Below are 218,862 nucleotides of genomic sequence, written 5' to 3' on the forward strand. Positions count from 1 at the left end.
GCTTCTAACAGAATTTGAGGATTGAGGCGCAAGCCTCTGAAGGATTGGAAAAATGGCAGAACGCGAACAACGTGGTGGACGCGATCAACGCGGCGGCGGCGGACGTGAACGCCGGGAGGAGCGCGACAGCGAGTTCGTCGACAAGCTCGTCCACATCAATCGCGTGGCAAAGGTCGTCAAGGGCGGCAAGCGCTTCGGTTTCGCAGCGCTGGTCGTGATCGGCGACCAGAAGGGCCGCGCCGGCTTCGGTCACGGCAAGGCGCGCGAAGTGCCTGAGGCGATCCGCAAGGCGACTGAATCCGCCAAGCGCAACCTGACCCGCGTGTCGCTGCGCGAGGGCCGTACGCTGCATCACGACATTGCCGGCCGTCATGGCGCGGGCCGTGTCTACCTGCGTGCTGCTCCGGCCGGTACCGGCATCATCGCCGGCGGCCCGATGCGCGCCGTGTTCGAGACGCTCGGCGTCCAGGACGTGGTCGCGAAGTCGATCGGCTCGTCGAACCCCTACAACATGGTTCGCGCAACCTTCGACGCGCTGAAGCATCAGGATTCGCCGCGTTCGGTCGCAGCCCGCCGCAATATCAAGGTGTCCACCCTCCAGTCCCGCCGTATCGGTGGTGACGCCGAGGCGGCTGCCGACTAACGGAAGCTTTTCGGAGTAGACTCCCATGGCCAAGGCAGCAAAGACGATCAAGCTCGAGCAGACCGGCAGCGCGATCCGCCGCCATCACTCGCAGCGTTCGACGCTGATCGGACTCAAGCTCAACAAGATCGGCCGCACCAGCGAACTGCCGGACACCCCGGCGGTTCGTGGCATGATCGAGAAGGTTCACCATCTCGTTCGCATCGTCGACGAGAAGTAAGCAAAGGCGCAGGATCCCGAAAAGCGGGCACCCGTTTTCGGTGAAGATCATGCGCAAGAAACAAGGAGCAGGGCGATGAAGCTCAGCGATATCGCCGACAACGCCGGCTCGCGCAAGAAGCGTATGCGCGTCGGCCGTGGCATTGGTTCGGGCAAAGGCAAGCAGTCCGGCCGCGGTGGCAAGGGCCAGACCGCGCGTTCGGGCGTGCGCATCAAGGGTTTCGAAGGCGGCCAGATGCCGATGCATCGCCGTCTGCCGAAGCGCGGCTTCAACAACATCTTCCGCGTCGAGTTCGCCGAGATCAATCTCGACCGGCTCCAGGAAGCGGTCGATGCCAAGAAGATCGACGCCGGCAGCGTCGTGAACGTCGAGGCCCTGGTGAAGGGCGGCGTGCTGCGCCGCGCCAAGGCCGGCGTGCGGCTGCTCGGCCGCGGCGAGCTCAAGTCCAAGCTCAACATCGAAGTGCACGGCGCCACGAAGACCGCGATCGCCGCGGTCGAGAAGGCCGGCGGTTCGGTGAAGATCCTCGCCCCTGCCAAGGAAGAAGGCGAGGCGGCGTAACAACTGCGTCATTGGCCCGCGGCTCGCGGGCCTTTACGCGTGTGGGACGTGGACTTATCGAAGCCGAGCCCCAGATAATGTCCGGCGTCCGCTAGAGTAGCCCGGCCGCGGGCATGACGGCGCAATAGGCGGCGGGAGAAAGTCCAAGATGGCCTCTGCAGCGGAACAACTGGCAGCCAATCTCAATTTCGGTGCGTTTGCCAAGGCTGACGAACTGAAGAAGCGCATCTGGTTCACCCTGGGTGCGCTGCTCGTTTATCGGCTCGGGACCTACATCCCGCTTCCCGGCATCGATCCCAACATCTGGGAACAGGTGTTCCGCTCCCAGGCGGGCGGCATCCTCGGCATGTTCAACATGTTCGCCGGCGGCGGTATCCACCGCATGGCGATCTTCGCGCTGAACATCATGCCGTATATCTCGGCCTCGATCATCATCCAGCTCCTCACCACCGTCTCGCCGCAGCTCGAGGCGCTGAAGAAGGAAGGTGAGTCCGGCCGCAAGCTGCTGAATCAGTACACCCGGTATCTCACGGTGATCCTGGCCGCGTTCCAGTCCTATGGCATCGCGGTGGGCCTCGAAGGCGCCGGCAACGTCGTCAGCGATCCCGGCATGTTCTTCCGCCTGTCCACGGCGATCACGCTGACCGGTGGCACCATGTTCCTGATGTGGCTGGGTGAGCAGATCACCTCGCGCGGCATCGGCAACGGCATCTCGCTGATCATTCTCGCCGGCATCGTCGCCGAGCTGCCCGCGGCGCTCGCCAACATGCTCGAGCTCGGCCGTCAGGGCGCGATGTCGACCGGCCTCATCCTGGTCGTCATCATCATGGCGGTCGCCGTGATCGCCTTCATTGTGTTCATGGAGCGCGCCCAGCGCCGGCTGCTGATCCAGTATCCGAAGCGCCAGGTCGGCAACAAGATGTTCGAGGGCCAGTCCTCGCATCTGCCGCTCAAGCTCAACACCTCGGGCGTGATCCCGCCGATCTTCGCGTCCTCGCTGCTGCTGCTGCCGACCACGGTTGCCAACTTCAACGCCGGCAGCGGGCCGGAATGGTTCCAGTGGATCACGACCCAGCTCGGCCACGGCCGTCCGCTGTTCCTGATCATGTATCTCGCGCTGATCGTGTTCTTCGCGTTCTTCTACACCGCGATCGTGTTCAACCCGACCGAGACCGCGGACAATCTGAAGAAGCATGGCGGCTTCATTCCGGGCATCCGTCCGGGCGAGCGCACCGCGGAATATATCGACTACGTGCTGTCGCGCATCACCGTGCTCGGCGCGATTTATCTGGCGATCGTCTGCTTGATCCCGGAAATCCTGATCTCCTACGCCTCGGTGCCGTTCTACTTCGGCGGCACTTCGCTGCTGATCGTCGTCAGCGTCACCATGGACACGGTGGCGCAGGTGCAGGGCTATCTGCTGGCGCATCAGTATGAGGGCCTGATCCGGAAGTCGAAGCTGCGCGGCCGCCGCCGCTAAGCGCGGGGTTCTCCGAAGGCGGCGCGACAGCGCCGCCGATTCGCCGCGCGAGCAACGCGCGGCGCCCGCCGAGGCGACCAGTCAGCCATTCCAAGACATCGGCAGAGCTGCTCTCCCTGCGACGCAATCACTGATTTCAAAGGCCTTCTTGGCGTCCTGGCATTTGCTCCCCTATGATATGGGTAGCGGTGCGACGCCGATTATGATTTGCACTGTCATTGGACTTCAAACACAGGTGCGCGACGTATCGCTCACCAATCCGGGGGGCGTACGCCGATGAGAATTATACTTCTGGGACCGCCGGGGTCGGGCAAGGGGACCCAGGCGCAACTGCTGGTGCAGCGCTATGGCATCGTCCAGCTCTCGACCGGAGAGATGCTGCGCGCGGCCGTTGCGGCGGGAACGCCGGTCGGGCTGAAGGCCAAGGAGATCATGGCCAGCGGCGGCCTCGTGCCCGACGAGATCGTGGTGGGAATCATCTCCGACCGCATCGACCAGCCGGACGCCAAGAACGGTTTCATCCTCGACGGCTTCCCGCGCACCGTGCCGCAGGCCGAGGCGCTGGATGAGCTGCTCAAGCACAAGCATCTCAAGCTCGACGCCGTGGTCGAGCTCCGCGTCAACGAGAGCGCACTCCTGAGCCGCGTCGAGACCCGCGTCGCCCAGATGCGAGAGCGTGGGGAGGAGGTTCGGGTCGACGACACCCCGGAGGTCCTGACCAAGCGGCTCGCCAGCTACCGCAGCCAGACGGAACCCCTGATTCACTACTATTCCGAGCGGCGGAAGCTCTCGACGATCGACGGCATGATGGCCATCGACGAGGTCACCCGCGCCATTCATCGCCAGCTTCTGGCGTTGGGGGCGGTCGAACCCAAGTCACATGGCAAGGCCCAAGCGCGCAGCGCGGCCAAGTCGACGGCCGCCAAGAAAGGTGCCAAGAAGGCCAAGGTAGCCAAAAAGCCGGCGAAAACGGCCAAAAAGGCTGCCAAATCCGCTAAAAAGGCCGCCAAGAAGGCGGCCGAGAAAACGGCCAAGAAAACGGTCAAAAAGGCAGCCAAAACGACCGCCAAGAAGGCTGTCAAAAAAGGTGCCAAAAAGGCCGCAAAAAAGGTCACGAAAAAGCGAGCTAAGCGCTAGCAGCGGTTGACGAAAGCCCCCTGAATCCCCTAATAAGCCCCGCATCCAAGTCGGATAGTTTCAAACGATGCCGGGCCCCAGGAAGACCAGGGGTGGGCGTCGTGTTCGCGTTTGTGAACACCTGCCCGAGAAACCAAGCACTTAAAGCCTGATTCCTGACGAGGGATCGGCAACAGGAGAGAAGGCCGTGGCCCGTATTGCCGGCGTGAACATTCCGACCAACAAGCGCGTGCTGATCGCGCTCCAGTACATCCATGGCATCGGCCAGAAGATCGCTGGTGAGATCCTGGAGAAGGTGAAGATCCCCGAGGATCGTCGCGTCAACCAGCTCAGCGATGCCGAAGTGCTCCAGATCCGCGAAGTGATCGACCGCGACTATCTCGTCGAGGGCGACCTGCGTCGTGAGGTCGGCATCAACATCAAGCGTCTGATGGACCTCGGCTGCTATCGCGGCCTGCGTCATCGTCGTGGCCTGCCGGTGCGCGGTCAGCGTACCCACACCAATGCGCGTACGCGCAAGGGTCCGGCCAAGGCCATCGCCGGCAAGAAGAAGTAAGTTTTCGAATCCAATCGCGGCGTGTGGCGAACAGGGGACATCCCGTTCGCCACGCGCCTTTCGTTCCACAGGTGTAGCCGCTGGCATTACGGCGGCGTTTGAGATCTTCAGGAAAGGTACTCTATGGGCAAGGAAGCCACCCGCGTTCGTCGTCGTGAGCGCAAGAACATCGCCTCCGGCGTCGCGCACGTGAACTCGTCGTTCAACAACACGACCATCACCATCACCGACGCGCAGGGCAACACGATTGCCTGGTCCTCCGCCGGCACGATGGGCTTCAAGGGTTCGCGCAAGTCGACGCCGTACGCCGCGCAGGTTGCCGCAGAGGACGTGTCGAAGAAGGCGCAAGAGCACGGCATGCGCACGCTCGAAGTCGAAGTCGCTGGTCCCGGTTCGGGCCGCGAGTCGGCGCTCCGTGCGCTCCAGGCCGCGGGCTTCACCGTCACCTCGATCCGCGACGTGACCACGATCCCGCACAACGGTTGCCGTCCCCGCAAGCGTCGGCGCGTTTGATACCAAGTTGCGGGCGCATTGGTCGCCCGCAATGACTTTTTGCAAAGCCGCGCGAATGATCCGCGGCCTTTCTCCAACGCCAGTGTCTGCACTAGCAGTTTGACTGGCCTGTATGGGTGAAACAGTGACGATCCAGAAAAATTGGCAAGAACTGATTCGGCCGAACAAGCTCCAGATCCAGCCCGGCAGCGATTCGACGCGTTTCGCGACCATCGTCGCCGAACCGCTCGAGCGCGGCTTCGGTCAGACGCTCGGCAACGCGCTGCGCCGTATCCTGCTCTCCTCGCTCCAGGGCGCGGCGGTGCAGTCGGTGCACATCGACGGCGTGCTGCACGAGTTCTCCTCGATCGCGGGCGTCCGTGAAGACGTCACCGACATCGTGCTCAACATCAAGGACATCTCGATCAAGATGCAGGGCGAGGGCCCCAAGCGCATGGTCGTGAAGAAGCAGGGCCCGGGCGTCGTCACCGCCGGCGACATCCAGACCGTGGGCGACGTGGTCGTGCTCAACCCGGACCTCCAGATCTGCACGCTCGACGAGGGCGCCGAGATCCGCATGGAGTTCACGGTCGCCACCGGCAAGGGCTACGTGCCCGCCGAGCGCAACCGTCCCGAGGACGCGCCGATCGGACTGATCCCGGTCGACAGCCTGTACTCGCCGGTCCGCAAGGTCTCCTACAAGGTCGAGAACACCCGTGAGGGCCAGATCCTCGACTACGACAAGCTGACCATGACGATCGAGACCAACGGCGCGCTGACGCCGGATGACTCGGTGGCTTATGCCGCCCGCATCCTGCAGGATCAGCTCAACGTGTTCGTCAACTTCGAAGAGCCGCGCAAGGAAGTCGCCCAGGAGATCATCCCGGACCTCGCCTTCAACCCGGCCTTCCTCAAGAAGGTGGACGAGCTCGAGCTGTCGGTGCGTTCGGCCAACTGCTTGAAGAACGACAACATCGTCTACATCGGCGACCTCGTGCAGAAGAGCGAAGCGGAAATGCTCCGCACCCCGAACTTCGGCCGCAAGTCGCTGAACGAGATCAAGGAAGTGCTGGCCCAGATGGGTCTGCATCTCGGCATGGAAGTGCCGGGCTGGCCGCCGGAGAACATCGACGAGCTCGCCAAGCGCTTCGAGGATCACTACTGAGCGCAGCATGATCCCGGAAAAGCGCGAAGCGGTTTTCCGATAAGGATCATGCTCAAACAAGAAAGCGAAAGCGCAATGCGCTTTCGCGGGCGAACGCAGGCAGCCCACCTGAGCAACATGTCCGACGAACCGTCGCGGCAGTTTCAAACTAAGGAATAGTTACATGCGTCACGGCAAGGTTCATCGGAAGCTCAACCGCACTGCCGAGCATCGCCGCGCGATGTTCGCCAATATGTGCGCCGCGCTGATCAAGCACGAGCAGATCGTCACCACGCTGCCCAAGGCCAAGGAGCTCCGTCCGATCGTCGAGAAGCTCGTCACGCTCGGCAAGAAGGGCGGCCTGTCCATGCGTCGCCAGGCCATCTCCGAGATGCGCGATAAGGATCAGGTCAAGAAGCTGTTCGACGTGCTGGCGCCCCGCTACAAGGACCGTCAGGGCGGCTACACCCGCATCATCAAGGCCGGCTTCCGCTACGGCGACAACGCCGCGATGGCCGTGATCGAGTTCGTCGACCGCGACGTCGATGCCAAGGGCCAGGACTCCGGTCCGGTGCAGGAGAAGGAAGCCGAGGCGGCGTAAGCCGGCCGGTACCTCAGTTTTCAGAAAGCGGCGCCCCTGGGCGCCGCTTTTTTGTATGGCGCGGCGATATCTCATGCCGCGCATCGTCTGGTGAACGCGATTCCGGCCGGGGGGCTGTCGATGAGGATTGTGCTTGGGATCGCGCTGGCGCTGTTGATGTCGCCGGCCTCCGGCGAGCCGCTGGTCGAACGCGGTGCCTATCTCGTCAACAGCGTGATGGTCTGCCACAACTGCCACACGCCGCGCGGGCCGCAGGGCCTCGATCTCTCGCGCGCGCTCGCGGGCAGCAGCCAGGTCTTCGATGAGCCTGCCTTCAAGGTCACCGGCTCCAACATCACGCCGGACAAGGACACCGGCATCGGCAACTGGAGCGATGCCGAGCTGAAGCGGTTTCTGGTCAGCGGTCACAGGCCGAACGGGACCAAGGTCGCGCCGATCATGCCGACCGCGTTCTACACGGTGCTTACGCCCCGGGATCTCGATGCGCTCGCCGCTTACCTGCGCTCAGTACCCGCAGTGCGCCACGAAACGCCGGCGCCGGAATACAGGATCGCGCTCAAGCCGGAAACGCCGACCTATGCCGGCAAGCAAGCGACCGAGGCCGATCTCTCCGACAAGCTCGCGCGCGGCCGCTATCTCCTGACGATCGCCCATTGCCTGGAGTGCCACACGCCGGAGGGCCCGTCCGCCGTGCATGACTTCGCGGGTGCGAGCGGCAAGGGTGGCCGGACGTTCAAGGGGCCGTGGGGCGAATCCATCTCCCCGAATATCACCGCGGATCCCGCGGCCGGCCTGGGCGGCTGGAGCGACGACGAAATCAAACGTGCGATTACGCAAGGCATCGCGCGCGACGGCCACAAGCTCAAGCCGCCGATGGCCTATGCTGCCTATGCCAGCATGACGGCCCAGGATCTCGATGCCATCGTCGCGTTTCTCAGGACGCTACCGCCGCGGCAATAGTGCCGCAGGGTGGGCAAAGGTGCGCTCTCAGCGCGCCGTGTCCACCATTTCGCTTTCAACTCGTGTCGAAAAGGTGGGCACGGTTCCGCCTTCGATCTTCGAGCTGCAGCGGAAAAGTCGCTTTGTGCCACCCTACGATTTCGCAGTTGTGGCGATTGAAGCGGCGTGCGCTGGACACGATATCCGCTTCAGCAACAATGGAGACGATTCATGAAGATCGACCTTTCCGGAAAGACCGCCCTCGTGACCGGCTCCACCGCCGGCATCGGCCACGCCATCGCAAAAGGTCTCGCTGCGTCCGGCGCGAGCGTGGTCATCAACGGTCGCGGCCAGGACAAGGTCGATGCCGCCGTGCGCAAGCTGGAAGGGGCGGGCCTTAAGGTCCGCGGCATCGCCGCCGACGTCTCGACCGCTTCGGGCTGCAAGGCGCTCGTCTCGGCGCTGCCGGAGGTCGACATCCTCATCAACAATGCCGGCATCTTCGAGCCGAAAGACTTCTTCGAGATCCCTGACGAGGACTGGAGCCGCTTCTTCGAGGTCAACGTGATGAGCGGCGTGCGGCTGTCGCGCGCCTACATGAAGGGCATGCTCACGCGCAACTGGGGCCGCATCGTCTTCATCTCATCGGAGTCCGGGCTCAACATTCCCGTCGAGATGATCCATTACGGCATGAGCAAGACGGCCCAGCTCTCGGTCGCCCGCGGCCTCGCGCAGCTCACCCGCGGCACCGGCGTCACCGTCAATTCCGTGCTGCCGGGTCCGACCATGTCGGAGGGCGTCGAGACCTTCGTGAAGGATCTCGCCAAGCAGAATGGCCAGTCGGTGGATGAGGCCGCGGCCAATTTCGTCAAGCAGCACCGCCCGAGCTCGCTGATCCAGCGCTTCGCCAGCGTCGACGAAATCGCCAACATGGTGGTCTATGTCGCGTCGAAGGAAGCGTCCGCGACCAACGGTGCGGCGCTGCGCGCGGAAGGTGGTATCGTTAACACGATCGCCTGAGACTGCGCGAAGGCGTGGCACCGCAAGCGTGGCACCGTAGGGTGGGCAAAGCGACTTGTCCGCCATAGCTCGAAGAGCGAAGGCGGAAGCGTGCCCACCACTTTTGTCACACCCGTTGCGAGATGGTGGGCACGGCGCGAGCGCGCCTTTGCCCACCCTACGCAGCTACGCCCCAACGTTGTGACTGCTACCACCCCTCGAGCACGATCTTGCCGCGCGACTTGCCGCTTTCGAGCAGCGCATGCGCGCGCTTGAGGTTGGCTGCGTTGATCGTGCCAAAGGTCTGGTCGAGCGTGGTGCGCAGCACGCCCTTGTCGATGAGGTCGGAGACGTCGTTGAGCAGATGATGCTGCGCGATCATGTCGGGCGTCTGGAAAGAGGAGCGCGTGAACATCGATTCCCAGTGTACCGAGATCGCCTTGCCCTTGAAGGTGCTCACGGTGAACTCCGGGGGATCGTCGATCAGGCCGAACCGACCCTGCGGCGCCATGAACTCGGCGATCGCCTTGTAGTGCTGGTCGGTGAAGGTAAGGCTCGCTACCAGCGCGACCGGCGGCAGCCTCAAGCTCTCGATCTGCTCCTTCATCGGCTTGCCGTGGTCGATCACCGCATGCGCGCCGAGATCGAGGCACCATTTTTGCGATTCCGGCCGCGTCGCCGTGGCGAGCACCGTGAGGCCCGTGAGGCGGCGCGCAAGCTGGATCAGGATCGAGCCGACGCCGCCGGCGCCGCCCGTGATCAGCAGCGTGCGCGGATCGACGCTCTTGCCCGGCACCGCGCCGAGCCGGTCGAACAGCAGTTCCCAGGCGGTGATGGAGGTGAGGGGAAGGGCTGCTCCTTGCGCGAACGACAGGCTCTTCGGCTTGTTGCCGACGATGCGCTCGTCGACCAGGTGGAATTCGGAATTGGTGCCCTGGCGCAGGATCGAGCCGGCGTAAAACACCTCGTCGCCCGGCTTGAACAGCGTGACGTCCGGACCCACGGCATCGACGATTCCGGCCGCGTCATAGCCAAGAATCTTCGTCTCGCCCTCGGGCGGGGCGGCACGCTTGCGTACCTTGTAATCGACCGGGTTCGCCGAGATGGCCTTCACGGCGACGCGGATATCGCGCCCCTTGGGCTCGGGCTTTGCGGTCTCGAAATCGATCAGCGCGTCCTGATCCTCGATCGGAAGCGATTTTTTGTAGCCGACGGCCTTCATGGCTTGTCTCCATCAAATGGCGCGTAGCTTGTGATCTGCGCCTGGCCCGCTAACTGTCCCGCTAGCCCCGATTTGGCAAGTACTGTAAATTCGGGGATATAGTCCCTGTTTGGATACTATTGGGAAAACACGCATGAAGCGGCGAGATTTTACCCGGCGTCCCGGCTGCTCGGTCGAGGCGACGCTGGACCTGATCGACGGCAAGTGGAAGGGCGTGATCCTCTACCACCTCCAGGACGACACCCAGCGCTTCGGCGAACTGCGCCGCCGGATGCCCGGCATCACCCAGCGCATGCTGACAAAGCAGCTTCGCGCGCTGGAGGAGGACAAGCTCGTCATCCGCAAGGTCTACGCCGAGGTGCCGCCGCGCGTGGAGTATTGCCTCTCCGAGCTTGGCGAGAGCCTGCGGCCGGTGATCGACATCCTGAAGGCCTGGGGCGAAAGCCATCAGCAACGGCTGTCATGCGCGCCGCCGCCCGAAGCGGAGCCGGTCAAGAAGCCGAAGCGCGCAGCGTAACTCTCCGGGAGCGGACCGTGCCGCTCCCGGAAGAGATTGCATCAGAACGCAAACTGCGTGCGCAACGCGACCGCATCGAACTTCGAGCCAGTGTCCGCCGCCGACACCGCCGAGGCCTGCTTCGACACCGTGCCATGCAGATAGTCGAGCATGAAGCGCACATTGCCGTTGACGTACCAGTTGAGCGCCAGCGTGTAGACGGTTTGCCGCCCGCCGGCGATGCCGGCGGCGGTCGCCAACTGATCGTTCAGATCCACGGTCGAGTAGCGACCGGCGATCTCCCAGGCACCCCAGCCGCCGCCGTTGATCGAGAACGGATTGTTCGGCTTGACGCCGCCATAGGCCGCGTTGCTCGGATTGTACTTGCGCGATTCACCGGTCAGGACATAGGCCGCCTGTGCGTAGCCCCCCTGGAATTTCAGGCTCGACGTACCGATGGGCGCCACCGCGGTGTTCGCACCGCGATCGATGTTGAACCAGTAGTATTCGCCTTGGACCCAGAGCGGTCCATAGGTGGCCGCGGCTTCCACGCCATAGACCTGCGCGCCCGACACATTTGCAATCGCTCCGGTCGAGATCAGCGTCGTGGGATCGATGCGCAGCTCGGGACGATCGCTGAGCGTGAGCGTTTGCGTGTTCGCGAGCAGATTGCGCGGCGGCTGGATCAGCCATTCCGCGTCGGCGCCGAGATGCACCGAGTAGTCGTTGCCGCTCACGACCTGACCCGCAACGCGGGCGGTCGCGCCGTATTGCTCGCTGGTCCCGGGAGGTGACACGCTCGAGGCCGAGTGAATGGCACCCGAGGTCGGGCCGGTCACGTAAGCGCCGGCCCAGAACACGTCATTGTACCAGCGGGCACCGGCGGCGGAACGGAAGTCGCCGGCGGCGATATTTTGCGCGATGATGCCGACCGAGGCGCGTTCCATGAACGCAATGTCGTTGGAACTCGTGGATTCATCCAGGGTCCAGGCAAGGTCCATGATGCCGGCTTCGATTGCCATCTTGCCGCCGAACGGCTTCAGCCCCGTGTAGCTCACCCAAGCATTCTCGATGCCGGAGGTGCCTCCGCCCGGCAGGAAGCCGACAGGGGTCGCGCCGGCGGCGCCCGTGCCGCCAAATCCGTCGGACGAGCCCCCGAAATCGTAGATCAGCGCGAAATTCCAGTCTTCGAGGAATTTCCCGACGACACCGATGCGCGCGCGACGCACGTTTTCGCCGCTGTCCAGTTTTTGCGGCACAGTTGCCGCCGTGTTGGGACGATAGTCATAGCCGCCCATATCGTAGTGCACGCGACCGGTGATCGCGACGCAGTTCGCCCCGTCGGCGGTGCAGATGGTCGGCCGGTTGTTCGGCATCGTCACGACGGCGCCGGACGCGGGCGCCGGTCCCTTGAGCGGGATCGCCGCGCTGGCATTGGCCACGACCGCCTTCGCCTCCGAGCGCGCTTCGGCCTTGGCCTCCGCCTTTGCTTCGGCTTTGGCCTTCGCCGTGGCCGCCGTGTTGGCGGCGGTCTGGCTCTGGAGCTTGTCGAGCTTCTGCTCCAGCATCTTCAATTGCTGCTTCAGCAGAGCGATCTCCTGATCGCTGCTGCTTGCCGTTTGGGCCTGGGCCTGCGAGGCCGCCAGCGCACCGGCGAGACCAATCGCGGTGGCTGCAAGTCTTGTCCTGCTCACATCATGACTCCATCATTTGACGAACTTCCCCAAGTCGCAACGGGAGAGCCTAGGTATGATCGATGACTGCCCCGCGACGCTGCGCCCGGTTGCGCGGTTCCCACTGATGCCAATTCGCCGCAACCGAATCCGCTCGACACCACAATGGTGGATGACGCGCATCATGCCAATCCACCGCCCAGGTAAATTGTCATTTCGCATGCGGGACTTGCAAGGCGGACACACCGGAAAGGCGGCTGAATAATGCCCCCTGGCGCCCTTCTATTGGCGGGCGAACGCGCCTATATTCCGGCGTCTTTTCCGAGAGGTAGGAATGTTTCGATCGACCCGGACCGCCGTCATCACGGCATTGTGCATAGCGTTTTCAGCCCACCTCAATCCGGCCGCCGCGCAGGACCGTCGTACACCGTCCTCGCCCGCCGAGCTGCGGCTGTCCTATGCGCCGATCGTGCAGCGGGTGCAGCCAGCTGTCGTCAACGTCTACGCCGCCAAGGTGGTGCAGAACCGCAATCCGCTGCTGGACGACCCGATCTTCCGCCGCTTCTTCGGCGTGCCGGGCCAGCAGCCCGAGCAGATGCAGCGCTCGCTCGGCTCCGGTGTCATCGTCGATGCCTCCGGCCTCGTCGTCACCAACGTCCACGTCATCGAGGGCGCGGACCAGGTGAAAGTATCGCTGTCGGACAAGCGGGAATTCGAGGCCGAGATCCTGCTGAAGGATCCGCGCACCGATCTCGCCGTGCTGCGCCTGAAGGACACCAAGGAAAAGTTTCCGACCCTCGACTTCACCAATTCCGACGAACTGCTGGTTGGCGACGTCGTGCTCGCGATCGGCAATCCCTTCGGCGTCGGCCAGACCGTGACCCACGGCATCATCTCGGCGCTCGCGCGCACCCAGGTCGGCATCACCGACTACCAGTTCTTCATCCAGACCGATGCGGCCATCAATCCCGGCAATTCCGGCGGCGCGCTGGTCGACATGAGCGGAAAGCTCGCCGGCATCAATACCGCGATCTATTCGCGCTCCGGCGGCTCGCAAGGCATCGGCTTTGCGATTCCCGCCAACATGGTGCGCGTCGTCGTCGCCTCCGCCAAGAGCGGCGGCAAGGCGGTGAAGCGGCCGTGGCTAGGGGCAAAATTGCAGGCGGTGACGCCCGAGATCGCCGAGAGCCTCGGCCTGCGTTCGCCGACCGGCGCGCTGGTCGCAAGCGTGGTCTCGAGCGGCCCCGCGGCCAAGGCCGGCCTGAAATCCTCCGATCTCATCACCGGGATCGACGGCCAGACGGTGGATGATCCCAACGCGTTCGACTACCGCTTCGCCACGCGTCCGCTCGGCGGCACGGCGCAGATCGACGTGCAGCGCGGCGGCAAGCCGCTCAAGGTCACGATCGCGCTCGAGACCGCACCGGACTCCGGCCGCAACGAACTCGTCGTCACCGCGCGCTCGCCGTTCCAGGGCGCGAAGGTCTCGTCCATCACGCCGGCGGTTGCCGACGAGCTGCATCTGGACGCCGACACCGAAGGCGTCGTGATCACCGATCTCGGCGGCGACAGCGCGGCTGCGAGTGTCGGCTTCCAGAAGGGCGACATCATCCTCGCCGTCAACAACCAGAAGATCGGCAGGACCGCCGACCTCGAAAAGGCGGCGGGCGAACGGCCGCGGATCTGGCGCATCACGCTGGTGCGTGGCGGCCAGCAGATCAACGTCACGCTGGGCGGATGAGCCCGAAGCGACCACAGGAGACGCCAACTCTCTTCGCCGCGGCGGGGCTCGACCACGAGGCTCCGCATCCGCTGCCGGACCGGCTGCGCCCGCGCGCGCTGTCGGAGGTCGTTGGCCAGGACCATATCCTCGGTCCCGACGGTGCGCTGACGCGCATGCTGGAGACGCGCACGCTCGGCTCGCTGGTGTTCTGGGGCCCGCCCGGCACCGGCAAGACCACGGTGGCGCGGCTGCTGGCGGATGCGACCGATCTGCATTTCGAGCAGATCTCCGCCGTGTTCTCCGGCGTTGCCGATCTGAAGAGGGCGTTCGATGCCGCGCGCGCCCGCCGCGAGATGGGCAAGGGCACGCTGCTGTTCGTCGACGAGGTGCATCGCTTCAATCGCGCCCAGCAGGATTCGTTTCTGCCCGTTATGGAAGACGGCACCGTCGTGATGGTCGGCGCGACCACCGAAAACCCGTCCTTCGAGCTCAACGCGGCGTTGCTCTCGCGCGCGCGCGTGCTGGTGTTTCGCTCGCTCGATGCCGCCGCGATCGAAAAACTGTTCGCGCATGCCGAGGAGGTCGAGGGCCGCAAGCTGCCGCTCGATGACGAGGCGCGCGCCGTGCTGGTGCGCATGGCCGACGGCGACGGCCGGGCATCGCTGACGCTTGTCGAGGAAGTCTGGCGCTCGGCGCGGGCGGACGAGATTTTCAACGCGGCGCAGTTGCAGGAGATCCTGCAGCGCCGCGCGCCGATCTACGACAAGTCAGCCGACGGTCACTACAACCTGATCTCGGCGCTGCATAAGTCGGTGCGGGGCTCCGATCCCGACGCCGCGCTGTATTACCTCGCGCGCATGCTCGATGCCGGCGAGGACCCGCTGTTCCTGGCCCGCCGCGTCGTGCGCATGGCGGTCGAGGACATCGGCCTTGCCGATCCGCAGGCGCTCGTCATTGCCAACGCGGCCAAGGACGCCTTCGACTTCCTCGGCCATCCCGAGGGCGAGCTCGCGATCGCGCAAGCCGTCGTCTATCTCGCCACCGCGCCGAAATCGAATGCCGTCTACACGGCTTTCAAGGCCGCGATGCAGGTCGCAAAACAGGCCGGCTCGCTGCTACCGCCAAAGCACATCCTCAATTCCCCGACCAAGCTGATGAAGTCCGAAGGCTACGGCGCGGCCTACGAATACGACCACGACGCCCCCGACGCCTTCTCCGGCCAGGACTACTTTCCGGAAGCCCTGGGCCGCCAGACCTTCTACGACCCGCCCGAGCGCGGTTTTGAGCGCGAGATCCGCAAGCGGCTGGATTACTGGGCCAAGCTGCGGAAGGAGCGGGGTGGCTCGCGCTAGAAACGGCCATTTTGCCGTGACGGGAGCCGGCTTTTAGGGTACGCAGGCAACCATGAGCCGCCGCATCAAGAGAATGAACCCAAAGCCCCGCTCGCGTGACGAGCGCGACGATTCGCGTCCATTCAAGGCGCGCACTGCGAAGAAGGCGGGACCACGGCTGGGTGGCAAGCCGGGTGCGAAGCCGCCGCGCTTTGCGGCGGAGCGTGCCGAGCGGCGGCCGCCCAAGGCTGCGCCCGAAGCGTCGGCGCCGGCAAAGCCCGTCGAGGCGCTGCTGCCGACGAAGGTGCAGACCGTCAAGGTGACGGCTGATGAAAACAACATGCGCGTCGATCGTTTCCTGGAAGCGCGCTTTCCCGGCCTGTCGTTCTCCCACATCCAGCGCGTCGTCCGCAAAGGCGAGCTGCGCGTCGACGGCAAGCGTGTCGACAGCAAGGATCGGCTGGAGGAGGGCCAGAGCGTCCGTATCCCGCCGCTGAAGCTCGACACGCCGAAGGCTGTCGGCGAGCTGTCGGAAGGTGCCCAAAAGACGCTTCAGGCGCTCAAAGAGATGACGATCTACGAGGACGACGACGTCCTCGTCCTGAACAAGCCTCTCGGCCTCGCCGTGCAGGGTGGCTCGGGCATGACGCGGCACATCGACCAGATGCTGGAGGTGATGCGCGATTCCAAGGGCCAGAAGCCGCGCCTCGTGCACCGCATCGACCGGGAGACCTCGGGCTGCCTGTTGATCGCCAAGACGCGATTTGCCGCCTCGCATCTGACCGGCGCCTTCCGCTCGCGGTCCGCGCGAAAAACCTATTGGGCGCTGGTGCCGGGTCTGCCGAAGCCGAAGCAGGGCCGCATCTCGACCTTCCTCGCGAAGGAAGAGAGCGAGGACGACACCATCATGCGCATCGCCCAGCATGGCGACGAAGGTGCCAGCCACGCGGTGACGTACTATGCGGTGGTCGAGACCGCAGGCAACAAGCTGACCTGGGTGTCGCTCAAGCCCGTGACGGGCCGCACCCACCAGCTGCGCGCCCACATGGAGCATATCGGCCACCCCATCGTCGGCGATCCCAAATATTTCAACATCGAGAATTGGCAGCTGCCGGGCGGACTGCAAAACCGGCTGCATCTGCTCGCGCGCCGCATCGTCATTCCGCATCCGCGCGGCGGCGTGATCGACGCCACCGCGCCATTGCCGCCGCACATGCAGCAGTCGTGGAATCTGCTCGGGCTCGATGCGAGCCGGTTTGATCCGATCGAGAACGCGCCGGAAGAGTAGGGATTGGACGTGCCGGCTGCGGCAGTTGCGCGACCGAGTAAGCCACATTCTCCGGTGTCATCGCCCGCCTTGTGCGCAATTGCGCACTGGGGCGGGCGATCCAGTACTCCGAGACGGTTGCGGTTGAATCGATAGGCCGCGGCGTACTGGATGCCCCGCCTTCGCGGGGCATGACAGCTGTGAGTCGAACAACCCCCTCACTTCCGAAACTGCTCCAGAAACATCCGCAAACTGTCATGCGGGCTCTCGACATCCGTGATCAGCCAGCCTTCGGGTCCGTTGACCAGGACGAAGTTCAGCGTGACCTTTCGCCCGCGATTGTCGAAATTCGCCGCGACATAGGTCTTGTCGTATTGCCTGCGAACGACCGCGATCGCGACCGGGCCGAGCTTCCAGCTCGGGCTCTGCACCAGGAAGTCGTAGGGCTCGACCCTCGGCGCGCTCCAGGCCTTGCGCAGGCTGGGGTCGAAGAATTGCCGGGCGGAGGCGGCATCACGCGGCAGGCCTTTTGACAGTTCCGGCGCGCCATCGCCGTAATGCGCGTAGACATTGCGGACCAGCGATTCCGGGGTGCGGAAACCGGCGTCCGCCGCGGCCAGCCAGAGTCCGGCGAGAAGGGTCACAATGCCCGCAAGTTCCCTCATGCCTTGCCGCTCGCTTTATCAGCCGCCGGTCTTGGCTTACAAGCCTAGCATCCAGAGACCGGGGCCGAAACGAGATGCGCGAATTGTTCGATGAGGTTGCGGGGCGGTCCCCGCTCGATCCGCAGGAGGCGGTGCGCCAGGCCGCGCGTACGCCGCGGCGCAAGCGCTTCTACAAGGAGGCGGGCCTGGCCGAGGCCGAGGGCGGTTTCGCCATCACGCTGGACGGCAGGCCGATCCGGACGCCATCGGCCCGCCAGGTGGTGATCCCGTCGCGCGCGCTGGCCGATGCCGTGGCCGCGGAATGGGCGGCCCAGGGCGAGACGATTAATCCAGTGACCATGCCGCTGACGCGGATCGCCAACAGCGTCGTCGAGGGTGTCATCGATCACGTCGAGCTCGTCAGCGACGACCTTGCAAAATACTTCGAGACCGACCTGCTGTTCTATCGCGCCGGCCACCCCGAAGGGCTGGTCGCCCGCGAGGCCACGCATTGGGATCCCGTGCTGTTCTGGGCCGCGGAGACGCTGGGCGCGCATTTCATCCTGTCCGAAGGCATCATGCATGTGAGGCAGCCGGACGAGGCCGTTCAGGCCGCCCGCGCCGCGCTGCCCGGTGATCCCTGGTCTATCGCGGCGCTCCACGTGGTGACGACCCTGACCGGTTCTGCGCTGCTGGCGCTGGCGCTCGCCCATGGCGTGCGCGATGCCGGCCAGGTCTGGGCCGCCGCCCATGTCGACGAGGACTGGAACGCCGAGAAATGGGGCGTGGACGAGGAGGCGGGTGCCCGCCGCGCCGCCCGCCTGAAGGATTTTGAGGCCGCCGTCGCAGTGCTGGCGGCCGTGAAGCCGCAAGTGGACAAAGGTCCTTAACGAGAGGGAAAGGACCAATCGAGCAAGATCAAGCGTTTCCCACGCACGGTTTCCCACTTCCTCTGACTGGCCGCGCACAGCGGCGCACGCCGCCCGGCCGATTTCCGGGCGAAGCTTAAAGCCGCAGCGCCGCGTTTCCGCCCTCCCGCCCATCGCTGCGGCCCGGTCGGGTGCCGCGCTCCCGGTGCGCTGTACGGCCTTCTAATGGCCGATAACGCCTGCGGCTTGCCGTCGTTGTCTGAGGTTGAACCGGCGACTATCGCTTCCGTCTGGGCGAGCACTGCCGCTCCCGTCCATTGGAAAGCGAACTGAAAATGAATTTCGAAAGCAGCACCGATGTCGTCTCCATCACCAGCGATGACGGCGACGCCCTGGTCCCCGGCACGCAAGCCCGTGCGGTGGCAGAGCAGGAAGCCAACGTGACCGGCAAGCCTGTCACGATCCGCAACCCCGTCACCGACAAGGTGCTGGCGACCATCAGACCAGCGTCCGTCGAGAAGGCCGCAAAGGGTTTCGAGAACGCTGGCGCTCGACGTGGTGATGGCGCGATGACGTGATGCCGTCCTAATCTGATGGCAAAATCCCGTTTCGTTTTAATTTTCATGAATGAGCAATTTTGACCATTAGCTCGCGTTGTTTTGCGGAACAGTATCTCCATCACCGCTCTATTCTCGGCATCCATCGGTGACGGAGACCCGCCCGATTTTGGGAGGTTTATGGGAGGTGCCCACGCCGGTTTTCCCCAACCTCCCGAGGAGTGATCGCAATGACACCAGATGAACCAACGGTAGAGGAAGTTGTGAAGGCACCAGAGGCAGCTCCGGCTGTGGAGACAGCTCCTACGGAGGCTCCGGCTGTGGAGGCTCCGGCGGATGCACCGGCTGCGGTTGAAGCACCGAAGGCAGAGTAGTGATGGTTACGGCCCCCGGCGAAGGGGGTCCTTTGCCGGGGTGGTAGTTAGAAGTCCACAAATGAGCACCACACCTCGTTTGCCGGGTCGCGCGATCTTGTCGCCATCGGCATCGCCGCCCTCAAAGGCAATTGTTTCAGCAGCAAGGCAATATCGGCATCCGAAATCGTTAAGCGAGCCGGATCGATCGCGACCAGCGCCCCGTCACCGACGAGGTGCTGGCGATCATCAGACCAGCGTCGGTCGAGAGGACCGCAAAGGGTTTCGAGAACGCTGGCGCTCGACGTGCTGATGGCGCGATGCCGTGATGCCGCGCCTGTCATTGCCCTGCTCGCCGACAGCGTCCTTAGCATCGCAAATCGCTTCCGGGACCTCATGCCTTTCAGGCGAGATCAGAAGTTGTTTCCGCATTTCGACGAGGCGGGCACGGCAGTATTCGCGGTAGAGGAAGTCGAATATGGCGGACATGATCCAACCCTCGTTGTTCGAGTTGATCTGCACCATTAATTTCAAGGTATCATTTATCTTTGGGTCCAGGATGTGAACTAGATCACAACTCTTCCCTCTTAAGTTTGCCTGCGGCTTCTAGCCGCCATTGGCCTCGTCCCTGTCCGGCTCGGCGGCAGCTTCGCTGCCCGGTGCATTGCGCGCCGTCCTCAGAAGGTGGGCAATATCGGCATCCGAAATCGTGAAGCGGGCCAGATCGATCGGAGGGGAGAGCGGCGAGGTCCTGACCCGTCGCAGGAGCCAAGCTCGAAACTCCAGCCTGTCGAGCCGCAGCGCCGCCTTCAGGCCCGCTTGGAAAAACCGCTCGCGCTGCGCCGGATTGAGCCTCGACCAGCCCTGCATTGTGGCCTCAAACAGATCAATGCGCCGCATCTGGCGTGCCTTTTGAAAAGCAGATGCGGCAAACAAACATCGAAAAACGAAAAACGCAAATATGCAGGGTTTGTGCGGTCGCGCGGTCCCCGCACAAATTCATGCCCTCCAAAGGACCCTGCCGACCATCTTGCAGAGACTGCCCTCGCGGGCGCCAGCGCTCGCGCAATGTTCACTTTTGCACGTTCATACGGAACCATGCGGCCTGCTTTGCGTTTGCGCATGGAACTAAATGGTCGGGTGGATCGTGGCGGAGTTGCCAGTCGTACTTGTCGTCGAAGATGACGACCTCATTCAGCAGATGATCGAAGATGCGCTAGCTGAAGGCGGCTTTGAGCCTGCCATCGCGGCCTCGGGTGACGAGGCGGTGACGTTGCTCAACGGCGGCGTTGTCATCAAGAACAGCGAGGTGCGGTATCGGGGCGCTTGTCACTGACATCAATCTGAAGGGCAAATTGGATGGATGGCGCGTTGCAAAGAAGGCTCGCGAAATTGATCCTGCGTTCCCTATAGTCTACGTGACGGGGGCTGCCGCCGACGATTGGGCGTCGAAAGGCGTGCCTAACAGCATTCTGCTGAACAAGCCGTTTGCTGCAGCCCAATTAGTTACGGCGGTATCCCAGCTACTTAACACAGGCTCGCCGATCTAACGATCAAAAGACAGGCGACCGATTGCGGAGGGTCGCCATCGTCAGGCAGACCGCTTGTTTTGCGGGTCCACGGCGACGGACAGGTGGCAGGCGGCGCTCACCGGAAGCGGACATCACGGATCACCACGACGGCCCGGTCGTCGAATACGGTTGCCTTCTCACCGTTGGTATGTAGAACGACTTTCGGGTGTTCGCTGCATGCAGCAGTGACAGGTCAAGCGATGGTCGGGCCGCCACGCGGAAAGCGTGCGCCCAATGGATCATCGACTGTCACCCAAAGACCTGCCACGAGCCAAATTCTTTGCGGTGGCCACCCTAGCTGTCCTGTTCGAAAATCCGGCCTCGGCAACATCCGCGAATGGCGTGTACTCGGCACAGCCCCTCTACCTCTTCGGCGTCCCGGTTGATTTCATTCTGTTCGGCCTGACGTTGTTGGGCGTAGCCGTGTTCCACCACAAGACGCTTCAAGTGGCGTTGGCCGGGCTTGTGGCCGTTACACTTTACAAGCTCCTGTTTACTGGCTTCCGACAGGGGGAGGGCTTAACCGGCCTGATGTTCCAGCTTCACCACGAATGGGTGACCCTCGCTAACCTGTTTTTGCTGCTGATCGGTTTCGCCATTCTGTCGCGTCATTTCGAGAAGAGCCGAATTCCCGACGCGATGCCAGCATTCCTGTCAAATGGTTGGAGTGGCGGCTTGGCTCTGCTTGCTATTGTATTTGTGTCGTCGAGCTTCCTCGACAATATTGCCGCCGCCCTGATCGGCGGCACAATGGCACGCCACGTTTTCAAGGGCAAAGTACATATCGGTTACCTTGCCGCAATCGTTGCAGCCGCTAACGCTGGCGGCTCAGGCAGCGTCGTTGGTGATACCACCACCACCATGATGTGGATCGACGGCATCAGCCCGCTGCGTGTCGTCGAGGCTTATGTTGCAGCCGTCGCGGGCTTCCTGATCTACGGGATACCCGCGGCGCTCGTACAGCACCGCCATTCCCCAATCAAAAAGGATGCGCAGCGTGGCCTGCATATCGAATGGACTTATGTGGGAATTGTCGCTGCAATCCTGATCATCGCTATTGTGGCTAACGTCATCGCCAACTTGAAATTTCCGACGGTGCTCGATGCCGTCCCCGTGATTGGACTTGCATTGTGGATCGTTATCCTCGCGACCGCGCCGCTGCGTCAGCCCGATTGGGCGATCATGCCGGAAACCTTAAAGGGGACGGTCTTCCTTCTGGCCCTTGTCACCAATGCGTCCTTTATGCCGGTCGAAGAATTGCCGGTGGCCTCGTGGCAAACCGCGCTGGGTCTCGGCTTCCTGTCCTCGGTGTTCGACAACATTCCGCTGACAGCGCTTGCGCTCAAGCAGGGCGGTTACGACTGGGGCTTCCTTGCATATTCCGTGGGGTTCGGCGGTTCGATGATTTGGTTCGGCTCGTCTGCGGGCGTCGCAATCTCGAACATGTATCCGGAAGCCAAGTCTGTCGGGCTGTGGTTGCGACACGGCTGGTTTGTCGCGGTGTCGTATATCGTTGGCTTTATCGTGATGCTCGCCATTGTTGGGTGGACTGCCGACGCTCCACACAAGAAGCGTGTTGAGTTGGACATGAATTACAAACTGGCTAGCGTCGAGCGTTCCACCACCACGCCAGAGACAGGCGTCACGGACGAGGCCGCAGGAAGGCCGCACAGCGCGCCGGGAGCGCGGACTACAGGACACGGGCGGGCCGCGCCAGCGCATCCAATCGCAGGGTTTCTGGCCTTGCTGGAAGCTTGGGCGTGACGGGTGGCGCGTCGCCTCCGTTGTGCCCGGCACGCCATCCACCGCAATCTGTAGCGGCTTGCCTGTTCCACGCGGCCCGGCGATCCTACGGGTATGGGTACGAAGTCACGCGAGAGCATTTACGGCGCGTCGGTTCGAGCGGCGGCAGAGCAGGCAGCGGAGGCTCGCAAGGCAGCCGACCGGCTTGCCTGTCAGGCGTGGAACGCGCGCATGCTCGGCTTCAAGGGACCAGCCCAGCCGTCGCCCACGCTAGGTGACGCGCTGAACGCGGGGTACCGCTACCTCGTCGAGGTGCGCTGCCTTGGCTGCGAGACCAATGAAACCGTCGCCCTCGACATTGTGCGGCGACCGAAGGCGACGCCGGTCCATGAACTGGAGCGCTACATGCGCTGCAAGGACTGCTCGGAGGTCCGAGGCTATCCTTACAAGCGCAGCCATCTGGTAGCGCTGCGGCCAAACAAGATTTCAGCTAGCGATCCGCCCGCGATATGGTGGCCGGGCGAATGATGAACCAGCCCTTCCGATTTACACTACCACTGGCCCTCATAGCAGCCGTGCTTTCTGGTTGCTATTCAGATCAAACGCAAGCTCTCGCTACGTGCAGGAACAACGCGGAGAGCCGTGTGGACCAGTCTACTGGCGATGTGGCACAGATGGAAATCTCGGACGCGATCACGCTTTGTATGGAAGCGTCAGGGTATGAGCGGATTGAGGAGGAATGCCCAAAGTCTTTTCGAACTGCCAGTGTTGTTCGAGGCAAGACGTACGAAGAAACCAGTCGAAAAATCAAGCTGCTTGAAATTATGCAGAAGAACGAACCCTCCTGCTACTCACCAATCAAGTGGTATGGAAAGGCAATGCGCAGGCTGGAAAAAACATTATCGCTAGCTCCATCCTACAAGTAGCCTGCATGTGCAACCTCTACAGCATCACCACGAACCAAGCGGCGATCATCGCGCTGTTTCGCGTCGTCAACCTCTATGTCGGCAACCTCGCGCCGATGCCCGGCGTCTTTCCGGACTTTCCTGCCCCCCGCCATCCGCACCGGGAGAGCGGCACCGAGCTTGCGATGATGCGCTGGGGCATGCCGCCACCACCGCGCACAGGCGGGCCACCGGTCACCAACATCCGCAACACGTCGTCACCGCACTGGCGCGGCTGGCTAAAGCCGGAGAACCGGTGCCTGGTGCCGTTCAACAGCTTCGCCGAGTACGCGCCCGAGCCGAACCCGGAGACCAAGAAAAAGGACGTGGTCTGGTTCGCACTCAATGACGACAGGCCGCTCACGGCGTTCGCGGGCATCTGGACGACGTTCAAGGGTGAACGCGGCACGAAGTCCAAGCCGGTGCCGGGGCCACATCAGGTGTACGGCTTCCTCACGACATCGCCGAACGCCGTGGTCGAGCCGATCCATCCGAAGGCCATGCCGGTCATCCTGACGACCGACGAAGAGCGTGACGTTTGGATGCGCGCACCGTGGGATGAAGCCAAGATAATGCAGCGGCCACTGCGGGACGATGCGCTCAGGATCGTCATGCGCGGGGCCGACAAAGAGGATCGCGCGGCGCGAGCGCAACTCAACAACCCTTTCCTTGACGGCCTCGAATGAATGAACAATTTTGATGGTCATTCAGCGGCGTCCCTCCGGCTTCATCGAACCGTGTCTACCGTCGAAGGTGGCCGAGCCGCCGTCCGGCCCGGACTGGGTCCACGAAATCAAGCACGAGGGCTACCGGCTGATGGTGCGCCGGGATGCTCATCGGGTTTTTACCGCCGCGCAGAACTGTTCCGTGACCGCCGTCGTTTCCTCGGTGACGTTCCAGCCGTTCGTCTCGGCGTTTTTCTTGGCCAACTTTTGCTCGTTCTGAAGCATCTGTTTGATTTGCGCGTACGGCTTCCAGTCGGCCTTGGATAGCTTGACAGGGGGTGCACCGCAGACGTTGTGGGCAATCGCTTTCTGTACACTTGTGCTAACGTCGCTCATGAGGTCCTCGACGACGGCAGTGAAGCGCGCCTTGGCGTATTGGCTGTTGGCTGCAATAAAGTCCTTGCAGAAGGTGACCCGTTGACCTCCATCGCGGGCCTTGATGTAGGCCGTCTGCGCTTCGTAATGGAGGCGGTAGGCCAGTTTGTCGGCGTTCGGGTCGGATTTCACCGCTTCGAGCATGGCGCGGTGGTCACTCGAGGTGGCCTCACTGATCCTGATGTCACATACTTTGGCGAGGGAGAAGACCGGAGCGTAGGCCCGCACCTCGGCTTCCAGGGCATCGTTGGCGCGCGCAACTGGTGCGTACAGGCTGGCGGCGATTGCGAAAGCAGCGAGACAGCGTTTCATTGATGCCATGCTCCAGATCACCAAACCGTAAGCGGCGGCCGCGGCGCACCTCGGTCTTCATAGTTCTGACCAAATGGCGAACCCCACGTACGCGAGTACCGCCATGCTGAGAACGATGACCGCAATCGCGGTAAGTTCGATGGTGAAAAGTCGTCTTGATGCCATGCACCACTTTTTGCGGCAGTCGAGCGGCGGCGTTGATCTTGATCAAGCCCGCCTTCTCGGTCGCTGGAGCGGTTCCCAGGGTGCTGGAGCGGGAACTTGTGGATGCGCGCACCGTGGGATGAAGCCCAGGGCGTTGGACTACGGTCGTGTCTGTGATGCCGTCCACAGCGTGCGCAGATGCTGCAGCACAAGTTCAATGTTTCCGATGAACTTAACCATGATCGGTACCAATCGCGGTGCGTGCTGACGGATGTGGCTCACCTGCGTCGGGCCGAAATCGTGCGACAGGCGATTGCGGATCGTGATCGCGCTCGACGGCAGCGGGAGGCGCGATTGATGCTCGAACAGGGCATCGAGTTCGGCTTCCGAAATCGTGAGCTTCATCTTGCGTGCGGATGATTTGGTTTCCGGCAATCTGACACCCATGCGTTGATGGAATGCACCGGGCGCTGGTTGGTTAAGATCGATGCCGACAATGGCTTTCGCCAGTTTCTCGGCCCCGAAATAGTAGACAACAAATTGCGCATGAGAATTGGCTGGAAGCGCCGTCACATCGAACTTGGCAAGAGCCAACGGGATATCCTCCAACCTTCGATAGTAGGACCCTTTCAATTCCGGGTCCGGCCTGAACGACCGATCAAGCGCCATCGGGAAACTCCATGTTGAAAAGCCCAGTTGTAAATGCAGCGGATGGCTACTGGCTGATGGTGCACCGGGATGGCGCGCGGGTCCGCTGTTTCACCCGCAACGGTCATGACTGGACGGATCGCTTCTCACGATGGAGCGAGTAACGGAGCAGTTCCGTTCACGTAGATGAACGTGTGGTTTGATCCAGGTCAAGAGCGCGCAGCCCCCGCGCGCGAGCTTCGGATAGACCGCGGTTCGGCGCGATGCGCAAGTGTCCCGCGGCTTCCTCTCCAGAAGAAGGAGTACGCCTAATGTTGCGTCGAATTCTCATCGCTTCGGCAGCTGCGGCCATGCTGCTAGTCACCTTCACTCCCGACGACGCCGATGCTCGCGGTCGCGGGGGTGGCGCCTATCGGGGCGGTGGAGGCTACCGCGGCGGCGCTGTAGCAGTTCGAGGAGCTCGGGGCGGCGCCGTCGCGGTGCGCGGCGGGCGGTACGGCTATCGTGGGGGTGCCTATCGCGGCTACGGCTATCGCGGGTATGGTGTCGGTGCGGCGGCGGTCGGGGCCGCTGCGGTCGGAGCCGCGGCGGCTGGGGCCTACCGCGGCAACTGCTACGACGCCTACGGCAACTACATTTGCGGCGGGTACCGTCCGTACTGAGCGGCGCGTCGCGGTTGGTCTATGGTGCTCGAAGCCGATGAAGAGCAGAAGCGAACCATTCATAATCGGATGGGGCGGCACACCTTGCCAGCGAGGTGCGCCGCCCTGACACGTCGGCACGGGTTGAGGTGACGAGGATGCCCGTGTCGACGCAGTTCGTGTTAGAGGGTGGCGCGGGAGATGGTCGCCCAGTCCCGCGTCCGTGCGATGCCGGGTGTAAGCTTTGGCAGGGAGCCGCCCAGGCTCACACAATGCGTGTTCATCGCCGCACATCCCATGCATGCATCGGCGACGATCTGGGCGACCCGTTGGTGCGCGGAACCGTGACCAACTGGCATCCCAAGATCGCCAGCGGATTGCAGTCGGGCCGATGCTCCACTGGCAGCCGCTCGTCCATCGCACGCCAGACCAGCGCAGTTTCGGCGCGCTCGATAGCAAGCAAATCGCCCCGCGCCTCGGCTTCGGCCTTCTGGCGTGCTTCGTGCGACAGCGCAGCCTTGTCATCGGCTTCCGTGCTGATCTCGCGATCAAGCGCGGCAATCAGCGCATCCCGATGCAGCCACGCGACCAGCGCGAGCGCGTCGGCTGTTTCGGTGAAGGCCAGTGAACGACGCTCTGCGTGAACCTCCGATGTGAGGCTCTGCGTCTGGAAATCCACCGGCCCATCAAGCTCGACCAACCGGCTGACCGATGGCGTTCCACGCTGCGCCAATGCCTCGATCTGTTCGCGCATGCGCTGCTTGCAGAAGGCGCTCGGGTAAGGCGCGGACGCGATCCGATGCAGGTCGGCGCGCAACTCGCGAACGCGCCGGCGCAAGCTTTCGATGCCCGACAAAACGTCCTCGCCCTTGTTCAGCTTCGGCGGCTCGGTCTCAACCTCTTCGAGCGTGGTGCCGTGCGGCTTGCCATCGCGAAGCCAACTCTCGACCGCAGCCTTCGCTTGTGATGCTGTTTGCCATGCCGCCGTCCGCACCTCCCGCAATTCTGTCAGTCGCTTCAAATCGGCAGTCATCTTTTCGAGATACTTGATTGCGGATTTGACGCGTGGGTCATCCGGCTTAAGGTTGAAGCCAAAATCCTGCGGGTGATCGGTCAGCCGCTTCAATTCATTCGCGGCTTCGATCTTCGTCATGCTCGCTTCACGAACAGTCTCGAACTCTGGAATGAGCCGATGCGCATCGGCGGCACGCTGGCGCAGCAGCCGCAGCCGTTCGGCAGCAACGGGCGGCAGCCACTCGATCACGTCGAGTTGCGACGGGAGGTACACCCCAGCAGAAAACGGTTGCGGGTTTGCGGGTCCGGGTTCGAAGCTCATGTGTCGCCTCCATGATGATGATCGGAGACACGGTGGCGCAGGCCGTTGGCAAAAAATACCGGGGTCGGCTCGATGGCGGGATCAAGTTGCTTTGGCGTGTCGAGCCGCTTCAGCCCCGCTCTCGCTCGCTCGCCCGCAACACCTCGCGGACCAGCCTCTCGCCCGGCAGACGATCCCTGGCCTTCAGGATCATCCAGAAAAATTCCCTGATGGTGTTTCGATGTCGAAGGGGACAAAGCGCCTCATCGCAATCGCGATCACGTTGCCAAGCGGTCACTCGATACAGACTGAGCTTGGCGACCAGCAACTCCGCCGCTGCGTTGTCGCTCAGCCGAGCGCAATACTTGTCCGCAGCCGCGATCAAATATCGGTCGCGCTCATCTCGCGAAAGCATTTCGGCGGGCGTCGGATGCCCGCGACCGACCGGAAACGCCCCCGCAAATGTTGATGGTCGAACCGGTTTCATCGTCGCTCGCCATCATAGCTGAGAACATGCGCCACAAACTCAGCCCGCTCCTCTGGCGTTGCCGCCGCCCACGCCCTCTTGAGTGACGTGAGCGCACGCGACCACTTCAGCCGAGGTCGCCCGCCGTGCGAGCGGCCAATTTCTACCATCTGCGTGACCGTTGGTGGATTGTCGCTTTCGATCAGCCGTTCAAATTCCTCCGCTGGAATGTGGGCAACCTGCTGCGCGCGCCAAAGCACGGCGCGCGAGATACCGAATTGCTTTGCGATCTGCCTAATTGATGGTGGCTCAGTGCTGGGCCGCTTCATGTTCGCGCCTCCATCGGCGCGAACCGACCGCCCGGCACCGCCGCCTGCAACGCTGTCGTGGCAGCACGTTCCAACGCCGCAAGCGGAAGGTCGGCGCACTCAATGCAGATCCCGCACACGGATGCTGCTGGCGGCTTCGGCACCGCTGGCACGCTCAACAACAACCAGCCGACGCGCTGCCGCTCCCATATCAGACCCGAACACACGATGCAGGACCGCATCCGGCGCGGCAGAGCATCCAGCCAAGAGCGGGCGGCGTTCTTTAGGATCGGCACGTCGAGCGGCTGATCGACATCAACCAAATAGGTCAGCAGCGCGCCGGATGTTTCCCGGCGGTAGCGGGCCAGCTCCGATCTGCGAGCGTGACGGTTCACGGCGATGCCCTCCAGGCGATAGGCGATCTGTTTCATCCAGTTGTTCTCAAATCAAAGCTCGCCAGCCTATCGGGCGGCAGCGTTGCGATTTGCGCCCGCTGTTCAGCGAACCGTTCACGCGCGTCCGCATCGGGATGGGTCTGAATGTGATGATCGAGGCATTCGACAATCAGTGCGACAGTCATGGTGATGTCGATCTTTCGCGGCGGAATGACGCCAAGATAGACGTACCATTGCGTAAGCGCAGTTTGCGTCAGGCACGCGGGATCGACCAGCGGCGCACCGCCATCCCGCAAAAAATCCCGGTACTTCACCAGCCGCTTTTGAGGCTCCAGCCGCACCGTCAAACGGGCATTGCCGCCGAAAATCAGATCGCCATCCTTCCTGTTGAGATCACCGACCTCCATCCTGTGCATGTGCGCCACATCGGCGGCTGTCATGACGTTCGACTGCTGCCGCGTCAGCCAAACCACCGGCAGACCGCCCGACATGAAATCGTCGTCGTTCGGCTTCAGTCCCTCCGCCGCAATCCGGAGAACGGTGCCGGGATGGGTGAAATGGTACAGGTTCATGTTCGCGCTCCTCTCGCTGTTGTCATTGCCTGCTGATCCCGCGCGCCTGACTATCGAGGGTCGGTGGTTCTGAACACCTCCTCCCCTAGGGAGGAGGAGGTGTGTTCAGACCTCCCTCCGAACACCCTTTTGAACAGTTCTGAACAGGCGGTCTGAACATGTTCAGAGGCATTAGCATCTCGATTTGATGGAGTTTTCTCATTGCACCGCCTCCCGTGTTCAGATGTGTTCAGGGTCTGAACATCGGGTGTTCAGATTGGGGGTGTTCTGAAGAAGGGTGTTCAGAGCCTTTTCCCCCTTCTTGGTGAGGTCGATACGGCCCGGCTCCCCAGTGACCAGCTTGTCCTTTTCCAGCTCCTTGAAGGCTCGTTTGACCGCGACGTGATGCGGCTTGCCGTCGCGCAGCTTCCAGCCAAGGTGCCGCGCCAGATCAATCTGTGACGCCTTCCGGTTGGCCGCGTCGCGCAGCGCGACCAGGAGTTCGTCCTGACGGCTCCGCGCCGCTTGGACAATGTCGGCGTGGCCCCGTTCGCTCAGCGGCGATGCTACGACGGTCGGGATCAGCCGCCCTTTGCTGTCCTTCAACTGCTCGTGGGTGACGGTGCGCGTCGTGAAGTGCATCGGCGCGAAGTCAGGCCCTCGGTACTTGCCCTGCCAATGCAGCTCGACCACGCCTGACGCGGTGCGGGCTGCCGTCAAATTGCCGTCCACCTCGTTGAGGAAGGCACCGCCACCGCGCGGGATAAGGTTTTCGTCGCTGGCGTTCTTGACAGGATGGCAGGCTACGATGACGCACGGCTCGCCGAGCATCGTGGTGAGCGGACGCAAGGTGCGCCTCGCATAGTCACCGAACTGCGTGTTGGAGTTTTCATCGTCGCCCTCGAAGTACGCGGCGGCGGTGTCCACGATGATCAGGTTGACGGGGCCGATCTGCTTGATCTCGGTCCGGATACGGTCCTGCATCTCCGAAATCTTGAACACGCCGGGGATGAAGTGAACGTCGAGGGTCTCCAGATCGAAGCCCATCTGCTGCGCTAAGGCGATCCAGCGCATCCGCACGTCGTCGGCGTTCTCGCCAGCGAGGTACACCACGCGGCCCTTCTCAACGTCGCGGTCAACGATCTTTTTGCCCTCCGCAACGTGCGCAGCGATCAACAACAGGATCGCGGTCTTGCGTGCTCCGGTTTTGCCGGTGATGCTGTAGAGAAAGCGCCGCTGCAACAGACCGAAGATGACGTAGTCGGGCGGCACGAAGCCCTGGACAAATCCCGCACTCGACAAGATCAGCCGCCGGTCGCTCCAGCTTGCGGGCCTCGACGGCGCGGCGCGCACCTCATTGCTGCGTACTTGCTCGCGCAGAATATCATTGGCGTCGCGCGGCTTCATGTGAACGCTCCCGCTGACGGCAGAACCTCGGCGAAGATGCCGTGAGCTGTGAGCCGTCCGGCAGACGACCTGAAGGTTCATGTTGCCGCTCGGCCGACGCCATCTGTAATTTCGTCAAATGGGAGCTTGACAGCGTTTACCTCCATTTGCAATGGTTACCGATGGGTACTCGTCATGGCGACACTTAGTCAGTTGGTGGCAGGCATAGCCGCTGTGGAAGGGATCGATGCGGAGCGCGTCGGCGCTATCGCACGAGCTATTCGTGAACACGGCCTCATCAGGACTTCAGGGCGAGGAACCTCGGCCGCGCAAATGTCGGCACCAGACGCGGCGAACTTGTTGATCGCCGCTAACATGGCCGATACGGCGCGCACCGCGCCTGCCGCTGTTACACAATACCGAGCGCTTAGAGCGAAGCGAAATAAGCAAACGAGCGAGTTCGGCAGCGAACTCGAGGAGATGATTTCAGCGGCCAAGCAGGACTGCTTGGCCGACTATATTACGAAGATGGTCGGACTTCTGGGCACACGCGGCCACGTTCTCGGTAGAAAGCGTTTCCTCAACGAGACGTACGGGATCTCGATTGAATTCGAGAAGCCTATTCCTAGCGTGATTGTCGGAATTTCGGTTTTGAACTTCATCCACTCGGACGCCATCTCGTTCGGTGAACATCCGGGGCAGTCATCCGCCGAGGCGCGTGGTGATCGCAGGGAAAGAACAAGGATCACCCAGCGAACAATTCAAGCTGTCGCCAATGTTCTTCGCATGTAGGAGTGAGGCATGAAGGTGCAGGATAACGATTGCATCGCTGACGACTTGCTCGAAGGGGCAGAAGAAATCGCACGCTTTATATTTGGCTCCCCGAGCAAACGACGGCGCGTCTACCATCTTGCTGCACATTCAGGCATGCCGCTATTTCGGCTGGGTGAAGTTATCTGTGGCCGCCGGAGTACGTTGCTCGCCTGGATAGCCGAACAAGAGAAGGCGACGCGACCGAGGAGTTCGCGATGACCGCAGCGAAGCAAGCCGAACGCGCGATGGCTGCCGCTGCCGCTGAGGGGCCGGGAAACGGCCCACCAGGGCGGCCCCAGAGGCGGGGGCGGGGTGATTTGCCCAGCGAGGGCGCGGCCCAGGCGGGGGCCTGAGGTCGCCGGGTCCAAGGGACTGAAATGGTTGCGGTTTTTCGAGTTTTTTAAGCGTCGTCCTGGGCGGGGTTCCCGCGTAAATTGGGGGTGCGTTCGTGGGCAGGAAATTGGCGGATGGTCTGTCATACCCACCGCGCGCCATGCGGGCCGAACAGGCTGCGGCCTATCTGTCGATTTCGACCCGGTTTTTCTATGAACTGGTCGATGCCGAGAAGATGCCGCCGCCAGTGAAGCTGGGAACGGCTTCACTCTGGGATCGTCGTGAACTGGATGCTGCCTTCGACAATTTGAAGGACGAGCCGGGGAGCGAGAGTTCTTTGCTGCGACGCCTGCGCGAACTGGAGCAAGCACATGTTGCAAAGGGTCGAAGTCCAAAGGACTGACTATCTCTACCGAAAGGTCGCCAAGGGGCGGCCTTATTTGTATTTCCGTTTCCCGAAGGAGTTTGGTGTCAAGCTGGTCTCGCTGCCGGTCGATGAAGCCAGCAAGGCGTTTCAGCACCAGTACGACCTCTGCCGCGCCAAGCTGCGCAAGTTGGAAGCCGACCGGGACAAGGTGAAGCCCGCGCCGCGCGTGAAGCTCGCCCGTTCGCTGCCCGGCACCATCGGCAAGGCGATTGAGACCTATCGCGTGTCGGACAGCTTCACGGGGCTCAAGCCGGGCACGCAGACGATCTACATCGGGCGGCTGGACAAGCTGAAAGCGCAATTCGGCAATGAGCCGCTGCGGGAGGTGAACCGCGATGCCGCCGAGCGGATGGCCAGCGAGATGGACTACCTTGCGCGTCTCGACCGGGTTAAGGCGAAGTACGGCAGTGAGATTGACGGCGACGCCGCCCAGCGGCTCATGGACAAGGCGAGCCCGCAGATGTGGGACCTGTACATCACGCTGCTCTCCAACATCTGGAAGGCGGCGCGCGCGGCCGACCCGGACAACGTGATCTTCGGTATCCGCAAGCTGCCTAGCCCCACCTTGGAGATTGATCAGAAGCACAAGGACACTCACTGCCAGCCGCACCTGCGCTGGCCCGACGATCTGATCGAGCGCTTTGACGAGACGGCCCCCGATTACCTCGTGCTGGCCCGGATGGTGCTGCACTTCACCAGCCAGCGCGGCGGCGACGCCGTGCGGATGAAGTGGGAGCATTACGACGGCAAGGGCGTCAAGGTGTGGCCGGAAAAGACCACCAGGAAGGGCATGGTGCTGGAGCCCGCCTACCACCTGCTACCGGACGTGCTGATCGAGGCGCTCGACAAGGCGAAGGAGGAGACCGCCACGTCGGACTACATCCTCGTCAGCTCCGAGGGTCGGAAGTGGGCGACCCGGCGGTCGATGAGCCAAGCGATCAAGGCGCATCTGGTCATGATTGGGGCCCGCATGCCGAAGCAGAAGAAGGGCTATACCGCCCATGGCCTGCGCCACACCGGGGCCTCTGAGGTCGCCGCGCTTCCGGGCGCTAACTCCAAGGGCGTGCAGACCATCACCGGCCACAAGTCCCTACGCCAGCCGGAACGCTACATGGAGCAAGCCGACAAGGCCCGGATCAATGAGGCGATGGTCGAGGCGTGGAACGCCGACATCGCGCGCCGTCAGGCCGAGCGTGCTGCTCGCCGCAAGGCCGCCATCAAGCTGGTGAAGCGCTGAGAACAGACCAAAAACAGGCCGAGAACGACCCCGTAGGAAACCGCCCCCAAGAAGTGGGAAACCCAGTGGGAAATCATTCAATACATTCGATTAGTCCTTTACGAGAGGTTTACGAGGGCGGCCTTAGGGTGGGGCCAGCGTTCCACGGGCCCCTGAAATGCCGACGCCGATAAGCTCGATCGTTCCCGTCAGTGCCGCCAGCCCCGTGGCTGATGCGGCAACGCCCGATCTTGTGCTCCAGGCCGGCAGCGTCGTGGACGCAAGGGTCGTCAGCGTGATGGCCGACAATCTGGTGCGGATCGCGATCGCCAATCTGTCGATGGATGTGATGTCCGAGGTGTCGCTGACACCGGGGCAAAATCTCCAGCTCGCAGTGTCGCAGAACGGCGGCACCATCAGGCTCGCCATCATGAACGGGGCAGGCGAGGCGACGGCGGACCAGATCACGCTGACGCCGCGGGCGGCTTCGCTCGTGGACAGCCCGTCGCTCGCGCCATCTGCGACCACCGCGCGCAACACGCTGACGCCATCGGAGCAGGTCGCCGTCACCGTGGCTTCGGCCGAGGCGGTCACAAAACAGGGCAGCCAGGCGCCGTTGTTCGCCAATCTCGCCTCCGTCGTCACCGGCAGCGATCTGCCGGCGGGACTAAAGCAGGCGGTGCTGGACGTGTTGGCGCAGCAGACGCCGCTCAACACTGGGCTCGATGGCGGCGATATCGAATCCGCCTTCCAGAAGTCCGGCCTGTTTCTCGAGGCCTCGCTCGCCGCAGGTGCGACGCCGTCCTCCGGCACGATGCCGGACCTGAAGGCCGCGCTGCTGGTGCTGCGCCAGACATTGGCCACGCTCGAGACCGCCACTCCACAGGCGCAAGGCGCCGCGCTTCCGGCCAGCGCTACGGCGGGGACATCGCAGGTCGCCGCCGTGCCGGGTCAGGCTGCATCGCCGTCAACCGAGCCCGATATGGCCCAACAGCCGCAGATGCCGCGCGGCGCCAATCTGGCGGCCGCTGTGCTCGCCGACATCGCCGGCGGCGCTCCGCAGGCCGCGATGCCGCGAACCATGTCCGCCGGCCTTGCCGCGGCCCTCCTTCAAGAGGTCACGCAAAACCTGCCGCGCCTGATCGGCAACGTGCCGGGCTCGAACAAGGCCGTGCCCGACGGCCATCTCTTCGAGGCCGCGGCGCGCGCGACACCGCCGCCGTTCCGCGGCGCGCTGCCGGCGCCGCAGGCGATCGCATCGCCATCGCTCGCGCCGGATACGCCGCTCTCCGCAACGGTGCACCGCCTGCTCGACGACACCGATGCCGCGATCGCGCGGCAGACCTTGTTGCAAGTCGCTTCGCTGCCCGATCGCACCGATGCCTCCGGCCATCGCATCGACCCGGCCGTGCCGCAATGGAATTTCGAGATTCCCTTTGCGACCCCGCAAGGCACCGCGATGGCGCAGTTCGAGATCTCGCGCGATGGCGGCAACGAATCCGCCGATCCTGCCAAGCGCGCCTGGCGCGCGCGCTTCACGCTCAATGTCGAGCCGGCCGGCCCCGTGCATGCGCTGATCACGCTCAACGGCGACAAGACTTTTGTGCGGATGTGGGCGGAGCGGCCCGCGACCGCGCAGCAGCTCCGCGCCGGCATCGGCGAGCTCAACCAGGCCCTGACGCGCGCCGAGCTCAAGCCCGGCGACATCCTGGTCCGCGACGGTGCGCCACCGCAGCCGGCGCCGGCCCGCGCCGGCCACTTCCTGGATCGCGCCACATGAGCGATCCATCCAAGCTCGCAATTGCGCTGCACTACGAGAAGGGCAGCAACGCGCCCGTCGTCGTCGCCAAGGGCAAGGGCACGATCGGCGAAAAGATCGTCAAGATCGCCAAGGCCAACGACATCCCGATCGAGGAGAACGAGATCTTGGCCGGCGCGCTGTCCAAGGTCGAGCTTGGCGAGGAGATCCCGCCCGACCTCTACAAGGCCGTCGCCGAAGTGCTGGTATTCGTGCTGCGGCTGTCGGGCCGGGGGCGATAGAGCATGATCCGGAAAAGTGTGCAGCGGTTTTCCGACAAGATCATGCTCAACAAATAACCTGTCATCGTTTCACCACGATAGCAGCTGCATGGTCGCGGCCATCTTCATTGCCCAACGGATACCGCTCTTGCTGACCCGCCGCTCCACGCTTGGCCTTCTCGCCGCAGCTGCCACCGTGCCGTCACGTGCGTTCGCGCATGTCGCGCCGCCGCGCAACGAGATCCGCGACAGCCTCGCAAAGCGCTTCACCGATCTCGGCACGGCGGGCACCTTCGTCGGCTACAAGGTCGAGGACTATCTGATCGTCGCCAGCGACAAGGAACGTTCCGGCGAAGCGAAGCTGCCGGCCTCGACCTTCAAGATTCCGAACTCGCTGATTGCGCTCGAGACCGGCGTCGTCACCGATCCCGACAAGGACGTGTTCCCCTGGGACGGCGTGAAGCGGCCGATCGAGGCCTGGAACAAGGACCACACGATGCGCAGCGCTATCGCGGTCAGCGCCGTGCCGGTCTATCAGGAGATCGCGCGCCGGATCGGGCAAGAGCGGATGCAAAAGTATGTCGACATGTTCGACTACGGCAATCGCGATATCGGCGGCGGCATCGACCAGTTCTGGCTCACCGGCAATTTGCGCATTGACCCGGTCGAGCAGATCGATTTCGTCGACCGGCTGCGCCGCCGCGCGCTGCCGATCAGCAAGCGCAGCCAGGATCTCGTCGCTGACATCCTGCCGGTGATCAAGGTCGGCGACAGCGTCATCCGCGCCAAATCCGGCTTGCTCGGCGCCGAGCGCGGCGAGCCGTCGCTCGGCTGGATGGTCGGCTGGGCCGAGAAGGGCGAGGCGCACACCGTGTTCGCGCTCAACATGGATTGCAAGGAGCCGCGTCTCGTCGGCGAGCGCATGCCACTGACGCAAGCCTGCCTTGCCGAGATCGGCGCGATCTAGCTGGCGCGTACGAACCTGCTAGCATCCTTCCGACCAAACAAAAGAAAAGGTCGGGAGGATAATATGAATTCAACGCCACTCTGGCTGTCGTCGCTCACGTTGGCCGCCGCCGGCGGCTGGCTCGCAGCCACGATGTTTGCCGCACCCGCCACCAGCAAGGAGCCGCGCTTTCCGCAGCTCACCATGGACCAGCTCGACGCCAAGCAGAAGCCGCTCGGCGAGCAGATCGTGAAGGTGTCGAGCGTCGGCATCGGCGGGCCCTACAATCCGATGATCCGCAGCCCGGTGCTCGGCCAGCGACTGTTCGACCTGTTCTACTATCTGCGCTGGGAAACCTCGGTCCCGACCAAGCTGAATGAGTTCGCGATCCTGATCATCGGGCGGCAGTGGCGCTCGCAGGTGGAATGGTTCGCGCACGCGCCGCTGGCAGCCAAGGCGGGCCTGTCGCCTGATATCATCGCGGAGCTGAAGGCCAACAAGCGGCCGTCGAAAATGGCCGAGGACGAGGCCGTGGTCTACGACTTCGTCACCGAGATCACCACGACCAAGAAGGTTTCCGACGAGACCTACGCGCGGGCGAAGAAGGTATTCAACGATCAGCAGATCGTCGATCTCACCGCGGTCGCCGGCAATTACGTGATGGTCGCGATGCTGCTGACGATGGCCGAAGAGACGGTGCCGCCGGACAAGCAGGAGCCGTTCAAGCCGGGCGAGCCGTAGGAGTTGCCGCCATCCTTCGAGACGCCCGCTGCGCGGGCTCCTCAGGATGAGGACCTGTTTTGTTGTGGGGTGTGAGAAGACGCGGCAAGATGCCAGACCCTCATGGTGAGGAGCCCGCGAAAGCGGGCGTCTCGAACCATGAAGGCCAAGATGCTTCTCACCCCAGCTTGAACAGCGCCTGCAAGAATTCCTCTACCGCCTTGCGCGACTCCGCGGCCGTCGTGGGATTGCCGCCGACATGCGGGTTGAGCTCGACGCATGCATCCTTGTAGGTGAAGGGCGCGTTGGTATCGCCGTTCATCAGCACGCCGCCGTCGCCTTCCTTGATATGGCAGTTGCGCACGGTCTGCGCGTTGGCCGACACCGCAATGGTGCTGACGCCGAGCAGGCCGCTGTCGAAGCCGTGCGCACTGTCGGAGTATTCGGTCAGCACCACATCACGCCCGGCCGTCTTGAGCCGTCCGACGAACGCCTTGCAGCTCGTCACGGGATTATAGTCGTCGGGCGTGCCGTGGAAGATCCGGATCGGGCGCGCGGCGACCTCGGCGTCGCCAACGTAGGTCGTCGAGCAATCCGGATAGAACGGGATGTAGGCGGCGAACTGGACGCCGGACTTGTTCCAGAGCTTGTTGAAGCGTTCGAGGCTCGCATAGAGCGTCGCCTGTCCGCCGCGCGAGAAGCCCATCAGCACGATGCGGTCAGGATCGACGCGGGGATGCTTCGCAAGAATCTCCAGTGAGCGGTAGATGTCGACGATCAGGTTGAGCCGGCCGAGCAGAGCCTGGTTCGGCCCCACCACCGTCAGCCCGCGGCCGGTAAAACCGTCGATCACGAAGGTCGAGATGCCCATGGCGTTGAATGCGTGCACCCAGGCCTCGGTGGTGGCGCCGACGCCGCTCGAGCCATGCATCAGCACCACGACGGGAAGTTTGCCGGTGCCCTGGGCGACGCGGAATTCGCCCGCGACCGTCACCGGCTTGCCGGCCACCGCATCGCCGCTGAGGAATTGCTGGTCGGAGAGGGTGAGCGAGGGGATCGGATAGATCTCGGCGCGGGTGGCGACTTCCTTCGGCAGGGATTGCGCGTTGGCGCCAATGCCGGCGAGCAGTGTTGAAATGCAGAGCGCCATAGCGACGCGGAATGCGGTCGGCATCGTGATCATCCCCCTATGATTTTCATGGAGTAGAACAACGGACCTGCGCACTGTCAATTTGATGCGCGACGACCTCAGGCCTTATCCGCCTTCTTCGCCATCAGCGCCTGGTCGATCGCAAAGCCGCCGATCTCGCTCATCGCTTCCGAGATCACGTCGCCCTTGCGGGCAAAGCCGGCGGAGAGGACATCGAACTGCATCCGTGCCAGACGCAGCACCTCGAGCGGCACGGAGACCACGGTCTCGTTGAAACTGTCGACGGAGGCGCGCAAGCCGTCGAGCTCGGTGGTGAGCTTGCCGATATGGCTTTCCGCATCCTGCATCAGGCCGAGCAGCTTGCCGCGCTCGGCGTCGAACGCCGCGCGCTCGGCCGCCGCGGCCGCGGTTACCTCGGCGAGCTGGGTCCCCAGCGTCGCGATCTGGCTGACCATGGCTTCGGAGGCGAGCGCGGTCGCCTCGCGCAGGTCTACAAGGCGCTTGTTCTCTTCCTGTTGCTCGTGAAACAGCCGTTCGGCCGACATCGCCCGTTGCTTGAGTGATTCGATCAGCGCGGCCGCGCGCAGCAGCATCTCGCCGTTGCGCCCCGACACCATGCTGGCCATCCGCCGCAGGAAGTCGGTGGTTTCGGACGATGAGTTCGGCGGCAGAGGGACGACCGTGGCGGACATGAGGGATGCTTGCAGCCAGACGTGGTGACCGCCGCCGTACCGACTGGGCTCACGCAACATTCGGCGCCTGATCGTGAAGGGAGCAAGCCTGAATCGGCCGGCCCGGTCAACCGGTGGGGGCCGACAAAACGACGGCAATCCCCTCAGGCGTCTTTCTGGCGGCCGATCCGCCCGAGATGGGTGAAGCCGAACCCGGCCGAATATTTCAGGCCGTAGCCGAGCGCCCGGTCGATGCCGATATGGGCGAGCCAGATCATGGCGATGGACAGCGTGAGCGGCGAGGCGAAGCCGAAGCCCAGCGTCAGCAGCGCCACCGGCGCCATGTAGCTGTGGGCGGCATTGTAGACCAGCGCCCCGAATCTGGCGTCGGCGAGGTAGGCCAGGAAGCTCAGATCGGGGACGAAGAAGAGCAGGGCGAACACCAGCCACGAGCCGCCCCAGGAGGCGTAGAGCATCACCATGCCCGTGAACAGGGTCAGGCCTTCCAGCCGCAGTAGGATCTTGACGCCGCCGGTCGCCGCGCCCGTCTCGGCCGTTACCTCATCCATTGTCGTCTCCCAGGCAAAACTCTGTAATTCCTTGCGCTTTCCCGCTGCGGCAAGGCAGCCCTGCGACACCGAAAGCGGCTTCCCGGCCCGCAAAATGCCGTGTTAGAACCCCCGGCAATCGCATTTAGGCTAAGAACTGGCGGGAGCAAATGAAGAATATCCTGGACGCCCTTGAAGATCGTCGCGCCGGCGCAAAGCTCGGCGGCGGGGAGAAGCGCATCGAAGCGCAGCACGCCCGCGGCAAGCTGACCGCGCGCGAGCGCATCGAGCTCCTGCTCGACAAGGGATCGTTCGAGGAGTTCGACATGTTCGTCGAGCACCGCTCCACCGAGTTCGGCATGGAGAAGAACAAGATCCCCGGCGACGGCGTCGTCACCGGCTGGGGCACCGTCAACGGCCGCAAGACGTTTGTGTTCGCCAAGGATTTTACGGTGTTCGGCGGCTCGCTGTCGGAGACCCACGCGCTGAAGATCACCAAATTGCAGGACATGGCGATGAAGGCGCGGGCGCCCATCATCGGCCTCTATGACGCGGGCGGCGCCCGCATCCAGGAGGGCGTCGCGGCGCTCGCCGGCTATTCCTATGTGTTCCGCCGCAACGTGCTCGCCTCGGGCGTGATCCCGCAGATCTCCGTCATCATGGGCCCCTGCGCCGGCGGCGACGTCTATTCGCCTGCGATGACCGACTTCATCTTCATGGTGAAGAACACCAGCTATATGTTCGTCACCGGCCCCGACGTGGTGAAGACCGTCACCAACGAGGTCGTCACGGCGGAAGAGCTCGGCGGCGCCTCGGTGCACGCCACGCGCTCCTCGATCGCGGACGGCGCCTTCGAGAACGACGTCGAGACGCTCTTGCAGATGCGGCGCCTGATCGACTTCCTGCCGTCCAACAACACCGATGGCGTGCCGGAATGGCCGAGCTTTGACGACATCGGCCGGGTCGACATGTCCTTGGACACGCTGATCCCCGACAATCCGAACAAGCCCTACGACATGAAGGAGTTGATCCTGAAGGTCGTGGACGAGGGCGATTTCTTCGAGATCGCGGATGCCTTCGCCAAGAACATCGTCACGGGCTTTGGCCGCATTGCGGGCCGCACCGTCGGCTTCGTCGCCAACCAGCCGATGGTGCTGGCCGGCGTGCTCGACTCCGACGCTTCGCGCAAGGCCGCGCGCTTCGTCCGTTTCTGCGACGCCTTCAACATCCCGATCGTGACCTTCGTCGACGTGCCGGGCTTCTTGCCCGGCACCGCGCAGGAATATGGCGGCCTGATCAAGCACGGCGCAAAACTGCTGTTCGCCTATTCGCAGTGCACCGTGCCGCTGGTCACCATCATCACCCGCAAGGCCTATGGCGGCGCCTTCGACGTCATGGCCTCCAAGGAAATCGGCGCCGACATGAACTACGCCTGGCCGACCGCCCAGATCGCGGTGATGGGCGCCAAGGGCGCGGTCGAGATCATCTTCCGCTCAGACATCGGCGACCCCGACAAGATCGCCGCGCGCACCAAGGAATACGAAGACCGCTTCCTGTCGCCGTTCATCGCAGCCGAGCGCGGCTACATCGACGACGTCATCATGCCCCACTCGACCCGCAAGCGGATCGCAAGGGCGCTGGCAATGCTGAAGGACAAGAAGGTGGAAACGCCGGCGAAGAAGCACGACAATTTGCCGTTGTGACGACAAGTAGCCCGGATGGAGCGTAGCGAAATCCGGGTTTTTAACCCAAGTGCCGCATGTCGCTGATGACCGAAGACGATCCGACCGACGAGATTTCAGACATTGAGGCGCGGATCGAGCGGCTGGCCGAGATCGCCGAGCGATGCCGGAAGTACATTCTGGCATCCAAAATCGCGATTGGCGGCGGCGGCGCGCTGTTGTTGATCACGATCCTTGGGTTGTTCGGGACAGGTCTGACCGCGGCGCTCGGATCGATCGCCTTGGTGCTAGGCGGGATCGTGTCGCTCGGTTCGAACATCAGCACGTTGCAGCAAACCGAGAGCGCCATCGGTGCTGCGGAGGCGCTTCGCGCGCAACTGATCGGCAGGATCGACCTTCGCGTGGTCGAGGACACGCCGCTGAAATTGGTGTGAGGCGAAATTCGTACGGTGGGTTAGCCCCGTGACTGCGCGAAGCGCAGTTCGCGCGGCGTAACCCACCATCTTTGTTGAGACATGCGTTGGCGGATTACGCTTGCGCTATTCCGCCCTGCGTTTGGCATCCGCCGCAGCGAAATGCGTCATCTGATCGGCGTGGGCTTTTGCGAACGCCGGACGGCCCGTGGCGCGCGCGACGTAGTCGCGGCAGGCAGGACTGTCCGCCAGGCCGTCGAACTTGTCGACGACGCGCAGCACGTCCGACATCAGGATGTCGGCGACGGAGAAAGACCCCGCCAGCCATTCGCGCACCGCAAGCACCGTCTCCATGTGCTTGAGCCGGAGTTTTAGGAAGTCGTCGACGAACTTCACGGCGGGTGAGCCATCGTCACTGCCGGTGAACTTGAACATCGTCCAGGGCAGGGCCGGCATCTCCACCGAATTGAGCGCCGCGAACACCCATTCGACCGTGTCGCTGCGACCGCGCGGATCGGTGGGCATCAGCCTGGCGCTGAGTTCTCCCAGATGCAGCAGGATCGCGCCGCTCTCGAAGATCGAGAGGTCGCCGTCGGTCAGCCACGGCACCTGGCCGAAGGGCTGGTGCGCGAAATGCGCGGCGTCCCGCGGGCCGAACGGCACGCTCGCGACGTGGTAGGGCAAGGCGGCTTCTTCGAGCGCCCAGCGTACGCGAAGGTCGCGCACGAAACCGCGCGGCATCTCGGGAACCCAGTCGAAGGTGGTGAGGGTGAGGTTGGCCATGCGGTGTCTCCGTGCTGTCTGGGCATAGGACGGCTGAAGGGCGAGCGTTCCGACAGGCGGGGACGTTTTTTCTCTGCAGGCAGCGACCGTAGGGTGGGCAAAGGCGCGCTTGCGCCGTGCCCACCATCTTTTGGCCGACGATAGAAGTGGTGGGCACGCTCCGCTTTGCCCACCCTACGGGGCCACTGGGCTTCTCTCACTGCCCAAGCTTCGCCAGCTTGCCTTGCTTCGCGGCGTCGACCGCACGCTCTGCATCTTCCGGCAGCAGGGTCCGCTCCGCGACCTGCCTTGCCGCCTCGCGCCGCACCGCCGCCACATACGCCCCGTCATCCGCATATCGCTCCGCAATCGACAGCCGGGGATCATGCACTTCCTTCCGCGCGGCCTCGGTCGGTGCGAACGGCACCACCGCGCCTTGCAGCGGATAGAGCGCCGTCGGGCCAAATCCTTGAGCGCGCGGATTCCATGCGGTGTAGGTCGCGCGTGGCACCGCGAGCGCAAGCTGGCGGATGCCTGCGATGGCCATGCCGTCATTGTCCGCCTTCGGCACGAACACGGGATAGCGGCCGATCTCCTTGGGCGGCAGCACGCTCTGGTCGGAGAAGGCGGCCAGCGTGTGGATGCCGGCATAGGGCAGGCCGGGGATATCCATCGGCACCGCGCCTTGCGCCGCGACCAGCGTGCCGTGGGCGCGCATGGGGACGCGGCTTGCTGGCGGCTTTGTTCCGTCGCTGATCCAGGCGTTGAGGTCGGTGAGCAGCGCGCGCATAGGCATGCCCGCATGCATCGGGTTTTGCGGCAGCGACATCGCAGGCAAACCCTTCTTCATCACGTCGGCGGCTTCGGCAAAATGCGGCGTGCCTGAGATCATGTAGGCGCGGACGTTGTCGGGGAGGTCGAGGTGGTTGCCGGCGAGGTCGGTGACGAGCAGCGATGCGTGCGAGGCCCACCATTCGTGCTCGCTGTCGGTCTGCATCACCTTCGGGCATGTCGCCGAGAGCGCGCAGCGGCGAAGCAGGCCGTCGGTCTTGCCGGAATAGGGATCGCTCAGGCTCGCATAGGTGAAGGGGAAGAGATCAGCCTGCCACGCCGGATCCTGCGGATGGCGCGGGTTGCGGCCGGGCTGGCCGAAGCGGACGTTGGTCGCCATGCGCCGCGTGCCCGCGACATGCGGCATCAATCCGTCGAACACGGTGCGCCCCTGGAGATCCTCGTTGAAGCCGAGATAGAGGAAGTCGCGCAGGAAGCGGCCGGATTGCGACACGCCGAAGCCGATGGCGCGGGTGACCGAGGGATGCAGGCCGTTCAGCAGCGGGTTCGCCTGGGTCTCGTCGTGGCGGAGAAAGCTGACGACGTCGCGCACGGCTGCATAGCCCATGCCGAGCGGCACAGGATCGCGCGCGGTGTAGGTGATCTCGTAGAGCGCGCCGGCATCAAAACCGTCGGGCCGGGTGATCTCCACCGTCACGGGATCGACGAGCTTTGCGAGGAGGCCGGAAGGCGCCTGCCGCGGATCGGCCCAGGCGGCCCGCACGGAGACCTTGAGGTCGGCGGCATCGGTCGCCGGCCAGGTCAGCGTCGCACGCGCGGGATTGGTCGTGTTGTCGAAGACCACCTCTTCGCGCGCGGGCCCGGTGACGGTCTTCAGCACCGGTGCCGTCATCGCCATCTGGCCGGGCTTGGAGGGGATGTCGCCCTGCCAGCCGACCCAGACCATCGTAAAACCCTGGCGGTGCAGGAAGCCGATGCCGGCATCCTCGGCCTTGTCGGCATTGTTGGCGCCGGGCTGGGCGGAATCGTCGAACAATTGCGGCGCCAGCTTGCGGCCGCGATTGGGCACCTCGAGCAGCAGCGTGCCGTTGCCGTGAGTGGGATCGGTGGGCCGCAGGATCACGACGTCGGCGGTGGCTGCCACCTTGCCGTCGGAGCTACGCGGCGCGAGCGCGAGGTCGGTGATGACGGCGTTGCGATCGTCGGACGGGTTGAGCGCGAAGGTCGCACGCGCGGTGATGCGCTCATAGGTGCCGACATCGCCAAAGCTGCGCCCTGCAAAGGCGGGCTCGCGCGCGAGGATGTCGAAGCGGACGATTTCGGCGAGCGAGGCCGTGGGCCACAGGCAGGTGATTGCAACGAGGCCCGTGATGATCCTGCGCATGGCCGTTCCTTCCCTTATCGGCGCGATCCGAATGTTCCGTCGCGCGGGCTTTTTGTTGCCGCCACTATAACCGTCTATGCTGCGGCCAAACAACAGGAGGAAACACATGCCCGCTGCCTACTTCGTCGTTCGCGCCACCGTCACCGACGCCAGCAAGCGCGCCGCCTTCGACACATGGTACGAGACCGAACATGTGCCGGACGCGGTGAAGGCGTTCGGCGTAGCTAAGGCTTGGCGGTTCTGGAGCCTGGACGATCCCTCGCTGCATCAGGCCATGTATCAATTCGATGACGAGACCAAGCTGGCTGCGATGCTGAAGGGCGATGCGTTGAAGCAGCTCGTCGCCGATTTCAACCGCGACTGGCCCGACTTGAAGCGCACGCGCGAGACGCTGGTGCTGGCGCAGGAGTTTGCGAAGCAGGACGCTGGAGCGTAGCTCGCGCCGAGTCCCGTAGCTCGCTTGTCCCTGACACCCATGTCATGAATCTGAAGATGCGATTCAGCTTTCGTTCATGTCGTGACCGCGACACTCCCTCTGCATCACTTGCTCGATAGCCTAGAGGACATGTCATGGAGCGTCGGAACTTTTTGAAACTTGCATTCGGCGTCGCGGCTGGAGCCGCGACGTTGACCGCGAGCGCACAAGCTGCGCCGTTGGCGCCGCAGCCGCTCGGCGATCCCGCGCGCGCGCCGCAAGGCAATCCCGACGCTCGTCCCGCCGTCACCACCAGTGAGGAGACCGCGCAGCTCGAGCCCGAGCAGGTGCATTGGCATGGTCACCACCGCCATTGGGGCTGGCGCCGCCGCCACTGGGGTTGGCATCGCCGGCGCTGGCACCGCCATCACTGGTAAGCTCGGCACAAGCCAGGCCTTGAACGGGGATCGCGATTGCGGTCCCCGTTTTGATTTGGAGCCGGCGGATGCGACGCCAGGCGTTCAAAACGAAAATGGCCGCGCAGGCTTTCGCCGCGCGGCCACTTCGTAACGCGAAAAGACGAGATCAGATCGGGCGGCAGCGGCCACCCCACCAACGGAAGCCGTACGGGCAGACGCGGGCGCGGGGCACGACGACGACCGGCGGGGCAACCACCACCGGGCCGGGCCGCACAACGACCGCACCGCGCATCGGGCGGCAGCCGCCATAGGCGCCGCGGTACCAGCCGGGGCCGCAGCCGCCGGCGGCGCTGGCCGCTTCGCTGAAACCGACGACCGCGCTGGCGAGCATGACGGCGGCAAACAGGTATTTCATGAGATCTTCCTCTTGTCCTTGGGCAGGTTTTTGGAGCGCTTGCGGCGCACAATGAATCAAAAGACACGATTCGACACGTTAAATTTGGGGACGTGCCGACACGTCGCGATCCAAACCTGCCAATCATGACCTGAATGCGGCATGAACATTCTCCGCATACGGCTTCTGGCGACAGCAATTGCGCTGGAGCGCCGTCCCGATGGAATCGGAACGGGGCTCCAGGTTCTTAATGCTGATGCGTTTTCTTGACGCGAACCGCTATCCACTTCGCTCGAAAGCGCTCTAGCGGCCGAGAAAGCCCAGCACCAATTCCTTGTACTTCTCCGGCGCCTCCAGGAAGACGAGGTGGCCAGTGTCCGGGATCACCTCGGCCCGTGCGTTCGGCATCTTGGCCGCAAGCGCTTTCGCGAGCTCGGCGTTCTGGCCCATTTTCGCGCGCAATGCCTCCGGCGCGTTCGGTCGGCCCGGCGCGTTGTGATCGTCGGCGCCCATGATGAACAGCGTCGGCTCGGTGATCAACGCGACCTCGTGCGCAACCGGCTCGCGATAGATCATCTGGCCGGAGCTGACGTAGGCGCGCAGCCAGCGCGGATAGTCCGGGCTGCCCTTGATGTTGTAGCGGGCGTCGACGAACGGCGTGATCGCGTCGGGCGGCAGCTTGATCGCGTAATTGGTCTGGAGCTGCTTGCGGTAGCCGTCGGGTGTGAGCTTGTCCTCGCTCTCGATGATCTTCTCGGTCGGCGTTGGCGGCACATAGAGACGGTAGTCTTCCAGCCCGATCGGTGCGGTCAGCACGAGATGGGCGACGCGGTCCGGATAGGCGCGGGCGATGCGCACGCCCAGCATGCCGCCGAGCGAATGCGCGACGACCTCGGCTTTGTCGATCTCTAAGTGATCGAGCAGCGCAATGGTGTTGCGCGCCAGCGTGTCGAAGTGCAATTCGCCGGTCGGCTTCGAAGATTTGCCGAAGCCGATCTGGTCCGGCACCACGACGCGGAAGCCTGCCTCGCTCAGCATCTTGATGACGGGCGCCCAGTAGCTCGACGGAAAATTGCGCCCGTGCAGCAGCACGACGGTGCGGCCGTTCGGCCGCTCGGGCGCAACGTCCATATAGGCCATGCTGAGCTGCTCGCCGTCATTGATGACAGGCAGCAGATGCACGGGATACGGATAGGCAAAGCCTTCGAGCGCGATGCCGTAGGGCTCGCGCGGGGTAGTGTCGGCGGCGTGGGCGGACGTGAACGGGGAAGCGAGGAGGGCTGCGGCAAGCGCGGCCGGGAGGATGCGGTTCATGAAGATCTCGTAATTGGAGCCGTCATTCCGGGGCGCGTCGAAGACGCGAACCCGGAATCTGGAAGTTCCAGGTTCGATGCTTTGCATCGCCCTGGAACGACACTGCGCTTAAAGCGATGGATGGCCCGGTCAAGCCCGGCCATGACGGAAGCCGTGGTTCACACGCAAACGTGCGATCTCACGCACCTGGCGTGATCAATCCTTCCCGGTCCCGAACAGCGTCGCAAACTGCTTCTCGCCGGTGCGGGTGAAGTTCACCACGCGGCTGCCGGGCGTGGCGTCGCGCGCGGCCCATTTCAGCTCGGCGAACCGCTGCATCATGGCGGCGCCCAGCGTGCCGGCGAGATGATGGCGCCGCTCGCTCCAGTCCAGGCAGGCCTTGCACACCGGACGGCGCGGATGGGTGAGCATGTCGGGCGAGATCTGCAAATGCTTTGCGAGAAAGCGCTCGCCCTCGGCCGTCAGCTCGATGTCCTGCTTCTTCTGCCTGACCAGGTTTCGCGTGCGTAGACTGTCGAGCATCTGCACGCCGAGATCGCCGGCGAGGTGGTCGTAGCAGATCCGCGCGCGCCGCAGCGCCGGATCCTTCGGCCCTGTGCGCACGCGCATGTGGCCGGTCCGCGCGGCAAGGCCCGCAAGGCCTTCGAGCACGCCGGCGACGTCGTCGTCGGTGAGGCGGTAGTAGCGGTGGCGGCCCTGCTTCTCCGGCTCGATCAGCCCGCCAGCCTCGAGCTTGGCCAGATGCGAGCTTGCGGTCTGCGGCGTGATGCCGGCCTCCTGCGCGAGCTCGCTCGCCGTCAGCGCGCGGCCGTTCATCAGCGCGGTGAGCATGTTGGCGCGGGCGGGGTCGCCGACCAGCGAGGCAATCATGGCGATGTCAGGACCTGATTTCATGCTTCGATGGTAGCCGAAGCATTGCGGTGGAGCAAGGACGTAGTCTGTTTCTGCGAACACGTCATTGCGAGCGAAGCGAAGCAATCCAGTTGCTTCAGCGGCGACGGCATTGCTCGCGCTTGTCGCAATGAAAAATCAGGGAGCCCACCATGTCCGTCACCGTCTTCATCCGCTACCAGCTCGATCCCTTCAAACGCGCGCAGTTCGAGGAATATTCGAAGCGCTGGCTCACCATCATCCCGAAATGCGGCGGCGACCTGATCGGCTATTTCATGCCGCATGAGGGCACCAACAACATCGCGTTTGCGCTGATCACCTTCGAGAGTCTGGCCGCCTATGAGGCCTATCGCGCCCGGCTGCGGCAGGACGCAGACGGCATGACCAATTTCCATTTCGCCGAGGAGAACAAATTCATCCTCGCGGAAGAGCGCACCTTCCTGCGCAAGGTGGTATTGTAGGCCGCCAACGCAAAGGAGACGCCCATGATTGCCGTGATTTTCGAAGTCTGGCCCAAGCCGGAACATCGCCAGGACTACTTCGACCTCGCGGCCGACCTGAAGCCGATCCTGCAAACCATCGATGGCTTCATCTCGGTCGAGCGCTTTGAAAGCCTGACCGAGAAGGGCAAGATCCTGTCGGTGTCGTTCTGGCGCGACGAGGCAGCAGTCCAGGCCTGGCGCAACACGATGGAACACCGGCGCACGCAGGCGAAGGGCAGGGCGAAGATCTTTGCCGATTATCACCTGCGCATCGCCAGCGTCATCCGCGACTACGGCATGAATGATCGCGAGCAGGCGCCGAAGGACAGCCGCGCCGTGCACGACGCGCACTAGCTTTTGCGGGCGCGCACTGGCGCTGCCCAGTGCGCGCGCTTATGTCTGCGCGGCCAACAAGGGAGAGAAACATGCATGTGACAACCGCTGACAAGCGCGCGACGTTCAAGACGATGCACGAGAGCGGCTGCTTCATCCTGCCCAATCCGGTCGACGTCGGCAGCGCCAAGGCGTTGCAGCATCTCGGGTTCAAGGCACTGGCCTCATCGAGCGCGGGCTTTGCCTGGACCATCGGCAAGGCCGACAACCACGTCACGGTCGACGATGTCTGTCAGCATCTGGCATCATTGTGCTCGGCCGTCGACATCCCCGTGAATGCGGATTTCGAGGGCGGCTTCGCCGTCGAGCCGGACAAGGTCGCGGACAATGTCGAGCGCGGTGTACGCACCGGCGTCGCCGGCCTCTCGATCGAGGATTCCACCGGCGACAAAGACAAGCCGCTCTACGAGCGCGCGCTGGCGGTCGAGCGCATCAAGGCGTCGCGCAAGGCGATCGGCGACAGCGGCACGCTGCTGGTCGGCCGCTGCGAGGCGTATCTGTGGGGCGTGACCGACCTCAAGCTGGTCATCGACCGGCTCACGGCCTATGCGGACGCAGGCGCCGATTGCCTCTACGCGCCGGGGCTGAAGACGCGCGAGGACATCGCCGCCGTGGTGAAGGCTGTCGCCCCAAAGCCGTTCAACCTGCTGATCGGCGCGTCCGGGCTGTCCTTGCAGGAGGCCGCCGACCTCGGCGTGCGCCGCATCAGCGTCGGCGGCTCGCTCGCCCGCGCTGCCTGGGGCGGCTTCATGCGCGCCGCGAAGGAGATGGCGGAGAAGGGGACCTTTACCGAGCTCGGCACCGGCTATTCCGGCGGCGACCTCAACAAGATGTTCAGCTAAACGAAAAGCGGCGGGATGTGAGGTCCCGCCGCTCTCTCATCCTCTCGGTGTCATGCCCCGCGCAAGCGGGGCATCCAGTACGCCGCGGCCTCTCGATTCAATCTCCGCCGCTGGTGGAATACTGGGTCGCCCGGTCAAGCCGGGCGACGACAGCTGTTGTCGTTACTTCGCGCCCTCGGACGGGGCGGCCGGATCAGGCGCCGCCGGCTTGCTCGGGGCAGCACCCGTGGTCACGCCGGGTGCGGTGTTGTTGCGCGGCGTCACGTCACGCATGCCGGGAGGCGCGGCCGGATTCGCAGGCGGAGCCTGCTGGGCGGTCTGCGTCGCCGGCGTGTTGCTGGCCTGGTTGCCGGTGCTCGTGTTGTTCAGTCCGTAGAAAACGGCACCCAGTACCAAGGCGATCGCCACTGCGAACAAGGCTACCTTGCCGCTGGAGGCGGGGCCTTCGCCAAGCTCGGGATCGACCTGAAGCTCGGCATCCCGTCGCGCCGCACGGACATACTCATCATCGGCGAGATTCGGGCGATACGGATCGTTGGGAAAACGGTCGTCAGCCATCGATTTTGTCTCCTCGATTATTGCGGCTGGACAACCCCTAGATGCGAGATTCTGTTCCGCCCTCCTTAGTGCTTTCGTCGCATGTTGCCCTTGCGCGAGGAATCGGGAACCTGTTCATTTTGGAACCGTCGCGTGGGTTCCATCGATGGGGAAGGGAACAAGGCGATGTGGAGCGTGCCGCCGAGCGATAGCGTGCTGCATCTGTTGTCGCTGGTCGCGGTCGCAGCGCAAGGCATGACCGCCGCGCTCGCGGCCGGCCGCCGCAGCATGGACTGGCTCGGCGTCTGCTTCCTCGGCTGTATCACCGCGCTCGGCGGCGGCACCTTGCGCGATCTCTTCCTCGGGCACTATCCGCTGGCCTGGGTCGCTCATCCCATCTACCTCGCTCTGGCCGGCGGCGCTGCCTTCCTCACCATCCTGATCGCGCGGCTCGTGCACCGGCTGAAGGTGGCCTTCATCGTGCTCGATGCCATCGGCCTCGTCGTCTTCACCATGGCCGGCTGCGACATCGCCTGGCAGACGAATGCCACGCTGCCGATCGTCATCGTCTCCGGCATGGTGACCGGCTGCGCGGGCGGGGTGCTGCGCGACGTGCTCTGCAACGACGTGCCGCTGCTGTTCCGCTCCGAGCTCTATGCGACCGTTTCGGTGGCGACCGGCCTGTTCTACGCCACCGCCTTCGGCCTCAATCTCAACGCCGAGCTCTGGACCATTTTGACGTTTGTCCTCGGCATCAGCTTCCGCCTGCTCGCGGTGCGCTACAAATGGGAGATGCCGAAATTCGTGTTCACGGAAGGTGAGGAGCGGTAGGGCTTACTTCGCCTTTCGTAGAGTTTGAGCGCTATCGCATCCACGGCGTCATGGCCGGGCCTGTCCCGGCCATCCACGACCTTTGCCACGGCACGAAAGAACGTGGATGCCCGGGACAGGCCCGGGCATGACGACCTCTGGTGAATACTGAGGAGCGTGAACTACTGCTCCTTCCGCGCCTTCGCCACCTGCGCCGTGGTCACCAGCGGCGCGGCGTTGCCCCAGGAATTGCGGATGTAGTTCGTCACTGCGGCGATCTCTTCGTCGGACAATTGCTTGGCATAGCCCGGCATCTCGCCGCTGTTGGGCGCGCGTGGCGTCGTCACGGTGTGGGCGCCGTCGAGGATGATGCGCAAGCTGGAGGACGGATTGACCGATTGCAGAAGCGCGTTGCCGGGCAGCGGCGGATAGATGCGCGGCGCGCCGGAGCCGTCGGCTTCATGGCAGGCGATGCAGAGTTTTGCGTAGACGGCCTGGCCGGCCTTCATCTCGGCCTCGTCGGGCGGCGTCACGATCGTCTCGCGCCGTGACGGCGGCAGACTCTTCAGATATTCCGCGATGGCGCGCACATCGGCATCGCTCATCTTCGAGGTCGAGCCGACGACCACCTCGGCCATCAGCCCGCCGGCATGGCTTTTGACGTTTCGCCCGCTTTGCAGATATTCCGTGATGTCCTCGACGCTCCACGACTTCAGCCCGGTGCGTGCGGCGCCATCGAGCCTTGGTGCGTACCAGCCGCCGACCTCGTTGCCCGACAGCGCCTGCGCAGTTTTGTCCGCGCCGAAATAGTTCTTCGGCGTGTGGCAGGCGCCGCAATGGCCGAGCCCGGTGACGAGATAGCCGCCCCTGTTCCACGCCGCGCTCTGGCTCTGGTCCGGCTCGAACAGGCCGGGCTTGAAATACATGGCGTTCCAGACCCGCATCAGGCCGCGATAACCGAACGGCCAGCGCAGCTCTGGCGGCTTGTTGCGGCTCGCCACGGGCGCCAGCGTTCCGAGATAGGCCCGGATCGCCAACGTGTCGTCCTTCGTCACCTTCGTGAAATAGGGATAGGGGAAGGCCGGGTAATAGTTCGAGCCGTCGGGCGCGATGCCGGTGCGCACCGCGCGGGTGAAATCGGCGTCGGTCCAGGCGCCGATCCCGGTGTCACGATCCGGCGTCAGGTTCGGCGCGTAGATCGCGCCGAAGGGGGTATCGATGCGCTTTCCGCCCGCGAATGGCTTTGCCGGATCGGTGGTGTGGCAGCCCGCGCAGTCGCCGGCCTCGACCAGCGCCTTGCCATAGGCGATCAGCTCCGGCGATGGCTCGGCGGCGCGGGCCGCGCTCGCAACTGCACTGCACAATGCGACAACAGCCAGAATCATTCGCATCGAAAGCTTCCCCTGCGACCAATCGCCCGGATAGGAGCCTCACGTCGTTTCGCGTCGGTGGGGGTATGGTGACACAAATTGAAAATGCTTGATGCCTTTGCAGCCACGAAATTGCGATTATTACCCGGCGCTTCCTTTGGTCCAGATTTGTGATGCGGAGCGTTAAATATCCGACATAGAGTGGCGGAGTTGGTCGGCGCGCCCTAGCTAAAAACAACGGGCAGGCAACGGCTTAAGTGGCCAAACGCTCAAAAGGCCGGAAGAGGACAAGAATGGGTATCAACCAGGGTCCGATCAGTCTCGACCAGAAATACACCCAGGAAACCGGACACGTCTTCACCACGGGCATCCAGGCCCTGGTCCGGTTGCCGATGGCCCAGATCCGGCGCGACCGCGCCAACGGCCTCAACACCGCGGGCTTCATCTCCGGCTACCGCGGCTCGCCGCTCGGCGGCTACGACCAGCAGCTCTTTGCGGCGCGAAAACATCTCGAGCAGTACAACATCAAGTTCCAGCCCGGCGTGAACGAGGATCTGGCGGCGACCGCGGTGTGGGGCTCGCAGCAGCTCAACCTCTCGCCCGGCGCCAAATATGATGGCGTCGTCGGCATCTGGTACGGCAAGGGCCCCGGCGTCGATCGCTGCGGCGACGTGTTCCGCCACGGCAATGCCGCCGGCTCGGCCAAGAACGGCGGCGTGCTGTGTCTGGCCGGCGACGACCACGGTGCAAAATCCTCCACTGTTCCGCATCAGTCCGACCACGCATTCATGTCGGCGCTGATGCCGTATCTTTATCCGTCCAGCATCCACGAGATGATCGAGATGGGCCTGCTCGGCATCGCGATGTCGCGCTATTCGGGCTGTTGGGTCGGCATGAAGGTGATCACGGAGACGGTGGAGACCACCGCCGAGATCGACCTCACCGACGAGATGAAGCCGTTCATCATCCCGCCCGATTTCGAGCTGCCGCCCGGTGGCCTCAATCTGCGCTGGCCCGACGACCGCTTCGAGCAGGACCGCCGCCTCCAGGACTACAAGGGCTTTGCCGCGATCGCCTTTGCGCGCGCCAACAAGGTCAACCGCGTCACCATGGATTCACCGAACGCCCGTTTCGGCATCATGGCGTCGGGCAAGAGCTACGAGGACGTCCGCCAGGCGTTGCGCGAGCTCGGGATCACCGAGGAGGTCGCCGCCAAGATCGGGCTTCGCCTCTACAAGATCGGCATGCCCTGGCCGCTGGAGCCGGAAGGCGTACGCCAGTTCGCGGTCGGCCTCGAAGAGATCTTCATCATCGAGGAGCGGCGCGAAATCGTCGAGAACCAGGTCAAGCAGGAGCTGTTCAACTGGCGCGACGACGTCCGTCCGCGCATCGTCGGCAAGATGGACGAGCACGACAAGCGCTTCCTGACCTTCGCCGCCGAGCTCAGCGTCGCCTCGCTTGCGACCTCGCTCACCGAGCGGCTTCTCCGCCTCAATCTCAACCCCGAGATCGCGGAGATGCTCCGCGCCAAGGCCGACTGGTTCAACGGCCGCCAGGCCACGCAAATGCAGGCGACGGCGCCTGTCTCTCGCGTACCGTATTTCTGCTCCGGCTGTCCCCACAACACGTCCACCAAGGTCCCCGAAGGCAGCCGCGCGCTCGCCGGCATCGGCTGCCACTTCATGGCGCTGTGGATGGATCGCTCGACCGAGACGTTCACTCATATGGGCGGCGAGGGCGTGCCGTGGGTCGGCATCGCGCCCTTCACCAACGAGAACCACATCTTCGCCAATCTCGGCGACGGCACCTACTTCCACTCCGGCCTTCTCGCCATCCGGCAGGCGGTCGCCTCCAAGACCAACATCACCTACAAGATCCTCTACAACGATGCCGTCGCGATGACGGGTGGCCAGCGCCATGACGGCGATCTCTCGCCGCAGCAGATCACGTTCCAGCTCCACGCCGAAGGCATCCGCGAGATCTACCTGGTCTCGGAGGCGCCCGACACCTATCCTTCCGACACCATCGCGCCCGGCGTGAAGCTGTATCACCGCGACGAACTCGACAACGTCATGAAGATGTGCCGCGAGTACAAGGGCACCTCGGCGATCGTCTTCGTGCAGACTTGCGCGGCCGAAAAGCGGCGCCGCCGCAAGCGCGGCCTGATGGAGGATCCGGCGCGCCGCGTCATGATCAACCCGGCGGTCTGCGAAGGCTGCGGCGACTGCTCGGTGCAGTCGAACTGCATCTCGGTCGAGCCCTTGGAGACCGAGTTCGGCCGCAAGCGCGCCATCAACCAGTCATCCTGCAACAAGGACTATTCCTGCGTGAAGGGCTTCTGCCCGTCCTTCGTCACCGTCGACGGCGGCAAGCCGCGCCATCGTGCGCCGGCCGATCTCGGTGACATCGGCGAGCTGCCGGAGCCCGCGTCTCGGCCGACGGTGGACAAGCCCTATAACATCGCCGTCGGCGGTGTCGGCGGCACCGGTGTCCTCACGATCGGTGCGCTGCTCGGCATGGCCGCTCATATCGAGGGAAAGGCCTCGATGATCCTCGACATGTCGGGCCTGGCGCAGAAGGGCGGGGCGGTGCTCAGCCACGTCCGCCTGTCCGATCATCCGGCCGAGGTGACCTGCTCGCGCATCGTCACTGGTACGGCAGATCTCGTGCTCGCCGCCGACGAGGTGGTCGCAGTCGCCAAGGACACGATCTCGCTCTGCGACACCAGCCGGACCCGCGGCATCATCAACAGCCACGTCATTCCGACCGCCGACTTCGTCCTCAACCGCGATTTCAACTTCCAGACCCGCAAGCTAAATGGGCTGCTGGAAACGGCGCTGCACAAGGACTCGGTGTTCTTCGACTTCACCAAGCCGGCCGAGCAGCTGCTTGGCGACAGCATCGCCACCAACATGATGATGATGGGATATGCCTATCAGAAAGGCCTGTTCCCGCTGTCGGCAGAATCGATCGAGCAGGCGATCGAGGTCAACGGCGTCGCGATCAAGATGAACAAGGAGGCCTTCCGCCTCGGCCGCCTCGCGGTCGCCGATCCCCAGCGCCTCGCCGACATGCTGAAGGGGACGGACGAGGTGGTTGCGCCGAAGACGCTGGATGCAATGACGCTGGATGAGGTCGTCGCGCATCGCGCCAAGCACCTGACCGCCTATCAGAGCGGCCGCCTCGCAAAACGCTACCGCAAGCTGGTCGATCAGGTTCGCGATGCCGCCAAGCAGGGCGGTTATGACGATGCGCTGCCGCGCGCGGTCGCGGTGAACTACGCCAAGCTGCTGGCCTACAAGGACGAATACGAAGTTGCGCGCCTCTACACCGACGGTGCTTTCGAGCAGCAGCTCCGCGACCAGTTCGAGGGCGACTTCAAGTTCAACTTCAATCTGGCCCCGCCGATCCTCAGCCGCGGCGTCGACGCGCTGGGTCGCCCGAAGAAGCGCGCCTTCGGCCCGTGGATGCTGAAGGCATTCAGGGTGCTCGCGAAATTCAAGTTCCTGCGCGGTACGCCGCTCGACATCTTCGGCCACAGCGCCGACCGCAAGCTCGAACGCGATTTGATCGTGGGCTACGAGAAGGACGTCGCCACCGTGCTCGGCCTGTTGTCGCCGCTCACGGTCGACACGGCGGTGGAATTGCTCTCGCTGCCCGACCGCATCCGCGGCTACGGCCCGGTCAAAGAGAAGGCCGTCGCGGACGCGAAAGCCCGCTACGCCCAGCTCGCGGCCGACCTCGCGAGCCCGCCGCCCGCGCCGCGGCAGATCGCAGCGGAGTAGGGCGGTCTCGACGCGAACGCAATGCGTAGGGTGGGTCAGCCCTGCAGATGCGCGAAGCGCATCTGCTCGGCGTAACCCACCACTTCTCCGTCCACGTGGAAAGCAAAGAGGTGGGTTACGCCTTCGGCTAACCCACCCTACGATTTCCTCTTTGAAATCAACCAGCGTCCTACTGTGTATGGGGTTGTTTTCGTAAAAAAAGAAAATCCCTTGCGCCGTCGGGCAAAACACCTTTAGGATTTTGGTCGTCGCGTTCGTCATTGCGAGCGCAGCGAAGCAATCCAGAAGTGCATCCGCGGAAAGACTCCTGGATTGCTTCGCTGCGCTCGCAATTCCGACTTGGAGGCAGACGAGGTTAGCCCCCACTTGCGCCAACCCGCTGCCCTCTCGCCCGACGGAATATTTCCGCGCTTGCCAAGCTGGCCCCCGCGGTTCAGAAAAACGGAGCAAGAAGAAACGCGAGCGCGGAGACCTGACGTTTTGACCATCAAGGGCAAGGCCTATATTGCCGGGATCTACGAACACCCGACCCGGCATGCGCCGGACAAATCCACCGCCCAGCTCCATGCCGAGGTCGCCAAGGGCGCGATCGAGGATGCCGGGCTCTCCAAGGACGATGTCGACGGCTATTTCTGCGCCGGCGATGCACCCGGCGGGGCCTGGCCGATGGTCGATTATCTCGGCCTGAACACCAAAAAACTCCGCCACGTCGATTCCACCGAGACCGGCGGCTGTTCCTACATCATCCATCTCGGCCATGCCGCTGAAGCCATCGCGGCCGGCAAGTGCTCGATCGCGCTGATCACGCTCGCGGGCAAACCGCGCACTGGGGTGATGCCGCCGCGCGCAGCCGGCGCGGAAGCCGATTTCGAGTCCGCTTACGGTGCGACCACGCACAATGCCTATGGCATGTGTGCCATGCGCCACATGCACGACTATGGCACCACCAGTGAGCAGCTCGCCTGGATCAAGGTCGCGGCCTCGCATCACGCGCAATGCAATCCGCATGCGATGCTCAAGGATGTCGTCACCGTCGAGGACGTGCTGAACTCGCCGATGATCTCCGATCCGCTGCACCGCATGGATTGCTGCGTCGTCTCCGACGGCGGTGGCGCGCTGATTGTCACGACGCCCGAGATCGCCAAGAGCCTGAAGAAGCCGTTGGTCAAGCTGATCGGCCACGGCGAGGCGATGAAGGGCCCGCGCGGCGGCAAGGATCTCGATCTCACTTACTCCGCCGGCATCTGGTCCGGCCCGCGCGCGTTCGAGGAAGCCGGCATCACGCCGAAGGACATCAAATACGCCTCGATCTACGACAGCTTCACCATCACGGTGCTGATGCAGCTCGAGGATCTCGGCTTCTGCAAGAAGGGCGAGGGCGGCAAGTTCGTCGCCGACGGCAATCTGATCTCGGGCGTCGGCAAGCTGCCGTTCAACACCGACGGCGGCGGCCTCTGCAGCAACCATCCCGTCAATCGCGGCGGCATGACCAAGATCATCGAGGCCGTCAGGCAGTTGCGCGGCGAGGCGCATCCGAAGGTGCAGGTCAAGAATTGCGATCTCGCCATCGCCCACGGCACCGGCGGCCTTCTGGGCGTTCGCCACGCCGCTTCGACGGCCATTCTGGAGCGCGTGTGATGAGCGAAGCGAAAAAGTATCCGGCACCGGTCACGAACCCCGAGACCGCGGCGTTCTGGGACGCGGCCAAGCAGGGCAAGTTCATGATCAAGCGCTGCACCGCGTGCGGCGAAGCGCATTACTTTCCGCGCTCGATTTGCCCGTTCTGCTATTCGGACAAGACGGTGTGGGAGGAGAGTTCGGGTGAGGCCACGATCTACACCTGGAGCCTGATGCGCAAATCGCCGACCGGCCCCTATGCCATCGCCTATGTCACGCTGAAGGAAGGGCCGTCGCTTCAGACCAACATCGTCGACTGCGATCTCGAGAAGCTCAAGATCGGCCAAAAGGTGAAGGTGGTGTTCAAGCCGACCGATGGCGCACCATTGCCGTTCTTCACGCCGGCGTAATTTCTTCCTTCCCCCCTTGTGGGGGAAGGTGGCATAGGCCGCCTGCGGCGGCCGTCCTTAAGAGACGCCGAAGCGAAGCTTCGGCTACGGCGCCGGATGAGGGGTATCGCTCCGCAGAGAAAATTTTCCGTGCGGAGGCAACCCCTCACCCCGGTGAGTTTGTTGCGAGCACCTCGTGGCCCTCTCCCACAAGGGGAGAGGGCACATTAACGAGCGCCGCTGCTCGCGGAGAGACCGGGAGGAAACCAGAAAAATGTCCGCCAGATACGAAGAACTCAAAGGCCTCAAAAATCTCGGCCAGAAATACGCCTATGGCGATCGCGAAGTCATGCTCTACGCCTACGGGATCGGCCTCGGCGCCGATCCGATGGACGAGAAGGAGCTCGCCTTCGTCAATGAGGGCACGCTGACGCCGCGGCCGCTCAAGGTGGTGCCGACGTTTGCGTCCGTCGCGGCGTGGGGCTCTGGGCCGGGCGAAATGAATCTCAACCGTGTCATGGTGGTCGATGGCGAGCGCGACATCACCTTCCACCAGCCGCTGCCGGTCGCCGCGAACATCACCGCCGATTCCTCCGTGGTCGAGGTCTACGACAAGGGCAAGGACAAGGGCGTCGTCATCAGCCACCAGACCGTGCTCAAGAACGAGAAGGGCGAGAAGCTTGCTACTCTCGTTGCCTCGCGCTTCGCCCGTGGCGACGGCGGCTTTGGCGGGCCGAACCTGACCCAGCCCGATCCGCACAAGATACCCACGCGGAGCCCCGACAGGACCATCGACATCGTCACGCGCCCCGACCAGGCGCTGGTCTATCGCCTCTGCGGCGACCGCAACCCGCTGCACAGCGATCCCGAGTTCGCCAAGAAGGCCGGCTTCCCGCGCCCGATCCTGCACGGCATGTGCACCTACGGCATCACCTGCCGCGGCGTACTGCAGACTTATGCCGAGTACGACGCGTCGGCCTTCCGTCAGCACGTCGCGCGGTTCTCCTCGCCGGTTTATCCCGGCGAGACCGTGACCATGGACCTCTGGAAGGACGGCGACGTGATCTCGTTCGAGGCCAAGGTGAAGTCGCGCGGCGTCACGGTGATCAAGAACGGCAAGACGGTGCTGGGTTAGGTGGGTCTCGTGCCCCGGACGCAGCGCTCCTTAGCGGTGCGCTGCAGAGCCGGGGCCCAGAGAATGTCGAACGAAGAATGGGTCCCGGACGCGACGCAGCGTTTCACGCTGCATCGCGTCCGGGACACGAAAAACAAAAACAGGGAGAGGCCACCATGGGACTACTCGACGGCAAGGTTGCGCTGATCACCGGCGCGGGCGGGGGGCTTGGTGAGGCCTACGCAAAACTGTTCGCGCGGGAAGGGGCCTCGGTCGTCGTCAACGATCTCGGCGGGCCCCGTGACGGCTCCGGCGCCGACAAGTCGATGGCGCAGCTCGTGGCGGACGCGATCAAGGCCGAGGGCGGCAAGGCGGTCGCCAACGGCGCCGACATCTCCACCATGGAGGGCGGCCAGTCGGTCTTCGACGACGCCATCAAGCATTTCGGCCGCGCCGATATCCTCGTCAACAATGCCGGCATTTTGCGCGACCAGACCTTTTCCAAGGCGTCCGAGTCCGACTGGGACAAGGTGATCAAGGTGCACCTGAAAGGCACCTTTTGTTGCACCATGCCGGTGTTTCGCTGGATGCGGGAAAACGGCGGCGGCGTCATCGTCAACACCTCCTCGACCTCGGGCCTGATCGGTAATTTCGGCCAGACCAATTACGGCGCGGCCAAGGGCGGCATCTGGGGCCTGTCCAACGTGCTGGCGATCGAGGGCCGGAAGTACAACATCCGGATCTGGACACTGGCCCCGGGCGCGCTGACCCGCATGACCGCAGACCTGCCCCGCTATAAGGAGAACCCCGGCGCGGCGCTGGGGCCGGACGGCATCGCGCCGGCCGTGCTATACATGGTCAGCGACTTGTCGGGCGACCAGACCGGCAAGGTGCTGGGCGTGTCCGGGCCCCGCGGCGTGCGCGAAATGCGGATGATGGAAATGGACGGCTGGAAACCGCCGCACTCGGGCTGGAAGGCCCAGGATATCGCCGATCACGCCAAGGAGATCTTCTTCTCCGAGGAGCAGATCAAGATGGGGGCGCGACGGTTTTAGCCAAAACTGTCATTCCGGGACGCGACGACGTCGCGATCCCGGAAAGACGATAGCCGATAGGATTGAGAGACCCAATGAAACTGACCGCCGACGCCAAGGGCACCTTCGCAATCGCGCCGACACCGTTCCACGATGACGGCCGGATCGACGAGCGCTCGATCGACCGCCTGACCGATTTCTACGAGGAGGTCGGCTGCGACGGCGTCACGGTGCTGGGCATCCTCGGCGAGGCGCCGAAGCTCGATGCCGCGGAGGCCGAGCAGGTGGCGGTGCGCTTCGTCAAGCGCGCCAAGAAGATGCAGGTGATCGTCGGCGTCTCCGCGCCGGGCTTTGCCACCATGCGCTCGCTGGCGAAGGCCTCGATGGATGCCGGCGCGGCCGGCGTGATGATCGCGCCGCCGCCGTCGCTCCGTACCGACGACCAGATCGTCGGCTACTATAAGCAGGCGGCCGAGGCGATCGGGCCCGATGTGCCCTGGGTGCTGCAGGATTATCCGCTGACGCTCTCGGTGATCTTCACCCCTGCGGTGATCCGCAAGATCGTCACCGACAATCCGAATTGCGTGATGCTCAAGCACGAGGACTGGCCGGGTTTGGAAAAGATCTCGACGCTGCGCAGCTTCCAGAAGGACGGCTCGCTCCGTCCGCTCTCGATCCTCTGCGGCAATGGCGGACTCTTTTTGGACTTCGAGATGGAGCGCGGCGCCGACGGCGCCATGACCGGCTACGCTTTCCCGGAGCTCCTGATCGACGTCGTGCGCCTCTCGAAGGAGGGCAAGCGTGACGCTGCGCATGATCTGTTCGACGCGCATCTGCCGCTGATCCGCTACGAGCAGCAGCCAGGCGCAGGTCTGGCGGTGCGCAAGCACGTGCTGCAGAAGCGCGGCATCATCGCTTCCAGCGCCCAGCGCAAGCCGGGCGCGACCATCACGCCGGCGGCGAAGGCGGAGGTCGATTACCTCCTGTCGCGCGTCGCCCGCGTCGACAAGCGCGCCAATCTTGGCCCGCAATCCAGCGCCGCAGGTTAGTTGAATGCCCGAGACATCAGCATCACGCCCGGCTTCGACCATCCTTCTGCTCCGTGACGGCGCAAAGGAAATCGAAGTCTTCATGATGGTCCGCCATCATCAGATCGAGTTCAACTCGGGCGCGCTGGTGTTTCCCGGCGGCAGCGTCGATGCCGGCGACAACGAGATCGTCGCCCGTGCCGACCTCTATTCGGGCGGCGAGGGCCTGAGTGAATCGGATCGCGGTTTTCGGATCGCCGCGATCCGCGAGACCTTTGAGGAGAGTGGCATCCTGCTGGCGCGGGCGAACGGCTCGGGCACACCGATCGATGCCAAGCGCGCCGGCGAGATCGCCGACAAGCATCGCGTCGCCCTCAACGAACACAAGATCAGCTTCCTGAGCATCTTGGCCGACAACGGCCTCCAACTCGCGCTCGACACGCTGGTGCCCTACGCGCACTGGATCACGCCGGAGGGCATGCCGAAGCGGTTCGACACCTGGTTCTTCCTCGCGGCCGCACCGCCCGATCAGCTCGGCGCCCATGACGGCCGGGAGTCCACCGACTCGATCTGGGTGTCGCCGCGCGAGGCGGTGGAGGGCGGCGAGAGCGGCCGCTTCAAGCTGCCGTTCCCGACCACGCGCAACCTGATCCGGCTCGCCAAGCAGGGTAGCGTGGGCGCCGCGCTGGAGCATGCCCGCGGCATGTCGGTCGTCACGGTGATGCCGGTCATGACCAAGACCGAAGGCGGCCGCCAGCTCCGTATTCCCCGCGAGGCCGGCTATGACGGCGAGGTGTTCGAGGTCGGAGTGGTCGGCTAGGATACTTCGATACCAAACGAAGTATTGGCGGCCACGGACGCGCTAGGTTCTGTCCATCGCGAATGGACGGGACGTGCAAAATGGATCAGGGACGGGACCCCAACATCGCCTTCGAGCTGGCGCTGCTGGTCGCGCTCGCAACGCTCTGGGGCGGCTCCTACACCTTCATCAAGCTCGGCGTCGCCACCATTCCGCCGATCACGCTGATCGCGGCGCGCACCACGGTCGCCGGTCTGCTGCTGCTCGTCGTCATGTGGGCACGCGGCATCAGGATGCCCATGGATGCCGCGACCTGGCAACGCTTCGCGTTCCAGGCCGTGCTCAACAGCGTCATCCCCTGGACGCTGATCGCCTGGGGCGAGCGCCATGTCGACGCGTCGCTCGCGACCATCCTCAACTCGGCCGGACCGATCTTCACCTTCCTGCTCACGGCCGTCGTCACGCGCCACGAGGTGACGACGCCGCGGAAACTGTTCGGCGTGGTCGCCGGCATGGCGGGCATCCTGCTGATCGTCGGCGTCGACGCTTTCCACGACGTCGGCAGTGGCCTCGTCCCGGAGGCCGCCATCGTCGCCGCCACCATCTGCTACGCCTGCGCCGCGATCTTCGGCCGCAGCTTTAAAGGTCTCGATCCGATGGCACCGGCCGCGGGCTCCCTGCTGGCGGGTGCGGCGGCGCTGATCCCGGCCTCGCTGATCGTCGAACAGCCCTGGACGCTGTCGCCCTCGCTGAGTTCCGTGCTGGCGCTGCTCGCGCTGGCGACCTTCTCGACTGCGGCGGCGTTCGCGATCTACTTCCGCCTGATCCAGACGCTGGGCTCGGTCGGCACCACCGCGCAGGCCTATCTGCGCGTGCCCATCGGGGTCGCCATCAGCGTCGCCTTCCTCGGCGAAACCCTGAGCCGGACCGCCTGGATCGGGCTTGCCTGCGTCGTCCTCGGCGTCGCCGCCATGACGATTCCGGCCCGGCGGCCGGTCAGCGTCAAAACGTCATAATCAGGTGGGGAGAAGGGCGGCGGGCTCGCGATATTAAGGATATTCAACGGCTAGAGGCATGTTCCCCCGGGGCCGCAAACCATCGTATATTGGGCCTCCAATAGCCCGGTCCTCAAAAGCCCCAATGTCCGCCGAATTGACGCCGACCCCTGAGAAAAAGCGAACATTCTCGCTCTCCATCGGCCAGCTCACCTTCGGCAGCTTCCTCCTGGTGCTGGCCGTGATCATCGTCACCTCGACCGCGAGCGTGATCGCGATCCGGCACATCGATACGACCTTCGCTGAGTTGCAGCGGCTCCAGAGCGTCGGCGACCTCGCCGAGGACATCGACCGCCGCATGAACGAGCTGCGGCTCGCCGCGCGCGATTTCGTCACCGATCCCGGCGCCGGCACCCAGTTCAAGCAGGTCGGCGAGGCGGCCTCGACGCTGAACGACATCCTGAGGAAGACCCGCATCGAGCTCGCGCCCGAGCAGCAGGACATGATCGACGGGGTCACGGAGCGCCTTGCGACCTATCGCAATGGCCTCGAGCGGATCTCGACCCTGATCGACCGCCGCGCCCAGCTGCTCGCCGGGCTGCCGCCGCTGCGCGACCGGTTCGACGTGGCCGTCGGAGCCGCGGCGGACCGCGAGCTCGCCTCCCGCCTGTCGGAATCGCAGAGCCGGATCGCACTCGGGCTGCTCGCGCGCAACCCGTCCGCCGCCGAGCAGGCCGCACAGGGGATGCGGGCGATGGACATCGCGGACGCCAGGCTGAAGACGGCCGTGAACGACTATGCCGAGGCCATCATCGCGGTGGCGGTCCGGGAGCGGCAGATCGCCGATATCGACCGCGAGGTGCTGGGCACCGAGGGCCGCCTGATCGGCCGCGTCACGGAACTGCTGCGCGAGGTCAGCGCCAGGCGCGGCCACGTGCTGTCGCGCGATTTCGCGCGTACGCTGACGGAGGCGCGGTGGCAGAGCATCGTGTTCGGCACCATCGGCGTCTTGATCGGCATTCTCGCGGCCGGCTTCGTGGTGCGGCGGACCGTCCGGCCGCTTGCGAAGATCGCGAGATCCATCCGCGCGCTCGCAGCGGGCGAGAAGGACACCTCGATCCCGTCGGCCGACCTCGATAACGAGATCGGCGACATCGCGCGCGCGGCCGAAGTGTTCCGCCGCGCGCTGGAGGAGGCCGACACGGCGCGCGAGGCGGCGGTGCGGGCGCTCACCGAGCAGCGCCTCGCCGAAGAAAGCTACCGCAAACTGTTCGAGGGCTCGGTCGACGGCATCTATGTCACGACGCCGGCCGGCGATCTGCTCAACGCCAATCCGGCGCTGGCGCGGATGATGGGCTATGACAGCCCGCAGCAGCTCATCGACAGCATCAACGACATCGCCCACACCATCTACGTCCACCCCGAGGCGCGCGCCGAATACCAGCGGCTGATGGCGCGCGACGGCATCGTGCGCGAGTTCGAGTACCAGGTACGCCAGCGCAGCGGCAACATCCTGTGGCTTTCCGACAGCGCCACGGGCGTGCGGGACGAGGCGGGCAACATCGTCCGCTACGAGGGCACGCTGCGCGACATCACCGACCAGAAGCGGGCGGAAGACGCGATCGCCGAAGGACGGCGCCTGCTCCAGCAGGTCATCGACACCGTGCCCGCGGTCATCAACGTCAAGGACCGCGAGCTGCGCTACGTGCTGATGAACCGCTACATGGCCGGCATCTTCGGCATCGAGCCCGCCGATGCGCTCGGCCGCACCACCGCGGATCTGATGTCGCGCTACGGTGCAGCCAAGACCGACGAGAACGACAAGCGGGTGCTCAGGCTTCGAAAAGGTCTCGGCTTCTACGAAGAGGAGTACAAGGATTCCTCCGGCAATATGCGGCAATGGCTGGTCAACAAGCTGCCGCTGCTCGATGCCGACGGCGAGATCGAGCGGATCGTCACCGTGGCGCTCGACATCGGCGAGCGCAAGCGCGGCGAGCAGGAGATGCGCAAAGCCAAGGAATCGGCCGAGACCGCGTTGCGAAACCTGCGCGAGACCCAGGCCTCGCTGATCGAGGCGGAGAAGCTCGCCGCGCTCGGACGGCTCGTCGCCGGCGTCGCCCACGAGGTCAACAATCCCGTCGGTATCAGCCTCACGGTCGCATCCGCGCTGGAGCGCAAGACCGCGATGTTCACCTCCGAAGTCGAGCGCGGCGAGCTCCGTCGCTCCACGCTCAACGACTTCCTCAACACCAGCCGCGATGCGTCCTCGCAGCTCGTCTCCAATCTGAACCGCGCGGCCGAACTGATCCAGTCGTTCAAGCAGGTCGCGGCCGACCGCAACTACTCGGACCAGCGCAGCTTCGATCTCGGCGACCTCACCGAGCAGGTGGTGATGAGCCTGCGGCCCGGCTTGCGCAAACACAATCTGACGCTCAACGTCGAGTGCCAGCCGAGCCTGACCATGAACAGCTATCCCGGCCCGTATGGCCAGGTGCTGACCAATCTGTTTCTCAATTCGGTGGCGCACGCCTTCCCGGACGGCCGGCCGGGGATCATCGACATCCAGGTGCGCGAGTCCGGCAAGGACAATGTCGAGATCATCTTCTCGGACAATGGCTGCGGCATGTCGCTCGACGTCCGCCGCCGCGCCTTCGATCCGTTCTTCACGACGCGGCGCGACCAGGGCGGCACCGGCCTCGGACTGCACATCGTCTACAGCATCGTCACCAATCGCCTCGGCGGGCGGCTCGATCTCGATTCCGAGCCGGGCGAGGGGACGCGCATCCAGATCATCCTGCCGCGTACCGCGCCGCTCGAGCAGGCTGCGGAATAGTCCCGCGCCTAATCAGCTTCCGCGAGCTTGTGCAGCGTGGCGCCGAAAATCAGGCTGGCCTTGCCGACGAGCGCTGTGCCCGTCATCTCCGCGCGGGTGTCCGTGTAAGTCCCGCTGACGCCGATGCCGACCGGGGCGGGGCCGCCGAACAGCGGATTGTCGTTGCCCCGCGGCGAGGTGTGCCGTTGCACCAGCACCTCGCCCTTGAAGGTGTGGTCGTCCTTCACGACGTAGCTGCCGGTGTAATAGAGGTACGCATCGCCGCCAAGGATCTTGCCGTCGCGAAAAAGAATCACGCCGCTGCCCTTACCGACTCGACCGTCGAGCAGGTTCACGTGAATCGAATAGAGGCCGTTCTTCATCACGTCCCACAGGCCGGCCGCCATCGCCCAACGGCGTAACCGGTAGAGCTTTTATGCCAAAGCGCGTTCCCGCGCGCAACGCGGCAGTTTGCCGGGCGGCGGTGCGATCTTGCCGCCGCCAGCCGTAGTTGTCCCGGCTTGTCTATGACACCGCCATGACGGTCTGATCATGACGCGAGGCCAGTCGTTGCGAATCAAGTTGGCCCGCGAAATGCATAACCATTGTTGCACTGGCCGCGGGGTGCTGGAGCAAGACAAACGTGAGCAACTGGATCGATTCCGGCGGCGATGAGCCGCGTCTGTACAGTGTGCGTCCCACGATTTGCGAAACACAACGGCCGACCGGTGGTGCGCCACGCTGGCGAAGCATGGTGAGCCTCACTTGCGCCTTGGCTCTGATCGCGCTCGCAGCCCCCTCGGGGCATGCACGCGACCGCGGCCAGTTCGTCAACACCAATGCCGAATTGAAGGCGTGGTTCGACGGCCTGCGCAGCGGCAAGGGGCCTTGCTGTTCCGATGCCGACGGCTCGGCGCTCTCGGACACTGACTGGGAGAGCAAGGACGGACATTATCGTGTCCGCATCCCGCGCCTGGGCCACGTGCTCGACGGCCAGCAGCAGGAGCTCGTCTGGGTTGATGTGCCCGAAGAGGCCGTCATCTCGGAGCCGAACCGGGTCGGGCGCACCATGGTGTGGCCGATCTACGGCTACATGGGCGTCGCCATCCGCTGCTTTATGCCCGGCAGCATGAGCTAGCCGGGCGACAGCACGCCCGGCCTCTCGTCGACCTCAGATGCGGCGCCGCGTTAGGTGTATTTCTTGTCGCGCTCGAGCAGCTCGATGGAGATGCCTTCCGGGCCGCGGATGAAGCAGATGCGCACGCCGGGCCGGATCGTGGTCGGCTCGCGCGTGAAGGTGACCCCCTTGGCCTTGATCTCGGCCGCGACGGCGTCGATGTCCTTCACGGTGAGACCGAGATGGTCGAGGCCCTGATGCGGGTGCGGCGGCGGCGGGTTGACGGCGTTGTCGCCCTCGAGTGATGCGATGAAGATCTTTGCGCCGCCGAGATTCACGTCGATCCGTCCCGGTGCGCGCACGATCTCGCCGCCGAGGATGTCCCGCAGCCAGGCCGCTGTGGCCTCCGGATCGGGACTGCGCAGATGGACGTGATCCCAAGTGACGACGACTGGCATTTCATGTTCTCCCAACGGGGTCTTCGATGTTGCAGCGCATGTTAGCGGCCCCGGCTGGTGATCGCCACCGTCCTTGCCGACTCGGCATGAGCGCGGGAACCTTAGTTCGTCTCCCGGATTAAGGTAAGCAGTGGCCGAGTCCGTCGTCGAACGAGCCCAGGCCGCGGTCGGTGATACAGCCATGAACGCCAGGTTTGATTGGATCGGGTGGGGACGTTTCGCCGGGAGCGGCGAGCGCCTGGCGCGAGCCGTGACGATCGCGAGCGTCTCGTTCGGGCGAAGCCTGCTCTGGCTACTGGCGGCGATCATCGTCGGCTGCGGGGTGTGGATGCTGCTGCCGCTCTCCAGGGGCAACAGCACCGAGCCGGTGAAGTCTGACGTGGCAACGGTCGAACCGGCACCTCCGGGCAGTACGGCGGCGGCGGTCTCGCCGATTGTCGAAGCCCAGGCTCCAGCAGCGGCAGAACTCGATCGCCTCAAAATCTCATCGCAGACCTGGCGCCGTGGCGGGCTCGGCTCGAAGGCGCTGGTGACGTTCACGCTGCGAAACGACAATGACTATGCCGTTAAGGATCTGGAGATCGTCTGCGCGTTCACGCGGCGCGATGGCAGTCATCTCACCGACCGCAGCCGCGTGCTTGCCGACACGGTAACGATGAAGAGCCGCAAGACCTTTGCCCGTATCCCTGTCGGCTTCATCAACGTTAACGCCGATCAGGCGAAGTGTTCGCTGGTCGCGGCACGGCGCGCGTAACGCCCGGCAGTTCCCGGTAGCGGAAAAGTTACTGTCCGCAGGCCTTGGCCAAAAAACTTGGCGTTGCCATTTGAACCAAGGGCCGGGTGCAGGAACCAATTAGAGGATCGCCGGTTTAAGGCGAAGAGCCCACGCGGGGATGCGGGGGGCGGAGCGTGGCCGATGCCCATTTTCAGGTACTTCGTTTTCGTCGGTGGAGCGTTGCTCGCACTGTTGTTCGCAGCGGATTACGTTCTGCCGTCGCAACCGGTCGCACGGGCCATTGTCACCGCAAGCAACGATCAGCCCTTGATCCGGATTCGGTCGGATCGCCATTTGCCTGAGCGTGTCGTGCTCGACACCAGCCAGCCGACGATTGCCGCACCCGCAGTGAAGACCGCCGCGGTCGTTGCGCCTCAGGCGCCGGTACAGGAGGCTGCTTCGCCGGAGCTGGCCGAGATGTCGGCCAAGGCGCGGGTGCGCGAGACCTTCGCCCAGTTTACGCCGGCCCCGAAGGCCAACGCCGCTGCGGCCAGGAAGACCGAGGCCAAGCCGCAAGTTCAGGCGCAGGCTCAGCTTCCCCAGGGGCAGACGCCTCAGATCCAGGCTCAGCCCAAGCGCAAGGTCGCCAGGGCGCATCCGGCTCCACAGCAGGGCCGGTCGATGATGCTGGTCGCGCAGCAGCCCCATTTCGGTCTCTTCAACACGACCTGGTAAGGGCGCCTCCGACCGTCTCGAAACGAGACGGAGAGGGCTTTTTATTGGTCAATCTCTCTGCTAATTCGAACCGATCCGAACGCCGTCCGGTGCTCTGGCTTGCCAGCAGCGGTCAGGCGCTTCTCGGTTGCGGCCCAATACCCGGGCCGGAGCGCTCGTAGCTCAGCTGGATAGAGCATCGGATTTCGATTCCGAGGGTCGGAGGTTCGAATCCTTCCGAGCGCGCCACTTGCAAAGCCGGAGCCTCGAGGCCCGGCCGGCTCAATCTTCGGGTCCCCTTACTTGCCCTGGATCTTCAGCCCATTGGGGCCGACATTGATCTGCAGGCCGTCGGGCTGTTTCTTCGCCTGGTAGAGGTTGTAGCCGAGCACGGCTGCCGTGACGACCAGAGCGCCGATGATCAGAAACAGGACGTTGCGGTTGATGGACATTCTCTTCCCTGAACCACTTGATTGACGGCGAGAAAAACCCCGCGCGTAGGCGCGCGGGGTTTCTCAGCGCGCCCCCGGGGCTGGCTGGCGGCGCACTGCTCGGACCTGACGACCTCGTTCGAGGGAACCTGTTCCATAGCCCCCCGACGCGTGGTCAAGGCAAGCCATCGGCGTCGCGCCTGTGATGTCAGCTTGCGGAACGGCAGGTGTGCCGGGCCCGTGCCAGCGTGTCGGAGGGCGCCTCGTGGAAGGTCGCGCGGTAGGCCGCGGCAAACTCGCCGAGGTGATGAAATCCCTGGGCGCGTGCGCACGTGGCGACCGTCGCGCCGCCGCCCTTCAGGAGCCGCGAGCGTGTGGCCCACAGCCGCTTCAGGCGGATGTATTGATGCAGGCTCATGCCGCGCACCTTGCTCACCGCGCCGCCGAGCGTTCGGACCGAAACGCCCAACTCGCCGGCGAGATTGGCCGTATAGATCGGAGCGGTCGGATAGGCCGCGACGTAATCGTCGATCTGTTGCACGAGCCTGGCTGATCGCGCGCCGGCATTCGGGGCGGTGCGATCAGACAACGGGTCGATTTGAAACAAATCGTCGAAGGCGAGCAGCAGACCCTCCTGGAGATGCGCGGCGACCTCTGTGGTTTCGAACATGTGCGGCTCTACGGACGCGGTCCGCAGGATGTCGAGAACAAGCTGACGCGCGTAGAGATGCGCCACGGGGTCCGCGATGCGAACCCACAATGCATCGGCGCGATCGAACCAGCCGCGATCCCTGAGCGCGGGGGAGAACATGATCAGCGCGTGGTAATTGGTCTGATGCTCGACGAAATGACAATGATGATTGCCGCGCAAGGCGATGAAAAAGCGCGAGTCGAGTTCGATCCCACTCGAGCTGGCGCGCAGATCGTCGGTCATCGGCAGGATCACCATGCCGCCCGGTGCGCGATAGGCGGTATCGAGAATCCGCGCAAACGACCTCGCCACGATGAGCCGGCACCCCGGCAGGTTCACGATCGCACGCGCCGCAGCGAAGTTGGCGACGTCGAGCGGAATGCTGCGGGCGTCTTCCATCGACTCGGCCGGCCGAAACGCGTCGACATCGGAAAACCGGATCAACTGGAGCGCGGATGAGGGGGCGAGAGCGTCGAAGAACATGCTTCTGGCCGAATGCTGAAATGTGACAATTAAATGAAAATCGATACATCGCAATCAATGGCGAAACAGGATGATTCAGTAAACCGGATTCCGGGCCGTAGTATTGCGGACATCATGCCACGCGGCGCGGCGGGTCGATGTCACCGTCAACGGTCCCGGTTCATCGGTTGGCCTGAGGCGAGGTCGATGAAATGGAGACGCGTGCAGGCGGGACAGGCGAAGGACTCGAAGCTCCGCCCCTCGAGCCGCCGCCCCTCAAGCCTCCGCTCGTCAAGGCTCCGCTCGTCAGGCCTTGGCTGCCTCTCGAGATGCGTCTGCACATTCATGCCCGTCTGAGGGCATCGGAAAACAATGAAATCCGCCATCGACGCAGAATGACGGCACATCGAATTTCATCTTTGATCTAGATCAGTTTTGGAATCGCTCCACGCAAGCCGCGAGCACGCGAATGGACACAACGCGCGATCTCGCAAAAGCGAAGGGGCCCGAGAGGGCCCCTTTGGAAATCACCAGCGGCGATAGCGTGGTCCGTAATAGCGAGGCCCATAGGCGCGCGGCCCATACCCATAATATCGGGGCCCGTAATACGGCCGCGGGCCGTAATACCCATCATAGTTCGGGCGCCAGAAACAGCGTCCCCAGGCGTCGCAGACCATGCGGACCTGCTCGACGTCGGAGACCTGCGGCGTCGCAGGTGCGGGCGCGATGGGCATGGCGGACGCCGCCGGTGATGCCATGATGGCACCGAACAGGGATGCGGCGACGAGGCCAGTCTTGAGATTCATGATGTCTTCCTCTGCTTACGCAATACAGGATATCGAAGTTGTTCTGATCAAATTGTGGCGGAACCGAAATGTAATGCTGATGAACAAATCTTCAGCAAAGCTCGCCGCAGACCTGACCTTTCGCTTCGCAAGACTATCCCAGGTTCGCGCGCGTGACCAATGCTGCGCTTGCACTGGCGCTGCCTGGCAGGACATTGCGTTCATCTTTGATCCTGCGCAATTCGCCGGCACGACTTCATCCCTAGTCTTGCCGTAGCCAGCGCTTTGAGGAATTCGAAGAGCAGGCTCGCGAGATTGCCTGGAGCTGTGCAATGGACAAGATGAGACTAGACAAGGGTGACTGGCTGATCGTGTGCGACGGGCGCAAGGCGCTCATTCTGGAAAACCTCGGCGACGAGATGTTTCCGAACCTCCACACCCGGGAGGTGCACGAGCAGCCCAATCCCTCGACCGGTGCGCAAGGGACCGATGCGCCGGGCCGGCTGAACGCCGCCGTCAGCGGCGCGCGCAGCTCGGTCGAGCAGACCGATTGGCACGATGAGGCCGAGCGGGCCTTCCTGCGGAGCCTGGCCGGCCGGCTCGATGCCGCCGTCAGCGCGGGCGAGACCTCGGCCCTGACCATGGTGGCCTCACCACGCGCGCTCGGGATGATCCGCGCCGATTATTCGGTCGTGGTGCGCAAGGCGCTTCAGTGCGAGGTCGGCAAGGACCTCGTCAAGCTGCCGGTCTACGAGATCGAGAAGCAATTGCTGCTGTCGGGCACCGCCAAATAGCGGCCCCCCGCAGAGGACGCGCCAGCGCCCCTCAGAAGCAGGGGTGCCGGCGGCCGTCCTGGCCGATATAGGTGGCCGAGCTCTGGTAGCAGCGGTTGTTCGACGGGCCGTCGTAGAAGGCGAAGGTGCCGGGGGTAACGCCGGGCCCGTAATTGTGCAGATAGCTGATCGGGTAGGGCAGCGGGTTGGTGTAGTGGCGGTGGTACCGGTGGTGTCCACGCGCCTCCGCAAGGCTGGGGGCGAGGATTGCGGCCGACAGGGCAGCAACCGCGGCTACAAGCTTCAACGTGCTCATCTCGATTCTCCGGAACCCGCGCGAATAGGTCAGGTGTTTATAGCCATTTCGAGCCGCTGGGACACCCGTCCGGCACCCCGAAATCGGGGCCAAACCCGCAGATTCCCGGGTGGGTGTGACAGAATTGCCGAAGCGGGTCCAAGGCTGCCCATTTTTGGCCTTTTCGGGATGCTTAACGAATTCCCCACACAAGTATGGCCAAAGAGAATTCGCTTAAGAATCCTGTCGCCGGCCCTTTGGGGGTCCTTCGAGGCCGGTTCATTCCTGAAGGCTTTCGCCGTCACGCACCATGCGCATCACGCTTTTGAGCCTGCTGTTGCTCTCCGTCGCCGCCGCCGCCACGCCGGCGCGCGCCGAGCTGCACATCACCCGTGACCACGGCGGCTACGTCGAGGAGTACAAGGCCAAGTACAAGCGCGTCCGCGAGAAGGGCGAGCGCGTCATCATCGACGGCATCTGCAACTCGGCCTGCACCCTGGTGCTCGGCATGGTGCCGATGAACAAGATCTGCGTGACGCCGCGCGCCAGCCTCGGCTTCCACCAGGCCTATTACGACAAGGCCTTCACCTTCGGCATCAAGGTCACCAGCGCGGAGGGGACGTCCGACCTGATGTCCTATTACCCCAACACGGTGAAGGACTGGATCCGCCGCAATGGCGGGCTCACCACCGACATGAAGAAGATCAAGAACGGTGTCGAGCTCTGGAAGATCATCGACCCCTGTCCGGAAGAATGGTGAGCAGCTGAGCTGCGCTCCCGCTGTCCGTCGCAGCGCAGCATCGCTCGTTCGGAAATTCGCATTGCCGCACGGGCCCCGGTCGGGCAATGAGGGCGGCAATGAACCATAATCAAGAAGCCCTGACCGCCCGCGCCGCACCGATCCTGTTCGTCGTGCTCTGGAGCACCGGATTCATCGGCACCAAATACATCATCAACAACGCCGATCCCTTGACCTATCTCGCCATTCGCATGGCGATCGTGGTCGGCCTGATGGCGATCATCGTGGCGATCGCGCGACCGAAATGGCCGGACCGTGTCGACGTCGCGCATAGCGCTGTTGCCGGCATTCTCGTCCACGGCTTCTATCTCGGCGGCACGGCCATTGCGATTGCGCATTCGATCCCGGCCGGACTCTCGGCGTTGATTCCGGGCCTTCAACCGATCCTGACCTCGACCATCGCCAACCGCTGGCTCGGCGAACGCGTGACGCCGGTGCAATGGGCGGGGCTGGTGCTTGGCCTCGGCGGTGTAGCGCTGATCCTGCACGGCCGTCCGATGACCGGCGAGGCGGGGCTCGGCTGGCTCGCCTCGGTGGTGTCGTTGATCAGCATCACGCTCGGCACGCTCTATCAGCGCCGCTACTGCAACCACATCGACTGGCGCGCCGGCAATCTCGTCCAATATATCGCCGTCACCGTCTTCTTCACGGTCGGCGCCTTCCTGTTCGAGGACCGCGTGGTGCACTGGACGCGGGAGTTCGTGCTCGCGCTTGCCTGGCTCGCCGTGGCGCTCTCGATCGGATCGATCGGGCTGTTGTACTGGCTGATCCGCCACGCTGCCGCGACCTCGGTTGCGAGCCTGTTCTACCTGGTGCCCGCCGTCACGGCGCTGATGGCCTATCTGCTGTTCGGGGAGAAGCTCGATGCGCTGGCGATTGCCGGCATGGCGATGTGCGCGGCGGCGGTGTTCGTGGTCAACCGGCGTTTCTAGGCAGGCAGGCCAGTACGTCGGAATACATCCCTGACGTGCGGCGCGCGCTCGTGCTAGGCTGGACTGATTTCAGCTTCCCTTTGGCAAGGTGATTTCCATGAGAAAAGCACGGCGTGCACTGCTCGGCAGGTCCTTGAGGCCGGTCCGGATTGCCTGCATCAACTACGCCGAGGAGATGATGAGCGAGCGGATGATGGGGAGGCTCACGGCGGCGCTCCAGAAATGCTACGACGAGCATTTCCTGCCGGTCTGGGGCTATCCCATCGATCTCGACGTCACCCGCAACCCGAAGCCGACGGACTGGCAGCTGCTCTATTTTGACGACGCCACCCACAAGAACTTCCTCGGGCGGCACGAGCTGACGCACCGCGGCCAGCCGATCTCAAAGATCTTTCTGAAGGCACTCGGCGAGGACGATCCCGTCAGCCTGGCGGCCTCGCACGAACTGTTCGAGATGGTGCTCGATCCCATGGCCAATCTGTGGGCCGACAAGACCCGGCACACCCAATATGCCTACGAGGTCTGCGACGCCGTGGAAGAGGAGTCTTTTCTCGTCAACGGCTTTCCGATGTCGAACTTCGTCTATCCGTCCTGGTTCGAACCGTTCGAGCATCCCCGCGGCACCAAGTTCGACCATATGGGGTCGCTCAAGGCGCCGTTCTCGATGACGGAAGGCGGCTATGTCATCAAGAAGGTCAACGGCCGGAAGGTGATCAAGCAGTTCGGCTCATCCGAGAAGCGGAGGCGCTTCGCCAAGGAGGACCGGCGCGGCCATCGCAGCGAATTTCGTGATCCGCAAGGCGAGCATCACCCGGGCCGGCGCGCCGCCAAGCGGCGAGGGTAGGGGCGGGAGAAGTCTCCGGGCGCGCCCGTACCCGGAGACCTGCTCGAGCGCTGCGATCAGCGCTTGGCCTTCTTTTTCGACTTGGCTGCCTTCTTCGCGGACTTCCTGGTGGCCTTCTTTGCAGCCTTCTTGGCCGCTTTCTTCGACGACTTCTTTGCAGCTTTCTTCGAAGCTTTCTTCGCAGATTTCTTGGATGCCTTCTTGGTCGCCTTCTTGGCTTTCTTCTTGGAAGCCTGCTTCGGCGCTACTTTCTTCGCGACCTTCTTGGCGGCTTTCCTGACCTTCTTGACGGCGGTGACTGCGGCTTCGCTGGTTGCTTCCAGGGCGGTGGTGATCGTGTCCAGCGCCTGTTCGGTGATCGGCTTCTCGTCGTCCATATCGTCCCCCACGGTTTGTATGGAGCGATGACGATAGCGGGTTTCAAAATCGAGTCAAAGCAGCGCTCAACCTTTGCGGATCTTTGCGTAGGCGGCGAGCGCGCGCTCGCGCCCCTTCGCGTGATCGACGATCGGCTGCGGATAGGTCTTGCCGAGCGTGACGCCCGCGCTCGCAAGCTCGATTGGTGATGCCTGCCAGGGCTGGTGGATCAGCTTGGCCGGCACGTCTTTCAGCTCGGGCACCCAGCGCCGGACATAGACTCCATCAGGGTCGAACTTCTCGCCCTGGAGAGTTGGATTGAACACGCGGAAATAGGGTGCGGCGTCGGCGCCGCAGCCGGCGACCCATTGCCAGTTGGCGGGATTGCTGCCGGCATCCGCATCGACCAGCGTGTCCCAGAACCAGCTCTCGCCGTCGCGCCAGTCGATCAGGAGATGCTTGACCAGGAAGGACGCCACCACCATCCGCACCCGGTTGTGCATCACGCCGGTGTGCCAGAGCTCGCGCAGGCCGGCATCGACGATGGGATAGCCGGTGCGTCCGCGCTGCCAGGCGGCGAGCGCTTTCTTGTCTCCGTTCCAGGGAAAGCCATCGAAATTCGTTTGCAGGTTTTCGGTGGCAAGGCTCGGGTGATCGTGGAGGAGGTGGCGGCAGAATTCGCGCCAGCCGAGCTCGCTCAGGAACTTTTCGACGCCGGGCCCGATCGCGGGATTCTCCGCTGCTGCAAAGCGCGCGGCGTGCCAGACTTGGCGCGGGCTGAGCTCGCCGAACCTCAAATGAGGCGACAGGCTTGAAGTCCCCTCGCGATCCGGACGGTCGCGATCGCCGACATAGATGTGCGCGGCGTGCTTGAGGAAGTCGCGGAGGCGTACGCGGGCCGAGGCTTCTCCCGGCGTCCAGGTCTGGCGCAGGCCGCCAGCCCAGTCGGGCTTTGTCGGCTCGAGCGTCCAGCTCTCCAGCGCGTCGCTGGCGAGCTGCGGCGCAGGGCGTAGCTCCCGCGGTGCGGGCAGAGGCTTGGGCGGATCGCCCAGCGACAGCACCCGCCGCCAGAACGGCGTGAAGACGCGAAGGCCGCGGCCCTCCTTGTTGCGGATCGCCGAGGGTGACACCAGCAAGTCGCCAGGGAAGCTCTGCGAGTCCACGCCGAGCTTTGCCAGCGCCGCTTCGAGCTGTTTCCCGACGGCCTGATGTGGCGCCTGCGCGACCCCGTTCCAGTAGACCATTGCGGCTCCGCTCTCCCGCGCCACCTCGGGGATCACCTTGGCCGCCGGCCCCTTGCGCAGGATCAGCGATCCGCCGCGCGTGGCGATCTCGGCGCCGAGCGCCCGCAGCGACTGTGCCAGCCACCAGCGCGTCGCACCGCCCGGCGGCCGTCCGGCCATCTCATCCATCACATAGAGGCAGATCACTGGCGCGCCTGTCTTCGCGGCGGCATGGAGGGCGGGATGGTCGGACAGGCGGAGGTCATCGCGGAACCAGACGATGACAGGCGGCGCGCTTGGCGTGGTCAGGGCGGGCCTCGTTTACAATTTGGCAAGCATGCCGCGTGCGGCGGTGTGAACCGTCGTTAATTCGGTCGTAAGCCGATTGCATGAATATGCAAGAATTCCGGGGGTAGTTCCATTCATGTCCAACCGTGCGACGGCAAAGTTCTTGCCGCAATTCAAGCTGGGTACCAAGGCCGTCCTGTGCGCCGTGCTGCTGATCGCCGTGAACACGGCGCTCGTGGTCGGCGCCGGATACTGGTCGCTCACCTCCGCCTTCAACGATCGTGCGCTGCGCGACATCGAGGTCAATTTGCGCACGCTGGCCCTGGCTTTTGCCGAGGTCGTTCCCGACGCGAAGATCACGATGCGGGATGGCGGGGTGGCGCGCGCCGAGATTCCCAAAATGCCGGAGTTCAGGGATCACGCCATCGTCGATCGTGCGGTGTCCTATGTCGGCGGCAACGCGACCCTGTTCGTGTTCGATGATGCGAGCGGGCAGTTCGTCCGCCGCTCGACCAACGTGAAGAAGGAGAACGGCGACCGGGCTGTCGGGACCCAGCTTGCCGCCGATCATCCCGGGCAGGCCGTCCTGCGCCGCGGCGAGGCGTACAAGGGCCCGGCCACGCTGTTCGGCAAAACCTTCATGACCGCCTATTTCCCGGTCGCGGATGCCACCGGCAAGGTCGTCGGCATTCTCTATGTCGGCATCCCCATGGCGCAGTTCGAGAGCATGCTGACCCAGGCCATCGAGAGCATGGCGATCGCGGCCGGTATCGCCGCGCTCCTGGTCCTGGTCCTCACCTTGCTGGTCGTCCGCCGTATCACCAAGCCGCTCACCTCGGTCACGCGCTCGCTGACGGCGCTCGCCGAAGGCAAGAGCGACGTCGAGATCGATTGCGAGGATCGCGCCGACGAGATCGGCGAGATCGCCCGCACGGTCGCCGTCTTCAAGAGCAACTCGCTGGAGCGGGCGCGCCTGCGCAGCGAGCAGACCGCGGCCACGGCTGCCGCGGCAGAGCAGCGCAAGGCGGAGCTGCGCAATTTCGTCGAGCAGTTCCGCGGCAGCGTCGGCGGCATCCTCGACAAGGTGCTGAGCTCCTCCGGTGAGTTCGAGCGGGTGGCGCGGCAACTCACCGACACCGCACGCTCCACCGCCGATCTGTCGGCGCAGTCGGCCGGCGCATCCGAGAACGCCTCCGAGCACGTGCGCACGGCGGCCTCGGCCTCCGACGAATTGTCCCAGTCGATCTCCGAGATCACCCGCCGGGTGCAGGAATCGAACGAGATCTCCGCCGAGGCGGTACGGCAGGCCGAAGCCACCGACCAGCGCATGGCGCAGCTCTCGGAGGCGGGCGCGCGCATCGGCGACGTCGTCAAGCTGATCACCTCGATCGCCGAGCAGACCAATCTTCTGGCGCTGAACGCCACCATCGAGGCCGCGCGTGCCGGGGACGCCGGTCGCGGCTTCGCGGTGGTGGCCCAGGAGGTCAAGACGCTCGCCGGCCAGACCGCCAAGGCGACAGACGAGATCTCGAACCAGATCGCCAGCATGCAGCTTGCAACGGAGGAATCGGTCACCGCCATCAAGGCGATCGGCCAGACCATCGAGCGCATCAGCGGCATCGCGGGCTCGATCTCGGCCGCCGTCGAGCAGCAGAGGAGTGCCACCCACAACATCGCGGCCAGCGTTCGCGCTGCGGCCTCCGGTACTGCCGATGTCGCGGTCAATGTCCGTCATGCAGCCAAGGGCGCGAGCGAGACGGGGGAGACCTCGAGCCGGATGTTTGCCTCTGCCCAGGCACTGTCAGGCGAGAGCCTGCATCTGAAAGCCGAGGTCGACAGCTTCCTCGACCGCGTGCACGCGGCCTGATCCAACTCGGTCATTTCCGGGGCGGTCCGAAGGACCGAACCCTGGTACGCATTGCGCACCAGGGAATCTCTAGATCCCGGGTTCTGACGCATCGCCCCGGGATGACTTTTTGCGGTCGCTATCCGCGATCGCCAAAAGTCACTTCGGCTGCGGCACGATGCGGATGTAGGGCTTCGGTTCCTTCCAGCCCTGCGGATAGATCGTCTTCGCCTCGTCGTTGGAAACCGAGCCGGCGATGATGACGTCCTCGCCCTGCGTCCAGTCGGCCGGCGTGGCGACGCGATGCTTCGCCGTCAGCTGAAGCGAGTCGATGACGCGCAGGATCTCCTGAAAATTCCGGCCTGTGGTCATCGGATAGACCAGCACCAGCTTGATCTTCTTGTCCGGCCCGATGATGAAGACGTTGCGGACGGTCTGGTTGTCGGCCGGCGTGCGGGTGAGGGGATCGCCCGAGGTCGAGGCCGGCAACATCTCGTAGAGCTTCGACACGTTGAAGTCGGTGTCGCCGATCATCGGGTAGTTGGGGGCGGCGCCTTGCGTCTCCTTGATGTCCTCCGACCATTTGGAATGGCGGTCGACCGGATCGACCGAGAGGCCCATCAGCTTGACGCCACGCTTGTCGAATTCCGGCTTCAGCTTGGCAAGCGCGCCGAGCTCGGTCGTACAAACCGGCGTGAAGTCCTTGGGGTGGGAGAACAGGAGAGCCCAGCTATTGCCAATCCAGTCGTGGAACTTGATCTTCCCTTCGGTGGTCTCGGCTTCGAAGTCGGGCGCGGTGGTGCCGATCGGGAGTGTCATGGTTCTACCTCATCTCATTGAATTTACTTGGTAATTTATCTTCGGCCGTCGCGGTCAGTATAGGGTCTTCGCGGCCCTAAGTGAACCGCTTCAAGTAAAATGTGAATTTCTTCTCTGAAGGGCCGATTTCCTAGCACCTTTCTGTTACAGCCGCGCCTGCGACGAAACATCTCGACCGGAGCCGTACGGTCTCGATTGCCCCCATAAAGCCTTTTATGACCCGCATCACGCTCGCCCCGACGCCTCCGGAACCGAAATGGTCCTCGTAGCGACTAATCGGCAACCATTGAGAAAAGTCGCGATCCCCATATCGAATCATTAACCACCCCTTTACGCCCGCATGAAAATGCTGGTCGATCAGAAGAAATCTGGAAGTGAACTATGTCTGCCGCTGCGCATAAGTCTGTTGAGTCGCCGTCCCTCGAACCGTCCTGCCGCGATACCGCGGCTCATGCATTGACCGTCGTGCGCGACGGCGTGATCACGGGCGAAGGCCCGACCACCAAGGGCCGGGTCCACTTTTCCCGCTCGCTCGATGCCGATGACACCGCCTGGTGCGCGCGCATCCTGACCGCCACGGCCGTCAACGACCAGCCGGTCAGCCGCGCCGAAGCCGAGGCGCTGTTCGAGATCAATGAAGCCGCAACCGAGCGCACCGATGGCGGCCGGTTCGACGACCTGCTCGCCAAGGCCGTTGCCCATTACGCCGCCAGCGCCTCGGGCCTGAAGGTGCCGCCGCGCAGCGTCGCGCTGTCGGCAGAGTCCGAGATCGAGAGCTGGGCGCCGTCCTACGCCGCCAAGGTCAACAGCGAGATGCTGGAGTGGATCGCCGGACAGATGCGCGGCAAGCGCCAGAACAACCGTCGCCTGATGGCGATGGTGGCGACCTTCCTGGGCGCCACTGCGCTGCCTTTGGCGGGCCAATTGCCGAACGTATTCGACATCGGCATGTAAAAGATCTGGGCATGTAAAAGATCTGGGAATGTAAGAGTTAGACGAGACTGTCGCGCCCCTTGCGAGGCGCGACAGACAACGGCGGGGTTATTTCCCCGCCGTTTTTTGTTTGCCGGCGTCCGGCTCGAGCCCGAGCGTGCGGCCCGGGAAACCGGCGGCGTCGAAATAGCGCTGGCTGCCGACGCGCTGGAAGTTCAGCACGGTCGCCAGACCGCCCTCTGCGGGCTTGGACTTCAGCGTGCCGGTATAGGCCTTCGGCACGATGCCGTTGGGCAGGGCCTCCGACATCACGCGGCCGACAAGGCCGCCGTTCTGCGGGCCGCGCAGGCCCATGAGCTGGGCGGCCGTCATGCCGACGTCGGCATTGCTGACCGGGATCTGGCTGACATAGCCCGCTTTGAAGTCCGGACCGATCGCGGCCATGAAGTTCATGGTGTCGCCGCGGCTGAAGCTGCCATGCATGCCCTGGCCCTGGCGCAGCACGGTGTCGGCGACCTGCACCGAGCAGTTGGTCGGCGCCTCACCGCAATCGCTGGCATAGGAGCGGAAATTGACGACGATCGCCGGCGTTGGCGTCGCCGACTTGCCGCGCAGATTGATGCTCGACAGCGGCAGGGTACCGGGGATGCGGCCGAGCGAGTCGTCCACGAACAGGCCGGAGACGTAATCCTGCTCGAGCAGCGCCTTGACGGTCTTGACCGCCAGCTTCTTGTCCTTGTTCGGCAGGTAGATCAGGTCCGAGCCGCCATTGGTGGCGATGACGAGGTCAGGCTTGGTCGGATCCTTGCCGAGCACGCCGTTGCCGGCCTTCGGATGGGCGTTGCCGGTGACGGCGGCGTTCTTGTCGTTGGGGTCGAACAGCGGCAGGTCGAGCGCCTTGGCGAGGTCGATCGCCAAAAAGCCCATCGGCAAAAAGTCCTTCGGCGTGTCGTCATAGCTGACCTTGGCCGAGGGGCTGGTCTTGCTCTCCTTGGAGATGGTCGAGAAGCCGTGGTCGGCCTGGATCATGATGTTGGTATTCGCGGCCAGCCCGAGCTCGTCGAGCGCCTTGCGGAGCTGGGCGAGGTTGTTGTCGGCGTTCTTGATGCTCGCCATCGTGCTCGGGCCGTTGATGCCCGGCTTGATCTGGTTGAGGCTGTCGCCCTGGTTGTGCTGGGTGCCGTCAGGGTCGCGCGACCAGAACACCAGCACGAACGGCTTGTTGCGCGCCTTGAACATCGGCAGCACGGCCTTGGCGGCGACGTCGGCGAAATAAGCCTGCTGCGCGACGTTGGCGACGACGGTGCCGGGCGTCTTGGCATCGCCCGCCTTGGAATTGTCGCCGCGCGGTGGCGTGGCGAGGGGCAGGCCGGCCTTGGTCAGCGCGTCCTTCATCTCGTCAGACAGCGCCACGCCGTTCTTGCCGCCGGTGGCGTCGTCGAACACGACCGAATGCAGGCCGGCCTTTTCGGGCTTGTCAGTGTGGTCGAACTGGTAGGTCGGACCGACCTTGCCGATCGCGGCCGTGCTGAAGCCCTTGTCGCGGGCCATCTTCAGAATCGTCTCCTCGTTGAGATAGTCGCCCTTGAAATGCTCGTCGATGTCGCCGAGCACGGCGTCGTTCTCGATGAAGGGGACCACGGTGTCGCCGGCAGGGACGGACGTATAGTTGGTCCAGATCGTGTTGGAGAACACGCCGGTGTCGCCGAGATAGTGACCGGTCGACATCGCCGAGCCGTTGGCCATGGTGAAGGTCGGGAAGAGCGAATGCGGGTTCTTGAAATTGACGCCCTTGTCACGGACCTCGGCCATCGCCGGCGCGGTCTCAGGCGTCACCTTCAGCGCGCGCAGACCATCGGGGATGAAGAGGATCAGGTTGCGGGGCGTGTTGTTCTGGGCGGAGGCAAGTCCGGTGGACAAGACTGTCAGCCCGGCGGACAGCAACACCAGTGAACGGCGCATCGAAATCTCCTGCGGTGAGGCGGCAATGGCCGCGACCGCGGCCCCCGGCCATCGTTTAGTTTTGCTGCATGACAGTTTTGTTACAAGACCCAAGGAGCAAGCAGAAGTGACGGGGAGGTGACCAGGCACCTACGGATGGGGCGTTGTCGGGCACGAGATCACAGTTATTGCACTCAACTGCCTCAACGCCGTCATTGCGAGCGCCGCGAAGCAATCCAGAATTCCTCCGTGGCAAAACCCTGGATTGCTTCGCTGCGTTCGCAATGACGGAGGAGGCGACTTCAAGCAAAATTGCCGCCGCCAATTCGGCGAGCGCGATCAACTCCGATCAACGGGTCATGAGGACTACCCCGGAACGAAGTGTCTGAAATCAGCACAGAATCCCGGGCGACTTGCCGCACCAGGTACCCCGTTAATCCCGTGCCTTAACCAACAATTAATTATACGTTTGCGGGTGGGCGACGGCCCGGCCTAGCGTGCGGTGGGGAGCCGCCGAAGCCAAACGAGTTGGTGCGTATCATGATGTCCAGATCATATGGGGCGCTCTTCGCCTCGCTCAGCGCAGCCGCGCTGCTCCTTTCTGCCAATGACGGTTTTGCCAGGCCCGGCGCCACCGCCACCGCCGCGCACGGGATGGCCGCCGCGCCTTCCGGCGCGATCGCGCGTCCGCAGATCGGTCCTGGCGCCCGGTTCCGCGGCCGCAACACGCCTTGGGTCTATTGGCCGGGCGGCGGCGGGTTCTACGACAACGCAGGCTATAACCAGCCTTTCGTCGATGCCGGGCAGCCGGCCTCCACCGACGTGCGTTACACCTATACGTACGACGTTCCCTGGGACTGGACCCATCGCTTCCCGCCGAATGTGGTGCCGTCCGACCGGCCCTATGTGCCGAGCTGCCCGACGGAGCAGGTGACGGTGCCCGGCCGCGGCGGCGCCGAGCACACGGTCAACATCATGCGCTGCTACTGAGCGGCGTCGTCCGCCCAGCTAGCCCAGCTCAAAACTGGTCACGCCGAAGACGCGGTCGATCCGCAGCGGCGGGATCGGCCCTGTGTACATCCGCGCCGTCTCGAACACCGGCTTGAGCCCGAGCGATTCCGCGAGCGCGATGGCCTCGCGATTGATCGCGGGGACGTCGAGGAAGACTTCGCCGCCGCCTGCGCTCGCCAGCAGCGCCTGCACGATCGCTTCCGCCGCTCCGCGGTCGTCGGCGACGAGCGGGCCGATCTTGTGGCCGGTCCGGCAGGGCCGGATCACCCCCCATGCCGCGAGCTTGCCGCCGCGCAGCAGCGCGCCGCCGAGATGGCCTGATGTGTTGATCCAGGCGCGCAGGAAGGGGCTGCGTGCGGCCGGGAAGACGGTCGCGTCGTCGGCTTCAACGAGCGCGAACGGGACATTGTCGAGCGCGACGATTTCGGCGGGCGGATTCGGCGGCGCGGCGACGATGCCGCCGTAGCGGATATTGGCGTAGGCCAACTGGAAGCCGGACTTCTTGTAATTATCCTGCTGCGCGACGACGCCATCGAGCCCGATCACGCGGGCGCCTGCATGCGCGATCGCCGCGTTCCAGATGCGCATTCCGTGGCCGGCGCCGCGAAAGCCTGAGCGCACGATGTAGAAGCCGAGGAAGGCGAAGCGATCATCGTAATTGACGCAGGAGATTGTTGCGACCGGCTCGCGGTCGATCTCGCCGACGAAGAAGCCTTTCGCGTCCGGGATCGCGAAACAGGCGGCGTCGCCGAGGCCCGGATTCCAGCCCTCGGCCGCGGCCCAGTCGACGGCGATGGCGATCTCCTCGGGGCGAAAATTGCGGATCTGCAGATCGCTCATGACGGATGCCTTCGGCGGTGGACCTGGCGGCAGGTCCGGCGGTAGAAGGCCTCATGATAGGCCGGGCCCGGGGCTCGCCTCAACACAGGGATGATCGGTCATGGCAGCAGAGAAGGTCGCACTTGTCACGGCTGGCGGCAGCGGCATGGGGGCAGGGGCTGCGCGGCGGCTCGCGGCCGACGGCTTTCGCGTCGCGATCCTGTCGTCCTCCGGCAAGGGCGAGGCGCTGGCAGTCGAGCTCGGCGGCCTCGGCGTCACCGGCTCCAACAAGTCGAACGATGATCTGAAGCGGCTCGTCGACGGGGCGATGGCCAAATGGGGACGCATCGACGTGCTCGTCAACAGCGCCGGCCACGGGCCGCGCGCGGCGATCACGGAGATCACCGACGAGCAGTGGCACACCGGCCTCGACACCTATCTCCTCAACGTGATCCGGCCGACCCGGCTGGTGACGCCGGTGATGCAGGCGCAGAAGAGCGGCGCCATCATCAACATCTCGACCGCCTGGGCATTCGAGCCGAGCGCGATGTTTCCGACCTCTGCGGTGTTCCGCGCAGGCCTTGCCGCCTTCACGAAGATCTTCACCGACACTCATGCCGCCGACAACATCCGCATGAACAACGTGCTGCCGGGCTGGATCGACAGCCTGCCGCAGACCGATGCGCGGCGCGACAGCGTGCCGATGAAGCGTTACGGCAAGGTCGAGGAGGTCGCGGCGACGGTGTCGTTCCTGGCGTCCGAGGGTGCCGCCTACATCACCGGCCAGAATATCCGCGTCGACGGCGGACTGACACGCTCGGTGTGAGTCGGCGCGCGGCTTCGCTCCGCCATTCTTGTGCACTTGTCGTAACGCGACGCGCGGCTTGCGCGGTGCGCCGCTGCGGCGGGGCGACGCGTGGCGTTCGGGTCACACTCGTCACTGGTCTTGCGCGATAAGTCACGGACTACGTCACAGTCCATACGAACTGCGCCGCAGACCGAGACGGCGAGCGGTCCACTCCCTATCCCCAATCTGCGCCGGATGGCTCCCACCGGTGCGCATTTGAAACGCGAGCGTCGATCGCGTGGGGCATGGAGACTCGGAATGAACAAGTTTTTGCTGGCGGTCGCTTCAATTGTGCTCGGCACCGCATCCGCGCAGGCGGCCGACCTCGCGGCGCAATACACCAAGGCGCCGGTGATGGCGCCGGCCTACAACTGGACCGGCTTTTACGTCGGCGGCAATGTCGGCGGGCAGTGGGGCAACGCCGATCTGAACACCTCGACCATCTGGACGCCGGCCGGCTATTTCGCCGCCAGCAGCGTCCCCGCCATCAACACGGTCGGCGCCCAAGGCGTCAACAGCTCCAGCGTGACCGGCGGCTTCACCGCGGGCTATAACTGGCAGGTGAACCACGCCGTGCTCGGCCTCGAAGGCGACATCAACTATTTCGGTTTCAAGGGCAGCGCGACGGGCTCTGCGCTCTATCCCTGCTGCGCGCCGACAGGCTTTACCGTGTCGTCGCAGGTCTCGGCCGATTGGCTCGCCACCATCCGCGGTCGCATCGGCTTCCTCGCGGCTCCGACCTGGCTGCTGTACGCGACGGGCGGCGCGGCGATCTCCGAGGTGAAGGGCAATTTCAATTTCACCGACACGTTCTCAGCCGCGACCGAGTCGGCCGCGATCCGCGACACGCGCCTCGGCTGGACCGCGGGCGTCGGCACCGAATATGCCTTCGGCGGCGGCTGGTCGCTCAAGGCCGAATATCTCTACGTCGATCTCGGCCGCGCCAGCGCGACCAGTACCAATCTGGTCGGCGGCGTAACGCAATATCCGAGCAACGTTTATACCCACTCGGTCGATCTCAAGTCGAACATTGTGCGCGTCGGCGTGAACTACAAGTTCGGCGGACCGGTCGTCGCCAGGTACTGAGCATCCCGTTCCTGATCTGGCGCGGAAAGCCCCGGCTCTGCCGGGACTTTCTGTTGCGAGGGACGGTTCAGTGCGAGGCGACGAGCTTCGCCAGCGCGGGCAGGATCTTGTAGCGAACGATCTCGTGCGGGTATTCGCCGCGATTGGCGAGCAGGACGAAGCCGATCTGCCTGATAGGGACGAGGCCGAGATAGCCGGAGGCATTGTTGAGGCCGCCGGGCTTGTCGACGATGGTGGCGTCGGGGAGGTGGACCGTCTCCCAGGCCATGCCTTGTCCGAATTTGTCGTCGACGCGGAAGGTCTCGCGCTGCGTCATCCGCAGCGCCTCGCGCAAATGCGGTTCGACCGAGCGGTCGTCGACGCAGGCCGCAACGAAGGTCGCGAGATCCCTCGCGGACGAAAACATCTGGCCGGCGCCGGGAAAGTCGAAATAGCTCTGCTGGTTGCCGGGTGGGCCGATCGCCATGCCCTGATCCGAATAGCCTTGCACGACGCGCTGCATCCACGCCGCGTCCATGACGGCGCGGTTGTCCTCGCCGCGATCCGGCAGAGAGGTCGCATTCATGCCGATCGGCCCAAGGATGCGCTCTTCGAACAGGGTTGCGATCGGAGCGCCGTAGCAGCGCTCGAGCACGAGCTGAAGCAGCACGTAACAGGCATGGCTGTAGATGCGCTGCTTGCCGGGCGCTTCGCCGGCCTGCGGCTCCCAGGCATTGAACATGTCGATGAACTGCGCCCGCGAGAACGAGTCGTTCGGCCAGGGTGGATGGTCGGTCGACAGCAGCATGCCCGACGTGTGCGTGGCGAGCTGGCCGACGGTGACGCGGCGGACATAGTCTCCGGTGAGCTCGGGCAGATATTTCGGCAGGCGGTCGTCGAGCCGCAATTCACTCCGGAGCGAGCCCAGCGCCACCAGCGTCGCCTCGAACGGTTTGCGCAGCGAACCAAGGTTGAACAGCGTGTCCGGTGTGACCGGTCGTCGCGTGCCGTCGTCGGCGAAGCCGTAGTTGAAGAACTCGACATGGCGGCCGGCATAGAGCGCGGCGGCGAGGCCGCCCGGCTGGTCCGGCGTCGCGGTCGGCGCCAGCTCGTTGGCGACGATGTCGCGCATCTGCGCGATCATGTCGGAATCCGCGGATGCGCGGCGCGGCCAGGCCAACGCGAGGGGAACCAGCGCAGCCCGCGCGAGGGCCCGCCGGGTGAGGTGTGATGAGGTGACAACAGACGGCACGGCTCTGACGCATGATGCGATGCGCCCCCTCTCTCTCTTCTAACGGCGAGGGCTGCGTGTCCCAATTCACGATTGCGCGTTGTGGGTTCCGTCGGTGGGGGCCTTGCGGAAAATTACTTAGCTTGTGAGCTAACAATTATTGACGCAGGGCGGTGGTGGGCCTATAGTTAGCTTCATGGCTAACCAATTATCCCAGCTCGACCAGATCTTCGCAGCCCTTGCCGATCCCACAAGGCGGGCGATTGTGATGCGGCTCTGTGCCGGCGAGGCGTCGGTCGGCGAGCTCGCCGATCCGTTCGAGATGGCGCTGCCGAGCTTCATGAAACACATCCATGTCCTGGAGACGAGCGGGCTCGTTCAGTCGGAGAAATCCGGCCGCGTGCGCACCTGCCGTCTCAGCCCGGACGCGCTCGTCGGCGCGGAGGACTGGTTCCAGCAGCAGCGTGCGATCTGGGAGGCGCGGCTCGACCGGTTCGAGGCTTACGTCATGCAACTGAAGAAAGAGAAGGAGAGGGCGGCCGCCAAGCGACCGTCCCGCACAACCAAACGGAAAGGTTCTGAGTGATGACGAATTCTGCCAATCCCGCTCTGTCGCAATGGTCGATCGACCGCGAGATCGTGATGTCGCGCGTGATCGACGCGCCGCGCGATCTGGTGTTCGAGGCGTGGTCCGATCCAAAACATCTCCCGCAATGGTTCGGGCCGAAGGGCTTCAAGATCGAGACCTTCGAGATCGACGTGCGCGTCGGCGGCGTCTGGCGCTTCAACATGATCGGTCCTGACGGCACCGTCTATCCGAACCGCATGCGCTTCCGCCGCATCGAGCGGCCGTCGCTGATGGAGATGGATCACGGCGTCGACCAGGACGATGATCCCGGCATGTTCCGCTTCACCCTCACCTTTGCCGAGCAGAGCAACGGCAAGACCGTGCTGATGATGCGGCAACTGGCCTCGAGCACCGAGCAGCGCGACGGCATGATCGGCTTCGGTGCCGTCGAATACGGCTACCAGACGCTGGACAAGCTCGCGGCGTATGTTGGTGGGATGAAGAAATAGAATCCCCAGCGTTATTCCGGGGGCCTCGAAGAGGCGCCCCGGAATAAGCTCGGAAACGCATGGGGAGAGCAGTCGCCTTCGCGAATATGACAGCGCGCAGCTCAATTATGACAGCGCCATAACGTAGATTTTTGTCGCGTCGTGCCGCCGATTTATGACAGAATTGCTACCACTAAATGTCATATCGGTTACGGCGGAGCGATTCATGTTGCAGTGGCAGGCGCGGTCAAATCCCCTCGCGTGGTGGTGGGGCTCCCTGACGCTTGTCAGTGCGGCCAACATCCTCGTCTGGTTCATGCTGTACCGCGAGTTCTATCCGACGGTTGCCGGCAGTGCTGGTGGCGGTTCGGATATCGGGCTGATGTTCCTGCTCTGCGCCGGCTATGTGTTCGGCTGCGCGTTCCGATCGTTCCTGCCGCGCGCCGACGTGCAGCGCATCTGCCTGTTCGACACCTGGCTCTCCAGCGTCTTCGTCGGCCGCACCGTCGCGACCGTGGCCGAACTGTGCTTCGTCGCGCAATGGGCGATCATCCTGCATCAGCTGGGTCACATGACGGGCGCGGAGACCGCGGTGAACATCGCGCTGGTGATCGTGCCCATCATCATCGTCGCGGAGTGCTTCTCCTGGTACGCGGTCGTCACCACGAACTTCCTCTACAACGCGATCGAGAACTCGCTGTGGGCGGTGACGTTTTTCCTCGCCGGCATCGCGCTGTGCCGCCTCATGCCGGAATTCCAGGGACCGGTGCGCTGGGCGCTGAGCGCCGGCATCATCGGCATCGCCTGCTTCCTCGCCTTCCTCGTCACCGTCGACGTGCCGATGTATCTCAGCCGCTGGCGGGCAGGGCATCAAGAGGGCAACAAGCTCCTCGGCTTCCTCGAAGGTCTGCATGACGTCGCGACGCGCTGGGTGGTGACCCACGACATCGCGCACTGGAAGGGCGAGCTGACCTGGATGTTCCTGTATTTCACCGCTGCGGTGTGGTCGAGCCTCGCGCTCTGCGCCCTCTACGCGATGGAAGGCTATCTCACGCGTTATCTGGCCTGAGCGACCGGGCTTCGCCGAGATCGGCCTGCGTCAGCAGGCCTTGCCGCAGCGCCAGCCGGACCAGCTCGATGTCGGAGCCGACGCCGAGCTTGTCCTTGATCAGCGAGTGCAGGTTCGCCACCGTCTTCGGGCTGACGTGGAGCGTCTCGGCGATCTCCTCCGTCGTGTTCTCGGCGAGCAGCAGCCGCAGCACCTCGAACTCGCGCGGCGTGAGGACGTCGGCGGCCGAGCTCTCGCCGCTGATACGGCTGAGCGCGAGCTCGTGGTCGATGTCGGGGCTGATGGCGATCTTGCCGGCGAGCACGTCCATCACGGCGCGCACCAGCGTCTCGGGCGGGCTGGTCTTGGTGACATAGCCCCGCGCGCCGGCGCGGATCGCCTGCACGGCGAAGCCGGCATTCTCGTGCATGGTGAAAACGAGGATCCGTGCCGCCTTGTCCCATTGCCTGATGCGCCTGACGGCCTCGATGCCGCCGATGCCGGGCATGCTGAGATCCATGATGACGAGGTCGGGCGCCTCGGATTTGAAGAGACGGTAGGCCTCGGCGCCATCGGCGGCTTCGGCGACGACGCGAAGCCCCGGCTGCTTCTGGAGCACGGAGCGATAGCCCTCGCGGACGACGGAATGGTCGTCGACCAGTAGAATGGTCGCATCGGCCGCACTCATGCCGCGCGCTCCAGTGGCTGCCGATCGAGGCCTGCAAGCGGAATGACCACGCGCAGCGCCGAGCCGCCGTTCGGCGCGGCCTCGAAGCTCAACTGGCCGCGCAAGGCCGCGACGCGCTCGCGCATGCCGAGCAGGCCCATTCCGGATTTTGCGACGGGATCGTTCGACCGTCCGTCGTCGTCGATCGCAAGTGCGATCTCGTCGGCACGCATCGCAAGCTCCAGGCTTACCCGCGTGGCGCCGGCATGCTTGGCGGCATTGGTGAGTGCCTCCTGCACGATACGGTACAGGCTCGCGCTGATCGTGGGGGGCAGGGTCGCGAACGCACCGTCGAACCGGATCGAAAACCGTGTCTGGCCGCGGCTACGCCCGTTCCAGCCCGCGACCAGGCCTTCGAGGCTCGCCACGAGCCCGAGCTCCTCGACATCAGGCGGGCGCAGCCGGAACAGCGCGCCGCGCAGCGTCTCCATCATGCCGGTTGCGGTCCGCGCGATGCCGTCGCACTCGCCAAGCAGGGAGGGGCAGTCCTGTACGGCGGTCTGGCGGGCAGAGGAGGCGAGCGCGCGGATGGCGGCCAGCGACTGGCCGAACTCGTCATGCAGCTCGCGCGCGAGATGGCGGCGCTCCTCGTCCTGGAGTGCGATCAGTTTCCGCGTCAATTCGCTGCGCTCGGCCAGCGCGGTGTCGAGGCTTTCGGCGAGATGGTTGAAGACGTCGCGGATCGCCGACAGTTCGGCGAGATCGAACGGCGGCAGCCGCGTCGACAGGTCATTGGCTGCGATCCGTTCGAGGCCGGAGCGAATCATGCGGGTGGGGCGCAGCGCACGCGCCAGTGCGGCGTAGACCAGGACGCACAATAGCGGCAGTGCGATTGCAAGTGCGAGCATCAGGCGGCCGGCCTCGTGCCAGGCGTCGGCGGTCTGCACGGCCGGGTCGACCGAGACCACGGTCTCGCCGAGCTTCGTTCCGCGCACGATCACGGGCCGTGCCGCCTCGCGGCCGGGGTCGAACAGGCTGCGATAGAAAGCCACGAAGACTTGCGGCGGCGGGTTCGCCGGGATCGGCGCGCCACTGCAGAATCGCTGGATGATGTCGCCGCTCACGCCGCGGAACGCCAGGCACAGGCCGGGCGTCATCACATAGGCCGAAACGGGGTCGAGGTTGGGAAAGTCCGAGCGCGGGCTAGCCACCCACTGGATCTTGCCCTGTTGCAGCTCCAGCGTCTTGGCCACGATGGCGGCGATGTCGTCGAGGCGCGCATGGGCCGCGCGGTCGGCGGTGATGAGGAAATAGGCGGAGATCGCGGCGAAGCACGCGGCCGATATGGCGGCCACGCGCAACGTCAGACGGACCTTGAGATCGAACCTCGGGCGGTTCCACATCGGCGGGCACCTGGCGCGAACGGAATTGTCGCCCCGGCATTAAACGGCAGAACGCAGGCGGCGGAAAGCGCCGCGCTTACCGCGGTGCAACGTCGTGAAATTTTCCCGGCCTTGGTCGGGACCAGCGCAGCTGCATGACCTGAGGCTGCCGTCCAGATTGCGCCGCCGCTCCATCACACGAGGCCCGCATGCGTCGTATCAGCTTGATCCTCTCTGCTTTCCTCCTCTTCGTCCTCCCGGCGGCCTCTTCGCCTGCCGGCGCCGAGGATGCCATCGGCGTTGCCATGGACGATTTCAGCTACACCGATACGTCGGCCGAGCCGGCCAACCAGACCGCCGCCCACGAGCGGCGGCTGTCGGCGTTCATGGCCGCGCTCAGGCGGGATATCAGTGCGGACGGCCGCTACCGGCCGGTGCCGTCTGCCCAGGACGGCGCGGCATTCAAGGTCATCGGCGGCATCCAGAAGACCAGCACGCTGGTGCAATGGGCCAAGGTCGCCGTCATCGACGTCGGCGCCAAAAAGCTCGTGATGGACAAGCTCTACACCTTCCGCGGCGACAATGATGAATCATGGGAGCGCGCCGAGATTTTCGTGTCTCGCGAGGTCATGGCCGCGCTCGCCACGCCCGCGCCGGTCGCGTTGGCCGTGTTCGATTTCGAGCTGGAGGACACGACCGCCGCCTCGACTGGCACTTCAGCCACGTCGGATGCGTCATATCTGGCCGAGGTTACCGGCAGCGTGCGCGAGGCGCTGGGCCAATCCGGCCGTTACCGCATCGTTGATGCCGGCGGCGAGGCGGTCAAGGCGCGCGCCTTGCGGGATTGCGACGGCTGCGAGGCGGCGATCGCGCAAAAGCTCGGCGCGGATCAGTCGCTGATCGGCGTGGTGCGGCGGGTCAGCCGCACCGAATACACGCTCGGCTTCCAGGTGCGCGATGCCAGAACCGGCGCGGTGCTGTCGCGTGGCGACAGCGGCCTGCGCATGGGCGCGGACTATTCGTGGAAACGGGGCGCGGTCCGGCTGGTCAGCGATAAGCTGATCGGGAGCCAGTAACCGCGATACTCGCCCTAGAACGTCAGCTGCACCTTCATCGATTGCGAGCGGTCGCTGGCGAGTTCGAACGCGGCGACCGCGTTCTCGAACGGCATGGTGGCCGTGATCAGCGGTTTCACGTCGATCAGCCCTTCGCCCATCAGCCGCACCGCGAGCTCGAATTCGGGGTCGAAGCGGAAGGTGCCGCGGAGCTGCAATTCCTTGGCGACGATGGAGTTGATCGGCAGCGTCATCTCGCCGCCGAGACCGAGCTGCACCAGCGTCGCGCCGGGCCTGAGCACGTCGAGCGCGGTGCGAAGCGCGGCCTGGTTGCCGGAGGCCTCGAACAGGGTGTCGAACACGCCCTTGCCGGCGCGCCAGGGATCGAGCGCTGCGGCATCGGTCGCGACATTGATGACGTGGGTGGCGCCGAGCTTTCTTGCGACCGCGAGCGGTGCGTCGGCGACATCGGTCACTACGATCTCGGACGCGCCGCCGAAGCGCGAGACCAGGATCATCAGCGCACCGATCGGCCCGCAACCCGTGATCAGCACGCGCTTGCCGAGGAGGGGGCCGGCCTGCTTGCCGGCATGCAGGCACACCGCGAGCGGCTCGGCCACCGCAGCTTCCGCCAGTGTCAGCTTGTCCGCGATCGGCACCGCCTGCGCGGCATCGACCGTGATGAATTCACGGAAACCGCCTTGGACATGGGGAAAACGCATCGCGCTGCCGAGGAAGCGCATGTCGAGGCACTGGTTGCGCATGCCTTCCTGGCAATGCAGGCACTGGCCGCACGGTCTGCTCGGATTGACGGCGACGCGCGCGCCCGGCTTCACATTGGTGACGCCGTCACCGACGGCAGCGACCACGCCCGCGATCTCATGGCCCAGCGCCATCGGCTGCTGGATGCGCACGACGCCGAAACCGCCGTGATGATAGTAGTGCAGATCGGAGCCGCAGATGCCGCCGTTCGCAATCTTGACGCGGACTTCGCCCGGGGCGGGGGCTGGATCGGGATAGCTGTCGATCCGCAGGTCTTTCGGGGCGTGGATGACGACGGCGCGCATGGTCTCGTTCCCTTGGCTTTCGCGATTACATCGCGGCGATCATGCCGCCATCGACATAGATGATCTGTCCGTTGACGTAGGTCGAAGCGTCCGACGCCAGGAAGATCGCCGCGCCCACCAGCTCGTCCGGCCTGCCCCAGCGCTTGGAGGGGATGCGGCCCATCAGCCAGTTGTTGAAGTCGGTGTTGTTGACCAGCGCCTCGTTCATGTCGGTCAGCATGTAGCCGGGGCCGATCGCATTGGCCTGGATGCCGTGCTGGGCCCATTCCACCGCCATCGAGCGGGTCAGGTTCTTGATGCCGCCCTTGGCCGCGGTGTAGGGCGCGATGGTGGGACGCGCGAGCTCGCTGCCGAGCGAGCCGATATTGATGATCTTGCCGTGCTTGCGCGGGATCATGCGCTTGCCGGCCTCGCGGCCGATCACGAAGGCGCTGGTGAGGTCAGTCTCGATCACCTTGCGCCATTCGTCGGTGGTGAACTCGACCAGCGGCTTGCGGTGCTGGATGCCGGCATTGTTCACGAGAATGTCGACCGCGAGCCCTTCGCGGTCGAAGCGCTCGAAGGCCGCGACGATCGCGGGCTCATCGGTGACGTTGAACGCGGCGCCCTCGGCCTGATGACCGGCGGCGCGAAACTCGGCGACGGCCTGCTCGACGCGCTTGGGGTCGACGCCGTTGATGATGATCTTGGCGCCGGCCTTGGCCATGCCCTCGGCAATGGCGCGGCCGAGCCCGCGGGAGGAGCCGGTCACGAGCGCGGTGCGACCGGAAAGGTCGAAGAGGGCGGTGCTCATCTCAAGAAATCCTCAGACGTTGGAGCGACGCACGGTCAGATCGGAGCGGTCGAATACGGCGGGCAGAAGGTCGACGCCGAGGCCGGGTCCTTCCATCGGATAGACAAAGCCGTCCTTGATCGTCGGCATCGTGGTGACGAGCTCATTGTACCAGCCCCTGTAGAAGGCGCGTACCGATTCCTGGATCAGCGTGTTGGGCTGGCTGAACGACATGTGGATGGCGGCGATGAAGCCGATCGGGCCGATGCAGTCATGCGGCGCAAACGGGCGGTGATAGGTCTCGGCCATCGCCGCGATCTTGCGGCCTTCGGTCAAGCCACCGGTCCAGCACAGATCCGCCATCACCACATGCATGGCGTCGCGGTCGAGCATGTCCTTGTAGGGAAAGCGCGAGCCCAGCGTCTCGCTGGCGCAGACCCAGACGTCGGTCGAGCGGGCATATTCGGCCAGCGCCTGCGGCGAGTTCATCCGGATCGGGTCTTCGTACCAGGTCGGCTTGTAGGGCTCGAGCGCGCGCGCGATCTGCTTGGCGGTCGGCAGGTTCCAGAGCGAGTGGAGCTCGACCATGATCTCCATCTTGTCGCCGACGGCCTTGCGGATCTTCTCGAACGGTTCGATCGCCCGCTTCATCTGGGCTGCGGTGATGTAGAGCCCCTTGTTCTCCTGTGCCGCCGGGTCGAACGGCCAGATCTTCATCGCGGAGATGCCGCTCTCCAGCAGGCTTTCGGCCAGCGCGTCGGCGTGGTGCATGAAGCCGTCGAGGTCTTCGTAGGGGCCTTTGGAGGCGCCGAGATTCCAGTTGGCGACGGGGCTGATATTGGTGGAGCGGACATATTGAGTGCCGGCGCAGGTGTTGTAGATGCGCTGCTTGTCGCGGCAGAGGCCGCCGAGCATCTGGTGCACAGGCTGATTGCAGACCTTGCCGAACAAATCCCATAGCGCGATGTCGATTGCGGACGCCGCGCGGTATTCGACGCCGGTCGAGGATTGCGCCATCGGCAGGTTCAGCATGTCGCGGTGGATCGCCTCGATGTGCAGCGGATTGCGGCCGAGCAGGCGGCCGGCAAAGGTGTCGTGGATCTGCGCTTCGACCGCGCCCGCGCCATAGAAGGTTTCGCCGAGACCGATCATGCCCGTGTCGGTGTGAACGCGCACCCAGATGACGTTGGAAAATTCCTCGGTGCGCAGCGTCTCGATTGACGTGATCTTCACGGCAACAATCCTCCCATCACAGACGCCTCGCGCCTGACGTCTCATTTCGCACTGCAACATGTTGCAGGTCGCGCGAACGTCTTACGCCTGCTTGTAATATATCACAACATGTTTTAAGGGTCCCACAACTAAGGCGCCACCCAGCAATGAGAGCGCGGTTGACAGGAGGACGACATGGCACGGCGCAAGCGCGCGCTCGAGGTGGTGAGAAACGAGGACGACGGCGAGGGCAAGCCCTCCCGGCGCAACCGGCTCAACTTCTTCGAGCTGGCTTACCAGAGGATCGAAGAGCTGCTCGTCCACTGCGAGCTTAAGCCCGGACAATTCATGACGATGCTGGAATTGCAGCACATCACCGGGTTCGGGCGCACACCAGTGCATCACGCCGTCAATCGTCTCTCCGCCGACACGCTCATCATCATCCGTCCGCGCCACGGCCTGCACATCGCGCCGATCGATCTTGCGCGCGAGCGGATGCTGCTGGCCTTGCGCCGCGACATGGAGCGCTTTGTCGTGCGGCTCGCGGCCGATCGCGCCAGCCTGTCGCATCGCAATCAGGCGCTGCACATCGAGCGTCTGCTGCGCGAACGCCGCGCCACCCTGACCCTCGACGAATTCAACAGCATCGATCGCCGCATCGACGCGCTGGTGCTGGAAGCCGCCGGCGAGCCCTTCCTGGTGCACACGCTGCGGCCGTTGCACACGCTGTACCGCCGCATCGGCTACATCCACCATCGCTTCATGCCGGGACAGGCCGAACTGTCGGGCACGATCGATCGCCACCTCGCCATTCTCGTTGCGGTCGCCGGCCGCCATGTCGAGGACGCCGTGAAGGCGAGCGATGCGTTGATCGACTACATGGACCACATGTTCACGGGCATGGAGGCGGGGATCGATCCGCGCCTGCTCGATTGCAGTATCGAGCCGCTGCTCGGCGCGTAGAGAGTTTTGAAGAGAGGACCAAACATGCAGACAATGGCCATGCCACAACCGACCGCGAGCGAAGCCGCGGTCCGCTACCTCATCACGAACTACAGTCCCAAGGGCAACAAGGTCGGCTGGCTGATGATGGCCTCGATCCTGGTCGAAGCCTGGGATCTCTATTCGATCGCCTTCGTGCTGATCTTCATCAAGGAGCAGTACAATCCCGATCCGCTGATGCTCGGTCTCGCTGCAGCCGGCACGCAGGGCGGCGCCTTGATCGGCGCGCTGCTCGGCGGCTGGCTCTCCGACAAGATCGGCCGCCGCGTCATGTTCCTGGTGACGATGGTGCTGTTCATCGTGCTCGCGCTGGCGCAGGCCTTCGTGCCGAACGTGACCTGGCTCATCGTGATCCGCTTCCTGCTCGGCATTCCGCTCGGCTCGGATATTTCGACCGGCTACACCTACATCATGGAATCCATGGCCAAGGGTGAGCGCGAGGTCATGGGCAATCGCTGGCAATTCATGTTCGCCGTCGGTGAAGTTCTCACCATCGGTGTCATCGTGATCTTCCTGCTGATCGACATGCAGCACGAGATGCTGTGGCGCGTGACGCTCGGTCTCGGCGCGGTGCCGGCGCTGATCATCCTGATCATGCGTCACGACGTGCCGGAGACGGCGGTGTGGCTGGTGCAGAAGGGACGTTACCGCGAGGCCAAGAAGGTCGCGCGCGAGATGTTCAACGACAATCTCGACATGTTGCCGGACCAGGACGTGAAGGTGCCGAAGGTCAGCACACGTGCCTTCATCGCCGACCTCAGGAAGGACCCGATCCGCTGGCGCGCCACGATCTACGGCTGGATCGCCTGTTTCGCGCAAGGCAGCGAGTTCTCGACCTTCGCATTCTATCTGCCGGTGCTGTTCGTGATGGTCGGCGTGTCGAGCGTGCTCGGCATCAACCTGGTGACGATGGCGCTCTTCTCCTTCGCGGCCCTGTCCGGCTGGGTCGGTCCGCTGCTGACGCCGAAGATCGGCCACCGCGGCATCTCGATCGCCGGCTTCAGCATCGTGCTGGCTTCGCTGCTGGTCGCTGCCTTCGCGCTCTACACCGACAACAAGATCCTGCTGCCGTTCGCAGCGGCCGCCATGTTGTGGGGCCATTATTGGGACGCGTCGAACTGCATGACGATCCCGACCATGGTTGCGAAGCCCAAGTATCGCGGCACGGCCAGCGGCTTCGCCTACATGTTCGTGAAGTTGCCGTCGTTCCTGGCGATCTTCCTGTTCCCGACGGTGTTCGCCGCGATCGGCCAGGCGAATGCCACGCTGATGGTCGCGATCTTCCCGCTGATCGGATTGCTCGCCGCAATCTTCATCCTGCCGGAAGTCTACGGCTACGAGAACGACTAACGCGTTGCCCGGTCGCGGCCTTGTGGCCGCGATCGGGCTTTTCCCGCTACGGGCTCAGGAAGACGGGATTGATCCCGGACCCATGGCCGAGCAGGCCGATCGCCTGAAGCTGGGCGCTGTGGAGGTCGATCTCCACGATCGCGAACAGGGTCAGCAGCACCACGACCGAGACGACGAGCAGGGGGTGGAATGTCCCGCCTCCTTGTTCCGGCGCGGTGAAGCTCCGAAACGACCGACGCAGGGAAAAACTCTGCGGCAATGCCTTTGACTGAATCTGCATGATGGACCTCCGTGCCGCGCCGTATGAGACTGCGCGACGCGAAGAAGCATAGGTCCGGCTTTGGCGGCGACATTGATGCGCCGCAAATTGCGCGCGATTACCAGATCGCAGCCGCAAGCGCTGCGATCAAGGCGGGGGGCGTCACCAGCAGGCCCAGCTTGAGGAACGGCCAGGCGCCGACCTCGATTTTTTCGCGGCGAAGCGCAACCAGCCACAGGATGGTCGCGAGCGAACCGGTGATCGAGAAATTCGGTCCCAGGTCGACGCCGATCAGGATGGCGCTGACGACCGAGGTGGGCAGGTGATCGGCGGCCACGATCGACCCGGCGACGAGGCCGACCGGCAGGTTATTGGCAATATTGGTGGCGATGGCGGTGGCGATCCCAACGCTCCAGCCGGCCCCGGGTACGGACTGCGCGACGGCCTCGTGCAGAAGTGCGCTGAGATGGCCGATCACGCCAGTCTTCACCAGTGCTTCCACCATCACAAAAAGCCCGCCGACCAGCGGCAGCACGCTCCAGGACACGTGCTTCAGTACCGGCATGGGCGACTGACGGCTGAGCAGCAGGACGAGGCCGGTCGTCACGGCGCCGCAGATGAAGGTCGGCAGGCCAAGCTGCTTGTCGAGCGCGGAGGCCGTGATCAGCACCACGCCGATCGCAGCAATGCCGATCGCGGTCAGCTTGCCGCCACGGCTGAGCACCTTGTGCGGCACGCGGCGCTCGATGATCTCCTGTTTCAGCGCGCGATGCTGGGTGATGCGCAGTACGACAAAGGTCAGCACGATCGAGGCGAGCGAGGGCAGGGCGAACTGACGCAGCCATTCGGTCAGATGCGGCATGCGCGAGCCGAACACCACGAGATTGGCGGGGTTCGATATCGGCAGCACGAAGCTTGCGGCGTTCGCGATGAAGGCGCAGACGAAGAGATAGGGCAGCGGCTTGGCGCCGGCCGCGCGCGTCGCGGCGTAGACGGCGGGTGTCAGCACGATCGCGGTGGCGTCGTTGGAGAGCAGCACGGTGACGACCGTGCCGACGAGATAGATCAGCAGAAACAGCCGCTGCGGCGAGCCGGCTGCATATTCGACGGCGAGCGCTGCGAGATAGTCGAACAGGCCTTCGAGCCGGGCAAGCTCGGCGATCAGCATCATGCCGATCAGGAAGAGATAGACGTCGACGCCTTTCTCGATGCCCGTGAGCGCGTCCTGCCACGGCAGGAGGCCGAGCAGCACCAGGGCGCCGGCGCCGATCACGGCCCAGATCGCCTCGGGCAGGCGAAAAGGCCGGATGATGACGCCTGCGGTCGCGGCGACGATGATGCTCCAGGCCCAGATGGCGTCAGACGGCACGTTCAGTCCTTGAGGTTGGGTCGGTTCATTCGGCAGCGATAACCGATGCTGGAGCCGCTGTCTTCCCCTGTGCCTGCAAGGTGCCACGCCGGGTCTCGGGCAAGGCGAGGAGGCAGACGACGGCGCCGATCGCGGCGACCGCGCCAAGCGTGATGAACGCCGCGCTGTAGCCGGCGCCGACCACGACGAGGCCCGCAAGCGTCGTCGACAGCGCCGCGCCGATGCTCTGGGCGGTGATGACGGCGCCTTGCGCGACGTTGAAGCGGCCGGTGTTGCGCATGAGGTCGGCGACGATGACGGGAAAGATCGCGCCAAAGATGCCGGCGCCGACACCGTCCAGAAGCTGCACGCCGACCAGCCAGAACGGATTGTCGGAGAGCGTATAGAGCGCGCCGCGAATGGGCAGGATCAACAATGCGGCGAGGAAGAAGCGCTTGTGGCCCCATCGGTCGGCCTTCGCACCGACCAGCATCGCGAACGGCACCATGACAACTTGAGCTGCGACGATGCAGGCCGACATCAGGCTGGTGCCCATGTTCTTGTCCTGCAGCGCGAGTTTCTGCCCGACCAGCGGCAGCATGGCCGCGTTGGACAGATGAAACAGCACGACGCAGACCGCGAAGACGAGGAGGGGGCGACAGGTCAGGAGCACCGCGAGACCTGAGGGCTGTTCCGGCCGGTCACCGGTATCGGCGTCGTGCAGCCCGCGCGCGAGGTCGTGGTCGATGGCGCGGGCGGGGATTGCGAGAATGCTCACGAGGCTTGCGACCGCCATGGCAGCGAGAAGGTAGAACACCACGGTCGGACCGAACCAATAAGCGCTGAGCCCCGCGAGCCCGGCCGCGACCGCATTGCCGGCGTGATTAAAGGTCTCGTTGCGGCCGATCCGCCGGGTGAAGGCGGCATGACCGAAGATGCCCAGCGAGACGGCGGCGATCGCCGGCGGAAAGATCACTGCCGCGGCCTGCGCGATGCCTTGCGAGACCGCGACCGGCAGGAAGCTGGGAAACAGCGGCAGCGACAGTGACGCCAGCGTCACCATGATGGCGGCGATGACCATCGCCAGCCGCTTCGCCCGCGTCGCATCGACCAGTGCGCCGGCCGGCGTCTGCGCCACGATGCCGGCAATGGTCGCGATCGACATGACGAGGCCGATGCGCGCCTCGTCCCAGTGCTGCTCGGTGAGGAGATAGACGGCGAGATAGGGCCCAAGCCCGTCGCGGACGTCGGCGAGGAAGAAATTGGCCGCATCCAGAGCGCGGCCGGCGCGTCTCGTCTGGTCGGTGGGGTGATGGGAGGCCTGGCTCGACATCGGTCTCTCGATCGAGGCTGGGAAGCGACCGGCCAGAAACCGATCTCACGCCACCTTTGTTCCACTCTTCAAAACTTCACGGCCAGCAGCACCGCACCGGCGCCGATCATGGCGATGCCGAGCCAGCCCTGTGGGGTCGGACGCTCGCCGAGAAAGGTGAAGGCGAAAAGAGCCACCAGCACGACGCTGAGCTTGTCGATCGGCGCCACCAGCGTCGCCGGGCCAAGCTTCAGCGCACGGAAATAGCACAGCCAGGACGCGCCGGTCGCAAGCCCGGACAACACCAGGAACAGCCAGGTCTTCGACGAGACCGCCGACGGCACCGCGAACTGGCCGGTGAAGAACAGCAGCACCGAGAAGGCGAGCAGCACCACGATGGTGCGGATGAACGTCGCCAGATCCGGATTGATGTTCTCGACGCCGACCTTGGCGAAGATCGCGGTGAGTGCCGCAAAGCAGGCCGAGAGCAGCGCCCAGGTCTGCCAGGCCGAGAGGAGGGCGGGTTTCATCGGTTATCTCTCACCTTGCCGCCGCCAACTTTTCGGTGATCGCCTTGCGCAGGATACGCGACAGCGATTCCACGGAGTACGGCTTCTGGATCAACTCGAACCCGCGATGCGCGTTCTCGGCGAGGACGTTGCTGTAGCCGCTGGTGAGCACGACGGGCAGGCCCGGATAGCGCTCGCGGATGACGCCGGCGAGCTCGACGCCGTTCATGCCGGGCATGATGACGTCGGAGAAGACGAGGTCGACGGCGAATTCGTTCTCGCCGAGAATGCCGAGCGCCGCATTGGCGTTGGCGACCCGGCGGACGACATAGCCGAGATCTTCCAGCAGCTCGGTCGAGAACTGGCCGACGTCGTCATTGTCCTCGACCACGAGCACGCGATAGCCGCGCCCGGTGGTGGCGGCCTCGCTGGTCAGTGCCGCAGCGTCCTTCTCCGCGGCGGGACTGTGCGCCTGCGGCAGGTAGATGGTGAAGGTCGCACCTTCGCCGTGCGTGCTCGTCACTGCGATGTCGCCCTCGGACTGCTTTGCGAAGCCGAAGGCCTGGCTGAGGCCGAGGCCGGTGCCCTTGCCGACCTCCTTGGTGGTGAAGAACGGCTCGAAGATGGCGTCGATGTTTTCAGGGGCGATGCCGCTGCCGGTGTCCGCGACCGAGATCGCGACATAGTCGCCGCCGCGCGCCGACTGCGCACGCAGGCTCGGGATGCCCGCGACCTTGCGCACGGCGATGGTGAGTCGGCCTTCGCCATCCATGGCGTCGCGGGCGTTGATGGCGAGGTTGATCAGCGCGGTCTCGAACTGCGCGATGTCGGCCACCGTGAAGCAGTCGGCATCGTTCACCTCGACGGCGATCGCGATGCGGCCGCCGACCAGTGGCCGGACCAGTTGCGCCACGGCCTCGACCTGGCTGCCGACGTTGAAGATCTGCGGCTTCAGCGGCTGCCTGCGCGCAAAGGCCAAAAGCTGCGCGGTGAGCTTGGAGGCGCGCTCCACGGTGTCGGAGATGGCGTCGACATAGCGGCGGCGGCGTTCTTCCGGCAGTTCGCGGCGGCGCAGGAAGTCGGTCGCGGAGCGGATGATGGTGAGGAGATTGTTGAAGTCGTGGGCGACGCCGCCGGTGAGCTGGCCGATCGCCTCCATCTTCTGCGACTGCCGCAGCGCTTCCTCGCCGCGGCGGCGCTCGGTGATGTCGACGGCCTCGGGCACCGCACCGGTGATGTTGCCGTGGCGGTCGAGCACGGGACGCATGCCGAAGTCGAAATCGCGCTCTCCGATGGGCAGGCGCAGGCGCATCTCCAGCCGCACCGCTTCGCCTCTGAGCACGGTGTCGAAGGCCTCGCGCACGACGGCGCTCATGCCCTGGGTCTGGTTGAACCAGGGCGTGTCCCAGAACGGTTTGCCGATGACGTCGCGGGCCTCCACGCGAATGCCATCGAGCGCAGTCCGGTTCGCGTAGAGCAGCTCGCCCCTGAGATTGACCAGCCCCTGATACTGGTTGCTTGTCTCCAGGATCGCGCGCAGCCGCGCCTCGTTGGATTCGAGCTCGGCGGTGCGCTCGGTGATGCGCTCCTCCAGCGTCTCGTTGAGTCGCCTCAGCTCGATCTCGGCCTGCTTGGCGGCGGTGATGTCGTGGGCGACGCCGATGAAGCCGATGTGCTTGCCGGTCGGGTCCCAGCGCGGCTGCGATTCCGAGCGCAGCCACCGCCATTCACCGCTGGCGTTCTTGTAGCGCGCTTCCAGCACGAACGGCTTCAGCGACGCTTCGCCCTGGACGGATTGCTGCAGCACATGCGGCAGGTCGTCCGGATGCAATATCTTGCGCCAGTCGAAATCGATGGCCTGGTCGTAGGGCAGGCCGATGAAGTCGACATAGGCCTGGTTGGCGAAGGAGCGCGTGCGGTCGAGCTTCGTGACCCAGATCGGCACCGGCGCGCTGTCGGCGATCAGCCGGAAGCGCTCCTCGCTCTCGCGCAGCGTCTCGCGCGCGAGTGCCTGGGCGGTGATGTCGATATGGGCGCCGACGAGGCGAATGGCGCGGCCGTCACTGTCGCGCTCGAACTTGGCGACGACGCGGATCCAGCGGGTCTCGCCGTCGTTGGGGCGGATGATGCGGTATTCGGCGGTGTAGTCTTCGTTCGTCCCGGCCAGCGCATCGAGGAAGTGCTTGACCGCGGCGTCGCGATCCTCGGGATGGATGCGGTTGACCCAATCCTCATGCGACTCGTCGGTGGCATCCGCCGGCAGCCCGTGGAGCATCAGATATTCCGGCGAGCGGCGGTTCTTGAAGCCTTCGCGGAAGTCGACCTCGAGGCCGCCGACCTTGCCGATGCGCTGGATACGCGCCAACTCTGCCTCGCGCTCCTGGAGCGCGTGATAGGCGTCGTCGCGCTCGCGCGCGATCTCTTCGAGGTGCTGGCGCAGCCTTTCGGCGGCGGTGGTATCGGGCAAGGGATCGTTCAAGGTGTCGGCCGTTGTGATGCAAGAGCGCACGTGCCGGGCCGATATTCCCACAGACAAAGCGTGATAGCCATTACTCAAAAGGGGATAAGGACGGAAAGGCGCCACCGATCGCAGGGGCGGGTATGAACGAACGCCCGGTCTGGCTATTTGTTCCCGAATGTTGGAACGATGAGCCCCCCGCGCGCGTATTTGCGAGGCGTCGCAACTCTTAATCATAAAACTCTCTTCCCGAAGAGGCTAAATCTTGAAGCTCTTTGTCTGCCAGGACTGCGGCAACGTCCTCTATTTCGAGAACCGCGCCTGCGAACGCTGCGGCCACCGCGTCGCGTTCCTGCCGGAGAAGGAGACGATGTCGGCGATCGAGCCGGACGGCGAGGCCTGGATGACGCTCGCCGACAAGGGCAAGGGGCGGATGCTCTGCCGTAACGCCGAATACGACGCGTGCAACTGGCTGACGGATGCGGGCGACACCACCGGCTATTGCCGCGCCTGCCGCCACAACGGCATCGTGCCCGATCTGTCCGATCCGGTTCAGCTCGCCGGCTGGCGCGAGTTGGAGGTGGCGAAACACCGGCTGTTCTATTCCCTGATCCGCTGGAAGCTGCCGCTCCAGACGCGGCAGGAAAATCCCGAACATGGGCTGATCTTCAATTTCCTCGCCGACGATCCGAACAGCGGGCAGAAGATCATGACCGGCCACGATAACGGCCTGATCACGATCGCGCTGACCGAGACCGACGAGATCGAGCGCGAGCGGCGCAGGCTCGAGATGGGCGAGCCCTACCGCACGCTGCTCGGGCATTTCCGCCACGAGGTCGGCCACTATTTCTGGGAGGTGCTGGTGCGCGAGGGCGGCAGGCTGGAGCAATGCCGCGCCGTGTTCGGCGACGATTCCGCCGATTACGGCCAGGCCTTGCAGCTCCATTATGCCGAAGGCGCGCCGCCGGACTGGCAGCAGACCTACGTCTCGGCCTACGCCACCACGCATCCCTGGGAGGATTTCGCCGAGACCTGGGCGCACTACCTCCACATCGTCGATACCCTGGAGATGGCCTCGGAGTTCGGCATGGAGGTACGCCCCCGGGTCGATCGCGACGGGGAGTTGACGGCGCGCATCCGTTTCAACCCCTATGAGACGAGGGACGTCGAGGCGCTCGTCAATGCATGGCTGCCCTTCACCTTCGCCATCAACAGCGTCAACCGCGCCATGGGGCTGCGCGATCTCTATCCGTTCATCCTGTCGCCGGCGGTGGTCGGCAAGCTGGGCTTCATTCACGACTTGGTCAGGGACGTGGCCAAGGCCGCGAAGCCGTAGGTCCGCTCATGGGCTCACCGGGCCGATTTCGGTCTTGCGCTGGTACGCCAGAGGGCCGCGGATTTAGACCGTTGCCTCCGGCTGATTTTGATGTACCACGGGAGCCACAACGGCCCATCCGATAGGCCCCAACGGCCAGGGAAGGGTCCCGCCCAAGGTCGAGACTCAAGAAAAGCATGTTCAAACGCATCCTGATCGCCAATCGCGGCGAAATCGCCTGCCGGGTCATCAAGACCGCTCGCCGCATGGGAATTCAGACGGTTGCGGTCTATTCCGAGGCCGACCGCGATGCCCTCCATGTCGAGATGGCCGACGAGGCCGTTCTGATCGGCCCGCCCGCAGCCGCCGAGAGCTATCTGGTGATCGAGAAGATCGTGGAGGCCTGCCGCAAGACGGGCGCCGAGGCCGTGCATCCCGGCTACGGCTTCCTGTCCGAGCGCGAGGCGTTTCCGCGCGCGCTGGAGGCCGCCGGCATCGTCTTCATCGGCCCGAACCCGGGCGCGATCGCGGCGATGGGCGACAAGATCGAATCCAAGAAAGCCGCCGCGAAGGCCAAGGTCTCGACCGTGCCGGGCTATCTCGGCGTCATCGAGGACGACAAGCACGCGGTGAAGATCGCCGACGAGATCGGCTATCCCGTGATGATCAAGGCCTCCGCCGGCGGTGGCGGCAAGGGCATGCGCATCGCGCATTCGAAGAGCGAGGTTGCCGAGGGCTTCAACCTTGCCAAGGCCGAGGCGAAAGCCTCGTTCGGCGACGACCGCGTCTTCGTCGAAAAGTTCATCGTCGATCCCCGCCACATCGAGATCCAGGTACTGGGCGACAAGCACGGCAACGTCATCTATCTCGGCGAGCGCGAATGCTCGATCCAGCGCCGCAACCAGAAGGTCATCGAGGAGGCGCCGTCGCCGCTGCTCGATGAGGCCACCCGCCGCAGGATGGGCGAGCAGGCCGTCGCGCTGGCCAAGGCGGTGAATTACGACTCCGCCGGCACCGTCGAATTCGTCGCAGGGCAGGACAAGAGCTTTTTCTTCCTGGAGATGAACACGCGCCTTCAGGTCGAGCATCCCGTCACCGAGCTCGTCACCGGCATCGACCTCGTCGAGCAGATGCTCCGCGTCGCCGCCGGCGAGAAGCTCGCGATCACCCAGAAGGACGTTACGCTCACCGGCTGGGCGGTGGAATCCCGCCTCTACGCCGAGGACCCGTTCCGTAACTTCCTGCCCTCGATCGGGCGCCTCGTGAAGTATCGGCCGCCGGCCGAAGCCAGCCAGGACGGCATCACCGTGCGCAACGACACCGGCGTGCAGGAGGGCGGCGAGATCTCGATCTATTACGATCCGATGATCGCCAAGCTCGTCACGCATGCGCCGTCGCGCGCGGCCGCGATCGAGGCGCAGGCCACCGCGCTGGATTCGTTCTATGTCGAGGGTATCAGGCACAACATCCCGTTCCTGTCGGCGCTGATGCACCATCCGCGCTGGCGTGAGGGACGGCTCTCGACCGGTTTCATCGCCGAGGAATTCCCCAAGGGCTTTGCCGTGCGCGTGCCCGAAGGCGAGGTCGCGCGGCGGATCGCGGCGGTCGGCGCCGCCATCGACCACGTGCTCGGCGAGCGCAAGCGGCAGATCTCGGGCCAGATGGGCGGCCGCGTCGTGCAGCGCGAGCGTCGCCGCGCGGTCTGGCTCGACCGCCAGGAGATTCTGCTCGAGGTCGGACGCGAGGGCGAGGCGATCGCGATCCGGTTCGTCGATGCCGAAGGCAAGGCCGGCAACGCGCATCTGCTGCAGTCGCCGTGGAAGCCGGGCGATCCGGTCTGGCAGGGCACCATCGACGGCCATTTCGTCGCGGTGCAGGCGCGCCCGATCGCCAACGGCATCCGCCTTGCGCACCAGGGCGTCGAGGTGCCGGTCTATGTCTGGACCGAGGCGGAAGCAGCCTCGGCACGGCTGATGCCGGTGACCACGGCCTCCGACAGCGGCAAGAAGCTGCTCTGCCCGATGCCGGGCCTTGTGGTCTCGATCGCGGTGACCGAAGGGCAGGAGATCAAGGCCGGCGAGACGCTCGCGGTGATCGAAGCCATGAAGATGCAGAATGTGCTCCGCGCCGAGCAGGACGGCACGGTGAAGAAGATCCACGCCAGCGCGGGCGCGACGCTCGCGGTGGACGCGCTGATTCTGGAGTTTGCGTAAAGCAAGTGAGTGGGGCCCTCACTGGCCCCACCAACACCGTCATTGCGAGCGCAGCGAAGCAATCCAGACTGCCTCTGCGGAAAGATTCTGGATTGCTTCGCTGCGCTCGCAATGACGGAGTATGTTGCGGCTGCGTCGCAACAGTTGAGAGGGCACCATGGCCTTTCGTTCCCGCCGAGAAAAACTGCGTTCGATCCTGACGGGCTCGACCTGCGTTCATCCCGGCTCGGTCTATGACGCGATCTCCATCCGTATCACCGAGGATCTCGGCTTTCCGCTCGGCATGTTCGGCGGCTCGGTGGCCTCGCTCGCGGTGCTCGGCGACCCCGATGTCACGCTGATCACGCTCACCGAGCTTGCCGAGCAGATGCGGCGGATGTCGCGCGCGGCGACGCTGCCGGTGCTGGTCGATGCCGATCACGGCTATGGCAATGCGCTCAACGTGCGCCGCACGGTGCAGGAGCTGGAGACCGCGGGCGCCGCCGGCCTCACCATCGAGGACACGCTATTGCCGGCCGCCTTTGGCGAGGCCAAGACACAGCTGATCTCGCTGGAAGAAGGCGTCGGCAAGATGAAGGCGGCGCTGGATGGCCGCGGCGATCCCTCGCTCGTCATCATGGGCCGCACTGGAGCTGCCTCGGTCACCTCGATCGAGGATGCGATCCGCCGGGCCAGGGCCTATGAGGCGACCGGCGTGGACGCGCTTTTCTTCACCGGCATCAAGTCGCGCGCCGAGCTCGAGGCGATTGTCGCCGCTACGCGCCTGCCGATCGTGCTCGGCGGTGCGCCGGACGAGTTGAACGCGATTGACTATCTCGCCAGCCAGCGCGTCCGCATCGCGCTTCAGGGCCACGCGCCGATCGCGGCTGCCACGCAGGCCGTCTACGAAACGCAGAAAGCGTTGCGCGAGGGCACGCCGCCGAAGAACCTCACAGGACTTCCGTCGCCGGACCTGACCAGCCGCGTGATGCGCGAGGCCGACGTCAAGGCACGCAGCGCCGGCTTTCTCGGGCTGAAAAAATGAGCCGGGCGATCCTCCAGGTCATGATCCGCGGCCGCGTGCAGGGCGTCGGCTACAGGGCCTGGGTCGAGTACCAGGCAACAACGAGTGGCCTCGAAGGCTGGGTTCGCAACCGCCGCGATGGCAGCGTGGAGGCGCTGTTTGCGGGAACGCCGAAGCATGTCGCCGACATGGTCGCGCTGTGCCGCCACGGCCCGCCATCCTCGCGCGTGGACAGCGTCACCAGCGAGACGGCCGGTGCGGATGAGTTGAACCTGCGGAGGGCAGGGGAAGCGTTTTCGGTGTTGCCGACGGTGTGAGAGCGGATTCTCTTTCCGCGCGGGCGGTGCGCTCCCTCGCCCCGTTCTTACGGAGAGAGGTGAAAAATCACCGCGGCAGCTTCGAGATCGCCTCGCTCAGCTCGTGAATCTCGTAGGGCTTGCGCAGGATCGGGAAGTCGCCGCGGACATCGGCGGCGGCTTCGCTGTAGCCGGTGGCGAGCAGGATCGGCAGGCCAGGGTGGATCTGGCGCAGATGATGGGCGAGACCGAGCCCGTCCATCTTGCCGGGCATCACGATGTCGGTGAACACGAAGTCGACGCCGTTCTTCTCGAGCTCGCGCAAGGCGGACTCGGCGTCGGCAACCCGGTGCACGCGATAGCCGAGCTGCTCCAGCAATCCGATGCTGACGAGCGCGACGTCGGGATTGTCCTCGACCAGCAGCACGGTGCCGCTACCGGGAACCGGCACTGCTTCAGGGATATCGATTGGTGCGGTCGCGGTTTCGCGCGGCAGCAGGATGGTGAAGGTCGTGCCCTTGCCGAGCTCGCTTGCGACCCTGACCGTGCCGCCCGCCTGATGAGCGAAGCCGTGCACCTGCGACAGGCCGAGGCCGGTGCCTTTTCCGACGGGTTTGGTCGTGAAGAACGGTTCGAAGATCTTGTTGACGACGTCGGAGGGGATGCCAAGCCCGGTATCGGCGACGGTGATGGCGACGTACTCGCCGCTGTGGAGCGGATCGTTCAGGACGACGTTGCGTGCGCCGACCGTCACGGTACCGCCGTCGGGCATGGCGTCGCGAGCGTTGATGACGAGATTGAGCAGCGCCGTCTCGAGCTCGGAGACATCGGCCTTGACCGACCAGACCTCGCGGTCGATGTCGAAGGCGAGACGAACGGCGCTCCCGACGCCGGCGTGAAGCACTTCGCGGATCGCCTCGATGCGGTCGCCGAAGCGGATCGCCTGGGGATTGACGCTCTGCCGCCGCGCGAAGGTCAGGAGCTGGGCGGTCAGTGCGGCGCCGCGCTTGGTTGCGGTCTCGATCGCGGACATCGCGCGCTGAATCTTGGCCTCGTCCTCGTCGCGCTTCTTGAGGATGTGAAGGCTGCCGCTGATGATCATCAGGAGGTTGTTGAAGTCGTGCGCGACGCCGCCGGTGAGCTGCCCGAGCGCATCGAACTTCTGCGACTCGGCAAGCTGCCTCTGCATCGCTTCGAGCTTGAGCTGCGAATTGCGCCGCTCGGTGATGTCGCGGGTGATCTTGGCGAAGCCGACCAGGCTGCCGTGCTCGTAGATCGGATCGATGATGACGCTCGCCCAGAAGAACGTGCCATCCTTGCGAACGCGCCAGCCTTCCTCCTCGTAGCGGCCGTGGTCCCGCGCGATGCCGAGGGCACGGGCGGGCTTGCCGTTGGCGCGGTCGGTCTCGGTGTAGAAGCGCGAGAAATGCTGGCCGACGATCTCTTCGGGCGAATAGCCCTTGATCCGCTCGCCGCCGATGTTCCAGCTCGTGATGATCCCGGTGGGATCGAGCATGTAGAGCGCGTAGTCCGCGACTCCTTCCACCAACAGCCGAAAACTGCGCTCGCTTTCGAACAAGTCTCTCTGTTGACTGGACTTTGTCGTCATTCTCAACCCGCCTGGAACCGGGGCAAACGCCCCGAAGGGCGTTTGGTTCCCGTTCTCTGGGCCGTTTTTAGGCAAATACGACGGACGGTATACAGGACGCAAGCCGCCGAGCGCTCTTGACAATCAGTCGCGCTCGTCAGATATTTCTGTTATGACAGAAATAACCGGAAAGAAGAAACTGCCCACCGCCGTCGAGCGCTTCATCCTGCATTGGGGCGACATGGGGGACGGGTGGGGCGTCAACCGCTCGGTCAGCCAGATCCACGGGCTGCTTTATCTCGCCGAGGCGCCGATGACGGCCGAGGACATCGCCGACACGCTCGGCATGGCGCGCTCCAACGTCTCCAACTCGCTGAAGGAGCTGCTCGCCTGGAACCTGATCCGGCGGGTGCCGATCCTCGGTGACCGCCGCGACCATTACGAGGCCGAGACCGACATCTGGGAGGTCGCCGCGAGAATCGCGGCGCGGCGCAAGGAGCGAGAGCTCGATCCGGCGATCACGGCGCTCAGGGCCTGCGTGTCCGATGCCGCAGATGATCCGACCATCAATCCGGTCGCAGCCAAACGGCTGAAGGAGATGCTCGCCTTCACCGAACTCGCCGACCACTGGTTCATGCAGATGCTGAAGGTGCCGCGACCGCGGCTGGTCGCCTTGATGCGGCTTGGCGAGAAGATCGCCAACCTGCTGCCGCTGGGCAAGGCCAAATAGCGTTGAGGAGGGTACGATGACGTCGGCTCGATTATCAGGCTCCAGCGCATCTCCCTCAGCTCACGTCAAACTACTCGACGACCGCCGCTTCCGCGCGTTGCTGTCGGACGAGGATTGGGGCCGGCTGCCGCTCGCGACCTGGCGGCGCTTTTCGAAACGGGTCGCTGACGGCGACAGTGTCGTTTATGTCGGCGTGGTCGACGAGGTCTCCTTCAGCGACATCGGCTGGTGGTTCGCGCAAGCCGCCCGCCTGATCGGCGGACCGCTGCCGACCGGCCGCGACACCGGCGTCCCCATGATCGTGACCGTCACCGAGGACGGCGCGAACGGCGGCCAGACCTGGACCCGCATCTGCGCGCGCAAGCGCGGCTTTCCGCAAGTGATCCATTCCGCCAAGCGTTTCGCCGGTCCGACCGGGCTTGAAGAGTATGTCGGCTTCGGCGTCTCGATGGCGCTCCGCATCGCGGTCGAGGGACAGGCGCTGACCTTCCGTAGTGCCGGTTACGGACTCCAGCTCGGACGCTTGTGGATCCCGCTGCCGCAATCGCTCACGCCCGGCGATCTCACGGTGACGCATAGCGATCTCGGCGAGGGCGCCTTTCGTTTCACCCTCGATGTCACTCACCCGCGTTACGGCGCGCTGATCCACCAGTCCGCCGTCTTCAGGGAGGCCGTATCATGACGCCGCTGTTGTGGACCCTCATCGCCATCCAGATCGTGATGGGCGTGTTCGACACTTTCTATCACCACGAATTCACCGAGCGCCTGGCGTGGCGCCCGTCGCAGCGTTTCGAGCTGAAGCTGCACGGCATCCGCAACATGCTCTATGCGCTGCTGTTCCTGCTGCTCGGCTGGTTGGAGGTTTACGGCGTGCTGGCGATCCTGATCGTGGCAGTCCTGGTCGCCGAGATCGTCATTACGCTGATGGATTTCGTCGAGGAGGATCTGAGCCGCAAACTGCCGCCGAGCGAGCGGATTAACTACACGCTGCTTGCGATCAACTATGGCGCCATCCTGGTGCTGCTGCTGCCGGTGCTGATCGATTGGGCGATGCAGCCGTTCGGCGTGAGTGTCGTGTATCAGGGCCTGCTCAGCATCGCCGCCCCTGCCTGCGCAGTCGGTGCAGCGCTCTGCGGCGTCAGGGACTTTGCGGCGATGCGCCGGCTCGGGCGCATGAAAAGCGTGCCTGCGCACGGGCTCGTCGAGAAGGTCCCCGGCCGCAAGACCGTGCTGATCACTGGCGCCACCGGCTTCATCGGCAGCCGCCTTGCCGCGAGCCTCAGCGGGGCAGGGCACGACGTCATCGCGCTGATCCGTAACCCTGCGAAAGCCGAGATGCTGCCGCCGCCGGTCACGCTGATCACCAGCCTCGATCAGCTCGCATCGGACACGCCAATCGACGCCATCGTCAATCTCGCTGGCGAGCCGATCGGCAACGGCCTCTGGACCGAGGCAAAGCGCGCGAAAATTCTCGGCTCCCGCATCGACATGACCGGCGAGGTCGTAAATCTGATCGCGCGGCTCGAGCGCAAGCCGGAGGTCCTCGTCAGCGGCTCTGCGATCGGCTGGTACGGCCTATGGGCCGACCAGGTGCTGACGGAATCGGCGAAGTCACATGCCTGCTTCAGCCACGAGCTGTGCGCGGCGTGGGAAAAGGCGGCGCGGCCGGCCGAGGAGCTCGGCGTCCGAGTGGTCTGTTTGCGCATCGGCCTCGTGCTGGGCACCGAAGGCGGCTTCATCACGCGCATGTTGACGCCGTTCGAGTTCGGCCTCGGCGGTCCGCTCGGCACCGGGCGGCAGTGGATGTCCTGGATCGAGCGCGACGATCTGATCCGGCTGATTGCCTATGTGATGGCGACGCCCGATCTCACTGGGCCCGTCAACGCCACCGCGCCGATCCCCGTCACCAACGCAAAATTCACCGAAGAGCTCGGCCGTCGTCTGCACCGGCCCGCGGTGTTTCGTATCCCCGGCGGGTTGTTGCGCCGGATCGGCGGCGGCTTTGCCGACGAACTCCTGCTCGGTGGCCAGCGTGTGCTGCCCAACAAGGCGCTGAGCCGCGGTTTTGTCTTTCGGCACGAAACGCTGCGCAGCGCGTTCGAGGCGATCCTGTGAGGTGATGTCATGTCTTGCGAGACCTGCCCGCGCGTGGTGAACGGTTGGTTTCGGGGATGCTTGACGGCAGCGACGACATTGGCGGCATTGCCGGTCATCGCGATGATCCTGTCCCTGCCGTACCGGGGTCTTGAGGAGAACCTCGGCGGTATCATCACCTTGGTCTTGTTTGTCTTGCCGCTGATCTTGATCCTGGTCTGCCTGCTTAGTGGGATGCCGGCCGCACTCGTGATCTTGTTCGGGGAAGCGCTCCGCATTCGCTCTGTGTTGTTCTACGTTCCTGCCGGTGCGGCGATCGGTGCATTCATTTGGCGGATCACCGTTGGGGCCAACCATCCGTTGGGGCTGCTCTTTGTACTGGCCGGAGCTCTCGCGGGAATCGCCTATTGGTTCGCCGCGGGCAAGTATGCGGGCGAGGAGGGGCAGCCTGAGCGCTAGGCTGCCACGCTCCGAAACGTCGCCGCCACCGCACGCAGCGCGGCGAGCTTGGCGGGATCGCTGACCTTCGAATGCAGCATTACCTTCGAGCTGCCGAGCTTCGGCAGCTTGTGCGCGGGGCCGATGTCGACCAGCCCGGGAGGCGCGATCCGGCGCGCGAGCGGCGCAATCGCAAGGCCGGCAAGCGCGGCCGCGACCACCGCCGTAACGCCGCCGCCGACAAAGCGTTCGCGCCAGGCGAGGCCGGCCTTGTCGAGCGCGCGCACTGCGATGGCGCGGACGCCGCAGGGCGGGGCGAGGGTTGCGAGCGGCAGCGGCTCACCCTTCGGCAGGGTGAAGCGCCGTGCGGCGAACCAGCCGAACTCGTCTTCGGCCAGCTTCTCGCCGCCGCGGCGACTGCCTTCCTGGCGGACGATCACGGCATCGAGCTGACCTGCGTCGTAAGCGTCCTGCATCTCGCGTGAGAAGCCGATGGTGACGGCGAGGGTGAGACTTGAGGACATCGCGTGCAGGCGTTCGAGCAGCGGCACCAGCTCGGGGCCCGCGGCATGGTCGGAGATGCCAAGCGAGAGCGACTGCGCAGTCGATGTTTCGCCCGACAGTGCACGGTCATGCGCCTCCATCAGCGCGCGGGCGCGATCGAGGAACGCGGCGCCGTCGGCGGTGAGCCGGACCGCGCGCGGCGAGCGCTCGACGAGGCGCTTTCCCAGCAATGTCTCGAGCCGCTGAAGCTTCAGGCTGACGGCGGCCTGCGTCGTGCCGAGTGCTTCGGCGGCGCGCGTAAAACTCTGGAGGTCGGCGACCAGCAGGAAGGCCTTGATGGTGGCGATGTCGAGCGTTGCTGTCATTATGAATGGTTATCACTGGTATCAACAGAGATAAGATACCAAAATGACGGGGCAAGGTCTAGCTTCTCACCAACGCCGCGCAAACTCCGCGCAGCATCTTGAGGAGAACCACCATGCCCCTGATCACCGTGTCCTACACCACCTCCCGCCAGTCGCCGTCGCTGAAGGCCGATATCGCCAACGCCGTGTCCGAGCTGACCGCAAAGATCCTGCACAAGGATCCCAGGGTGACCGCCATCATCGTGAAATCGGTCGACGCAGGCGACTGGTTCGCCGGCGGCAAGTCGCTCGCCGAACAGAAGCTTGCGAGCTACTGGATCGACATCCATGTCAGCGAAGGCACCAACACCAAGGACGAGAAGGCGGCCTATCTCGCCGCGATGTTCAAGCGCATGGCCGAGATTTTGGGCCCGCTGCATCATGAGACCTACCTGCATGTCGACGAGGTCAAGGGCGACGCCTACGGCTTTGGCGGCCTGACCCAGGAGCGGCGCTACATTGCCGGCAAGCTCGAAGTTGCGTTGCAGGCGGCGTAAGGTAGCTGGCCGCGGGTGAAGAATCTCACCCGCGGCCTGAAGCCGTCAGCTCGCCGCTCGGAACTGGACTTCAGCGTTGTTGATGAAGCACGTCTTGTCGAACAGCTTGAGGTCCAGCGGGTTCGGCAGCCTGATATCGTCGAGGTCTGGGCACGGCTTGACCGACGGATCATATGATCGATCGATCTGCGAGATGAAGACGACGATCAGCCCCGCATCGCGCGCGAAGGATTTCAGTGCGCGCACCTGAACAGCGAGATCAGGATTTTCCCGCCTCTGGTCGAGCAGTTGCAGATAGTCGATCACCACGACCGTGCCACGAGGCGCCGCGGCCATCTGCTTGACGACGTAGTCGGCGCTGATGGCGTCGGAGCAGTCAACCTCAAACAGTTTGTCGAACTGCGCCGGCGCCACACCGATCGCCCGCAGGCGATCCAGCACATCATTCTGCGTGTACTCGAGCGAGAAGAACGCCGCGCGATGGCCCGACTTCATGGCCTCGACGGCCAATTCGAGGCTCATCAGCGTCTTGCCCTGGCCGGGGCGCGCGCCCACCAGCACCAGATCACCCGGGCGGAATTGCGGGAACAGGCGATCGGCGGGCGTCAGTGCGGCGGCCTTTGCCGCGAGCATGCTCCAGGCGGAAAACCCTTCCGTCGCAGCGATGCGGTCAAGCGCGTCGTGGAGCGGAATGCCTTCCTCGCGCGACAGGCGCTTGGCTCGTCGCTTCAGATGATAGATCGGCGCAGAGAGTCTCATCGTCAAAACCTCCCATTGCGAGCAGAAAGCGCAATCCCTCCTTATGCCTGGCGCTCGAACAGTCGGTCCGACGATCATTCGCCCGGCATGATGTCTGCTTTCCCGGCGGAGGGGGGAGGCGTGGGCGGCACCTGAAACGAGCATAGCCGATTCCACCACAAGCGGAGAATATGCGCCGGTCAGGCTCGAACAGGAAAAGTTAGACGGCCGCTTCCGCCACCAGCGCGCGGGTTGGTCCGAACAGCTCCTCGAACGCCTGGCGCAGCGCCACGTCGACATCGGCCATGGTCACGAGCTGGCCGAGATCGACCAGCGAGGTGACGCCGTAGCGGGGGTCGGCGACGCCGCAGGGCACGATGCCGGCGAAATGCGACAGCTCCGGCTCGACATTGATGGCGATGCCGTGGAACGAGACCCAGCGCTTCAGCCGCACGCCGATCGCCGCGATCTTGTCCTCGTGCTCGGGCCCCTTGTCCGGGCGCTTCACCCAGACGCCGACCCGGTCCTCGCGCCGCTCGCCGCGGATGTTGAAGGCGGCGAGCGTCCGCAGGATCAATTCCTCCAGGCTCGCGACATAGGCCCGGACGTCCGGCCTGCGCCGCTTGAGGTCGAGCATGACATAGGCCACCCGCTGGCCGGGCCCGTGATAGGTCAGCTGCCCGCCGCGCCCAGTGGCAAAGGTCGGGAAGCGGGGATCGAGCAGGTCGGTTTCCTTGCCCGAGGTGCCGGAGGTGTAGAGCGGGGGGTGCTCGAGCAGCCAGACCAGCTCGGGCGCCTCGCCGGCGGCGATCTGAGCGACTCGCGCCTCCATGGCGGCCACGGCCTCCGGATAGGGCACCGGCGCGTCCGAGATTCGCCACTCCACGGGCTCGCCGGTGGAGGCGGAAAACGACGTTAAATCGAGGTCTTGGCGGGGGTTTTGAGGCGAATTAACCATTGGCTAACCATAACGTGGTGATCATCTGGGGAGCAAATGCCAAGTCCTTTGGCTTAAGTCCCAAGTTGCGGCGGTCCTGACAGTGCCCACTCTCGATAAAGTCACCGTGGATCTCATGGTCGTCCTCGGGACGACCACCATGCCGATCCATCAAGTATTACGTCTTTCCCGCGGCGCCATCATCGAACTGGACGCAACCGAGGCCGACGAGGTCAAGGTTCTCGCCAACAATCTGCCGGTCGCCTCCGGCGTCGTGCTGGTCGACCGCAACCGGATCGCGGTCGAGGTCAAGCAGATGCTGCCGCGCACGACGGGCACGCGATAGCGGCCCGGGCACGCGGTAACGGCCCGGGCACGCGGGAGCGGCCCGGGGTAGCCGGCAGGGCCGGGGCCCTCGATAGGGCCGATCCGGGCAGGGGTCCGGATTTTTCCTGCCAAGCTTGTGGAATTCTGGGCCTTTGCAGGCTTGTACCCCTCTGATGGATTTGTTAGATCGGCGCCGTTGATCCGGCAGGCCTCAAGCCCTAAGCCGGCATCCCCAAAGCGCTCGTGGCGGAATTGGTAGACGCGCTGCCTTGAGGTGGCAGTGAGTAAAATCGTGGGGGTTCGAGTCCCTCCGAGCGCACCAACCTCGAAAGCCGATCGATGGAGAGACCGGCTCAGGCAGCCCAGGTCTTCGCCGTTCGGCCGTCCCCGCCTGACGGTTCGAGTGTAAGGCTGGCGGCTCGGCGTGATCGCCGTTTGCAACAGGGCACGCGTACTGAACATCACGCAGGTTGCTCATCACCGCGGCAACGACACCAGTAGCCAGACGCCGGCGGCCGCACACGCAATGCCGGCGGCGCGCGCGATCCATCGTCCGATCGGCGTAAGTTTCTCCAACAGGACGAGCAGGGCCAAAAGCGCAATCCAAAGCACGTTCATCACCCCGCCTACGAACAAAAGCGCCATCAAGACCCAGCAGCAGCCGACACAATAGCCTCCGTGCCGCAGCCCCAGCAGCAGGCAGCCTCGCAGGTCGCCGCGAAAGCCGCCGTGGCGCATCAGGAACAGAAATGGCGACTGGCATTGGGCGAGACAGACGTCCTTGAGCGGTGTCCATTGATAGACTCCCGCCGCGATCAGCACGATTGCACTGAGCAGATTGCTGGCGATCGTCATCCGGGAATCCAGCAGGACCGCCCGCTCGATCGCCCATTGGAGTAGGGTTGCTGCCAGCGAAAAGCCGCCCCAGGCGAGGAGATAACCGGCCGCAAACCAGCCGGTCGCAGCGAACGGCTTGCCCTGCGCTTTCCCCTGTCGACCCACGCGGGCGTACATGAGGATCATGGGTGCTGCCGAGGGTGCCATCATCCCGACCATCATCACCACCCACATCAGCAACACATACGCGAACTCGATCGCTCGCCATGGCTCGCTCGCCGGCAACATGATTCCGATCCCGGCCGGGATCATGCGGAACCCGGTCATGTCCATGCCGCCCATGTCCATGTCCTTGGCGAGCCAGAGCACATAGGCCCATGCCAGTGCGACAATGATCCCGATCGCGCCGCCGACGATCCAGCGATCGCGCCGCAGCACGGTTTCCAGGGGGCCGTCGGTCATTTGCGATAAGTGTTGCCGGCCTTCTCGCAAGGCCGGGTCAGGAGTTGCATCACGCCTGGTTCGACCAGCGGATCGGCGCATAGAGGCCGTTCTTGCCGGAATTGTCCCAGCGCATGCCATGATCGCTGAACGTATTACCGGCGGCGCCGACCGCCATGACCATCCTGTCGGGGCTGACTGGATGGCCGATGTTGGCCCACATTTCCCCGCTCGGATGCATGGTCGGCAACGGGTCGACGGACATGTGCAGAATATCAGGGATTTCCGCGGACCGCGTCTTGCCCTCGATTCGGAATGTGATCGGGACCTTGCGAACCCCCAGGTTCTTGCTGATCAGCGGTGTGAACGCGGCCATCGGACCACCGGCGGCGCCGGTGAAGATCGCAGCTAGAGCCTCGGTCTGCTCATCGTTGGCGCGCTGGTCGATATAGGCGGCCACCGACCAATCTCCGTCCGCCATGATCCCCGGCGCGTGGAGGATAACCAGGACATTGAGTCCATCGAGCTCGATGTTGCCATAGCGGCCGCTCTCGACGTGGAAGATCAGCGGTACGTTACAGAAGCCCTCGGTCGGTCGCGCGGTCAGCGGGGGAGCCGCCGACACGAGGCAGGGACACACGATGCTGCAACTGCAATTCTCGAAGTAGTCGCCGGAAAGGTGCCATGGGACATCTGCCATCGCCATCTCCCGCTAGGCCGAACCCGTCAGATTACTTTCGAATAAGCTACGTGGAGTTGAAAGTTACGCTGCGTGGCGAAGTCCCGCAAGCTGAAGTCCCGCAAGCTATTGTGAGGTTCGGTCAATCCACGGGAAAGAGCACCTATCAGCTGGAGATCCACCTGAACTCTTTGCCCATTTCCGCAAGCCATTGAAACTTCAATAAATGCGACCGCCCTCCGAGCGCACCAAACGGCGGATCGCGCCGCTTTAGCCGGAGTAGGGGCCTGTTTCTGCCGAAATGCCCTCGCAGATCAAGTCGATGATCTGATCATAGAACATCAGACGAAAGTGGCTGCATCGGACGAGATGCGTCTGAGCGAATCTCTTCAGCCCATCTGATTTGCCGAGATTGACCACGGCAGCCTGGCGCGGCGGCGGTCCCCAATCGATTGTGTCGAAACTGAAATTATAGACTTCCTCCGGCGTGATCATCGAAACCTGTGGCCGATGAATCCGCAGATGCCTCATGTCGCTTTCGATAGAACAGTGCGCGTCCGGTTGGAATGAGTTGGAGCGGGCAAAGCCTGGAACACCGGCCACCCCGCGGGATCCTCCCTGCTCACGCAATTGTTCCTGGACGTAGCCTGCCAGGGGCGCTGGTCGATCGACACCTTCTTATTGCGCTTCTATGCTATCACATCTTATAATTGATGAACTCCGAGAGACACGAAATATCGGTCGCTGGCTTCCGGGTCCGAACACGGGCGGCTGGAGTCGAGCACCTTTGCAAGGAGGGCAGCATGACGCTCAAGTCGGGATTCCAATTCGCGGAGGCGCAACTTCTGCTTGAGATGGCGCAGCGTGCCTACGCCGGCACGCCATCGCTGACCGAAGCGGTGGCAACCTGCGGCGTGCCCTCCGTGCCCGATCCAAGCTCAAATTGGGCGATCCGCAAGGACCTCACCCCGACGAGTGCCACGCTATTGGATAATTACTGGCAGGTCTGGCAGAACCAGAGTGACACCACCCAATACGCGATCGCGGTGCGCGGCACGGTCGCAAGTGCGGCCAGCGTGTTGGCCGACTTGCTGTTCCCGCTGATCAACGCGCGCTTTGACGTGAAGCTCGGTCCGATCTCGCTGCCGTTCTATCTTGCCCGCGATGAGGGTGACAGTGCGGTGAAAGCCGGTGTGCATTCGGGCTTCGCTCTGAGTTTGCTGCTCATGCTGTTCACCACCGATAGCCCGTTGTTCGTGACCTTGGGGCTGCTCGCGGAGCAGGGCAACGACGTCTACATCACCGGGCACAGCCAAGGTGCCTCGATCGCCACGCTGCTGACCTCGCTGGTCCGGCACTCGACGGATGTCTTTAAGGGGCCGGCCTACAAGACCTATACCTTCGCGCCTGCCAAGGCCGGCAACGACCATTACGCATACGATTACGCGCGGCTTGCCGCCGTCGACGGATACGGTTGGGCCGCGACGTCGACGCAGGACTGGGTGCCGCAGGCACCGTTTGCCCTGGAGTGGATATCAGACCTCAACACGCCAAATCCGCTGCGTGGGTTCGGCGGCAGTCTCAATCCTGAAGCAATGATCGCGCTCGGCAGCGTGGTCACCGACGGTGAGAGCGCAGTCAATCGCGTTCGCGACGATGCGGTGAGGCGGCTCAAGCAGCGGGTCGAGAGTCTTTCTCGGAGACTGATATCCGAGACGATCCATTTGACCGCCGCCGATCTCGGCGCGGCAACCGCCGCACCGATCACGGGATCAACGATCTCGGATTTGATCCAACAGATCCTCGGCCAGATTCAGGCCTCGCTGAACTATGCTGACGCCGGCGCGCTGCTGCCGCTCTTTGCCAACCCGGGCGGCAACCCGACCGATGGGACGCCGGGATGCCAGAAGCTGGACTATTTCTGGCAGCACCACCTCGGCAACTACCTGAAATACATGAAGCAGCAATATGGCGGCTGAGCCGGGAAGGACTGCGTGCGCCCTCCGAGCGCACCACCTTCATCCTTATCGCTGTTTTGGCTGGATTTCGGCGACTGCCTCGCGCGGTGCTCGTTGGTCCAAGCGATCATCAGCTTGTCCGCCGGTCAAAGTGACCGGCGGGAATATGCTGTCGTAGATCGCACGCGCCTCACGGATGAGGCGCTGCCGCTCGAGCTCGGATTTCGGAACCAATCGAACGACGTTGGTCATTTGCGTTCCGCGGCTTCGTCCGCGCGGCGCCAGACCGGGAAGGGGTCTGCGAGCTTCGCCCATTCCGTGACGTTCATCGCCGGCTTTCCCGGGACGAGGCAGGCATCCAGACGGGCGCGGAGCGAACCTTCATCCATACTGGTGCCGATGAACACGATTTCCTGGCGGCGATCGCCATAGATGTCGTTCCAGTTCGCACGCAGCTGCTTCCGCCAGGACGGATCATCCGGCCATCGTTCCGCGGGTACGGCCGCCCACCAGAAGCCAAGCGCCTGCGTGCGCGTGATCGTGCCAGCCTGGCTGATCTCGCCAAGCCATTGCGGGCGCGTCGCCAGCCAGAAATGTCCCTTGGCGCGAATGACGCCGGGCCAGGGCTGCCTGACGAACTTGTCGAACTTTTCGGGATCGAACGGCCGGCGCGCGCGATAGACGAAGTTCGTCACGCCGTATTCCTCGGTCTCCGGCACGTGATCGGCAAAGCCGTAGAGCTCTTTGAACCAGAGCGGATGCTGCTGCGCCCGCTCGAAGTCGAACCGGCCGGTGTCGAGAATGCGATCGAAGGCGACCCGGCTGTGGTTGGCTTCGATCAGATCCGCGTCCGGATTGAGCGCGCGGATGATTTTCCTGGCCGCCTCGCGCTGCGCTGGCGAGGCATCGTCGACCTTGTTGAGAACGATCACGTCGGCAAATTCGATCTGCTCGACGAGGAGATCGACGAGCGTGCGCTTGTCGTTCGCCAGCGCTTCGCCGCGCTGATCGAGAAAATCCGTCGACGAATAGTCTTTGAGCAGGTTCACGGCGTCGACCACGGTGACCATGGTGTCGAGACGCGCCACATCGGAGAGGCTTTCGCCGTCTTCGGAACGGAAATCGAAGGTCGCCGCAACCGGCAGCGGTTCGGAGATGCCGGTGGATTCGATCAAGAGGTAATCGAAGCGGCCATTTTCTGCGAGGGCGCGCACCTCCTTCAGGAGGTCGTCTCGCAGTGTGCAGCAGATGCAGCCATTCGTCATCTCGACGAGCTTCTCGTCAGTCCGGGACAGGTTCGCATCGCCATCGCGAACCAGATCCGCATCGATGTTCACCTCGCTCATGTCGTTGACGATCACGGCCACCTTCAGGCCGTGCCGGTTGTTCAGGACGTGGTTCAGCAAAGTGGTCTTTCCAGCCCCGAGGAAGCCGGACAAGACGGTGACGGGGAGTTTTTGCATGGAGATCGAAGAGCCTTTTCAAGGGGATAGGGCGGTGACGCGTGGGGAGGGGCATTGGGACCGAATATGTAATGTTATAACATTACATTCGTTGGCGACGCCGACGTCAAGCCGTTTTGCAGCTCAGCTGAAATTCACGCGAACATTGAGGTGGATGATCGTTGTAACGATCGGCTGCCGCTCAGCCCTAGGCAGCAGCGCGCTCGAAGGACCGGCGCGACGGACTTAGCCGTATTCGTCGCCAATCCCGTATTCGCGGTAGATCTCGAGCGGATCCGTGTCCGGAAACAGGCGGCATTTGGCCTGGGCGAGGTGCAGGCTCACCGCCGACGGCTCCTTGCCGTTCGCCAGCATCTTGCGGATGTCGTCCATATGCGCGCTCGGCTGGTGTTTTGGTTCGAGCTGCTCCAGCGCGACGAGCGCAGTCGCCAGGGCCTCGGTCAGCACCCAGTCGTCGTGGCCCGTGATTCCCTTCTTCGGCATCGGCAGACCCCACATGCGGTGGCTGTGCCAATGTACCGTAGCTTCCGGCGAATCTCCATCGCGCAGCTGGCAACCTCGCGCTTACGTGGAACACGCAGGCCCCGGTACTCTCGCTTGCATTATGAACGCGCGTGGCTAAAAGGCGGCCGGCGATCGAATCTTTGTCGAAATAAAGATGACGTAGACGGGTCGCACCGCTCAGGGCTGGAGCCAGCATGGTCTTTCTTAGCTTCGTCTACCGCTTCGTGACGAACTTCGCCTTCATGGCGATGGTCTATTTCAGCCTGAATTTCATGGAGAAATACCAGAACCGGGCGATCCTCGCGATCCTCGTGCTGGTCTATGCCGGCATGCGCGCGGCCTCGACGCTGCGTGCGTTCTATTTCTTCCAGAAGATCGAGAAGCTCGAGGCGGAGACCAAGCGCCTGCAGGCTCCGATCAATGACGGTTCGGGCGCAACGAACGCGCGCAAGCAGGTCGTGGCGGACGTTGCCCGGCTGCGCCGCGACGGCGAGCTCAAGTCCTATATGGACCTGTTCTTCCTGGCGCTGATCGTGCTGCTCTGTGTCGCCAACATCATGCGCCAGTAGAGCTTACTGCGCGCGCTTCTTCAGGCTGGCGACGCGGGTCGGATGCGTCGCGGAACTCCGCGGTGTGGCGCCCTTGGGCGCCGTGCTCTTGGGGGCAATGCTCTTGGGGGCGGTGCCCGTAGCCTGCGCGGTGTGCTTCGCTCCGGCCGGCGCCGTATGTGCGGTCCGATGTCCGCGCGACTTGCCGGCCTTGCCCTTGGCCGCATGGGGCGTCTCGGCCGCCATTGCCAGCCGCATCGCGGCGCGCCGCGACAAGGTCGTCGACAGCAGGACCTCGACCGAGCCCTCGGGGATGGCAAAGAGATCGCGGTCGGGCACGGGCAGGGTGGCTGCGACATTCGCCAGCGCCATTGTCTTGCGCGGCAGCAGCGGCTGATGCTCGGTCTGCGCGTTGAGGTCGGCAAGCGAGGGCGCCGGCAGTGTCTTGGTCTGCGCGAACACGAAGTTCGGCACGGACGGCCAGCGGGCGATCGGCACGGTCTCGGTCGGTGGATGCAGCAGCCATTCCACCGGCGTGGTCGGCGTTGCCGGCCGGTCGGCGGTCGCGGGCACCACATGCACGATGCGATAGCCGCGCGCCTTGAGGTCGCGGATGATCTTCGGCAGCGCCGCCACCGTACGGGGCTGGATGTCGTGCAGCAGCAGGATGCCCTTGCCCTTGGCTTCCAGCCGCTGGATCGCGAGCTGATAGACGCGGTCGGACGACACATGGCGCCAGTCGTCGGCGGGGAAGTCGGCGCTCCAGACCTGGATGCCGCGCGAGATCAGGAGGTTTTCGACGCCTTCGGCGCGCATCAGGCCGGGAATGCGGAAGAACGGCGCGAGCTTGGACGAATCGGTCATCGCGGCCGAGGTCCACTCGATGCCGCCGTTGATCTGCGCCTCGGCCTTGTCGAGCGGCATCCGGTCGAACGTCAGCGGATGGTTCATGCTGTGCGTGCCGACAGTGTGGCCCGCGGCAATCAGCTTGCGCACGCCTTCCGGGTTCGCCTTGGCCTGCTCGCCGATGATGAAGAAGGTCGCCTTGATGCACTCGTCGTCGAGCATCTTGAGGATCTGGTTCGAATATTTCGGCAGCGGACCGTCGTCGAAGGTCAGAACGACTTCATGGTCTTTCAGCGGCAGCGTTTCGCGGTACTGCATGGTGCCGATGCGCGGATGCTCGCGCGGATCGACCACGAGGGTGCGGGAGGTCCCGAGTGCATCCGGATGGCCGGGACAGTCCGCCGCAAGGGCCGCCGGTGAACCGACGACCAACAGCCCCAGACACAGGACGATCCACGATCGCGTCCGAACAACAACGCTACTTCCGATCATGAACCTCGTCTGCCTCCTTACGCGACTGCCGCCTCAATTGGTCGGAGACGCCCAGAAACGGTTCAGGCGCAATACCCTCTACATCCTTGCATGCCGTAGCATGAACAGACTGTTAATAGGGCCCAAATCACCCCATTTTGCACCGCCGTGACATTACGGCATCAATGCGCATCGGCGCTCTTCTGTGATGTGCCCGCCGGCACGACGTGAACGACCCGATAACCGTTGTCCCTGAGGTATCGCAGGAAGGCCGGCATGATCGCGGCCGTGCGTGCCTTGGGGTCGTGGAAGAGGATGATGCCCTTGCCGGCGGCGGCGAGGCGCTCGGTGACGAGCTTCAATTCCTGCTCCGGCGTCATCTCGTTCCAGTCGCTGGCCCAGAGGTCGGCCCCGAACACGACGATGCCGCGTGACTGGAGCAGGTCGAGCTGCGCTGGCGTCCCCTCGAAATAGGGGAAGCGGAAGAACGGCGTCGAGGGCGTCGTCGTCGACGCGCCTTTGAGCGCCGTCTCGTCGGCTGCGATGCCGCGGTCGATCTCGCTCTTCGCCTTCTCGAACGGGATCCGCGCCATGAACGGGTGCGACCAGGTGTGGTGGCCGATGGTGTGGCCCTCGCGCGCGATGCGCTTGACCATGTCAGGATGTTCGGAGGCGTGCAGGCCAATCAGGAAGAAGGTCGCGCGCACGCATTCCTGCGCCAGCGCCGCCAGCACCTTCGACGTCGTCGGCGGATGCGGGCCATCGTCGAAGGTCAGCACGACCTCGTGATCGGCGAGCGGCAGCGTCTGCGGAAAGCTCTTCAGGCCGACGCGCGGCGTGGTCTTGGCGTCGACGCTCAGAACGCGCGAGGTGCCGAGCGCGTCCTTGCGCGGGCAGTCCGCGGCCTCCGAAGCGGCGATGCCGGCGAGGCCCGCGAAGACCGCGCCCACCGAGATCGACATCCATTTCAGCCGAAGCATCTTTGCCATTGCGCTCGCAGTTCGCTTGTGGGTATTGCCTGACCGTCAGCTCAGACCACTCGTTCCAACCTGTCAAACGGCGAGGCGCGCCATGGATGAACATATGGACGGTGCCCCATCCGCCGAGGCCTCGGTACTCGACCACGTTCCGATGCGCAATGAAGACGGCGAAATTCGTCATGAATTCGTCGAGGAGATTGCCCATGCGATCGAGGCCGGCGACAGCGCCGCGCTGCGCGCCTGCGTCGCCGAGCTGCACGAGGCCGATCTCGGCGATCTGATCGGAGCTCTCGCGCCCGACCACCGCGTTCGCCTAGTCGAGCTGACCGGGCGCGACTTCGACTTCTCGGCGCTGAACGAACTCGACGAGGGCGTGCGCGAGGAGATCCTCGAGGAGCTGCCGCCGGAGACCGTCGCGGAAGGCGTCCGCGAGCTCGAATCCGACGACGCGGTCGAGCTGCTGGAAACCCTCGACGAGGCGGAGCAGGAGGAAATCCTCGAGAAGCTGCCGTTGCAGGAGCGCGTCGCGCTCGAGCGCAGCCTGCTTTATCCCGAAAATTCCGCCGGCCGCCGGATGCAGACCGAGTTCATCGCGGTGCCGCAGGATTTCACCGTCGGGCAGGCGATCGACTACATGCGCGAGACGCCGGATCTGCCCGACCGCTTCTACGAGATCTACGTCGTGGACAAGGACCAGCACTGGCAGGGTGCGGTCTCGCTCGACGTCCTGCTCCGCGCTCGCCGCCCGGTGGCGCTTGCCGAGCTGACCGACGAGGATCGTCGCCGCGTCTCCGTCCTGGAGGACCAGGAGGAGGTGGCGCGCATGTTCGGCAAGTACAATCTCGTCGCGGCCCCGGTGCTCGACACCCAGGATCGCCTGGTCGGCGTCATCACCGTCGACGACGTCGTGGACGTGATCGAGGAGGAGGCGGACGAAGACCTCAAGGCGCTCGGCGGCGTCAACAGCGACGAAGAACTCTCCGACACCGTGTTCACCATTGCGCGCGCGCGGTTCAACTGGCTGCTGGTCAATCTCGCCACCGCCTTTCTTGCATCCTCGGTGCTCGGCCTGTTCGAGGGGCAGCTCGAGAAGATGGTCGCGCTTGCCGTGCTGGCGCCGATCGTCGCGAGCCAGGGCGGCAATGCCGCGACCCAGACCATGACGGTCGCGGTGCGCGCGCTTGCGACGCGCGAGCTCGGCTCCTCCAACGCCTGGCGGGTGGTGATGCGCGAAGGCCTGGTCGGGCTCGTGAACGGCCTTGCCTTCGCCTTGATCACGGGCATCGCGGCGGTGGCCTGGTTCAAGATCCCGGGCCTCGGCATCGTCATCGGGCTTGCGATCATCTGCAACCTCGTCGCGGGCGCGCTCGGCGGCATCCTGATCCCGATGGCGCTCGAACGTGTCAGGGCCGATCCGGCGGTCGCGTCAGGCACGTTCGTCACGACGGTGACCGACGTCGTCGGCTTCTTCTCCTTCCTCGGCATCGCGACGCTGTGGTTCGGGTTGAGGTAAGGCGCGCTATGCCCTCGCGTGTTCCGGGCGCGCTGCAACGCCCTTCGCGTTGCTGCGCAGAACCGGGACCCAGAAAGCAGCACGGCACGTGGTGGCGAAATGGGCCCCGGCTCAGCAGCGCACCGCTGCGCGCTGCGCTGCGTCCGGGGCACGAGACCGTCTTCGCCCACCATCATCTTTAATCCGAACTTAAGCGACCTGCCGCATCATTGCCCGTGCTTGGGGGAATGAACATGCGGTTGCGGCTGAAGGCGGACGGACGGGTCGTCGAGTTGCGGGATGGGCAGGAGCTTCCGGTCCAGTCGTTTGCGGTCCAGCCGTTGCCGGTCCAGCCGGCGGCCAATGCCGCCCCTGGCGAAGATGCCAGCTCGCTTGCGGTGCGCGCTCTGCGCCGTCGCGCCTGTCTCACCCAGATGGAGTTCGCCGCCAAGCTCGGCGTTCCCGTCGAGACCATCCGCAACTGGGAGCAGGGCAAGCGCGCCCCGCGAGGACCCGCCCGCGCGCTGCTCGCCGTGATCGCGCATGCGCCGGACACCGTATTCCAGGCGCTCGCCAAAGCCTGACGTCAAGGCCGGGCGCGAACCTCCCGTTAGCATTGCCCTGAATATCCGGCCCGGCGCCGGCGCCGGCGTCGTCCGTTGGCAGTGTCACGGGCCGGGTCCATAATGGCGCCCGGATGATGTTTTGAGGCGATCGCAACAGAGAGGATTCCTCATGCTGTTCGTCGAGGCCAATGGCGCAAGGATACCGGCGATCGGGCTCGGGACCTGGGAGCTGGGCGGGCGCGCTTGCGGCCGCGTGGTCGAGCAGGCGCTGCGGCTCGGCTATCGCCACATCGACACTGCGCAGGTCTACGACAATGAGCGCGAGGTCGGCGACGGCCTGCGCGGCTCAGGCGTGCGCCGCGACGACATCTTCCTCACGACAAAGGTCTGGACCAACCATTTCGCGCCCCATGATCTCGAACGCTCGGTCAAGGAGAGCCTCGCCCGGATGCGGCTCTCCTCCGTCGATCTCCTGTTGCTGCACTGGCCCAATTCGCACGTGCCGCTGGAGGAGACACTGGGTGCGCTGTCGCATGCCAAGCGCATGGGCCTGACCCGCCACATCGGCGTTTCCAATTTCACCGTGGCGCTGACCGAGCAGGCGGTGGCGCTGTCGCCGGAGCCACTCGTCTGCAACCAGGTCGAATATCATCCTTATCTCGACCAGACGAAGGTGAGGGCAACCTGCGACCAGCATGGCCTCGCACTGGTCGCCTACAGCCCGATCGCCAGGGGGCGCGTCAAGGCCGACCAGACGCTCGCCGGGCTCGGGCGCGCGCATCGCAAGACGCCGGCACAAATCTGCCTGCGCTGGCTGGTGCAACAGAATGTCGCTGCGATCCCGCGCACCTCGCGCGTCGAACGTCTGTCGGAAAACATCGATATTTTCGATTTCGAGCTCTCGGACGACGAGATGGCCCAGATCGCCGCGCTGGCAAATCCCAAGGGCCGCCTGACCGATTTCGGCTTCGCGCCAAAATGGGATTGAGAGGGGGCCGCTGTATGCTAGGACCGGCGTGGCAACCCAAGATCGATCGATGGAACTGCGGAAGATCATACGGACGGACATTGCAGCGTCGGCGGTCGCGCATCTGACGCTGGTGGCGCTGATTATCCTGATCAGCGAAGTCCATCCGTTTCACGCCGCGGTGCCCGAGACTGTTTCGGTGGACATCGTCACGCCGGAGCAGGTGAAGGAGGAGGAGGCCAAGGCCGAGGAGAAGGCTCAGGAGCAGGCTCAGGAGCAGGCGAAGGAGAAGCCGCCGGAGCCGCTGCCGGACCTGAAACTGCCGAAGCTGGATTTCACCGACAAGGACAAGGCGGAACCCGCGCCGAAGCCTGCGACCAAGCAGCAGGCCGCGGCGCCGTCGCCGTCACCGCAGGCCTCGCCTGAACCGCAGCAGAAACAGCCGCAGCCGCAACCCTCGCAGGCACCGAAGCAGCGGGAGGCCAATGTGCAGCCGCAGCCTCAACAGCCGCAGCCGTCACAACAGCCGCCTCCGCAACCCCAGCAACAACCGCCGCCCCAGGTGATGCCGCAGCCGCCGTCGCAACAGCCGCCGCCACAAGCGATGCAGCAGCCGCAAGCGGCGCCGCCGGCCTATCAGGCGCCGGAGCCTGACGTGACGGTCAAGTACGGCGTCATGCTGGGCTTGCCGCCGGAATTGCCGCCGGAGCTGCCGAAAGACGCCCCCAAGGACGATGGCGGCGATGCCAAGGATTCGATCGCAGCCAAGCTGCCACCCGAGGTCATCGCCGCGCTGCGTCGCCACCTGAAGAGCTGCGCCAAACTGCCGGCCGGGGTCGACCCGACCGACAACGTCAACATCAAGCTGCGCACGGTGTTCGCCACCGACGGCACGCTGGCCCGCCCGCCGATCCTGATCGAAGCTCCGCCATCCGCGAAGGGCGTGGCCATCGTGAAATCCGCGACCGCCGCGCTCCAGGCCTGCCAGCCCTACAAGATGCTGCCGCCCGACAAGTATGGTGAATGGAAGATCTTGGACCTGCCGTTCTCGCCGCGGGATTTTGGCGGAGGGTAGGCGGCTCGTACCCATCCTGCGAGCTAAGGCCTCCCGGTTCGCGGCTTCAGCCATGCCATGATCACGGCGTGCGGCGTTCTCCGGCTGCGTGGCAAGCTATGTCTTTCGATGGTGCGCCGTGCAAAGGCGCCGGCCTGCTCGGCGGAGCCTCGCTGCGCCGGCGCGAGAGCCATCCACTCGCGAATGACGGCACGTCGAATTTTCGATTTTGGCATCGGATCAAATCCATGAGTTCGGGTGGATGTTCACGCGGCCTGCCGAAGGGGGATGGCCTCCGAGCGCCGCGCCAGAAGCACGCTGCCACATGGATGCTCGGCGCCTTGCAGGACGACGAAGCCGCGCTTCGTCACTGCGGCACGAAGAGTGTCCTTCGCAGCTGCCTTCTGCGCGTCGAGCCAGATCACCAGCACGGCGCGGGGGCTCAGGAAATCGTCGAGCCAATCCACTGTCGCATCGAGTGCGTGAAGCGTGCGTCGCCGCCAATCCACGAGCGCGACTTCATATTGACCTGCCGGCCGGCCGCAATTACCTGCAGCAGCCGCCAGCAGATATCCGCGACGATGCAGCTCAATCACTAATTCCATGCTCTTCGCGCCGACCACGACGATGCGTTGCCGCGTCGAGCAGTTCGCGATGGCCATCATCGGATCGATGATCCTGTCGCTGACCCCTGAGTTCGACATCATTTCACCAGTTCGCTACGCCGCGCGAGCTTGCGCGACGGAGCGGATATGGTGCCGGAGGCTGTATGATTTCGAGATTGGCGCGATCGCGGTTGCATAGGATCGGCATAGGACCGGCCTCGGCCGCGCGCTGCCGGAAACTTACGCCGCGCTTATAAACAGACGATGCACTCCCCATCGCATTCAAATGCCGTCAGCGCCATTCTTCCGGCCCGCGCGTGCTATCGCGCCTTGCCTGGAGACAAAAATGTCCGCTTACCGTGCATTGATCGTGGGACTACACGATCGTCCCATCAGAATGATTCACATGGATTGCATCGATGATGAAGCCGCGATCAGCTCCGCGGAGAGGCTCGTCGACGGTCGCGACGTGGAGCTCTGGCAGATGGATCGGCCTGTGGCCAGATTCGATTGCCGGTCCGGGACGATGCGCAGGAAGTAGGCCGGGATATCGCCGAGTGGGCGAGCCTCGCGCCTTGGGATGACGGAGCTAGTCGCGTCGTCATTGCGAACGTAGCGAAGCAATCCGGACTGTCACCGTGAAAAGATCCTGGAGTGCTCGCTGCGCTCGCAGTGACGGTGTGGAGAAAACGCGTGCCGCCCTTCGCTCGCGCGCAGCAGATGCCTCAATAGCCGCGCTTCCGCGTCTCCGCACCATCCATCTCCTCCGGCGCCATCGCCGCCCATGCGCTCGATGCGAACTGCCTTCGCCAGGTGACGATCACCACCGCCGCCGTGGTCACGAACAGCACCCAGGGGCTGACGAACCAGCCGAGATAGCCGAGTGCGAAGAAGAAGGCGCGCTGGCCGCGGTTGAAGTGGCGGCCGGCGGATTCGAACAGGCGCGAGGTGCGGATGACGTGGGCCTCGGCCTCGGGCGTGTCGCGCCGGTCAGCCGGCGGCATGCCGCCAAACAGGATCGCGACATAGTTGAACAGGCGATAGGCCCAGGCGAATTTGAAGAAGGCGTAGACGCAGATCAGCACGAGGCCGACGCATTTCAGCTCCCACATTGCGGGCGAGGTGCTGAGGTCGATCGGCAGCTTGCTCAGGATCGTGATGGCGTCGTTGGTGGCATGCAGCAATGCCAGTGCGCCGCCGAGCGCGAACAGGCTGGTGGAAGCGAAGAAGGCGGTGCCATTCTGGAGCGAGGCCATGATCTGCATGTCGACCATACGGGTGTCGCGGTCGAGCAGGCGGCGGACCCAGACCTCGCGATAGCGGTTCATGCGCGCCGACAGGCTGTCGCGGCCATAGGCCGAGTGCTCCAGCGTCAGGGCATAGACCAGCCATTCGATGATGAAGAAGCCGACGGCCGTGATGTCGACCCAATGCCTGCCCATGTCTCACTCCTCACGAAGATCGCAACGATTGCCACGCGCGGCCGGGTGCGGCAACGATTGATTGGCAGCAGGCGATGGCGCTAAAAGCAGCCGCATCCAAAGGACCTAGGGAAGGACCAGCGACATGGCAGCGCTCAAGCTCGCGATCGGAAACAAGAACTACTCGTCATGGTCGATGCGGCCATGGCTCGCACTGCGCGCCAATGACATCCCGTTCGTCGAGACCGTCATTCCGCTCTACACGGATAATCCCGCGGACAAGGATCGGATCCTGTCCTTCAGCCGCGCCGGCAAGGTGCCGGTGCTGGTCGACGGCGACATCACGGTGTGGGATTCGCTCAGCATCATCGAGTACATCGCCGAGCGCTATCCGGACGTGAAGCTGTGGCCCGACGATGTCGCCGCCCGCGCACACGCCCGTTCGGTGTGCGCCGAGATGCATTCCGGCTTCATGGCCTTGCGCAACGAATGCGGCATGAACCTGCACCGCCCCGTGGGCGCCGTGACGCTGTCGGCGGACGCCAGGGCCAACATCGCGCGCGTGCAGGAGATCTGGCGGGAGTGCCGGGCGCGCTACGGTGCCAAGGGACCGTTCCTGTTCGGCCGCTTCGGTGCGGCGGATGCGATGTACGCCCCGGTCGTGCACCGTTTCCGCACCTACGCGATCGAGGTCACGCCGGAGACCAGAGCCTACATGGACACGATGATGGCGCTGCCGGCGTTCCAGGAATGGACCCGTGACGGGATCGCCGAAACGCTCGTCATCGAGAAATTCGAGAACGTCTAACCCGCGAATGTGATCGGGCGCCGCTTGACGATGTGCAGGCTGGCGGCGCTCAATCGCGGCGGAAGGACCGCTTGGGAGAGGGCAGGGGCATGGGAATTCTGGACTCGCTGGAAAACAATCCGGCGCTTCGCAGCGCGCTCGGCCAGCTCGGCGCCGCGGTCCTGCCGGCGGTGTTGAACGAGGTGCTCGGCAGCAACAATCAGGGCGGCCTCAGCGCAATCGTCGCGAAGCTCCAGCAGTCCGGCTTCGGTGACCAGGTCAAATCCTGGCTCGGCAACGGCCAGAACCTGCCGATCTCGGCCGACCAGCTCCGCGCGGTGCTCGGCAGCGACACGGTTCGGCAGCTTGCGGCGCGCTACAACATCCCGGTCGATCAGCTCGGCCAGATTCTGGCCCAGGAACTGCCCAAGGCCGTGGACCAGGCAAGCCCGGAGGGGCATCTGCCCCACACCGCCTGAGGGAGCCGGTTCCAGCGGTATCCTCCACTCACCGGTTCCCGCACTATCGTCCTGAAAATACTGCCGGATCGGCCTATTTGCCATGCCTGTATACCGCTGGCCAAAACGCCGCATTGCGTGCTATATGTCACGCCGGGTTTTCAGCCGGTCCGACGCAGTGGGACCCTGGGCACGGCCGGCGCTGTTTGAGTCATGGAGATGGGCGTTGAAGCATAAATTCCCCGTGGGAACGCGCGTACTGTTCACTGCCAGCAACGTCGCGCGCCCGGCTGCGAGTGGCTCATACGAGATCATCCGCCTGCTGCCGACGGATGGCGACGACTGCCAGTACCGCATCAAGAGTTCGACTGAAGCGTTCGAGCGCGTCGCCAAGGAAAGCCAGCTCGCCCAATCCTGACGGATGACGGTGCCGCGCGTTGACATCGCGAAGGAATTTGCTTCGCTCGCCGTCAAAAGGCCCCCTTCGCCTCGACATGGTGAACCGGGGGCAGTTGCCGACTCGCGGGGGCTCGCTTTGACCATTCGCTCTTTGCTCGCGTGAGGGACGTCGCGCATGAACTGGGCATGGGCCACTTCGTTCGACCAAATCTCGCGCCCACAGGCCTTTCCGATGTGGATGATCCTGGTAGCCGCCGGCCTCCTCGGCCTGATTCTCCTGATTACGCTGGTGCGCGCCGAAAGGTCGGTTGCCAACGGCGCGCTGACCGTCATCACGCTGCTTTCCATTGCCATCGCCGTGGCTGCCACCGTGCGCGTCTATGGTCCGGCGGAGGAGGCGCCGCCCGGCGAGGCGCGCGCGCAGAGCGCGGTCGTCGCCAGCCTGCCGGCGCTGTCCTGTCTCGACGATCTCGCCGGCAATGCCGTGGCGATTGGTTGCGAGAAGGCGCTGTTCGGCTCGCCTGACGCGGCGGCTGCGGCGGTCTCCTACACCGCCGCACGGATCGACCGGCTCACCGCGCTCGGCGATGCCGCGACCGCCGAGAAGAGCCTGACGCTGGACGTGAAGGTGCTGCGCAAGGCGCTCGAGCGCGATCGCTACGGCTTCGTCGCGCAGGTGCTGGTTGCGCGCGACGGCTGCACGCAGTTCGACTGCCCCGCCTTCCGCTCGCTGACCGATCAGCAGCGGGTCGCCGCCAACATGGATTCCCATCTCTACGACACGCTGGTCGCACGCTATGCGCCGGGCTGGAACGCGCCCGCAACGGCCCCGGCGATGCCGGCCACCGCGGCGCTTGCCGGGATGCCGCCATCGATGCCGACGGGCAGGCCGACCAATGCGGAGTTCCCGAGCGCGTCTTCGACGCCGCCGGTGAGCATCATGAATCCGGAGCCGCCCACGGCGGCGGTGCGACAGGCGGCGCCTGCCGGAGGCGCAGCCTCGGCGCCGCGCGCGTCCGCTCCGACCTCGGCGCAGGCTGCTGCTCCTGCGGCGCCGGCTGCGAAGAAGCCGCCGGCGCCGAAGGCCGCGCGTGCGCCGGCCGCAGCACCGGTTCCGCTCGCCCCGCCGGCCCCCCCAGCCGCGGCTCCTGCGGCTGCGGATAACGAATAGTTCGGCATTCCAAATGCGTGGCGGCCCGGCTAATGCTGGGGCCATGCCGCTACATCTGATCAAGCTCGCCGTCGGCTGCGACTCCGTCAAGGAATTGAAGGGGTGGGTCGCCGAACGGATGCAGACCGCCAAGAAGAAGGGTCTGCCGCAACATCACATCCACATCACCCGCATGGTGCCCAAGCGCGACGCCGAGATCCTGGCGGGCGGATCGCTCTACTGGGTGATCAAGGGCGAGATCGCCGCGCGTGAAAAGATCATCGGCATCGAGCCGTTCCGCGACAAGGACGGCATCGGCCGTTGCCGGATCGTGATGCAGCCGAAGGTGATCTCGGTATCGCCGCGGCCGATGCGGCCGTTCCAGGGCTGGCGCTACCTCAGCGACGATTCCGTGCCGCCCGATCTCGGCAAGTCGGCCGCCGGCTCGATCGCGGCGATGCCGGAGCCGATGCGACGCGAGCTGCGCGATCTCGGACTGCTCTGACGCGGCCGCTCATGGCGGCGTGACGATGTGCAGCCGCGCCCAGTCGGAGGACGGCATCACGACCGGACGTCCGCCTTCGCCGATGGCGTCGATGATGTCGACCAGCTCGGGCTCGACGCCCATCTCGTGCAGGTACTTGCGATACTGCTCGCCAAAGATCGCCGTCAGGCTCTCGCGCTGTTCGGGCGCCACGTTGGGCGCGCGGCGATTGCGGATGGAGCGGCCGGCCAGCACCACCGTCGCACCTTGCGGGAGGCTGCGATGCACCCCGCCGGCGAGCATGAGGACGCACGCGAAATCGCACGCCGGATCCGGCAAGGATACCTTGGCGTCGAGCGGCCCGCCCGGGCGCTTCAGCGCAAAACAATCCGCCTCCGGTTTGCCGGCGCAGGCCTCGACCTCGGTCGCGCCGGCGGTGGCATCCAGGCCGCGGTCGCGCAGGATGCGGCCCATGCTGACCGCAACATTGAGGTTGGAGCCGCCCCGGCTATGGATGACGAGCGGCAGCTTGTGTCCCGCCTGGCGATCGAGAATTGCGATCAGCCGCTTGTAGCTGTCCCATTGCACCGTGCCCTCGGCGGCGATCCAGTCGGAGCAGCCCGGTCCGCAGGCCCCGGCGGCGCCATGGGCGACGTAGAAGATCATCGCATCCGGCGGCGACCCGTAGAGGCCGATCGGCGGGCGCTGTTGTGCCTGGGCGGCAGTCGCGGCGACAAGCGCCAGCACGCCGTTCACGATCATCGTGCGGATGAATGACATGCCCCTGCCGGTCGGCTCGTTTCCTCGCCCCGATCATCCATCCGGGCGAGGCAACGCGCAAGATCGACCCTGGCGGTTACACCGCGATATTGTCGATCAGCCGGGTCGTGCCGAGCTTGGCCGCCACCAGGATCCGCAACGGGCCGTCCTTGCGCGAGGTGACCTGCGCCAGCGTCTCGGCATGGCGCGCCTCGAAATAGTCGAGCGCAAAGCCGGCCGACGTGATCATCCCGGCGCCGCGCGCCATCGCGGATGCGATCGCTTCGCCGGCGCGGATGCGCCCGGCGCTGTCCTTCATGGCGCGGTACAACGTGGTCGCGGTCTGCCGCTCCTCCGGCGAGAGATAGACGTTGCGCGAAGACATCGCGAGCCCGTCGCGCTCGCGCACGGTGCGGGAGCCGGTCACCTTGACGCCGAGGTCGAGGTCGCGCGCCATCTGCGTCACCACCCGCAGTTGCTGAAAGTCCTTCTCGCCGAAGATTGCGACATCCGGCCGGCATTGCGTGAACAGCTTGCCGACGACGGTGGCGACGCCGCCGAAGAAGTGCGGCCTGAAGCGGTCCTCGAGGCCGGCCAGCGCCGGCCCCTCCGGCACGATGCGGGTCGCAAAGCCGTCCGGATACATCGCCTCGGCGCCGGGGTGCCAGACGATGTCGACGTCCTCGGCGGCGAGCTTGGCGAGATCGGACTTCCAGGTGCGCGGATAGGCACCAAAGTCCTCGGTCGGCGCGAACTGGGTCGGGTTGACGAAGATCGACACCACGACGCGACTCGCGCGCCGCCTGGCGAGGCGCACCAGCGACACATGTCCGTCATGGAGCGCCCCCATGGTCGGGACCAGCGCGATCGTGGCCTTTCGCTTGCGAAGATTGTCGACGGCGCGTCGCAAGGCGGGGACCGTGCGGGCGATCAAGGGGCTTCGTGACATCAGGACTCGACGGGGTTGGGAATGGGAAGCGGGCGCGTCCCGGCGCCCGGCCGGCTAACCTTAACAAGCGCCGATCGTGGACGCCATGCATTCGGATGCGGCACAGCATCCCGCGCGAGGCCGCGCACGATGTCGCGACATGGCTGAATCACAAGCGAGAGATGGTGCCGTGATTCATTTCGAACACGGCGCGCTGCGATTTGCATTTACTGTCACGCATTTCACTTGACCGCAGACGCGGCCAACTCGAAGATATTCATCAGGGGTGTTGAGGATCGCTATGCTTGTGCAGGCTAGCCAAGGCCAATCCGGCTCGGCGCATGTCGTCGTGCTCGGCAACGAAAAAGGCGGCTCCGGCAAGTCGACCACCGCCCTGCACATCGCGGTCGCGCTGCTGAAGGCCGGCCAGCGCGTCGCCACGATCGACCTCGACTGCCGTCAGCAGAGCTTTACCCGCTACATCGGCAACCGTTCCGCCTGGGCGCGCCGCACCGGCCTCGGCCTCGAGCTGCCGGTGCATCGCTGCATCAAGCTCGGCGAGACCATGCAGATCGCCGAGAACGAGAATTCCGAGTTCCAGCAGTTCATGGAGGCGGTCTCGGCGGTCGAAAGCAATTTCGACTTCATCGTCATCGATACGCCGGGCACCGACAGCTATCTGATGCGCTTGGCGCACTCGATGGCCGACACGCTGGTCACGCCGATCAACGACAGCTTCCTCGATTTCGACGTGCTCGGCACCGTCGATCCCGCCAACTACGCAGTGACGGGCGAGAGCCACTATGCCGAGATGGTGCGGGATGTCAGGCGCAAGCGGCGCCAGCTCGACGGCTCCAGCACCGATTGGATCGTCGTGCGCAACCGCCTGTCGATGCTCGGCTCCCGCAACAAGCAGCTCGTCGCCGAGGGCCTCAAGGATTTGTCGCTACGGCTCGGCTTCCGCTACGTCGACGGCTTCGCCGAGCGCGTCGTCTATCGCGAATTTTTTCCGCGCGGCCTGACCGCGCTCGATGAGATCGACGAGGCCACGCTCGGCATGCGGCCCAACCTTGGCCATCTCACCGCGCGGGAAGAGGTGACGGGCCTGCTCCGCCAGCTCAAGCTGCCGCTCGACGAACGCGGCCGCCGCCGTGCGGCAAATCGCGCCGAGTGGTTCAGCCAGGTCGACAAGCCGCTCGAGGTCCACGACATCCTCGGCGCCTGAGGTGGCGGTATATCGCTACTTCCAGCCGATTGAAGCTGCCGGTTCCCGCCGGAACTGAGTGCGGGCTTGGCCGTTTCACCCTGTGTTTACCGTGAAATTGAAGCCAATCGAGACCGGTTGCGTCGGATGGTAGCCTGCACCTGACGTAGCCGCCTGAGAACGGGATGCCCAAGAAACGCGTGCGCCGCACAATGAAAGGGCTGAAGGTTCACAATATTTAAGCTTCCTGTCACGCGGCTGTGACATATATTAGGGAATAGGCGACCAGGGGCCGAAGAGCCCCGGAAGAACACGATTTTCAACAGGGATTCAGGCCGCAAGAGCCTGAGGCTGAGGACGAAAATGAAGCGTGGAATTGCCGTTCTGGTTTCGGTTAGTGCCCTCTTCGGCGTCGCCTATGTCACGGCGAGCAAGTGGGCGATCAGGCACGAGACCGTCACCTTCTACGACGCCTCGCGCGACAACCGTCCGGTGCCTGTCGATATCGCGGTCCGCCGCGACAAGGAAATGCAGGCCAATGCCGGCATGATCACGCTGCCGGTTGCCGTGATCAATCACGGCAACACCGTCAAGAATACCGAGTACGGCTTCCTCGCCAACATCTTCGCGGCGCGCGGCTATATGGTCGTAAGCCCGCAGCATGATTTGCCGACCGATCCTCCCATGGTGACCAAGCCCGGTGAGCTCTATGTCGGCCGGTTGCCGCAGATCCTGCGCGGCGTTGCCAACATCCATCTCGCCATGCAGGAGATGAAGAAGGTTCAGCCCAACGCCGATTACGACAGGGTGACGATGGTCGGCCACTCCATGGGCGGCGACATCACGATGTATTTCGCCAAGCAGTATCCCGATGAGGTCAAGAAGGTCGTCACGCTCGACAATCTGCGCGTGCCCTTCGTCACTGCCGGCAAGTTCAAGATCCTGTCGTTCCGTTCGCAGGATCCGCAGTTCAAGACCGACGCGGGTGTCATCCCGACCGACGAGGAATGCGAGAAGGCCGGCATCCAGGTCGTGAAGACCGAATTCCAGCACAACGACATGCGCGACACCGGTCCGGATGCGGCGAAGAACTCGATCCAGAGCATGCTCGACAAGTTCCTGAGCGACGGCGACAGCGCCGTGGCGCCCGTCGATACGCGCTCGGCCCCGCCCAATATCCTGGAGCCCGGTCCGGTTGCTCTGATGGCGCCTGCCAAGAGCTGACACCGACATAGGCTGACACCGACACCGCTCCGATCGTCTGCACGACCCGCAAAGCCTCCGCCGGCATCCGCCCGCGGAGGCTTTGCACATTGACCGGGCCGCAGGCGCTATCCACATTAGCCGCTCACGCAAGAAGCGAGCAGGGATGTCCGGCGAACCCGTCAAACCGCGTGGCCGTGATGCCGTCTCGAGCCAAACCGGCGGCACGCTGCCTCAAGCCAGCACCGCGGAGGACATCGCCGCGTTCGTCGCCAAGGCGCGTGCGCTGTCGCCGCATGCCCCCGGCGCGAAGGGGCGGCTGATTTTTGCGCTGGATGCGACAATGAGCCGGCAGCCGACCTGGGACATGGCCTGCGCGCTCCAGGCGGACATGTTCCGCGAGGCCGCAGCGATCGGCAGCCTCGACATCCGGCTCGTCTACTATCGCGGCTTGAACGAGTGTCGCGCCACGGGCTGGATCTCCGACAGCGCGAAGCTCGCGACGCTGATGAGCAAGATCGACTGTCGCGGCGGCGACACCCAGATCGGCAAGGTGCTGAGCGACGTGCGGCGCGAGGCGGTCGCTTCGGGCGTGCGTGCGGTCGTTTTCGTCGGCGATGCCATGGAGGAGAAGGTCGACGAGCTCTGCGCCAAGGCCGGCGAGCTCGGCATGCTCAAGGTCCCCGTGTTCGTGTTTCAGGAAGGCGCCGACGCCGTGGCCGAGCAGGCCTTTCGCGAGATCGCGCGGCTGACCGGCGGGGCCTGGTGCCGGTTCGATCCCGGCGCGGCGGCGCAGCTTCGCGAGCTGCTGCGCGCGGCCGCGGCTTATGCCGCCGGCGGCCGGGAGGCGCTGTTGAAACTCGCCAAGAGTGCGAGCGGTGCGGCCAAGCTGATCGGGCAGATGAAGTAGCGGCCCGCGTCGGAGACGGACGCCATGCATTTTGCCGTGAGGGCGACTATATTCCGGCCATGACCCTGATCGCCGGCGCCATCGCCGTTATCACGCTTTATCTGCTGCTCCAGATGTTCCGCTCCGCCAATCCGGCGGTGCTGGCGCGCACCATCAAGTTCGGTGGCGGCGTGGTGGCGCTCGCGGTCGCAGCGTTCACTGGCCTGCGGGGCGAGCTGGCGGTGGCGATCCCGCTCGGGATTTTCGGCGCCGGGCTCCTGGGCTGGACGCCGCTGGCGAATGCCGGCTTCGGCAATATCGGCGGGCTGTTCGGCGGTGGCGCAACGCGCCCGGCCGGACAGGCCTCGCGCGTACGCTCGCAATTCCTGGACATGCGGCTCGACCACGATTCGGGGCAGCTCGCCGGCCAGATCGTCGCCGGTCCTCACGCCGGGCGCGATCTCCAGGAGTTCGATCTCGCTGGCCTGCTGGCGATGGCTCCGGCGTTCGACGCCGAGAGCGTGGCCCTACTTGAAAGCTATCTGGACCGCCGGTTTCCCGCTTGGCGTCAGAACGCGCAGGGCGATGCGGCAGGGCGGCAGCGCCGCACGGCGCCGAGCGGCAAAATGACGGCGGAGGAAGCCTATCAGATCCTTGGCCTGCAGCCGGGCGCGGGGCGCGACGACATCAGCCGGGCGCACAAGTCCCTGATGAAGAAACTCCATCCCGACCAGGGGGGCTCGACGTATCTCGCTGCCCGTGTGAACGAGGCCAAGGATACTCTGCTTCGCACGCATAACGGCTAACTCCGGCACTACGCTACAAACGCCCGTACCGCGTAAGCTCCGCTTGCTCTGTCTGCCGTCGCCCCGATGCCCGCCTTTGTCGGCGTGGTCGATCCCTTGAGTAAAGTTTTAACCGTAAATCCTTGACGAGAGGTTGTCGCGGAACTGGCATCGCCGCATCCCCCAAACAAAAATGCCCGCGCAAGGCGCGGGCATTTTGATTGGAGCGGTACGACAGATCAGTTGCGGACGGTGATGCAGGAGATGTCGGCGCGCTTCAGGGCGCGGCAGACGGCTTCGGCCTGGTCCCGCTCGAGCCCGGCGAAACGGGCCCGGTAAAGCTTGCGATTGTCCTTGGCGAGGACCGGCTCGGTGAACGGGTCGGCCTTGCTGAGCAGGCCGCGGGCGGAGCTGCGGGCGGCGTCGATGCGCTGCTGGGCTTCGTTCTCGCTCTCGAGTGCGCCGACTTGGACGATCCAGCCGCTATGGGTGACGACCGGCTTGGTGGTGGCGCTCATCTGGATCGGCTGCGGCACAGGATCGGCCGAAGCGAGCTTCGCAGCAGCCGGTGTGGGCGCGGTGGCCGTTGCGGCCGGCAGCACGCCGAGGATGCCGTTGCCGGTGCCGAAGCCCGCCGGCTGACGGGGCATCTCGGTGCGGGCGAGCTCGGCCTTCGGCGCTTCCGGCTGGCTCGCCATCTCGGGCTTGTTGATGAGATCGGCGCGGGCGACGACGGCGCCGGAGGTCTCCGCGACGTCGGAGCGGGCCGCAATCGTGCTCGTGACCTGCGGTGCGACCTGAGCCGGGGCGGCGGAGGCGACCTTCACGGTGCCGGCCTTGACCTGAACCGTCTTCACCCGGACCGGCTTCATCGGCTCGGACGAGCCGGGGATGATGGAGAGCGGCTGGCTGGAGATCACGCCATTTGTGAGCGGCGCGGGCTCGATCCTGGATTCAGTTGGCCGAACCTCGGGCTTGCTGGTGTCAGGCCTGGCTTGAGCCGGCGGCATCGCGGCGGTCGCGGCCGCCAGCGCCGACAGGCGCGAGGCGAGACGCTGCGGGGCCGTCTCGGGGGCAGGGGCGGCCGCGGCCTGCTGGACCTGCGGAGCGGGGCGGGCCGGGGTCTCCGATGCATCGGCGACGTCGGTATTGGCATCTGCGCCGTTGCGCTCGGTGACAGCGACGACGGTGTGGGTGGTGGCGCCCTTCTCGAGGTTCTCCGCGAGCAGGTTGCGCATGGTGGCGTCGCGCGAGCCGCCGCTGCGGCCGCCGAGCACCACGCCGATCAGGTGGCGGTTGCCGCGACGCATCGAGGTCACGAGGTTGAAGCCGGAGGCGCGGGTGTAGCCGGTCTTGATGCCGTCCACGCCCTCGACGCTGCCGAGCAGGTGGTTATGGTTGCGGATCGACTGTCCGCGCCAATTGAACGTCGAGGTCGCGAAATAGCGATAGTAGCGCGGGAAGCGCTCCTGGATGGCGCGGCCGAGCGTGGCCTGGTCGCGCGCGGTCGTGACCTGCTCGTCGTTGGGAAGGCCGTTGGCGTTGCGGTAGACCGTCTTGGACATGCCGAGCGAGCGCGCCTTGCGCGTCATCATCTGGGCGAAGTCGTCCTCGTCGCCGCCGATCGCTTCCGCGATCACGACGGCCGCATCGTTGGCGGAGCGGGTGACGAGGCCCTTGATCGCGTCCTCGACGCGGATGGTCTGGCCGGCACGCAGGTTCAGCTTGGTCGGATCCTGATCGGCGGCGTGCTGCGACACCGGCATCTCGGTGTCGAGCTTCATCCTGCCGGACTCGAGGCGCTCGAACAGCAGATAGAGCGTCATGATCTTGGTGAGCGAGGCGGGGTGGCGGATTCCGTCTGGGCTCGTTGCCTGGAGCACGGAGCCGGAATTGCCGTCGACGATGATCGATGCGAATTTCGGGCTGGAGCTGTCGGACACATCGCGCTGCACCCGGTGGTGCGCGTAATTGCGCCGGTGACGCCGTGCCTCGGCAGCATCGGTGAAGATGACTACGGCGGTGACCGTAAGAAGCCCGAAAACGCCAACCCGCGCCAAGCGCGAGGAAGACAAGTTTTTACGAAGCATGAAACCCCGTCCCCGTTTCTGACTTGATCACCGGCCCGTGAGGCGAAATTGTGCCCACTCGACCCGGGATCATTACCTGCTCAGGCTGTCTCTCCGCTGGTGTTCGCTGCGGGAAACGTTGGGCCTGAGCCGCTGTTCTGGCTAAGGTGATGTTCTCGAACGGCTTTTGACCATTCGCGGAAGCTGAACACGTCCAGGGAATCAGGGTAGGGGTCCGCGGTTTCCAAAAGCTTAAGGAACCATTGCGGGAAACCTCGGGAATCTCAGCGATTTGCATCTAATTTTGTGCGTCGCACAAGATTCTTGACTTTTTTGTGCGTTGCACTATTTTTGGGCGGAGTCAGGGAGCCGGGGCTTCCGGACCAAAGCCAGGGAAAAAGGATTCCGAAATGTTCAAGGTTGAAGACTTTCAGAGCTACGGGAAAGAGCAGTTCGAGCAGTGCGTTGCTTCCGCGACCTCGATGCAGCATGGCCTCCAGGCGATCGCCAGCGCGTATGGCGACTACACCAAGAAGTCGTTTGAAGACACCAAGTCCTTCGTCGAGAAGCTTTCCGGCGTGAAGTCGCTGGACAAGGCCGTGGAAGCGCAGACCGACTTCGCCCGTTCCAGCTACGAGACCTTCGTTGCGGAATCGCAGAAGATCGCCGGCCTCTACAGCGACCTCGCCAAGCAGGCGTTCAAGCCGGTCGAGACCATCGTTTCGAAGTTCACCCCGGCTGCCAACTAACGTCCTCTGGAACTCCTGGAATCGAAAAGCCCGGCTGGTTCAGCCGGGTTTTTTTGTTGTCGCGACAAAGATCCGGTTCAGCGCGCCACGCGCAGCTTCGACAGCGACGTACCGACGTCAACCCCACACGGTCTGACTCGCCGACATCACCGGACAGAACGTGTCGATGCCGTTCGCCTTGGCGTCGTCGCGCAGCTTCTTCCGTCGCGTGTCGATCTGCGAGGCATTGCTGTACCACCAGCGATTCTGCGCATCGAGACCGCCGGCGAGGAGCACGAGGCCACTGAGCTGATCGACCAGGTTCTTCGCGGCCGTCGGCATCGCCGACATCTTGCCGTCCTGGGCCATCGAGCCGGCGTTGTCGAGCAGCATGGCGACGCGCATGCGCACCAGGGGCCACGCGATTGAACGGCAGCTCGATTGGACCGTAGAAAACCGGAGGTATCCCGCGAAACCGCCGCTGCCGCTTAACGGCCGGATTCCCGGTGAAGATGTTCTAAACGGTGCCGGCCGAAACTTTTGTCAAATCGGTCCGGATTGACTAACCTTGGTCAGGATCGCCGGACCGGGAATCGGGACTGCCTCGACCATATTGGCCAGACCGTTGCACGCTTGCGGCGAGCCGGGGGCGGGCCCATATTCCCTACAATCGAGCCGGGCTTGACCGGACCGGTTGGAAGCGGTGATCCAACAAGGCGGCGCGCCCGTGCAAAGCTCCGAAGGGCGGGGCCGCGCGGCTGACCGTCACTCGCTTCCGTGGGGAATTTGAACGCCTGAGCCATGCCGCACCTGACTTTCAGACTAGACCTGTCCGCGCAAGCCGCTGCCCACGCTCCTCGTATGAGCAATGACGAGAACCGTTCGGGCGGACCGACGGGGCCGAATACGTCTGTCATCACCAAGGTCAAGCCGAAGACCAAACGGCCGAACCTGTATCGTGTGCTGATCCTGAACGACGACTACACGCCGATGGAATTCGTCGTCCATGTGCTGGAGAAGTTCTTCCAGAAGGACATCGAGGCCGCGACCAAGATCATGCTGCATGTCCATCATCACGGCATCGGCGAGTGCGGCGTATTCACCTACGAGATCGCCGAGACCAAGGTGACGCAGGTGATGGACTTCGCCCGCAAGCACCAGCATCCGCTGCAATGCGTGATGGAAAAGAAATAACTGCGCGTTCACATCCAGAGTTATTTAGATCGGTTCTGGTTGCGCGGTATGTGATGGCAGCACATCCTGCTGCGTGATCCCGCGAAAATCAGCGGCGTCAATCCTGCCCAAATGGGTAGTTCTGCCCAAATCGGAACGGGTTTTGCATCGAGCATGCCGTGGGCGCGTAATGCCCATTTGAGTCGCGGAACCGGTCTTTCGCCGCGGTCTTGTATAACTATATGTGACAAAGGTTGTTGTTGCCTGACCGGGCGATGGCGATCATGATGGTGGGGGCCATAGAGGACGCGAATGCCGACTTTTTCCCAAAGCCTTGAACAATCCCTGCATCGTGCGCTGGCGATCGCAAACGAGCGTCATCACCAATACGCGACGCTCGAGCATCTCTTGCTCTCCCTGATCGACGACTCCGATGCAGCCGCCGTCATGCGCGCCTGTAGCGTCGATCTCGACAAGCTCCGCACGAGCCTCGTCAATTACCTTGAAACCGAATTCGAGAATCTGGTGACGGATGGCGCCGACGACGCCAAGCCGACCGCCGGTTTCCAGCGCGTGATCCAGCGCGCGGTGATCCATGTGCAGTCGTCCGGTCGCGAAGAGGTGACCGGCGCCAACGTGCTGATCGCGATCTTCGCCGAGCGCGAGAGCCATGCCGCGTACTTCCTGCAGGAGCAGGACATGACGCGCTATGACGCCGTCAACTACATCAGCCACGGCATCGCCAAGCGGCCGGGCGTCTCCGAGGCGCGGCCGGTGCGCGGCGTCGACGAAGAGACCGAGGCAAAGGGTACCGAGGACGCCAAGAAGAAGGGCGAAGCGCTCGAGACCTATTGCGTCAACCTCAACAAGAAGGCGCGCGACGGCAAGATCGATCCGGTGATCGGACGCAATTCCGAGATCAACCGAGCGATCCAGGTGCTGTGCCGCCGGCAGAAGAACAACCCGCTGTTCGTGGGCGAGGCCGGCGTCGGCAAGACCGCGATCGCGGAGGGCCTCGCCAAGCGCATCGTCGACAGCGAGGTGCCGGAGGTTCTTGCGGCTGCGACCGTGTTCTCGCTCGACATGGGCACACTGCTCGCGGGCACGCGCTATCGTGGCGACTTCGAGGAGCGCCTGAAGCAGGTGCTGAAGGAGCTCGAAGCTCATCCCAACGCCATCCTGTTCATCGACGAGATCCACACCGTGATCGGTGCGGGCGCGACGTCGGGCGGGGCGATGGATGCGTCGAACCTGCTCAAGCCGGCGCTTGCCTCGGGCACGATCCGCTGCATGGGCTCGACCACCTACAAGGAATACCGCCAGCACTTCGAGAAGGACCGCGCGCTGGTGCGGCGCTTCCAGAAGATCGACATCAACGAGCCGACGGTCGAGGACGCGATCGCGATCCTCAAGGGCCTCAAGCCTTACTTCGAGGACTACCACCGGCTGAAGTACACCAACGAGGCGATCGAGGCTGCGGTGCAGCTCTCCTCGCGCTACATCCACGACCGCAAGCTGCCCGACAAGGCGATCGACGTGATCGACGAGTCCGGCGCGGCGCAGATGCTGGTGGCCGAGAACAAGCGCAAGAAGACGATCGGCATCAAGGAGATCGAGACCACGATCGCCTCGATGGCGCGGATCCCGCCGAAGAGCGTGTCGAAGGACGATGCCGAGGTGCTCAAGCATCTCGAGCAGACCCTGAAGCGCACCGTGTTCGGCCAGGACAAGGCGATCGAGTCGCTTGCCGCATCGATCAAGCTGGCGCGTGCCGGTTTGCGCGAGCCGGAGAAGCCGATCGGCTGCTATTTGTTCTCGGGTCCGACCGGCGTCGGCAAGACCGAAGTCGCAAAGCAGCTCGCGGCGTCGCTCGGCGTCGAGCTGCTGCGCTTCGACATGTCCGAATACATGGAGCGGCATACCGTGTCGCGCCTGATCGGCGCGCCTCCCGGCTATGTCGGCTTCGACCAGGGCGGCCTGCTCACTGACGGCGTCGATCAGCATCCGCATTGCGTGGTTCTGCTCGACGAAATCGAGAAGGCGCATCCCGACCTCTACAACGTGCTGCTCCAGATCATGGATCACGGCCGACTCACCGACCATAACGGCAAGCAGGTCAACTTCCGCAACGTGATCCTGATCATGACCACGAATGCGGGTGCTTCGGATCTCGCCAAGCAGGCGTTCGGCTTCACCCGCTCGAAGCGAGAAGGCGACGACCACGAGGCGATCAACCGGCAGTTCGCGCCGGAATTCCGCAACCGTCTCGATGCCATCGTCTCGTTCGGCCATCTCAGCGTCGAGGTGATCGGCACGGTCGTGGAGAAGTTCGTGCTTCAGCTCGAGGCGCAGCTCGGCGATCGCGACGTCACCATCGAACTGTCCGAGCCCGCCAAGACCTGGCTGGTCCAGCATGGATACGACGAGCAGATGGGCGCACGGCCCATGGCCCGCGTCATCCAGGAGCACATCAAGAAGCCGCTGGCTGACGAGGTGCTGTTCGGCAAGCTCAAGGGTGGCGGCCACGTCCGCGTCGTCCTGGTCAAGGACGAGGCCGACGAGACCAAGGACAAGATCGGGTTCGAGTTCCTCGACGGTCCGATCACGCCGAAGCAGGAGAAGCTGCCCGGCGCCCGCAAGCGTCCGCCGGGCAAGTCCAAGCCGGGCGGTGGTGGCTCCGGCGGCTCGAAGGGGCCGACCTCGAAGGGCCCGCTGGTCAAGGCTTGATTGCGAGCGATATGAATTGAAAAGGCCGGCTGAAAAGCCGGCCTTTTTGTTTGCGTGGCAGTTGCGAGGCGCTAGGTGCCGGTGTCGGGCGCAGGCGCCGCCGGCGACCGCGGCTTCTTCGGCGCGGGTGGCCGTGCGCGGGCAGGAGCTGACGGCTGCATGGTCACGATGACAGGATTCGGCTTGTGATCGGTTGCCGCCCCGGTGGCAGCATCGACGCCCATGCCGACGACACCGCCGAGCAAAAGATTTCCCGCGAAGCCGGCGGCCCCGGAGGTCGGTATGTCCCGGCTGAGCGGCACGATCTGCGGTTCATAGCCTTCCTTCTGGAAGGTGATCGAAATGTCGGCGTTCCGCTTGACGACCACGGAGCACGGCGTCGTGCAGGTGGTCGGAACTTCCATTCCGCTGACGACGGCTTCCACGCCCGACGGTGTCGATGAGATGCTGATGTTTTCGGTCGTACCACGCGTGACAGACGCGCAGCCGCCCAGCATGACGCTGAGCGCCACAATTCCAAATGAACGCATGAAATGCCCCTTATTCCCCGCGTCAATGAAGCGCAACCGGAGCGGGAGGGCAATACGTCATTGGTCCAGATAGTTAAGCCACGCACAAGTTGCGCGCGAGAGCAGCAGAACCTGGACGTGAGCTATTCGCCGCGCAGGCGCTGGTCGTCCTGTACCCGGACGTGCTCGGCGCCGCGCGCGCCCGCGGGCGAGAGCCGCAGCATGCTCAGCACTGCACCGCACAGCGCAAATCCGACGCCGACAAGGAGCGCGATCCTGGTTCCCTCGGTCGGATAGCGGCCGAGCAGCAGCGCCACCAGCGCCGCGCCGGTGGTCTGGCCGAGCAGGCGCGCCGTGCCCAGCATACCGCTGGCGCCGCCGGCGCGCTCGCGCGGGGCGGCCGCGATCATGGTGCGGTTGTTGGGGGTCTGGAACAGGCCGAAGCCGGCCCCCGCCAGCGCCATCCGCCAGATCACGTCGAGCGGCGTCGGGCTTGCAGGCAGGAAGGCGAGTGCGCCGAGGCCGCAGGCAAACAGCGTGAGCCCGATGCCGCCGAGCAGGCCGGCCGGATAATGCTCGACCAGGCGGCCGGCGAGCGGGGCTGCGAACGCCACCGCGATCGGCCATGGCGTGATCAGGAGCCCCATATGCACGGCGGAATAGCCGAAGCGGCTCTGGAGGTAGAAGGGGATCGCGACGAAGGCCAGCATCTGTCCGCAGAACGAGGCGATCGAAGTGGCGATCGACAGCGCGAACACCGGGATGCGCAACAGGTCGACCGGCAGCAGCGGCGAGGTCATGTGGGTTTCGCGGTAGATCAGCAGCGCGCCCGCGACGATGGCGATGGCGAATTGGACGAGACAGGTGATGGCGGCCTCGCCATGACCGACGCTGTCGACGGCCGCGATGCCGACGCCGAAGGTGATCGCGGACAGGCCTGCGCTCTGCCAGTCGAAGGAGCGGCTGGCGGGTTTTGTGTGCGGCAGGCTACGCAGGCCGAGCACCAGCGTCACCGCACCCAGCGGGACGTTGATGGCGAACAGCCAGGGCCAGGTTCCGACCGCCAGGATGCCCGCGGCGAGCGTCGGGCCGACCGCGGCCGAGAAGGCGACGACGAGCGCGTTGATCCCGATGCCGCGGCCGAGCTGGCTGCGCGGATAGGTGAAGCGCACCAGCGCCGCGTTGACGCTCATGATGCCGGCGGCGCCAAAACCCTGGATGATGCGCGCGATCGTCAGCAGCGGTAGCGTATGCGCCAGCGCGCAGAAGGCAGATGCGAGCGTGAACAGGACGAGCCCGGCCAGATAGACGCGGCGATAGCCGACGATCTCGCCGAGCGACGCCAGCGGCAGCAGCGAGATCGTGATCGCGAGCTGGTAGCCATTGACGATCCAGATCGAGAAGGCCGGGCTCGCGTCGAGGTCGGCTGCGATCGTCGGCAGCGCCACGTTGGCGATAGCGCTGTCGACGACCGCCATGATGATGCCGAGCGCAATCGTCAGCACCGCCTGGTTGCGCTGCGGCTGCGGCAGGCCGTCGGCATGCTCGATCGGGGCAGACGACATGATGGAGGCGCGCCTGATTGGAGCCGTGAGTCATCTCCGGATTAGGAAATTGCAGGATGGATCGCAACCCGGCAGGACCCGGACGGTTCCTGTGCCGGAAGCAGGCCTTCCGGCACAGGAAAACGGGTCGGGACCGCTTTCGCGAGGGCTCGGGGAGCCGAGCGGTCGGGCAGTTGGCCGTCTCTACACCGCCGGCGGATTGCGGTCGGTGAAGGTGGTGCGCTGGTGCCAGTAGGGATAGGGCAAGGTCACCTTGCTCGCGGCATCGAGCTTTGCGATCTGGTCCTTGGTCAATGTCCAGCCGACCGCGCCGAGATTCTCGCGCAGCTGCGTCTCGTTGCGCGCGCCGATGATCAGCGTCGAGACCGTCGGACGCTGGAGCAGCCAGTTCAGCGCGATCTGCGAGACGCTCTTGCCCGTCTCCTTGGCGACCTCGTCGATCGCCTCGACGACGCGATAGACGTGCTCATCGGGCACGGGCGGGCCGAAATCGGCGGTCTTGGGCAGGCGACTGACCTCGGGCTTCGGTTGACCCCGTCGGATTTTTCCGGTGAGGCGCCCCCATCCGAGCGGCGACCAGACCACGGCGCCGAGCCCCTGGTCGACGCCGAGTGGCATCAACTCCCATTCGTAGTCGCGCCCGATCAATGAATAATAGGTCTGGTTGGCGACGTAGCGTGGGAAGCCATGCTTGTCGGCAACCGAGAGCGACTTCATCAGGTGCCAGCCCGAAAAGTTGGAGACGCCGACATAGCGGATCTTGCCGGCGCGCACGAGCACGTCGAGAGTCGCAAGCACCTCTTCAGGCGGGGTGAACGCGTCGAAGCCGTGAAGCTGGAACAGGTCGATGTAATCGGTGCCGAGCCGGCTCAGCGAACCATCGATGGCCGCGAGCAGATGCTGCCGTGACGAGCCGATGTCGTTGGGTCCGTCGCCGAAGCGGAAGGTGGCCTTGGTCGAGATCAGAACCTTGTCGCGGCGGCCCTTGATGGCCTCGCCGAGGACACGCTCGGATTCGCCGAGCGAATAGACGTTGGCGGTGTCGAACATCGACACCCCGGCATCGAGGCAGATATCCAGAAGGCGCCGCGCCTCGGCCGCGTCCGTCGTGCCCCATGCAGCAAGGCGGCCGACGCCGCCGAAGGTGCCCGTTCCCAGGCTCAAAGCGGGCACCATGAGGCCGGATCGGCCCAAGCGTCGGTATTCCATCGATATGCTCCTCGGCTGGCCGCTGGTTGATCGGTGCGGCCTTGGGGTGCGATGGTAATGCAAGCGCGGGCCGTGTCCTATCACGCGCTCACATACCGGCCTTGCTCGGGAATGGCCTAGTCGTGCAGGCGCATGTCATCGAATGCTGCATCGGCAACGCGCGCGCCTGGTGTCTTCACCGATGACTGAGCCTCGACCCTGGTTGCGGGCGAGGGGAAGCAGGCAGCTTCGCCGTCACGCGCCTGCCGCGGCAGCAGCGTCAGGCCCCAGCCCACCAGGACCAGCACCGCGAGCCTGATCGCGATCACACCCAGCAACAGCTCCGATCCGCTTATGGTGGCGTGAGTCCTCATGCACGCCAGCCTGATGCGCGCAGCCGGACAAGGCAATCTGGAATTGACGAGCCTTGCCTTCGCCTGCAGCGAAGGCTCAAGGTGATAGCTGGCTGGATGTCAGTGCCGCAACTGGCTCTGCCTGAAGTCGCGCGGCGACATTCCGAAATGCTCGCGGAAAACGCGGCCGAAATGCGAGAGGTCGTTGAAGCCCCAGGCGAAGGCGATCTCGCTGACGTGGCGATGGGCCAGCACGGGCGAGGCGAGGTCACGCCGGCATTGGGCGAGACGCTCGGCAAGCACGTGGCGCTGGAACGAGGTATCCTCGTCGGCAAGGAGATCGTTCACGTAGCGCGGCGAGATGCCGAGTGCAGCCGCGGCCTCCGACAGCGAGAGGTCGGGATCCGCGAGGTGAGCGCGGATGTGGGACTTCAAGCGGTAGAGCAGGGCGGAGCGGTGGGTGGAGGACGGCAGCGATGTCTTGCCGAGCCGTTCGCTCAGCGCCATCGCGAGCAGATCGACGGCCTGCTCCGACAGCGCCGCAGCGTTGTCCGGGGCAAGTCGGTCCGCGCTCTGGCAAAGCCTGAAGATGAAATCATAGGCGAGCCGTTCGAGCGGCACATCGGCGCCGAACGACATCGCGGTGAGCGTCTCGGTGGCGCCGAGCCGGCGCTGCAACATCTCGCGCGGCACCTTGAAGATCGTTTGCGTGAAGGCGTGGTTGAACTTCAGCTCATAGGGACGCGTCGTGTCGTAGAGCGCGAACTCGCCGGGATGGATCACGGTCTCGCGGCCGTCCTGCACCACGCCTCCGTCGCCGCGATTGCCGAGCGCAACCAGGACAAAATCCTGATCCGAACGCGCGATGCGGGATGGCGTCCGGAACACGTGCTGGCGGTCGGAGCAGACCTCGGAGCACACGGCCCTGCCGAGCGGGGCCTGCGTGACCGAGCCGCGAAAGGCGCTGCCGAGGTCGGACTTGCAGTCGAGCCCGACGAAAACGTCGCAGACGATGTCCTGCCACAGCGCCAGCCGCCGGTAGCCGGGGCTGCCGTCTGTCGTGAACTGGATTGGCATCGGCAAGCCTCCCTGTCACATCCAGCAAACCGCATGTTGGCGCAGACCCAGCCAGACCGAAGGCAAGTCCCGTACCCGTCGGCGATCCCGGCCAGTCGAGTTTTTGTTCCACTGCGGTCGAGCGCCCGGCCGGGTGGCTTGGCCAAATAGACTGCATCGGACGTGGCTTCCGATCAACCGGCAATGGAGGCGGCAATGGGCATCGAACATCCGAAATACAAGGTCGCGGTGGTGCAGGCGGCGCCGGCCTGGCTGGATCTCGACGCCTCGATCGACAAGTCGATCGCGCTGATCAGGGACGCCGCCGAGAAGGGCGCCAAGCTGATCGCCTTTCCCGAGGCCTTCATCCCCGGCTACCCCTGGCATATCTGGATGGACTCGCCGGCCTGGGCGATCGGCCGCGGCTTCGTCCAGCGCTACTTCGACAACTCGCTGTCCTATGACAGTCCGCAGGCCGAGCGGCTGCGCGACGCCGTACGCAATGCAAAGCTCACCGCCGTGCTCGGCCTGTCCGAGCGTGACGGCGGCAGTCTCTATCTGGCGCAATGGCTGATCGGGCCGGACGGCGAGACCATCGCAAAGCGCCGCAAGCTGCGGCCGACCCATGCCGAGCGCACGGTCTATGGCGAGGGTGACGGCAGCGATCTCGCCGTCCACGCAAGATCGGACATCGGCCGCATCGGCGCATTGTGCTGCTGGGAGCATCTCCAGCCACTGTCGAAATACGCGATGTACGCCCAGAACGAGCAGGTGCATGTCGCGGCCTGGCCGAGCTTTTCGCTCTACGATCCCTTTGCGCCGGCGCTCGGCGCCGAGGTCAACAATGCCGCCTCGCGCGTCTATGCGGTGGAGGGCTCCTGCTTCGTGCTCGCGCCGTGCGCGACGGTCTCGCAGGCCATGATCGATGAGCTCTGCGACCGTCCGGACAAGAATGCGTTGCTGCATGTCGGCGGCGGATTCGCCGCGATCTACGGTCCCGACGGCAGCCAGATCGGCGACAAGCTGGCGCCGGACCAGGAAGGGCTGCTGATTGCCGAGATCGATCTCGGCGCCATCGGTGTTGCCAAGAACGCTGCCGATCCCGCCGGGCATTATTCGCGGCCCGACGTGACGCGGCTCCTGCTCAACAAGAAGCGATATCAGCGCGTCGAGCAGTTCGCGCTGCCGGTCGACACCATTGAGCCCACGGACATCGCGGCGGCGGCGAGTTGATCGCCGGGATCAAGGGGAGGGTACGATCATGGAATCCGCAATTCCTCTGCATCTCGAGACCCAGCGCACGCGCCACAAGAGCGTGCCGGACGATTACCAGCCGCCATATCCGTCGTTCGTGGCGCGCTACAAGCCCGCCGTGAGCCGCGTCGTGATGGCCTATTTCGGTGTGCAGTATCGTGGCGCGGCGCCTGCGGCTGCGACGGCGGCACTCGCCGAGATCGCGGCGCGGTTTGCTGCCGAGGGCGGGCCTTCGCATTGGGACCGCGCCCGCTACGTCGACCGCGCCGGTTATGAGACCGTCGTGTCGGTTGCCTATTGGGACGACGTCGCGCGCTTCGACGCATGGTTCGCGCCGGCACGCGAGGCGTGGACTGTGAAGGCGCGCGAGGGCATCGGCACCTTCATCGAGGTGCTGCGTCCCGCCGTGGCCCGGCACGAGACGCTGTTCTCCTCGCTCGACCGGCCCGAGGGCGTGGCCGCAATCGCCGACGGCATGAGCGGCGAGGTGCAGGAGCACGCTTATTGGGGCGGCATGCGCGATCGCATTCCGCTGTCGCAGACCGATCCGATGACGCCGGGCGGCGCGCCGGAATTGATCCGCGACGGCGCGCGGCTGCGCGTGAAGGCGCACGACAATCTCTGCCTGATCCGCTCCGGGCAGGACTGGAGCGATACGGAGGCGTCGGAGCGAAAACTTTACCTCGACGATGTCGAGCCGGTGCTGCGCGAGGGCATGGATTTTCTGCGCGACGACGGGCTAGCCATCGGATGCTACGCCAACCGTTACATGCAGGTGCTTTCGGCCGACGGCAAAGTGAGCGAAAAGTCCTACGGCCAGAGCTGGTGGAAGAGCCTCGCCGCACTGGAGCGCTGGGCGGAGTCGCATCCGACCCACGTCAAGATATTCGGCGCGGCGATGAAATACCTGTCGACGCTCGGGCCGTCGGCAAAGCTGCGGCTCTATCACGAGGTCACGGTGGCCGCCGCGGACGAGCAGTTCTTCGAATATCTGAACTGCCATTCGAAGACCGGCATGCTGGCGGCGGTCGAGACCGTCAGCGCCTAGGCTGCGCAGTGGCCGAGCAGTTCGGGATGCGCGGCGCAGATGTGATGCGCGCCGGCATCCCGCAGCTCGGCCTCGCTGCCATAGCCATAGAGCACGCCGATCGCGGTCATGCCGTTGGTGCGGGCGCCGACCACGTCGTGGCTGCGGTCGCCGATCATGATCGCGCTGACGGGATCGACCTTCGCTTCGACGAGCGCGTAGCGCAGCAGGTCGCGCTTGTCGACACGCGTGCCGTCGAGCTCGGAACCGAACACGCGCTCGAAATACGGCTTCAGGCCGAAATGATCGACGATGCGGATGGCGTAGACCGCGGGCTTGCTGGTGGCGACGAACATGCGCTGGCTGGTTGCGGCGATCGTCGTCAGCGTGTCGATGATGCCGGCATAGGCCTCATTCTCGAACAGGCCGATATCGGCAAATCGCTCGCGATAAAGCAGTAGCGCACGGTCGGCGAGCTCGTCGCTTCCGGTGAGCTTCTTCAGGCTGGCGTGCAGGGGCGGCCCGATGCACCAGGTCAGCTCGTCCTCGCTCGGTACGGCAAGGTCGAGCCGCTCCAGCGCGTATTGGATTGAGCGGGTGATCCCGGGCTTCGGGTTGGTCAGCGTGCCGTCGAGATCGAAGAAGATTGTAGCCATGCCAGTCGTGCCCGTGTTGATACCGCCGTTGTTTGACCTAAACGACGCGGCTGCTCAAGGCAACGCCGCCGCGTCGCGCGACGTTTTAAAGCTCGCTATTGGCAGGGCTTAAGCGTAGGGTCCTGCGATCACCGCCCTTCCCATGGCATCCATCGGTGACTGAGGGTCACTAGCGCTCCCGCCGAACGAGGAGGAGCGCGCATGCCTCGCTTTAATCTGGCCGACTGGATCGTGCCGCCGGTGATAGTCCCGCTGTTTCTGTTGCTCCTGGTGGCCGCCGCGGCTTTTCTGCATGGATAGGACGCCGCTCCAATATCTGGTGAGCGGACACGATCAAAGCGGCTATGTCAGCCTGGCCCGCACCACGACGGCCGCCGCTCTGAAGAAGGCGAGGGAGCTGTTGCAGGAAGGCTATGTCGACGTGCGGATATGCACGCCGCAAGGCCGGGTTCTGCTGTCTGACGAGTTCGACCAGTTCGAGGCATGAGGAACGCAGGGGCGTCAAACGGCGCGCCCGGATCCTCAGCGAGGAACGATACCCGTATGAAAATGCTTATTGTCGCATTGGCGCTTGGCACATTCGTGCAAAGTGCAGTCGCCAAAGAGCCGGACTGCCGCGCGATCGAGAGCACGAGCGGACGGCTCGCCTGTTACGACGCCGCGTTTCCGCCGAAAGCGAAGCAACCCACTGCCGCCGAACAAGACGCCGCGCGGGCTGCCTACAAGGACCCCTTCATTGCGGAAGAGGCCAGAACCGCAGCGAAGCTGAAGAATATCTGTCGCGGCTGTTGAGGTTTGCAATCAAGCAGCGCGTGGCAGAGGTGACGGACGATAGAAATCGCCGGCGCGTCCGCCCGCCGTGCACGCTCCGACATCAAGCGAAATCATAGAGGTGCCGACATGACGCCGCTCCGCCGTATCGCCGTGATCGGCAACTCGCTGCCTCGACGATGCGGAATTGCGACCTATACGACCGACCTGAAGAACGCGATATCGATTTCGCGCCAGGATCTGGAGACCTGCATCGTGGCAATGACCGATCGCGGTCAAGCCTATGATTATCCTCCGGCGGTCGCGTTCCAGATCAAGGACGGCAATATCGAAGACTACATGCGGGCCGCGGATTTCCTCAATGCCGGCCGGTTCGATGCCGTGTGTTTGCAGCACGAGTTCGGGATTTTCGGTGGTGAGGCCGGGGCCCATATCCTCGTGCTGTTGTCCCGCCTTGCCATGCCGGTGGTGACGACGTTCCATACCGTGCTCGCCGATCCGACACCTGCGCAGCGGACGGTCATGGAGCGCATCGTCGAGGCGTCGTCGAAGGTCGTGGTGATGGCCAATAAGGGCCGCGAACTGCTGCGCGACGTCTACCGGGTGGCCGATGACAAGATCGAGGTCATCGCCCACGGCATTCCGGATGTCGCCTTCGTCGAGCCTGATGCAGCGAAGGCCAAGCTTGGATTTGAGCAAAAATCGGTCATCCTGACATTCGGCCTGTTGTCACCGAACAAGGGCATCGAAATCATGATCGACGCCATGCCGTCGATTCTGAAGCGCTGCGCGAATGCGGTGTATGTCGTGCTTGGCGCAACGCACCCCAACCTGGTCCGAAACCAGGGCGAGGCCTATCGCGAGAGCCTGGTGGCGCGGGTGCGCGAACTCGGAATTGACGACCACGTGGTGTTCTTCGACCGGTTCGCGGATCTCGCCACGCTGCTCGAATTCATCTCGATGTGCGACGTCTATGTCACGCCCTATCTCAACGAGGCCCAGATGACCTCGGGAACCCTGGCCTACAGCTTCGGATTGGGGAAGCCGGTCGTCTCGACGCCTTACTGGCACGCCCGCGAGCTGCTTGCCGACGGGTGCGGCGTGCTGGTGCCTTTCAGCGACGCCGCGGCGATCGGCAACGAGATCGCAGGCCTGCTGACCGACGACGCCCGCCGGCAGGCGATGTCGCGGCGCGCCTATGCGGCGAGCCGGATGATGACATGGGAGCGGGTCGCCGAGCGCTACGTGTCCGTCTTCGACAATGTACGGCAAGGCCATCGGCTTAAGCTCTTCGCGGGCTCGGACATGAATGTGCCGGAGCCACGTAGCGCCGCATCGCCCGATATGCAGATCGGCCATTTCCTGTCGATGTGCGATGATGTCGGCCTGTTCCAGCATGCGGTCCATTCGGTGCCGGATCGCGCGCACGGCTATTGCGTCGACGACAATGCCCGAGCGCTGCTGCTGGCCTGCGCCCTCAATGGTCCAGGCGAACAGCCGCTGTCGGAAATCCTGACGAGCCGGTTTGCGGCATTCGTGCAGCACGCCTGGAATCCCGACACCGGGCAATTTCGCAACTTCATGGGGTTCAATCGAACCTGGCTTGAGGACAAAGGGTCGGAAGACAGTCACGGGCGGACGCTATGGGCTTTGGGCGAGGCTGCACGCAGAGACGCGAGCCCGTCCCGGCGCCTGTGGGCCGCTGCTTTGTTCGCCCAGGCATTGTCGATCGCGGCGAGCTTTCGTTCGCCCCGCGCATGGGCATTCATGCTGCTGGGCTTGGACGCCTATTGCGCTGTAGCTCCGGACGATCTCCACGCCAGGGACGTCCGGCATTCCCTTGCCGGCAGGTTGATGACCTGTCTGGCGTCGGTCGAGACGTCTGACTGGGTGTGGTTCGAGGAAGGGCTGGCCTACGACAACGCGCGGCTGCCGCAGGCGCTGATCCTCACAGGCATGGCGACGCAGGCGCCCCAATATCTCGATGCCGGATTGAGGTCTCTGCGCTGGCTCATGACGCAGCAGACGACCGCGGCAGGGCATTTCCGGCCGGTCGGCACCGCCGGCTTCGGCGAGCGGCGGCAACATCCCCGTGCGTTTGATCAGCAGCCCGTGGAGGCAACGGCGACGATCGCCGCCTGCCTCGCTGCGTGGCGTGCCGACGGCGATGCCGAATGGAAAGCCATGGCAACTCGGGCCTTCGCCTGGTTCCTGGGCAGCAACGATCTCTCAGTGGCGCTGGTCGATCCGCTCACTGGCAGTTGCCGGGATGGTTTGCACGCTGATCGCGCCAACGAAAACCGCGGAGGCGAGTCCGTTGTTTGCTATCTCCTCGGGCTTGCTGAGATGCGCCAGCTTGCGCGCGTCAACCCGAGCTTGACGAGGCCCACAGCCTTGCGCGCCGTGAGCGCCTGAACTTCATCTTTTCATTAAGCACGCCGAGGATACCGTGTCACAAGCTTCTTTCCTGAACCGGCAGGGGCTTAATCTGCGCCCCGATCCAGCGCGAGTCATCGTGCGGCCCTTCAAGCCGGCAACCGAACCCCGCGACCTGAACCCGACCGACAAGATGCGTGCAAATCATATCGTCGACCGGGTTCTTGCGCTCAGTTCGGAGGCCGTTGCAGTTCAGCTTGCGGATGTGCTCGACAATTTCCAGGGGCGACATCGTAACCTCCTGGAGCGGTTCGAGACCCGAGCGGATGAAATGGAGGACGCTTTCGCCACGCATGGCGTCTTCTCGAAGACGCAGCGCCAGCTGATTGGTGCCTATTTTCTCAGTGAGTATTCGTTCGAAGCCTCTGCCTTGTTCAACCCCAGCATCGTCCCGCACCCCGATCAATCGGGAGCACCGAACGGAGGTTCGCGATTCATCGTCAGCCTCCGGGCCATCGGCGAGGGGCATGTGTCGTCACTGACGTTTCGAACCGGAACGATTGCGGCTGACGGAAGCCTGGCCGTCGATCCGACGGCGCGCCTTGCCTCGGTCCCCCGGATCAGCCATCGCGTATCCGGATCGGACGGCGACCGTGTGGAACTGGTGTTCAGGCCCGAGGAAGACCTCAGCGAGCGGGTCATCTTTCCCGTGACCGAATCCCAATCCAACGGCATCGAGGATGCGCGCTTCGTCAAATTCAACGACGGTGATCGGGCGATCTACTACGCGACCTATACGGCCTATAGCGGACGTGCGATCCGGTCTGAATTGATCGAGACCAGCGACTTCATGTCGTTTCGGCTAACGCCTTTGCGGGGGGCTGCAGCCCACAACAAGGGCATGGCGCTGTTCCCACGCAAGATCGACGGCCGCTATGCCATGATCGCGCGACAGGACAATGAGAACCTGTATCTGGTCTATTCGGACGACCTCTACACATGGGAGGGCGGCCGGGTGCTTTTGAAACCGCAATTTCCCTGGGAGTTCGTCCAGATCGGCAATTGCGGGGCACCCATCGAACTTGACGAAGGTTGGCTGCTGCTGACGCACGGTGTCGGCCCGATCCGGAAATACTCGATCGGAGCGGCTCTGCTCGACAAGCGCGACCCGTCCAGGGTGCTGGCTCGCTCGGCCGAGCCGCTGCTGCGGCCTGAACCGTCCGAACGCGAAGGGTATGTCCCCAACGTCGTCTATACCTGCGGTGCGATGAGGCACAATGACCAGATCATCCTGCCATATGCCGTGTCGGACACCTTCTCCAGCTTTGCAACGATCAGGATTTCCGCGCTCATCGAAGCGATGCGCGGCTGAGCGCGGTTGTCGCGGTCGTTGACGTCAACTCCGTGTGTCAACAGGTCAGAGGTGCCGTCATGGTCCGCGAAACAACCTACGTGGTGCAGGCGTTCAACGCCGGCAAGGGTGGAAATCTGAAGGCCGACTCTCCCATCGTCTGCAAGTCGGAAAGCGGCGCGCTGCGCACGGCGGAGAGACTGGCCTTGAGCAAACTCGGCGTCGTCGCGTTCTCGTCCAGCGGCGATCCCGAAATGGGTGACTATGACGATGAGCCTACGGTGTTCTTCCGAAAGGGCGAGCTTCCGGCTGGTTTCGACTGAGGCCCTGATCGTGGTCGAGCAGATATTGGCGGAGAGGCACAGATGAACGAGCGACTGGACATATTGAGGAAGGCCCGCGATCGAATGATCGAGGACAGGGACACGCATGCGAAGGTGCTGGCCGCTCCCTTTGATCGCGACAATGCCGAGCGAGCACGGAACAAGTTTGTCGAGCTTCAAACGCTGATCGATGCCCTGGACCGCGCAATCAGCGCAGAAAAGCCGGCCTCGGCATAGGACCGAAGCGAGTGAAGGGCGGGACTGGCGGACATTTCAACGCAGCACCGCTGTGGCAAGCCGGCGGCCGCCACGGCTCGCCCTATTGCTGTCTCGCCCATTCGACGATCGCCGCGGCATCGGCGCCCGCCTGCGTCTCCCAGGTGGCGATCGCGGGCGTTGCCGCTTTCCGGAGCGCGGCGACGAGGGACGCCGGCGCCGGCTCGGCGATGCGGACGCCGTTGTCGCGCATGCGCGCATAATTTTCGATGGTGCGATGGGTCAATAGCGCGAATTGGCTTTGCTCGGTCTCGGCCGCCGCGGCCAGGACCTCGCGCTGCACCGGCTCGGACAGTTCGGCAAATGCGTCGCTGCGGACGAAGGCGATCGAGACCGGCATCGCGTAGTTGATCGCTGTGAAGTAGGGCAGGAAGTCCCAGAGCTTGCGTCCCGCGCCGCCGTCGCCGGAGGTCAGGAACGCATTCAGCCGGTGCTCCCTGAGGCCAGCGAGTGCCGCGTCCATCGGCAGGAACTGTGCATTCGCGCCGGCCGCGCGCATGACCTCGCCGGAGTTGGCGTCGTAGGCCCGCAAATTCAGTCTCGGCAGGGCGTCGGCGCCTTCCAGCGCATGGTCCGACCAGAGGCCCGTGGCCGGCCAGATCGTGACGTAGAGCAGCTTCAGGCCGCGCGCCGCGAGCGCCTTCTCGTAGAGCGGGCGCGCCCGCAGATTGGTGGCGCGGGCGAGGTCGACGGACTGCACCAGAAAGGGCAGGGTGGACAATCCGAGCACCGGGTCGAGGCCCGAAAGCGCGCCCGCGAAGGCGTCGCCGCCGGCGATGCGACCATCCAGCGCGGCGCGCGGCATTTCGCCCGAGTTGATCTTGAGCTCGTTGTCGAAAGCGCTAGCTACGGTCACGAAACCGTTTGTGCGCGCCGCGACGCGATCGGCGAAACTGGTGAGCCCGATCCCGGAAATGTTGTTTTGCGGATATTCCGTGGTCATCCGCCAGTTGACTTGCGCCATGGAGGGCGCGGCGGACAGGACGAGGGCTAGGAGGACGAGGATCGCGCGGATCCCCTGGGCGGGGCAGCGCATTGGGAGAAGCGGGTCAAACAGCATATATTGGCAACTCATCGAACCATGGCACGATGCCACAACATGGCAGATCATCTTGTTGCATGCCGCGCCGGAGCACGCCACAGCGATGCTTGGGCACGGCTGACGCGAACTGCATCACTCATCATCGCCGCACTGCTCGTCTCGGCGACACGGGTGGCGGCGTGGGACAGTTCGCCCGCGAAGACCAATATTGCTGTCCCCAGCGTCGAGGAGCTTGCGATGCCACCGGCGAATCCGGTCGCTGCGCGCGAGAGCGATACGCGGGAATCGATCTGCCTGATCGTCGAGGCCGCCGCACGGGATGCCAATCTGCCGCTGGAATTCTTCGCCCGCGTGATCTGGCAGGAAAGCCGATTCCAGGCCGATGCCGTGGGACCCATGACGCGCAGCGGCGAGCATGCGCAGGGGATCGCGCAGTTCATGCCGGGCACTGCGAGCGAGCGCGGGCTGCTCAATCCCTTCAACCCGGTGCAGGCGCTGCCGAAGTCGGCCGAATTTTTGAACGAGCTGCGCAACCAGTTCGGCAATCTCGGCTTGGCCGCAGCCGCCTATAACGCCGGGCCGCGCCGGGTGCAGGAATGGCTCGCCGGCACCGGCGGCATGCCGGAGCAGACCCGCAACTACGTCTATGCCATCACCGGCACGAGCGTTGACGCGTGGGCCAAGGCAGGAGCGACCGGCAAGGGACCGCCGAGTTCGCCGCCGACGAGCTGCCGCGATCTCATGGCGCTTCTGAAGCGCGCGCCGAATGCCTTCGTCGCCGAGCTCGAACAACATGTCGAGCTCGCTGCCGCAAAGGTCTGGGGCGTACAGCTCGCTGCCGGCTTCGACCGCAACAGGGCGCTGGCGATGTATTCCCGCGCCGTCACGCGGCTGACCGCGGTGATCGGCGAGCGCGATCCGAGCCTGCTAAGCTCGGTGATGCGCAGCCGCGGTACGCGCGCCTTCTACCAGGTGCGCATCGGCGCGGACACGCGCAGCGAGGCGGATGATCTGTGCAACCGCATCCGCAAGGCCGGCGGTGCCTGCTTCGTGCTGAAGAACCGGGGTGTGAGCGGGTAGGCGCGTCTGCCCGCGCGCGCATGCCAGCCCCGCCGCGCGCTTCCTTGACGCCAGCCACGGCATTGCCCGTTATGCGGGCACGATTCCGCAATCCGGCCAAAGACTCCCGTGGCGCTTCCTCCGCTCGATTCCCCTCAATGGCAAAGTTCCTGGCGCGCGTTTGCGTGGGGACTGCGTTCGATCACGCAGACGATCCTCACGCTTGTCCTGTTCGCGACCTATCTCGGCATCGGCGCGCTCGCCCATGACACCCATTTCAGCCTGCTCTGGGCGCTGTGCTCGACGCTGTTCGTCTGGGCGGGCCCCGCGCAGATCATTCTGATCACCACGCTCGGCTCCGGCGCGACCATCATCCAATCGGCGATCGCGGTCACCGTCAGCGCGATCCGGCTGTTTCCGATGGTGGTCTCGGTGCTGCCCCTGATGCGCACGCCGACGACCAAGCGGCGCGAGCTGTTCTTCGCCGCGCATCTTACGGCGGTGACACTGTGGGTCGAATGCCATCGCTTCCTGCCGCAGGTGCCGCGCGAGCGGCGCATCGCCTTCGTCAACGGACTTGGTTTTGGTCTGGTCTCAGTGTGTCTCACCGCCAACACGGTCGGCTATTTCCTTGCCGCCAACCTGACGCAGACGCTCGGGGCCGCGATCCTGATGCTGACGCCGCTGTCGTTCCTGTTCTCGACCGCGCGCAACAGTCGCGAGGTCGCCGACGTCGTCGCGCTGACCCTCGGGGTTCTGCTCTATCCGCTGGCCGCGAAGATGAACTCCGGGCTCGACATTCTCGTCAGCGGTTTGGTGGCCGGCACGATCGCTTATGGCGTGCATTGGTGGCGGGAGGTGCGCGCATGAGCTTTGCGCAGCTCATCGGCGACTGGCACGCACTCGTCGTGCTGTTCGTTGCGGGCGTTGTTCCCAACCAGATATGGCGCATGCTGGGCCTGTGGTTCGGCGGCGGCATCGACGAGGGCTCGGAGCTGCTGGTCTGGGTGAGGGCGGTCGCCACCGCCATCCTGGCCGGCGTCATCGCCCAGATCGTGGTGGAGCCGCCGGGGGCGCTCGCCAGCGTGCCGGACGTCTTGCGCTATGGCGCGGTCGGCGCAGGCCTCGTCGCCTTCCTGCTGACCCGCCGCTCGATCTTCGCAGGTGTGGTGACAGGCGAAGTCTTCATGCTGGCCGGAAAGTGGTGGTTAGGCTAAAACCACCGGCGAACAGCAAGGAACTGGAAATATGGTTCGCGAAAACGAGCTCCGCGAGGGCGAGGTCGCCATCGAGCTGCCGTCGACGGAGGATGCCGGCCTCGTCTTCATCGGCCGCATCCGCACGCCCTGGACCTCGCGGATGGAGACGCCGCGACAGGGGCGTCAGGACGGCCCGGTGTGCCGGCTCGAGATCTTCGAGCCGTTCGTGCCGGCCATCAAGGGCGTCGATTTCTACAGCAATCTCGAGGTGCTCTACTGGCTCGACAAGTCGCGCCGCGACATCGTCCTGCAAAGCCCGAAGAACAACGAGAAGACCCGCGGCACGTTTTCGCTGCGCTCACCGGTCCGGCCCAACCCGATCGGCACCTCGATCGTCAAGCTCGTCGGCATCGAGGGCAATGCCATTCTGGTGCGCGGGCTCGACTGCATCGACAACACGCCGCTGATCGACATCAAGCCAGATCGTTGCGAATTCACGCCGCTGGCCGCCCCGCAGGCAGGGGATTTTCAGTCGGAGTAGTTCGTCATTCCGGGGCGTGCCGAAGGCACGAGCCCGGAATCCATCGGGCAACAGAGACGGTGGTGAAGTGGATTCCGGGCTCGCGCTCCGCGCGCCCCGGAATGACGATGCGCGGCAATCAGCCCGCCTTCAACGCCGCGATCAGCTTGGCCGCGTTCTCTTCGAGGACCTTGACGTCTTCCTTGCGGCTGGCGGGTGGCAGCATGGCCACGCCGTCGTGGCGCGGCATCACGTGCATGTGGAGATGAAACACCACCTGGCCGCCGGCGGGCTCGTTGAACTGCTGCACGGTGATGCCGTCGGCCTCGAACGCTTTCATCGCAGCGGCCGCGATCTTGTGCGCGCCCCGGGCGACGTGGGCGTAGTCGTCAGGCTTGATGTCGAGGATGTTGCGGGCAGGGGCCTTCGGGATCACCAGCGTATGGCCCGATACCCGCGGCATGATGTCGAGGAAGGCAAACACATGCTCGTCCTCATAGACCTTGTGGCAGGAAAACTCGCCGCGCAGGATCTTCGCGAAGATGTTGTTGGGGTCGTAGGCGGTCATGGCGGCGGCTCCTCGAATTTTGCGCTTACTGTCATCAGCCGTGGCAAACCGTCAAGGCGCCTCGTCGACGCCTTTGCGGAACGGGCCGAGCTCGGCCAGCTCCCGTCCGGCCTCGGCGACATAGGCGCGCTCGCGCTTGAGGTAATCGTCGATGGCGCGGCGCAGGCCGGGATCGGCGATGAAGTGGGCGGAATGGGTCGTCCGCGGCAGGTAGCCGCGCGCGATCTTGTGCTCGCCCTGCGCGCCGGCCTCGACGTTGTCGAGGCCGTGTTTGATCGCGAAATCGATCGCCTGATAGTAGCAAACCTCGAAATGCAGGAACGGATGATGCTCGACCGCGCCCCAGTTGCGGCCGAACAGCGTATCCGAGCCGATGAAGTTGATCGCGCCCGCGATCCAGCGGCCGTTGCGGCGGGCCATCACCAGCAGCACGTCCTGGCTCATGGTCTCGCCGATCAGCGAGAAGAATTCGCGCGTGAGATAAGGCCGGCCCCATTTGCGCGACCCGGTCTCCATGTAGAATTCGAAGAAGGCGTCCCAGGCATCCTCGGTGATGTCGCTGCCGGTGAGCCAGTGGATGGTGATGCCGGTGGCAAGCGCATCGCGCCGCTCGCGCTTGATCGACTTGCGGTGGCGCGAATTGAGCGTGGTGAGGAAATCGTCGAAGGTCGCAAATCCCTCGTTATGCCAGTGGAACTGCTGATCGGTGCGCTGGAGGAAGCCGTGTCCGGCGAGCCGCTTCCACTCCGTCTCACGCGCGAAGGTCACGTGCACCGAGGAGGCCTTGCTGACGCCGCACAGCGCCACCAGCCCGCTTGCAAGCGCTTCAGCGATGCGCTCGCGATCCACGCCGTCGCGGACCAGCAGCCGGGGCCCTGTGGCCGGGGTGAAGGGAACCGAGACCTGGAGCTTCGGATAGTACCGTCCACCGGCGCGCTCATAGGCATCCGCCCAGCCGCGGTCGAAGACGTATTCGCCCTGGGAATGCGATTTCAGATAGCAGGGCACGACCCCGGCGACGCGGCCATCGACCTTGGCCACCAGATGCCGCGGCCCCCAGCCGGTGCGGATGGTTGCTGAACCCGATTTCTCAATCGCGGATAAAAACGCGTGCGAGACGAACGGGTTATAAGCGGGTTTTGAGAGGCCGAGGGAATCGCCTGGAAGCACGGATGAAGTTCCCGCGCCATACCCGTTGCAAGCCTTGTCGGGATTGGCACAGGCGTCCCAATCCTCGGCAGATACCTCGCCAATCGAGGGTACAGCCTCGAGTGTGATTTCAGATGATGCCATCGTGCCCAAGATCGTGCATTGCAGCAGCGACTTCAAGAGGCGGGAACCGAGCTCTCTCGTGCCCCAGACGCATCGCAGCGCGCAGCGGTGCAGAGCCGGGGCCCATCTCTCCGAATAGCGTGCCGCCTTCTGGATCCCGGCTCTGCACAGCAACGCTGCGCGTTGCAGCGCGTCCGGGACACGAGAGCAAGCGCTGTGCAACAGGTGTTCCCCCTACGGGACGAACCCCTCAAAGATCATCTGATCCGCATATTGTCCGACCCGCGTCCGCTGCTCCGGGGTGCGCACGGTCCAGCCGAGCAGGGCGCAGCCGAGGACGTTGCGGGCGATCCAGGGGGCGGGGGCCGGCAGGTGGTCAACCTTGAAGGCGACGAAATGCGGCTGGGTCTGAAAGCCGTGGCGCAGGTACAGCATGCTGTCGCGCTGCGCCTGCGTCAGCTTCGCCCAGTACTCGTCCTCGTAGGTCCGCTGCGCAACGATGCCGCGCGGGCGGGACGGCAACAGCTCACGCAGCGCCAGCACCTGGTCGGGATCGAACGACATGCCGACAGCGGGCCCCTGATAGGACGCCAGCACCTCGGCCATCCGCTTCACCAGCTTGCGGTCGCCGCCAAAATGGCTCTTCACCTCGATCACCAGCGGCACGCGCCCGGCGACCATGGCGCAGAGATCGGACAGCGACATCATCCGCTCGTCCGTGTCCTTGAACTTGACCGCCTTCAGCTCGGCCGCGGTCTTCTCGACCACCTCGCCGGTGGCCTCGGTGAGACGGCCGAGCGCGTGGTCATGGTGCACCATGGCCTCGCCGTCGGCGGAGAGCTGGATGTCGACCTCGATCGAGAAATTGCCCGCGATCGCAGCCTGCACCGCGCCCGGCATGTTCTCGACGACACCGCGGGAAATGTCATGCAGGCCGCGATGGGCGACCGGCCGGGCTGTCAGCCAATCAGGAGCGCGCAACGCCGTCAGCTCCGTGTCAGGCGACCTCGAACACGCCTTCGACCTCGACCGCCGCATCCGCGGGCAGCGAGGCGACGCCGACGGTGGTGCGGGCATGGCGGCCCTTGTCACCGAAGGCGGCGACCATCAGGTCGGAGGCGCCGTTGAGCACCTTCGGTCCGTCCAGGAAGTCGGGTGCCGAGTTGATGAAGCCGCCGAGGCGCACCACGCGCACGACCTTGTCGAGGTCGCCGAGCGCCGCCTTGACCTGGGCCAGCAGGTTCACGGCGCAGCCGCGCGCCGCTGCGGCACCGTCCTCGATCGAAACGCCGGCACCGAGTTTGCCCTTGGCGATCAGCTTGCCGGCGGGGTCGAAACAGACCTGGCCGGAGACGAACAGCAGGTTACCGGTGCGCACGAACGGCACGTAATTGGCGACAGGGGTAGGGGCCTCGTGCAGCTTGATGCCCTGTTCCGCCAGTTTCTGCTCGACCGTGCCCGCCATGTTCGACCTCGTTGTCCAAATTTCATCCGCCCGGCTGCGTCCATTTGGAGGCCGGGCGCGCCCTGTTTCGCCCATCGTGCCGTCACATGCAAGCAACCGGAGCGACTGCATTTTGTTGTGGCCAGGCAGCAGGTTCAAGGCGGGGGCCGCAACTTTACGTGAAACGGCCTCAGTTGCGACGCAATGGAACGGTCATTAAAATGTCGAATCTGCGCTTTCCCCAGGGATGACACATGGTGCACCTTTTCCGGACTTCGCTCGGTGTGATGGCGCTCGCGGCGGCTGCTTTCGGCGCAGGCGGTGGAGCGCAGGCGGCCAGCGGTCCGTTCCTTGCGCACCAGGCGCTCTACGACCTCAGCCTCGTCAAATCGCGCTCCAATTCGATCAACAGCGCGCGCGGCCGCATCCTCTACAATTTCACGGGGAGTTCGTGCGAGGGCTACACCTCCGAATTCCGCCAGGTCTCCGAGCTCGACAGCGGCGAGGGCAAGATCACGCTGAGCGACCTCCGCTCCAACTCCTGGGAGGACGCCGCGGGAAAAAGCTACCGCTTCAAGATCGAGACGCGGATGAACGAGGCCGATGCCGGCCGGGTCGACGGTTCGGCCGAGCGCGACGGCGACCACATCAACGTCAAGCTGAAGCTGCCGGCGCCGAAGAATTTCACGCTCGACGGCAAGATCGTGTTCCCGACCGAGCAGATCCAGCGCATCATTGCCGCCGCCAAGGACGGCAAGTCGTTGCTCGAGCTGTCGGTCTATGACGGCTCCGACGACGGCCAGAAGGTCTACAACACGCTGACCGTGATCGGTCAGCCGATTCCCGCCGACCGCACTGCTTCGCCCGATGCATCGACCACGGACGAGCACATGAAGTCGCTCAAGCGCTGGCCGGTTACCGTCAGCTATTTCGACCGCGAGTCCCAGCAGAAGGAAGGCGAGCAGACGCCGGTCTACGCGATGGCGTTCGAGCTCTACGAAAACGGCGTTTCGCGTCAGCTCGTGCTCGATTACAACGATTTCGTGATTTCCGGCGCGATGGGCAAGTTCGACGCGAGGGACAGCAAGCCCTGCAATTGAGGGGCGAGACTAGCCCTCCGCTCGCTCTCCGGCTACGCTTCCTCCCAACCACAAACCCGGGAGGCAAGCACCATGCCCAAGCTCGACCATCTCCGCCCCAGCGGCCTGCATCACAATCCGGCCTATTTCCACGTCGTCACCGCTTCCGGTGCGCGTACGATCTACATCTCCGGCCAGGTGTCGGTGGACGAGGAAGGGCGGATCGTCGGCGAGGGCGATATTGCCGCGCAGACGACGCAGGTGATGCAGAATCTCGGCCATGCGCTGAAGGCGGCCGGCGCGACCTACGCCAACATCGTCAAGATCACGACCTTCGTGGTGAACTACAAGCCGGAGCTGCGCCCTATCATCGGCAAGGCCCGCTCGGCCTTCTTCGAAGGCATGGAGCCGCCGGCCAGCACCCTCGTCGGCGTCTCCGCGCTCGCCGCGCCGGAATGGCTGATCGAGATCGAGGCGGTGGCCGTCGCGGATTGATCCGACCGTGGGATGGGTAGAGCGAAGCGAAACCCATCACCCTTGTTGCGCAGGAAGAGCTCGATGGGTTTCGCTTCACTCTACCCATCTTACTTTGCTGCGGACATAGCTCGCAAAACAGCCATCGCTTCATCGGCCCTGTCGGCAGGTACGAAAAGATGATCGTGGTGGAAGGCCGACACCGCATTCACGCTGATGCCGGCTTCGGCCAGGCGGGCCGTGACCGCAGCCAGGAAGCCCACCGCATCGAGCGCGGAGTGTACCGTCAGGGTGATCAGGCGCGAGGCGAACGCGTAGCGTAAGCCTGACGCCTCGGCTTCTTCGCGCAGGATCACCAGCGTGGTTCCTTCCTGCTCGCGAAACGTCAGCAGCGGGTTGACCGCTGCGGGAACGGGCTCGTTGGGTGGGATCGTGCAAAACACGAAGGTGCCGTCCAGCAGCTCCGGCTTCATGTTTCTCAACAGCGCGTCGAGGTCGCGTTCGCCTGTCACGATGGCCAGCCTCTCAGCGCGTTCGGATGCGTACAGCCCTTGCGAAACCGATCAGCGCCGGAACCTGACAGGGGCCTCGCCAACATACCTTTGTATATCTCTTCCAATCCTTCTCATACGCTGACCTTACGCTGGTACAATTGAGCGACGGCCGGAGATTCTTACAATTTGAGTCTACTCGGGTCACTGCGAGGAAGCTCAAATGAACGTCATGATTGGAAAGCTCAACGGCCTGTGGCACCTCATCGTCGGGTCTTGTCAGATCCGAACGCCGTTCCTGGCGAGTCAGGATCGGCAGTTGGTCATTCAGTATGCCCGGCGTGTCTATCCGGGTGCACGGATCTTCGAACGCGACTGAATTGAGCAGGACTCGATCATTCCTGCTGTCCTGTTTCAGGGCCATCATACGCGATGCCGCGAATGACGGCGGAGTTGCCGAACTTCTTGCGCAGACTGTCCACCGCGCGCTCGGCATGCGCAGCACGGCGGTCGAGCATGTCGGTGTCGTCGGCGGGCGAGCCTTCGCGCAGCGCGCTGACGCCGGCGCCCATCAGACGGAACGCGGTGCCGTCGATCTCCTTCGCCAGCATCTCGCGGCAGATCGAGAAGATCTTGGCGGCAAGCTGCGTCGGGCCTGCGATCGACTGCGAGCGGGTGCGCTGGCGGAAATCGGCGGTCTTCAGTTTCAGCGTGACGGTCGAGCCGGCAAGCTCGCTGCTCTTCAGCCGCGACGACGTCTTCTCGCAGAGCCGCCACAGGATCTTCTCCAGCGTCGCGAAATCGCGGATGTCGGTCTCGAAGGTGGTTTCGCTCGAAATCGTCTTGGCGCCACGATCGGGCTCGACGCGGCGGTCGTCGATGCCGCGGGCGAGCCGCCACAGCCTGCGGCCATCGCTCGGAAACTGCCGCATCATCTCGATCTCGTCGGCCCTTTGCAGGTCGGCGATGATGCGGAAGCCGCGCTGCACCAAGCGCTCCTGCGTGGCCGGGCCGACGCCGAAGATGAAGCCGACCGGCTTCTCCGCCAGCATCAAACGGGCTTCCTCCTGATCGAGCGCGGCAAAGCCGCGCGGCTTGTCGAGGTCGGAGGCGATCTTGGCCAGGAACTTGTTGCAGGACAGGCCGACCGAGACGGAGATGCCTATGTCGCGCTCGATGTTGCGCGCGAACCGCGCCAGCACCTTGGCCGGAACCATGCCGTGCACCCGCTCGGTGCCCGAGAGATCGAGGAAGGCCTCGTCGATCGAGAGCGGCTCGACCAGCGGCGTCAGCGCCTGCATGGCCTGGCGCACCTCGCGGCCGACACGGACGTACTTGGCCATGTCGGGCGGGATCACGGTCGCGTGCGGGCAGGCCTCGAGCGCCCTATACATCGGCATGGCCGAGCGGACGCCATAGGTGCGGGCGATGTAGCAGGCGGCCGACACCACGCCGCGCTTGCCCCCGCCGATGATGACGGGCTTGTCGGCGATGTCAGGATTGTCGCGCTTCTCGACCGTCGCATAGAAGGCGTCGCAGTCGATATGGGCGATGGTCAGGCCTGCGAGCGCGCGGTGGCGGACGAGGCGAGGGGAACCGCAGGCGGAGCAGCGCCTCACGCCCATATCCAGATCGGCCAGACAATCCCGGCAGAAGCAGCGGGGTCCGGCCGTATCAGGGACGGTCACGGCACGTCGCGCTCCCAGGAGGGGTCGCCGAGCGCGTCGCCCAGCACCTGCCGCGCCGCAGCAACGTTGGTCGGATGCAGCTCCGCGGTCGAGGCAAAGGCCTTTACGGTGGCGTCATCGCGCATCACGAAATCGAGCACGCTGAGGAGGAAATTCGGGTCCGAGGCGGCATTGCGCAGGGTCTCAGGACCGACGCCTGTCTCAGCGAGGAACAGGCCAAGCCGCTCCGGATCGCCGGCCACGAAGGAGAGCGCCTGAATCGCAACGATTTCAGCGGCTTCGCGAGGGTTGTGAACAGGCTTTTTCAAGGGTTCGGTTTGCCTTTCCGTTAACTTTCGGTGTCTACTTTGAAACCATCATGCCCGAGTCTCAAGACCGCCGACAAGCAACCGGAAACCACATCGCAGAAAGTCGGCCCTCGGGTTTAACGAAACTCAAGCGAATCTGAGGCTAGTTTGAATCCAGTTTTCGAAGCGCCGGCGAGCGGCGCCTGAGGCGTCACATGTATAGGGCTTCGTGCCAATCAGGAGGGCGGGATGGCTAAGACCGTCCTGATCGTGGAAGACAACGAGCTCAACATGAAGCTCTTCCGCGACCTGTTGGAGGCGCACGGTTACCAGACCTCCGGCACCAGCAACGGCTACGAGGCGCTCGACCTCGTTCGCAAGATGCGGCCCGACCTCGTGCTGATGGATATCCAATTGCCGCAGGTCTCGGGCCTCGAGGTCACGCGCTGGATCAAGGACGATCCGGAGCTGCGCGCCATTCCCGTCGTCGCGGTCACGGCGTTCGCGATGAAGGGCGACGAAGAGCGCATCCGCGAGGGCGGCTGCGAGGCCTATTTGTCCAAGCCGATCTCGGTCGGCAAATTCATTGAGACGGTCCGGCGTTTTATCGGATAGGAAGTGAGTTCAAAGTGTCCGCGCGTATCCTGGTTGTCGATGACGTTCCCGCCAACGTCAAACTCCTCGAAGCTCGCCTGTCCGCCGAATATTTCGACGTGATGACCGCCTCGAACGGCACCGAAGCGCTGGCGCTGGCCAGCCGCGCCGAATGCGACATCATCCTGCTCGACGTGATGATGCCCGACATGGACGGCTTTGAAGTCTGCCGCCGTCTCAAGACCGATCCGGCGACGCACCACATCCCCGTCGTGATGGTCACCGCGCTCGACAGCCCCGCCGACCGCAATCGCGGGCTGGAAGCCGGCGCCGACGATTTCCTGACAAAACCCGTCTCCGACGTCGTGCTGATCGCGCGCGTGCGCTCGCTGACCCGGTTGAAGATGATGACCGATGAGCTGCGCATGCGCGCCATCACCTCGCTCGAGATCGGCATGCAGGCGCCCGAGCGCAGCGCCGTGGCCGACACCGGCCGGGGCGGCCGCATTCTGCTGGTCGACGACCGTCAGTCCTCCTATGAGCGGCTGGCGACGATCCTCGCCGCGGAGCACACCATCGACGTCGAGCCGAACCCGACGGAAGCGCTGTTCCACGCCGCCGAGGGCAATTACGACCTGCTGATCGTCTCGCTCGACCTCAACAATTTCGACGGGCTGCGGCTGTGCAGCCAGGCGCGCTCGCTGGAGCGCACGCGCCACGTGCCGATCCTGGCGATCGCGGACCCCGAGAACTCGACGCGGCTGCTCCGCGGCCTCGAGATCGGCGTCAACGACTATTTGCTGCGCCCGATCGACAAGACCGAGCTGCTGGCCCGCGCCCGCACGCAGATCCGCCGCCGCCGCTACACCGATCATTTGCGCGACAACGTGCAGAACTCGATCGAGATGGCGATCACGGACGCGCTCACCGGCCTGCACAATCGCCGCTACATGGAGAGCCATCTGGCGACGCTCGCTGACCAAGCCTCGACCCGCGGCAAGCCCCTGGCGCTGATGATTCTGGACATCGACTATTTCAAGTCGATCAACGACAATTACGGCCACGACGCCGGCGACGACGTGCTGCGCGAGTTCGCGGTGCGCGTGCGCAAGTCGATCCGCGGCATCGACCTGGCCTGCCGCTACGGCGGCGAGGAGTTCGTCATCGTGATGCCGGAGACCGATCTCCACGTCGCCGGCATGGTCGCCGAGCGCCTGCGCCGCTCGATCGCGGGCGAGCCGTTCGCCGTCCACAAGGGCACCAAGCGCATCGAGGTCACGATTTCGATCGGCCTCACCACGCTGGAGCAGAAGGGCGAGGCGGTCGCCGACGTCCTCAAGCGCGCCGACACCGCGCTCTACCGCGCCAAGCACGACGGCCGCAATCGCGTGGTGTCGCAGGCGGCGTGAGGCCGCTTGCAACAAAAACTGCGAAAACAACCCCATGCACAGTAGCCGGCGTTAGTTGGATCAATGGCTTATGCGGGTAGAGCTGGGCGGCCTAGGCCGATTGCCCGGGCGTTTGACACGTCGGGCAAAACAGGAGCATTTTGATAGGATCGCGAATTGGTCCTGACGTGTAGTCAGGTGTCGTCGCTTCCCCCCAAGCTCCACTGTCATTCCCCGCGAAAGCGGGGAATCCAGTACGCCGTGGCCTCTCGGTTCTAGCCTCGCTGTCTCTGGAATACTGGATCACCCGCTTTCGCGGGTGATGACACCGAGTGATGCGGCAGCAGTGCTCAGTGCGGCGTGCGCTTGCTGTGCGTCGCGGTTTGCTTCTCCCCATCACCCACATCCACCCCCGCATTCCGCAGCAGCACCTTCGCCGCTTCCTTCGCGGCGCGGGCCATCGCGGGGTCGTCGCGCACGAGGTCCTGCGCGATCGAGCCGTCGACCAGGAGCACGAGCTGTGTCGCGAGCGCATCCGCATCCGCAACACCTAGCTCGTTCAACCGCTCGCGAAACCAGACGCGGCGACTTTCCTTGAAGGCGATTGCGATTTTCTTCACGGCGCGGTCCTTTGGGCCGAGCTCGGCGACCGCATTGACGAACGGGCAGCCGCGAAAATCCTTGGCCGCAAAGCGCCGCTCCAGCGAATCGAAGGTGCCAAGAATTTGCTCGGCCGGGGGCTTGTCGGAGGGGCGCGGCTTGACGAAGCGCCGCTCCAGATAGGCCGCGATCAGCGCGTCCTTGGAGGGGAAGTGGTTGTAGAGCGTGCGCTTGGAGATCCCGATCTCGGCCGCGATGGTGTCGACGCCGATGGCGCGAATGCCTTGCAGATAGAACAGCTTGTCGGCGGTCTCGAGGATCCGCTCCTTCATCGTCTGTGGTGTGGGCGGGGGAGCCATGCGGCAGCGTGCGTCCTGTTCGCTTGACAGCGTGCACCTTTCATAGCCTAAGTACACAGATCTGTGTAACTAAAAACATCGAGAATTGCAGACGCCGGCGCGCGCGTCGCGCCGACGAGGGAGAAAAATATGCCCCTGTTGCAGGTCCTGCGTCCGACATTGCCCATCCTGATCGGCGCCTCGATCATGCTGACGCTGGGCATGGGGCTGCGGCAGAGCCTCGGCATCTTCATGCAGCCTTTGACGCATGACATCCACATTTCGATCTCGGATTTCACGCTGGCGCTGGCCGTGCAGAACCTCGCCTGGGGCTTTCTCCAGCCGCTCGCCGGCGCGATGACGGTGCGCTACGGCTTCCGCCCGATCATGATCGTGGGCGCGCTGATGTACATCGTGGGCCTCATTCTGATGGCGACCGCGAACGGGCTCGTCAGCATCATGATCGGCGCCGGCGTGCTGATCGGGACGTCGCTGGCCTGCACCGCGGCCGCGATCGCGATGTCGGTGGCGGCGCGCGCGGTGCCGGAGACTGTACGCTCGACCGTGCTCGGCATCGTCTCCGGCGCGGGCTCGCTCGGCGCGCTGTTGTCGGCGCCGCTCGGACAGATGCTCAACGAAGGATTTGGCTGGCGCGTCGGGCTCGCCGGTTTCGTGATCATGTCGGTGCTGATGATCCCTGCGGCCTGGTATGCCGGCCGTGTCGACGCGATTCCGCTGCCGAAGCCCGCCGCCGACGACATCGGGGATGCCACCGCCGCGACGGCTGCGAAGACGGCGTTCGGCAACGCGTCCTTCGTGGTGATGACCTGCGCCTATCTCGTCTGCGGCATGCAGCTCGTGTTTCTCACCACGCATCTGCCGTCCTATCTGGCGATCTGCGGCCTCGATCCGATGCTGAGCGCGCAGACGCTCGGCATGATCGGCGGCTTCAACGTGCTGGGCTCGCTGTTCTTCGGCTGGGCCGGCCAGCGCTGGAACAAGCTGGCACTGCTGGGCGGCATCTACATCCTGCGCTCGCTCGCGCTTGCCTGGTATTTCATGCTGCCGGCGACGTCGTTCTCGACGCTGCTGTTCGGCGCCATCATGGGCTTCCTCTGGATGGGGGTCGGCCCGCTGGTTGCCGGCGCCGTCGCCGAAATGTTCGGCCTGCGCTGGCAGGCGATGATCCAGGGCCTCGCCTTCATGAGCCACCAGATCGGCAGCTTCCTCGGCGCCTACGGAGGAGGGGTGCTCTACGACACGCTCGGCTCCTACACCATGGCCTGGCGCATCGGCGTGGCGCTCGGTCTGGCCGGCGGCATCATCCAGGTCGCATTCGCGCTGATCCGGCCGTCGCAGCCGCCGTCGCCGGTGCTGCGGACGGCGTAGCGGGGCGGTGCTCGCGAACGTCAGCTTGGGAGCTTGCCGCGGACGCCGTGCTGTTTCGTCGTGATGGCCGCTTGTGACCCGCAGCTTGGCGCGCGGACGAACTTTTCTCCGGCTGTGACGTTGCAACAATCCATGATCCTGCAGGCGGATGGCGCGTCGTCGCGTGCGCCATCCGCTCCTCCACATGGGCCTTAAGCTTTCAGGTCCGTGATCCGCATAATCGCGACCACATTCCCGTCGTTGTACGCCTGTTCTTTTGTTTCCTTGTTGCAGGTCCAGACAAAATTCTTCTTGCCCGTAAAGGTCTTTCCGTCCTGCTCAAGCCGAAGCTCCCCTTCGGTGATATGGCAGATCATGGCATTCATCATCGGGGGCCCCATGGTCTTCGCCCCCGGCTGCATGATGACATCGCGCATTGAGACGGTCTTAAAACCTGGGATCAGGGATGGTGTCTCGCCTTCATATTCACGCACCACGACACCTGGCCAAGGCGTCATATCCTTGTAGCCTGTGGCTTGAGCGGCGGCTGGCTTGACCATGGCAGCCGAAGCCGCTGCCAACGCGATTCCCAGTGCGGACCTTCGATCGATCTTGCTCATCGCTTTCTCCCGACGTTACCGAACGAGCCGCCGCATAAGCAGCGCGCAAAGTTCGTGGTGAACGGTGGTACGAAACCGAAAAAGGAACGGCTTCTAAGAGAGCGTGTGCTTGCCGATGGCACCAGTGCTGCTCGTTTGCCCAGACGGGTGATTTCGGCACATCCCACTTTAAGGGCAACGACATTCTACGTCACCTGACGAGTCTGGGGAACATGTGAAACGAAGTCTCTGCCAGGCCCACGGGAAGGTCCGGATTTGGCCCAAGCGGTCGACCCGGCATGTCCGCTAGATGTCCGCTCCTTGGGGGTGAAGCAGACTTGATATGCTCAGCCCGAGTTCTTCCGGGTGTGACCCATTGCGGACCTCTTGGATGCCTTCCTGCGAAGACCTACCTTGGTGCTTTGCAGTTGTTTCAAGAGCCGGAATACAATGACGCATGACAACCTCTCAGCCGCTAAGCATCGTAATTCGCATACCAGACGTGGCCCTCTCGCGTTCTGATCTGAACGCTTTATTGGGGCTGCAGGTCGACCGTTATGAGGCATCGTCTCGGAGCGCGTATGCTCAGATCGACATCGCAGATGAAGGGGATCAATGGGCCAATGCTCTCGGCTGTATTCAATCAATTCGTGCCATTATTCGACAGCTGGTTTCCGCCGGTTCGATTGGAGCGCCGAGCTTGGACGTAGCAATGGTTTTCCCGCACTCGGCACTGTCTAAGTCGCTGACGGTTCCTGCCAATCTGGCTGCGGCTGCCGGCGAAGCCGGGATGGAGGTTCAGTTGTCCGTGTATAAAACCGAGTAGAAGGTCGCCTTCTGGCCCGTTTGAGACTTGGCGAGGGGTACTAAAGATGTCCGCTCACTGGGGCTGACCAAAAGGCGTCTCGGGAGAACCAAACCGACGCGATTGACCCAAAGCCGACCTTGGAGCGCATATGTCCTTAGCGGGGCCACGACTTTCCGTAGACATCGCACAGAACGACAGCCATCTTCTGATGGCCCTGCCTGTCGGCAGGAAACGGCTGGCTGTCAATTTCTAGGCGGCTCATGAATTTAACCTCGAAATCTCGCCAGCCGTTCTCGTGCCATCCGCGCAGAAGCAGCGGCTGGCCGCGCGCATCCTGCTCTTCGTATCCGACCGAAAAGGGTTCGACCTTGTACCGTTCGCCTCGATGCGTAAACGATACTGTCGCTCGCCTTGCTATTGCCTGACAAAGTCGTGTTTTGCTCATGAGGGGCTTCGGTTCGTAGTCAACAGACCACCCCCTTCGGTAGCGCTCAAGAAGACGGACCCACCGCGACCACGGTCTCCACTTAATTCCGCACTCGATCTAGACCAGCTGTGTGAACAAATGTGATCTCGATGGCCCGCGCCATGTGAACCTTCTTTATCCTCAGAGGCATGCAACCCAAAGTAACGTGCGACGTCCTTAAGGGCAACCTGAGCAACAGACTCAACTGGCGGATATGTCCGCGATTGGCTCATAGTGGATTGCTGAGGTTCGGTCTGATGTCCGCTTTTGGCCCCGAAGCGGACTCCGCTTAGCATTGAACTGAGCAGCGGCCTTGCGGCGGGTGCGGGCATCTCCCAGTGATCGAGGCAATTTGAATTAAGTGCTTGAGCAGACCGAACTGTCGCTTGCGTAGACATGCTCCAGTGGGGCTGATTGAATGAGACTGAACCTCGGATGTAACTTCTCCCTGAGGTTAGGAACATGAAGAAGGCCGAGTACATCCCGACGAATTTCCAGCTCAGCCAGCGAGCCATCGCAAAGATCAATGAGCTCACAAAGGTATCTTCCGATGCTATGGGGCGCCTGATGGTGCCTGCGCTTTTTTGGCACGAAGAATACGAAGAGGCGACGCGAGAGACGGTAGTCTTCGGCCCGGGGTTCGGTTGGTATTTTCTCGATGAAGTGCCGACGAACCTTTTGCAGCACGTTGACGGCACGGCGCTCATTTTCGCTGTCACGTCAAAGACTGCCGTGCATTTTAAAGACAAAGTCCTCGACTATAAGGATGGCAAGAGTTTTTTTCTAGCTTCCTAACCGGTAAGCTAACTGTCTGCGTTGGCCCGTAGAGGACATCGCGCCGGTATTCGCCGACGACCGCAGGTGACCCTGGCTGTATGAAAACGCCGTGCCGCTGTATGATTCTCCCTGTGATTCTCGCGGGGGGAATTGATGAGGCGCTTCGTGGTTATGAGCGCTGGTTTCGGAGCCTGAGCGGTCGCGCGGGTATGCCGTCAGCGGCTAGTCACCTGCCGAAAAACCATCGCCTCCAGAATGATGATCGCTTCCGCCATCTATCGACGGGCCGGGGCCATCAACATCAGCCCCGAGGCCGGACGCCTTCTTTCGACGGGGCCATGCCAACGCCATTCCGCCGGCAACAATCAGGAACAACACGATCACCGCTATCCAGTGAGAGATCATGCTGTCGTCGGAGCGTAGACGGTGAAAACGATCTCGAAATGCAAGGCTGCGATCATCTCGATAGCCTTGGCTGAGATGGCAAACTCTGTTGCATGCGGCTCACCAGCCGCTTGTATGCCCACATTCAGCCTGCGAAAGTCCAGTCGTTCCCTGATACATCTAAGGTCAGGTTGGAGTGTGCGGACAAACTCGATTAGGCCAAGCAACGTCTCTTCGAGCGAGGCGAACCGGTCGGCAAGCTCTATGGACGCATCGCGACCGTTGCGGCGAAGCACAACAACCTTGGCTTCAATCGGTTTCGCAAACTCTTCAATGTCGTGAGCGGCTCCACCTATGTCCAGGTCAACGTTCAGAAAGCTCGCAATGGCATCTTCGCTACCGGTCATTGTGTGCTCGCTCAAGGCTTGCCGTTCTCGCGCAGATCGTTGCCGCGCTTAATCTCCTGCGTGAGATTGTCGAAGACCTGCGCCAACGAGCGCCCATCCTTGTTGTCATTGACTTCCGTACCTGTCGCCCGTGCCACGCAATCGCGCTACAGCCGAGCACGAGCGGAAGGAAAGATACAATCAAGCTCACGTACCAAGGGACGTCGTTGCCCACAATCCAGAAACCCCCGCCGATTGTCTCGGGACCTTCATTGCAACCTATGATAACTAATGAAATTTGTGCACTACTCTCAAGATTTGTTGGTTAAGCAATCCTGATGACAAGGATGTCCGCTATTGGGTTCATGGTAAGCGTCGTTCCGCTCCCACCTTTTCGGGGCAGATGGGATAGGCGAGTTTCACGATCTCTTTGAAGGGATCGGTTTGTGTCTATGTTTGACCATACGCTTAAGTCGGATGTAACGGCGCGCCGGCTGGAAGTGATCACGGAGACGGGACGACGTCGTTGGTTCTCCAAGGACGACAAGGCCCGGATTGTCGAGGAGACGCTGGTACCAGGCGCGGTCGTTTCCGAGATTGCCCGGCGACACGGGCTGACCCCACAACAAGTGTTCACTTGGCGCCGGCAAGCGCGCCGGGAGCCGGCGCCGATGGCTAACGATCCGCAGTTTGTACCTGCGGTGGTAGACGCCATGGCGCCGGTCGCGGTTGCGGGCCGTGAGCGCAAGACAGCGCGACGGAAGGCCAAGCCGGATGTTGGGGGCATCGAGATCGAAGCCGAAGGCGTCACTATCCGGGTCGGCCAAGGCGCGGACGTGGCGATGATTGCGGCCATCGTCCATGCGTTGAAGGCAAGCCGGTGATCGGCCCGTCCGGCACTGTCCGGGTGATGGTGGCAACCAAGCCAGTCGACTTCCGCAAGGGAATGGAAGGGCTTGCTATGTTGGTACGCGAGCACATGAAGGCCGATCCGTTCTCGGGTGCTGTTTATGTCTTCCGTGCCAAGCGCGCGGACCGGATCAAGCTGATCTTCTGGGATGGTACGGGTTTGTGCCTGTTCGCCAAGCGGCTCGAGGAAGGCGTCTTCCGCTGGCCGAAGATCGAGGATGGCGTGATGCGTTTGTCAGCGGCAGAATTGTCGGCGCTGCTCGAAGGGCTCGATTGGCGGCGTGTCCACGCGGCACGGGAGACGGTCGTCCCGACGCAAGCCGGATAATTGTGGGCCGCGCTGCGGCGAAGTGAATCAGAGGCATCGAGTACGTCGTCAGGCGGGCGCGAATATGCTCTGATTTGCCCGTGAGCGATAACCTTCCTGATGATCCCGAGACGCTGAAGGCGATGCTGCTTGCCGAGCGGCACGAGAGCGAGCGGCTGCGCCAGATCATCAAGGAATTGCAGCGTCATCGCTTTGGCCGGAGGGCGGAGTCGCTTCCTGAGGAACAGATGCTGCTGGGCCTCGAGGACGTCGAGCAGGTCGCGGCCTCTGCCGAGGCCGGTCAGGACGAGACCGCCCCGGAAGGTCGGGCGGAACGGGCGCGCAAGCGCCGCGTCAACCGCGGGGCACTGCCGGCGCATCTGCCGCGGATCGAGGTCGTCGTCGACATCGACGACAAGACCTGCCCCTGCTGCCAGGGCGAACTGCATTGGATCGGTGAAGACAAGAGCGAGCGGCTGGACATGGTGCCGGCGCCGTTCCGCGTTGTCGTTACCCGGCGTCCCAAATACGCCTGTCGTGCCTGCGAGGATGGTGTCGTGCAGGCCGAGGCTCCGGCCCGGCTGATCGAGGGCGGCCTGCCGACCGAGGCCACGGTCGCCCAGGTTCTGGTGTCCAAATATGCCGATCATCTGCCGCTCTACCGGCAGGCCCAGATCTATGCCCGCCAGGGCATCGCTCTCGATCGATCGACGCTGGCGGACTGGGTTGAGCATGCCGCCTTCCACCTGCGCTCGCTGCATGAGCGCCTTCTCACGATGCTTCGAGCGAGGTCCAAGCTGTTCGCCGACGAGACGACGGTGCCGGTGCTCGATCCCGGTCGAGGGCGCACCAAGACCGGCCAGCTCTGGGCCTATGCCGCCGACGACAGGCCCTGGGGCGGCCTCGATCCGCCGGCATCGCCTATGTCTATGCACCCGACCGCAAGGCCGAGCGGTTGTTCAGCCATCTTGCCGGCTACAAGGGCGTCCTGCAGGTCGATGGCTACACCGCCTATCCAAAGCTTGCCGAGCGCGGCGAGGTCGAGCTCGTCTTCTGCTGGGTGCACATGCGGCGCAACTTCTACGAACTCGCGACGGCGGGCCCCGCGCCGATCGCAAGCGAGGCGCTGAAGCACATTGCCGCATTCTACGCGATCGAGAAGGAGATCCGCGGCCGCAGCCCGGAGGAGCGCCGTCTCGTGCGTCAGCAGAAAAGCCGACCGCTGGCCGATGCATTCGAGGCTTGGCTACGCGCCAAGCTGGCTCTCATCAGCCAGAAGATCAAGCTCGCCGCCGCCATCCGCTACGCTCTCTCGCGCTGGCAGGGGCTGACGCGCTTCATCGATGACGGTCGCATCGAGCTCGACAACAATACGGTCGAACGATCGATCCGCGGCATCAAGCTCAGTCGCAAGAACGCGCTGTTTGCCGGATCCGACGGTGGTGCCGAACACTGGGCGGTCGTCGCGTCCCTGGTCGAGACCTGCAAGCTCAACGACGTCGATCCGCTTGCCTATCTCACCGACGTCCTGACCAGGATCGTCAGTGGTCATCCGAACCGCGACATCGACCAGCTATTGCCTTGGGCCTACCGCACTCAGTTCCTCAAAGCCGTGGCCTGATAACGACGCTTACGGTTCATGAGCCGTCTAGCTTTGATGTCGTATTCGGCACGCATAGCGGGCGGGGTCATCCTGGAAGCGCGCTTGGCTCTTACACCATGGCCTGGCGCATCGGCGTGGCGCTCGGACTTGCCCGCGGCATCATCCGCGTTGCGTTCGCGCTGATCCGGCCGTCGCAGCCGCCGGCGCCGGTGTTGCGGACGGCGTAGCGGGCAGCTTGGGAGCTCACAGCGGACGCCGTGCTGTTTCTTCGTGATGGGGGCTTGTGAGCCAGAGCGGCCCTCAGCACCGTCATGTGCTGCTGATACCGGAGCTTAACCTTTGGTTGCTTACGTTACCGGCCTCAATCAACGCAAGGGACATGCAACATTCGGCGCGAATCTTAGCTGCCGCAATGGCTTTGTCGCTCAGTCAATCGGTGACGCCGGTGCTTAAGAAAGTGATCGTGGCGGCAGCGCTTTGCGGGGCGGCAGCAATCTCCGTTGCCCTCCTGGTGACGGATTGGCCTGTCCCGCATACGCGCCGGACTGGGTATTTCGATGTTACAACATCGGAAAAGGCGGACCTCTCGCACATCGACGAATGGAATCGCGCAGCCAAAGCCAAGTATGGACCGGATGCGTCGACATTTGCGTCGATGTCTTCCCATAAGCTGACATGGGTGGCCCGTGTCGGAGACAAGGTTGTCGAAACACGTCCCTTTGGATTTTCCGTGTACGGCTTCCTTGGCGTGTTCATGGTGTCGAACGTGGAGAGCTTTCCGTTCGAGCTTTCGATCGAACCAAAAGATCCTGTTAAGCCGGACAAGACGGTCGACAAGGTCAAGGCTAGCTTCGCGAAGACGGCCCCGGCGGAGGCGCTTGAATTTGGCAACCGTGACTGGCGGCCGGCTCACTGCCATTCCCCCAAACCACCTGAGTTCGGGTTTCCGTTGTACGCTTCGGACTTTCGTGTCGATACGAGCTCGATTTGCCTGATGCAATCCGATGGGGGACCGCATACCGCGTTGGTCGGCTTTGCACGTGTCGACGCCAGTTTCTGGGTGCGCCTGTTCTCCCGCAAGGTGTGCCGCATTCTGGCGGCATCCTGGGTCGAATCGATGATTTCGCAGCCGGATGCGAAACGTCCCGATTATGTCGCCTGTATGCTGGCGACAAAGGCCCGCGGCTCGGAGCGTGAGGTCATCGCGGCTCGCTTCTTCGAGGTCCGCGATGACAAGACTTTGGCGGTCTTCGACTGAGTTTCGGTGACCGACGTCGCGTCTTGAAGCTTCACGTTTCGACTTCCGCTTATGGCCCATCGTTGACATGGAGCGACTAGGTATCAACGTCGTCTTCTATGCGCATGGCGGACGCGACAATTCAGGAGCATACATCTACTTCTGCGCTCGTGCCTTGGACGCAACGCGGCGCTTTGGGGGCGCGCTGTCACAAGCGTCGGCACCCGAGGCGTCTCCGGCAGAACGACGAGCATGAAGACCCGAGGAGAGTCACGCGTTGGCCGTGACGCGTAAGGTGTCATGGAAAGTTCGAGACGCCACCTCGACGGCGCCTCGAATCCAACCGGGTCATCTGGCCATCCGTTCGAACTCCATCTGATCCGGTGACTTGCGGCTTAGCGTTACCTGCAGATATGGCGGTTGCCGTCCCACCCGAGGTAGGTGCTCGTCGCCGGATCGTAGGATCGATAACGCTCCGCGCAGGAACGTGAAGCAGTGCCATCTGCGCGAGCCATGGCGCTGTCCGCGCCTTGCGCAGGAGCTGCGCCATCCGGCAACTCGAGGCCCAGCCGACCGGCCGGCGTCAGCGTGCCGTTCAGGTTGCGATTGGGGTTCTCGGCCTCGTACGTATCGGGATGGCTGCTCGCAAAGCCGGATTGCGCGTAGGCGGCGCTTGCGGTCAGGCCCGACAACAAAGCCACGGCAGCGAGAATTTTAAGTCCAGTCATGGTCCATCTCCATCATTGCCCGGTGCAATCGTGCTGCCGGTGCGAGAGGAGTTGGATCGACATCTGCGCTGAACAAGCTCGCTTGATCCCATGCGCGCGACCTGACGCGATCTCGTCGTTCAAATGCAGAAAGAATCGTTTGCTTGCGGAACGCAAAAGAATGGTCCACCGCCGCCATGCTCTCGTGCCCCGGGCGCAGCGCAGCGTCACCTCGACGGTGCGCTTGCGCGCGACCGGCGGGCGACGCTGGGCTAGCTGCGGCCAGCGCTGGCCGACATCGGGTCCAAGTTCAACTGAAACAGAAAGCCAGCGGGCGGTATGGACTAGCGACGTCCTGATCGCTTGAGTTCGGCGACCTTAAACCTGTTGCCGGCGGCCAGGCTGCTGCAAAACCAGTGGGCCTTGTTTCGGTTTTCGCCCAGGAACACCTTGGTTTCAACGCAATCCAGGTAGGATTTATGGGTGATGGTGTCTCGGCACGTTGGCGAGAAAGGTCCATAGTTCGTACCGCCGCCCGACTCGCTGCATCCGACCCAGGGATCTTTGCCGCTTGGGAAGCTTGATGCACAGCCACCGTTGCAGCTGCTGGCGACTTTCTCCAGGCTGGCAATCCTCCCCATCACCGAACCCGGCGCATACGAAGGCGTGCTCGCGGTTGACGTTCGAGCGGTTGACGCAGTCCGACGCGGCGCCGTTGTGTTTGCTCCCCGCTCCGACACGTGCGGCTTTGCCACCTGTTTCGGCGCGTCGACCGTGACAGGGGGAATCGTGGCGGCGGAGCCAGTCGGGATTTGCGACGCTGCCGGGGCGCACAGCAAGGCAGTTGATAAGACAGCGACGGCTGAGGGCACGACAAAGCTTGACGAGAATTTCATGAGCATGTCCTTCCCAAATTCGGGACGGAGATGCCGCCCCGGTAAATGCACGGTAACATACATTTCGGATTGGGCAACCGAGGGTTGAAGGGGCATCTGCCTATAAACTCGCCATCCACACAAAGCGTGGCCCTCGGCGGAACGGCTCTGGATTGCTCCGTCGCAAGAGCTCCCCGCAACGACGGCGTGGAGAAGGAGCAGCGCGTCACTTCGGTCTCGTGCCCCGACAGGAGAGGGCACAAATAAAAACGGGGCCGTGAGGCCCCGTCAAAAGTCCGTAGCTTATTCCGCGATCTTACTTGATCTTCTTACTTGATCTTGGCTTCGCGAAATTCGACGTGCTTGCGCGCGACCGGATCGTACTTCTTCTTGACCAGCTTGTCGGTCATGGTGCGCGAATTCTTCTTGGCGACGTAGTAGAAGCCGGTGTCAGCCGAGGACACGAGCTTGACCTTGATGGTGACCGCTTTGGCCATGTTCAGAACCTCAGGAATGAAGGGAATCTGGAGCCGGCCAAACGGCCCGCGTTGGCCGGCAACCTAGCCAGAAACCGCCTGATGTCAAGGTTTCGAAGCGTTTTCGAGCGAAGTGGGCACCGGTTCGCGTCAAGAAAACGCGTCAAAAACAACAACCTAGAGCCCCGAACGGGGCTCTAGGGCGGAAAACCACCCAAAACGGTCCCATTACGCCTCGAAGAACCGGTTTTTCGGCCGCGGCAGGCCCAGATTCTCCCTCAAAGTGGCCCCTTCATACTCTTTGCGGAAAATCCCGCGCCGCTGCAGCTCCGGCACCACCTTGTCGACGAAATCGTCGAGGCCGGCGGGCAGGAACGGGAACATGATGTTGAAGCCGTCGGAGCCGCGCCCGACCAGCCATTCCTCCATCTGGTCGGCGATGGTCTTGGCCGTGCCGACGAAGGACAGCCCGCCATAGCCGCCGACGCGCTGGGCGAGCTGGCGCACGGTGAGCTTGTCGCGCCTGGCGAGATCGACCATGCGCTGGCGGCCGCTCTTGCTGGCGTTGGTCTCCGGAATCTCCGGCAGTTGTCCGTCCGGATCGAAGCCCGAGGCATCCGTGCCGAGGATGACCGAGAGCGAGGCGATGGCGCTGTCGTAATGCACGCGGCTGTCGAGCAGCGCGCGCTTCTCCTTGGCCTCATCGACGCTGTCGCCGACCACGACGAAGGCGCCGGGAAGAATCTTGAGATGTTCAGGATCGCGGCCGATCTTCTCCATGCGGCCCTTGATGTCGGCATAGAGTTTCTGGCCGTCGGCGAGGGGGCCGCCGCCGGTGAACACAGCTTCCGCCGTCTCTGCCGCAAGCTGCCTGCCGTCCTCCGATGCGCCGGCCTGCACGATCACCGGCCAGCCCTGCACGGGCCGCGCGATGTTGAGGGGGCCGCGCACCTTCAGATATTTGCCGTTGTGGTCGAGCACGTGCATCTTCGCGGGATCGACGAACACGCCGCTTTCGACGTCGCGCACGAAGGCGTCGTCGGCGAAGGAATCCCAGAGGCCCGTGACCACGTCGTAGAACTCGCGGGCGCGCTTGTAGCGCTCGGCATGCTCCATGTGGTCGTCGAGGCCGAAATTCAGCGCCGCGTCTGGATTCGAGGTGGTGACGATGTTCCAGCCCGCGCGCCCGCCGCTGAGATGGTCGAGCGAGGCGAAGCGGCGCGCCACGTGGTAGGGCTCGTCAAACGTCGTCGAGCCCGTCGCGATCAGGCCGATGCGCTCGGTGACGGCGGACAGCGCCGACAGCAGCGTGAATGGCTCGAACGAGGTCACGGTGTGGCTGCGCTTGAGCGCATTGACCGGCATGTTCAGCACGGCAAGGTGGTCCGCCATGAAGAAGGCATCGAACTTGCCGGCCTCGAGCTTCTGGATCAGCGTCTTGATATGGCCGAAGTTGAAATTGGCGTCCGGCCAGGCCCCGGGATAGCGCCAGGCGCCGGTGTGGATGCTGATCGGGCGCATGAACGCGCCAAGCTTGAGTTGCCGTTGTGCCATTGCCCCGTATCCGTTCTGGGTGTCGTTGGGGAAGACATAGGGACGCCTGGGAACTCCGCCATCGGGGGAGGCGGGAAGATTTTTTCGTTTTTTGATCGACTCTCAGCATGTTCGCGTCATTCCGGGGCGCCGCGCGGAGCCGTGAGCTCAGATGCGCAATTGCGCATCTGAGAAGCCCATCAAGCCGCAGACACTGATGCGAGGAAGCTACTGCCCCCGCGCCCTTTGATCGAAGGCGCTCAGCACTGCGAGCGTCATCGCGGTGACGCCGGTCCGGATGGTCGGTTTCGGCACCGGGGCGAATTGCGGCGAGTGGTTGCCGGGAAGCGGCGGGCCGCTGCCGTTACGCGCGGCGGCGACGCGGTCGGGCTCATAGACGCCGATGTTGAAGAACATCGAAGGCACGCCGGCGTTGACATATTCTGAATAGTCCTCGCTGGTCGTGTTTGCCGGGCTGACGTTGAACTTGTCGCCGAAGGCCACTTTCAGCACTCGCTCGGCCTGGCCGACGACAGCGGCATCGTTCATCACCGCCTTGGTCCCCTCGTCGAGATGGATTTCGGGCGCCGGCGCATCCGCCATCGCCGCCACCGCCTTCGCCGTCCGCTCGATCCCAGTCAGCATCCTGGCGCGCACCTGCGGCTTGAAGCTGCGGATCGTGCCGATCACCCTGGCCTCGTCGGGAATGATGTTGCCGGCGGTGCCGGCGTGGATCGCGCCGATGGTGACGAGGCCGAATTCGGTCGGGTCCTTTTCGCGGCTGATCACGCTCTGCACGTCGACGACGAAGCGGGATGCCATCATCACGGGATCGATGGTCGCCTGCGGTATCGCACCATGGCCGCCGCGGCCAACGAATCTGATGAAGAGACCGTCAACATTCGACGATCCGACCCCGACCCTATAGGTCACGGAGCCGTAGGCTCCACCGCCGTCGTGCAGGGCAAAACCCGCGTCGGGCTTCGGAAAGCGGGTGAACAGGCCATCGTCGATCATCGCCTTTGCGCCCGTGACCTCTTCCTCGGCGGGCTGCGCGATGAACATCAACGTACCGTGCCACTGGTCCTTTATGCCGACCAGGGTCTTCGCTGTGCCGACCCAGCTCGCCATGTGGATGTCATGGCCGCAGCTATGGGCGACGAATGTCTCGCGGCCCTGCCAGATCTGCTTGTCGCGGCTGGCATAGGGCAGGCCGGTCTTCTCCTCCATCGGCAGCGCGTCGAGCTCGGTGCGAACCATGATGGTGGGACCGTCGCCGTTCCTGTAGATGGCAACAAGGCCGGTCTTTCCGACGTGCTCGGTGACCTCAAAGCCAATCGCACCCATCTCGGCGGCGAGTTTCGCCGCGGTCTTCACTTCCTGGTAGGCAACCTCGGGATGGGCGTGGATGTCCTTGTAGAGCGCGTCGAGCTTCGGGTATTCGCTCTCGAAGGAGGTCTCGATCGTTTGCTTCAATCTGGCGACGTCGAGCTCCGCATGGGCGGGCGTCGAGAGCAGGCCGCACAACGCCACGGAAGCGAGCAGAGGCCTTACGAACCACGTCATCCGATTCTCCAGTCGTTTAAGCACCCGTTCCCTCACCTAGCACATCTCGTCGCATCCTGCCGCGATAGAAATGGAAGAACTGCACCGGCGCATCGGGGCGTCTCTTCGAACCAATCCGCCTCTCGCTTCGACCAAGCCATGACCTCGTGAGGAGACCCGACATGGCAGGCGCAATGACCGTGGACGGCGGCACCGTTCGCATCGACCGGCCCATGCCCTGGGTCGGCCGCCTGCTGTCGCTGCCTCTGTTGGCCGCGAGCGGTTATCTCTTGTGGAATGTCGGCCTCGGCCTGCGCCAGGATTTTTCCGGCTTCGGCCGGCTCGCCGATGATCTCGTGCCGGTGCTGGTGTTCACGGGGTTGGGACTGCTCGTCGGCATCCCCGGAATGATCCTGCTGACGTACCGCACTTTCGTCGTGCTCAACGAGACGCTGCGCCAGATCGTCATCACCAGGCAGTTCGGCCCGCTCAATATCCGCAGCCAGCGCGATCTCGCCGACTATCACTTCGTCAGCATCACCGACGACTACGATGCGGATCTGACGACCTACGACGTCAATCTCTGCGGCAACAGAGGCACCGAGCCGATCACGCTTCAGAGCTTCACCAGGCGCGAGGAGGCGGACAAGCTCGCAAGCGAGATCGGCCGCGTCCTGAAATTGCCGGCGCGCGACTATGTCGGCACCGAGCCTGATGATTCCTGATTAGGTCCAGCCACGGCCTGTTGCTACCTGTTGCGGAAATTGCCATCCTCGCGGCCTCACACCGCAATGGAAGGCCATGACCTCAGCGAATAATTCCATTCCCGCGCTTCGACCGCGCGGCAAGGGCCACCAATTCCTGTTGTATGGCGACTCCTGTTCGGGCGTGCCGGGCGGATTGCACGAAAAGACCTTCGCCTCGGTCAATGCGGTCGTTCAACGCCTGAGGCCGCAGCCTGAATTCGTGCTCTTCCCGGGCGATGAAATCATCGGACTGACGCCGGATCCGGACGCGCTCCGCGCGCAGTGGCGCTATTGGCTGGATACGGAAATGGCATGGCTCGACCGTGCGGCCATTCCGATGTGGCACACAACCGGCAACCACACGACCTATGATTTGATGAGCGAGGCGGTGTTTCGTGCTGTGCTCGCGCTGCCGAAAAATGGGCCGCCGGGACAGGTGGGCCTCTCCTACTTCGTGCGACGCGGCGACCTCCTGATGGTGTTCGTCAACACGCTCTGGAGCGGCCTGGGAGGTGAGGGCCATGTCGAGCTCGGGTGGCTCGAAACAACGCTCAGAGAGCATGGCGATGCCCGACACAAGCTCGTCCTTGGCCATCATCCGGTGTTTCCGATCAACGGCTATACGGGGACGTATCAGCGCGAGATCGGCCACGAATATGCTCGCCCGTTCTGGGACATCCTGGTGAACGAAAACGTGCTTGCCTATCTGTGCAGCCACATCCTCGCCTTCGACGTGCAGGCGCATCGCGGTGTCCTGCAGATCTGCACTGCGGGCGCGGGAACGGCTCACAGGATGCCGGAAGGCGTCGAGTATCTGCATTGCATTCAGGCCGCGCTTGACGAGGAAGGCCTGCGTTATCAGGTGCTCGATACGGACGGCGTTGTCAGGGAGAGGATGGAATGGCCGCTGCGCGATCCTGATCCCGCTAAATGGAGAGAGCTGCGGCCCGGAGATGTCGAAGCACCGTTTAGCGGACGTGTGGAAAGCGGGCGCCGGATCGAGCTGAGGCTCGTGGGGCAAAGTGCTGCGACCGATGTCGCAGCGGTCCAGACGATTTTCACGGCTTTCGCGCCGGGTTCGATCGCGCCGTTCTGGCTTGGGCTTCGGGGACCGAGACAAACCCTGACAGCCATCGTTGCTCGTGAGCCGGGGCGAAGCCCAACCTATTGGTTTGGACCTGATCTTCCGGCGGGCGAGGGTTTCGATATTCACGTCGCGATCTACCCGGACATGGGCCCGGGCGGTCTCTTGTATCGTCGTCACGATTCCACGCGTTGGTCGTCCTTCACCTCTGCGACGGCGCGAGGGCTGGATCAGCTGGCGTGGCCGCAGCAATGGGCGATCGGCCACGGACAAGGTGGTAGCGAAGACCGCGCCTTCAGAGGTGCCGCGCTGAGTTTGCTGATCGCGTGAATGAGCCTGGAGAGTTCGGCGGCTGGATCAGCTCAAGATATCCTTCTGCATCTTGCCGCCGTAGAAATGGAAGAACGGCACCGGCGCATCGTGGCGGAGCGGGCCGGTGGCAAGGCGGGTGTCGAGCTCGTTGAGCACGTTGCGTGTCATCGGATGCAGATCGGCGAGCGGCTTTGAGCCGAGCTCGACCCAGACCAGCTCGACCAGCTCGGCATCCGCATGGATCACCCCCTCGACGCGGTGGGTGATCGCGGAAGCGTCCGCGGTGAAGAAGCGGGTATCGAAGCGCTTGACGCGGCCGGGCGGGGTGATCGCGCGTGCGATCAGGAACAGGCTGGAGGGATCGGGCAGCAGGCCCGCATCCGCGAACGGCTTCCAGGCACCCTCGAGTTTTGCTTTCCCCTCGGACTTGCGTCCGAGGCAGAGGCCGGTCTCCTCGCAGGCCTCGCGGATTGCGGCAATCGCAAGCGACTTTGCGCGCGAGGCCGGAGTCTTCGGGCTGCCCTTGGCGAGATTGGCTTCCAGCTCGGCGGTGATGGGTGCAGCACACGGCACGCGGTAATCGTCCTTGTCGACGCGGCCGCCGGGGAAGACGAACTTTCCGGGCATGAACACCACCTTGTCGTGGCGCTTGCCGACCAGGACTTTTGGAATGCTGCCGCTGCGATCGACCAGGATCAGCGTCGCCGCATCGCGGGGGCGGAAATAGGGATGGTGGTCGGCTTCCTTGCCCTCGTGGATCTTGGCCTTCTCGGCTCCCTGCGACGTATCCGTCATGTCCTCACCCAAACCGCTTTTTGATTATTTGCTTAGACCGGCGGAATACCATCCGGAGGGTTGTCGTCAAAGCCGTGCATGCGCAGAGCCCATTGCAAGCCGACCACAGCTCCCTTGACCGGCTGGAGCAGCGCGAGCGAGGCGACGAAGGTGAAGGGCAGATAGGCCGCGAAGCTGAGCCAGACCGGCGTGGTGTAGTTGGTCTCGATCCAGAGGATCGTGGGCACCACGATGTGGCCGACGATGACGATCACGAGATAGGCCGGCAGATCGTCGGCGCGGTGCGGCGTGAAGTCGAGGCCGCAGACCGAGCAATTGTCCGCGGTTTTGAGGAAAGCACGGAACAGCTTGCCCTCGCCGCAGCGCGGGCAGCGGCTGCGGAAACCGCGCTTCATGGCCGTCCAGACGTCGCGCTTCTCGACGAGGCCGGTCTCGCGCGTCCAGATCTTTGGGGCCGTGCTCGTCGTCACCATGCCTTGCCCTTCTGACCCCCGCCTTTTCCTTTGTTCTTGCCCTTGCCCTTCTTGGGTTTGCCGGACTTTTGCTTCGGCGGCTTGCGTTTTTTATCCGGACTGCGTCCAGGATGTGCCTTGAACGAGGGGCGGCGTTGTGGGCCGGGAGGCCTGCGGTCGCGCGGTGCGGTCTCGCTGGAGGACGACAGCAGCTCGAAGCGCAGCGCGCCCGCGATGGGGGCCGCTTCGATCAGGCGGACGTCGACGACGTCGCCGAGTTGATACATGGTGCCGCTGCGCGTGCCGACGAGCGCGTGCCGGCTCTCGTCATAGTTGAAATATTCCGTGCCAAGGGATCTGATCGGGATCAGGCCGTCGGCGCCGGTCTCGGCGAGCTTGACGAACAGGCCGGCGCGGGTGACGCCGGAGACGCGGCCCTGGAAGCTCGCGCCGATGCGGTCGGCGAGGTGATGGGCGATCAGCCGGTCGACGGTCTCGCGCTCCGCCTTCATCGCGCGCCGCTCGGTCACCGAGATATGGGCTGCGACCTCGCCGAGGCTTTCCGGCGTCTCGCTGTCGGGCAGGGCGCCTTCGCCGAGGCCGAGCGCGCGGACCAGCGCGCGATGCACGACGAGGTCGGCATAGCGGCGGATCGGCGAGGTGAAATGCGCGTAGCGGCGCAGGTTCAGGCCGAAATGACCGTAATTCTCGGCGGAGTATTCGGCCTGGGCCTGGGCGCGCAGCACGACCTCGCTCACCAGCGGGAAGTGATCGTGGCCTTCGAGCTGCGCCAGCACGCGATTGAACAAAGCCGGGCGCAGCGCGCCGCCTTTCGCGAACGGAACGTCCAGCGTCTCCAGAAACTCCGCGAGTGCGTGGACCTTCTCCAGCGTCGGCTCGTCATGCACGCGGTAGATCAGCGGGAGAGACTTCTTCTCCAGCATCTCGGCCGCCGCGACGTTGGCGAGGATCATGAACTCCTCGATCAGCTTGTGCGCGTCGAGACGTTCAGGCACGACGACGCGATCGACCGTGCCGTCGCTCTTCAAGAGGATCTTGCGCTCGGGCAGATCGAGATTGAGCGGATCGCGCTCGTCGCGGGCGCGCTTGGCGCAGGCATAGGCGGCGTAGAGCGGCCTCAGGATCGGATCGAGCAGCGGGCCGGTGGTGTCGTCGGGCCGGCCGTCGATCGCGGCCTGCGCCTGCGCATAGTTCAGTTTCGCCGCCGAGCGCATCAGGATGCGGTGGAAGCTGTGCGAGCGCTTGCGACCATCGGGGCCGAGCACCATGCGCACCGCGAGCGCGCCGCGCGGCTCGCCCGGCACCAGCGAGCAGAGATTGTTGGAGATGCGCTCGGGCAGCATCGGCACGACGCGGTCCGGGAAATAGACCGAGTTGCCGCGATCGAGCGCGTCGCGGTCGAGCGCGGTGCCCGGCCGCACGTAGAAGCTCACATCGGCAATGGCGACATCGACAATGAAGCCGCCTCTGTTGTTCGGATCGGGGTCGGGCTGCGCATGCACCGCGTCGTCGTGATCCTTCGCATCCGGCGGATCGATGGTGACGAGCGGCACGTCGCGCCAGTCTTCACGTCCCTTCAGATTGGCCGGCTCTGCCGCTTCGGCTTCACGCTCCGCCGCGGGGCGGAATTGCAGGGGGATGTCGTGCGCGTAGATCGCGATCAGGCTGATCGCCTTCTCCGACTTGACCGAGCCGAGCTTCTCCTTGACCCGGCCGGAGGCCAGCCCAAACGCGCGCGAACGGATGATGTCGACGCTGACGAGGTCGCCGTCCCGGGCGCCGTGCGTGTCGGCCGCGGCGATGTTCAGCTCGCGGTCGGCAGACTTCTTGTCGACCGGGACCAGCCGTCCGCCGCCTTCGGGCAGCTCGCGGAACACGCCGAGGATGCGGCTCTTCGTCTTGTCGAAGACCTTGATGATGTGGCCGCGATAGGCCGGACCTTCGTTCTCATCCGAGCGCTCGACGCGCAGCAGCGCGCGATCGCCGATTCCGGCCGCGGTGCCGGGCTTTGGCCGGCGCGGCATCACGATGAGGATTTTTGGCGGTTCGCCGCTTTCGACCTCGTCCCATTCGGTGGGGGAGGCGATCAGCTCGCCGTCGCTGTCACGGCCGGTGATGTCGGCGACCAGCGTCGACGGGAGCGCGTCCGGCTCGGAAACCTTGTGGCGTTTTTTCTTGATGGTGCCGTCGTCGGCGAGCTCGCGCAGCATGCGCTTGAGCTCGATGCGATCGGCCTTCTTCAGGCCGAACTCGCGCGCAATTTCGCGGGTCCCGACCTTTCCGGGATTTGCCTTGATGAAGGCGACGATGGCGCTCCGGTCGGGAAAGCCATGGTCATTCTTGCGTTTCACTTAACCTCTAATTCTTGATCTAGGTCTTGCCGGCACTCTTCTTGGCCGGAGCCTTGGGGGCGGCGGCCTTGGTCGGCGACGTTTTTGCGGTCGACGACACGGCGGCGCGCGCCTTGCTGGTGGATTCGGATTTGGGTTTGGCCGCCTTCTTGGCGGCCGGTTTCTTCGGCTTCGGCGCGGCGTCATCGCCGTCGGCGGCCTTCTCTGTAGCCTTCTTGGCCTTGGCCGGCTTCGCCGCCTTCTTCGGCTTCTTGCCGCCGCCCTTGGCCGCGCGCTCGTCGATCAGCGCGATCGCCTGCGGCAGCGTGACGGTGTCCTTTTCGAACTCGGCCGGGATCGTCGCGTTGACGCCACCTGCCGTGACATAGGCGCCGTAACGGCCGCTCTTCACCGTGACGGTGCCCAGCGTCGGATGATCGCCGATCGCTTTGCCGGGGTCGGCGCCGAAGCGGCGGCTCGGGCCCTTGGCGACCTTTTCCGCGATCAGCGTCACCGCGCGGTTGAGGCCGATATCGAAGACCTCGTCGCCGCTCTCCAGGCTGGCGTAGGTCTTCTCGTGCTTCACGAACGGCCCGAAACGGCCGAGTCCTGCCGTGATCGGCTGACCGGTCTCCGGATGCTTGCCGATCTCGCGCGGCAGCGACAACAGCTTCAGCGCAAGCTCGAGCTCGACATCGCCCGGCGAGGTGCCCTTCGGGATGCCCGCGCGCTTCGGCTTCTCGCCTTCCTCATAATCCTTCTGCTCGCCGAGCTGGATGTAGGGCCCAAAGCGGCCGGCCTTGACCCAGACATCGCGACCCGTATCAGGGTCCTGGCCGAGCGAACGGTCGGCGGTGGTCTCGCTGTCGGCGGCGAGCTGGCGGGTGTAGCGGCATTCCGGATAGTTCGAGCAGCCGACGAAGGCGCCGAACTTGCCGGCCTTGAGATTCAGCCTGCCGTTGCCGCAGCTCGGGCACTGCCTGATATCGCCGCCATCGGCGCGGGGCGGATAGATGTGCTGGCCCAGCATGTCGTCGAGCACATCGAGCACCTGGGCGACGCGCAGATCCTTGATCTCGTCGACGGCACCGATGAAGCCGGTCCAGAAATCCTTCAGCACCTGCTGCCAGGAGATCTCGTTGTTGGAGATGCGGTCGAGCTGCTCCTCCAGATTGGCGGTGAAGTCGTATTCGACGTAGCGGCTGAAGAAGCTTTCGAGGAAGGCGACCACGACGCGGCCCTTGTCCTCGCCGTGCAGGCGCTTCTTCTCGAGCTTGACGTAGCCGCGGTCCTTCAGGACCTGGAGGATCGAGGCATAGGTCGAGGGACGGCCGATGCCGAGCTCTTCCATGCGCTTGACCAGCGAGGCCTCCGAGAAGCGCGGCGGCGGCTCGGTGAAGTGCTGGGTGACGGCGAGCGACTGCCGCTTCAAGCCGTCGCCCGCACTCATGGCGGGCAGGCGGCGCGAATCGTCGTCTTCCTCGTCGTCGCGGCCTTCCTGGTAGAGCGCGAGGAAGCCGTCGAACTTGACGACCTGACCCGTCGCCCGCAGCTCCAGCGTGCGGGAGCCTGCCTTCGCGGTGATGTCGACGGTGGTGCGCTCGAGCTCGGCAGATTCCATCTGGCTCGCGATGGTGCGCTTCCAGATCAGCTCATAGAGTCGGGCCTGGTCGGCATCGAGCTTGCGGCTCATGCTGTCGGGGCGGCGCGACATGTCGGTCGGGCGGATCGCTTCGTGCGCTTCCTGGGCGTTCTTGGCCTTGGCCTGGTACTGGCGCGGGGCCTCCGGCACATAGGCGTTGCCGTAATCCTCGCCGATCACCTTGCGCGCCTGGGTGATCGCGGACGGATCGATCTGCACGCCGTCGGTACGCATATAAGTAATGAGTCCGGTGGTCTCGCCGCCGATGTCGATGCCCTCATAAAGGCGCTGCGCGATGCGCATCGTGTGCGCCGGCGCAAAGCCGTATTTGCGGCTGGCTTCCTGCTGCAGCGTCGAGGTGGTGAAGGGCGCCTGCGGATTGCGCCGGGCCGGCTTGGCATCGACCGCGGTCACGGCGTAGGCGGCCGCTTCCAGCGCCTTCTTGAAGTCTTCGGCTTCCGCACCGGTGCCGATGTCGAGACGCTGGATCTTCTTGCCGTCGGCGCCGACGAGGCGCGCCTCGAATGCGTCGCCGCGGGGCGTCAGCAGGGTCGCGATCAACGACCAATATTCGCGCGCGACGAACTTCTCGATCTCCAGTTCGCGGTCGCAGACCAGCCGCAGCGCCACCGACTGCACGCGGCCCGCCGAGCGGGCGCCCGGCAGCTTGCGCCAGAGCACGGGGGAGAGGGTGAAGCCGACCAGATAGTCCAGCGCACGGCGCGCCATGTAGGCGTCGACCAGCGCGCCGTCGATCTGGCGCGGATTCTTCATCGCGTCCGTGACGGCCTGCTTGGTGATGGCGTTGAACACCACGCGCTCGATCTTCTGATCCTTCAGCGCGCGCTTTTCCTTCAACACCTCCAGCACGTGCCAGGAGATGGCCTCGCCCTCGCGATCAGGGTCGGTCGCCAGAATCAGGCGGTCGGCGTTCTTCAGGGACTTGGCGATATCGTTGAGCCGGCCGGCCGCCTTGGGGTCGACCTCCCAGATCATCTTGAAATTTGCGTCCGGATCGACGGAACCGTTCTTCGCCGGGAGGTCGCGGACATGGCCGAACGAGGCCAGAACCTCGTAGGACGAGCCCAGATACTTGTTGATCGTCTTGGCTTTCGCCGGCGACTCCACAATGACGATATTCATGTAGTTCCAGTAGCTTACGGGGAAATTACGAGCCGCTTTCGATGAGATTCGGATCGGCCGTTTCGACCCGAACATGGGTGGTGAGGCCCTCGCTGTCAAATCGAGGGGTGTTGAAAGCACCCCAAATGGGAAAAGTTTCATATCGAGAAAGTTGCAAAATACCACCTTGGAGTTGCGGTCAATGTCGGCGTAGAGTCGCCCGGGGCATGGATTCGGGTGGGGTCTGGTGACTAAGCCAGGAAAGAAACGGGCGCGCGCCGCGTCAGGCGTGGCGGGAGGCTCGCGCGGTGAGGAACCAGGGGAGGGCGGCGTCGATGAGGCCGTCGCCTTCATCGCCGAGCAGGTCGGGGCTTTGCGCAAGCTCGCCGAGCGCCACAAGCTCGATGTGCTGCATTATCTCCTGGGCATGACCAAGCTGGAGGCCGACGAGCATCTGCGGCTGCGGAGCAAGCGCAAGCTGTCGTGATGGCTTTCGCCTTTGTCAGCTTCGAGGCTCGCCGAAGAGGCGAGCACCTCGGGGTGACGGTCGGAGAGTTGACCGCGCTGCATCAACCTCGTCATTGCGAGCGCAGCGAAGCAATCCAGAGTCCTTCCTCGGGTGGCTGTCTGGATTGTTTCGCTGCGCTCGCAATGACGGTGTGAAGGCAGTCGGGCGCTCACGCCGACCGCCGCCGCGGTGCCGGTCGGGGCTTCAGCGTGATGTCGGCCAGGCTGAGCAACCGTCCATCCTCGGCGTGCAGCTCGAGCTTCTTCACCGGGCGGCCTTTGACGCGATCGACCATGACGGTGTCGATCTCCTCGGGCGTGTCGTCGAACTCCTCGCTCCATTGCCGGAGCGCGACCAGGATCGGGAAGAGGCCAAGTCCCTTCGGCGTCAGCACATACTCCTGGTAGGCGCTGCCGTCGGAGGCGGGGGCGGTCGCCAGTATGCCGTGTTCGAGCATTGAGCGCAGCCGCGCCGACAGGATGTTCTTGGCCATGCCGAGCTTGCCCTGAAACTCGCCGAAGCGGCGCATACCGAGCATCGCTTCGCGGATGATCAGCAGAGTCCACCAGTCGCCGATCGCCTCCAGCGACCGCGCGACCGGGCAGCCGTCACCCTCAAAACTCGTTCGTTTCACCATCGTCTGAGGTCTCCTCACATTCGCACGATGTCGGCGCCAATCACGCGCTTGTGTGGTTGCATCATAAAACCATACGCCTAGATTGCAATACGGTTTCATAATGAAACTACTGGAGAGGCGAGCATGAGACTGAGCGGCAAGACGGCACTCATCACCGGCGGCAACAGCGGAATTGGATTGGCAACGGCAAAGCTGTTCGTGGCCGAGGGCGCGAAGGTGATCATCACCGGGCGCAATAAGGAGACGCTGGAGGCCGCAGCAAAGGAACTCGGGCCGAACGGGATCGCTCTGGTTGCGGACGCGACCGACGTCGCCGCGACTGAAGCGGCGATCAAGAAGGGCACCGAAAAATTCGGCAAGCTCGATATCGTGTTCGCCAATGCCGGCATCCCCGGCAGCACGCCGCTGGGCTCGACGACGCTGGATGTCTTTGAGAAGGTGATCAGCACCAACCTCACGGGCGTGTTCTTCACGGTGCAGTCGGCACTGCACTATATCAACGACAACGCCTCGATCATCCTCAACGGTTCGGTAATCTCCGTGCTCGGCGTTCCCGGCTACTCCGCTTACGGAGCCGCCAAGGCCGGCGTGCGCGCGCTAGCGCGGATCATGGCCTCGGAACTGTCGCCGCGCGGCATCCGCGTCAACGTCGTTGCGCCCGGCGCGACCCGCACGCCGATCTGGGGCGCCGCGATCGCAACGCCTGAAGCGGAGAAGGCGTTCGAGAAGCGCCTTGGACTATCCACGCCGCTCGGCCGCATTGCTGAACCGGATCACATCTCGAAGACGGTCCTGTTCCTCGCCTCCGACGATGCCGGGCACATCCAGGGCCAGGAGATCTTCGTCGATGGTGGCGCGGTTGCCTCTCCCGCGGGCGCACCGATCTATCGCGGCTGATCAACGTTTGCGAAAATTGAATCGGTCGGCGCGACGACATCGGTTGCGCCGGCCTGTTCCTACACCTCGGTGGCTGTATTCCTCTGAACCTTCCGTGAGGCGTTGAACCTTCGCTTGCGCTGCCAAGACCCTTTTGCGGGCAGGGTCATAAGACTCACTTTCAGGGAGCCCGCGATGTCAAAAGCAGCTCGTATTTCTTCGTCGATTTCAGAACCACGTATTTACACCGAACATTCCGCCATTCCAGCCAAGCACTCCGATACGTCCGAGTTCATCGGGGTGGCACTTTTCTCAGGCATCGGGCTTTTCATTTCGCTCGTCGCCGTCATTCTTGGCGTTCAGGGCGCCTGGTTTTAGCGCTGTCGAATTCTCAGCCGCCGCCGGGCTCCGGCAGCGGCTGGTGTCGGCGTAAGTCTTACGCCGCCTGCAGGCTGGTGGCAGCCTGAAGCGCTCCGGCCAGCGCTTTCTCACGATGCTCAGGGCCAACCTGGATGCCGTCGGCGACGATGAATTCGGGGCTCGTGATGCCCATGAACGCGAACACGCCACGCAAATAGGTTTCGAGGTGCTCGAGCGAGGCGGCCGGCGTGCCCGGGCCATAATAGCCGCCGCGCGAGATCGCCACGATCACGCGCTTGTTGCCGGCAAGGCCCTGCGGGCCGTTCGCGTCGTATTTGAACGTTTTCCCCGCCACCAGGACGCGGTCGATCCAGGCCTTGAGCTGGCTCGGGATCGTAAAATTGTACATGGGCGCGCCGATCACGACGATATCGGCATCGAGGAACTCGTTGAGCACGGCCGCGCTCGCGGCCAGGTCGGGACCGAGTTCCGCCGGCGCCGGCGCGCCTTGCGCGGCCGCAAGGTGCGAGCCGGAGAGGTGGGCGAGCGGAATCTGCGTCAAATCGCGGTAGACGAGGTCGAGCGACGGCGTCGCCTGCCTGAGACGGTCGACGATGGCGGCGGAAACCTGCCGTGAGACGGAGTGGGGGCCGAGCACGCTGGAGTCGATATGGAGGAGTTTCATTGGGGTTCACCTATGGTATAGATTTGTAACCCGCACTACATGAGTGACTGTCAAATTCCCCGCAAGAACGCACTTTTTTGAGCCATGGGCACATCTTTGAGACCTGCACACACCGATTTTCCTGCTCCCCAGATGCCGGATCGCGACCACGCGGACTGCCGCGGGGTCGCCTCGATCCTGGCGCGCGTCGGCGACAAATGGAGCGTGTTCGTCATCATGATGCTGAGCGACGGGCCCAAGCGCTTCAACGAGCTGAAGCGGATGATCAACGGCATCTCGCAGCGGATGCTGACCTTGACCCTGCGCGGGCTGGAGCGCGACGGCCTCGTCACGCGCACGATCTTCCCGACCATTCCGCCGCGCGTGGACTATGAGCTGACCGATCTTGGCCGCGGGCTCCAGCAGCCCGTGATGGCGCTTGGGCTATGGGCGAAGGAGCACCAGGCGCAGATCGCGGCGGCACGCACGCGGTTCGATGAGCGCAACGACACCTAGAGAAGAGAAACGAGACCGCCGCCGTGGCGTTCGAGGCGGCCCGCAAGCTCGAGCTCCAGCAGCACGGTGCGGACGATTGCGGGCGAGGCGCCGGACATCCGCACGAGATCGTCGATCGAGATGGGGGCAGGGCCGAGCAGGCCGGTGATCTGGTCGCGGTCGTGTGATTGCGGGTCGCTCTCGAACGGTTCGCTATCGGGCTCGCTCGCCGGATGCATCAGCGGCCGCTCCATGATCGGTGCGACAGCGTTGATGATGTCGGCGGCTTCGGTGACGAGCGTTGCGCCCTGCTTGATCAGATCGTTGGTGCCGGCAGCGCGCGGGTCGAGCGGCGAGCCGGGCACCGCGAATACCTCGCGGCCCTGTTCGGCCGCCATGCGCGCGGTGATCAGCGAGCCCGAGCGGTGCGCCGCCTCGACCACGACCACGCCGAGCGCGGCGCCGGAGATCAGCCGGTTGCGGCGGGGGAAGTCGCGGGCGCGCGGCTCGTGGCCGAGCGGCATCTCCGAGATCGCAGCGCCCGCGTGATCGAGGATCGAGGCGAGCAGGTCGCCATGCTCGGGCGGATAGATGCAATCATGGCCGCCGGCGAGCACCGCGATGGTGCCGCTCTCGACACTGGCGCGGTGTGCGGCCTGGTCGACGCCGCGGGCGAGCCCCGAGATGATGAGGAATCCGGCTTCGCCCAGCTCACGCGCGAGCTGGCCAGCGAATTTCAAGCCGGCGCCGGAGGCGTTGCGCGAACCGACGATCGCGATCATCGGCCGCATCAGGGTCGCGGTGTCGCCGCGCACGGCGAGCAGTGGCGGCGCATCGTCGAGTGTTGCGAGGCGCGCCGGATAGCCGTCCTCGCCGGGCGCAAGCCAGGCGATGCCGTACTTGCGGCTTGCGGCGAGCTCGGCCTTCGCCTCATCGGCACTACAGATGCGCCCGGAACGGGCCGCGCCGCCGCGGCGCGCCAGATCGGGCAGCCGCTCCAGCGCAGCGCGCGCCGTGCCGAAATGATCGACCAGCGAACGGAAGGTGCGCGGCCCGACATTGTCAGAACGGATCAGCCGCAGGCGGTCGATCCGCTCAGCCTCGGGCAGCTCCACGCTGGGATTGATGGCGTCCACGGCGTCTCCTTGTGGGAGTAGCATGGAACAACCTGAGGGCGTGGGCAACAGCGACGTGTGGTCGTTTCTATCGCCCCAATCATGGGCGGAGGAGGAATGGAGCAACGCGCTGCCTCATTCCTCAAGGCTTTTGCTATTCGATGACCTCGTCCGCGCGCACCTGCAACGACTGCGGTATCTCGAGGCCGAGCGCCTTGGCGGTCTTCAAGTTGATGACCGTCTTAAACAGCGTCGGCTGCTCGATGGGGATGTCGGCCGGGTTCGCGCCCTTCAATATCTTGTCAACGAAAACAGTGGCGCGGCGAAACATGGAGGTGAAGTCTACCCCGTACCCTACCAGTGCGCCCCCCGGGACGCGACGATGGGTGCGGCAATCGATGGCACGCGGCACTTGTCGACAATCGCCGAGACCAACGCCGAATTGGTGACAAACGCATTGGCGTCCGTGATGACGAGACCGTCCATGGCGGAGGAGCCGACGATTGATAGCGCGTTGTCGAGGTCGCCGGGGACGTCAAGCTCGATCGGTCGCAGCTCAACCTTCATTGCCCGCGCGGCGTTCGTCATGGCACTCATGGTGCCGTTGTTCAGGGGTTGCCTCGCTGCATGAGCACCCCTGCGCGGGTCATCGAGGGAGCTATGCTCGCAAGAACCTCTAACCGCTTCGCAGCTAGTTCTGTAAGGAAAAAGGTCTGTCCCGTAATGTTGCCACCGGGATGAGCCATGCTGGCTGCAAGGCCCAAGGTCACCAGATCGGGACCCACGATCATCACGGTTGGAATTGTGGTCGTCGCACGGTGCGCGGCAAGAACCCCGGGAAATGTGGCTGTCACGAGAACGTCGACGCCGAGGGCGACCAGTTCAGCAGCCAGCGCCGGAAGCCGGTTATCGTCGCCGTCGGCGTCGCGATATTCAACGTGGACGTTCTCGCCCTCAACCCAACCGAGACCGCGAAGCGCAACGAGGAACGCGTCGACCTCCGAATTTCGCGGTGGGGGGAGGAAAAGGCCGATCCGCGAGACGCGCTTCACTTGCTGAGCGCGTGCGGCCGTTGCCCACGCCAACGCCCCGCCAGCCAAAGTGATGAATCCGCGTCGTTTCATAGCACCGCTAAATCGCTTATCCTCTGGCAGAGAGTAAGCATTTTTCGACATTGGTCCAGCCGCGTCAATGAACAGGTTGGGTCAGAAGGCGCACAGCCTAAGCCGAGACGGCGTGAGCGTCCAACAGTCCGGCAATTCGAATCTCATCGCCTTGATTGTCGGGGCAATTTAGAACTAACGCAAAGGTTGCGGCGTTTCCGCGTTAGTGCCACGCGGCCCGACATTGTCAGAGCGGATCAGCCGCAGGCGGTCGATCCGCTCAGCCTCGGTCAGCTCAACGCTCGGATTGATGGCGTCCACGGCGTCTCCTTGTGGAGGCAGCATGGAACAACCTGAGGGCGTGGGCAACAGTTGCGTGCGCTTGATCGGGCTTCAAAGGCGCTGCAGGAAGACCCGACGTGGTCGACGGGTCTTCCGCAAGGTCGTCGATTCAACGCGCGTGGGCCGCCTGAGCGACAGCGACGCCGCTCCGCGAGACGCGAGCGTCAAGGCTGAGCGCACCGGCACCGAAGGCAAAGATCTGGAGCAGGCCGCCTGCCATCATCACGTTCTTGAGGAAGTGGATCATCTGATTCTGGTCGGCAAAGTTGTTGTGGAACGAGACTGCCGCGGCCAGCGAGAATATGGCGAGCGCCAGCGCGACCGAGCGGGCTTGATAGCCCGCGATCAGCAGGAGACCGCCACCGAGCTCGACGAGAACTGCGATCGCATATGCCAACGGGGGCACCGGCAATCCCGCAGCGGCGATGTAAGCGGTCGTCGCACCATAGGCGGTGAGCTTGCTGAAGCCACTCATTGCAAACGGGAGGCCGATCAGCAGCCGGCCAACGAGGGAAGCATAACGGGTCGTATCCATGGTCATCGCTCCTGTGCTTGGTTGAGGTCCGACGGCGGTGACGCACCAGGCGTTTGTGGTTCGTAAGAGAGTGCGCGCCGCAGGGCCCTGCGTTGTGACCTCACACTGGCTCGATTGAATCGCGATAAAAATAGAAATAATTGAAAGATTCTGTTTCCATTTTTGATCTCATCCGCGCGGCGCCCGCGGACGCGGATGCTCTGGTCGAGCCGCTGGTCCCGGTCGACTGCACGCATGGATCGACCGCGTCCACGTGCGCTTGCGCGACCTCGTCCCGATGCTAAAAGCGATGGCAATAAGAAGGGTATTGCCATGATCTCACTCGCCGACCTCCAGCGCCGCATTGAAGCGGGCGAGCTTTCGCCCGATGACGCCATCGCCCAGTCGCACGCGGCGATCGAGGCCAGGGAGAAGGACGTCCACGCCTTCGTCCGTCACGACAAATCCGCGAAGGCGCAAGCCTCCGGCCCGCTGCGCGGCATCGCCGTCGGCATCAAGGACATCATCGACACCGCCAACATGCCGACCGAGATGGGCTCGGAGATCTACCGCGGCTGGCAGCCGCGCTCGGACGCGCCGGTCGTGATGATGCTGAAGCGGGCAGGCGCCACCATCATCGGCAAGACCACGACCACGGCGTTCGCCTCGCGCGATCCGACCCCGACGCTCAATCCGCACAATCTCGGCCATACGCCGGGCGGTTCGTCCTCGGGCTCGGCCGCGGCCGTCGGTGCCGGCATGATCCCGCTGGCGCTGGGCACCCAGACCGGCGGCTCGGTGATCCGGCCCGCCGCCTATTGCGGGGCTGCCGCGATCAAGCCGTCGTTCCGGATGCTGCCGACCATCGGCGTGAAGTGCTACTCATGGGCGCTTGATACTGTCGGCCTGTTCGGATATCGCGCGGAAGATCTCGCGCGCGGGCTGCTGGCGATCACCGGCCGCACTGAATTCGATGGCATCGCCGCGGCCAAGGCGCCGCGCATCGGCGTGGTGAGGCAGGAGTTTGCCGAGGCCGTGGAGCCGGCGGCGGAAGAGGGCTTGCAGGCTGCGATCAAGGCGGCCGAGAAGGCCGGTGCCAGTGTCAAGACCATCGATCTGCCGGAGTCGGTGCAGGAAGCTTGGCGCATCCACCCGATCATCCAGGATTTCGAGGCGCATCGCGCGCTGGCCTGGGAGTTTTCGGAGCATCATGACGAGATCGCGCCGATGCTGCGTGCCAGCCTCGATGACACCGTCGGCTTGACGCCGAAGCAGTATGACGACGCGCGTCGGATCGCCCGCCGTGGCCGCCGCGAGCTCGGCGAGCTGTTCGAGGGTTTTGACGTGCTGCTGACCTATTCGGCGCCGGGCACCGCGCCGGCCAAGGAGCTCGCCTCGACCGGCTCGCCCCGCTACAACCGGCTCTGGACGCTGATGGGCAATCCTTGCGTCAACGTGCCGGTGCTGAAGGTCGGCGGCCTGCCGATCGGCGTGCAGGTGATCGCGCGCTTCGGCAACGATCCGGGCGCGCTTGCGGCGGCATGGTTCCTGGAGGATGCGCTGGCGAAATCAGGCTAGCGCGGGCTCAGTGGCGGGCAGCGCGCGTTCGGCCTCGGCGCCTGTGGCGCCTTGTCCGAGCCAACGCTCGGCGGCCTCGCGGCCACTCCGGTGCAGCGTACGAATGAAGCCGCGGCCGAGATCGGTGGATGAGCGCTGCGCCAGGCCCTCAATGGAGTCTTCGGCCGCGATCCTGGAGAGCCGCAGCGAAGGTGCGGCAGCTGCTCGCGCCCATTCCAGCGCCGCGATCTCGGCGTTGAGGGCGGCGTTGGCGGCGATCTGGTCGAGCCTGCGGTCGATCGCGGCGAGCGTGATCGGCACGTAGCTGTCACGCGTGGGCGTGACCTGGACGAGCAGCAGATCGGGGGCTGTCGATTCCTGCGCCAGGCGCACCAGCGGCGGATTGCCGCCAATGCCGCCATCCCAATAGGCCTCGCCGTCGATCTCGACGGCGCAGTGAACCAAAGGCGGGCAGGTCGAGGCCAGCGCGACGTCGGCGGTAATGCAATCGTTGCGGAAGATCTGCTGCTGCCCATCGCGGATTCGCGTCGCGGCGATCAGCAGTTTTGGGCAGGCGGCGTCGCGCAAGGCGGCAAAATCGATGTCGCGCGACAGCGCCAGCCGCAGCGGATCGAGATCGAACGGATCGAATTGGCCGGAGCGCAGCGTCGGACCGAACGCGACCGAGCTTCCCGCCGGCGAGAATCCGCCGACCAGCATCAAGGAGCGGAACGAGGCCTCGTGCATCAGGCGGGCCCAGAACCGGTTCAACCGCGAATGGGCGCCTTCGCGTCCGCCTTCGGCGAGGCCGGAGGCGAGCAGCAGCGCATTGATGGCGCCGGCACTGGCGCCGCTGATGGTGTCGATCTGGATGGTCGGGTGTTCCAGCAACCGCTCCAGCACGCCCCAGGTGAAGGCCGCAAAAGTGCCGCCGCCCTGAAGGGCCAGCGACACTCTTTGCGGCGGCCATTGGCTGGAGCGCGGCTGCACGGGCGCGACCGGCGCGGCAATGGTCACGATCTCGACTGGCGCGGCGGCTTGCGCGACGGGCGCAGGCCGGGTCACTGGCGGGGGTACGGGAGCAGGCTCGGGCGCGGGCAGCGGCGAGGGCGCATCGGACCAGACATTGGTCATCGAGAGCAGCCGGCTTGCTGCGGTGCTGGAAGCACCGTGCGAACCAGGCCCGTCATGCGCGCCGACAATCTTCTCGCTCATTCTGAGCTACCGCGTAACGCCATTTCCGCTGTCAGGATGACAGGCGTGGAACTCGTTCGCCACTCCGGCCGCGAGCAGCTTCCGAGTTGCGAACAGGAATTGGCACATAATGCGGAGGCGGTGCGGCGATATCCGTACTTTTTCCGGCCTTGGGATTTTGTTTTGACGCGTTTTCTTGACGCGAACCGGTAGCCACTTCGCTCGAAAACGCTCTAGGCCTTCTCGCCGATCCGGCTTTCCTTGCCCGATTGCAGTCGCTTGATGTTCTCGCGATGCGCGTAGAACAAGAGCAGCGTCAGCGCGGCGAACAGCGATGCGAGCGCGAGATGCCCGAACCACCACAGGAAAATCGGGGTGATGAACGCCGCCACCAGCGCGGACAGCGAGGAGTAGCGGGTGGTGAAGGCGGTGGCGAGCCAAAGCAGGCAGAACACGATCGCGCCGGGCCAGAACAGGCCGAGCAGGATGCCGATATAGACGGCGACGCCCTTGCCGCCTTTGAACTTCAGCCAGACCGGGAAGAGATGGCCGAGGAAGGCGCCGAGCCCGGCCACCATGGCGGCATTGGGTCCCGCGATGTAGCCGGCGATCACCACCGCGACCGTGCCCTTGAGCGCGTCGAGCAGCAGGGTGCCCGCGGCAAGGCTCTTGCGTCCCGTGCGCAGCACGTTGGTGGCGCCGATGCTGCCGGAGCCGATCGAGCGAATATCCTGCGTGCCGGCGAGTTTGGTCAGGACCAGCCCGAACGGAATCGAGCCGAGCAGGTAGCCGATGACAAAGGCCACCGGCAGGAAGGCTTCAAGCCCCATGGCCGCATCTCCATGCTGAACCGCGACGCCACGCATGAATTTGCCCGTCAGACATGCTCGTACACCGTCCGTCCGCCGACAATGGTGCGCACCACGCGGCCTGTAAAGCGGGCCTCGTCGAACGGCGTGTTCTTGCAGGGCGATTTGAGGTCGGCGGGATCGACGATCCAGGGCACATCGGGATCGATCACGATGACATCGGCCGGGCTGCCCGTGCGCAGGGTTCCACCCGGCAGACCCAGGATCTCGGCCGGCCGCGTCGACATGGCCCGGATCAGCGTTTTCAGGTCGAGTTCCTCATTGTGCACGAGGCGAAGGCCCGCCGGCAGCATGGTCTCGAGCCCGATGGCACCGTGTGCTGCTTCCGCGAACGGCAGGCGCTTGACCTCGACGTCCTGCGGATTGTGGTCGGACATGATGACGTCGACGAGGCCGGAGGCGACAGCCGCGACCAGCGCGCGCCGGTCGTCCTCGGTCCGCAGTGGCGGCGACAGCTTCAGGAACGACCGGTAGGGGCCGATATCGTTCTCGTTCAGCGCAAGATGATTGATCGAGACGGAGGCGGTCACGGCGAGGCCGGCGTCGCGGGCGCGCTTGAGGACGTCGAGCGAGTCGATACAGGTCAGCGACGCCGCGTGATAGCGCCCGCCGGTGAGCGCGACGAGACGCATGTCACGCTCGAGCATCACGGCCTCCGCCGCGTTCGGGATGCCCATCAGGCCGAGCCGCGAGGCGAACTCGCCCTCGTTCATCACGCCTTCGCCGACGAGATCGGGATCCTCGGTGTAATGCACGATCAGCGCGTCGAAATCGCGCGCGTAGGTCAGCGCGCGGCGCATCACCTGCGCGTTGATCACGCTCTTGTCGCTGTCGCTGAAGGCGATCGCGCCGGCGGCCTTGAGGAGGCCGAACTCGGTCATCTCCTCGCCGTGCATTCCCTTGGTGAGCGCCGCCATCGGCTGGATGTTGACGATCGCGGTGTCGCGGGCACGGCGCATCACGAAGTCGACGGTCGCCGAGTTATCGATCACCGGAGACGTGTCGGGCTGGCAGATGATGGTGGTGATGCCGCCGGTCGCAGCCGCCTGGCTCGCGGAGGCAAAGGTCTCGCGGTGGCTGAAGCCGGGCTCGCCGACGAAGGCGCGCATGTCGACGAGGCCGGGGGCCACGATCTTGCCGGCGCAGTTGACGACGTCGGTGCCCTCGGGGACGCCGGCCGCTCCGATCCCGCGACGGGTCTCGCGGATGATTCCGTCGGCAATCAGGACATCGCCGGGGCCGTCGAAATCCCTGGAGGGATCGACGACGCGGGCATTGGCGAGCAGGATGGGACGGCGGTCAGTCAGCATGAGCATCACGCGTTCGGCAAGTTGCGGGCGAGCGCTTCGAGCACGGCCATGCGTACCGCCACGCCCATCTCGACCTGTTCGCGGATCAGCGATTGCGCGCCGTCGGCGACCGCGGTGTCGATCTCGACGCCGCGGTTCATCGGGCCGGGATGCATGACGAGCGCGTCCGGCTTGGCGTAAGCGAGCTTTTTCTGGTCCAGCCCGAAATAGTTGAAATATTCGGAGGTCGACGGCACGAAGGAGCCGTTCATGCGCTCGCGCTGGAGCCGCAGCATCATGACGATATCGGCGCCGTTGAGCCCCTCGCGCATGTCGCGCGCAACCTCGACCCCCATGCGCTCGATGCCGGGCGGCAGCAGCGTCGAGGGGCCGACGACGCGGACGCGGGCGCCCATAGTGTTGAGCAGGATGATGTTGGAACGGGCCACACGCGAATGCAGCACGTCGCCGCAGATCGCGACCACGAGGCCCTCGATCCGGCCCTTGTTGCGGCGAATGGTCAGCGCGTCGAGCAGCGCCTGCGTCGGATGCTCGTGCGCGCCATCGCCGGCATTGATCACGGAACCGTCGACCTTGCGCGCCAGCAGTTCCACCGCGCCGGACGCGTGATGCCGAACCACCAGAATGTCCGGGTGCATGGCGTTGAGCGTCATCGCAGTGTCGACCAGCGTCTCGCCCTTCTTGATGGACGAGGAGGAGACCGACATGTTCATGACGTCGGCGCCCAGCCGTTTGCCGGCGAGCTCGAACGAGGACTGGGTCCGGGTCGAGGCCTCGAAGAACAGATTTACCTGCGTCCGTCCACGCAGGACGGTACGCTTCTTGTCAACCTGGCGGTTGAGCTCGACATATTCTTCGGACAGGTCGAGGAGGCCGGTGATGTCGGCCGCGGAAAGGCCCTCGATGCCCAGCAAATGCCGGTGGCCGAGGACGAAGGTCGATTTCGATGTCATTAAAACGAGAGCTATAGGCGGGGATGGCTGGGGGAGCAAGGGCCAATGCCGGGGCGGGGAGTTATCCCCTGATCTGTCGGTGCGGGCTCATCCTCTCCGTCATGCCCGGGCTTGTCCCGGGCATCCACGTGCTTCATTCGCATTTGACGTAAAAGGCCGTGATGGCCGGGACAAGCCCGGCCATCACGATGTGGGGAGCTCCAGTTGAAAACAATTTTGACCGCGCTCTTGGCAGCAACCGTTATCAGCGCAGCCAACGCCCAGTCGCTCCCCGGCGGCTTCGTCTATCTGCGCGACATCGACCCCGGCATCATCCAGGACATCCGCTACGCCACCTCGAACAATTTCGTCGGCCGTCCGCTGGCCGGTTACGGCGCCGGCGAATGCGTGGTGAAGCGGGAGGTGGGGCTGCGGCTGAAGGCGGTTCAGCAGGAATTGGCGGCGCAAGGCCTGTCGCTGAAGATGTTCGACTGCTACCGGCCGGCGCGGGCCTCGCTCGACATGGTGAAGTGGTCGCAGAACGGCTACGAGACGGCGGCCGAGCGGCGCTACAATCCGAAGATCCCGAAGAGCGAGCTGTTCCGCCTCGGCTACATCGCGAGCCGCTCGCAGCATTCCACGGGCGCGGCGCTCGATCTCACGCTGGTCGATCTCAAGGCTGACAATTCCGCCAGATACGATCCGTCAAAAGCCTATGCCGATTGCACGGCGCCGGTCGAGGCACGATTGCCGGAGGGCAGCGTCGACATGGGCACGGGCTACGACTGCACCGACACGAAGGGGCACACTGCGGCACCGTCGATCAATCCGGACCAGCGCGCCTGGCGCAAGCGGCTGGTGGCCGCGATGGCGAAGCAAGGCTTTGTGAACTATGCGAAGGAGTGGTGGCATTTTTCCCTGCCGGGGGCGGGCGCGGCGGCCTATGATTTCCCGATTCCGCCGCGAACGAAGTAGATCGTCGTGCGAACGGCCCCGGAATGATGGTGCCGTCCCAACGAAAGCGCTTGAATGGACTCCCTCAATCCCGATCTCCCGCCGATGACCGTGACGCCAGCTGCGCCGCGCGTCTGGAAATTCTGGGGCACGGCGGTGTGGGGCCTGCTCATCTTCGTCGCGATGTTCCTCGGCCAGGTCGGTGCCATCCTCTATCTGGTCTGGGACCGTGGCGACCCCCTCGACCTGATGTCGATCCAGCGTGTCGGTCGCGAGCCCGCGGCGCTCGCGCTGTCGGTGACCATGGGCCTGCCGGCGACGCTGGCCGCGGTGTGGCTCGCCATCCGCATCAAGAAGGCCTCGTTCGTCGACTATCTCGCGCTGCATTGGCCGTCCTGGAAGCAAATGCTGTTCGGCGCCATCGGGCTTGTCCTGATCGTGGTCGCCTGGGAGACGATGTCGCGGAGCCTTGGCCGCGAGGCGACGCCGGGCTTCATGACCGATCTGTTGAAATCGGGCCGCGACAAGGGCGCGGCTGTGATGCTGCTGTTCGCGTTCAGTGTCGCTGCGCCGATGTCGGAAGAGGTTTTGGCGCGCGGCTTCCTGTTTCGCGGCTGGTCGGCGAGCTTCCTGCGCGTGCCCGGCGCGATCATCCTGTCGTCACTGGTGTGGACGGTCGTGCACCTGCAGTACGACATGTACTTCCTCGCCGAGGTCTTCTCCATCGGCCTGTGGTTCGGCTACATGCGTTATCGCGCCAACTCGCTCTGGCTCACCGTCGTGCTGCATGCGCTGAACAATCTGACTGCGGTGGTGCTGACGATGTGGCTGGGGAGCTGAGGCCTCGCACGAGGCCTAAGCCACCAGCGCGATCGCGATCGGCATCGTGACCGCCGCCAAGATCGTCTGCAGCGTGATGATCTGCGCCAGCAGCGGCGCATCGCCGCCCATCTGGCGGGCCAGCACATAGGCGCTGGGCGAGGTCGGCACCGCCGCGCAGATTGCGACGATCGCCAGGCTGTCGCCCGAGAGACCGAACCAGGCGGCGAGCGCCAGCGCCAGCACGGGCATCAGCGCCAGCTTGAACGCCACGCCGATGGTTGCGCTCACGCTCGGGCGGAGCAGACCGTTGAGCTGCAGGCCGGCGCCGGTAACGAGCAGGCCGATGGCGAGCGAGGACCGGCCGAGCGCGTCCGCAACCTCGTGCCAGATCTTTGGCAGCGGCAGATGGATGACATTGATGACGAGGCCGATCACGCAAGCCCAGATCAGGGGATTGCGGATCACCGTCATGACGATGGCGCGCGCGGACTGCTTCTCGGGCGATGCATAGTGCGCGAGCACGGCGACGCTGAACACGTTGACCAGCGGAATGATCGCGACCATCGCCACCGACGCCAGCGCGAGTCCGACATCGCCGAACATGTTGGCGGACACCGAGAGCGCCACATAGGTCTGCCACCGCGTCGCGCCCTGGAAGATCGAGGTGAAGGCGGGACCGTCGATGTCGAACCGCGCGAGCGCTGGGCGGAGCGCGAGGCAGAGCAGCGACATCGCCAGCACCGACAGCAGCAGCGCACCGCCGACGCCGGCGACCGGCACCCTGGAGAGGTCGGCCTTCACCAGCGTCTGGATCAGGAGCATCGGGAACAGCACGAAATAGGTCAGCCGCTCCAGCCCGTGCCATTGCGTGTCGAGCCGCATCAGGGTGCGCCTGAGCACCACGCCGAGCACGATGAGAATGAAGACCGGCAGCAGCGCCGCGATCACGACGGCCATGGCAGGCGCCTATTCCTTTTTCAGAACGAAGTCGGCCCCGCGTGTCCCGTAGCGGGGGCCCTTCGGCGTGATGGTGTGTTTGGGGTCCATCCAGTCGCCGGCGATCTCGTTGTCCGCGCTGAAGCGCGTGACGTACAGTCCGCCGAGGACGGCATCGTCGCCCTTGAGATATTCGGTCTCGGTCCACTTGATCAGCGGGCCGTCGACCATTCCCTTCACTTTTGTCCGGGTGCCGTCAAAGCTTGGCCACTCCATGGTGCCCGTGAATTCAGCCCCAGAGATCGCGTCGATGGTGAGCTTGACTGGAAAACTGCCGTTGATGTTGTGCGAATACTGGTTGAACGTCCCGGACCACGTGCCTTTGAGCTCCGACACCGCATGATCCTCCGCGGCAGAGCAACCCTGCACAGCGAGGAGAACCAGGAGGACGGCGCCGATCGAAATTTTTGCGCTCGTCGGCAATGCCATGTTGTCGCTTCCGGGAATTAGGCTTGTCGTAAATTGGCGAGGCGGTCGAGCGCGCCTTGCAGGATGAAGATCGCGGCGTGCTCGTCGATCACCTCGGCGCGCTTGGCGCGGCTGACATCCATGCCGATCAGCTCGCGCTCGACCGCTGCGGTCGACAGACGCTCGTCCCAGAGGCCGATGGTGAGTGTGGTCAGCCCGGCAAGGTTGCGGGCGAAGGCGCGGGTCGATTGCGCGCGCGGGCCCTCGCTGCCGTCCATGTTGATGGGCAGGCCGAGCACGAAGCCGACCGCCTTGCGCTCGGCCGCGATCGCGAGCAACCGCGCCGCGTCCTGCTTGAACGCCTTGCGCTGGATGGTCTCGACGCCGGTCGCCAACCGCCGGTCCGGATTGGACACGGCAACACCAATGGTCTTGGTGCCGAGGTCAAGGCCGACCAACCCGCCGCGTTCGGGCCAGTGGGTTGCAGCATCGACGAGAGGCAGGATAAGAGCCGGCATGGTGTTAGCGCATATCACGCGTCGCGCCGCGGAGTGAACCCGGAACATGGATGCACTGACACTATTCGGCCTGTTTGCCGTGACGACGATGCTGGTCTGCTATGCCCTGGAGGATCGCAGCCATTGGTTCGTGCTGCTGTTCGCTGTGTCCTGCGCGCTCGGCTCGGCTTACGGCTTCCTGCAGGGCGCCTGGCCGTTTGGCCTCGTCGAAGCTATCTGGGCCTTCGTTGCATTGCGGCGCTGGCATCTCAGGCCGCGGTGACGGAGAGGCCGGGCGAGGGGCCTGCCGGGTGGCAGGCGGATCCCCGCCCGGGTCGACGTATCGATCAGCGGATCGCGATCGGGTTGATCATCGCCTGCACGCCGCCGGTCCAGCGCGGCTGGCCGAGCACGAACAGGAATTCATAGCCCTTGTCGCGAGCGAGCGCGGCGGTGTCCATGTTCTCGAGAATGTAGGTCCCGTTCATCGCGAGCAGGATCTGGTGTACCTCGAACACGTTCTTGGACTCGAACGGCAGCACCTCGAGCGCCCAGGTGTCGGCGCCGATGGCGACCACGCCCTTGCCGGTCAGGTACTTCGCGCCCTCGACGCCGAGACCGGGCTCGCCGGCCGAGTAGCGCTTGTCGTCCTTGCCGATCAGGCTGAGCCAGCCAGTGTGGAAGATGACGACGTCACCCTGGCGGATCTCGACGTTCTGCTGCTTGGCGGCTTCCTCGATCTCCTTGACGTTGAAAGCGGTACCTTCCTTCACGATGTCGGTTTTGAAATAGGCGGCCATGTCGAGCAGCACGCCGCGGGTGACCATCGGCGGCACCTTCTCGATGCCGAGCTTCTTCAAGCCATTCGGATCGGCGAAATCGGCGAGCTTGTTGCCGTTGTAATAGACGTGCTCGACGCCGAGATGGCCGAGACCGTCGAGCTGGCTGCCGATGCCGACCCACGTATCAAGGATGTCGTCGTTATAGGTCGCCTTGTTCGGACCGAGACCCGGGCTGCCGGCCTGTCCGGGCTGAACGATGGTGAGCTTGAATGTGCGTGGCGGATAGGCGGGTGTCTGTGGCGTGACGGGAATGCCGAGGGCGTAGGTCTTGCCGGTCCTCACCAGCGATGCCGCTTTGACCACGAGCTCGGGCGTCATGTAGTTGGCGGCACCGATCTCGTCGTTCGGTCCCCATTTCGATTTGGTCCAGTCCTGTGCGCTTGCAGTTCCTGATATCGCCGACAACGCGGCGACACAGCACAACACGAGCGTATTGCGCATCGATAGTCCTCCCGATGTTTTGGCTTCGTTGTGTTTTTGCGCTGGCCAGTGACGCATCCTAACGTAGAACGGATGCGTGCTTCAAAGCATTTCGCGGTGCCGCGCTGCGGCGGCTGAACGCAGCGCAGACTAATTCAAGCGCGATGGATTTGTGACGAATTTCGCCACGTGGAACGCTGCGCCGGTGTCAGGCCGCGATGACGTCGTTGTCTTTCTTCAGGCAGGACATGAAACCGCCGAGCGCGCTGTACTGATGTCCGCCGCTGCGCTGGATGAAGAGCGTCTCGACGCGCGCATGCGACGGGCCCAGCGCGTGGATCGACACGCTGCCGGCCATCGCGCTGCGTTCGACCACGGCGCGCGGCAGCAGCGTCACGCCCATGCCGGCAGCGACACAACCGATCATGCCGTCGAGCGTGCCGAGCTCGAAGCGTGCGGCCGACGGCCAGCCGAACTCAACAAAGATCTGTTCGAGACGCTGGCGGTAGGTGCAGCCGGTGCGGAACACCAGCGCGGTCGGACCAGACTCCGGCGTGCCGGCGCGCAGCTCGGCAAGCGAGGCCCAGCGCCGCGCGCTGACCAGCACCAGCTCTTCGCGAAACGCACTCGTCGCAGTGAGGTCGGCATGTGCGATGGGACCCGCGACGAAGGCGCCGTCGAGCGTGCCTTCGAGCACGCCCGCGACGAGGTCGGCGGTGGTCGCGGTGCGCAGGCTCAGCCGCACGGCTGGGAAGTTGCGGTGGAAATCGGCGAGGAGGGACGGCAAGCGCACGGCTGCCGTCGTCTCCATCGAGCCGATCGCGAGCGGTCCTTTCGGCTCGCCGTCGTCACGCGCGGCGAGCACGGCCTCCCGTGATAGCGCGGCCATCCGCTGTGCGTAGGGCAGGAGGCGTTTGCCGGCGCCGGTCAGCGTCATGCCACGGCTGTGGCGTTCGAACAGCGGTGTGCCGATCTCCGCTTCCAGCGCCTTCACGCGTTGGGTGACGTTGGATTGCACCGTGTTGAGCTCCTCCGCGGCGCGGGTGATGCCGCCGGTGCGGGCGACGGCGGCAAAGGTCTGGATATCGCTGAGTTCCATGGCGTCGTTTCGCTTTTGTGATGGCAGCGTTCGCAACAATTCATTTTTCGAGAATGCTAGTCGCGCCTAGTCTCCCTGTCCAGATCAGGGAGGGGCTATGCCCATTGAGACGTCGCTGACTAGGCTGCTGGAGATTGAGCATCCCATCCTGCTGGCGCCGATGGACATCGTTGCCGGCAGCCGGCTTGTGACGGCCGTGAGCCGTGCCGGCGGTTTCGGCATTCTGGGCGGCGGCTATGGCGAGAAGGTGTGGCTGGAGCAGGAGACTGCGAAGCTCGCGGGGTTGTCGGCGCCATTCGGGATCGGCTTCATCACCTGGAGCCTCGCCAAGCGGCCCGAGCTTCTCGATGTCGCTCTTGCCGCAAAACCGTCTGCGATCATGTTGTCGTTTGGCGATCCCGCGCCGTTCGCGCCGAAGATCAAGTCCGCAGGTGCACGCCTGATCTGCCAGGTGCAGGATGAAGCCATGGCGCGGCAGGCGCTCGATGCCGGCGCCGACATCCTGATCGCGCAGGGCACGGAGGCAGGTGGTCACGGCGCCTCTCGCACCACCGTCGATCTCGTGCCTGCAATCGTCGATCTTGCCGCGGGCCACGTGCCTGTCGTCGCGGCCGGCGGCATCGCCGACGGGCGCGGTCTCGCCGCCATGATGATGCTGGGCGCGAGCGGCGTGCTGCTCGGCACGCGCTTCTATGCGAGCCAGGAGGCTGATGGCGCGGAGGAGGCCAAGCGGCGTATCTGCGCAGCGAACAGCGGCACGACCGTGCGCGGCATCATCTTCGATCTCTCGCGCAACAATGTCTGGCCGGCGCCGTTCACGGGAAGGTGCCTCATCAACGACCACGCCAGGCGCTGGATCGGCCGCGAGGTCGAGCTGATGCAGAATGTTGCCGCAGTCGCGGCGGACTATGCGGCCGCGAAAGCAGCCGGCAATTTCGATGTCGCGGCCGTGATCGCGGGCGAGGCGGTCGGATTGATTCATGATATTGCACCGGCGGCCGAGATCGTGGAGCGGATTGCGATTGAAGCGGGGCAATTGCTCGCCGGCCGGCGCAACTCGGTTTCTTCTTTTCCTTCCCCCCTTGTGGGAGAAGGTGGCGCGGAGGCAATCCGCGCCGGATGAGGGGTCTGTCTCCGCGGATGCAAACCCCTCACCCGTCTCGCCGCTGCGCGGCGATCCACCCTCTCGCACAAGGGGCGAGGGAAGAGCGAACATGAGGCAAGAATTATGTGGCCTGACCGTCGACTGATCGATCTCTTCAAGACCGAATTCCCGATCGTGCTGGCGCCGATGGCTGGTGTGATGGATGCCGAACTGGTGATCGCCGTGGCGGAGGGCGGCGGGCTCGGCTCGCTGCCGAGCGCGATGCTGTCGCCGGAGAAGGCGCGCGAGCAGGTCAACATCATTCGCCAGCGCGTGAAGGCGCCGGTGAACATGAACTTCTTCTGCCACACGCCGGTTGACCTCACGGCCGAAGCCGAAGCGCGCTGGAAGCAGCGGCTTACGGGCTATTACACCGAGCACGGCCTCGATCCCGCAGCGCCCATCAACGCCGCGAACCGTGCGCCGTTCGACGCCGCGTTCTGCGAGGTCGTCGAGGAGCTGAAGCCGGAGATCGTCAGCTTTCATTTCGGCCTGCCGGATCAGGCGCTGCTCAAGCGCGTCAAGGCTGCCGGCTGCCTCGTCATCTCGTCCGCCACGACGGTGAAGGAAGCAGTCTGGCTGGAAGAGCGCGGCGTCGATGCCGTCATTGCGCAAGGCGCCGAGGCCGGCGGCCATCGCGGCATGTTCCTGACCGACAAGATCTCCGAGCAGCCCGGCACCTTTGCGCTGGTGCCGCAGGTCGCCGACGCCGTGAAGGTGCCTGTCATCGCGGCCGGCGGCATTGCCGACGGGCGCGGCATCGCCGCAGCCTTTGCGCTCGGCGCATCCGGCGTGCAGATCGGCAGCGCCTATCTGCGCTGCCCGGAATCCAAGGTCAGCGCGGGCGGGCGCAAGGCGCTGGCTGAAGCGCGGGACGATTCCACCGTCATCACCAACGTCATGACCGGGCGTCCGGCGCGCGGCGTCCAGAATCGCCTGATGCGCGAAGCCGGCCCGATCTCGCCCGAGGCGCCGCCTTTTCCCCATGCCGCGACCGCGCTGGGGCCGCTCAAGGCAGCTGCCGAAAAGCAGGGCAGGGTGGATTTCACCAATCTCTGGGCCGGCCAGGCCGTGGCCCTGGGCCGCGAGGTCCCCGCAGCCGAATTGACCCGGGATTTTGCCAAATCGGCCCTGGCCCGCATGAAGGGACTGGCTGGCTAAGGTCGCGCCGCCGGTTGCGGCGCAAAACCGGCCTCTGCTATACGGCAGTTAGATTTTGCCGTGAGAGGCCTTATATAATGTCCGTCGACGCCACTACCGTCCGCCGCATCGCGCATCTGGCGCGCATTGCGGTTTCCGAGGGCGAGGTTCCGCATCTGCAGGGCGAGCTCAACGCCATGCTCGCCTTTGTCGAGCAGCTCTCGGAGGTCAACGTCGAGGGCGTGGAGCCGATGACCTCGGTCACCCCGATGCAGATGAAGAAGCGGCAGGACGTGGTCAATGACGGCGAGATCGCCGACGATATCGTTGCCAACGCGCCCGCGACCGAAGGTCACTTCTTTCTTGTGCCCAAGGTGGTCGAGTGACGTAGCGTTTTCGAGCGAAGTGGAAGCCGGTTCGCGTAAAGAAAACGCGTCAAACTAAAGAGCCTTAGGACCAAGTCCGATGTGCATGCTTTGCGACGATGAGAAGGCCTATCAGGCCTACATGAACTATCTCGACAAGATGGAGCGGCAGGGCAAGGCTGCCGATCCCAACGTCGCCGTCAATGCCGTGCTCGACGAGATCGAGGCCGCCGCGAACGCCGCCGCCAAGAAAAAAGACGACCCGGCCAACGACAAAACCCTGTCTCCGTTCTTCTGCAGCCCGATCAATAAATGACCGATTTGACATCGCTGACGCTCGCCGAGGCCCGCAAGGGTCTCGCGGCCAAGACTTTCACGTCCCTCGAGCTGACCGACGCGCATCTGAACGCGATCGAAGCAGCACGCGTGCTCAATGCCTTCGTGATGGAGACGCCCGATCGCGCGCGCGACATGGCGAAGGCCGTGGACGAAAAGATCGCCAAGGGTGAGGGCGGCCCGCTCGCCGGCATTCCGCTCGGCATCAAGGACCTGTTCGCGACCAAGGGCGTGCGCACCACGGCGTGCTCGAAGATTCTCGGCAATTTCGTGCCGACCTATGAGTCCACGATCACCTCCCAGCTCTGGCGCGATGGTGCGGTGATGCTCGGCAAGCTCAACAATGACGAGTTCGCGATGGGCTCGGCCAACGAGACCTCGTGCTTCGGCCCCGTCGGCAATCCCTGGCGGCGTGAGGGAAGCAACACGACGCTGGTGCCGGGCGGCTCGTCCGGCGGCTCAGCTTCGGCCGTGGCGGCGCTGCTGTGCATGGGTGCGACCGCGACCGACACCGGCGGCTCGATCCGCCAGCCGGCGGCGTTCACCGCGACCGTCGGCATCAAGCCGACCTACGGCCGCTGCTCGCGCTGGGGCATCGTCGCCTTCGCCTCCTCGCTCGACCAGGCCGGTCCGATCGCGCGCAGCGTGCGCGATAGCGCGATGCTGCTGCGCTCGATGGCCGGGCACGATCCGAAGGACACGACGTCGGTCGACATTGCCGTGCCGGACTATGAGGCCGCGATCGGCAAGTCCGTGAAGGGCATCAGGATCGGCATCCCCAAGGAATATCGCCTCGACGGCATGCCGGCCGAGATCGAGAAACTCTGGAGCG

Annotated in this window: 237 protein-coding genes, 2 tRNA genes and 3 pseudogenes (2 of these 242 cut by a window edge); 135 read left to right on the plus strand and 107 right to left on the minus strand. The window is 64.4% G+C overall.

The window, feature by feature from the left end:
- The 12 genes from rplR to AB7Z56_RS17810 form a co-directional block, all read left to right on the plus strand.
- A protein-coding gene (gene rplR / locus AB7Z56_RS17755; RefSeq protein WP_007603036.1) for a 50S ribosomal protein L18 crosses the window boundary here: on the plus strand, window positions 1-8 show its 3' end. 355 nt of this gene lie to the left of the window's left edge; the window shows 8 of its 363 coding nt (coding positions 356-363); the start codon falls outside the window, past its left edge; its stop codon occupies window positions 6-8.
- A gap of 44 nt (window positions 9-52) precedes the next feature.
- The gene (gene rpsE, locus AB7Z56_RS17760) at window positions 53-643 is read left to right on the plus strand and encodes a 30S ribosomal protein S5 (protein WP_028152981.1); all 591 of its coding nucleotides are present in this window, start codon (window positions 53-55) and stop codon (window positions 641-643) included.
- A 25-nt stretch (window positions 644-668) separates the two neighbouring features.
- Window positions 669-863 (plus strand): 50S ribosomal protein L30, encoded by a 195-nt coding sequence (gene rpmD / locus AB7Z56_RS17765; RefSeq protein ID WP_011088137.1) that lies wholly within the window; start codon window positions 669-671, stop codon window positions 861-863.
- A 75-nt stretch (window positions 864-938) separates the two neighbouring features.
- Window positions 939-1,424 carry a 50S ribosomal protein L15 gene (rplO, locus tag AB7Z56_RS17770; protein WP_014494508.1) on the plus strand — a complete coding sequence of 162 codons (486 nt, stop codon included), beginning with the start codon at window positions 939-941 and terminating at the stop codon, window positions 1,422-1,424.
- A gap of 148 nt (window positions 1,425-1,572) precedes the next feature.
- Window positions 1,573-2,904 (plus strand): preprotein translocase subunit SecY, encoded by a 1,332-nt coding sequence (secY, locus tag AB7Z56_RS17775; protein ID WP_028152980.1) that lies wholly within the window; start codon window positions 1,573-1,575, stop codon window positions 2,902-2,904.
- 276 nt (window positions 2,905-3,180) lie between these two features.
- Window positions 3,181-4,041, plus strand: coding sequence for an adenylate kinase (locus AB7Z56_RS17780; RefSeq protein ID WP_354124165.1), 861 nt, complete (start codon window positions 3,181-3,183; stop codon window positions 4,039-4,041).
- A 187-nt stretch (window positions 4,042-4,228) separates the two neighbouring features.
- The gene (gene rpsM, locus AB7Z56_RS17785; RefSeq protein WP_014494511.1) at window positions 4,229-4,597 is read left to right on the plus strand and encodes a 30S ribosomal protein S13; all 369 of its coding nucleotides are present in this window, start codon (window positions 4,229-4,231) and stop codon (window positions 4,595-4,597) included.
- Between the two features lie 123 nt (window positions 4,598-4,720).
- Window positions 4,721-5,110 (plus strand): 30S ribosomal protein S11, encoded by a 390-nt coding sequence (gene rpsK, locus AB7Z56_RS17790; RefSeq protein ID WP_007603045.1) that lies wholly within the window; start codon window positions 4,721-4,723, stop codon window positions 5,108-5,110.
- Window positions 5,111-5,222: 112 nt separating this feature from the next.
- A complete protein-coding gene (locus AB7Z56_RS17795; RefSeq protein WP_038942308.1) occupies window positions 5,223-6,254 on the plus strand; it encodes a DNA-directed RNA polymerase subunit alpha in 1,032 nt (343 codons plus the stop codon).
- A 163-nt stretch (window positions 6,255-6,417) separates the two neighbouring features.
- Entirely contained in the window at window positions 6,418-6,834 is a 417-nt protein-coding gene (rplQ, locus tag AB7Z56_RS17800; protein WP_014494513.1) for a 50S ribosomal protein L17, read from the plus strand.
- A gap of 120 nt (window positions 6,835-6,954) precedes the next feature.
- Window positions 6,955-7,794, plus strand: coding sequence for a c-type cytochrome (locus tag AB7Z56_RS17805; protein ID WP_354233832.1), 840 nt, complete (start codon window positions 6,955-6,957; stop codon window positions 7,792-7,794).
- A 210-nt stretch (window positions 7,795-8,004) separates the two neighbouring features.
- Entirely contained in the window at window positions 8,005-8,793 is a 789-nt protein-coding gene (locus AB7Z56_RS17810; RefSeq protein ID WP_085405461.1) for an SDR family NAD(P)-dependent oxidoreductase, read from the plus strand.
- Between the two features lie 187 nt (window positions 8,794-8,980).
- Here AB7Z56_RS17810 and AB7Z56_RS17815 read toward each other — a convergent pair whose 3' ends face one another.
- A complete protein-coding gene (locus tag AB7Z56_RS17815; protein ID WP_354124167.1) occupies window positions 8,981-9,994 on the minus strand; it encodes a zinc-binding alcohol dehydrogenase family protein in 1,014 nt (337 codons plus the stop codon).
- 133 nt (window positions 9,995-10,127) lie between these two features.
- Here AB7Z56_RS17815 and AB7Z56_RS17820 point away from each other — a divergent pair, with 133 nt between their 5' ends.
- A complete protein-coding gene (locus tag AB7Z56_RS17820; RefSeq protein WP_085405463.1) occupies window positions 10,128-10,511 on the plus strand; it encodes a winged helix-turn-helix transcriptional regulator in 384 nt (127 codons plus the stop codon).
- Window positions 10,512-10,552: 41 nt separating this feature from the next.
- Here the strand turns inward: AB7Z56_RS17820 and AB7Z56_RS17825 are convergent, their stop codons facing one another.
- Entirely contained in the window at window positions 10,553-12,184 is a 1,632-nt protein-coding gene (locus AB7Z56_RS17825; protein ID WP_085405464.1) for an OprO/OprP family phosphate-selective porin, read from the minus strand.
- A 313-nt stretch (window positions 12,185-12,497) separates the two neighbouring features.
- Between AB7Z56_RS17825 and AB7Z56_RS17830 the strand changes: the two genes are divergently transcribed.
- From AB7Z56_RS17830 to AB7Z56_RS17840, 3 genes are read left to right on the plus strand one after another with little or no spacing between them, the layout of a single operon-like run.
- Window positions 12,498-13,904, plus strand: coding sequence for a DegQ family serine endoprotease (locus AB7Z56_RS17830; protein ID WP_354124168.1), 1,407 nt, complete (start codon window positions 12,498-12,500; stop codon window positions 13,902-13,904).
- Window positions 13,901-15,238, plus strand: coding sequence for a replication-associated recombination protein A (locus AB7Z56_RS17835; RefSeq protein ID WP_354124169.1), 1,338 nt, complete (start codon window positions 13,901-13,903; stop codon window positions 15,236-15,238). The genes AB7Z56_RS17830 and AB7Z56_RS17835 overlap by 4 nt, the downstream gene beginning before the upstream one ends.
- A gap of 52 nt (window positions 15,239-15,290) precedes the next feature.
- Window positions 15,291-16,505, plus strand: coding sequence for an RluA family pseudouridine synthase (locus AB7Z56_RS17840; RefSeq protein WP_247301710.1), 1,215 nt, complete (start codon window positions 15,291-15,293; stop codon window positions 16,503-16,505).
- A gap of 197 nt (window positions 16,506-16,702) precedes the next feature.
- Here AB7Z56_RS17840 and AB7Z56_RS17845 read toward each other — a convergent pair whose 3' ends face one another.
- Window positions 16,703-17,149 carry a hypothetical protein gene (locus AB7Z56_RS17845; RefSeq protein WP_354124170.1) on the minus strand — a complete coding sequence of 149 codons (447 nt, stop codon included), beginning with the start codon at window positions 17,147-17,149 and terminating at the stop codon, window positions 16,703-16,705.
- 74 nt (window positions 17,150-17,223) lie between these two features.
- On the opposite strand from AB7Z56_RS17845, the gene AB7Z56_RS17850 reads away from it, so the two are divergent.
- Window positions 17,224-18,018 carry an ATP12 family chaperone protein gene (locus AB7Z56_RS17850; RefSeq protein ID WP_354124171.1) on the plus strand — a complete coding sequence of 265 codons (795 nt, stop codon included), beginning with the start codon at window positions 17,224-17,226 and terminating at the stop codon, window positions 18,016-18,018.
- Window positions 18,019-18,332: 314 nt separating this feature from the next.
- Complete coding sequence (locus AB7Z56_RS17855) at window positions 18,333-18,575, plus strand: hypothetical protein (RefSeq protein WP_063982598.1); 243 nt, start codon at window positions 18,333-18,335, stop codon at window positions 18,573-18,575.
- Between the two features lie 400 nt (window positions 18,576-18,975).
- Here the strand turns inward: AB7Z56_RS17855 and AB7Z56_RS17860 are convergent, their stop codons facing one another.
- Window positions 18,976-19,251, minus strand: a complete 276-nt coding sequence (locus tag AB7Z56_RS17860) for a hypothetical protein (RefSeq protein ID WP_187388017.1) — start codon at window positions 19,249-19,251, stop codon at window positions 18,976-18,978.
- Between the two features lie 262 nt (window positions 19,252-19,513).
- Window positions 19,514-19,807, minus strand: coding sequence for a hypothetical protein (locus tag AB7Z56_RS17865; RefSeq protein WP_063982600.1), 294 nt, complete (start codon window positions 19,805-19,807; stop codon window positions 19,514-19,516).
- A 232-nt stretch (window positions 19,808-20,039) separates the two neighbouring features.
- On the opposite strand from AB7Z56_RS17865, the pseudogene AB7Z56_RS17870 reads away from it, so the two are divergent.
- The 5 genes and pseudogenes from AB7Z56_RS17870 to AB7Z56_RS17890 all read left to right on the plus strand — a co-directional run bounded on the left by AB7Z56_RS17870 (window position 20,040) and on the right by AB7Z56_RS17890 (window position 23,851).
- A pseudogene (locus tag AB7Z56_RS17870) lies at window positions 20,040-20,457 on the plus strand (response regulator).
- A gap of 255 nt (window positions 20,458-20,712) precedes the next feature.
- Window positions 20,713-22,242, plus strand: coding sequence for a citrate transporter (locus AB7Z56_RS17875; protein ID WP_341850524.1), 1,530 nt, complete (start codon window positions 20,713-20,715; stop codon window positions 22,240-22,242).
- Window positions 22,243-22,335: 93 nt separating this feature from the next.
- A complete protein-coding gene (locus AB7Z56_RS17880) occupies window positions 22,336-22,749 on the plus strand; it encodes a hypothetical protein (RefSeq protein WP_063982602.1) in 414 nt (137 codons plus the stop codon).
- A gap of 116 nt (window positions 22,750-22,865) precedes the next feature.
- Complete coding sequence (locus AB7Z56_RS17885; RefSeq protein WP_187388018.1) at window positions 22,866-23,147, plus strand: hypothetical protein; 282 nt, start codon at window positions 22,866-22,868, stop codon at window positions 23,145-23,147.
- A 5-nt stretch (window positions 23,148-23,152) separates the two neighbouring features.
- On the plus strand, window positions 23,153-23,851 hold the full coding sequence (locus tag AB7Z56_RS17890) for an SOS response-associated peptidase (RefSeq protein ID WP_063982604.1): 699 nt from the start codon (window positions 23,153-23,155) through the stop codon (window positions 23,849-23,851).
- 147 nt (window positions 23,852-23,998) lie between these two features.
- Here AB7Z56_RS17890 and AB7Z56_RS17895 read toward each other — a convergent pair whose 3' ends face one another.
- The 8 genes from AB7Z56_RS17895 to AB7Z56_RS17930 all read right to left on the minus strand — a co-directional run bounded on the left by AB7Z56_RS17895 (window position 23,999) and on the right by AB7Z56_RS17930 (window position 30,452).
- Window positions 23,999-24,577, minus strand: a complete 579-nt coding sequence (locus AB7Z56_RS17895) for a hypothetical protein (RefSeq protein WP_063982605.1) — start codon at window positions 24,575-24,577, stop codon at window positions 23,999-24,001.
- Window positions 24,578-24,880: 303 nt separating this feature from the next.
- The gene (locus AB7Z56_RS17900) at window positions 24,881-25,390 is read right to left on the minus strand and encodes a hypothetical protein (RefSeq protein ID WP_187388019.1); all 510 of its coding nucleotides are present in this window, start codon (window positions 25,388-25,390) and stop codon (window positions 24,881-24,883) included.
- Between the two features lie 900 nt (window positions 25,391-26,290).
- Entirely contained in the window at window positions 26,291-27,346 is a 1,056-nt protein-coding gene (locus AB7Z56_RS17905; protein ID WP_187388020.1) for a hypothetical protein, read from the minus strand.
- 109 nt (window positions 27,347-27,455) lie between these two features.
- Window positions 27,456-27,812 (minus strand): hypothetical protein, encoded by a 357-nt coding sequence (locus AB7Z56_RS17910; RefSeq protein WP_187388021.1) that lies wholly within the window; start codon window positions 27,810-27,812, stop codon window positions 27,456-27,458.
- Window positions 27,809-28,120 carry a hypothetical protein gene (locus tag AB7Z56_RS17915; protein ID WP_063982609.1) on the minus strand — a complete coding sequence of 104 codons (312 nt, stop codon included), beginning with the start codon at window positions 28,118-28,120 and terminating at the stop codon, window positions 27,809-27,811. The genes AB7Z56_RS17910 and AB7Z56_RS17915 overlap by 4 nt, the downstream gene beginning before the upstream one ends.
- The gene (locus AB7Z56_RS17920; protein ID WP_063982610.1) at window positions 28,117-28,530 is read right to left on the minus strand and encodes a hypothetical protein; all 414 of its coding nucleotides are present in this window, start codon (window positions 28,528-28,530) and stop codon (window positions 28,117-28,119) included. The genes AB7Z56_RS17915 and AB7Z56_RS17920 overlap by 4 nt, the downstream gene beginning before the upstream one ends.
- A complete protein-coding gene (locus AB7Z56_RS17925) occupies window positions 28,527-28,985 on the minus strand; it encodes a hypothetical protein (protein ID WP_441256381.1) in 459 nt (152 codons plus the stop codon). The genes AB7Z56_RS17920 and AB7Z56_RS17925 overlap by 4 nt, the downstream gene beginning before the upstream one ends.
- Window positions 28,986-29,285: 300 nt before the next feature.
- On the minus strand, window positions 29,286-30,452 hold the full coding sequence (locus AB7Z56_RS17930; protein WP_441256382.1) for an AAA family ATPase: 1,167 nt from the start codon (window positions 30,450-30,452) through the stop codon (window positions 29,286-29,288).
- A gap of 174 nt (window positions 30,453-30,626) precedes the next feature.
- On the opposite strand from AB7Z56_RS17930, the gene AB7Z56_RS17935 reads away from it, so the two are divergent.
- The 7 genes from AB7Z56_RS17935 (at window position 30,627) to AB7Z56_RS17965 (ending at window position 36,926) form a co-directional block, all read left to right on the plus strand.
- Complete coding sequence (locus AB7Z56_RS17935) at window positions 30,627-31,223, plus strand: hypothetical protein (RefSeq protein ID WP_063982613.1); 597 nt, start codon at window positions 30,627-30,629, stop codon at window positions 31,221-31,223.
- Between the two features lie 469 nt (window positions 31,224-31,692).
- Complete coding sequence (locus tag AB7Z56_RS17940; protein WP_187388023.1) at window positions 31,693-31,980, plus strand: helix-turn-helix transcriptional regulator; 288 nt, start codon at window positions 31,693-31,695, stop codon at window positions 31,978-31,980.
- Window positions 31,981-32,017: 37 nt separating this feature from the next.
- Window positions 32,018-33,241 carry a tyrosine-type recombinase/integrase gene (locus AB7Z56_RS17945; RefSeq protein WP_063982615.1) on the plus strand — a complete coding sequence of 408 codons (1,224 nt, stop codon included), beginning with the start codon at window positions 32,018-32,020 and terminating at the stop codon, window positions 33,239-33,241.
- A 157-nt stretch (window positions 33,242-33,398) separates the two neighbouring features.
- On the plus strand, window positions 33,399-35,000 hold the full coding sequence (gene fliK, locus AB7Z56_RS17950; RefSeq protein WP_354124172.1) for a flagellar hook-length control protein FliK: 1,602 nt from the start codon (window positions 33,399-33,401) through the stop codon (window positions 34,998-35,000).
- A complete protein-coding gene (locus AB7Z56_RS17955) occupies window positions 34,997-35,260 on the plus strand; it encodes an EscU/YscU/HrcU family type III secretion system export apparatus switch protein (RefSeq protein ID WP_354124173.1) in 264 nt (87 codons plus the stop codon). Before fliK ends, AB7Z56_RS17955 begins: the two co-directional genes overlap by 4 nt.
- Before the next feature lie 88 nt (window positions 35,261-35,348).
- A complete protein-coding gene (locus AB7Z56_RS17960) occupies window positions 35,349-36,206 on the plus strand; it encodes a penicillin-binding transpeptidase domain-containing protein (protein WP_441256383.1) in 858 nt (285 codons plus the stop codon).
- Between the two features lie 63 nt (window positions 36,207-36,269).
- Window positions 36,270-36,926, plus strand: coding sequence for a carboxymuconolactone decarboxylase family protein (locus AB7Z56_RS17965; protein ID WP_354124174.1), 657 nt, complete (start codon window positions 36,270-36,272; stop codon window positions 36,924-36,926).
- A 157-nt stretch (window positions 36,927-37,083) separates the two neighbouring features.
- On the opposite strand, the gene AB7Z56_RS17970 is transcribed toward AB7Z56_RS17965, so the two are convergent.
- From AB7Z56_RS17970 to AB7Z56_RS17980, 3 genes are all read right to left on the minus strand, one after another.
- Window positions 37,084-38,079 carry a dienelactone hydrolase family protein gene (locus AB7Z56_RS17970; RefSeq protein WP_354124175.1) on the minus strand — a complete coding sequence of 332 codons (996 nt, stop codon included), beginning with the start codon at window positions 38,077-38,079 and terminating at the stop codon, window positions 37,084-37,086.
- Between the two features lie 74 nt (window positions 38,080-38,153).
- A complete protein-coding gene (locus AB7Z56_RS17975; protein WP_354124176.1) occupies window positions 38,154-38,747 on the minus strand; it encodes a hypothetical protein in 594 nt (197 codons plus the stop codon).
- Between the two features lie 143 nt (window positions 38,748-38,890).
- Window positions 38,891-39,295 (minus strand): DUF4260 domain-containing protein, encoded by a 405-nt coding sequence (locus tag AB7Z56_RS17980; RefSeq protein WP_085405473.1) that lies wholly within the window; start codon window positions 39,293-39,295, stop codon window positions 38,891-38,893.
- A 149-nt stretch (window positions 39,296-39,444) separates the two neighbouring features.
- Here AB7Z56_RS17980 and AB7Z56_RS17985 point away from each other — a divergent pair, with 149 nt between their 5' ends.
- A complete protein-coding gene (locus AB7Z56_RS17985; protein WP_063982622.1) occupies window positions 39,445-40,977 on the plus strand; it encodes an acyl-CoA carboxylase subunit beta in 1,533 nt (510 codons plus the stop codon).
- A 65-nt stretch (window positions 40,978-41,042) separates the two neighbouring features.
- Window positions 41,043-41,390, plus strand: a complete 348-nt coding sequence (locus tag AB7Z56_RS17990) for a hypothetical protein (RefSeq protein ID WP_085405578.1) — start codon at window positions 41,043-41,045, stop codon at window positions 41,388-41,390.
- A 105-nt stretch (window positions 41,391-41,495) separates the two neighbouring features.
- Here the strand turns inward: AB7Z56_RS17990 and AB7Z56_RS17995 are convergent, their stop codons facing one another.
- On the minus strand, window positions 41,496-42,152 hold the full coding sequence (locus tag AB7Z56_RS17995) for a glutathione S-transferase family protein (protein ID WP_354124177.1): 657 nt from the start codon (window positions 42,150-42,152) through the stop codon (window positions 41,496-41,498).
- Window positions 42,153-42,348: 196 nt separating this feature from the next.
- Window positions 42,349-44,307, minus strand: a complete 1,959-nt coding sequence (locus AB7Z56_RS18000) for an alpha/beta hydrolase domain-containing protein (protein ID WP_441256384.1) — start codon at window positions 44,305-44,307, stop codon at window positions 42,349-42,351.
- A 106-nt stretch (window positions 44,308-44,413) separates the two neighbouring features.
- Between AB7Z56_RS18000 and AB7Z56_RS18005 the strand changes: the two genes are divergently transcribed.
- Entirely contained in the window at window positions 44,414-44,743 is a 330-nt protein-coding gene (locus tag AB7Z56_RS18005; RefSeq protein ID WP_354124179.1) for a hypothetical protein, read from the plus strand.
- A gap of 134 nt (window positions 44,744-44,877) precedes the next feature.
- Entirely contained in the window at window positions 44,878-45,159 is a 282-nt protein-coding gene (locus AB7Z56_RS18010; protein WP_354124180.1) for a twin-arginine translocation signal domain-containing protein, read from the plus strand.
- Between the two features lie 148 nt (window positions 45,160-45,307).
- On the opposite strand, the gene AB7Z56_RS18015 is transcribed toward AB7Z56_RS18010, so the two are convergent.
- The 3 genes from AB7Z56_RS18015 to AB7Z56_RS18025 form a co-directional block, all read right to left on the minus strand.
- Window positions 45,308-45,556, minus strand: coding sequence for a GCG_CRPN prefix-to-repeats domain-containing protein (locus tag AB7Z56_RS18015; RefSeq protein WP_063982626.1), 249 nt, complete (start codon window positions 45,554-45,556; stop codon window positions 45,308-45,310).
- A gap of 282 nt (window positions 45,557-45,838) precedes the next feature.
- Window positions 45,839-46,849, minus strand: coding sequence for an alpha/beta fold hydrolase (locus tag AB7Z56_RS18020; protein ID WP_354124181.1), 1,011 nt, complete (start codon window positions 46,847-46,849; stop codon window positions 45,839-45,841).
- 195 nt (window positions 46,850-47,044) lie between these two features.
- On the minus strand, window positions 47,045-47,743 hold the full coding sequence (locus tag AB7Z56_RS18025) for a winged helix-turn-helix domain-containing protein (protein WP_028154913.1): 699 nt from the start codon (window positions 47,741-47,743) through the stop codon (window positions 47,045-47,047).
- A 149-nt stretch (window positions 47,744-47,892) separates the two neighbouring features.
- Here AB7Z56_RS18025 and AB7Z56_RS18030 point away from each other — a divergent pair, with 149 nt between their 5' ends.
- The 3 genes from AB7Z56_RS18030 (at window position 47,893) to AB7Z56_RS18040 (ending at window position 49,457) form a co-directional block, all read left to right on the plus strand.
- Window positions 47,893-48,201: an NIPSNAP family protein gene (locus AB7Z56_RS18030; RefSeq protein WP_354124182.1), complete on the plus strand. Its 309-nt coding sequence runs from the start codon at window positions 47,893-47,895 to the stop codon at window positions 48,199-48,201.
- A 24-nt stretch (window positions 48,202-48,225) separates the two neighbouring features.
- Entirely contained in the window at window positions 48,226-48,576 is a 351-nt protein-coding gene (locus AB7Z56_RS18035) for an antibiotic biosynthesis monooxygenase family protein (protein WP_028151163.1), read from the plus strand.
- Between the two features lie 71 nt (window positions 48,577-48,647).
- A complete protein-coding gene (locus tag AB7Z56_RS18040; protein WP_354124183.1) occupies window positions 48,648-49,457 on the plus strand; it encodes an isocitrate lyase/PEP mutase family protein in 810 nt (269 codons plus the stop codon).
- A 162-nt stretch (window positions 49,458-49,619) separates the two neighbouring features.
- Here the strand turns inward: AB7Z56_RS18040 and AB7Z56_RS18045 are convergent, their stop codons facing one another.
- Window positions 49,620-50,015: a hypothetical protein gene (locus AB7Z56_RS18045; RefSeq protein ID WP_166097190.1), complete on the minus strand. Its 396-nt coding sequence runs from the start codon at window positions 50,013-50,015 to the stop codon at window positions 49,620-49,622.
- Between the two features lie 165 nt (window positions 50,016-50,180).
- Between AB7Z56_RS18045 and AB7Z56_RS18050 the strand changes: the two genes are divergently transcribed.
- Entirely contained in the window at window positions 50,181-50,825 is a 645-nt protein-coding gene (locus AB7Z56_RS18050; protein WP_071917394.1) for a trimeric intracellular cation channel family protein, read from the plus strand.
- Between the two features lie 161 nt (window positions 50,826-50,986).
- Here AB7Z56_RS18050 and AB7Z56_RS18055 read toward each other — a convergent pair whose 3' ends face one another.
- Window positions 50,987-52,195, minus strand: a complete 1,209-nt coding sequence (locus AB7Z56_RS18055; protein WP_354124184.1) for a c-type cytochrome — start codon at window positions 52,193-52,195, stop codon at window positions 50,987-50,989.
- A 272-nt stretch (window positions 52,196-52,467) separates the two neighbouring features.
- On the opposite strand from AB7Z56_RS18055, the gene AB7Z56_RS18060 reads away from it, so the two are divergent.
- The 9 genes from AB7Z56_RS18060 (at window position 52,468) to AB7Z56_RS18100 (ending at window position 65,768) form a co-directional block, all read left to right on the plus strand.
- Window positions 52,468-55,959 (plus strand): indolepyruvate ferredoxin oxidoreductase family protein, encoded by a 3,492-nt coding sequence (locus AB7Z56_RS18060; protein ID WP_354124185.1) that lies wholly within the window; start codon window positions 52,468-52,470, stop codon window positions 55,957-55,959.
- Between the two features lie 480 nt (window positions 55,960-56,439).
- Entirely contained in the window at window positions 56,440-57,597 is a 1,158-nt protein-coding gene (locus AB7Z56_RS18065; protein ID WP_441256385.1) for a thiolase domain-containing protein, read from the plus strand.
- Window positions 57,597-57,986 (plus strand): Zn-ribbon domain-containing OB-fold protein, encoded by a 390-nt coding sequence (locus tag AB7Z56_RS18070; protein ID WP_085405481.1) that lies wholly within the window; start codon window positions 57,597-57,599, stop codon window positions 57,984-57,986. Before AB7Z56_RS18065 ends, AB7Z56_RS18070 begins: the two co-directional genes overlap by 1 nt.
- Window positions 57,987-58,239: 253 nt before the next feature.
- Window positions 58,240-59,100 carry a MaoC family dehydratase gene (locus AB7Z56_RS18075; RefSeq protein ID WP_208087402.1) on the plus strand — a complete coding sequence of 287 codons (861 nt, stop codon included), beginning with the start codon at window positions 58,240-58,242 and terminating at the stop codon, window positions 59,098-59,100.
- 155 nt (window positions 59,101-59,255) lie between these two features.
- Complete coding sequence (locus tag AB7Z56_RS18080) at window positions 59,256-60,134, plus strand: SDR family oxidoreductase (protein WP_063982633.1); 879 nt, start codon at window positions 59,256-59,258, stop codon at window positions 60,132-60,134.
- 74 nt (window positions 60,135-60,208) lie between these two features.
- Window positions 60,209-61,162, plus strand: a complete 954-nt coding sequence (locus AB7Z56_RS18085) for a dihydrodipicolinate synthase family protein (RefSeq protein WP_354124186.1) — start codon at window positions 60,209-60,211, stop codon at window positions 61,160-61,162.
- Between the two features lie 4 nt (window positions 61,163-61,166).
- The gene (locus AB7Z56_RS18090; protein WP_354124187.1) at window positions 61,167-61,961 is read left to right on the plus strand and encodes an NUDIX hydrolase; all 795 of its coding nucleotides are present in this window, start codon (window positions 61,167-61,169) and stop codon (window positions 61,959-61,961) included.
- An 80-nt stretch (window positions 61,962-62,041) separates the two neighbouring features.
- Window positions 62,042-62,956 carry a DMT family transporter gene (locus AB7Z56_RS18095; RefSeq protein ID WP_354124188.1) on the plus strand — a complete coding sequence of 305 codons (915 nt, stop codon included), beginning with the start codon at window positions 62,042-62,044 and terminating at the stop codon, window positions 62,954-62,956.
- Window positions 62,957-63,080: 124 nt separating this feature from the next.
- Complete coding sequence (locus tag AB7Z56_RS18100) at window positions 63,081-65,768, plus strand: PAS domain S-box protein (protein ID WP_283016825.1); 2,688 nt, start codon at window positions 63,081-63,083, stop codon at window positions 65,766-65,768.
- 8 nt (window positions 65,769-65,776) lie between these two features.
- On the opposite strand, the gene AB7Z56_RS18105 is transcribed toward AB7Z56_RS18100, so the two are convergent.
- Window positions 65,777-66,130, minus strand: coding sequence for a GrlR family regulatory protein (locus AB7Z56_RS18105; RefSeq protein WP_354124278.1), 354 nt, complete (start codon window positions 66,128-66,130; stop codon window positions 65,777-65,779).
- Window positions 66,131-66,390: 260 nt separating this feature from the next.
- Between AB7Z56_RS18105 and AB7Z56_RS18110 the strand changes: the two genes are divergently transcribed.
- Window positions 66,391-66,885: a hypothetical protein gene (locus tag AB7Z56_RS18110; RefSeq protein WP_085405488.1), complete on the plus strand. Its 495-nt coding sequence runs from the start codon at window positions 66,391-66,393 to the stop codon at window positions 66,883-66,885.
- Between the two features lie 50 nt (window positions 66,886-66,935).
- Here AB7Z56_RS18110 and AB7Z56_RS18115 read toward each other — a convergent pair whose 3' ends face one another.
- Window positions 66,936-67,322, minus strand: coding sequence for a VOC family protein (locus AB7Z56_RS18115; RefSeq protein ID WP_085405489.1), 387 nt, complete (start codon window positions 67,320-67,322; stop codon window positions 66,936-66,938).
- Window positions 67,323-67,503: 181 nt separating this feature from the next.
- Between AB7Z56_RS18115 and AB7Z56_RS18120 the strand changes: the two genes are divergently transcribed.
- From AB7Z56_RS18120 to AB7Z56_RS18130, 3 genes are all read left to right on the plus strand, one after another.
- On the plus strand, window positions 67,504-68,076 hold the full coding sequence (locus tag AB7Z56_RS18120) for a hypothetical protein (RefSeq protein WP_354124280.1): 573 nt from the start codon (window positions 67,504-67,506) through the stop codon (window positions 68,074-68,076).
- Between the two features lie 162 nt (window positions 68,077-68,238).
- Complete coding sequence (locus AB7Z56_RS18125; RefSeq protein ID WP_247301776.1) at window positions 68,239-68,772, plus strand: hypothetical protein; 534 nt, start codon at window positions 68,239-68,241, stop codon at window positions 68,770-68,772.
- A gap of 151 nt (window positions 68,773-68,923) precedes the next feature.
- Window positions 68,924-69,000 (plus strand) — tRNA-Arg (locus tag AB7Z56_RS18130).
- A gap of 50 nt (window positions 69,001-69,050) precedes the next feature.
- Here AB7Z56_RS18130 and AB7Z56_RS18135 read toward each other — a convergent pair.
- The 4 genes from AB7Z56_RS18135 to AB7Z56_RS18150 all read right to left on the minus strand — a co-directional run bounded on the left by AB7Z56_RS18135 (window position 69,051) and on the right by AB7Z56_RS18150 (window position 71,141).
- On the minus strand, window positions 69,051-69,203 hold the full coding sequence (locus tag AB7Z56_RS18135; RefSeq protein WP_014494567.1) for a hypothetical protein: 153 nt from the start codon (window positions 69,201-69,203) through the stop codon (window positions 69,051-69,053).
- A gap of 187 nt (window positions 69,204-69,390) precedes the next feature.
- A complete protein-coding gene (locus AB7Z56_RS18140) occupies window positions 69,391-70,356 on the minus strand; it encodes an AraC family transcriptional regulator (RefSeq protein WP_354124189.1) in 966 nt (321 codons plus the stop codon).
- 146 nt (window positions 70,357-70,502) lie between these two features.
- On the minus strand, window positions 70,503-70,721 hold the full coding sequence (locus AB7Z56_RS18145; protein WP_225048974.1) for a hypothetical protein: 219 nt from the start codon (window positions 70,719-70,721) through the stop codon (window positions 70,503-70,505).
- A 141-nt stretch (window positions 70,722-70,862) separates the two neighbouring features.
- Entirely contained in the window at window positions 70,863-71,141 is a 279-nt protein-coding gene (locus AB7Z56_RS18150) for a hypothetical protein (RefSeq protein ID WP_071912916.1), read from the minus strand.
- A 311-nt stretch (window positions 71,142-71,452) separates the two neighbouring features.
- Here AB7Z56_RS18150 and AB7Z56_RS18155 point away from each other — a divergent pair, with 311 nt between their 5' ends.
- Complete coding sequence (locus AB7Z56_RS18155; protein ID WP_354124190.1) at window positions 71,453-71,914, plus strand: host attachment protein; 462 nt, start codon at window positions 71,453-71,455, stop codon at window positions 71,912-71,914.
- 31 nt (window positions 71,915-71,945) lie between these two features.
- Here AB7Z56_RS18155 and AB7Z56_RS18160 read toward each other — a convergent pair whose 3' ends face one another.
- Entirely contained in the window at window positions 71,946-72,209 is a 264-nt protein-coding gene (locus AB7Z56_RS18160) for a hypothetical protein (RefSeq protein ID WP_063982649.1), read from the minus strand.
- A gap of 289 nt (window positions 72,210-72,498) precedes the next feature.
- Here AB7Z56_RS18160 and AB7Z56_RS18165 point away from each other — a divergent pair, with 289 nt between their 5' ends.
- The 3 genes from AB7Z56_RS18165 (at window position 72,499) to AB7Z56_RS18175 (ending at window position 74,763) form a co-directional block, all read left to right on the plus strand.
- Entirely contained in the window at window positions 72,499-72,948 is a 450-nt protein-coding gene (locus AB7Z56_RS18165; RefSeq protein WP_354124191.1) for a hypothetical protein, read from the plus strand.
- Between the two features lie 98 nt (window positions 72,949-73,046).
- A complete protein-coding gene (locus tag AB7Z56_RS18170; protein WP_085405495.1) occupies window positions 73,047-73,919 on the plus strand; it encodes a DMT family transporter in 873 nt (290 codons plus the stop codon).
- Window positions 73,920-74,016: 97 nt separating this feature from the next.
- Window positions 74,017-74,763: a hypothetical protein gene (locus tag AB7Z56_RS18175; protein ID WP_354124193.1), complete on the plus strand. Its 747-nt coding sequence runs from the start codon at window positions 74,017-74,019 to the stop codon at window positions 74,761-74,763.
- Between the two features lie 56 nt (window positions 74,764-74,819).
- Here AB7Z56_RS18175 and AB7Z56_RS18180 read toward each other — a convergent pair whose 3' ends face one another.
- Both AB7Z56_RS18180 and AB7Z56_RS18185 read right to left on the minus strand, forming a co-directional pair.
- Window positions 74,820-75,140, minus strand: a complete 321-nt coding sequence (locus tag AB7Z56_RS18180; RefSeq protein WP_354124194.1) for a histone — start codon at window positions 75,138-75,140, stop codon at window positions 74,820-74,822.
- Between the two features lie 66 nt (window positions 75,141-75,206).
- Window positions 75,207-76,598 (minus strand): cryptochrome/photolyase family protein, encoded by a 1,392-nt coding sequence (locus AB7Z56_RS18185; protein ID WP_441256828.1) that lies wholly within the window; start codon window positions 76,596-76,598, stop codon window positions 75,207-75,209.
- A 169-nt stretch (window positions 76,599-76,767) separates the two neighbouring features.
- Between AB7Z56_RS18185 and AB7Z56_RS18190 the strand changes: the two genes are divergently transcribed.
- Window positions 76,768-78,498 carry a methyl-accepting chemotaxis protein gene (locus tag AB7Z56_RS18190; protein ID WP_354124195.1) on the plus strand — a complete coding sequence of 577 codons (1,731 nt, stop codon included), beginning with the start codon at window positions 76,768-76,770 and terminating at the stop codon, window positions 78,496-78,498.
- Window positions 78,499-78,636: 138 nt separating this feature from the next.
- On the opposite strand, the gene AB7Z56_RS18195 is transcribed toward AB7Z56_RS18190, so the two are convergent.
- The gene (locus AB7Z56_RS18195) at window positions 78,637-79,296 is read right to left on the minus strand and encodes a peroxiredoxin (RefSeq protein WP_014494579.1); all 660 of its coding nucleotides are present in this window, start codon (window positions 79,294-79,296) and stop codon (window positions 78,637-78,639) included.
- A gap of 381 nt (window positions 79,297-79,677) precedes the next feature.
- On the opposite strand from AB7Z56_RS18195, the gene AB7Z56_RS18200 reads away from it, so the two are divergent.
- Window positions 79,678-80,250: a hypothetical protein gene (locus AB7Z56_RS18200; RefSeq protein ID WP_028154483.1), complete on the plus strand. Its 573-nt coding sequence runs from the start codon at window positions 79,678-79,680 to the stop codon at window positions 80,248-80,250.
- Between the two features lie 87 nt (window positions 80,251-80,337).
- Here the strand turns inward: AB7Z56_RS18200 and AB7Z56_RS18205 are convergent, their stop codons facing one another.
- Window positions 80,338-82,191 (minus strand): alkaline phosphatase family protein, encoded by a 1,854-nt coding sequence (locus tag AB7Z56_RS18205; RefSeq protein ID WP_354124196.1) that lies wholly within the window; start codon window positions 82,189-82,191, stop codon window positions 80,338-80,340.
- A 519-nt stretch (window positions 82,192-82,710) separates the two neighbouring features.
- Here AB7Z56_RS18205 and AB7Z56_RS18210 point away from each other — a divergent pair.
- Window positions 82,711-83,160 carry a hypothetical protein gene (locus AB7Z56_RS18210; RefSeq protein ID WP_071912938.1) on the plus strand — a complete coding sequence of 150 codons (450 nt, stop codon included), beginning with the start codon at window positions 82,711-82,713 and terminating at the stop codon, window positions 83,158-83,160.
- 18 nt (window positions 83,161-83,178) lie between these two features.
- On the opposite strand, the gene AB7Z56_RS18215 is transcribed toward AB7Z56_RS18210, so the two are convergent.
- Entirely contained in the window at window positions 83,179-84,021 is an 843-nt protein-coding gene (locus AB7Z56_RS18215; protein WP_441256386.1) for a GNAT family N-acetyltransferase, read from the minus strand.
- Window positions 84,022-84,121: 100 nt separating this feature from the next.
- Here AB7Z56_RS18215 and AB7Z56_RS18220 point away from each other — a divergent pair, with 100 nt between their 5' ends.
- Window positions 84,122-84,826, plus strand: a complete 705-nt coding sequence (locus AB7Z56_RS18220) for an SDR family oxidoreductase (RefSeq protein ID WP_441256387.1) — start codon at window positions 84,122-84,124, stop codon at window positions 84,824-84,826.
- Window positions 84,827-85,105: 279 nt separating this feature from the next.
- Window positions 85,106-85,933, plus strand: a complete 828-nt coding sequence (locus AB7Z56_RS18225) for an outer membrane protein (protein ID WP_208087391.1) — start codon at window positions 85,106-85,108, stop codon at window positions 85,931-85,933.
- A 67-nt stretch (window positions 85,934-86,000) separates the two neighbouring features.
- On the opposite strand, the gene AB7Z56_RS18230 is transcribed toward AB7Z56_RS18225, so the two are convergent.
- The gene (locus AB7Z56_RS18230; RefSeq protein ID WP_354124198.1) at window positions 86,001-87,056 is read right to left on the minus strand and encodes a serine hydrolase; all 1,056 of its coding nucleotides are present in this window, start codon (window positions 87,054-87,056) and stop codon (window positions 86,001-86,003) included.
- Between the two features lie 283 nt (window positions 87,057-87,339).
- Here AB7Z56_RS18230 and AB7Z56_RS18235 point away from each other — a divergent pair, with 283 nt between their 5' ends.
- From AB7Z56_RS18235 to AB7Z56_RS18245, 3 genes are all read left to right on the plus strand, one after another.
- On the plus strand, window positions 87,340-87,729 hold the full coding sequence (locus AB7Z56_RS18235) for an ArsR/SmtB family transcription factor (protein ID WP_166097165.1): 390 nt from the start codon (window positions 87,340-87,342) through the stop codon (window positions 87,727-87,729).
- Entirely contained in the window at window positions 87,729-88,220 is a 492-nt protein-coding gene (locus AB7Z56_RS18240) for an SRPBCC family protein (protein WP_071912944.1), read from the plus strand. Before AB7Z56_RS18235 ends, AB7Z56_RS18240 begins: the two co-directional genes overlap by 1 nt.
- A gap of 205 nt (window positions 88,221-88,425) precedes the next feature.
- The gene (locus AB7Z56_RS18245) at window positions 88,426-89,268 is read left to right on the plus strand and encodes a hypothetical protein (protein WP_354124200.1); all 843 of its coding nucleotides are present in this window, start codon (window positions 88,426-88,428) and stop codon (window positions 89,266-89,268) included.
- Here AB7Z56_RS18245 and AB7Z56_RS18250 read toward each other — a convergent pair.
- Both AB7Z56_RS18250 and AB7Z56_RS18255 read right to left on the minus strand, forming a co-directional pair.
- Entirely contained in the window at window positions 89,249-89,935 is a 687-nt protein-coding gene (locus AB7Z56_RS18250) for a response regulator (RefSeq protein WP_063982664.1), read from the minus strand. The genes AB7Z56_RS18245 and AB7Z56_RS18250 overlap by 20 nt on opposite strands.
- Window positions 89,932-91,317 carry a HAMP domain-containing sensor histidine kinase gene (locus AB7Z56_RS18255; RefSeq protein WP_354124201.1) on the minus strand — a complete coding sequence of 462 codons (1,386 nt, stop codon included), beginning with the start codon at window positions 91,315-91,317 and terminating at the stop codon, window positions 89,932-89,934. The genes AB7Z56_RS18250 and AB7Z56_RS18255 overlap by 4 nt, the downstream gene beginning before the upstream one ends.
- A 188-nt stretch (window positions 91,318-91,505) precedes the next feature.
- Between AB7Z56_RS18255 and AB7Z56_RS18260 the strand changes: the two genes are divergently transcribed.
- Window positions 91,506-92,372, plus strand: coding sequence for a DUF3280 domain-containing protein (locus AB7Z56_RS18260; protein WP_354124202.1), 867 nt, complete (start codon window positions 91,506-91,508; stop codon window positions 92,370-92,372).
- 14 nt (window positions 92,373-92,386) lie between these two features.
- On the opposite strand, the gene AB7Z56_RS18265 is transcribed toward AB7Z56_RS18260, so the two are convergent.
- From AB7Z56_RS18265 to AB7Z56_RS18275, 3 genes are read right to left on the minus strand one after another with little or no spacing between them, the layout of a single operon-like run.
- Window positions 92,387-93,418, minus strand: coding sequence for an L-idonate 5-dehydrogenase (locus AB7Z56_RS18265; protein ID WP_283016807.1), 1,032 nt, complete (start codon window positions 93,416-93,418; stop codon window positions 92,387-92,389).
- A gap of 25 nt (window positions 93,419-93,443) precedes the next feature.
- Window positions 93,444-94,211, minus strand: coding sequence for an SDR family oxidoreductase (locus AB7Z56_RS18270; protein WP_063982668.1), 768 nt, complete (start codon window positions 94,209-94,211; stop codon window positions 93,444-93,446).
- Window positions 94,212-94,223: 12 nt separating this feature from the next.
- Window positions 94,224-95,423 (minus strand): mandelate racemase/muconate lactonizing enzyme family protein, encoded by a 1,200-nt coding sequence (locus tag AB7Z56_RS18275; protein WP_167768060.1) that lies wholly within the window; start codon window positions 95,421-95,423, stop codon window positions 94,224-94,226.
- Window positions 95,424-95,597: 174 nt separating this feature from the next.
- On the opposite strand from AB7Z56_RS18275, the gene AB7Z56_RS18280 reads away from it, so the two are divergent.
- A complete protein-coding gene (locus AB7Z56_RS18280) occupies window positions 95,598-96,365 on the plus strand; it encodes a GntR family transcriptional regulator (RefSeq protein ID WP_283016806.1) in 768 nt (255 codons plus the stop codon).
- A gap of 24 nt (window positions 96,366-96,389) precedes the next feature.
- The gene (locus AB7Z56_RS18285; protein WP_071912958.1) at window positions 96,390-97,754 is read left to right on the plus strand and encodes an MFS transporter; all 1,365 of its coding nucleotides are present in this window, start codon (window positions 96,390-96,392) and stop codon (window positions 97,752-97,754) included.
- A 46-nt stretch (window positions 97,755-97,800) separates the two neighbouring features.
- Here the strand turns inward: AB7Z56_RS18285 and AB7Z56_RS18290 are convergent, their stop codons facing one another.
- The 5 genes from AB7Z56_RS18290 to AB7Z56_RS18310 form a co-directional block, all read right to left on the minus strand.
- On the minus strand, window positions 97,801-98,034 hold the full coding sequence (locus tag AB7Z56_RS18290; RefSeq protein ID WP_071912960.1) for a hypothetical protein: 234 nt from the start codon (window positions 98,032-98,034) through the stop codon (window positions 97,801-97,803).
- Window positions 98,035-98,131: 97 nt separating this feature from the next.
- Window positions 98,132-99,382, minus strand: coding sequence for an arsenic transporter (locus AB7Z56_RS18295; protein ID WP_354113683.1), 1,251 nt, complete (start codon window positions 99,380-99,382; stop codon window positions 98,132-98,134).
- Between the two features lie 25 nt (window positions 99,383-99,407).
- Window positions 99,408-100,694, minus strand: coding sequence for an MFS transporter (locus tag AB7Z56_RS18300; RefSeq protein ID WP_354113682.1), 1,287 nt, complete (start codon window positions 100,692-100,694; stop codon window positions 99,408-99,410).
- 68 nt (window positions 100,695-100,762) lie between these two features.
- Window positions 100,763-101,203, minus strand: a complete 441-nt coding sequence (locus AB7Z56_RS18305) for an EamA family transporter (protein ID WP_208087381.1) — start codon at window positions 101,201-101,203, stop codon at window positions 100,763-100,765.
- A 10-nt stretch (window positions 101,204-101,213) separates the two neighbouring features.
- Window positions 101,214-103,691 carry a hybrid sensor histidine kinase/response regulator gene (locus AB7Z56_RS18310; protein WP_354113681.1) on the minus strand — a complete coding sequence of 826 codons (2,478 nt, stop codon included), beginning with the start codon at window positions 103,689-103,691 and terminating at the stop codon, window positions 101,214-101,216.
- A gap of 214 nt (window positions 103,692-103,905) precedes the next feature.
- Here AB7Z56_RS18310 and AB7Z56_RS18315 point away from each other — a divergent pair, with 214 nt between their 5' ends.
- The 4 genes from AB7Z56_RS18315 to AB7Z56_RS18330 all read left to right on the plus strand — a co-directional run bounded on the left by AB7Z56_RS18315 (window position 103,906) and on the right by AB7Z56_RS18330 (window position 108,488).
- Window positions 103,906-104,976 (plus strand): zinc-binding metallopeptidase family protein, encoded by a 1,071-nt coding sequence (locus AB7Z56_RS18315; RefSeq protein WP_354113680.1) that lies wholly within the window; start codon window positions 103,906-103,908, stop codon window positions 104,974-104,976.
- A 176-nt stretch (window positions 104,977-105,152) separates the two neighbouring features.
- Complete coding sequence (locus AB7Z56_RS18320; protein WP_354131465.1) at window positions 105,153-107,168, plus strand: acetyl/propionyl/methylcrotonyl-CoA carboxylase subunit alpha; 2,016 nt, start codon at window positions 105,153-105,155, stop codon at window positions 107,166-107,168.
- A gap of 157 nt (window positions 107,169-107,325) precedes the next feature.
- Entirely contained in the window at window positions 107,326-108,192 is an 867-nt protein-coding gene (locus AB7Z56_RS18325) for an isocitrate lyase/PEP mutase family protein (RefSeq protein ID WP_354131466.1), read from the plus strand.
- Window positions 108,189-108,488 (plus strand): acylphosphatase, encoded by a 300-nt coding sequence (locus AB7Z56_RS18330; RefSeq protein WP_014494616.1) that lies wholly within the window; start codon window positions 108,189-108,191, stop codon window positions 108,486-108,488. The genes AB7Z56_RS18325 and AB7Z56_RS18330 overlap by 4 nt, the downstream gene beginning before the upstream one ends.
- Before the next feature lie 67 nt (window positions 108,489-108,555).
- Here AB7Z56_RS18330 and AB7Z56_RS18335 read toward each other — a convergent pair whose 3' ends face one another.
- Window positions 108,556-110,076 carry a PAS domain-containing sensor histidine kinase gene (locus tag AB7Z56_RS18335; protein ID WP_354113677.1) on the minus strand — a complete coding sequence of 507 codons (1,521 nt, stop codon included), beginning with the start codon at window positions 110,074-110,076 and terminating at the stop codon, window positions 108,556-108,558.
- A gap of 151 nt (window positions 110,077-110,227) precedes the next feature.
- On the opposite strand from AB7Z56_RS18335, the gene AB7Z56_RS18340 reads away from it, so the two are divergent.
- From AB7Z56_RS18340 to AB7Z56_RS18355, 4 genes are read left to right on the plus strand one after another with little or no spacing between them, the layout of a single operon-like run.
- Window positions 110,228-110,785: a GbsR/MarR family transcriptional regulator gene (locus AB7Z56_RS18340; protein ID WP_071912979.1), complete on the plus strand. Its 558-nt coding sequence runs from the start codon at window positions 110,228-110,230 to the stop codon at window positions 110,783-110,785.
- A 16-nt stretch (window positions 110,786-110,801) separates the two neighbouring features.
- Entirely contained in the window at window positions 110,802-111,467 is a 666-nt protein-coding gene (locus tag AB7Z56_RS18345) for a DUF4166 domain-containing protein (RefSeq protein ID WP_354113676.1), read from the plus strand.
- A complete protein-coding gene (locus AB7Z56_RS18350; protein ID WP_441256388.1) occupies window positions 111,464-112,900 on the plus strand; it encodes a TIGR01777 family oxidoreductase in 1,437 nt (478 codons plus the stop codon). The genes AB7Z56_RS18345 and AB7Z56_RS18350 overlap by 4 nt, the downstream gene beginning before the upstream one ends.
- Window positions 112,901-112,909: 9 nt before the next feature.
- A complete protein-coding gene (locus AB7Z56_RS18355) occupies window positions 112,910-113,338 on the plus strand; it encodes a hypothetical protein (RefSeq protein WP_166342223.1) in 429 nt (142 codons plus the stop codon).
- Here AB7Z56_RS18355 and AB7Z56_RS18360 read toward each other — a convergent pair.
- The gene (locus AB7Z56_RS18360; RefSeq protein ID WP_283016793.1) at window positions 113,335-114,186 is read right to left on the minus strand and encodes a LysR family transcriptional regulator; all 852 of its coding nucleotides are present in this window, start codon (window positions 114,184-114,186) and stop codon (window positions 113,335-113,337) included. The genes AB7Z56_RS18355 and AB7Z56_RS18360 overlap by 4 nt on opposite strands.
- A gap of 113 nt (window positions 114,187-114,299) precedes the next feature.
- Between AB7Z56_RS18360 and AB7Z56_RS18365 the strand changes: the two genes are divergently transcribed.
- Window positions 114,300-114,722 carry a tautomerase family protein gene (locus AB7Z56_RS18365; protein WP_208070100.1) on the plus strand — a complete coding sequence of 141 codons (423 nt, stop codon included), beginning with the start codon at window positions 114,300-114,302 and terminating at the stop codon, window positions 114,720-114,722.
- Window positions 114,723-114,767: 45 nt separating this feature from the next.
- Here AB7Z56_RS18365 and AB7Z56_RS18370 read toward each other — a convergent pair whose 3' ends face one another.
- Window positions 114,768-115,481 (minus strand): DNA helicase, encoded by a 714-nt coding sequence (locus AB7Z56_RS18370; protein ID WP_283016792.1) that lies wholly within the window; start codon window positions 115,479-115,481, stop codon window positions 114,768-114,770.
- Between the two features lie 199 nt (window positions 115,482-115,680).
- Window positions 115,681-116,418 carry a lipoyl(octanoyl) transferase LipB gene (lipB, locus tag AB7Z56_RS18375; RefSeq protein WP_283016791.1) on the minus strand — a complete coding sequence of 246 codons (738 nt, stop codon included), beginning with the start codon at window positions 116,416-116,418 and terminating at the stop codon, window positions 115,681-115,683.
- Window positions 116,419-116,500: 82 nt separating this feature from the next.
- On the opposite strand from lipB, the gene AB7Z56_RS18380 reads away from it, so the two are divergent.
- Complete coding sequence (locus AB7Z56_RS18380) at window positions 116,501-116,743, plus strand: FliM/FliN family flagellar motor switch protein (protein WP_015685538.1); 243 nt, start codon at window positions 116,501-116,503, stop codon at window positions 116,741-116,743.
- A 218-nt stretch (window positions 116,744-116,961) separates the two neighbouring features.
- Window positions 116,962-117,046, plus strand: a tRNA-Leu gene (locus AB7Z56_RS18385).
- A 155-nt stretch (window positions 117,047-117,201) separates the two neighbouring features.
- Here AB7Z56_RS18385 and AB7Z56_RS18390 read toward each other — a convergent pair.
- The 3 genes from AB7Z56_RS18390 to AB7Z56_RS18400 all read right to left on the minus strand — a co-directional run bounded on the left by AB7Z56_RS18390 (window position 117,202) and on the right by AB7Z56_RS18400 (window position 119,284).
- On the minus strand, window positions 117,202-118,023 hold the full coding sequence (locus AB7Z56_RS18390) for a DUF2182 domain-containing protein (protein WP_283016790.1): 822 nt from the start codon (window positions 118,021-118,023) through the stop codon (window positions 117,202-117,204).
- Window positions 118,024-118,072: 49 nt separating this feature from the next.
- On the minus strand, window positions 118,073-118,702 hold the full coding sequence (locus AB7Z56_RS18395; protein ID WP_063982744.1) for a DUF1326 domain-containing protein: 630 nt from the start codon (window positions 118,700-118,702) through the stop codon (window positions 118,073-118,075).
- A gap of 249 nt (window positions 118,703-118,951) precedes the next feature.
- On the minus strand, window positions 118,952-119,284 hold the full coding sequence (locus tag AB7Z56_RS18400; protein ID WP_441256389.1) for a hypothetical protein: 333 nt from the start codon (window positions 119,282-119,284) through the stop codon (window positions 118,952-118,954).
- Window positions 119,285-119,484: 200 nt separating this feature from the next.
- Between AB7Z56_RS18400 and AB7Z56_RS18405 the strand changes: the two genes are divergently transcribed.
- A complete protein-coding gene (locus tag AB7Z56_RS18405; protein ID WP_283016788.1) occupies window positions 119,485-120,660 on the plus strand; it encodes a lipase family protein in 1,176 nt (391 codons plus the stop codon).
- A gap of 45 nt (window positions 120,661-120,705) precedes the next feature.
- Here AB7Z56_RS18405 and AB7Z56_RS18410 read toward each other — a convergent pair whose 3' ends face one another.
- The 3 genes from AB7Z56_RS18410 to AB7Z56_RS18420 form a co-directional block, all read right to left on the minus strand.
- Window positions 120,706-120,891, minus strand: a complete 186-nt coding sequence (locus AB7Z56_RS18410; RefSeq protein WP_071913000.1) for a hypothetical protein — start codon at window positions 120,889-120,891, stop codon at window positions 120,706-120,708.
- Window positions 120,888-122,102: a zinc metallochaperone GTPase ZigA gene (zigA, locus tag AB7Z56_RS18415; RefSeq protein ID WP_283016787.1), complete on the minus strand. Its 1,215-nt coding sequence runs from the start codon at window positions 122,100-122,102 to the stop codon at window positions 120,888-120,890. The genes AB7Z56_RS18410 and zigA overlap by 4 nt, the downstream gene beginning before the upstream one ends.
- Before the next feature lie 225 nt (window positions 122,103-122,327).
- Entirely contained in the window at window positions 122,328-122,585 is a 258-nt protein-coding gene (locus tag AB7Z56_RS18420) for a hypothetical protein (protein ID WP_174770120.1), read from the minus strand.
- Window positions 122,586-122,800: 215 nt separating this feature from the next.
- Between AB7Z56_RS18420 and AB7Z56_RS18425 the strand changes: the two genes are divergently transcribed.
- Window positions 122,801-123,175: a hypothetical protein gene (locus AB7Z56_RS18425; RefSeq protein WP_014494631.1), complete on the plus strand. Its 375-nt coding sequence runs from the start codon at window positions 122,801-122,803 to the stop codon at window positions 123,173-123,175.
- A 3-nt stretch (window positions 123,176-123,178) separates the two neighbouring features.
- Here the strand turns inward: AB7Z56_RS18425 and AB7Z56_RS18430 are convergent, their stop codons facing one another.
- Window positions 123,179-124,492 (minus strand): polysaccharide deacetylase family protein, encoded by a 1,314-nt coding sequence (locus AB7Z56_RS18430; RefSeq protein WP_283016786.1) that lies wholly within the window; start codon window positions 124,490-124,492, stop codon window positions 123,179-123,181.
- Between the two features lie 161 nt (window positions 124,493-124,653).
- A complete protein-coding gene (locus AB7Z56_RS18435; protein WP_283016785.1) occupies window positions 124,654-125,460 on the minus strand; it encodes a polysaccharide deacetylase family protein in 807 nt (268 codons plus the stop codon).
- Between the two features lie 82 nt (window positions 125,461-125,542).
- Between AB7Z56_RS18435 and mgtE the strand changes: the two genes are divergently transcribed.
- The 4 genes from mgtE (at window position 125,543) to AB7Z56_RS18455 (ending at window position 129,551) form a co-directional block, all read left to right on the plus strand.
- Window positions 125,543-126,964: a magnesium transporter gene (gene mgtE, locus AB7Z56_RS18440; protein ID WP_028150524.1), complete on the plus strand. Its 1,422-nt coding sequence runs from the start codon at window positions 125,543-125,545 to the stop codon at window positions 126,962-126,964.
- Window positions 126,965-127,191: 227 nt separating this feature from the next.
- Entirely contained in the window at window positions 127,192-127,527 is a 336-nt protein-coding gene (locus tag AB7Z56_RS18445) for a helix-turn-helix domain-containing protein (protein WP_354131469.1), read from the plus strand.
- Window positions 127,528-127,678: 151 nt separating this feature from the next.
- Complete coding sequence (locus tag AB7Z56_RS18450) at window positions 127,679-128,497, plus strand: aldo/keto reductase (RefSeq protein ID WP_231142135.1); 819 nt, start codon at window positions 127,679-127,681, stop codon at window positions 128,495-128,497.
- Window positions 128,498-128,546: 49 nt separating this feature from the next.
- On the plus strand, window positions 128,547-129,551 hold the full coding sequence (locus tag AB7Z56_RS18455; protein ID WP_063982753.1) for a hypothetical protein: 1,005 nt from the start codon (window positions 128,547-128,549) through the stop codon (window positions 129,549-129,551).
- A gap of 245 nt (window positions 129,552-129,796) precedes the next feature.
- Here AB7Z56_RS18455 and AB7Z56_RS18460 read toward each other — a convergent pair whose 3' ends face one another.
- Entirely contained in the window at window positions 129,797-130,195 is a 399-nt protein-coding gene (locus tag AB7Z56_RS18460; protein WP_135214881.1) for a hypothetical protein, read from the minus strand.
- Between AB7Z56_RS18460 and AB7Z56_RS18465 the strand changes: the two genes are divergently transcribed.
- Window positions 130,185-130,334: a hypothetical protein gene (locus AB7Z56_RS18465; protein ID WP_187388028.1), complete on the plus strand. Its 150-nt coding sequence runs from the start codon at window positions 130,185-130,187 to the stop codon at window positions 130,332-130,334. The two genes, AB7Z56_RS18460 and AB7Z56_RS18465, sit on opposite strands and share 11 nt — an antisense overlap.
- 526 nt (window positions 130,335-130,860) lie before the next feature.
- On the opposite strand, the gene AB7Z56_RS18470 is transcribed toward AB7Z56_RS18465, so the two are convergent.
- A complete protein-coding gene (locus tag AB7Z56_RS18470) occupies window positions 130,861-131,577 on the minus strand; it encodes a DUF599 domain-containing protein (protein ID WP_063982755.1) in 717 nt (238 codons plus the stop codon).
- Window positions 131,578-131,701: 124 nt separating this feature from the next.
- Between AB7Z56_RS18470 and AB7Z56_RS18475 the strand changes: the two genes are divergently transcribed.
- The 5 genes from AB7Z56_RS18475 to AB7Z56_RS18495 all read left to right on the plus strand — a co-directional run bounded on the left by AB7Z56_RS18475 (window position 131,702) and on the right by AB7Z56_RS18495 (window position 134,855).
- The gene (locus AB7Z56_RS18475) at window positions 131,702-132,364 is read left to right on the plus strand and encodes a glutathione S-transferase family protein (RefSeq protein ID WP_063982756.1); all 663 of its coding nucleotides are present in this window, start codon (window positions 131,702-131,704) and stop codon (window positions 132,362-132,364) included.
- A gap of 89 nt (window positions 132,365-132,453) precedes the next feature.
- Window positions 132,454-132,822, plus strand: coding sequence for a YidB family protein (locus tag AB7Z56_RS18480; protein WP_166342151.1), 369 nt, complete (start codon window positions 132,454-132,456; stop codon window positions 132,820-132,822).
- A gap of 205 nt (window positions 132,823-133,027) precedes the next feature.
- A complete protein-coding gene (locus AB7Z56_RS18485) occupies window positions 133,028-133,219 on the plus strand; it encodes a hypothetical protein (protein ID WP_014494643.1) in 192 nt (63 codons plus the stop codon).
- A gap of 156 nt (window positions 133,220-133,375) precedes the next feature.
- Window positions 133,376-134,371 carry a hypothetical protein gene (locus AB7Z56_RS18490; protein ID WP_063982758.1) on the plus strand — a complete coding sequence of 332 codons (996 nt, stop codon included), beginning with the start codon at window positions 133,376-133,378 and terminating at the stop codon, window positions 134,369-134,371.
- Window positions 134,372-134,414: 43 nt separating this feature from the next.
- Window positions 134,415-134,855: a DUF1489 family protein gene (locus AB7Z56_RS18495; RefSeq protein ID WP_028155001.1), complete on the plus strand. Its 441-nt coding sequence runs from the start codon at window positions 134,415-134,417 to the stop codon at window positions 134,853-134,855.
- Between the two features lie 9 nt (window positions 134,856-134,864).
- Here AB7Z56_RS18495 and AB7Z56_RS18500 read toward each other — a convergent pair whose 3' ends face one another.
- Both AB7Z56_RS18500 and panC read right to left on the minus strand, forming a co-directional pair.
- Complete coding sequence (locus AB7Z56_RS18500; RefSeq protein ID WP_084795098.1) at window positions 134,865-135,614, minus strand: hypothetical protein; 750 nt, start codon at window positions 135,612-135,614, stop codon at window positions 134,865-134,867.
- 76 nt (window positions 135,615-135,690) lie between these two features.
- Complete coding sequence (gene panC / locus AB7Z56_RS18505) at window positions 135,691-136,542, minus strand: pantoate--beta-alanine ligase (protein WP_063982759.1); 852 nt, start codon at window positions 136,540-136,542, stop codon at window positions 135,691-135,693.
- Window positions 136,543-136,822: 280 nt separating this feature from the next.
- On the opposite strand from panC, the gene AB7Z56_RS18510 reads away from it, so the two are divergent.
- The 4 genes from AB7Z56_RS18510 to AB7Z56_RS18525 all read left to right on the plus strand — a co-directional run bounded on the left by AB7Z56_RS18510 (window position 136,823) and on the right by AB7Z56_RS18525 (window position 140,623).
- Window positions 136,823-137,746, plus strand: coding sequence for a division plane positioning ATPase MipZ (locus AB7Z56_RS18510; RefSeq protein ID WP_063982760.1), 924 nt, complete (start codon window positions 136,823-136,825; stop codon window positions 137,744-137,746).
- Between the two features lie 342 nt (window positions 137,747-138,088).
- The gene (locus AB7Z56_RS18515; protein WP_063982761.1) at window positions 138,089-138,949 is read left to right on the plus strand and encodes an alpha/beta fold hydrolase; all 861 of its coding nucleotides are present in this window, start codon (window positions 138,089-138,091) and stop codon (window positions 138,947-138,949) included.
- 145 nt (window positions 138,950-139,094) lie between these two features.
- A complete protein-coding gene (locus AB7Z56_RS18520) occupies window positions 139,095-139,838 on the plus strand; it encodes a hypothetical protein (protein ID WP_063982762.1) in 744 nt (247 codons plus the stop codon).
- 59 nt (window positions 139,839-139,897) lie between these two features.
- Window positions 139,898-140,623 carry a DnaJ domain-containing protein gene (locus tag AB7Z56_RS18525; protein WP_063982763.1) on the plus strand — a complete coding sequence of 242 codons (726 nt, stop codon included), beginning with the start codon at window positions 139,898-139,900 and terminating at the stop codon, window positions 140,621-140,623.
- 218 nt (window positions 140,624-140,841) lie between these two features.
- Here AB7Z56_RS18525 and AB7Z56_RS18530 read toward each other — a convergent pair whose 3' ends face one another.
- Window positions 140,842-142,692 carry a D-alanyl-D-alanine carboxypeptidase gene (locus tag AB7Z56_RS18530; protein WP_231142133.1) on the minus strand — a complete coding sequence of 617 codons (1,851 nt, stop codon included), beginning with the start codon at window positions 142,690-142,692 and terminating at the stop codon, window positions 140,842-140,844.
- Window positions 142,693-143,081: 389 nt separating this feature from the next.
- Here AB7Z56_RS18530 and AB7Z56_RS18535 point away from each other — a divergent pair, with 389 nt between their 5' ends.
- The gene (locus AB7Z56_RS18535; protein ID WP_014494653.1) at window positions 143,082-143,420 is read left to right on the plus strand and encodes a phasin family protein; all 339 of its coding nucleotides are present in this window, start codon (window positions 143,082-143,084) and stop codon (window positions 143,418-143,420) included.
- 117 nt (window positions 143,421-143,537) lie between these two features.
- Here the strand turns inward: AB7Z56_RS18535 and AB7Z56_RS18540 are convergent, their stop codons facing one another.
- Complete coding sequence (locus AB7Z56_RS18540) at window positions 143,538-143,810, minus strand: hypothetical protein (protein WP_084795099.1); 273 nt, start codon at window positions 143,808-143,810, stop codon at window positions 143,538-143,540.
- 450 nt (window positions 143,811-144,260) lie between these two features.
- On the opposite strand from AB7Z56_RS18540, the gene clpS reads away from it, so the two are divergent.
- Window positions 144,261-144,593, plus strand: coding sequence for an ATP-dependent Clp protease adapter ClpS (gene clpS / locus AB7Z56_RS18545; protein WP_014494655.1), 333 nt, complete (start codon window positions 144,261-144,263; stop codon window positions 144,591-144,593).
- Window positions 144,594-144,884: 291 nt separating this feature from the next.
- On the plus strand, window positions 144,885-147,299 hold the full coding sequence (gene clpA / locus AB7Z56_RS18550) for an ATP-dependent Clp protease ATP-binding subunit ClpA (RefSeq protein WP_014494656.1): 2,415 nt from the start codon (window positions 144,885-144,887) through the stop codon (window positions 147,297-147,299).
- A 71-nt stretch (window positions 147,300-147,370) separates the two neighbouring features.
- Here the strand turns inward: clpA and AB7Z56_RS18555 are convergent, their stop codons facing one another.
- The 5 genes from AB7Z56_RS18555 to AB7Z56_RS18575 all read right to left on the minus strand — a co-directional run bounded on the left by AB7Z56_RS18555 (window position 147,371) and on the right by AB7Z56_RS18575 (window position 151,991).
- The gene (locus AB7Z56_RS18555) at window positions 147,371-147,829 is read right to left on the minus strand and encodes a PEGA domain-containing protein (RefSeq protein ID WP_039147682.1); all 459 of its coding nucleotides are present in this window, start codon (window positions 147,827-147,829) and stop codon (window positions 147,371-147,373) included.
- 122 nt (window positions 147,830-147,951) lie between these two features.
- Window positions 147,952-149,373 (minus strand): MFS transporter, encoded by a 1,422-nt coding sequence (locus AB7Z56_RS18560; RefSeq protein WP_166097124.1) that lies wholly within the window; start codon window positions 149,371-149,373, stop codon window positions 147,952-147,954.
- 183 nt (window positions 149,374-149,556) lie between these two features.
- On the minus strand, window positions 149,557-150,582 hold the full coding sequence (locus AB7Z56_RS18565; protein WP_085405546.1) for an aldo/keto reductase: 1,026 nt from the start codon (window positions 150,580-150,582) through the stop codon (window positions 149,557-149,559).
- A 116-nt stretch (window positions 150,583-150,698) separates the two neighbouring features.
- Complete coding sequence (locus AB7Z56_RS18570; protein ID WP_028150544.1) at window positions 150,699-150,935, minus strand: hypothetical protein; 237 nt, start codon at window positions 150,933-150,935, stop codon at window positions 150,699-150,701.
- A 99-nt stretch (window positions 150,936-151,034) separates the two neighbouring features.
- Window positions 151,035-151,991: a helix-turn-helix domain-containing protein gene (locus AB7Z56_RS18575; RefSeq protein WP_208070116.1), complete on the minus strand. Its 957-nt coding sequence runs from the start codon at window positions 151,989-151,991 to the stop codon at window positions 151,035-151,037.
- 195 nt (window positions 151,992-152,186) lie between these two features.
- Between AB7Z56_RS18575 and AB7Z56_RS18580 the strand changes: the two genes are divergently transcribed.
- Both AB7Z56_RS18580 and AB7Z56_RS18585 read left to right on the plus strand, forming a co-directional pair.
- The gene (locus AB7Z56_RS18580; protein ID WP_208070118.1) at window positions 152,187-153,203 is read left to right on the plus strand and encodes a carbon-nitrogen hydrolase family protein; all 1,017 of its coding nucleotides are present in this window, start codon (window positions 152,187-152,189) and stop codon (window positions 153,201-153,203) included.
- Window positions 153,204-153,231: 28 nt separating this feature from the next.
- Window positions 153,232-154,272 (plus strand): phenylacetaldoxime dehydratase family protein, encoded by a 1,041-nt coding sequence (locus tag AB7Z56_RS18585; RefSeq protein ID WP_354124220.1) that lies wholly within the window; start codon window positions 153,232-153,234, stop codon window positions 154,270-154,272.
- Here AB7Z56_RS18585 and AB7Z56_RS18590 read toward each other — a convergent pair.
- Window positions 154,269-154,907, minus strand: coding sequence for an HAD family hydrolase (locus tag AB7Z56_RS18590; RefSeq protein ID WP_247315967.1), 639 nt, complete (start codon window positions 154,905-154,907; stop codon window positions 154,269-154,271). The two genes, AB7Z56_RS18585 and AB7Z56_RS18590, sit on opposite strands and share 4 nt — an antisense overlap.
- Window positions 154,908-155,199: 292 nt before the next feature.
- Here AB7Z56_RS18590 and AB7Z56_RS18595 point away from each other — a divergent pair, with 292 nt between their 5' ends.
- From AB7Z56_RS18595 to AB7Z56_RS18620, 6 genes are all read left to right on the plus strand, one after another.
- Entirely contained in the window at window positions 155,200-155,394 is a 195-nt protein-coding gene (locus tag AB7Z56_RS18595; RefSeq protein ID WP_354124221.1) for a hypothetical protein, read from the plus strand.
- Window positions 155,395-155,450: 56 nt separating this feature from the next.
- Window positions 155,451-155,699, plus strand: coding sequence for a type VI secretion system-associated protein TagO (locus AB7Z56_RS18600; protein WP_071913045.1), 249 nt, complete (start codon window positions 155,451-155,453; stop codon window positions 155,697-155,699).
- Between the two features lie 108 nt (window positions 155,700-155,807).
- Window positions 155,808-158,093 (plus strand): glycosyltransferase family 4 protein, encoded by a 2,286-nt coding sequence (locus AB7Z56_RS18605; RefSeq protein ID WP_354124222.1) that lies wholly within the window; start codon window positions 155,808-155,810, stop codon window positions 158,091-158,093.
- A 34-nt stretch (window positions 158,094-158,127) separates the two neighbouring features.
- A complete protein-coding gene (locus AB7Z56_RS18610) occupies window positions 158,128-159,426 on the plus strand; it encodes a glycoside hydrolase family 130 protein (protein WP_085405552.1) in 1,299 nt (432 codons plus the stop codon).
- A 59-nt stretch (window positions 159,427-159,485) separates the two neighbouring features.
- On the plus strand, window positions 159,486-159,728 hold the full coding sequence (locus tag AB7Z56_RS18615; RefSeq protein ID WP_063982778.1) for a hypothetical protein: 243 nt from the start codon (window positions 159,486-159,488) through the stop codon (window positions 159,726-159,728).
- A gap of 42 nt (window positions 159,729-159,770) precedes the next feature.
- Window positions 159,771-159,965, plus strand: a complete 195-nt coding sequence (locus AB7Z56_RS18620; RefSeq protein ID WP_354124223.1) for a hypothetical protein — start codon at window positions 159,771-159,773, stop codon at window positions 159,963-159,965.
- Between the two features lie 82 nt (window positions 159,966-160,047).
- Here the strand turns inward: AB7Z56_RS18620 and AB7Z56_RS18625 are convergent, their stop codons facing one another.
- A complete protein-coding gene (locus AB7Z56_RS18625) occupies window positions 160,048-161,064 on the minus strand; it encodes a TRAP transporter substrate-binding protein (protein ID WP_441256390.1) in 1,017 nt (338 codons plus the stop codon).
- A gap of 21 nt (window positions 161,065-161,085) precedes the next feature.
- On the opposite strand from AB7Z56_RS18625, the gene AB7Z56_RS18630 reads away from it, so the two are divergent.
- The 4 genes from AB7Z56_RS18630 (at window position 161,086) to tsaA (ending at window position 163,845) form a co-directional block, all read left to right on the plus strand.
- Window positions 161,086-162,126, plus strand: coding sequence for a lytic transglycosylase domain-containing protein (locus AB7Z56_RS18630; protein WP_224580780.1), 1,041 nt, complete (start codon window positions 161,086-161,088; stop codon window positions 162,124-162,126).
- 108 nt (window positions 162,127-162,234) lie between these two features.
- Window positions 162,235-162,975 (plus strand): AzlC family ABC transporter permease, encoded by a 741-nt coding sequence (locus AB7Z56_RS18635; RefSeq protein WP_063982781.1) that lies wholly within the window; start codon window positions 162,235-162,237, stop codon window positions 162,973-162,975.
- Window positions 162,972-163,322, plus strand: coding sequence for an AzlD domain-containing protein (locus AB7Z56_RS18640; RefSeq protein ID WP_063982782.1), 351 nt, complete (start codon window positions 162,972-162,974; stop codon window positions 163,320-163,322). The genes AB7Z56_RS18635 and AB7Z56_RS18640 overlap by 4 nt, the downstream gene beginning before the upstream one ends.
- Before the next feature lie 31 nt (window positions 163,323-163,353).
- Complete coding sequence (tsaA, locus tag AB7Z56_RS18645; protein ID WP_063982783.1) at window positions 163,354-163,845, plus strand: tRNA (N6-threonylcarbamoyladenosine(37)-N6)-methyltransferase TrmO; 492 nt, start codon at window positions 163,354-163,356, stop codon at window positions 163,843-163,845.
- Window positions 163,846-163,963: 118 nt separating this feature from the next.
- Here the strand turns inward: tsaA and AB7Z56_RS18650 are convergent, their stop codons facing one another.
- From AB7Z56_RS18650 to AB7Z56_RS18665, 4 genes are all read right to left on the minus strand, one after another.
- Window positions 163,964-164,392, minus strand: coding sequence for an HIT domain-containing protein (locus AB7Z56_RS18650; RefSeq protein WP_063982784.1), 429 nt, complete (start codon window positions 164,390-164,392; stop codon window positions 163,964-163,966).
- A gap of 51 nt (window positions 164,393-164,443) precedes the next feature.
- Entirely contained in the window at window positions 164,444-165,685 is a 1,242-nt protein-coding gene (locus AB7Z56_RS18655; protein ID WP_231142130.1) for a GNAT family N-acetyltransferase, read from the minus strand.
- Window positions 165,686-165,898: 213 nt separating this feature from the next.
- Window positions 165,899-166,645 (minus strand): glycerophosphodiester phosphodiesterase, encoded by a 747-nt coding sequence (locus tag AB7Z56_RS18660; RefSeq protein WP_063982786.1) that lies wholly within the window; start codon window positions 166,643-166,645, stop codon window positions 165,899-165,901.
- A gap of 16 nt (window positions 166,646-166,661) precedes the next feature.
- Window positions 166,662-167,129, minus strand: coding sequence for a RidA family protein (locus AB7Z56_RS18665; RefSeq protein ID WP_014494672.1), 468 nt, complete (start codon window positions 167,127-167,129; stop codon window positions 166,662-166,664).
- A gap of 233 nt (window positions 167,130-167,362) precedes the next feature.
- Between AB7Z56_RS18665 and AB7Z56_RS18670 the strand changes: the two genes are divergently transcribed.
- Together AB7Z56_RS18670 and AB7Z56_RS18675 are read left to right on the plus strand one after the other, a co-directional pair.
- A complete protein-coding gene (locus tag AB7Z56_RS18670) occupies window positions 167,363-168,208 on the plus strand; it encodes a cell envelope integrity EipB family protein (RefSeq protein ID WP_063982787.1) in 846 nt (281 codons plus the stop codon).
- Between the two features lie 72 nt (window positions 168,209-168,280).
- Window positions 168,281-168,682: a RidA family protein gene (locus AB7Z56_RS18675; protein WP_441256391.1), complete on the plus strand. Its 402-nt coding sequence runs from the start codon at window positions 168,281-168,283 to the stop codon at window positions 168,680-168,682.
- A gap of 89 nt (window positions 168,683-168,771) precedes the next feature.
- On the opposite strand, the gene AB7Z56_RS18680 is transcribed toward AB7Z56_RS18675, so the two are convergent.
- Entirely contained in the window at window positions 168,772-169,173 is a 402-nt protein-coding gene (locus tag AB7Z56_RS18680; RefSeq protein WP_063982788.1) for an ACT domain-containing protein, read from the minus strand.
- 202 nt (window positions 169,174-169,375) lie between these two features.
- Here AB7Z56_RS18680 and AB7Z56_RS18685 point away from each other — a divergent pair, with 202 nt between their 5' ends.
- Window positions 169,376-169,531: a hypothetical protein gene (locus tag AB7Z56_RS18685; RefSeq protein WP_166097113.1), complete on the plus strand. Its 156-nt coding sequence runs from the start codon at window positions 169,376-169,378 to the stop codon at window positions 169,529-169,531.
- A 16-nt stretch (window positions 169,532-169,547) separates the two neighbouring features.
- Here the strand turns inward: AB7Z56_RS18685 and AB7Z56_RS18690 are convergent, their stop codons facing one another.
- Complete coding sequence (locus AB7Z56_RS18690; protein ID WP_231142128.1) at window positions 169,548-170,840, minus strand: DNA polymerase IV; 1,293 nt, start codon at window positions 170,838-170,840, stop codon at window positions 169,548-169,550.
- Complete coding sequence (locus tag AB7Z56_RS18695; protein ID WP_441256392.1) at window positions 170,837-171,148, minus strand: DUF3572 domain-containing protein; 312 nt, start codon at window positions 171,146-171,148, stop codon at window positions 170,837-170,839. Before AB7Z56_RS18695 ends, AB7Z56_RS18690 begins: the two co-directional genes overlap by 4 nt.
- A 228-nt stretch (window positions 171,149-171,376) precedes the next feature.
- On the opposite strand from AB7Z56_RS18695, the gene AB7Z56_RS18700 reads away from it, so the two are divergent.
- Together AB7Z56_RS18700 and AB7Z56_RS18705 are read left to right on the plus strand one after the other, a co-directional pair.
- Window positions 171,377-171,742 (plus strand): response regulator, encoded by a 366-nt coding sequence (locus AB7Z56_RS18700; protein WP_008566616.1) that lies wholly within the window; start codon window positions 171,377-171,379, stop codon window positions 171,740-171,742.
- A 14-nt stretch (window positions 171,743-171,756) separates the two neighbouring features.
- Complete coding sequence (locus AB7Z56_RS18705; RefSeq protein WP_028150565.1) at window positions 171,757-173,130, plus strand: PleD family two-component system response regulator; 1,374 nt, start codon at window positions 171,757-171,759, stop codon at window positions 173,128-173,130.
- A gap of 329 nt (window positions 173,131-173,459) precedes the next feature.
- Here the strand turns inward: AB7Z56_RS18705 and AB7Z56_RS18710 are convergent, their stop codons facing one another.
- Window positions 173,460-174,068: a TetR/AcrR family transcriptional regulator gene (locus AB7Z56_RS18710; RefSeq protein WP_063982790.1), complete on the minus strand. Its 609-nt coding sequence runs from the start codon at window positions 174,066-174,068 to the stop codon at window positions 173,460-173,462.
- 129 nt (window positions 174,069-174,197) lie between these two features.
- Between AB7Z56_RS18710 and AB7Z56_RS18715 the strand changes: the two genes are divergently transcribed.
- Window positions 174,198-175,436, plus strand: a complete 1,239-nt coding sequence (locus AB7Z56_RS18715; protein ID WP_441256393.1) for an MFS transporter — start codon at window positions 174,198-174,200, stop codon at window positions 175,434-175,436.
- A gap of 191 nt (window positions 175,437-175,627) precedes the next feature.
- Here the strand turns inward: AB7Z56_RS18715 and AB7Z56_RS18720 are convergent, their stop codons facing one another.
- On the minus strand, window positions 175,628-176,035 hold the full coding sequence (locus AB7Z56_RS18720) for a hypothetical protein (protein ID WP_014494682.1): 408 nt from the start codon (window positions 176,033-176,035) through the stop codon (window positions 175,628-175,630).
- A gap of 436 nt (window positions 176,036-176,471) precedes the next feature.
- Here AB7Z56_RS18720 and AB7Z56_RS18725 point away from each other — a divergent pair, with 436 nt between their 5' ends.
- Window positions 176,472-176,840, plus strand: a complete 369-nt coding sequence (locus tag AB7Z56_RS18725; RefSeq protein WP_063982793.1) for a hypothetical protein — start codon at window positions 176,472-176,474, stop codon at window positions 176,838-176,840.
- A 136-nt stretch (window positions 176,841-176,976) separates the two neighbouring features.
- Here AB7Z56_RS18725 and AB7Z56_RS18730 read toward each other — a convergent pair whose 3' ends face one another.
- Entirely contained in the window at window positions 176,977-177,267 is a 291-nt protein-coding gene (locus AB7Z56_RS18730) for a hypothetical protein (protein WP_187388030.1), read from the minus strand.
- 483 nt (window positions 177,268-177,750) lie between these two features.
- Between AB7Z56_RS18730 and AB7Z56_RS18735 the strand changes: the two genes are divergently transcribed.
- The gene (locus AB7Z56_RS18735; protein WP_063982794.1) at window positions 177,751-178,083 is read left to right on the plus strand and encodes a hypothetical protein; all 333 of its coding nucleotides are present in this window, start codon (window positions 177,751-177,753) and stop codon (window positions 178,081-178,083) included.
- Between the two features lie 383 nt (window positions 178,084-178,466).
- Here AB7Z56_RS18735 and AB7Z56_RS18740 read toward each other — a convergent pair whose 3' ends face one another.
- Complete coding sequence (locus AB7Z56_RS18740; RefSeq protein ID WP_063982795.1) at window positions 178,467-178,856, minus strand: hypothetical protein; 390 nt, start codon at window positions 178,854-178,856, stop codon at window positions 178,467-178,469.
- A gap of 431 nt (window positions 178,857-179,287) precedes the next feature.
- On the opposite strand from AB7Z56_RS18740, the gene tnpA reads away from it, so the two are divergent.
- The 4 genes and pseudogenes from tnpA to AB7Z56_RS18760 all read left to right on the plus strand — a co-directional run bounded on the left by tnpA (window position 179,288) and on the right by AB7Z56_RS18760 (window position 182,912).
- Window positions 179,288-179,719, plus strand: a complete 432-nt coding sequence (gene tnpA / locus AB7Z56_RS18745; RefSeq protein ID WP_231145760.1) for an IS66-like element accessory protein TnpA — start codon at window positions 179,288-179,290, stop codon at window positions 179,717-179,719.
- Window positions 179,716-180,072, plus strand: coding sequence for an IS66 family insertion sequence element accessory protein TnpB (gene tnpB / locus AB7Z56_RS18750; RefSeq protein WP_063980520.1), 357 nt, complete (start codon window positions 179,716-179,718; stop codon window positions 180,070-180,072). Before tnpA ends, tnpB begins: the two co-directional genes overlap by 4 nt.
- Before the next feature lie 122 nt (window positions 180,073-180,194).
- Window positions 180,195-181,672 (plus strand): annotated as a pseudogene (gene tnpC, locus AB7Z56_RS18755) (IS66 family transposase).
- Between the two features lie 394 nt (window positions 181,673-182,066).
- Window positions 182,067-182,912: a hypothetical protein gene (locus AB7Z56_RS18760; protein ID WP_187388031.1), complete on the plus strand. Its 846-nt coding sequence runs from the start codon at window positions 182,067-182,069 to the stop codon at window positions 182,910-182,912.
- Between the two features lie 380 nt (window positions 182,913-183,292).
- Here AB7Z56_RS18760 and AB7Z56_RS18765 read toward each other — a convergent pair whose 3' ends face one another.
- From AB7Z56_RS18765 to AB7Z56_RS18780, 4 genes are all read right to left on the minus strand, one after another.
- Window positions 183,293-183,619 carry a BA14K family protein gene (locus AB7Z56_RS18765; RefSeq protein ID WP_063982797.1) on the minus strand — a complete coding sequence of 109 codons (327 nt, stop codon included), beginning with the start codon at window positions 183,617-183,619 and terminating at the stop codon, window positions 183,293-183,295.
- A gap of 1,183 nt (window positions 183,620-184,802) precedes the next feature.
- Complete coding sequence (rpmG, locus tag AB7Z56_RS18770) at window positions 184,803-184,970, minus strand: 50S ribosomal protein L33 (protein WP_007603295.1); 168 nt, start codon at window positions 184,968-184,970, stop codon at window positions 184,803-184,805.
- Between the two features lie 207 nt (window positions 184,971-185,177).
- Window positions 185,178-186,503, minus strand: coding sequence for an LLM class flavin-dependent oxidoreductase (locus AB7Z56_RS18775; RefSeq protein WP_063982799.1), 1,326 nt, complete (start codon window positions 186,501-186,503; stop codon window positions 185,178-185,180).
- Between the two features lie 207 nt (window positions 186,504-186,710).
- Window positions 186,711-188,048, minus strand: a complete 1,338-nt coding sequence (locus AB7Z56_RS18780; RefSeq protein ID WP_063982800.1) for an amidohydrolase — start codon at window positions 188,046-188,048, stop codon at window positions 186,711-186,713.
- A 161-nt stretch (window positions 188,049-188,209) separates the two neighbouring features.
- On the opposite strand from AB7Z56_RS18780, the gene AB7Z56_RS18785 reads away from it, so the two are divergent.
- A complete protein-coding gene (locus AB7Z56_RS18785; RefSeq protein WP_063982801.1) occupies window positions 188,210-188,752 on the plus strand; it encodes a hypothetical protein in 543 nt (180 codons plus the stop codon).
- A 76-nt stretch (window positions 188,753-188,828) separates the two neighbouring features.
- A complete protein-coding gene (locus AB7Z56_RS18790) occupies window positions 188,829-190,187 on the plus strand; it encodes a metallophosphoesterase family protein (protein ID WP_063982802.1) in 1,359 nt (452 codons plus the stop codon).
- A gap of 27 nt (window positions 190,188-190,214) precedes the next feature.
- On the opposite strand, the gene AB7Z56_RS18795 is transcribed toward AB7Z56_RS18790, so the two are convergent.
- The 4 genes from AB7Z56_RS18795 to topA are packed head-to-tail and all read right to left on the minus strand — an operon-like array spanning window position 190,215 to window position 196,552.
- Window positions 190,215-190,964 carry an NUDIX hydrolase gene (locus tag AB7Z56_RS18795; RefSeq protein ID WP_063982803.1) on the minus strand — a complete coding sequence of 250 codons (750 nt, stop codon included), beginning with the start codon at window positions 190,962-190,964 and terminating at the stop codon, window positions 190,215-190,217.
- 32 nt (window positions 190,965-190,996) lie between these two features.
- On the minus strand, window positions 190,997-191,437 hold the full coding sequence (locus tag AB7Z56_RS18800) for a DUF983 domain-containing protein (protein WP_063982804.1): 441 nt from the start codon (window positions 191,435-191,437) through the stop codon (window positions 190,997-190,999).
- A complete protein-coding gene (gene rnr / locus AB7Z56_RS18805; RefSeq protein WP_063982805.1) occupies window positions 191,431-193,788 on the minus strand; it encodes a ribonuclease R in 2,358 nt (785 codons plus the stop codon). The genes AB7Z56_RS18800 and rnr overlap by 7 nt, the downstream gene beginning before the upstream one ends.
- Before the next feature lie 19 nt (window positions 193,789-193,807).
- The gene (gene topA, locus AB7Z56_RS18810; protein ID WP_063982806.1) at window positions 193,808-196,552 is read right to left on the minus strand and encodes a type I DNA topoisomerase; all 2,745 of its coding nucleotides are present in this window, start codon (window positions 196,550-196,552) and stop codon (window positions 193,808-193,810) included.
- A gap of 226 nt (window positions 196,553-196,778) precedes the next feature.
- On the opposite strand from topA, the gene AB7Z56_RS18815 reads away from it, so the two are divergent.
- Window positions 196,779-197,018 (plus strand): hypothetical protein, encoded by a 240-nt coding sequence (locus tag AB7Z56_RS18815; protein WP_071913093.1) that lies wholly within the window; start codon window positions 196,779-196,781, stop codon window positions 197,016-197,018.
- 190 nt (window positions 197,019-197,208) lie between these two features.
- Here AB7Z56_RS18815 and AB7Z56_RS18820 read toward each other — a convergent pair whose 3' ends face one another.
- Entirely contained in the window at window positions 197,209-197,676 is a 468-nt protein-coding gene (locus AB7Z56_RS18820; protein WP_063982808.1) for a winged helix-turn-helix transcriptional regulator, read from the minus strand.
- Window positions 197,677-197,799: 123 nt separating this feature from the next.
- Here AB7Z56_RS18820 and AB7Z56_RS18825 point away from each other — a divergent pair, with 123 nt between their 5' ends.
- Both AB7Z56_RS18825 and AB7Z56_RS18830 read left to right on the plus strand, forming a co-directional pair.
- Window positions 197,800-198,573, plus strand: coding sequence for an SDR family NAD(P)-dependent oxidoreductase (locus AB7Z56_RS18825; protein ID WP_063982809.1), 774 nt, complete (start codon window positions 197,800-197,802; stop codon window positions 198,571-198,573).
- 174 nt (window positions 198,574-198,747) lie between these two features.
- A complete protein-coding gene (locus tag AB7Z56_RS18830) occupies window positions 198,748-198,930 on the plus strand; it encodes a hypothetical protein (RefSeq protein ID WP_071917406.1) in 183 nt (60 codons plus the stop codon).
- Window positions 198,931-198,988: 58 nt separating this feature from the next.
- On the opposite strand, the gene AB7Z56_RS18835 is transcribed toward AB7Z56_RS18830, so the two are convergent.
- A complete protein-coding gene (locus tag AB7Z56_RS18835) occupies window positions 198,989-199,597 on the minus strand; it encodes an FMN-dependent NADH-azoreductase (protein ID WP_014494708.1) in 609 nt (202 codons plus the stop codon).
- Window positions 199,598-199,681: 84 nt separating this feature from the next.
- On the opposite strand from AB7Z56_RS18835, the gene AB7Z56_RS18840 reads away from it, so the two are divergent.
- The gene (locus AB7Z56_RS18840) at window positions 199,682-200,092 is read left to right on the plus strand and encodes a winged helix-turn-helix transcriptional regulator (RefSeq protein WP_028152772.1); all 411 of its coding nucleotides are present in this window, start codon (window positions 199,682-199,684) and stop codon (window positions 200,090-200,092) included.
- On the opposite strand, the gene dprA is transcribed toward AB7Z56_RS18840, so the two are convergent.
- The 6 genes and pseudogenes from dprA to AB7Z56_RS18870 form a co-directional block, all read right to left on the minus strand.
- Window positions 200,089-201,231, minus strand: coding sequence for a DNA-processing protein DprA (dprA, locus tag AB7Z56_RS18845; protein ID WP_231142126.1), 1,143 nt, complete (start codon window positions 201,229-201,231; stop codon window positions 200,089-200,091). The two genes, AB7Z56_RS18840 and dprA, sit on opposite strands and share 4 nt — an antisense overlap.
- A 109-nt stretch (window positions 201,232-201,340) precedes the next feature.
- Complete coding sequence (locus AB7Z56_RS18850; RefSeq protein ID WP_441256394.1) at window positions 201,341-201,598, minus strand: ABC transporter substrate binding protein; 258 nt, start codon at window positions 201,596-201,598, stop codon at window positions 201,341-201,343.
- Entirely contained in the window at window positions 201,541-201,783 is a 243-nt protein-coding gene (locus AB7Z56_RS18855; RefSeq protein ID WP_441256395.1) for a hypothetical protein, read from the minus strand. Before AB7Z56_RS18855 ends, AB7Z56_RS18850 begins: the two co-directional genes overlap by 58 nt.
- Before the next feature lie 11 nt (window positions 201,784-201,794).
- On the minus strand, window positions 201,795-202,310 hold the full coding sequence (locus AB7Z56_RS18860) for an ABC transporter substrate binding protein (protein WP_283016772.1): 516 nt from the start codon (window positions 202,308-202,310) through the stop codon (window positions 201,795-201,797).
- A 210-nt stretch (window positions 202,311-202,520) separates the two neighbouring features.
- A pseudogene (locus AB7Z56_RS18865) lies at window positions 202,521-202,634 on the minus strand (DNA-processing protein DprA); the annotation flags it as partial.
- Window positions 202,635-202,740: 106 nt separating this feature from the next.
- On the minus strand, window positions 202,741-203,166 hold the full coding sequence (locus AB7Z56_RS18870; protein ID WP_063982811.1) for a DoxX family protein: 426 nt from the start codon (window positions 203,164-203,166) through the stop codon (window positions 202,741-202,743).
- Between the two features lie 312 nt (window positions 203,167-203,478).
- Between AB7Z56_RS18870 and AB7Z56_RS18875 the strand changes: the two genes are divergently transcribed.
- Window positions 203,479-204,723: an amidase gene (locus tag AB7Z56_RS18875; RefSeq protein ID WP_063982812.1), complete on the plus strand. Its 1,245-nt coding sequence runs from the start codon at window positions 203,479-203,481 to the stop codon at window positions 204,721-204,723.
- Here AB7Z56_RS18875 and AB7Z56_RS18880 read toward each other — a convergent pair.
- The 4 genes from AB7Z56_RS18880 to AB7Z56_RS18895 all read right to left on the minus strand — a co-directional run bounded on the left by AB7Z56_RS18880 (window position 204,715) and on the right by AB7Z56_RS18895 (window position 209,028).
- A complete protein-coding gene (locus AB7Z56_RS18880) occupies window positions 204,715-205,917 on the minus strand; it encodes a patatin-like phospholipase family protein (protein ID WP_283016771.1) in 1,203 nt (400 codons plus the stop codon). The two genes, AB7Z56_RS18875 and AB7Z56_RS18880, sit on opposite strands and share 9 nt — an antisense overlap.
- A 212-nt stretch (window positions 205,918-206,129) precedes the next feature.
- The gene (gene plsY, locus AB7Z56_RS18885) at window positions 206,130-206,726 is read right to left on the minus strand and encodes a glycerol-3-phosphate 1-O-acyltransferase PlsY (protein WP_063986317.1); all 597 of its coding nucleotides are present in this window, start codon (window positions 206,724-206,726) and stop codon (window positions 206,130-206,132) included.
- A gap of 47 nt (window positions 206,727-206,773) precedes the next feature.
- Window positions 206,774-208,075, minus strand: coding sequence for a dihydroorotase (locus AB7Z56_RS18890; protein ID WP_063986318.1), 1,302 nt, complete (start codon window positions 208,073-208,075; stop codon window positions 206,774-206,776).
- Window positions 208,076-208,080: 5 nt separating this feature from the next.
- Window positions 208,081-209,028 (minus strand): aspartate carbamoyltransferase catalytic subunit, encoded by a 948-nt coding sequence (locus AB7Z56_RS18895; RefSeq protein ID WP_014494716.1) that lies wholly within the window; start codon window positions 209,026-209,028, stop codon window positions 208,081-208,083.
- 204 nt (window positions 209,029-209,232) lie between these two features.
- On the opposite strand from AB7Z56_RS18895, the gene AB7Z56_RS18900 reads away from it, so the two are divergent.
- Both AB7Z56_RS18900 and AB7Z56_RS18905 read left to right on the plus strand, forming a co-directional pair.
- Window positions 209,233-209,982, plus strand: coding sequence for a M15 family metallopeptidase (locus AB7Z56_RS18900; RefSeq protein WP_283016770.1), 750 nt, complete (start codon window positions 209,233-209,235; stop codon window positions 209,980-209,982).
- 54 nt (window positions 209,983-210,036) lie between these two features.
- On the plus strand, window positions 210,037-210,801 hold the full coding sequence (locus tag AB7Z56_RS18905; RefSeq protein WP_063982815.1) for a CPBP family intramembrane glutamic endopeptidase: 765 nt from the start codon (window positions 210,037-210,039) through the stop codon (window positions 210,799-210,801).
- Between the two features lie 15 nt (window positions 210,802-210,816).
- Here AB7Z56_RS18905 and AB7Z56_RS18910 read toward each other — a convergent pair whose 3' ends face one another.
- From AB7Z56_RS18910 to ruvX, 3 genes are all read right to left on the minus strand, one after another.
- Window positions 210,817-211,740 carry an AEC family transporter gene (locus AB7Z56_RS18910; RefSeq protein ID WP_063982816.1) on the minus strand — a complete coding sequence of 308 codons (924 nt, stop codon included), beginning with the start codon at window positions 211,738-211,740 and terminating at the stop codon, window positions 210,817-210,819.
- Window positions 211,741-211,749: 9 nt separating this feature from the next.
- Window positions 211,750-212,115: a hypothetical protein gene (locus AB7Z56_RS18915; protein ID WP_187388032.1), complete on the minus strand. Its 366-nt coding sequence runs from the start codon at window positions 212,113-212,115 to the stop codon at window positions 211,750-211,752.
- Window positions 212,116-212,225: 110 nt separating this feature from the next.
- Window positions 212,226-212,705 carry a Holliday junction resolvase RuvX gene (ruvX, locus tag AB7Z56_RS18920; protein WP_063982818.1) on the minus strand — a complete coding sequence of 160 codons (480 nt, stop codon included), beginning with the start codon at window positions 212,703-212,705 and terminating at the stop codon, window positions 212,226-212,228.
- Window positions 212,706-212,751: 46 nt separating this feature from the next.
- On the opposite strand from ruvX, the gene AB7Z56_RS18925 reads away from it, so the two are divergent.
- Window positions 212,752-212,967 carry a hypothetical protein gene (locus AB7Z56_RS18925; RefSeq protein WP_063982819.1) on the plus strand — a complete coding sequence of 72 codons (216 nt, stop codon included), beginning with the start codon at window positions 212,752-212,754 and terminating at the stop codon, window positions 212,965-212,967.
- A 64-nt stretch (window positions 212,968-213,031) separates the two neighbouring features.
- On the opposite strand, the gene AB7Z56_RS18930 is transcribed toward AB7Z56_RS18925, so the two are convergent.
- Both AB7Z56_RS18930 and AB7Z56_RS18935 read right to left on the minus strand, forming a co-directional pair.
- Window positions 213,032-213,967, minus strand: a complete 936-nt coding sequence (locus AB7Z56_RS18930; protein WP_063982820.1) for a cyclase family protein — start codon at window positions 213,965-213,967, stop codon at window positions 213,032-213,034.
- Window positions 213,968-214,154: 187 nt separating this feature from the next.
- Window positions 214,155-215,045, minus strand: coding sequence for a LysR family transcriptional regulator (locus tag AB7Z56_RS18935; RefSeq protein ID WP_063982821.1), 891 nt, complete (start codon window positions 215,043-215,045; stop codon window positions 214,155-214,157).
- A gap of 97 nt (window positions 215,046-215,142) precedes the next feature.
- Here AB7Z56_RS18935 and AB7Z56_RS18940 point away from each other — a divergent pair, with 97 nt between their 5' ends.
- The 5 genes from AB7Z56_RS18940 to gatA form a co-directional block, all read left to right on the plus strand.
- Entirely contained in the window at window positions 215,143-216,168 is a 1,026-nt protein-coding gene (locus AB7Z56_RS18940; RefSeq protein ID WP_354096590.1) for an NAD(P)H-dependent flavin oxidoreductase, read from the plus strand.
- Window positions 216,169-216,273: 105 nt separating this feature from the next.
- A complete protein-coding gene (locus AB7Z56_RS18945) occupies window positions 216,274-217,350 on the plus strand; it encodes an NAD(P)H-dependent flavin oxidoreductase (RefSeq protein ID WP_354096591.1) in 1,077 nt (358 codons plus the stop codon).
- Between the two features lie 77 nt (window positions 217,351-217,427).
- On the plus strand, window positions 217,428-217,715 hold the full coding sequence (gene gatC, locus AB7Z56_RS18950; RefSeq protein WP_028150645.1) for an Asp-tRNA(Asn)/Glu-tRNA(Gln) amidotransferase subunit GatC: 288 nt from the start codon (window positions 217,428-217,430) through the stop codon (window positions 217,713-217,715).
- Between the two features lie 79 nt (window positions 217,716-217,794).
- A complete protein-coding gene (locus AB7Z56_RS18955; protein ID WP_014494728.1) occupies window positions 217,795-218,010 on the plus strand; it encodes a hypothetical protein in 216 nt (71 codons plus the stop codon).
- Window positions 218,007-218,862 carry the 5' portion of an Asp-tRNA(Asn)/Glu-tRNA(Gln) amidotransferase subunit GatA gene (gatA, locus tag AB7Z56_RS18960; RefSeq protein WP_247310028.1) on the plus strand. It continues 620 nt past the right edge of the window, so the window shows 856 of its 1,476 coding nt (coding positions 1-856); the start codon lies at window positions 218,007-218,009; the stop codon falls past the right edge of the window. The genes AB7Z56_RS18955 and gatA overlap by 4 nt, the downstream gene beginning before the upstream one ends.

Source organism: Bradyrhizobium sp. 482_C4_N1_8, from assembly GCF_052075965.1.
Classification (GTDB): Bacteria; Pseudomonadota; Alphaproteobacteria; order Rhizobiales; family Xanthobacteraceae; genus Bradyrhizobium; species Bradyrhizobium barranii.

Coding starts and splice junctions, on each gene's coding strand:
- AB7Z56_RS18955 (WP_014494728.1), top strand. CDS start 217,795: ATGTGCATGCTTTGCGACGATGAGAAGGCCTATCAGGCCTACATGAAC.
- AB7Z56_RS18260 (WP_354124202.1), top strand. CDS start 91,506: ATGCGTCGTATCAGCTTGATCCTCTCTGCTTTCCTCCTCTTCGTCCTC.
- AB7Z56_RS18730 (WP_187388030.1), bottom strand. CDS start 177,267: ATGAGCAAAACACGACTTTGTCAGGCAATAGCAAGGCGAGCGACAGTA.
- dprA (WP_231142126.1), bottom strand. CDS start 201,231: ATGCTACTCCCACAAGGAGACGCCGTGGACGCCATCAATCCCAGCGTG.
- AB7Z56_RS18100 (WP_283016825.1), top strand. CDS start 63,081: ATGTCCGCCGAATTGACGCCGACCCCTGAGAAAAAGCGAACATTCTCG.
- AB7Z56_RS18080 (WP_063982633.1), top strand. CDS start 59,256: ATGGGACTACTCGACGGCAAGGTTGCGCTGATCACCGGCGCGGGCGGG.
- plsY (WP_063986317.1), bottom strand. CDS start 206,726: ATGGGGCTTGAAGCCTTCCTGCCGGTGGCCTTTGTCATCGGCTACCTG.
- AB7Z56_RS18460 (WP_135214881.1), bottom strand. CDS start 130,195: ATGATGGCCATCGCGAACTGCTCGACGCGGCAACGCATCGTCGTGGTC.
- AB7Z56_RS18420 (WP_174770120.1), bottom strand. CDS start 122,585: ATGCCGAAGAAGGGAATCACGGGCCACGACGACTGGGTGCTGACCGAG.
- AB7Z56_RS18390 (WP_283016790.1), bottom strand. CDS start 118,023: ATGACCGACGGCCCCCTGGAAACCGTGCTGCGGCGCGATCGCTGGATC.
- AB7Z56_RS18855 (WP_441256395.1), bottom strand. CDS start 201,783: ATGAGTGCCATGACGAACGCCGCGCGGGCAATGAAGGTTGAGCTGCGA.
- AB7Z56_RS18010 (WP_354124180.1), top strand. CDS start 44,878: ATGGAGCGTCGGAACTTTTTGAAACTTGCATTCGGCGTCGCGGCTGGA.
- AB7Z56_RS18465 (WP_187388028.1), top strand. CDS start 130,185: ATGGCCATCATCGGATCGATGATCCTGTCGCTGACCCCTGAGTTCGAC.
- AB7Z56_RS18015 (WP_063982626.1), bottom strand. CDS start 45,556: ATGAAATACCTGTTTGCCGCCGTCATGCTCGCCAGCGCGGTCGTCGGT.
- AB7Z56_RS18155 (WP_354124190.1), top strand. CDS start 71,453: ATGGACAAGATGAGACTAGACAAGGGTGACTGGCTGATCGTGTGCGAC.
- AB7Z56_RS18135 (WP_014494567.1), bottom strand. CDS start 69,203: ATGTCCATCAACCGCAACGTCCTGTTTCTGATCATCGGCGCTCTGGTC.
- ruvX (WP_063982818.1), bottom strand. CDS start 212,705: ATGCCGGCTCTTATCCTGCCTCTCGTCGATGCTGCAACCCACTGGCCC.
- AB7Z56_RS17915 (WP_063982609.1), bottom strand. CDS start 28,120: ATGAAGCGGCCCAGCACTGAGCCACCATCAATTAGGCAGATCGCAAAG.
- AB7Z56_RS18800 (WP_063982804.1), bottom strand. CDS start 191,437: ATGGTGACGACGAGCACGGCCCCAAAGATCTGGACGCGCGAGACCGGC.
- AB7Z56_RS18895 (WP_014494716.1), bottom strand. CDS start 209,028: ATGACATCGAAATCGACCTTCGTCCTCGGCCACCGGCATTTGCTGGGC.
- AB7Z56_RS18405 (WP_283016788.1), top strand. CDS start 119,485: ATGACGCTCAAGTCGGGATTCCAATTCGCGGAGGCGCAACTTCTGCTT.
- AB7Z56_RS18620 (WP_354124223.1), top strand. CDS start 159,771: ATGAACGAGCGACTGGACATATTGAGGAAGGCCCGCGATCGAATGATC.
- AB7Z56_RS18925 (WP_063982819.1), top strand. CDS start 212,752: ATGGATGCACTGACACTATTCGGCCTGTTTGCCGTGACGACGATGCTG.
- AB7Z56_RS17960 (WP_441256383.1), top strand. CDS start 35,349: ATGGTCGCGGCCATCTTCATTGCCCAACGGATACCGCTCTTGCTGACC.
- AB7Z56_RS18630 (WP_224580780.1), top strand. CDS start 161,086: ATGGCACGATGCCACAACATGGCAGATCATCTTGTTGCATGCCGCGCC.
- AB7Z56_RS18050 (WP_071917394.1), top strand. CDS start 50,181: ATGTGGAGCGTGCCGCCGAGCGATAGCGTGCTGCATCTGTTGTCGCTG.
- AB7Z56_RS17840 (WP_247301710.1), top strand. CDS start 15,291: ATGAGCCGCCGCATCAAGAGAATGAACCCAAAGCCCCGCTCGCGTGAC.
- AB7Z56_RS18860 (WP_283016772.1), bottom strand. CDS start 202,310: ATGAAACGACGCGGATTCATCACTTTGGCTGGCGGGGCGTTGGCGTGG.
- gatC (WP_028150645.1), top strand. CDS start 217,428: ATGTCCGTCGACGCCACTACCGTCCGCCGCATCGCGCATCTGGCGCGC.
- rpmG (WP_007603295.1), bottom strand. CDS start 184,970: ATGGCCAAAGCGGTCACCATCAAGGTCAAGCTCGTGTCCTCGGCTGAC.
- AB7Z56_RS17810 (WP_085405461.1), top strand. CDS start 8,005: ATGAAGATCGACCTTTCCGGAAAGACCGCCCTCGTGACCGGCTCCACC.
- clpA (WP_014494656.1), top strand. CDS start 144,885: ATGCCGACTTTTTCCCAAAGCCTTGAACAATCCCTGCATCGTGCGCTG.
- AB7Z56_RS18520 (WP_063982762.1), top strand. CDS start 139,095: ATGTCCGGCGAACCCGTCAAACCGCGTGGCCGTGATGCCGTCTCGAGC.
- AB7Z56_RS18795 (WP_063982803.1), bottom strand. CDS start 190,964: ATGACGGATACGTCGCAGGGAGCCGAGAAGGCCAAGATCCACGAGGGC.
- AB7Z56_RS18070 (WP_085405481.1), top strand. CDS start 57,597: ATGAGCGAAGCGAAAAAGTATCCGGCACCGGTCACGAACCCCGAGACC.
- AB7Z56_RS18495 (WP_028155001.1), top strand. CDS start 134,415: ATGCCGCTACATCTGATCAAGCTCGCCGTCGGCTGCGACTCCGTCAAG.
- AB7Z56_RS18700 (WP_008566616.1), top strand. CDS start 171,377: ATGGCTAAGACCGTCCTGATCGTGGAAGACAACGAGCTCAACATGAAG.
- AB7Z56_RS18090 (WP_354124187.1), top strand. CDS start 61,167: ATGCCCGAGACATCAGCATCACGCCCGGCTTCGACCATCCTTCTGCTC.
- AB7Z56_RS18565 (WP_085405546.1), bottom strand. CDS start 150,582: ATGGAATACCGACGCTTGGGCCGATCCGGCCTCATGGTGCCCGCTTTG.
- AB7Z56_RS17990 (WP_085405578.1), top strand. CDS start 41,043: ATGACCGAAGACGATCCGACCGACGAGATTTCAGACATTGAGGCGCGG.
- AB7Z56_RS18740 (WP_063982795.1), bottom strand. CDS start 178,856: ATGACCGGTAGCGAAGATGCCATTGCGAGCTTTCTGAACGTTGACCTG.
- AB7Z56_RS18525 (WP_063982763.1), top strand. CDS start 139,898: ATGACCCTGATCGCCGGCGCCATCGCCGTTATCACGCTTTATCTGCTG.
- AB7Z56_RS18655 (WP_231142130.1), bottom strand. CDS start 165,685: ATGGCATCATCTGAAATCACACTCGAGGCTGTACCCTCGATTGGCGAG.
- AB7Z56_RS17905 (WP_187388020.1), bottom strand. CDS start 27,346: ATGAGCTTCGAACCCGGACCCGCAAACCCGCAACCGTTTTCTGCTGGG.
- AB7Z56_RS18345 (WP_354113676.1), top strand. CDS start 110,802: ATGACGTCGGCTCGATTATCAGGCTCCAGCGCATCTCCCTCAGCTCAC.
- AB7Z56_RS18305 (WP_208087381.1), bottom strand. CDS start 101,203: ATGAAACCCGCCCTCCTCTCGGCCTGGCAGACCTGGGCGCTGCTCTCG.
- AB7Z56_RS18840 (WP_028152772.1), top strand. CDS start 199,682: ATGGGCACATCTTTGAGACCTGCACACACCGATTTTCCTGCTCCCCAG.
- topA (WP_063982806.1), bottom strand. CDS start 196,552: ATGAATATCGTCATTGTGGAGTCGCCGGCGAAAGCCAAGACGATCAAC.
- AB7Z56_RS18670 (WP_063982787.1), top strand. CDS start 167,363: ATGGTGCACCTTTTCCGGACTTCGCTCGGTGTGATGGCGCTCGCGGCG.
- AB7Z56_RS18430 (WP_283016786.1), bottom strand. CDS start 124,492: ATGATCGGAAGTAGCGTTGTTGTTCGGACGCGATCGTGGATCGTCCTG.
- AB7Z56_RS17850 (WP_354124171.1), top strand. CDS start 17,224: ATGCGCGAATTGTTCGATGAGGTTGCGGGGCGGTCCCCGCTCGATCCG.
- AB7Z56_RS18725 (WP_063982793.1), top strand. CDS start 176,472: ATGACAACCTCTCAGCCGCTAAGCATCGTAATTCGCATACCAGACGTG.
- AB7Z56_RS18510 (WP_063982760.1), top strand. CDS start 136,823: ATGCTTGTGCAGGCTAGCCAAGGCCAATCCGGCTCGGCGCATGTCGTC.
- AB7Z56_RS18020 (WP_354124181.1), bottom strand. CDS start 46,849: ATGAACCGCATCCTCCCGGCCGCGCTTGCCGCAGCCCTCCTCGCTTCC.
- AB7Z56_RS18535 (WP_014494653.1), top strand. CDS start 143,082: ATGTTCAAGGTTGAAGACTTTCAGAGCTACGGGAAAGAGCAGTTCGAG.
- AB7Z56_RS18220 (WP_441256387.1), top strand. CDS start 84,122: ATGGCAGCAGAGAAGGTCGCACTTGTCACGGCTGGCGGCAGCGGCATG.
- AB7Z56_RS18825 (WP_063982809.1), top strand. CDS start 197,800: ATGAGACTGAGCGGCAAGACGGCACTCATCACCGGCGGCAACAGCGGA.
- AB7Z56_RS18230 (WP_354124198.1), bottom strand. CDS start 87,056: ATGATCGCGCAGATGCGCGACATCGTCGCCAACGAGCTGGCGCCGACC.
- AB7Z56_RS18165 (WP_354124191.1), top strand. CDS start 72,499: ATGCGCATCACGCTTTTGAGCCTGCTGTTGCTCTCCGTCGCCGCCGCC.
- AB7Z56_RS18515 (WP_063982761.1), top strand. CDS start 138,089: ATGAAGCGTGGAATTGCCGTTCTGGTTTCGGTTAGTGCCCTCTTCGGC.
- AB7Z56_RS18340 (WP_071912979.1), top strand. CDS start 110,228: ATGACAGAAATAACCGGAAAGAAGAAACTGCCCACCGCCGTCGAGCGC.
- AB7Z56_RS17970 (WP_354124175.1), bottom strand. CDS start 38,079: ATGCCGACCGCATTCCGCGTCGCTATGGCGCTCTGCATTTCAACACTG.
- AB7Z56_RS18365 (WP_208070100.1), top strand. CDS start 114,300: ATGCCCCTGATCACCGTGTCCTACACCACCTCCCGCCAGTCGCCGTCG.
- panC (WP_063982759.1), bottom strand. CDS start 136,542: ATGTCACGAAGCCCCTTGATCGCCCGCACGGTCCCCGCCTTGCGACGC.
- AB7Z56_RS18555 (WP_039147682.1), bottom strand. CDS start 147,829: ATGCGTTCATTTGGAATTGTGGCGCTCAGCGTCATGCTGGGCGGCTGC.
- AB7Z56_RS18675 (WP_441256391.1), top strand. CDS start 168,281: ATGCCCAAGCTCGACCATCTCCGCCCCAGCGGCCTGCATCACAATCCG.
- AB7Z56_RS18940 (WP_354096590.1), top strand. CDS start 215,143: ATGCCCATTGAGACGTCGCTGACTAGGCTGCTGGAGATTGAGCATCCC.
- AB7Z56_RS18040 (WP_354124183.1), top strand. CDS start 48,648: ATGCATGTGACAACCGCTGACAAGCGCGCGACGTTCAAGACGATGCAC.
- AB7Z56_RS18355 (WP_166342223.1), top strand. CDS start 112,910: ATGTCTTGCGAGACCTGCCCGCGCGTGGTGAACGGTTGGTTTCGGGGA.
- AB7Z56_RS18905 (WP_063982815.1), top strand. CDS start 210,037: ATGGACTCCCTCAATCCCGATCTCCCGCCGATGACCGTGACGCCAGCT.
- AB7Z56_RS18780 (WP_063982800.1), bottom strand. CDS start 188,048: ATGACGTGGTTCGTAAGGCCTCTGCTCGCTTCCGTGGCGTTGTGCGGC.
- AB7Z56_RS18590 (WP_247315967.1), bottom strand. CDS start 154,907: ATGGCTACAATCTTCTTCGATCTCGACGGCACGCTGACCAACCCGAAG.
- AB7Z56_RS18325 (WP_354131466.1), top strand. CDS start 107,326: ATGGCCTTTCGTTCCCGCCGAGAAAAACTGCGTTCGATCCTGACGGGC.
- AB7Z56_RS18785 (WP_063982801.1), top strand. CDS start 188,210: ATGGCAGGCGCAATGACCGTGGACGGCGGCACCGTTCGCATCGACCGG.
- AB7Z56_RS18055 (WP_354124184.1), bottom strand. CDS start 52,195: ATGCGAATGATTCTGGCTGTTGTCGCATTGTGCAGTGCAGTTGCGAGC.
- AB7Z56_RS17900 (WP_187388019.1), bottom strand. CDS start 25,390: ATGGCGCTTGATCGGTCGTTCAGGCCGGACCCGGAATTGAAAGGGTCC.
- rpsE (WP_028152981.1), top strand. CDS start 53: ATGGCAGAACGCGAACAACGTGGTGGACGCGATCAACGCGGCGGCGGC.
- AB7Z56_RS17925 (WP_441256381.1), bottom strand. CDS start 28,985: ATGTCGGGCGGTCTGCCGGTGGTTTGGCTGACGCGGCAGCAGTCGAAC.
- AB7Z56_RS18685 (WP_166097113.1), top strand. CDS start 169,376: ATGAACGTCATGATTGGAAAGCTCAACGGCCTGTGGCACCTCATCGTC.
- AB7Z56_RS18120 (WP_354124280.1), top strand. CDS start 67,504: ATGAACGCCAGGTTTGATTGGATCGGGTGGGGACGTTTCGCCGGGAGC.
- tsaA (WP_063982783.1), top strand. CDS start 163,354: ATGGTTCGCGAAAACGAGCTCCGCGAGGGCGAGGTCGCCATCGAGCTG.
- AB7Z56_RS18320 (WP_354131465.1), top strand. CDS start 105,153: ATGTTCAAACGCATCCTGATCGCCAATCGCGGCGAAATCGCCTGCCGG.
- AB7Z56_RS17920 (WP_063982610.1), bottom strand. CDS start 28,530: ATGAAACAGATCGCCTATCGCCTGGAGGGCATCGCCGTGAACCGTCAC.
- AB7Z56_RS18870 (WP_063982811.1), bottom strand. CDS start 203,166: ATGGATACGACCCGTTATGCTTCCCTCGTTGGCCGGCTGCTGATCGGC.
- AB7Z56_RS18650 (WP_063982784.1), bottom strand. CDS start 164,392: ATGACCGCCTACGACCCCAACAACATCTTCGCGAAGATCCTGCGCGGC.
- AB7Z56_RS17860 (WP_187388017.1), bottom strand. CDS start 19,251: ATGACAGGCGCGGCATCACGGCATCGCGCCATCAGCACGTCGAGCGCC.
- AB7Z56_RS18605 (WP_354124222.1), top strand. CDS start 155,808: ATGACGCCGCTCCGCCGTATCGCCGTGATCGGCAACTCGCTGCCTCGA.
- AB7Z56_RS18200 (WP_028154483.1), top strand. CDS start 79,678: ATGTCTGCCGCTGCGCATAAGTCTGTTGAGTCGCCGTCCCTCGAACCG.
- AB7Z56_RS18190 (WP_354124195.1), top strand. CDS start 76,768: ATGTCCAACCGTGCGACGGCAAAGTTCTTGCCGCAATTCAAGCTGGGT.
- AB7Z56_RS18030 (WP_354124182.1), top strand. CDS start 47,893: ATGTCCGTCACCGTCTTCATCCGCTACCAGCTCGATCCCTTCAAACGC.
- AB7Z56_RS18625 (WP_441256390.1), bottom strand. CDS start 161,064: ATGCTGTTTGACCCGCTTCTCCCAATGCGCTGCCCCGCCCAGGGGATC.
- AB7Z56_RS18265 (WP_283016807.1), bottom strand. CDS start 93,418: ATGCGCGCCGTCGTCATCCACGCCCCGAAAGACCTGCGGATCGACAGC.
- AB7Z56_RS18395 (WP_063982744.1), bottom strand. CDS start 118,702: ATGGCAGATGTCCCATGGCACCTTTCCGGCGACTACTTCGAGAATTGC.
- AB7Z56_RS18790 (WP_063982802.1), top strand. CDS start 188,829: ATGACCTCAGCGAATAATTCCATTCCCGCGCTTCGACCGCGCGGCAAG.
- rplQ (WP_014494513.1), top strand. CDS start 6,418: ATGCGTCACGGCAAGGTTCATCGGAAGCTCAACCGCACTGCCGAGCAT.
- AB7Z56_RS18450 (WP_231142135.1), top strand. CDS start 127,679: ATGCTGTTCGTCGAGGCCAATGGCGCAAGGATACCGGCGATCGGGCTC.
- AB7Z56_RS17780 (WP_354124165.1), top strand. CDS start 3,181: ATGAGAATTATACTTCTGGGACCGCCGGGGTCGGGCAAGGGGACCCAG.
- AB7Z56_RS17880 (WP_063982602.1), top strand. CDS start 22,336: ATGGGTACGAAGTCACGCGAGAGCATTTACGGCGCGTCGGTTCGAGCG.
- AB7Z56_RS18930 (WP_063982820.1), bottom strand. CDS start 213,967: ATGCGCAATACGCTCGTGTTGTGCTGTGTCGCCGCGTTGTCGGCGATA.
- AB7Z56_RS17805 (WP_354233832.1), top strand. CDS start 6,955: ATGAGGATTGTGCTTGGGATCGCGCTGGCGCTGTTGATGTCGCCGGCC.
- AB7Z56_RS17980 (WP_085405473.1), bottom strand. CDS start 39,295: ATGGATGAGGTAACGGCCGAGACGGGCGCGGCGACCGGCGGCGTCAAG.
- AB7Z56_RS18250 (WP_063982664.1), bottom strand. CDS start 89,935: ATGAGTGCGGCCGATGCGACCATTCTACTGGTCGACGACCATTCCGTC.
- AB7Z56_RS18210 (WP_071912938.1), top strand. CDS start 82,711: ATGATGTCCAGATCATATGGGGCGCTCTTCGCCTCGCTCAGCGCAGCC.
- AB7Z56_RS18490 (WP_063982758.1), top strand. CDS start 133,376: ATGAACTGGGCATGGGCCACTTCGTTCGACCAAATCTCGCGCCCACAG.
- AB7Z56_RS18735 (WP_063982794.1), top strand. CDS start 177,751: ATGAAGAAGGCCGAGTACATCCCGACGAATTTCCAGCTCAGCCAGCGA.
- AB7Z56_RS17855 (WP_063982598.1), top strand. CDS start 18,333: ATGAATTTCGAAAGCAGCACCGATGTCGTCTCCATCACCAGCGATGAC.
- AB7Z56_RS18665 (WP_014494672.1), bottom strand. CDS start 167,129: ATGGCGGGCACGGTCGAGCAGAAACTGGCGGAACAGGGCATCAAGCTG.
- AB7Z56_RS18025 (WP_028154913.1), bottom strand. CDS start 47,743: ATGAAATCAGGTCCTGACATCGCCATGATTGCCTCGCTGGTCGGCGAC.
- AB7Z56_RS17895 (WP_063982605.1), bottom strand. CDS start 24,577: ATGAAACGCTGTCTCGCTGCTTTCGCAATCGCCGCCAGCCTGTACGCA.
- AB7Z56_RS18575 (WP_208070116.1), bottom strand. CDS start 151,991: ATGCCAATCCAGTTCACGACAGACGGCAGCCCCGGCTACCGGCGGCTG.
- AB7Z56_RS18710 (WP_063982790.1), bottom strand. CDS start 174,068: ATGGCTCCCCCGCCCACACCACAGACGATGAAGGAGCGGATCCTCGAG.
- AB7Z56_RS18765 (WP_063982797.1), bottom strand. CDS start 183,619: ATGACTGGACTTAAAATTCTCGCTGCCGTGGCTTTGTTGTCGGGCCTG.
- AB7Z56_RS18875 (WP_063982812.1), top strand. CDS start 203,479: ATGATCTCACTCGCCGACCTCCAGCGCCGCATTGAAGCGGGCGAGCTT.
- AB7Z56_RS18435 (WP_283016785.1), bottom strand. CDS start 125,460: ATGGCAAAGATGCTTCGGCTGAAATGGATGTCGATCTCGGTGGGCGCG.
- rpmD (WP_011088137.1), top strand. CDS start 669: ATGGCCAAGGCAGCAAAGACGATCAAGCTCGAGCAGACCGGCAGCGCG.
- AB7Z56_RS17830 (WP_354124168.1), top strand. CDS start 12,498: ATGTTTCGATCGACCCGGACCGCCGTCATCACGGCATTGTGCATAGCG.
- rpsK (WP_007603045.1), top strand. CDS start 4,721: ATGGGCAAGGAAGCCACCCGCGTTCGTCGTCGTGAGCGCAAGAACATC.
- AB7Z56_RS18835 (WP_014494708.1), bottom strand. CDS start 199,597: ATGAAACTCCTCCATATCGACTCCAGCGTGCTCGGCCCCCACTCCGTC.
- AB7Z56_RS18005 (WP_354124179.1), top strand. CDS start 44,414: ATGCCCGCTGCCTACTTCGTCGTTCGCGCCACCGTCACCGACGCCAGC.
- AB7Z56_RS18000 (WP_441256384.1), bottom strand. CDS start 44,307: ATGCGCAGGATCATCACGGGCCTCGTTGCAATCACCTGCCTGTGGCCC.
- zigA (WP_283016787.1), bottom strand. CDS start 122,102: ATGCAAAAACTCCCCGTCACCGTCTTGTCCGGCTTCCTCGGGGCTGGA.
- AB7Z56_RS17910 (WP_187388021.1), bottom strand. CDS start 27,812: ATGAAACCGGTTCGACCATCAACATTTGCGGGGGCGTTTCCGGTCGGT.
- AB7Z56_RS18075 (WP_208087402.1), top strand. CDS start 58,240: ATGTCCGCCAGATACGAAGAACTCAAAGGCCTCAAAAATCTCGGCCAG.
- AB7Z56_RS18585 (WP_354124220.1), top strand. CDS start 153,232: ATGGAATCCGCAATTCCTCTGCATCTCGAGACCCAGCGCACGCGCCAC.
- AB7Z56_RS18945 (WP_354096591.1), top strand. CDS start 216,274: ATGTGGCCTGACCGTCGACTGATCGATCTCTTCAAGACCGAATTCCCG.
- AB7Z56_RS17820 (WP_085405463.1), top strand. CDS start 10,128: ATGAAGCGGCGAGATTTTACCCGGCGTCCCGGCTGCTCGGTCGAGGCG.
- AB7Z56_RS18240 (WP_071912944.1), top strand. CDS start 87,729: ATGACGAATTCTGCCAATCCCGCTCTGTCGCAATGGTCGATCGACCGC.
- AB7Z56_RS18105 (WP_354124278.1), bottom strand. CDS start 66,130: ATGAAGAACGGCCTCTATTCGATTCACGTGAACCTGCTCGACGGTCGA.
- AB7Z56_RS18150 (WP_071912916.1), bottom strand. CDS start 71,141: ATGAATCTCAAGACTGGCCTCGTCGCCGCATCCCTGTTCGGTGCCATC.
- AB7Z56_RS18175 (WP_354124193.1), top strand. CDS start 74,017: ATGAGAAAAGCACGGCGTGCACTGCTCGGCAGGTCCTTGAGGCCGGTC.
- AB7Z56_RS18830 (WP_071917406.1), top strand. CDS start 198,748: ATGTCAAAAGCAGCTCGTATTTCTTCGTCGATTTCAGAACCACGTATT.
- mgtE (WP_028150524.1), top strand. CDS start 125,543: ATGGATGAACATATGGACGGTGCCCCATCCGCCGAGGCCTCGGTACTC.
- AB7Z56_RS18760 (WP_187388031.1), top strand. CDS start 182,067: ATGGCTTTGTCGCTCAGTCAATCGGTGACGCCGGTGCTTAAGAAAGTG.
- AB7Z56_RS17930 (WP_441256382.1), bottom strand. CDS start 30,452: ATGAAGCCGCGCGACGCCAATGATATTCTGCGCGAGCAAGTACGCAGC.
- AB7Z56_RS17975 (WP_354124176.1), bottom strand. CDS start 38,747: ATGTCCGCCACGGTCGTCCCTCTGCCGCCGAACTCATCGTCCGAAACC.
- AB7Z56_RS18160 (WP_063982649.1), bottom strand. CDS start 72,209: ATGAGCACGTTGAAGCTTGTAGCCGCGGTTGCTGCCCTGTCGGCCGCA.
- AB7Z56_RS18125 (WP_247301776.1), top strand. CDS start 68,239: ATGCCCATTTTCAGGTACTTCGTTTTCGTCGGTGGAGCGTTGCTCGCA.
- AB7Z56_RS18560 (WP_166097124.1), bottom strand. CDS start 149,373: ATGTCGTCTGCCCCGATCGAGCATGCCGACGGCCTGCCGCAGCCGCAG.
- AB7Z56_RS18225 (WP_208087391.1), top strand. CDS start 85,106: ATGAACAAGTTTTTGCTGGCGGTCGCTTCAATTGTGCTCGGCACCGCA.
- AB7Z56_RS17995 (WP_354124177.1), bottom strand. CDS start 42,152: ATGGCCAACCTCACCCTCACCACCTTCGACTGGGTTCCCGAGATGCCG.
- AB7Z56_RS18600 (WP_071913045.1), top strand. CDS start 155,451: ATGAAAATGCTTATTGTCGCATTGGCGCTTGGCACATTCGTGCAAAGT.
- AB7Z56_RS18475 (WP_063982756.1), top strand. CDS start 131,702: ATGGCAGCGCTCAAGCTCGCGATCGGAAACAAGAACTACTCGTCATGG.
- AB7Z56_RS18035 (WP_028151163.1), top strand. CDS start 48,226: ATGATTGCCGTGATTTTCGAAGTCTGGCCCAAGCCGGAACATCGCCAG.
- AB7Z56_RS18615 (WP_063982778.1), top strand. CDS start 159,486: ATGGTCCGCGAAACAACCTACGTGGTGCAGGCGTTCAACGCCGGCAAG.
- fliK (WP_354124172.1), top strand. CDS start 33,399: ATGCCGACGCCGATAAGCTCGATCGTTCCCGTCAGTGCCGCCAGCCCC.
- AB7Z56_RS18255 (WP_354124201.1), bottom strand. CDS start 91,317: ATGTGGAACCGCCCGAGGTTCGATCTCAAGGTCCGTCTGACGTTGCGC.
- tnpA (WP_231145760.1), top strand. CDS start 179,288: ATGTTTGACCATACGCTTAAGTCGGATGTAACGGCGCGCCGGCTGGAA.
- AB7Z56_RS17795 (WP_038942308.1), top strand. CDS start 5,223: ATGGGTGAAACAGTGACGATCCAGAAAAATTGGCAAGAACTGATTCGG.
- AB7Z56_RS18595 (WP_354124221.1), top strand. CDS start 155,200: ATGGATAGGACGCCGCTCCAATATCTGGTGAGCGGACACGATCAAAGC.
- AB7Z56_RS17965 (WP_354124174.1), top strand. CDS start 36,270: ATGAATTCAACGCCACTCTGGCTGTCGTCGCTCACGTTGGCCGCCGCC.
- AB7Z56_RS18445 (WP_354131469.1), top strand. CDS start 127,192: ATGAACATGCGGTTGCGGCTGAAGGCGGACGGACGGGTCGTCGAGTTG.
- AB7Z56_RS18280 (WP_283016806.1), top strand. CDS start 95,598: ATGGCACGGCGCAAGCGCGCGCTCGAGGTGGTGAGAAACGAGGACGAC.
- AB7Z56_RS18640 (WP_063982782.1), top strand. CDS start 162,972: ATGAGCTTTGCGCAGCTCATCGGCGACTGGCACGCACTCGTCGTGCTG.
- clpS (WP_014494655.1), top strand. CDS start 144,261: ATGAGCAATGACGAGAACCGTTCGGGCGGACCGACGGGGCCGAATACG.
- AB7Z56_RS18425 (WP_014494631.1), top strand. CDS start 122,801: ATGGTCTTTCTTAGCTTCGTCTACCGCTTCGTGACGAACTTCGCCTTC.
- AB7Z56_RS18140 (WP_354124189.1), bottom strand. CDS start 70,356: ATGTTCTTCGACGCTCTCGCCCCCTCATCCGCGCTCCAGTTGATCCGG.
- AB7Z56_RS18820 (WP_063982808.1), bottom strand. CDS start 197,676: ATGGTGAAACGAACGAGTTTTGAGGGTGACGGCTGCCCGGTCGCGCGG.
- AB7Z56_RS17865 (WP_063982600.1), bottom strand. CDS start 19,807: ATGCGGCGCATTGATCTGTTTGAGGCCACAATGCAGGGCTGGTCGAGG.
- AB7Z56_RS18215 (WP_441256386.1), bottom strand. CDS start 84,021: ATGAGCGATCTGCAGATCCGCAATTTTCGCCCCGAGGAGATCGCCATC.
- AB7Z56_RS18180 (WP_354124194.1), bottom strand. CDS start 75,140: ATGGACGACGAGAAGCCGATCACCGAACAGGCGCTGGACACGATCACC.
- AB7Z56_RS18330 (WP_014494616.1), top strand. CDS start 108,189: ATGAGCCGGGCGATCCTCCAGGTCATGATCCGCGGCCGCGTGCAGGGC.
- AB7Z56_RS18370 (WP_283016792.1), bottom strand. CDS start 115,481: ATGAGACTCTCTGCGCCGATCTATCATCTGAAGCGACGAGCCAAGCGC.
- AB7Z56_RS18360 (WP_283016793.1), bottom strand. CDS start 114,186: ATGACAGCAACGCTCGACATCGCCACCATCAAGGCCTTCCTGCTGGTC.
- AB7Z56_RS17815 (WP_354124167.1), bottom strand. CDS start 9,994: ATGAAGGCCGTCGGCTACAAAAAATCGCTTCCGATCGAGGATCAGGAC.
- AB7Z56_RS18480 (WP_166342151.1), top strand. CDS start 132,454: ATGGGAATTCTGGACTCGCTGGAAAACAATCCGGCGCTTCGCAGCGCG.
- AB7Z56_RS18045 (WP_166097190.1), bottom strand. CDS start 50,015: ATGGCTGACGACCGTTTTCCCAACGATCCGTATCGCCCGAATCTCGCC.
- AB7Z56_RS18145 (WP_225048974.1), bottom strand. CDS start 70,721: ATGGCGGATTTCATTGTTTTCCGATGCCCTCAGACGGGCATGAATGTG.
- AB7Z56_RS18195 (WP_014494579.1), bottom strand. CDS start 79,296: ATGACACTCCCGATCGGCACCACCGCGCCCGACTTCGAAGCCGAGACC.
- AB7Z56_RS18935 (WP_063982821.1), bottom strand. CDS start 215,045: ATGGAACTCAGCGATATCCAGACCTTTGCCGCCGTCGCCCGCACCGGC.
- AB7Z56_RS17955 (WP_354124173.1), top strand. CDS start 34,997: ATGAGCGATCCATCCAAGCTCGCAATTGCGCTGCACTACGAGAAGGGC.
- AB7Z56_RS18270 (WP_063982668.1), bottom strand. CDS start 94,211: ATGAGCACCGCCCTCTTCGACCTTTCCGGTCGCACCGCGCTCGTGACC.
- AB7Z56_RS18775 (WP_063982799.1), bottom strand. CDS start 186,503: ATGGCACAACGGCAACTCAAGCTTGGCGCGTTCATGCGCCCGATCAGC.
- AB7Z56_RS18715 (WP_441256393.1), top strand. CDS start 174,198: ATGCCCCTGTTGCAGGTCCTGCGTCCGACATTGCCCATCCTGATCGGC.
- AB7Z56_RS18205 (WP_354124196.1), bottom strand. CDS start 82,191: ATGCGCCGTTCACTGGTGTTGCTGTCCGCCGGGCTGACAGTCTTGTCC.
- AB7Z56_RS18060 (WP_354124185.1), top strand. CDS start 52,468: ATGGGTATCAACCAGGGTCCGATCAGTCTCGACCAGAAATACACCCAG.
- AB7Z56_RS18890 (WP_063986318.1), bottom strand. CDS start 208,075: ATGCTGACTGACCGCCGTCCCATCCTGCTCGCCAATGCCCGCGTCGTC.
- AB7Z56_RS18570 (WP_028150544.1), bottom strand. CDS start 150,935: ATGAGGACTCACGCCACCATAAGCGGATCGGAGCTGTTGCTGGGTGTG.
- AB7Z56_RS17835 (WP_354124169.1), top strand. CDS start 13,901: ATGAGCCCGAAGCGACCACAGGAGACGCCAACTCTCTTCGCCGCGGCG.
- AB7Z56_RS17935 (WP_063982613.1), top strand. CDS start 30,627: ATGGCGACACTTAGTCAGTTGGTGGCAGGCATAGCCGCTGTGGAAGGG.
- AB7Z56_RS18095 (WP_354124188.1), top strand. CDS start 62,042: ATGGATCAGGGACGGGACCCCAACATCGCCTTCGAGCTGGCGCTGCTG.
- AB7Z56_RS18470 (WP_063982755.1), bottom strand. CDS start 131,577: ATGGGCAGGCATTGGGTCGACATCACGGCCGTCGGCTTCTTCATCATC.
- AB7Z56_RS17985 (WP_063982622.1), top strand. CDS start 39,445: ATGAAGAATATCCTGGACGCCCTTGAAGATCGTCGCGCCGGCGCAAAG.
- AB7Z56_RS18500 (WP_084795098.1), bottom strand. CDS start 135,614: ATGTCATTCATCCGCACGATGATCGTGAACGGCGTGCTGGCGCTTGTC.
- AB7Z56_RS18115 (WP_085405489.1), bottom strand. CDS start 67,322: ATGCCAGTCGTCGTCACTTGGGATCACGTCCATCTGCGCAGTCCCGAT.
- AB7Z56_RS18530 (WP_231142133.1), bottom strand. CDS start 142,692: ATGCTTCGTAAAAACTTGTCTTCCTCGCGCTTGGCGCGGGTTGGCGTT.
- AB7Z56_RS18290 (WP_071912960.1), bottom strand. CDS start 98,034: ATGCAGATTCAGTCAAAGGCATTGCCGCAGAGTTTTTCCCTGCGTCGG.
- AB7Z56_RS18410 (WP_071913000.1), bottom strand. CDS start 120,891: ATGACCAACGTCGTTCGATTGGTTCCGAAATCCGAGCTCGAGCGGCAG.
- AB7Z56_RS18335 (WP_354113677.1), bottom strand. CDS start 110,076: ATGACGACAAAGTCCAGTCAACAGAGAGACTTGTTCGAAAGCGAGCGC.
- AB7Z56_RS18235 (WP_166097165.1), top strand. CDS start 87,340: ATGGCTAACCAATTATCCCAGCTCGACCAGATCTTCGCAGCCCTTGCC.
- rplO (WP_014494508.1), top strand. CDS start 939: ATGAAGCTCAGCGATATCGCCGACAACGCCGGCTCGCGCAAGAAGCGT.
- AB7Z56_RS18285 (WP_071912958.1), top strand. CDS start 96,390: ATGCAGACAATGGCCATGCCACAACCGACCGCGAGCGAAGCCGCGGTC.
- AB7Z56_RS18300 (WP_354113682.1), bottom strand. CDS start 100,694: ATGTCGAGCCAGGCCTCCCATCACCCCACCGACCAGACGAGACGCGCC.
- AB7Z56_RS18455 (WP_063982753.1), top strand. CDS start 128,547: ATGGAACTGCGGAAGATCATACGGACGGACATTGCAGCGTCGGCGGTC.
- secY (WP_028152980.1), top strand. CDS start 1,573: ATGGCCTCTGCAGCGGAACAACTGGCAGCCAATCTCAATTTCGGTGCG.
- AB7Z56_RS17845 (WP_354124170.1), bottom strand. CDS start 17,149: ATGAGGGAACTTGCGGGCATTGTGACCCTTCTCGCCGGACTCTGGCTG.
- AB7Z56_RS18910 (WP_063982816.1), bottom strand. CDS start 211,740: ATGGCCGTCGTGATCGCGGCGCTGCTGCCGGTCTTCATTCTCATCGTG.
- AB7Z56_RS18880 (WP_283016771.1), bottom strand. CDS start 205,917: ATGAGCGAGAAGATTGTCGGCGCGCATGACGGGCCTGGTTCGCACGGT.
- AB7Z56_RS18350 (WP_441256388.1), top strand. CDS start 111,464: ATGACGCCGCTGTTGTGGACCCTCATCGCCATCCAGATCGTGATGGGC.
- AB7Z56_RS18170 (WP_085405495.1), top strand. CDS start 73,047: ATGAACCATAATCAAGAAGCCCTGACCGCCCGCGCCGCACCGATCCTG.
- AB7Z56_RS18085 (WP_354124186.1), top strand. CDS start 60,209: ATGAAACTGACCGCCGACGCCAAGGGCACCTTCGCAATCGCGCCGACA.
- AB7Z56_RS18245 (WP_354124200.1), top strand. CDS start 88,426: ATGTTGCAGTGGCAGGCGCGGTCAAATCCCCTCGCGTGGTGGTGGGGC.
- AB7Z56_RS18580 (WP_208070118.1), top strand. CDS start 152,187: ATGGGCATCGAACATCCGAAATACAAGGTCGCGGTGGTGCAGGCGGCG.
- AB7Z56_RS18720 (WP_014494682.1), bottom strand. CDS start 176,035: ATGAGCAAGATCGATCGAAGGTCCGCACTGGGAATCGCGTTGGCAGCG.
- AB7Z56_RS17875 (WP_341850524.1), top strand. CDS start 20,713: ATGGATCATCGACTGTCACCCAAAGACCTGCCACGAGCCAAATTCTTT.
- lipB (WP_283016791.1), bottom strand. CDS start 116,418: ATGGTTAATTCGCCTCAAAACCCCCGCCAAGACCTCGATTTAACGTCG.
- AB7Z56_RS17890 (WP_063982604.1), top strand. CDS start 23,153: ATGTGCAACCTCTACAGCATCACCACGAACCAAGCGGCGATCATCGCG.